The organism is Streptomyces sp. FXJ1.172 (genome assembly GCF_001636945.3).
Lineage (GTDB): Bacteria > Actinomycetota > Actinomycetes > Streptomycetales > Streptomycetaceae > Streptomyces.
The window spans coordinates 5,100,001-5,324,461 of record NZ_CP119133.2; the positions used below are offsets into that span (position 1 = coordinate 5,100,001).

Sequence of the window (224,461 nt, forward strand, 5' to 3'; positions counted from 1 at the left end):
CTGGTTCTCCCCGAAATGCATTTAGGTGCAGCGTCGTGTGTTTCTTGCCGGAGGTAGAGCACTGGATAGGCGATGGGCCCTACCGGGTTACTGACCTTAGCCAAACTCCGAATGCCGGTAAGTGAGAGCGCGGCAGTGAGACTGTGGGGGATAAGCTCCATGGTCGAGAGGGAAACAGCCCAGAGCATCGACTAAGGCCCCTAAGCGTACGCTAAGTGGGAAAGGATGTGGAGTCGCACAGACAACCAGGAGGTTGGCTTAGAAGCAGCCACCCTTGAAAGAGTGCGTAATAGCTCACTGGTCTAGTGATTCCGCGCCGACAATGTAGCGGGGCTCAAGCGTACCGCCGAAGTCGTGTCATTCATATATATAGCCCCAACGGGTGTATGGATGGGTAGGGGAGCGTCGTCTGCCGGGTGAAGCGGCACTGGAAGGTAGTCGTGGACGGTTGACGAGTGAGAATGCAGGCATGAGTAGCGATTCACACGTGAGAAACGTGTGCGCCGATTGACTAAGGGTTCCTGGGTCAAGCTGATCTGCCCAGGGTAAGTCGGGACCTAAGGCGAGGCCGACAGGCGTAGTCGATGGATAACCGGTTGATATTCCGGTACCCGCTGTGAAGCGTCAAACATCGAGCATCGTGATGCTAAGGCCGTGAAGCCGTTCCGGACCCTTCGGGGAAAGGAAAGTGGTGGAGCCGCCGGACCAAGCGGTTAGTAGGTGAGTGATGGGGTGACGCAGGAAGGTAGTCCATCCCGGGCGGTGGTTGTCCCGGGGTAAGGGTGTAGCCCGAGTGGTAGGCAAATCCGCCACTCATGCAGGGTGAGACCTGATGCCGAGCCGATTGTGGTGAAGTGGATGATCCTATGCTGTCGAGAAAAGCCTCTAGCGAGTTTCATGGCGGCCCGTACCCTAAACCGACTCAGGTGGTCAGGTAGAGAATACCGAGGCGTTCGGGTGAACTATGGTTAAGGAACTCGGCAAAATGCCCCCGTAACTTCGGGAGAAGGGGGGCCATTCCTGGTGAGAGGGCTTGCTCCTCGAGCTGGGGGGCCGCAGAGACCAGCGAGAAGCGACTGTTTACTAAAAACACAGGTCCGTGCGAAGCCGTAAGGCGATGTATACGGACTGACGCCTGCCAGTGCTGGAACGTTAAGGGGACCGGTTAGCTCCATTTCGGTGGGGCGAAGCTGAGAACTTAAGCGCCAGTAAACGGCGGTGGTAACTATAACCATCCTAAGGTAGCGAAATTCCTTGTCGGGTAAGTTCCGACCTGCACGAATGGCGTAACGACTTCTCGACTGTCTCAACCATAGGCCCGGTGAAATTGCACTACGAGTAAAGATGCTCGTTTCGCGCAGCAGGACGGAAAGACCCCGGGACCTTTACTACAGTTTGATATTGGTGTTCGGTTCGGCTTGTGTAGGATAGCTGGGAGACTTTGAAGCAGGCACGCCAGTGTTTGTGGAGTCGTCGTTGAAATACCAGTCTGGTCGTGCTGGATGTCTAACCTGGGTCCGTGATCCGGATCAGGGACAGTGTCTGATGGGTAGTTTAACTGGGGCGGTTGCCTCCTAAAGGGTAACGGAGGCGCCCAAAGGTTCCCTCAGCCTGGTTGGCAATCAGGTGTTGAGTGTAAGTGCACAAGGGAGCTTGACTGTGAGACCGACGGGTCGAGCAGGGACGAAAGTCGGGACTAGTGATCCGGCGGTGGCTTGTGGAAGCGCCGTCGCTCAACGGATAAAAGGTACCCCGGGGATAACAGGCTGATCTTCCCCAAGAGTCCATATCGACGGGATGGTTTGGCACCTCGATGTCGGCTCGTCGCATCCTGGGGCTGGAGTCGGTCCCAAGGGTTGGGCTGTTCGCCCATTAAAGCGGTACGCGAGCTGGGTTTAGAACGTCGTGAGACAGTTCGGTCCCTATCCGCTGTGCGCGTAGGAGTCTTGAGAAGGGCTGTCCCTAGTACGAGAGGACCGGGACGGACGAACCTCTGGTGTGCCAGTTGTTCTGCCAAGGGCATGGCTGGTTGGCTACGTTCGGGAGGGATAACCGCTGAAAGCATCTAAGCGGGAAGCCTGCTTCGAGATGAGGACTCCCACCCACTTGATGGGGTAAGGCTCCCAGTAGACGACTGGGTTGATAGGCCGGATCTGGAAGCCAGGTAACTGGTGGAGGTGACCGGTACTAATAGGCCGAGGGCTTGTCCTCAGTTGCTCGCGTCCACTGTGTTGGTTCTGAAACCACGAACGGCCCCATGTGCCACACATGGTGCGGCTGGACAGTTTCATAGTGTTTCGGTGGTCATAGCGTGAGGGAAACGCCCGGTTACATTCCGAACCCGGAAGCTAAGCCTCACAGCGCCGATGGTACTGCAGGGGGGACCCTGTGGGAGAGTAGGACGCCGCCGAACAAATTTTGAGAAAGGCCCACGCCATCTGGTGTGGGCCTTTCTGCGTTTCAGAGCCGGTTCTAGAAGGTCACTTCCGCTGTTTTCACCGTGCCACCTCGGCGGCCGGGAGCGTGCTGGCCGCTCCAGTAGAAGTTGGTGTGGGCGATGACCTGCTCCGGCGCCGGCGCGCCGTACTCGGTGAGGTCCTCCGTCGTGTGGGCGTCGGCGACCAGCGTCGCGTCGTAGCCGCGTACCAGGGCGCCGTGCAGGGTCGAGCGGATGCAGAAGTCGGTCTGGGCGCCCGTGACATACAGGTGGCCCACCTCGCGCTCGGCCAGGACGGACTCCAAAGGGGTGTCCTCGAAGGAGTCCCTGTACTTCTTGGCGACGAGGGCCTCGGATTCGTGGCGCTCGAGTTCCGGGACGTACTCCCAGGCCTCGGTGCCCGGCACCAGTTCCTCGTCCTGGTGCTGCACCCAGATCACCGGTACGTCCGCTGCGCGGGCCCTGTCGACGAGCTGGGCGATGTTGGCGATGACCTTCTCGCGGTCCGGCGAGCCCGGCACCACCACGCCGTTCTGTACGTCGATGACCAGCAGGGCGGTATGCGGACGTTGGGGCAATGTTGTCATGGCGGCCACAATATGGGATGCCTCTGACAACGGGCGGCACTACGGTGAGGCCATGAGCAACAGCCAGGACACCCATGACTACGTCATCCGCGCCATACGACCGGACGACTGGCCCCGAGTGAAGCAGCTGCGGCTGGACGCGCTGCGGGACCCGGTCGCGCACCTCGCCTTCCTGGAGTCGTACGACGAGGCCGCGGCCAAGGCGGATGCCTTCTGGCAGGACCGGGCGGTCGGATCCGGTGAGGGGTCGACGACGGCCCGGCAGCTGATCGCCGAGACGTCCGACGGCGAGTGGGTCGGCTCGGTGACCGTGCTCATCGAGGAAGCCGGGACGAAGGACTGGGCGGGGTATCCCGTGGAGCGCCGGCAGGGGCATGTGGTCGGGGTGTTCGTCCGGCCCGAGCACCGCGGGAGCGGGCTGATCAAGACCCTGTTCGACGCCGGTGTGGAGTGGGCGCGCGAGCGGGGTGCGCGGCGGGTACGGCTGCTCGTGCACGAGGACAATGCCCGGGCGCAGGGCGCGTACCGCAAGGCCGGGTTCGTTCCGAGCGGGGTGAGCGTGCCGTCGTTCCGGGACGAGTCGCAGAACGAGCTGGAGTTCGTGCTGGAGTGGCCGTCCTAGACCGGCAGTTCCTGGTGCGGCCAGCGGGAGCGGGCCTGTTCGCGGGAGCGGAGCAGGGCGAGGGTGGGCAGGCCCTGGTCGTATCCGGTGATGAGCAGGTCCGGGAGCTGGGGGAGCGGGGCCACGGCCGCGACGTCGTCCAGGACCAGGGTCAGTGGTGGGTCGAGCCGACCGGAGGATGACCGTTCGGCCATGCGCCGGCCACGCTCGACCACGCTGGAGACGAGGGCCGTCAGGAGTGGCATCGCGCCGGGGTTGCTCCTCGGGTCCTCGATGGATTCACCGACCACATAGAGCGTGCCCCCTTCGTGGACGAAAGAATCCAGGGTGAGCGCATCAGTTCGGTTGGGTGTGCAGGCCTCGCGGACGTTGACCGTGGAGAGGGCGGACAGGGCTCGGCCGGTCAGCTCCTGTGCGATGTCCCGGCGTTCGGGGTGCGCCGTGAGGGCGGCCTCCAGTTCGCCTGCGGCGCCGGGGGCGGCCTTGGGGTGGGTCCGGAGGGTGCGTACGGCGTCCTGGACCTGGGTGCCCTGGGCCCAGCGGTGGACGTGGCGGACGGTGCGGGTTTCCAGGGCGGCGGCGTGGAGATAGCTGCGCAGGAGGGTGATCGCCGTGTCCGCCACCGCCTGGTCGATCTTGGCCGTGGGCTGTACGGGGGCGAGGAGTGCTGTCGCCCGGCTGAGCGCGGTCTGTCTGTCCTCGCAGCCGGTGATGGGAGACCAGTGGAGGCGGGCCGGGGTGTCGCACAGGTGCGTGGGGTCGTAGAGGAGGGTGGGCCCGAGTTTGGTCCTCGCGTCCTTCGTTTCCGCCCAGAGGGACGGGTTCGATGTGACCACGAGGGCGGGGCCCTCGGCTTCGCGCACGGCTTGGGCGGCGGTCGTCCGGCGGCTTTCCCTGGGGGCGACGAGGATCTTCTCCCACCCGCCGCCCACCCGCTCGCCGCTGGCCGGGAGGCCGGGCAAGGGTGCTTCCGGCGCCGTCTCCCGGACGGTTTCCGTCGGCCGCGGCAGTGGTTCCGGCTCCGGGTCTGGTTCCAGTTCCAGTTCTGGTTCCGGCTCCCTGCGCGGCAGTGGTACTTCGTGGCGTGGTGGTTCGGACTGCGTGACGGCTGCCTTCCGTCGTGCCCTGCCCGCCCGCCATCTCGCCGTCGCCCCCATCACGAACACCGTGAGGACGAACAGGACCATCAACTGGCCGATGAACAGCCCCCAGAACAGGCCCCAGCCGGACAGCCGGTCCGCGGGGGTGTCCGGCCAGGCGCCGGGGATGTCGTGGGGCCGGCCGATGAGGTGGCGCATGGCCAGGGGGGTGCGGGTGAAGGTGACGCCGGTGGGCCAGGCGCCGTTGGCGAAGAGCGCCGCAAGGCCCGTGGCCGTCCACACCAGCAGGGTGATGCCGAGGAGGAACGCGAGTATGCCGATCAGGAGGCCGTCGGGGATGCCGCCCTGGCCCTGCCGCCGCTCGGTACCGCGATCGTCCGGTCTCACGCCCGTCCCCTCCCGCTACGCCACCGTCGACTCGGAGTCGCCCAGATGCTGTTCCACGAAGGCCGCGGCCCGCTGCTCGGCCTCCAGTTCGGCGGCGCGCAGGGCCTCGTCGGCCACGAGGTCGCTGGAGGACTCGGTCATCGCGCGGTCGGTGAAGACCAGTGGGCGTTCCGTCTCCGTGACCAGGTGTTTGACCACCTGGACATTGCCGTTGACGTCCCATACGGCGATGCCGGGCGTCAGCGTCGGGATGATTTCCACCGCCCACCTCGGCAAACCCAGTACCCGGCCGGTGGCCCGCGCCTCGTCGGCCTTCTGGGCGTAGATCGTCCGGGTGGACGCCATCTTGAGGATCGCGGCCGCCTCCTTCGCCGCCGCGCCGTCGACCACGTCGGACAGGTGGTGGACGACCGCGACGAAGGACAGGCCGAGCCGGCGGCCGAACTTCAGCAGGCGCTGGAACAGCTGGGCCACGAACGGGCTGTTGATGATGTGCCAGGCCTCCTCGACCAGGAAGATGCGCTTCTTGCGGTCGGGGCGGATCCAGGTGTGCTCGAGCCACACGCCGACGATCGCCATGAGGATGGGCATGGCGATGGAGTTGCGGTCGATGTGGGACAGGTCGAAGACGATGAGGGGGGCGTCGAGGTCGATGCCGACCGTCGTGGGGCCGTCGAACATGCCCCTGAGGTCGCCGTCGACCAGGCGGTCCAGGACGAGCGCCACGTCCAGGCCCCACGCCCGTACGTCGTCTATGGCGACGTTCATCGCCTCCGCCGACTCCGGTTCGGGGTGGCGTAGTTGCTCCACGATGTCGGTCAGGACCGGCTGGCGGTCCAGGATCGTCTCGTTGACGTAGGAGTGCGCGACCTTGAGGGCGAAGCCGGAGCGTTCGTCGAGGCCGTGGCCCATCGCGACCTCGATGATCGTGCGGAGCAGCGCCAGCTGGCCCGTCGTGGTGATCGCCGGGTCGAGGGGGTTGAGGCGGATGCCGTGGTTCAGGGCGGCCGTCGGGTCCAGCCGGATGGGAGTTATCCCCAGCTCCTCGGCGATGAGGTTCCATTCGCCGACGCCGTCCTCGCCCTGGGCGTCCAGGACGACGACCTGGCGGTCCTTGAAGCGCAGCTGCCGCAGGACGTAGGTCTTCTCCAGCGCCGACTTGCCGTTGCCGGACTCGCCGAGGACGAGCCAGTGCGGGGCGGGGAGCTGCTGGCCGTACAGCTGGAAGGGGTCGTAGATGTAGCCCTTGCCGGAGTACACCTCGCGGCCGATGATGACGCCGGAGTCGCCGAGGCCGGGGGCGGCCGTCGGCAGGTAGACCGCCTGGGCCTGGCCCGTGGAGGTGCGGACCGGGAGACGGGTCGTCTCGACCTTTCCGAAGAGGAAGGACGTGAAGGCGTCGGTGAGGACGGACAGCGGATCCCGCATCGGTGAATCAGCCCCTACCTTCGGATGCCGGTGGCGAAGGGAAGTGTGTTCACGAAGGCGCGGTGGTGCTCTCGGTCGCACCACTCCAGCTTGAGATACGACTTGCCGGCGGAGGCCCTTATCGTGCGCTTGTCGCGGGCGAGGGCTTCGGGGGTGCGGGAGGAGACGGTGATGTAGCCGACCAGGTTGACGCCGGCGGCGCCGCTGGCGAGGTCTTCGCCGCGCTGGTCGAGGCGGTTGTGGGCGGCGATGTCCCGGGGGTCGACGGTCCGGTTCATCTTGGCGGCGCGGGATGCCTCGGCCTCGTCGTTGGTCTTCTCCGTCAGCATGCGTTCGATGGCGATCTCGGTGGGTTCGAGGTCCATCGTCACGGCGACCGTGCGGATGACGTCGGGGGTGTGGACGAGGAGCGGGGCGAGGAAGTTCACGCCGACGGGGGTCATCGGCCATTCCTTCACCCAGGCCGTGGCGTGGCACCAGGGAGCGCGGGTGTTGGACTCGCGGGTCTTGGCCTGGAGGTAGGTGGGCTCCATGGCGTCCAGCTCGGCCGGCCAGGCGTTGCGCTGGGTCATCGCCTGGATGTGGTCGATGGGGTGGTCCGGGTCGTACATGGAGTGGATCAGCGATGCCAGCCGGCCCTGGCCGAGCGGCTGCCGCACGCGGATGTCGGCCTCCTGCAGGCGCGAGCAGATGTCGGTCAGCTCGCGGGCCATGACGACGGCGAGGCCGGCGTCGCGGTCCAGCTTGCGGCCGGACTGCGGGCGGGCGGCGCGGGCCATGGCCTGGGCCTCGGCGGCCAGTTCGCGGGTGTAGTGCATGCAGGCGACGAGGTAGGCGCGGTGCTGCTCGCTGCTGGTGGAGACCATGGACTGCAGCTGGTCGTAGCTGCGTTGCAGCCACTCGGGGGAGCGCTGGTCGCCGCGCTGGACGACGTCCTTGGCGTGCGCGTCGGGGTCGGCGGGCAGGGTGCGGGCGAGCATCTGCAGGCGGGTGACGAAGCCGTCGCCGTTCGCCACGTGCTTGAGGAGGGTGCCGAAGCGGTCGACCAGGGCCTCCTGGTCCTCCGAGTCGCGCAGGCCCACGCCCGGGCCCTCGATCTCGATGGCGGCCGTGACGGTCTTGCGGTCGGCGTGCAGCAGTACGGCGATCTCGTCGGGCCCGAACGGCGCGGCGAGCCAGGAGATGCGGCCGATGCCGGGAGGCGGGCCGACCTCGACCTCCCGGCCGTCGAGGCGGGTGCCGGCCTCCATGGCGCTGGAGCGGTAGGCCGCGCCGTTCTTGACGGTCCGCTTGAAGCTGCGGTTGATCTCGAACCACTTGTAGAAGGTGCGGCGCTTGTACGGCACGTAGACCGCGGCGAGCGCGAGCAGCGGGAAGCCCGTCAGCAGCACGATCCGCAGGGACAGGACGGGCACCAGTAGGCCGCACATCATGCCGAGGAACGCGCCCGCGACGATCAGCGCGATCTCGCCGGACTCGCGGTTCCGGCCGATGATCGCGTTCGGCCGGGCGCGGCCGATCAGATACGTACGGCGGGGCGTGACCGGATGGGACAGGTGGGACTCGGTCGTCAACGCCCTTCACCTCCTGAGCGGTTGTTGCGGGCGTTGCTGGCGTGCGGGGTGTTGGCCGGGCTGGGTGCGCGGGGCGCGGGCGTCGCGGAGGGGACTGCTCCGCCGCCGCCCGATGCGGGGGTACGGCTGCTGTGGGCGGCGACACCGCCGGCGGCGGGGTTGGCCGGGCGGGGGGTGCTGCTGCTCGTGCCGCCGGCTCCGCCTCCGTTGTTGTCGGCGCGGGAGCTGTGGGTCTTGATGCCCTGGGCGACGAGGGTGGCGGGGGAGCTGATGACGGCGGCGGCCTTGCTCTCGGCGCCCTGCATGATGCGGTTGTTGCGGCCGCTTGCGATGTCGTCGCCGAAGCCGGGGACGAAGCGGTAGATCATCGCGCTGGCGAAGATGGCGAGCAGGATGATGGCGAGGCCGGAGACGACGGCGGAGAAGGAGTCGGGGCCGTTGCCGGAGGAGAGGGCGCCGGCGAGGCCGAGCACGATGACGATGACCGGTTTGACGAGGATGACCGCGATCATGATCCCGGCCCAGCGCCGTACGTGCCCCCACAGGTTCTTGTCGACGAGGCCGGCGTAGACGACGGTGCCGAGGAGGGCGCCGACGTAGAGGAGGGCGGCGCGGATGACCAGCTCGAGCCAGAGGACGCCGGCGGCGAGGATGCTGACCAGGGAGACGACGATCAGCATGATCGGGCCGCCGCCGATGTCGGTGCCCTTGCCGAGGGCGCCGGAGAAGGTGCCGAAGAAGGTGTCGGCCTGGTCGCCGGTGGCTTTGGCGAGGACGTCGGTGACGCCGTCGGTGGCGGAGACGACGGTGTAGAGGATCAGGGGGGTGAAGGCGGAGGCGAGCACGGTGAGCCACAGGAAGCCGATGGCCTCGGAGATGGCGGTGGTCAGCGGTACGCCGCGGACGGCTCGCTTGGCGACGGCGAGGAGCCACAGCAGGAGCGTGAGGATCGTGGAGGCGGCGAAGACGATGGCGTACTGCTGAAGGAACTTCTCGTTGGTGAAGTCGACGTTGGCGGTCTCCTTCACGGCCTTGCTGAGCTTGCCGATAGTCCAGGAGGCCGCCTCGGCACAGCCTTTGGCGAGGGAGGAGAGGGGGTCCGTCGAGTCGGTGAGGGGGATGTTGGTGGAGCCGGTGGAGCCCTTGGAGCCGTTGTCCCTCTCGCAGAACTCTTTGGCGGCGTCATGGATCAGAGCACAGGCGTCGCCGCTCTTCGAGGGAGACGGCGTGCCCGACGGCGTGGCCGTGGGCGTGGGGGCGGCGAAGGCGCGGGCGGCCAGCAGCACCGCGGCCGTCTGCACGGTGCCCAGGACCGTCGCGAACCTGAGGACGCGGTGGTTAGCGCGCATACGTGAACCCTCCGTACTCCTCGACGGCCTTCGTCATCTGGTCAGCAGTGGACGCCGTCTGATCACGGCCTACGGGCACGGGGCCTTCCTTCTGCTGGTCGCTGGAGATCTTCCAGTCGTTGCCGGCCCACTTCAGTACGTATGTCGTGGTGTACCAGCTCTCCGTCACCGGATTCTTGGAGGCATCACCGGAGAGACCGAAGAGCGACGTGTACCAGACCTCGACCGTGATCGTGTCCGACTCCGAAGAGGTGACCTTGGTGCCCACCGGAATCGCCCGGGACACGAACGTCTGCCCCTTCGGGGCGAGGCCGTCGTTCGTCAGACCGATGTTGGAGAGGAACGTCTCGCTGGAGTAGGCGCTGTCCAGCGCCGACTGCCGGGCGGCCACCACGTCGGGTGCGTAGACCGTGTCGACGATCGCGTGCCGCCGCGCGGTGTTGAACATGTCGGCCGACCCCAAAGCCACCGAGTAGTTCGCCGCCGCGCTCTGCGCCCCCTGCACCGTGTGGGCGAAGCCCGAGGGGATGCCGGTCGTCTTTGTCTCCACCGGGCGGGTGCCCGAAGCCGCTGTCGAGGACGTCCGGGGTGCGGAGCCGCCCTTCGTCGTCGCGCCGTCGGCCGGAGAATGGTCCCCCCGGTTGGCGAAAGCGATCGCTGCGATCAGGAGTACCACCACGCCGACCACCGTGACGAGGCTGCGGGAGGAGGAGCGGGTGGGGCGTCGGGGGGCGCCGCCGTAGGGGTCGCCCTCGGGCAGGCGGGTGCGGGTGTGGCCCGTGGTGTCGCCGTAGTCGGGGTAGGACCCTTCGTCTCCGGGATTCATGCCGTCTGCGCCCCCTCACCCTCGTAGGCATACGACGGTAGCCGTGCTGGTTCCCGCGCGGGCGCGGTGTGGTGACTCGACATCAGGGAAACGCAACCTCAGCCGGTGGGCACGACGGACGGGTGGTGGGGGAGGGGGAAATGGTGCGGGGTCAGACCGCCATGCCGTACACGATCGTGAACAGTGTGCCGAGGGAGCCGATGATGAAGACTCCGGTGAGGCCGGCGATGATGAGGCCCTTGCCCTGTTCCGCGCTGAAGGTGTCGCGCAGGGCCGTGGCGCCGATGCGCTGTTTGGCCGCGCCCCAGACCGCGATGCCGAGGCAGAGCAGGATGGCCACCGCCATCACCACCTCGATCATCACCTTCGCCTCGTTGCCCAGGCTGCCGAAGGGGCCCCAGTTCGGAGCGATCCCGCCGATGATGGTGTTGATATCTCCCTTGTCGGCCGCAAAGAGCATGTAAGTCACCGCCCCTGGTGGGTAGTTCCGCTGGCCCCCTGCGGGGTGCAGAGGTCAGGCCTCATTGTCGCCGACGACGGCGCCAACGTATGTCGACTTGACGTCATTGACTGGCGGGTTTCGTACGGATGGCGCGTTCGGTCACTCTGTGTATCACGGCAGGTCACGCCGGGCAACGAGGTCAGACCGGAACCTGTCGTGTGGTTCTGTCGTTGTCCTCCTTTACGACCTGGCACGGTTTCTGACGGCCGGTCGGGTGAGGCGTCGGCACGATGTTCTCATGGGGGAGGGGCGGAGATTGGACAAGGCCCCGGCGGCGGGTGCCGTCGGGGCCTGTGACCTGCGCAGCGGACCGTGCGTCAGCCGGTGAAGGCCGCCGTGCCCTCAGGGGTGCCCCAGCCGGTCGGGCCGTCATAGCCCGACCGGGCGGTGCACAGGTAGCTGGGGGAGCAGGAGCCGTTGTTGCCGCTGGTGACGTCGTTCAGTGCGGAGGTGCCGGCCGCGGTGTACGGGAACTTGGCCGGGTAGCTGCTGCTGGACGGGGTGCCGGCGAGGGCGTAGACCGAGGCGATGATGGGCGAGCTGGCGCTGGTGCCGCCGAAGGTGTACCAGCCGGCGGTCACGCCGTAGGAGTCGTAGACCGAGACGCCGGTCGCCGGGTCGGCCACCGCCGAGACGTCGGCGATGGTCCGCTTGCTGCAGCCCGTGTCCGTCTGCCAGGCCGGCTTGGTGTCGTACGAGGAGCAGCCGGAGCCGGTTCCCTCGGTGCTGCTGGTCTTCCAGACCGACTCCGTCCAGCCACGGGTGGTCGAGGAGGCCTTCGACAGGGCGGTGCCGCCCACTGCCGTCACGTACTTGGAGGCGGCCGGGTACTCGGCGCCGTAGCCCGAGTCGCCGGCGGAGACGGTGATGGCGACGCCCGGGTGGTTGAAGTAGGAGGAGTCGTAGGAGGTGTCGGCGGAGGACTCCGCGCCGCCGTAGCTGTTGGAGACGTACTTGGCGCCCAGCTTGACGGCCTCGTTCACGGCGGTGCCGAGGTTGGTCATCGTCGCGGACTTGGCCTCGACGAGGAGGATGTTGCAGTTCGGGCAGATGGCGGAGGCCATGTCGAGGTCGAGGGACTCCTCCTCGGCCCAGCCGCTGTCGGCGGAGGGCAGGGAGGTGGTGGAGCCGGTCTGGCTGACCTTCTTGAAGCAGCCGTTGGACGTGGTGCAGGACGGCAGGCCGTAGTACGAGCGGTACTTGGCGAGGTCGGCCGCCGCGTTCGGGTCGTCGTAGGCGTCCACGATCGCGATGGTCCTGCCGGAGCCGTTGGCGGAGGCGGCGGAGGTGAGGCCGTAGGCGGACTGGAGGTCGGAGGGGCCGTAGCCGGAGGGGGTGGAGGCGTCGGCGGCCTTCGGGGTGATGCCGGTCCTCGCCGCCTGCTGCTTCTGGAAGGCGGTGAGGCCACCGGTCACCCGGAAGGAGTCACAGGCGAGTTCGCCCTTGTGCTCGGGGGTGGCGCAGGGGGTCGCGGTCCAGGTCGTCCGGGTGGGCGAGGACGGCGCCGCGGCCGCGTGGGTCGCGGCGCCGAAGCCGGCGAAGGCGAGTGCGGCGGTGGCCGCGAAGGTGGTGCCGAGGCGGTGCCACCGTCTGTCGGTCGTACGCATGTGTGCAGCTCCTGGTTTCCGGGTGGGGGGTGGGAACAGGGCTGTGCGGGTGCGTGCGGCGGTTCGACGAAGACTGTGACTTGTTGAGTACGCGACAAACAGGGGGGTGGTGGAATCCTGGCGTCCGGCTTACCGAAGCATTCCGTTCACTTGACCCAACTCATAGGGGCCGCACGGGAGTCGGACAGGGAAAACGGGCCGCGGCCGGCTGCCGTGACCCGTCTTCCTTTCCGTGCCGCCGAAGGGACCCCACGTCCCCCTCACCTGGCGGCTCCCCGTGACCCGACGGGGCGGTTCAGGTGGTGGTGCTCGGTGCTCAGCCCGCGCTGAAGGCGCTGGTGCCCTCCGGGGTGCCCCAGCCGGTCGGGCCGTCGTAGCCGGACCCGGCGGTGCAGAAGTAGTCGGTGTCGCAGGTGCCGTTGCTGCCGCTCGTCACGTCGTTGAGGGCGGAGGTGCCGGCCGCGTTGTACGGGTACTGGGCCGGGTAGTCGCTGCTGCCCGGGGTGCCGGCCAGGGCGTAGACCGAGGCGATGATCGGCGAGGAGGCGCTGGTGCCGCCGTAGGTGTTCCAGCCGCTCGCCTGGTAGGTGTCGTAGACCGAGACGCCGGTGGCGGGGTCGGCCACGGCGGACACGTCGGCGATCATGCGGGTGGAGCAGCCGCTGTCGGTCTGCCAGCTGGGCTTGGGGTCGTTGGCCGAGCAGCCGGAACCGGTGCCCTCGGTGCTGGAGGTGCTCCAGACGGACTCGCTCCAGCCGCGGCTGCTGGAGTCCGCCGACAGGGCGGTGCCGCCGACGGCGGTGACGTACTGGGAGGCGGCCGGGTACTCGGCGCCGTAGGCGCTGTCGCCCGCGCTCGCGGTGATGGCGACGCCCGGGTGGTTGTAGTACGAGGAGTCGTACGAGGTGTCGGCGGAGGACTCCGCGCCGCCGTAGCTGTTGGAGACGAACTTGGCGCCCAGCTTGACGGCCTCGTTCACCGCGGTGCCGAGGTTGGCGTCGGACGCCGACTTGGCCTCGACGAGCAGGATGTTGCAGTTCGGGCAGACCGCGCTGACCATGTCGAGGTCGAGGGACTCCTCACCGGCCCAGCCGCTGTCGGCCGTGGGCAGCGAGGTGGTGGAGCCGGTCTGGCTGACCTTCTTGAAGCAGCCGTTGGACGTGGTGCAGGACGGCAGGCCGTAGTACGACCGGTACGTCGCGAGGTCGGCCGCCGCGTTCGGGTCGTCGTAGGCGTCCACGATGGCGACGGTCTCGCCGGAGCCGTTGGCGGAGGCCGCGTCGGTCAGGCCGTAGGCCGACTGGAGGTCCGAGGGGCCGTATCCGGTGGGGGAGGCGGAGGAGGCGTTCGGTGAGACGGTCTTGGGCGTGCTGCCCTTCAGGGCCGCCTGCTTCTCCATGAAGGCGGTGGTGCCGCCGGTTACCCGCAGCGCGTTGCAGGCCGCGTAGCCCTTCTTCGGGGTTGCGGCACACGCCCTCTCGTAGCGCACATGGGCCTTGGCGACCTGGGCGGCGATCGCCTTGGCGCTCACCTTGTGGCTCGTGGCGGCGGTGTCCGCGCTGGCGTGGGCCGCGGTGCCGAGGCCGGCGAACGCGAGCGCGGCGGTGGCCACGGCGGCCGTCCCGATACGGCGCCATCTGCCGGATATGTGGGGGGAGTTGGGGGTGGACGTACGCAAGGTACAGCCTCCTGAAAGTGGTGGACAGAGGCCTGCGGGTGTGGGGGTCCACCGGTGGGTGACCGGTGAGGGCGGCGGCCCAGGCCCGACCATCGCTTGTTGAGTACGCGACAACAAGAGGCTTTCGGAATCCTGACTTCTGCGTTACTGAAGACGGCGGGAGGCTTACTGATCAATGGCCGTGTGCTGGCTCTGTGCTGGGCGTGGCTTGACCCGGGGCACGGTTCGGCCGCAGGGTGCGGCTACGCGCGTAACTGATGTGCGGGCGGGATGCGTTACCGCGGCCGGAGGCCGTTCAGCAGCAGATGGACGTGTTCGTCCAGGCCGCCCATCGCCTCCTCGGCGTCCAGGGCGCAGCTGGCGATGAGGGCGGCGAGGCCGTGCAGGCTCGCGGCGGCGATCGTCGTGATCCGCTCGGGGTCGGCCTGGACGATCTCGCCGCGCTCCTGGGCATCCGTGATCATCGCCGTGATGGAGCCGAGGGACTGGTCGACGGCGGCGGCGAGCCGGTCGGAGCTGTCAGAGCCCTCCGGGGCGTGCTCGGGGGCGTGCTTGCGCGCGAACATCAGCTCCAGCAGCTCGGGGTTGTCGACGGCGAAGCCGAGGTAGGCCCGGGCGAGTGCGGCCATCCGGCCCTCGAAGTCCAGGCCGGGAGTCTCCGCGGCGGCGCCCAGGGCCCGGTTCAGGCGCTCGTACCCGTCGAGTGCGAGGGCGTCGAGCAGGGCCTGCTTGTCCTTGAAGTGCCGGCCGGGGGCCGCGTGGCTCACCCCGATGGCGCGGGCCAGCTCGCGCAGCGACAGGGCGCCGGCCCCCTTTTCCCGCAGGGTGCGCTCGGCGCTCTTGAGCAGGGTGGCGCGCAGGTCCCCGTGGTGGTAGGGGCGGCTCGAGGGGGAGGAGGGCGGGCGCGGCATGCGCACCATGGTACCGGGATGTTGTCATTGACAGCTTTGTTGTCGATGCCTACATTCGGGGTATGACTGATGCGAAGTGGAACGTGACCCGGCTCCCCGACTTCAGCGGCCGTACGGTCGTGATCACCGGCGCCAACAGCGGCCTCGGCCTCGTGACCGCCGAGGCGCTGGCCCGCGCCGGGGCGCACGTGGTGTTCGCCGTACGGGACCTCGCGCGCGGCGGCGCGGCGGCGGCGCGGGTGGGCGGCAGCACCGAGGTGCGCCGGCTGGACCTGGCCGACCTGGACTCGGTGCGCGAGTTCGCGGCCGGATGGGACCGCCCGCTGGATGTGCTGATCAACAACGCGGGCGTGATGATGCTGCCGGAGCAGCGGACGAAGCAGGGCTTCGAGATGCAGTTCGGCACGAACCACCTCGGGCACTTCGCGCTGACCAACCTGCTGCTGCCGCACGTCACGGACCGGGTGGTGACGGTGTCCTCGGGGCTGCACCGCGGGGGAGACGGGGTGATCCACTTCGAGGACGTGAACCTGCGCGGCCGCTACACCCCGGCCCGTGCCTACGCCCAGTCCAAACTTGCGAACCTCCTGTTCACCCTGGAGCTCCAGCGCCGCCTCACCGAGGCCGGCTCCCCGGTACGGGCCCTGGCCGCGCACCCGGGCTACGCGGCCACCAACCTCCAGAGCCACCACGCCAGCGCCCTGGCCAGGGCCTTCATGTCGGTCGGCAACAAGCTGCTGGCCCAGAGCGACCGGGCTGGCGCCCTGCCCACGCTCTACGCCGCGAGCCAGGAGCTGCCCGGTGCCGCCTACGTCGGCCCCGACGGCCTCGGCGAGTGGCGCGGTGCCCCGGCCCTGGCCGGCCGCAGCGCGGCGGCCAGCGACCCGCAGGCGGCCCGGCGGCTGTGGACGCTGTCGGAAGAGCTGACCGGTGTGACATGGGGGCTTGCGTAACAGGCCCGGTGAGGTGACTCTTTTGCAGCGGTCCTTGGGCGGTGCGTGGTCGGTGCGCACGGCCGTTCGGGGGCCGGGATCGCGTCCAGGCGGGGATTCACAGGAAAATCTCAGTGAAGTCTCAGCGGGATTCTCACGATCATGGGACAGAGTGGGGGCTGATGAAGCGCATCACACGCATCTCCGTCCACTCGCGTCCCGCGTTGCTCGGCGCGGTGGTGATGCTCGCCCTGACCTCGGCGTCCGTGGCGGCCGCCGATGACGGACCGGGACCCCTCGGGGTCACCGCCGACGCCGCTGTGAACCGGCACACGGCGCGGATCGGCGCGCTCTTCGGCGCGGACCGGGCCAACAGTCTCAAGGGCGGCCACTTCTGCACGGGCTCGGTCGTGCACAGCCCGCAGGGCAACCTCATCGTCACCGCGGCGCACTGCGTGGGCGGCAGCGACACCAATCTGCTCTTCGCGCCGGGCTACCGGGACGGGCGGACGCCGTTCGGGGTGTGGAAGGTGACCAAGCGGTACCTGCCCGACGGGTGGGCCAAGGACCAGGACGAGGACAGCGACATCGCCTTCGCCGCCGTCGAGGGCCAGGGCGGCCGGCGGATCGAGGACGTGGTCGGCGGCAACCGCTTCATGGCCGGTACGGCCACCGGGGCCACCGCCGTGACGGTCGTCGGCTACCCCGACTCCCGCGAGGTGCCGATCCGCTGCACCAACAAGCCGACCCCGCACAGCAGCACCCAGCAGCGCATCGCCTGCCCCGCCTTCACCGCCGGGACCAGCGGCAGCCCCTGGATCAACGGCGACGGCCAGGTCGTCGGCGTCCTGGGCGGCCACGAACAGGGCGGCTCGACCGACGACGTGTCGTACAGCGTGGTGCTGGGGCGTGAGGCGGCGGAGCTGTACCGGGACGCGACGAGCGGGGGGTGAAACCCCCGGACGGGCCGACCGGCAACTGATCTTCGTGGCAGGGTGTGTCCGTGGACGCACTCAAGCCGCAGGACCCGTCGCGGATAGGCACGCACACGCTGCTCGCCCGGCTCGGGGCGGGCGGGATGGGACAGGTGTACCTCGGGCGCTCGCCCGGCGGCCGGCTCGTCGCCATCAAGGTGATCCGGGACGAGATCACCGGCCACCCGGAGGCCCTGGCCCGCTTCCGGCGCGAGGTGGAGACGGCGCGGGCGGTGCGCAGTGCGTACACCGCCAACCTCATTGACGCCTCGTTGGACAGCGCCCCCTACTGGCTGGCCACCGAGTACGTCACCGGCCCCACCCTCGCCCAGGCCGTCACCACCCGCGGCCCCCTGCCCCCGCAGACCTGCCGCGGCCTGTTCGCGGCCCTGGCGGAGGGCCTGGCGGCGGTCCACGAACACGGGGTGACACACCGGGATCTGAAGCCGCAGAACGTCATCCTCGCCGCCCAGGGCCCCCAGCTCATCGACTTCGGCATCGCGCGCGCGGCGGACCAGACCGCACTCACCGACGCCGGGTTCGCACCCGGCACACCCGGATTCACCGCGCCCGAGGTGCTGATGCGCAACCAGGTCGGCCCGCCGGCCGATGTGTTCGCCCTCGGCGCCACCCTCGCCCACGCGGCGACCGGCCGGGCGCCCTTCGGCTCCGGCGACCCCACCGGCGTCAGCTTCCGCGCCGTTCACGAGCCCATCGACGTGGCGGGCGTGGAACCGGAACTGGCCGCCCTGATCGAGGCGTGCGCGGCCAAGGACCCCGCGGCCCGGCCGGGGCTCGCGGAGGTGATCGCACGCTGCCAGGTGCGCTCCGCGCTCGTGGAGGACCCGTCCTATGCGGGGCTCGCCGCCCTGGCGATGCCGGTCCCGCAGACGCCGCCGGCGCCGCCTGTACAGCCTGCCGAGCCGCAGGCCCCGCCGGGGCCGCCACCGCGGCCGACAGGGCCGCACGACCTGCCGACGGCGGGACCCGCGTACGGCGGTCACGGCTCCACGTACACGCCCACCCAGGTGGCCCGGCCGGCGCCGCCGGGCCGGCGCCCGGGCAGGCGGCTGACGGTGGCCGTGGCGGTGGGGCTCGCGGTGGGCGTCGCGGCGGCCACCGCGGTGGTGCTCACCCAGAAGAGCGGCGACGGCAAGGACACCGCGCGGGACCGGTCTTCCGCGAGCGCGCAGGGCAAGGCGCCGACCCCGCGGGCGACGGCTTCCAGGGCCGCCACCGGCACGGGCGGCGCGCCCGCCTACGCGGGTGACAACATCGACCGCCAGTCCTGGAAGTCCTCGACGGGAGAGTGCCTGCTGCCTGCCGCGGAGCGGGCGCCCGAAGGCTTCGAGATCTCCGAGTCCGATCCCGACGATCCGAGCAAGGGCGGCGACCACCCGGTCTTCGACCACAAGGTGCAGATCGGGATCTGGAACAAGGGCTACACCGTGACCACCGGGGCACCGGGGACGCATGGTCCGTACTACGTGACGGTCAGCGTGAAGCCGCCGCACAGTATCGACCCGGGCACCGGGAAGCCCGCTGCGGGGGCGCTGTCGGCGAACGTGACGCTGGGCTACACCAGCAAGCCCGTCGACCTCTACGGAGGCGACCAGTCCGCCTGGAAGTACCTCACCTACCCGGACGACTTCCGTTCCTGGTCGCCGGACGGGAAGAAGTCCTGGCCCGCCATCCCGCTCGCCAACGATCCCGGTGACTGGACGGTGCAGTGGCACCACATCCGCACGCCCGCCGACTACAGCAGTGTCATGTGCGGTGGCTTCACTGTGAAATGACGCCACATCACGCAAAAAGCGTCTTGAACCGCGCGGACATGGGGGAAAGTTGAACCGTGCGGAAGGTATGGGTGATCGGTGGGGCGGCCGTCGGGCTCGGCATGGGCTTCGTCATGCTGCTCGTCGTCGGGGTGTACGTCGTCGCCGGAAACCTCCTCGGCGGGGTGGCCTCGGGCGGCCGGGCGCTGGCCAAGGGGGCCGTGCCGGCCGCGTACCAGGGGCTCGTGCAGAAGTGGGGCAACCTCTGCCCACAGCTCAGCCCGGCGCTGCTTGCCGCACAGCTGTACCAGGAGAGCGGCTGGAATCCGACCATCGTCAGCCCGGCCGACGCGCAGGGTATCGCGCAGTTCATCCCCAGCACGTGGGCCATCTACGGCATCGACGCCAACGGGGACGGCAAACGGGACGTCTGGGATCCCAACGACGCGATTCCGTCGGCGGCTTCGTACGACTGCCAGCTGGCGAAGGACGTGAAGGGCGTGCCGGGCGACGTCTCCGACAACATGCTCGCCGCCTACAACGCCGGTGCGTACCGGGTGATAAAGGCCGGCGGGGTGCCGTCCATCAGCGAGACGCAGGACTACGTCAAGCGCATCCGCAGCCTGTCGCAGAGCTTCGCCGCACCCGTCAGCCGGATCGACCCCACCCAACAAGCCGCCGGGGCCATCGCGTTCGCGCAGAGCAAGCTGGGGACGCCGTATCTGTGGGGTGGGGAGGGGACCGCCGAGCAGGGTGGGCGGTTCGACTGTTCGGGGCTGACGCAGGCCTCGTACGCCAAGGTCGGGATCACGCTGCCGCGCGTGGCCAACGACCAGTACAACGCCGGGCCCCATCCGTCACGGGATCAGTTGCTCCCGGGTGACCTCGTGTTCTTCTCCACCGACCTCAACGACTCGCGGGCCATCCACCACGTGGGGATCTACGTCGGCGGCGGGTACATGATCGACGCGCCGAGGACGGGTGCCGTGATCCGGTTCGATCCCATCGACGTCCCCGACTATTTCGGCGCCACCCGGGTCACCGAAGATGGCGCAAAAGCGCTCCCCACGGCGGTGTGAACCGAGCGTGAACCCACCCCCTGAGCTGCGGTGATGAGTCTCTCTTCGATAACGTCTGCGTGATCTTTCAGTGGAGAGCGGAACGTATTGATGAGGGCTGTGCGTTCCTGTTGACGTAGCCGAGTGGACGTCGATGCGGAAGTGCAGCGGAAGCGGATCTACGCACCACGGGGGGCAGGAGCGGCGCACACGAGGTGCGTCCGGGAAGACGACGAAGGGGCCACAGCACCATGGCTGTACTCGCCGAATCCGGATCGAACCCCGACGTCGGCCTGCTCTACGACATCAACGGCCTGGCCAAGGACGCTCCGCACTGGTTCGACCGGGTCATGGAGTTCGTCGGTGAGTACGGTCTCCTGCTCGCCATGGTCCTGCTGGTGCTGTGGTGCTGGTGGACCGTGCGGCGCCGGGGCGGCGAGGACGCCGCGTCCTCCGTCGCCGCGCTGGTGTGGGCGCCGCTGGCGGCCGGCATCGCCGTACTCGTCAACATCCCCATCCGCGGCTTCGTGCAGCGGCCCCGGCCCTTCGTCGAGCACCAGGGGCTGGACGTCCTCGTCTCCGGCAAGACCGACTTCTCCTTCGTCAGCGACCACGCGACCATCACCATGGCCCTCGGGGTGGGGCTGTTCGTCGCCAACCGCCGCTTCGGCATCGCCGGGATCTGCCTCGCGCTGCTGGAAGGCTTCTGCCGTGTCTACATGGGCGTGCACTACCCGACGGACGTCGTCGGCGGCTTCGCCCTCGGTACGGCGGTCGCCCTGCTGCTGTCCCCGGCGGCCATGGCGCTGCTCACCCCGCTGACGCGGGCGGTGGAGCGCTCGCCGCGGGCGGGGTGGCTGGTGCGGCACCGGTCGGTGGCGCAGGACGGGCCGGACGGGGCGCTGCTGCCGAGCACGCGGGCGTCCCTGGAGAACGAGGAGCGGGATCTGGCCGCCTAGTGCTGCGACCGGAAAGGTTCCCGGCTCGCGACGCCCGGCACGGCACCTCGCCGCGTTGTCGCATCACCCGAGTACATCCAGTACACGGGCGATGCTCCGCCTTGCGATGCACCGCACCGGACGCCGCGAGCTTTCCGGCAAACCTTTCCGGCCACAGCACTAGCCGGGCGCCCCGGGGCAACTCCCCCCGGGGCGTGGATCCCTGTTGTGGGTGAGAGCCCCGCGGCAGCGGGAGCTACAGGCCCTGTGCGTAGGAGAAGAAGCGCTGCGGGTCGTACTGCGTCTTCACCTTGCCCAGGCGGGCCGAGGCGTCGCCGTAGTACGCGGTGCGCCAGTTCTTCAGGGTCGGGTCGGTGTAGTTCTGGTACGCCGCACCGGAGGCGTACGGCTGCATCGCGGCGTGGGCCGAGGCCAGCCAGGACTGGGCCGTGGCGCCGGACGCCCCGGCGCCCCAGGAGGTGAGGTACTGGGCCAGCATGCGCGAGCGGCGGTGGACGAAGGCCGTCGCGGTGGGGCTGACGCGGTTGACCGCGCCGCCGAGGGCGGTGAAGGCGATGCTGCCCGCGCCGCCGCGCACCGCCGCGATCTGCCGCAGCGCCGTCTGGATGCCCGCCGCCGGCAACGAGCGGTCGAAGAAGTCGGAGCGGGCCGCGTACGTGTCCCGGCCGAGCACACCCTGCGGGGAGCGGCCGGGGGTGGAGCCCGGCAGGTGGCACTGGGCCTGGGTGGAGAAGGAGGAGCAGCCGGCGTAGACCTCCATCGCCTCCTCGTAGCCCCGCCGGTGCAGGCTGACGGAGGAGGCGTTCGCGCCTGCCTGGTGGGCGAGGCGGTCCACGGCGTTCTGCAGCTCGCCGTAGGTGCCGAGGGAGAAGCAGGACACCGAGACGGTGGGGGTGCGGCCCGGGGAGCACTCGAGGTGGAGGGATGACCAGATCTCGTCCGGCTGGCCGGGCCCCCACTCCTGCCAGGCCTTCAGGACCGCCGCCGCCTTCGCCCACGGCCACGTCATGTACGCGGTGACCGCCTGCGGCGCCGGGTGGGTCCTGAAGTGCAGCTCGGTGACGACGCCGAAGTTGCCGTTGCCTGCGCCGCGCAGCGCCCAGAAGAGGTCGGAGTGGTTCTTCGCGTCGGCGGTCACCTGGGTGCCGTCCGCCGTGATCAGCGTCGCCTGGGTGAGGTTGTCGCAGGTCAGGCCGTAGGCGCGGGACGCGACACCGTGGCCGCCGCCGAGCACCAGGCCGGAGACGCCGACGCTGGGGCAGGAGCCCGCGGGTATGGTCACGCCCTTCGCGGCCAGCCCCCGGTAGACGTCGATCAGCTTGGAGCCGGCGCCGACGACCGCCTGCCCGCCGCCGACCCGGATGCTGCTGAGCCGGGAGACGTCGAGGATGAGGCGGTTGTCGCCGGAGGAGTAGCCGGCGTAGGAGTGGCCGCCGTTGCGTATGGAGACCTTCAGGCCGTGCGCCTGGGCGTAGCTGAGGGTGGTGCGTATGTCGTCGGGGTGTGCCACGTAGGCGACCGCGGCGGGCTTGAGGCCGTCGAAGCGGGTGTTGTAGAGCTGGTGCGCCGTCCTCCACGCGGCGTCACCGGGCCGGACCAGGGTGCCGTCCAGGTCACGGGCGAGGGCCGTCCAGTTCGCGGCGGCGCTCTGGCTGGTGGTCTTCAGGGACGTGAGGGACGATGAGCCCGTGGTCGCCGAAGTGGTGGACCTGCCCGCGCCTGAACCGCACCCGGTCAGTGCGGTCGCCGCCAGTGCGGCCGCGCCGCCCGCGATGAACGTACGCCGTTCCATGCCCATCGTCTGCTGTTGCCTTTCCCCAGTTCCCCCGGGCCTCCTTGGCCCTTCCTGGGGTGAGACGGCGCCATGGGCACGAAAGTTCGTAACAGTTCGCACACAGGGAAACGAACGCCGAAGACGTGTGGGCTTAACCCTGCCGTCGGAACCTGCGCGTGCTCTCCCCGTAAGCATTCCGTGACCTCACCGGGCCGATGGCAGGGGTTCACCTCTCGTTCACTTCCGGCCATCGGCGGCTTCACCTGTTCTGCCTAATTTCGGCCGTACCGGATGCGGAGTGCGGCCATGGATGAGCAGCGCTCAGGCATCACACGACTTCGCACGCCGCCGATCGCGGCGGCTCCTGGAAGGAACTCCCGAAAGTGAAGCTTCAGCGCAAGAACCGGCTGCGCGCCGTCTCCCTCGGTGCTCTCGCCGTCTCCGGCGCCCTGGCCCTGACGGCGTGCGGCTCGGACGACAACGGTGGCGGTTCCAAGGCGTCGGGCAACCCGTCCACGTCCACCAACGCCTCCGCGATCAAGTGTGAGGGTGCCAAGGGCCAGCTGCTGTCGGACGGCTCCTCCGCGCAGAAGAACGCGGTCCAGGCCTGGGTCAAGAACTTCTCGCAGGCCTGTGGCGTGCAGATCAACTACAAGGCCGGCGGCTCCGGCGCCGGTGTGACCGCGTTCACCCAGGGCCAGATCCCGTGGGCCGGTTCCGACTCGGCGCTGAAGCCCGACGCCGTCGCCGCCTCCAAGAAGGTCTGCTCCAGCGGCGGCCAGGGCATCGACCTGCCGATGGTCGGCGGCCCGATCGCCGTCGGTTACAACGTGAACGGCGTGGACAACCTGGTCCTGGACGCCCCGACCATCGCCAAGATCTTCGACGGCAAGATCACGAACTGGAACGACCCGGCGATCGCCGCCCTGAACAAGGGCGCCAAGCTCCCCGACCTGAAGATCCAGGCCTTCCACCGCTCGGACGACTCCGGCACCACGGACAACTTCACCAAGTACCTGAAGGCCGCCACCCCGGAGAACTGGAAGTACTCGGGCGGCAAGACCTGGCAGGCGTCCGGCGGTCAGTCCGCCGCGCAGTCCTCCGGTGTGGCCCAGCAGGTCAAGCAGACCAACGGCGCCATCGGCTACTTCGAGCTGTCCTACGTCGGTGACGGCATCAAGGCGGCCAGCGTCAACACCGGTGCCGCCCAGCCGGTCGCCCCCAGCTCCGACAGCGCCACCAAGGCCATCGCGGACGCCAAGATCGTCGGCACCGGCAGCGACCTGTCGCTGAAGCTGAACTACAACACCAAGGCCGACGGCGCCTACCCGATCACCCTGGTGACGTACGAGATCGTCTGCGACAAGGGCAACAAGCCCGACACCCTGCCCACCGTCAAGTCCTTCCTCAACTACATGGCCTCCGAAGACGGCCAGAAGATCCTGAGCGGCATCAGCTACGCGCCGATGCCCGAAGAGATCATCAGCAAGGTCCGCACCACCATCGCGGGCCTGAGCTGACCTGATCCGAGAGTGCGGCCCGGTTCCCACGGCCTCCCCGCGGGCCGGGCCGCACCGTCCGGTGCACCGCCGCCATGAGCCGCCCGCCCACCCGGTGAGCGGCTCCGCAGACCGGAGAACCCGATGGACATATCGACCAAGACGACTGACACACCTCCCCCCACCCCCCAGCCGGCCGCGAGCGGGCACAAGCGATCCGCCGGTGGCACCAGCCGCCCCGGTGACCGCGTCTTCCTGGGCCTGTCCCGTGGCTCGGGCATCCTGCTGCTGGTGATCATGGCCGCGATCGCGGTCTTCCTCACCTACCGTGCCTCCCTCGCGATCAGCGACGACCACGGGAACTTCCTGACCACCTTCGAGTGGAACACCAACCTCACGCCGCCGTCCTTCGGCATCGCGGTCCTGGCGTTCGGCACGGTGGTCTCCTCGGTCATCGCCATGGTCCTGGCCGTGCCGGTCGCCGTCGCGATCGCGCTGTTCCTCACCCACTACGCCCCGCGCAGGCTGAGCGGTCCCGTCGCCTACGTGATCGACCTGCTCGCCGCCGTGCCGTCCATCGTGTACGGCCTCTGGGGCGCCCTGATCCTCGTGCCGCACCTGAACGGCCTGTTCGGCTGGCTCAACGACTACCTTGGCTGGACCGGGATCTTCTCCTGGCAGGGCGGCGCGCCCCGCTCGATGCTCACCGTGGGCATCCTGCTCGCGATCATGATCCTGCCGATCATCACCAACGTGAGCCGCGAGGTCTTCCGCCAGGTCCCGCAGATGCACGAGGAGGCCGCCCTCGCCCTCGGCGCCACGCGCTGGGAGGTGATCCGGATGGCCGTGCTGCCCTTCGGCCGCTCCGGCGTGATCTCCGCCTCCATGCTCGGCCTCGGGCGTGCCCTCGGCGAGACGATGGCCGTCGCCACCGTGCTCTCGCCGACCTTCGACATCCAGTCCAGCCTGCTCGACCCGGGCGGCGGCACCTTCGCCCAGAACATCGCCAGCAAGTTCGGCGAGGCGACGGAAGGGGGCCGTGACGCGCTCATCGCCTCCGGTCTCGTCCTGTTCGTCATCACCCTGCTGGTCAACGGCGCGGCCCGTGCGATCATCGCCCGCCGCAAGGAGTACTCGGGGGCCAACGCATGAGCACCGCAGCCGTCACCGACAGGCGTCCCAGCACGCTGCGCAGCGCCAGCCTGCCGAAATGGTCGCCCTGGGCGATCGCCGCCGGCTCCCTCGTGGTCGCCGTGGGCATCGGCGCGGGCGCGGGTCTCGACAGCAAGATCCAGTGGGGTCTGATCGCCGCACTGCTCTTCATCTTCGGCACCTTCGCCATCGCGGCCAAGGTCGAGGGCAGGCGGCAGGCCAAGGACCGCCTCGTCACCTCGCTGGTCTGGGTGGCCTTCCTGATCGCGCTCATTCCGCTGGTGTCGCTGATCTGGACCACCGTCAAGCGCGGTGTGAAGGTCCTCGACCCCTACTTCCTGACCCACTCGATGGGCATCGTCGCCGACACCGACCCGGGCGGCGGCATCTACCACGCCATCATCGGCAGCCTGGAGCAGGTCGGCCTCGCCACCCTGATCGGCGCCCCGATCGGCGTGCTCACCGCCGTCTACCTGGTGGAGTACGGCCGCGGCGGCCTCGCCCGGGCGGTCACGTTCTTCGTCGACGTGATGACCGGTATCCCCTCCATCGTCGCGGGCCTGTTCATCCTCAGCCTCATGCTGATGGGCAACCTGCAGCCCTTCGGCTTCGCCGGCTCGCTGGCCCTGGCCATCCTGATGATGCCGGTCGTGGTCCGCTCCACGGAGGAGATGCTCAAGCTCGTACCGAACGAGCTGCGCGAGGCGTCCCTGGCGCTCGGCGTGCCCAAGTGGCGCACCATTCTCAAGGTGGTCCTGCCGACCTCCATCGGCGGCATCACCACCGGCATCATGCTGGCGATCGCCCGGATCGCGGGCGAGACGGCGCCGATCCTGCTGCTGGTGTGGGGCAACTCCTTCATCAACAACAACCCGTTCTCGGGTGCGCAGCAGGCCCTGCCGCTGTACATCTACCAGCAGTACGCGAACAGCTCCGGTTCCCCCGCGGCCTACGACCGCGCCTGGGCGGCTTCGCTGACGCTGATCGCCTTCGTGATGATCCTCAACCTGGTGGCCCGCGGCATCGCCCGCTGGAAGGCCCCGAAGACCGGTCGCTGACGCGGCCTTACAGCGACCGAGCTTGAATTTCTGGAAGTGAAGTAGACATGGCCAAGCGAATCGACGTAAGCGGACTGACCGCCTACTACGGCTCCCACAAGGCGATCGAGGACATCTCGATGACCGTCGAGCCGCGCTCGGTGACGGCGTTCATCGGGCCCTCCGGCTGCGGAAAGTCGACGTTCCTGCGCACGCTGAACCGGATGCACGAGGTCACCCCCGGCGGCCGCGTCGAGGGCAAGGTGCTGCTGGACGACGAGGACCTGTACGGCACCGGCGTCGACCCGGTGTCGGTGCGGCGGGAGGTGGGCATGGTCTTCCAGCGCCCGAACCCCTTCCCCACGATGTCGATCTTCGACAACGTCGCGGCGGGTCTGCGCCTCAACGGCAACTACAAGAAGTCCGAACTGAACGAGATCGTCGAGAAGTCCCTGAAGGGCGCGAACCTCTGGAACGAGGTGAAGGACCGCCTGAGCAAGCCGGGCTCCGGCCTGTCGGGCGGCCAGCAGCAGCGCCTGTGCATCGCCCGTGCGATCGCGGTCGAGCCGAAGGTCCTGCTCATGGACGAGCCCTGCTCGGCCCTGGACCCGATCTCCACCCTCGCCATCGAGGACCTGATCGGTGAGCTGAAGGAGCGCTTCACGATCGTCATCGTGACGCACAACATGCAGCAGGCGGCGCGTGTCTCGGACCGTACGGCGTTCTTCAACCTGGCGGCCGTGGGCCAGCCGGGCCGCCTGATCGAGATCGACGACACCGAGCGGATCTTCTCCAACCCCTCGGTCCAGGCGACGGAGGACTACATCTCGGGCCGCTTCGGCTGATCGCCCCCGATCCCCTCGCGGTGCTGCATGGCGGTGCCACCGCGAGGACGCAAAAGGGCCCGCCCCTGGCTCCCGGGGGCGGGCCCACTGCGTTCCCGCTGCGTTCCCGCTTGGCTCGGGCCGCGTCTTTGGGCCCCTTTCGCGGACTGTCGCCCACAGTGAGAAGCCCCGGCCATTCCCCTGTGGGGAACGGCCGGGGCTCGTTTCTCAGCCGGCCGGGACGGAGGGCCGGGCGGGATGAGGAACTACAGCGCCACCAGCTTCACGACCCCGAAGGCCAGCGCCGCGACCAGTGCGGCGGCCGGCATCGTGATGAACCAGCCCAGGACGATGTTCTTGGCCACGCCCCAGCGGACGGCGTTGAGGCGCTTCGTCGCGCCCACGCCCATGATCGCCGAGGTGATGACATGGGTCGTGGAGATCGGCGCCTTGAAGAGGAACGCGGTGCCGAACATGATCGACGCACCGGTGGCCTCCGCCGCGAAGCCCTGCGGCGGGTCCAGCTCGATGATCTTGCGGCCCAGGGTGCGCATGATGCGCCAGCCGCCGGCGTAGGTGCCCAGCGACAGCATCACCGCCGAGACGATCTTCACCCATACCGGGATCGGATCGCCGAACGTCTCGTGGCCGGAAATCACCAGGGCCATCACGACCACACCCATGGTCTTCTGGGCGTCCTGGAGGCCGTGGCCCAGGGCCATGCCCGCCGCCGAGACCGTCTGCGCCATACGGAAGCCGCGCTTGGCCTTGTGCGGGTTGGCCCGGCGGAAGATCCACATGATCGCCAGCATGGCCAGGTAGCCGACGATCAGGCCGACCACCGGGGACAGGACCATCGGGATGATGATCTTGTCCACCACGCCGTTCCAGTGGACGCCCGTGCCGCCCGCCAGCGCCGCGCCCACCAGGCCGCCGAACAGGGCGTGGGAGGAGGACGACGGCAGGCCGAAGTACCAGGTGGCCAGGTTCCAGACGATCGCGCCGATCAGGGCCGCGAAGAGGATGCCCATCCCGGTCCCGCCGGAGGGCGTTTCGATGAGGCCTTCGGAGACCGTCTTGGCGACCCCGGAGCCCAGGAAGGCTCCCGCCAGGTTCATCACCGCGGCCATCGCCAGCGCCGCCCGCGGCGTCAGGGCGCGGGTCGACACCGACGTGGCGATCGCGTTCGCCGAGTCGTGGAAGCCGTTCGTGTACGTGAAGAAGAGCGCGACCAGGATGGTCACGATGAGGGCGAAGGTGTCCATCGACGCCTCAGGACTCCTTGACGGCGATGGTCTCCACCGTGTTCGCCACGTGCTCGAACGCGTCCGCCGCCTCTTCCAGGACGTCCACGATCTGCTTGAGCTTGAGCACCTCGATCGCGTCGTACTTGCCGTTGAAGAGGTGGGCCAGCAGCTTGCGGTGGATCTGGTCGGCCTGGTTCTCCAGGCGGTTGACCTCGATCCAGTACTCGGTGAGGTTGTCCAGCGTGCGGAGGTTCGGCATGGCCTCCGCCGTCAGCTCGGCCGCCCGGGCCAGCACCTCGATCTGCTGCTCGACGCCCTTCGGCAGTTCCTCGACGTTGTAGAGGACGACCAGGTCGACGGCCTCCTCCATGAAGTCCATGATGTCGTCGAGGGAGGATGCGAGGGAGTAGATGTCCTCGCGGTCGAACGGCGTGATGAACGAGGAGTTCAGCTGGTGGAAGATCGCGTGAGTGGCGTCGTCACCTGCGTGTTCCGCGGCCCGCATACGCTCTGCGATCTCGGCTCGGGCAGGTCCGTCCGCCCCGAGCAGTTCCATCAGGAGTTTCGAGCCCGTGACGATGTTGTCCGCGGATGCGGCGAACATGTCGTAGAAGCTCGTCTCCCTGGGGGTCAGACGAAAGCGCACGTGGGGTCCTCGGGGTGCTTCGGTTTCGGTCAGGCTGATGCTAGGCGCATCATCCGGCCACGGCTATCGGGCCGCATCCCAGTGTCGCCCATCGGGCAGGGTGATCAGCACGGGGGCGTACCAAGGGCCCCATACCCAGCAAAATTCGTTACCATATACCCAGTAGGGGTATGCAACCACAATTGTGACCAACGCCCGACGCGCTGTTCAAACGCACCGCTCAAACGCACTGTCCAAATGCACTGTCCACCAGGGAGGCCGCAATGACGACGACCGAGGCCGGCGCCACGGTCCCCGCCGAGGGCACGTGCCACGACGCCCCCGCCACCACGCACGGCTACCACAAGCAGAAGGACGAGCACCTCAAGCGGCTGCGCCGGATCGAGGGGCAGATCCGCGGGCTGCAGCGGATGGTCGACGAGGACACGTACTGCATCGACATACTCACCCAGGTCTCCGCCTCCACCAAGGCGCTGCAGTCCTTCGCGCTCCAGCTGCTGGAGGAGCACCTGCGGCACTGCGTGGCCGACGCGGCCCTCAAGGGCGGTGACGAGATCGACGCGAAGGTGGACGAGGCGACGAAGGCGATCGGCCGGCTGCTGCGCACCTGAGACGCCGGCGTCCCCGCCGGCCCGGTGCGGTGCTCCTGCTCCTCCCGCCCGGTCCTCCGGCTCCTAGTCCTCCGGCTCCTGGTCCTCCCGTCCCTCGGAGACCCGCAGCACCTCGTCGATGCTCTCCAGGCTGAGCCGGTCCTCGGCGGCCGAGGCCGCGATGATCAGCTCTCCGCACAGCTCGATCTCGGCGAGGGCCACGTGGTCCTGAACCGCCGTGCCGCCGACCGGAGCCACCTGCCTCACCTCTTCTCCACCGTCACCGACTTCCTAGAGTAGGCAGCGCTCTACACACCGCGCATGGCACGGACGGGCTAGTTCACGAGTGGCGCACCGGACTAGTGCCCGACTGGTCCGATGGCTTGTTCTCGCCGGTGCCCGCGCCCGCGTCCTCGGCGATCCGGCCCGCGTAGATGTCCTGCGCGCGCGGCAGCCGGACGTCGGCGGCGGCCCCGAAGTCGTACAGCAGCGTCGTCGAGGCGACCGCCACGGGCGTCTTCTGCCGGCCGTTGACGAAGCTGAAGCGCTGCCTGAGCTTGCGGATGCGGCCCTGGTCGTCCAGGTACGCGTCGAACGGCACTTCGGCCGTGGCGAACCCTTTCGCCGCCGCCGCCAGGGCCGCCCGGTCCGCGGCCGGGGCATGCTGGGCCGCGGCGGCGAGGTCGGCGGTGCCCCGGTAGTGCCGTACGGCGGTCCCGCCGACCTCGGTCCGGCCGATGTAGGACGCCGTACGCGTGCCGCGCAGCACCTCGGCGGCCGCGTACGGGTCGGTCGCGCCGCCGGTGACCAGATTGCCGTCGGACACCCCGGCCGTGTCGACCCGCACCCACTTGTCGGCGGGCACGCCCGCGCCCCGGTTCTTCATGAACAGGGCGCCCGGGGCGAGGAGTTCGGTGATGGGCTGATGCTCGGCGGTGCCCGCGGGGTCCTCGGGCAGGACGACCGTGAGCCGGCCGAGCCGGTGCCGGTAGTCGTAGACGCCCTTGCCGCGGATGGTGACCCGGGTGCCGCCGGTGGCCATCTCCATGGAGGTGGTGGCCTTGGAACTGCCCGCGCCGCTCAGCGTGTCGGCCGCCCGCCGGAGCAGTGCGACCGCATCGCCCGCGCCCTTGACGTCGTCGGCGGCGGCCCGGCTGTCCGAACAGCCCGTGGCACCCGCCCCGAGGCCGAGCAGGATGCCCACCGCGACGACCGTCCCGCCCGCACGCCTGTTCTGCTGCCGCCGATCCATCGCCTGCCTACCCCCAAGCCGGTACGTCCGTCACGGGCCCCCTGTCGTACCGGTTAACGACGGGTAGGGGGCACCGTCACGCGCCATGCCGGGCGCACGGGAGGCGGAGGGAGGGCGCAGGAGTACCGTTGTCCGGTGTGGCGCAGCAGGACGGGCCGGAACGGGTCCGGCAGGGGCAGGAGCACCTCACTACGACGACGGAGCAGGGCCGCTTCTGTGTGGCCCGTTGCAGCTGTGGCTGGCGTGGTCCGGCCCGCCGGGCCCGCAGCCAGGCCCGTACGGACGCGCAGGCTCACACCGACAGTCCGTGAAGCGCGTCTTCCACCAGGTCCCGGTCACGGGGCTGGGTGAGGCGGCTGCGCGCGGCGGCGGGGGAGAGCCACAGGATGCGGTCCACCTCGGCGTTCGGCGTGAAGCGGCCGGAGACCGCCTGGGCCGCCCAGTAACGCACCTTCTTGGGGCGGCCGTTGGCCAGATAGCGCACCGTCGCCAGCTCGGCGCCGGGCTCGGCCGTGTACCCGGTCTCCTCCGCGACCTCGCGCAGCGCGCCGGCGAGCGGGTCCTCACCCCGCTTGAGCTTGCCCTTGGGGTGGGACCAGTCGTCGTACTTCGGCCGGTGGACCAGGCAGATCTCCAGGTCGCCGGCGACCGGGGAGCGGCGCCACAGCACGCAGCCGGCCGCCTGGACCAAGGTGTCGTTCACACCGCCTCCTCGTGGGACCTCGTCGCGGGGTTCAGGGTGCGCCGACGGCCCGCCAGGCCTGCTGGAACGCGAACCTGGCCGCCTCCACCTCGTGCCGCTGGTCGGCGTGGAGCACCCCGAGCGCGTACGCCGTCGCCGGCGCGATGCGCGGGGTGCGGGCCGCCTGCGCGGCCGCCGCGGCGGCCTCCGAGGCGTCCCGGTGCCGGTTCAGCGCCTGACCCGCCGCCAGCAGCCGTACGTCCACGGGGCAGTTGCCCTCGTGCAGCGCCTCCTGGGCGTACCGGTGCAGGCGCAGCAGCAGCCGGACCTGGTGCCAGGGGCCGTCCTGGGGGTGCGGGGACGGGTCCGGGGACAGGCCGTGGACCAGCGCCTCCGCGTTGTAGGGATGGCCCGCGGTGACCAGCGGGAGCGCCGCGATCGCGGCTGTCAGCCGCTCCTCCGCCGCGGCTGCCAGGGGACGCAGGTCGGTGCTGGGGGCGGTCAGGGTGAGGGGGACCTCGCTGGCCAGTACGGCGACCTTGTCCGCGACCGCGTGGAAGCGGCTCGATCCCAGTGCCTGCAGGGCCGTGGAGTGGGCCCGGGTCCGGGCGAGGGTGAGCTGGCGCTCCAGCAGGGCGCCTGCTTTGGCCGCGCCCACGGTGAGGTTGCCGCGCTCCGGCAGCGCCGTCGCGCCGGCCGGGCCGCCGGTGTGGCTCGGTGCGCCTTTCGCCGGGACGGCGGCCGCCCCGGCGGCACGGCTGCCCGCGGGCACGTCCGCCGCCGAAGCCCCCGCGGCCACGGTGTCGATCGCCTGCGCGGGCAGCACCGCCGCTCCCGACAGCCGGTGCAGTGCCAGCAACAGCCGTTCCAGGCGGCCCTCGTAGGCGTGCTCGAGGCCCAACGTGCCGGACAGCCAGGCCAGTTCGGGGCGCATCTCCTCGGACCAGTCGGGGTCGAGGAGGGGGCGGTAGGTGTGCAGGCTGCCGCTGATGCGGCGGGCCGAGCGGCGCAGCAGGCGTGCCGCGTCGACGGACTCCGTGCCGCTCTCCCGCACGCTCGAATCGGCTCGGGCGTGCGGACCCCCGTTGCCCCCGGTCTCCCGGTGCAGGCGCAGCGCGCGGAGGAACTCCGTGGCCTGGGCGCGCAGATACGCCGCGAGGGCGTCCCCCGTTGCCACGCCGGCCGTGGGGTCCGTCGGGTCAAGGTGTTGCTGTGCCACGCCGGCGCCTCCGGGCGTCTATGAGCATCTCCTGGACGTTGCGCAGGGGCTGTCCGTCCGCGTCGGTCGCATGCCGGTTCCACTCGCCGTCGGGGCCGAGGTGCCAGGATGCCGTCGAGTCGGACATGCCGGTGTCGAGCAGCCGGTTCAGGGCCGCCCGGTGGGCCGGGTCCACGACGCGGACCAGGGCCTCTATCCGGCGGTCGAGGTTGCGGTGCATCATGTCGGCGCTGCCGATCCACACCTCGGGCTCCCCGCCGTTGCCGAAGGCGAACACCCGCGAGTGCTCGAGGAACCGGCCGAGTATGGAGCGGACCCGTATGTTCTCCGACAGGCCCGGGACGCCGGGGCGGATCGCGCAGATGCCGCGGACCCAGATGTCGACCGGCACGCCCGCCTGGGCGGCCCGGTAGAGGGCGTCGATGACGGCCTCGTCGACCATCGAGTTGACCTTGATGCGGACGAAGGCGGGGCGGCCCGCACGGTGGTGCTGGACCTCCTTGTCGATCCGCGCGATCAGGCCGTCCCGCAGCGACTTGGGCGCCACCAGCAGCCGGCGGTAGGTCTCGCGGCGGGAGTAGCCGGACAGCCGGTTGAACAGGTCGGACAGGTCCGCGCCGACCTGCGGGTCGGCGGTGAGCAGGCCCAGGTCCTCGTACAGGCGCGCCGTCTTCGGGTGGTAGTTGCCGGTGCCGACGTGGCTGTAGCGGCGCAGGGTCTCGCCCTCCTGGCGGACCACCAGGGACAGCTTGCAGTGCGTCTTCAGGCCGACGAGGCCGTAGACGACGTGGCAGCCGGCCTCCTCCAGCTTCTTCGCCCACTTGATGTTGGCGTGCTCGTCGAAGCGGGCCTTGATCTCGACCAGGACGAGGACCTGCTTGCCGGCCTCGGCGGCGTCGATGAGCGCGTTGACGATCGGGGAGTCGCCGGAGGTGCGGTACAGGGTCTGCTTGATCGCGAGGACGTCCGGGTCGTCGGCCGCCTGCTCGATGAAGGCCTGCACGGACGTCGAGAAGGAGTCGTACGGGTGGTGCAGGAGCACGTCCCGCTGGCGCAGGGCGGCGAAGATGTCCGGTGGCGACGCCGACTCGACCTCGGCGAGGTCACGGTGGGTGCCCGCGATGAACTTCGGGTACTTCAGCTCCGGCCGGTCGAGGCTGTGGATGCGGAAGAGGCCGGTGAGGTCCAGGGGGCCGGGGAGCGGGTAGACCTCCGCCTCGGAGATCTTCAGCTCGCGGACCAGCAGGTCGAGGACCTCGCGGTCGATGGACTCCTCGACCTCCAGGCGCACCGGCGGGCCGAAGCGGCGCCGCATGAGTTCCTTCTCCAGGGCCTGGAGCAGGTTCTCGGCGTCGTCCTCCTCCACTTCCAGGTCCTCGTTGCGGGTGAGCCGGAAGGCGTGGTGCTCCAGCACCTCCATGCCCGGGAACAGCTCCTCGAGGTGCGCGGCGATGACGTCCTCGACCGGGACGTAGCGGCCCGGGGAGCTTTCCAGGAAGCGGGAGAGCAGCGGGGGCACCTTCACGCGCGCGAAGTGCTTGTGCCCGCTGACCGGGTTGCGTACGACGACCGCGAGGTTGAGCGAGAGACCCGAGATGTACGGGAAGGGGTGCGCGGGGTCGACGGCCAGCGGGGTCAGCACCGGGAAGATCCTGTGCCGGAAGAGGGTGAACAGGCTGGCCTGTTCCTTCTCGGTCAGCTCCTGCCAGCGGACGAGGTGGATGCCCTCCTCGGCGAGTGCGGGGGCGACGTCCTCGTGGTAGCAGGCGGCGTGCCGGGCCATCAGCTCGCGTGAGCGGGCCCAGATCATCTCCAGCACCTCGCGCGGCTGCAGCCCGGAGGCGGACCGCGTCGCCACACCGGTGGCGATGCGGCGCTTCAGACCGGCCACCCGGACCATGAAGAACTCGTCCAGGTTGCTGGCGAAGATCGCGAGGAAGTTCGCGCGCTCCAGCAGCGGCGTGTTCGGGTCTTCGGCCAGCTCGAGGACGCGTTCGTTGAAGGCCAGCCAGCTGCGCTCGCGGTCCAGGAACCGGCCCGTGGGCAGGGGGGTGCCCTCGCCCTGTGCCTCCTCGTAGGCGTCGAGGTCGGCATCGATGTCGGGCTCCAGGTCGGAGACCGTGGCGGCGACGGTGTGCGGCCGGTGCGCGGCTATGGAACCCACGGGGGGCTGCGGGTGCTGGACCGGTGCCTGGGCGTCTTGCTGACTCATGACCCCATTCTTCCGCGCCATCGGCGTAACGGGCGCGTCGGATCGTGCGGGCGGGAGCGTCAAGGCCCCGGTCTGCGCGGTCCCCTCGGGGGGCGGCGAAGGCTCTGGCACGGCGGGCTTCATTGGCCGAGCGTCGCAAGCTTGGCTGAATCAATGGTTACGGAGACATGACGTGCTGGATAGCGAGGGGTAGCGCCCCGAAGGGGTGCGGGGCCGTGGCCGAGGTGCGGCTGCCGTGGCGCGGGCGCGCCCGGCCGCGCCGCACCGGCAGCCGCCCGGCGGCGCTCACCCGGTGGTGACGAGGGTGGCCTCGGCCGCCCTGCCCGGCGCGGCCGCGCGCAGCGCACCCGTGAGCCGGCGCAGCACCAGGAAGCAGGCGAGCACCAGCAGCCCGGTGACGGCGAGGACCAGCGCGGTGGAGGTGAGCTGGAGCGGCCAGTAGTGGGAGTGGGGGTGGTAGCGGTTGTAGTAGCCGACGGCTTTCGCCAGGACCGCGTGGCACGAGGCGTCGGAGGAGCAGTAGGGGGCCGGCAGGTGGGCGCCGGTGCGGGTCACCAGGCCCTGCTCGACGCTGATGCCGGAGCCGGTGAAGCCCTGCTTGAGGCTGCTGGTCGCGGTGACCGCCGGCCACAGGTGGGGCATCAGCTCCTGGGTCAGGCCCCAGATGCCCGAGGTGAGCACCGCGCCGAGGATCAGCCCGGGCAGGGGACGGCGCAGCAGCAGGCCCGCCAGGGCGCCGGCCGTGAGTCCGGCGAGGGCCAGGGCGGCGGTGATGGGGCCGCCCGCGTAGAAGGTCGCGACGTCGTACCAGGTCTTGGCGGTGTCGATACGGCCCTGGCCGGCGGCCCAGGCGTGGTGGTGCAGCCAGACCAGCAGGCCGGTGCCGGCGGTGACGGCGAGTGCCGGGACGGCGAGGCGGACCGCGAGCCAGCGGGCCGGGGAGGTGCTCTGGGTCCAGGCCAGCCGGGCGGTGCCGGACTCCAGCTCGCGGCCGGTCAGGGCGGCGCCGGCCCAGGTGGCCACCAGGAAGGGCAGTGCGTCCAGGGCGTAGGTGGCGTAGTTGTACCAGTCCTTGTAGCGCAGGATCGCGGCCTGGTCGTAGGTGCACGGGCTCATGCCGCAGGCGTCGTACTGCCGCCAGGCCGCGGCCGAGGCGTCGGCGAGCGGCCCGGCCAGGGCGATCAGCAGGCCGGTGAGGACGACGACCAGTCCGGACCAGCCGTACAGCGCGGGGCGGTGCAGCCGCAGCAGCCAGCGGACCAGCCGGGGCCGGGGCAGGGGTGAAGCGGTCATGCGGCACTCTCCTCGGCGACGGCTGGAGCGGTGGTGAGGGCGGGGGCCTGCGGATTGCGCAGGTGGGCGAGGACCAGCTCCTCCAGGGAGGGCACGGAGGCGCGCCAGTCGCCGGTGAGCGGTCCGGCCGGGCGGATCAGCGCGGTGAGCTGGCGGCCGGTGGTCCGGGACTCGACCACGGTGTGTCCGTCGAGCCCGGCGGTTCCGGCGGCGCCGCTGACCCGGCGGTGGGCGGCGCGCAGGTCGTCAATCTCCCCGGCCAGCCGGATCCGGCCGCCGCCGACGAGCAGCAGGTGGTCGCAGGAGTCCTCCAGCTCGGCGACCACGTGCGAGGACATCACGATCGTGGTGCCGTACTGGGCGGCCTCGGCCATCAGCGTGCCCATCAGCTCGTGCCGGGCCAGCGGGTCGAGGTCGGCCATCGGCTCGTCCATGAGCAGCAGTTCGGGCCGTTTGCCGAGGGCGAGGGCGAGCGCGACCCGGGTGCGCTGGCCGCCGGACAGGGTGCGGACCCGGGCCTTCGGGTCGAGGTCGCCGCCCGCGACGATCCGCTCGGCGACGTCGGCCTCCCAGCGCCCGGGGTTGAGGCCGGCGCCCATGAGCAGGGTCTCGGCGACCGTGAGCTGGGGGTAGAGCGGCTTGTCCTGGGCGACGAAGCCGACCCGGGGCCGGGCCTCGGCCGGGCTGGTGCCCAGTACCGTCAGCCGGCCCTCGGTGGGCGGGAGCAGCCCGGCGGCGAGGGCGAGCAGCGTCGACTTGCCGGCGCCGTTGGGCCCGACGAGCGCGCACACCCGTCCGGTGGGCAGCCGGAAGCCGCACTCGCGCAGCGCCCAGCCTCCCCGGCGACGGCCGAACCGTTTCCCCAAAGCCTCGGCTCTCAGCGCCGTGTCGGTCATGACGGGTCTCCCTGGAAGTGCGGGTCGCCTGCGGCGAGGTGCTGGTCGGGTACGGCGTCGCGGTGGCCGCCCACGCCGTGGTGCCGGTCCGGTGCGGCGCCGGGCCGGCCGTGTCCGGTGAAGTGCTGGTCGAGTACGGCGGTGAAGAGCGCGGCCACGTCGTCCCGGTCCAGCCCGGCGGCGCGGGCCCGCGCGGCCCAGGCCTCCAGTTCGGTGCGGAGCGGGGAGTCGGCCGGGGCGGTGCCGAGCGAGCGCCGCACGAAGGTGCCGAGCCCGCGCCGGGCCTCCACGAGTCCCTCCCGTTCCAGTTCCCGGTAGGCCTTCAGGACGGTGTTGGGGTTGATCGCGGTGGCCTCCACGACCTCGCGGGCCGTGGGCAGCCGGTCTCCCGGCTCCAGCAGGCCCATGCGCAGAGCCTGTTTGGTCTGCTGGACGATCTGGACGTAGGTGGCCACGCCGCTGTGCCGGTCGATGCGGTACTCGACCACGCCGTCCACCACCCTTTCACTAATTGAGTAGTGAAAGGGTGGTGCAAAAGAGGGGCGGCCGTCAAGCCGGCCGCCCCGTGCCCGGGGTTGTGTCAGGTCTCGGTGCGGTACATCAGGTCGGTCTCGTGCGTGGTGAACCCCAGCCGCTCGTACACCGACACCGCCGCCTGGTTGTCGGCGTCGACGTAGAGCATCGCGGTCGGCAGGCCCTGAGCGGCCAGGTGCCTGAGGCCGATCGTGGTGAGGGCCTTGCCGAGCCCGCCGCCCTGCTCGCCGGGCCGTACCCCGAGGACGTACACCTCGCCGAGCCCTTCCTCGGCGTGCACCTTGGTCCAGTGGAAGCCGGCCAGCTCGCCGCCCCGCTCGGCGAGGAAGAACCCGGCCGGGTCGAACCAGGGCTCGGCCTTGCGGTCGTCCAGGTCCCGCTGGGCCAGCGAGCCCTGCTCCGGGTGGTGGGCGAAGGCCGCCGCGTTGACCGCGAGCCAGGCCGCGTCGTCCTTGCCGGGCACGAAGGCGCGTACGGTCACGCCCTCCGGCAGCTTCGGGTCGGGCAGCTCCAGATCCGTCAACGGCCGCCGCATCTGGCGCAGTTCGCGGAACAGGGTCAGGCCGAGCACCTGGGCGAGATGCCGGGCGGCGGGGTGCCCGCCGTGCGCCCAGACCCGCAGCCGCTTGCCGGAGGCGGCGAGCAGCGCGGAGCCCAGCGCCCGGCCGTGCCCGTGCCCGCGGTGCGCGGGGTGGACGACGAGTTCGGCGGCCGGTGCCTCCACCGGGTCGGTGTCCTCCAGCTGGGCGTAGCCCACGAGTTCGCCGTCGACGGTCAGCAGCAGATGCGAGACGCCCTCCCGGGCGCCTCCGCGCAACTGCAACCGCCCCTGCTCGGACACCGGCTGCTGCCCATCGGCCTGAACGGCCTCGGCGAGCAGGGCCAGTACGGCCTCGGCCTGGTCAGGGGTGAGCGCGGAGTGGGTCTCGATGGAGCGGGCCGGGAAGGCTCGTACGGTGTCGTCGCTGCTCATGCGTACGAGGGTACGGGGCGGGTGGGGGCCTGGCCATGATCATCGTCCCGGTGAAGAAGACCCGCAAGCCCGGCCCGGCCTCCAGGCCCCGGAAGCACGAGCCGAAGAAGCCGGCGCCCAAGAAGCCCGCATGTGCGCCGCGCGGACGGCCTCGGCCGCGCCCGGATCCGGCGCCCGCGCACCGTGTCGGAGCGCCGGACCGGCCGGGCGGGCTCAGGCCGTCGTCGTGTCCGGCGGAGGCATGGGCGCCCCCGGCAGCCGTACCGTCGCCACCGTGCCGCCGCCCTCCGCGCGGGTCAGGGTGACCTCGCCGCCCGCCCGCTGGACCGAGCGGGCCACGATGGACAGGCCGAGGCCCGAGCCGGGCAGGGCGCGGGCGCTGGGGGAGCGCCAGAAGCGGTCGAAGACGTGCGGGAGTTCGTCCTCGGCGACGCCGGGGCCGTGGTCGCGGACGGTCAGCACCCCGTCGGCCAGCCGCACCTCGACCGTGCCGCCCTCGGGGCTGAACTTCACCGCGTTGTCGAGGATGTTGACGACCGCCCGCTCCAGTGCGGACGGCTCCGCCCGGACGTACCAGGGCTCCAGGTCCGCCTTGATCGTCAGCTCCGGCCCGCGCAGCCGCGCCCGGCGCAGGGCCGCCTCGACGGTGTCCAGCAGCGGCACCACCTGGACCCGCTCACCGCGCTGGCCCTCCGCGCGGGACAGCTCCTGCAGGTCGCCGATCAGCGAGGCCAGCTCGGTCATCTGGGCCTTCACCGAGGCGAGCAGGGCCTTGCGGTCCGCCGGCGGGATGGGGCGGCCGGTCTCCTCGCTGCGGGAGAGCAGTTCGATGTTCGTGCGCAACGACGTCAGGGGCGTGCGCAGTTCATGGCCGGCGTCGGCGATCAGCTGCTGCTGCAGCTCGCGAGAGCTGGCCAGCGAGGCGGTCATCGAGTTGAAGGACCGCGACAGGCGGGCGACCTCGTCCTCGCTGTCGTCCTCCACCGGGATCCGGATGGTCAGGTCCTCGGTCCGGGCGACGTGCTCCACGGCCTCGGTGAGCTTGTCGACGGGCCGCAGCCCGGCCCGCGCGACGGCGAGCCCGGCGGCACCCGCGCCGAGGACTCCTATGCCGGAGACGAGGAGGAGGATGAGGGCCAGCTCGTTGAGGGTGCTGTGGGTGCTCTTGAGGTTCACGGCGACGACGACACCGATGTTCGGGCCGCGCTGGCCCGTGCTCCGGTCGAAGGTGGAGCCCAGCGGCCGGACGATCACCCGGAGGTCGTCGCCCTCGCTGTCGGTTCCGTTGCGGAAGTACAGGCGCTGGTTGTTCCCGTTCCTGATCTCCGCCTTGTCCGCCTGGATGATCTTGATCTTGCCCGGCGAGTCACCGATCAGGCAGACCGTGCCGTCCTCCGTGACGACCTGCGCGTACCTGTCCTGGAAGTGGGGGCCGCTGGTGCTCTGCGGGGTGCTGACACAGTTGTTGAGGGCGACACTGGCCTGCTGGAGCTGCCCCGGGCCGCTCATCGCCTTCTCCAGCTCGTTGTCGACCTGCTGGTACAGCTTGCCCTGCACGATGAACCAGCAGGTCACCGAGACCGCCGCCACCGCGAACGCCACCGCGGCCGCGACCAGCACCGCCAGCCGGGCCCTGATGGGCAGCGACCGGTACCGGCGGACCAGCCTCCTCACTCGGCGCCGCCCTGGCGCAGGACGTAGCCGACGCCCCGGACCGTGTGCACCAGGCGCGGTTCGCCGCCGGCCTCGGTCTTGCGGCGCAGGTACATGACGTAGACGTCGAGGGAGTTGGACGAGGGCTCGAAGTCGAAGCCCCACACGGCCTTGAGGATCTGCTCGCGGGTGAGGACCTGGCGCGGGTGCGCCATGAACATCTCCAGGAGGGTGAACTCCGTGCGGGTCAGCTCGACCGGGCGGCCGCCCCGGGTGACCTCGCGGGTCGCGAGGTCCATGCGCAGGTCGCCGAAGGTGAGCGCCTCGTCCTCCTGGGCCGCCGGCGACACGGCGGCCGCGTACGAACTGCGCCGCAGCAGCGCCCGGATCCGGGCGAACAGCTCGTCCAGCTCGAACGGTTTGACCAGGTAGTCGTCGGCGCCCGCGTCCAGCCCGGTCACCCGGTCGCCGACCGTGTCCCGGGCCGTGAGCATGAGGATCGGTGTCGTGTCGCCGGCGCCGCGGATGCGGCGGGCCGCCGTCAGGCCGTCCATGCGCGGCATCTGGATGTCGAGGACGACCAGGTCGGGCTTGTACGCGGTGGCCTTCTCCAGCGCGTCCGCGCCGTCGACGGCCACCTGCGTGTCGTACCCGTCGAACGCGAGGCTGCGCTGGAGCGCCTCGCGCACCGCCGGCTCGTCGTCGACGATCAGGATGCGCTGGGGGTCACGGTCGCCTTCGGCGGGACTCATCGCTCGCGGTTCCTCGGGTTGCGGGGGACGGGGAGGGGTACGGCTCTCTCTCAGCCTGCCACGGACGGCGGGCCGGGAGGCACACCTGCCGGGCTCAGGCGCGGACCGCCGTCAGACGGTTCAGCGGGACCTTGCGGCGGTGGGTGCGCACGGCGGGGGTGCGCAGGCCCATCAGCTGGGGCTGGGGGACCGGCGGCGTGACGATCTCGGGGGCGCGGGGCTTCGGGATCGGCAGGTGCAGGTCGCGGGCGATCGAGATGGCCATGCCGATGTCGGCGGGGCCGCGGCCGGTGATCTGGAGCGTCTGGTGCGAGACATGCGTGATCATGACGTACTCCCTGCTGACGTGCCGGTTGTGCGCTGGCGGAGCTGCTAGCCGTTGGAGCCGGACCGCAGCTTGGCCAGGTCGGACTTGACGGTGTTGACGGGGATCGCGAAGCCGAGACCGATGCTGCCCGCGTCCGAGGACGAGGAGGACTGCCGGCTCGACGAGTACATCGCGGAGTTGATGCCGATGATGTTGCCGCTCGCGTCGATCAGCGCACCGCCGGAGTTGCCGGGGTTGAGGGACGCGTCGGTCTGGATGGCCTTGTAGGTCGTCGTGGACGAACCGGTGTCGCCGTTGAACTGACGGCCGCCGAACTGGAACGGCCACGATCCGTCGCCGCCCTGGTTCTGGCCCTGGCTCTCGTCGGTGGAGACGGTCACGTCCCGGTTGAGCGCGGAGACGATACCGCTGGTGACGGTGCCGGTCAGGCCCTCGGGGGAGCCGATCGCGACGACCGAGTCACCGACCTGGACGGCGCTCGAGTTGCCGAGCGAGGCCGCCTTCAGGCCCGAGGCGCCCTGGATCCTGATCAGCGCCAGGTCCTTGGAGCTGTCGGTGCCGACGACCTGGGCGGTGTGGCTCCTGCCGTCGCTGGTGCGCACCTTTATCGACTGCGCGCCGGCGATGACGTGGTTGTTGGTGACGATCTCGCCGTTCGACGTGATCACCACGCCCGAGCCGGTGGAGGAGCCGTTGCTGAGGGTGGCGTTGACCTCGACCACGCTCGGGCTGACCGCGGCGGCGATCGCGGCGACGTCGCCCCGCTTGCTGGAGGGCACCACGTTGGTGGCCGTGCCGCTGGAGGCGACCGTGTCCTTGCCGGTCAGCTCCTGGAAGGCGTACGCGGTGCCGCCGCCGACGGCCGCCGCGACGAGCGCGACCGCCGCGAGCAGGGTGACCGGACTGCGGTTGCGCCTCTTGCGCGGCGCGGGCTCCGGAGCCACGGGGGCCGCCGGGGGCGCGTAGGACGGCGGGGGCGGCCACTCGGGGCTCGCAGGAGCGGAGTAGTGGTGCTGCTGCGGGTACTGCTGCTCGTTGCCCTGGCTCTCGGTCATGCAAAGAGGATCCCCGGCGAACGTGAGAGCTTCCTGAGTGCTCGCTGAGAAGCCCGGCAGAACCTCGTTTGCCCGATATAAAGACGCTTCTCGCAGCTTGGGGAGGCCGCTCAGACGGGCTTCATCTCCTGGCAGCCGCAGCTCGTGCGCACCACCAGCCGCGACGGGAACGTCTTCAGCCGCTCCCGCCGCGAGCCCGCCACCCGCAGCCCGTCGTCCAGGACCAGGTCGACCGCCGACCGGGCCATCGCCGAGCGGTCCGAGGCGACCGTGGTCAGCGGCGGGTCGGCGAGCGCGGCCTCCTTGATGTCGTCGAAGCCGGCCACCGCCAGCTCGCCGGGCACGTCGATGCGCAGCTCGCGGGCGGCCCGCAGCAGGCCGATCGCCTGGTCGTCGGTGGAGCAGAAGACCGCGGGCGGCCGGTTCGGCCCGGACAGGACCTCCAGGGCGACCTGGTACGCGTCGTAACGGTTGTACGGCGCCTCGAACAGCCGGCCCTCAGTGCTCAGGCCCGCCTCGGCCATGGCCCGCTTCCAGCCCTCGACGTGGTCGGAGACCGGGTCGCCGACCGCCGGTGTCTGCGCCGTACCGCCCATGCAGGCGACGTACTCGTAGCCGTGCTCCAGCAGGTGGCGCACGGCGAGCTGGGCGCCGCCCAGGTCGTCCGTGACCACGGCGACGTCGTCGATGGCCTCGGGGCGCTCGTGCAGCAGCACCACCCGGGCGTCCCAGGCGTCGATCTCGGCGGCGGCCAGGTCGTTCAGCGCGTGGGAGACGAGGATCAGGCCCGAGACGCGCATGCCCAGGAAGGCGCGCAGGTAGTGGACCTCGCGTTCGCCGATGTAATCGGTGTTGCCGACCAGGACCATCTTTCCGCGCTCGGAGGCGGCCTGCTCGACCGCGTGCGCCATCTCGCCGAAGAACGGCTGGCGGGCGTCCGGGATGATCAGGCCTATGAGGTCGGTGCGCCGGGAGGCCATCGCCTGGGCCACCCGGTCGGGCCGGTACCCCAGTTCCTTGATCGCCGCGAGGACACGCTCGCGCGTGGCCGGGGCGACCGGCCGGGGTCCGTTGTTGATGACATAACTGACGACGGCGGTGGAGGTCCCAGCCAGCCGTGCCACGTCATCCCGAGTCACCTTGGCCACGCGCGGAGTCTACGCGGATGGACCCGCTCTGGGCAGGGCGTATCACGGCTCGGATGTGCGCGAGCAATGCCCGCCGCGGGCGCCGGTCACGCCCCGGCGGCACCTCCGTTATGCCTCCGTTATGCGAAGGGGCGGAAAATCATGCGCCGGCTAGGCGTCGGCGTGGACGTCGGCGTCGTCCGGGACGGCCGATGCGCCCGCATCCTCCGCCTTTGCCCGCCCCGCCTCGGCCTTGGCCTCCTCGGCAGCCCTCTCGGCGGCCTTCTCGGCACTGCGGTCGTTCTTCTCGGGGGTCACGAATCGATAACCGACGTTCCGTACGGTGCCGATCAGTGACTCGTGCTCCGGGCCGAGCTTGGCCCGCAGCCGCCGTACGTGCACGTCGACCGTCCGGGTGCCGCCGAAGTAGTCGTAGCCCCACACCTCCTGCAGCAGCTGGGCGCGGGTGAAGACGCGGCCCGGGTGCTGGGCGAGGTACTTCAGCAGCTCGAACTCCTTGAAGGTGAGGTCGAGCACCCGCCCCTTGAGCTTGGCGGAGTAGGTGGCCTCGTCGACCGACAGATCGCCGTTGCGGATCTCCATCGGGGAGTCGTCGTTGACGATCTGCTGGCGGCCCATGGCGAGCCGCAGCCGCGCCTCCACCTCCGCGGGACCGGCGGTGTCGAGGAGGACGTCGTCGATGCCCCAGTCGGCGGTGACGGCGGCGAGCCCGCCCTCGGTGACGACGAGGAGCAGCGGACAGCCGGGGCCGGTGGAGCGCAGCAGCTGGCACAGGCTGCGCACCTGCGGCAGGTCGCGGCGGCCGTCGACGAGGATGACGTCGGCACCGGGGGTGTCGACCAGGGCGGGACCCTCCGCCGGGGCCACCCGCACGTTGTGCAGAAGCAGGCCGAGGGCAGGCAGCACCTCCGTCGACGGCTGGAGGGCATTGGTCAGCAGCAGCAGAGAACTCATACGTCGGTTCCTCCTCGGTCCCTGCGAGGACGTGTGCGGACGGGCACTGCTCTGCGATCCCGAAGGCCCCGTACACACCCGCGGATCACCTGGGGTTTCCCGCTTCGTATACAACGCTTCCGAAAGCACAAAAGGACCCGGGGGCTACGCTGCCCGAGTCCTCTGCCCAGCAGAATAGCCCACATGAGGAACCGTCCGGCAGGTCAAGTGGCGCATTCCACCGTTCGTCCGAATCCCGAGACGCACAGACAGGGCCCTATCCGGACGTTCTTGCGCACGGCCGACGGAATTCCGGTCGATTCCGTATACGATCCGGGCGCCGTCGTATACGAAACCTCTCCGGACACCCGCCGTTCGGCCTCCCGCGACCTGGTGTTCGTCGTCGCCCACGGGTTCACCGGGGACGTGGACCGGCCGCATGTGCGAAGGGTGGCGGGCCTGCTCGCCCGTTACGGCGCCGTCGTCACCTTCTCCTTCCGCGGCCACGGACGCTCCGGCGGCCGCTCCACGGTCGGGGACAAGGAGGTGCTGGACCTCGCCGCCGCCGTGGAGTGGGCCCGCGGCCTCGGGCACGCGCGCGTGGCGACCGTCGGCTTCTCCATGGGCGGCTCGGTCGTCCTGCGGCACGCGGCCCTGCACCCCGGCGCGGCCGACGCGGTGGTCTCGGTCAGCGCCCCCGCCCGCTGGTACTACCGGGGCACGGCGCCCATGCGCCGGCTGCACTGGCTGGTCACCCGTCCCGAGGGCCGCCTGGTCGGCCGCTACGGCCTGCGCACCCGCATCCACCACCGGGACTGGAACCCGGTCCCGCTCTCCCCGGTGGAGGCGGTCCCGAAGATCGCCCCGACGCCGCTCCTGGTCGTCCACGGCGACCGGGACGGCTATTTCCCCCTCGACCACCCCCGGATGCTCGCCGAGGCGGCGGGTGACCACGGGGAACTGTGGGTGGAGCCGGGCATGGGCCACGCCGAGCACGCGGCGGACGACGCGCTGCTCGCCCGGATCGCGGACTGGGCTGTCGGCACGGCGGGCTAGCCTGACACCATCTGTTCTCTGTCTTTGAATTTCCCTTGCCGTCGATTGAGGAACGAGATGCCCAAGGTCACGGTGCGCTACTGGGCCGCCGCCAAAGCCGCGTCCGGCGTCGCCGAGGAGCCGTACGACGCGGACACGCTGGCCGACGCCCTGTCCGCCGTGCGCGCGCGACACCCCGGTGAACTCACCCGCGTGCTGCAGCGATGCTCCTTCCTCATAGACGGTGACCCCGTCGGGACCCGCGCGCATGAGACGGTACGGCTGGCCGAGGGCGGCACGGTCGAGGTGCTCCCGCCGTTCGCAGGAGGATGAGGCGAGATGAGCGACCAGCCGTATCAGCAGGGCAGACAGCCGTACGAGGGCTACGACCCGTACCAGCAGCAACACCAGCAGCAACAGCAACAGCAACAGCAGTGGCCCGGGCACGAGCAGCATGAACAGCACGGTCAGCACGGGCAGCACGGTCAGTACGGCCCGCACGACCAGCAGCAGTACGGACAGCAGCCCGGCTACGACCCCCCGCTGACCCAGCACTGGCAGGGTCAGACGTGGGAGACGCAGACACACGCGCCGACGCAGATGCCGGTGCAGCCGGCCGAGGAGACCGCGTATCTGCCGCCGCAGACGTACGAGGGGCAGTACCAGCAGCCGCAGCAGCCGTACCAGCACCAGCAGTACCAGCAGCCGCAGCAACCCCAGCAGCAGTACGCGGGCCCCTACGCGCAGCCGCAGCCCGAACCGGTGCGGGAGCCGGAGCGGGTGCCGCAGTCGCAGCGGGAGCCCAACCCGGAGTACGGCCCCGCCACGCTCGCCGGCAACGCCCGGATCACGGACGCCCAGCGGGCGCGTCTGGAGGGCCGTTCGCCGATCATCGAGCCCGGGATGCAGCCGGCGCTGCTGACCGCACTGCTCGGCCTGCTGCTGGCCGCGACGGCACCGGTCGCCTCGTACGCGCTGGCCGTCCCGCTGGTGGCGCTGCAGGCGGTGACGGCGGCGGGCTGGTTCCGGCTGAACGGGATGTGGCCCGCCCGGCAGGGCATCGCGCTGGCCTTCGCGGGCGGGCTGGCCGCCGACGCGGCGGTCCTGGTCGCGGGCCGCGGGCACGCGCCGGCCGCGATCCTCGGCCCGCTCGGCGTCTGGGTCCTGCTGGCCCTCGTCCTCCAGCTGCGCTCGCACGCCTCGCCGGACGAGCGGATGTACGGCCTGATGGCGACGGTGGTCTCGGCGGCGCTGTCGATCCTGGCGACCGGGTACCTGGGCGCCGACCCGCACGCGGTCTCCGTGGGCGCGGCGGCGGTCGCGGTCGCCGTCCTGGCCCGGGCCCTGCCCCTGCCGACCCCGGTCTCGGTCGTCGTCGCCGTGCTGGCCGCGGCCGGCGCGGGGATCGCGGTCGGGGGAATGACGGGCTTCGGCACGAAGGGTGCCGCCCTGGGCGCGGCGGCGGGAGCCTGCGCGCTGATCGGCCACCGGGCGGCGAGCTACGACTACCCGTCCCGCTTCGTCCACTTCACGGCGGGCGTGGCCCTGCCGCTGTCGGCGGCCGCGCCGGTGGTGTGGGCACTGGGCCGGGCGCTGGGTTAGGACCTGTCCGGCGGATTGTGTCGCGGTCGCCGGACCGGCCCCGGCCGGCCGCGCGGCCGGCAAGCCGAAGGGCCGTACCCCCACCTGGCGTCCAACCCCGGGGGTACGGCCCTTCGGTCCGTCACTCAGCCGTCACTGAGCCCTCGGCCCGCTCAGATCGCGATGGCGACCTCAGCCAGCCCGCCCTGCTGGGCGACAACCGTGCGGTCGGCCGTGCCGCCGGGCACCAGCGCGCGCACCGTCCACGTGCCCTCAGCCGCGTAGAACCGGAACTGACCGGTCGCCGAGGTCGGCACCTCGGCCGTGAACTCGCCGGTCGAGTCCAGCAGACGGACGTAGCCCGTCACCGGCTCGCCGTCGCGGGTCACCTGGCCCTGGATCGTGGTCTCACCGGGCTTGATCGTCGAGGCGTCCGGGCCACCGGCCTTCGCACCGCACATGTTGAACTCCTTGAGGGGTAAAGGGCGTTGGTCTACTTACCGGCGCCGAGTTCGATCGGCACGCCGACGAGGGAGCCGTACTCGGTCCAGGAGCCGTCGTAGTTCTTGACGTTCTGGACACCGAGCAGCTCGTGCAGCACGAACCAGGTCAGGGCCGAGCGCTCACCGATGCGGCAGTAGGCGATCGTGTCCTTGGAGAGGTCCACGCTCTCCTCGGCGTAGAGGGCCTTCAGGTCCTCGTCCGACTTGAACGTGCCGTCGTCGTTGGCGTTCTTGGACCACGGGATGTTCTTGGCGCTCGGGACGTGGCCCGGACGCTGCGACTGCTCCTGCGGCAGGTGCGCCGGGGCGAGCAGCTTGCCGGAGAACTCGTCGGGCGAGCGTACGTCGACCAGGTTCTGCGAGCCGATCGCGGCGACGACGTCGTCACGGAAGGCACGGATCGAGGTGTCCTGGGCCTTGGCCTTGTAGTCCGTCTTGGCGCGCTCGGGGACCTCGTCGCCGGGGACCAGCTCGCGGGCGTCCAGCTCCCACTTCTTGCGGCCGCCGTCGAGGAGCTTGACGTTCTCGTGGCCGTACAGCTTGAAGTACCAGTAGGCGTAGGACGCGAACCAGTTGTTGTTGCCGCCGTAGAGGATCACCGTGTGGTTGTTGGCGATGCCCTTCTGCGACAGGAGCTTCTCGAAGCCCTCCTGGTCGATGAAGTCACGGCGCACCGGGTCCTGGAGGTCCTTGGTCCAGTCGATGCGGATCGCGTTGCGGATGTGGTTCTTCTCGTAGGCGGACGTGTCCTCGTCCACCTCCACCAGGGCGATGGTGGGGTCGTCCAGGTGCTCCTGGACCCAGTCGGCGTCTACGAGGACGTCGCTGCGGCTCATGCTCTTTCTCCTCCGGGGCAGTCGCGGCGGGGCGTGCAAGTAGAGAGGTGCGCGCTCGGGATCCGGGCGGCGCACGGGTGCCCTTACCAGCAGGGCGGCTGAGGGATGCGGAAGTGAGTGACTTCCACTCAGAAGGGGCGACAGAGCATGGCGGCAACGCGGCACAGGTCCACTGCCCGCCGCTTCGTGAGATCCGCCTGTCGCTTCATGGCCCCGATCGTAGGGACGTCCGGGCGGGCGTGTCACCGGTGTGTCATATGACGAGACGCGATCGTCCGCATGGCGGGACGAGAAGAGCGCCCGGGGCGCGCCTGTGCGGCCTCCGGACGCTCGTGTGGGGGACGGCGGCTACCGAACGGACGTGACCGTCTCGCCAATTGGACGGTCTCTGTCCACCGCCGGTGTTCGGCGGAGTCCCTACCCCGCCAGCTTGACGTCCGAACCCTTCACATGGATCTCCACACCGTCCTGCGCGGCCTCCACCTTGTCCAGCTTGATGCCGCCGGGCAGCTGGTTGATGGCCTGCTGGAAGTCGGTGATCTGGCGGACGCGGGTCTCGGCCAGCGAGACGGCGGCCAGCGTGGGCAGCGAGTCGGCGTGGACCTCGACCTTGTCGTTCACGACGGACACGGTGCTGAGCACGGACATCGTCTGGTCGATCGGGATGGACAGGAACGCGCCCGTCACATGGACCGCGACCTTGATCTTGCCGTTGCCGCCGTCGGACAGGCCCACCACCCGGGCCTTGATCCCCGGGGCGACCTCGGTCGGCTCGGACTTGGCGGTCTTCAGCAGTTCGGCGTAGGAGACGGTCGCGGTGCCGGTGGCGGTGTCCGCGGTGGCGGAGCTGTAGTCGCCGGAGAAGGAGACGCCCTTCATGTCGGCCTTCAGGTCGTCGATCCGGATGGTCTGGCCGCTGGTCCCGGTGGCGGCCTGGTAGTTCTTGATCCCGACCTCGACGTCGTCCAGCGATCCGCCGGCGAGCTGGGTGAGGAACGGGAACCCCTTGATGCTGACGTCCGGCGTCGAGGACAGGTTCTGCGTCGACCTCAGCTTGTCGGCGGCCTGCCCCTCGGCGAAGTGCACGGCGACCCGGTCCGCGATCACGAACAGCCCGCCCAGGATCACGACGAGGATCAGGATTATTCGCAGGGCGCGCATGTGGAGGTTCCCCCGGGTCGGCGGCGTTTCGTTCGCCGTGCGGTACGGCGTCGACGTACGCCACGGTAACCCTGAGGGGCGGGATCGTGGGCGTTTGTCGATCACTTGTGACAGGGCTGCGGGGCGGTGCCGCACCCCGCCCCGCACGGACAGAGCCGGGCGGGGCGCCGGGACCTACCCTTGAGATATGTACGCGCGGCGGCGGCACATCTACTTCGCCATGATGGGGACCTGTATCGGGCTCTTCGTCCTGGCCTGGGGGGTCGTACGGCTGTGGTCGGTGCCCGCGGCCGTGGGCCTGTGCGTGGTCGCCATGGTCATCCCGCCGGTCGCCGCGATGGTCGCGAACCGGCGGGGGCCCGAGGACCGCTGGTGGGACGACCCGTCCGGCGACCCGCAGTCCGACGAGTGGTGGGACGAGCTGGACGGGAAGAAGCGCCCCAGGCGGTGAGCGGTCAGTAGACGAGCGCCTGGGTGTCGTCCGCCAGGGACTCCTGCACGAAGACCTGCGCGCCGGCGATCCGCACGCCCTCGATGACGTCCTTCTCGGTGATCTCCCGGCGGGCCGCGCACTGCGTGCACAGCGTGATGCGTCCCGCCGCGAGGACCGCCTCGATCAGGTCGGGCAGCGGGGCGGCGTGCGGCAGCTCGAACTCCGCCGCCCGCCCCGGCAGCGCGAACCAGGACGACTCGCCGGTCAGCCACAGCGAGACCTCGACACCGCTGGCCACGGCCACGGCCGCCACGGTGAACGCCTGCGAGCACCGCTCGGGCGCGTCGGCCCCGGCCGTCACCTTGATCACGAGCTTCTTGGTCATGACGGAAGCGTAGCCGCGACGACGGTGACGATCAGCGCGGCCAGGCAGAGGACGGTGAGCACCCCGCTGACGGTGGCGCCGTCCACCGACCGCCGCGGGCGCCGTCGCTCCCGGGCCCGCTCGGCGAAGTACGGGTGGAAGGGCGGCACCGCGTACGCGGGCGTGACGGCCCCCGGGTCCCGGGGCGGCGTACGCCCCTCCTCCTGCCACCGCTTGCACTCCTCGTACGGCAGCCCGCTCATGCCTGGTGCTCCTTGCGCTGGTGCTGGCGCAGCAGCACGTTGGCGTCCACCTCGGCGCTCCTGTCGTACGTCGCCTGCGCGACCTCCCGCCGCTCCACCAGCTCCGCGCAGGCGGCGCAGCCGGGGACGGGGCTCGGCGGCCGAGTGATGTCGATCATGGGGCAGCTCCTTTTCTCCGCACCCCTGCGCGCAGCGCAAAGGGGGCGCTACGCTGCGTGTTCGAGCGGCGCTATGAGCATGGCGCAGAGAAACGGCATCCGGGCTGTTGAGCGGCCCAACTTCCACGCCGGGCGAGCCAAATTCCACAAATTCCACAGCCGAGGAGCGCGATGCCGCAGCGAAGGGTGGTCACGGGACGCAGTCAGGAGCCGAGGGTGCGGTTCGCCGAGGAGTTACGGCTCCTGCGGACCGAGCGGGGCTTGAGCCTGCGGAGGCTGGCGGAGGAAGTCGGCTGGGATGCCTCGCAGTTCGGGAAGATGGAGAGCGGGCGGACGCTGGGCAGCCCCGAGGTCGTACAGGCGCTGGACCAGTACTACGGGACACCGGGGTTGCTGGTCACGCTGTGGGAGCTGGCGGTGGCTGACCCCGCGCAGTTCAAGGAGCAGTACCGGCGGTACATGATTCTGGAGTCGGAGGCGGTGAGCCTGTGGCACTACGGGGTGAGCAGGCCGCCGGGGCTTCTGCAAACCGATGCGTACGCGCGTGAAGCGCTCGCGGCGGGCGGGATCAAGGGCAACGAACTGGAGCAGCAGGTAGAAGCCCGCATTGGGCGGCGGGAGCTGCTGGAGGGCAGCGAGGCGCCCACCTTCCGCAGCATCCTGTCCGAGGCGGTCCTGCGGACGCCGCTGCCCAATCGGGGCGAGTGGCGTGAGCAGCTGGAGCACCTGCTGGAGATGTCGGAGCGCCCGAGCATCACACTCCAGGTGTTGCCGTTCAGCGTCAGCTTTCACGGCCTGGCAAGCACTGACCTGATGTTCCTGCGGCTGCTGGACACCCGTACCGTGGCTTACGCCGAGAACGACGTACATGGTGAACTGATCGCAGAACCAAGCAAGGTTGAGCGTTTCCAGCGCACTTATGATGCGGTGCGCGATTCGGCCCTGTCCCCGGTCGAGTCGCGGAAGTTCATCCTGCGGATGTTGGAGGAAGTGCCGTGCGGGCCATCGACCTGAGCAACGTGACGTGGCGCAAGAGCAGCTACAGCAACTCGGACGGCGGCCAGTGCGTCGAAGTCTCCGACAGCATCCCCTCCCTCATCCCGGTCCGCGACAGCAAGGACACCACCCGCACCCCCCTCCTGATCGGCGCCCCCGCCTGGAAGGCGTTCGTGGACGGGGTCAAAGAGGGCTGAGGCCCGGACGGCGCACCTCGTCAAGAGGGCCGGGGCCCGGCCGCGTAAGCTGGGCCCCGGCTCTGTCGTATGCCCGCCCTCGCCCAAGGAGCACCCGTGGAAGCATTCTTCGAAACCCTGCTGGTCCTGGTCTGCGTCGGCGTGCTCGCCTTCGCCGCCCTGGCCGTGAAGAAGCTGTACCAGGGCCAGCGCTGAACCACGTCTAGGAAAGCCTTCCGACCATGATCGAAATCCCGTCCGACCTGCACAAGGACCTCGTCCCGCTCGCCTTCCTGCTCGGCAACTGGGCCGGGGCGGGCGTGCACGACTTCCCGGGATCGGAGAAGTGCAACTTCGGCCAGGAGGTCAGCTTCACCCACGACGGGCGGGACTTCCTCGAGTACCACTCCCACACCTGGGTGCTGGACAAGGACGGCAACAAGGTCCGCCCGCTGGAGTCGGAGTCCGGCTTCTGGCGGATCGACGCCGGCCGCAAGGTCGAGGTGACGATGACCCGCGACGACGGTGTCATCGAGATCTGGTACGGCGAGATGGCCGACAAGAAGCCGCAGATCGACCTCGTGACCGACGCCGTCGCGCGCACGGCCGCCTCCCAGCCGTACAGCGGCGGCAAGCGGCTCTACGGGTATGTGAAGAGCGACCTGATGTGGGTCGGCGAGAAGCAGACCCCGGACGTCGAGCTGCGCCCCTACATGTCGGCCCACCTGAAGAAGGTCGTCACCCCGGAGGACGTCGAGCGCTGGGCCAAGGCCCTGCCGGACGACATGCCGGACGACGGGATCGCTTTCTTCAAGTAGTTCTAGACTCGTCGGTGTGGTGAGCACCGACTGGAAGAGTGACCTCAGGCAGCGCGGCTACCGGCTGACGCCGCAGCGGCAGCTTGTGCTCGAAGCCGTGGACACCCTGGAGCACGCGACCCCCGACGACATCCTCACGGAAGTGAAGAAGACGGCGTCGGGGGTCAACATTTCCACGGTCTACCGGACGCTGGAGCTGTTGGAGGAGCTGGGTCTGGTCAGCCACGCCCACCTCGGGCACGGGGCGCCCACCTACCACCTCGCCGACCGCCACCACCATCTGCACCTGGTGTGCCGGGACTGCGAGAACGTGATCGAGGCCGATGTCGGGGTCGCCGCCGAGTTCACGGCGAAGCTGCGCGCACAGTTCGGTTTCGACACCGACATGAAGCACTTCGCGATCTTCGGGCGCTGCCGGGACTGCTCGCTGAAGAGTTCAACTACCGCGTCGTAGGCTGGCCCGTATGAAGAGTCCTCTGCTGTCCCTGCCCGGCGCCGTCCCCGCCGAGGGTGTGGACGAAGGTGTCGCCGCCCACTACGGCGACCTGTTCCGTGAGCAGCGCGCCCTCGCCGAGGGCGACGGATTCGTCGACCTGTCGCACCGCGGTGTCGTCACGGTCACCGGGGAGGACCGGCTGAGCTGGCTGCACCTGCTGCTCACCCAGCACGTCAGCGAGCTGCCGCCCGGCGAGGCCACCGAGGCGCTGATCCTCTCCGCGCACGGGCACATCGAGCACGCGCTGTACCTGGTCGACGACGGCACGACCGTCTGGGCGCACGTGGAGCCCGGTACGCAGGACGCGCTCCTCGCCTACCTGGAGTCGATGAAGTTCTTCTACCGGGTCGAGGCCGCCGACCGCACGGCGGACTTCGCGGTCGTCCACCTGCCCGCCGGGTCGATCGCCGAGGTGCCGGACGGGGTCGTCGTACGGGAGACCGCGTACGGGCGTGATCTGTTCCTGCCGCGCGCGGACCTGGAGTCGTTCGCCGCCTCGCACGGGCCCGCCGCCGGGCTGCTCGCCCACGAGGCGCTGCGTGTCGAGCACCACCGGCCCCGGCTCGGCTTCGAGACCGACCACCGGACCATCCCGCACGAGCTGGGCTGGATCGGCACGGCGGTGCACCTGCAGAAGGGCTGCTACCGGGGGCAGGAGACCGTCGCCCGCGTGCAGAACCTGGGCAAGCCGCCGCGCCGCCTCGTCTTCCTCCACCTGGACGGGAGCGAGGTGCACCTGCCGGTGCCGGGGACCGAGATCCGGGTCGCGGACGAGGGGCCCGACGGGCGCAGGATCGGGTTCGTGACGACGTCCGTACGGCACCACGAGCTGGGGCCCGTCGCTCTCGCGCTGGTCAAGCGGAACGTGCCCGTGGACGCCCGGCTGATGGCCGGGGACACCGCCGCCGCGCAGGAGGTCGTGGTCGAGCCCTGAGGCCCGGCCGCTACATCTCCAGCAGCACCGTGAACGGGCCGTCGTTCGTCAGCGACACCCTCATCCGGGCGCCGAACCGGCCCGTCGCCACCGTCGCGCCCAGGGCCCGCAGCTGGGCGACCACCTCGTCGACCAGCGGCTCGGCCACATCGCCCGGGGCCGCCGCGTTCCAGGTGGGGCGGCGGCCCTTGCGCGCGTCGCCGTAGAGCGTGAACTGGCTGATGACCAGCAGCGGGGCGTCGACGTCGCTGCAGGACCGCTCGTCCTGGAGCATCCGGATCGACCACAGCTTGCGCGCCAGCTGCGCCGCCTTCTCCTTGGTGTCCTCATGGGTCACCCCGACGAGGACGCACAGTCCCTCGCCCTCGATCGCGCCCACCGTCTCGCCGTCCACGACGACACTCGCGCCGTCCACCCGCTGCACCACCGCTCGCATGCGGACCATCATGCCGGGTGTCCGGTACGTGCTCACAGGGGGTTCATTATCAAGCCCTTACCCCCCATCTGGGGCCGTTCGGGGGCACACGGTCACATAGGGGTCGGTTGGGGTGGCACGATGCTTCCACACGCCGGTCGAGGGGACGGTCACAAGCACATGAGCACACCGAGCACCAGCGGGTGGCTGGGGACGCAGGGACTGCCGGAGAGGGTGCCGGAGACGGCGTACCGGCCGCCCGTCCAGCGTGCTGACGGCATCCCGGGTCCCGCGCTGTCCGCAGAGCCCCGCGACCCGGACCTGGCCCGGCTCAGCCTGCCCGAGCTGCGCATCCTGCGCCGGGACGCACAGCGGGACGAGGCGGACCTCAGCTATGTGCGGCGGCTGCTCCAGGGCCGGATCGACATCCTGCGCGCGGAGCTGTGCCGGCGCGGCCGGGCCTCGCTGCCGGCGCCCGCGGACGGCTCCGTGGTCGACCGGCTCCCGGAGATCCTCAAGGACGCCCCGGCCCGGCACCGCTCCTCGGCCCGCCATGTCACGCTCGGCACCCCGCACAACGAGGAGTACCGGCAGCTGGCCGCCGAGATGCTCGGCGAGGTCGAGCTGAGCGATCTCGCGGCCCGGACGGATCTCGAACTGACCAGTGCCATGGGGCGGTTGGTCCAGTACGAGCAGGAGGTCTCGCGGCGGCGGCAGCGGCTTCAGCAGACCACCGACGAGTGCAGCGGAGAGATCGCGCGCCGCTACCGGGTGGGCGAGGCGCAGGTGGACGACCTGCTGACCTGAGCGCGCGGCGGCGGCGCGGCTCGTCGTGTCGGGGCGAGTGCGGGACGCGGGTACGGGACGCGGGTACGGGAAGAACGAGAGGGCGCCGCCCGGAAGGCCGACGCCCTGTTCCGCTCGCCCGGGCGCCCGTGGTGCCCGGACCTCTTCTGACGCTTCCCTTCTCCCGGCTGCCCCTGACTGTTATCCGTAGCGAGCTGTTCAGTTGTGGCTGTGCTGTGCGGTGTTCAGTTGTGGCTGTGCTGCTTGTTCCATGTCCTGTTCAGTTGTGACTGTGCGCTTCGGTGGCCGTCCCCTGTCCGGGCTCCCGGCTCCCCTCCGGAAGGAAGCCCGGTCGGCCAACCACTGGGAAGCTCGACCATGTGCTGCAAGTTGGCAGCCAACTTCACTGTACTTATCTCCGCGGAGAAGCGGCGCATAACCAGCTGTCGGCGAACTGCCGTAAGTTGGCGGGAAGTTGTAGCGTTTGTTCGTGGATCCGGAGCACGTCTCCGCCAATGGACGGACGCGGCCACAACCGCCCCGCTCGTCCCATCGCGACATCGCCGACGAACTGCGCAGCCGGATCAGGTCCGGGGTGCTGCGGCCGGGTCAGCGCATGCCCACGCAGGCCGAGCTGGCCGGGGAGTTCGGCGTCGAGCGCGGAGCCGTACGGCAGGCGCTGCGGATCCTCCAGACGGAGCGGCTGCTCACCAACGTGTCCAAGGGGAGCCCGGCCACGGTGGCGGTGCTGTCCGCGCCGGCGGCCGGGCCGGGTGCGCCGCCGCAGCCCACCATGGCCGGCCTCGCGCCGCGCATCGCGGCCGCCTTCGCCGCCCCGCACGTGCGCATCGACGCGCTCTGCCTGACCGCGGTCTCGCTCACGCTGGCCATCGGCGAGCCCCTGCGGCAGATCCACGCGGGACGGCTGAAACCGGCCAAGATCGACGTCCGGGTACTGCTGCCCAGCCGGGACATCGCCCTCGCCTTCCCGGCGCCGGTGGCCGCGGACGACGGCGGGCTGCTGCACCGCCGCTGGCTGGCCCAGCGCAACGCCCAGGGCCAGGTGCTGCGGCAGAACCTGCTGGCCCTGCTGACCACGCACGGCGTCGACGTCCAGGTCTCCTTCCGGGCGCTGCCGTTCACCCCTCCGGTGAAGCTGTACCTGCTCAACGGCTCGGAGGCGCTGTTCGCGTACTACACGCTCAAGCGGGGCGAGCGGGAGATCGAGCACGAGCACCTGGAGCTGTACGACGCCGACGGCACGCGCTCGATGCTGTTCGCCTTCGAGGGGCATGCCGGGGCGCGGGACGCCGGGTTCGTGGAGCAGTCGCGGCGGTGGTTCGACGCGCTGTGGGAGACGATCAGTTCGGAGCTGCGGTTCGGCGCATAGTCACCGGGCAGGTGTCCGCCGACCAACTCCGGCCAACTTGTTTGTGCTTGGCTGCTATGCAGGAACAACTTCTGGGCAACTCTCCCTGGATGGATGAGAGTTGTAGCGTTTGGTCGTGACTCAGGAGCATGTGGCAGTGAACGGCAGCAGGAGACGCACGCCGCAGGAGATCGCCGACACCCTGCGCGAACGCATCCGCACGGGTGCGCTGCGGCCCGGCGCGCGGCTGCCGACGCAGGCCGAGCTGGCCGGGGAGTTCGGGGTCGAGCGGGGTGCCGTGCGCCAGGCGCTGCGGGTGCTCCAGGAGGACGGGCTGCTCAGCGACGTCAGCAAGGGCAGCCCGCCGCGGGTGGCCGAGCCGGAGCCCGCACGTGAGGAGCCGCAGCCGACGATGGTGGCGCTCGCGCCCCGGCTGACCGAGGCGTTCTCGGCGCCGCACGTGCGCATCGACGCCGTCTGCCTGACCGCACAGAGCCTGATCCCCGCGCTCGGCGAGCCGCTGCGGCTGATCCACGAGGGGCGGCTGCGGCCGGCGAAGATCGACGCCCGGATCCTGCTGCCGGGCCGGGACATCAACCTCGCCTTCCCGGTCTCGGTCGACGCCGGCAGCGAGGAGGACGACGCGGTGCACCAGCGCTGGCTCGCGATGCGCAACGCCCAGGGCCAGGTGCTCCAGTACAACCTGCAGGCGCTGCGCGCCACCCACGACATCGACGTCCAGGTCACCTTCCGGGCGCTGCCGTTCACCCCTCCGGTGAAGCTGTACCTGCTCAACGGGGTGGAGGCGCTGTTCGCGCACTACATGATCACGCGCCGCGAGGAGCCCACCGACAGCGGGACGCTCGAGATGTGGGACACCCTGGGCTCCGAGTCCCTCCTGTTCTCCTTCGAGCAACGGGCCGGTCAGCGGGACGCGGCGTTCGTGGAGCAATCGCAGAAGTGGTTCGACGCCCTCTGGGAAACCATCACCTCGGACCTGACACTCTCCTAGTGACTTCTGATGCGAACGAGATCGAAAAGCTTCGGGAACTGATCACACCGGCCCGCTTCGTGCTGTGGGACTTCGACGGGCCGATCTGCCGGCTGTTCGCCGGGCACCGGGCGGAGCGGGTCGCCGCCGATCTGGTGGAGTGGCTGGAGCGGCAGGGCCTGCACGGGCTGCTCACCGCCGCCGAACGCGAGACCCTGGATCCGCAGGTGGTGCTGCGCGCGGTGGGCCGGCGCCGCCCGGGCAGCGACCTCGTCGCCGGGCTGGAGGAGCGGCTCACCCAGGAGGAACTGCGGGCCGCCGCCTCCGCCCTGCCCACCGCGTACGCCGACCCGCTGATCCGCACCTGGACGGCCGTCGGCGCCCGGCTGGCCGTCACCACCAACAACTCGCCCCGCGCGGCCCGCACCTACCTCGAGACCCGCGGCCTCGCCGGCTGCTTCACCCCTCACCTGTACGGCCGTACCGGGCAGTTGCACCACCTCAAACCGCACCCGCACTGTGTCCACCGCGCCCTGAGCGCGCTGGGCGCCCCGCCCGAGGCCGCCCTGATGATCGGCGACGCCGCCTCGGACCTGGCCGCGGCCCGGGAGGCGGGCGTCCCGTTCCTCGGCTACGCGCGTAACGGCACCAAGGAGCTGGCCCTGCGGGCGGCGGGCGCCGAGCTGGTCGTACAGTCGCTCGAGCCGCTGCTGAGGTTGCTCCGCAGCGGTCGTCCGGTGGGCTAGCATGCCGACACGTCCGGGCCACCGCCCGGATCCGTGCGTACGCGCGCGCAAGGAACGGCGACGAGCCGGACCCGGACCTCGGCGGCCGGCACCCCGGCCTTCTGCCTTCCAACCGACGTAATCCCCGCTGTACTTCCCGCTGTACTTCCCGCTGTTCTCGCTGTTCTTCCTTTCGCGTGATCGATCTGGAGCGGCCCGTGGGCGCATCGCCTGGTCCCCGTGCCGCGGCCGGGGGGCCTGCCCGGCGAGTCCGGACGGACGCCGTCGTCCAGCAGTTCGTGGCGCGCGCCCTCGCGGGGCCGCCGACCGGCGGCGGCCCCCGGTACGACGACCGCGTCCTGCCGCTGACCGAGCCGCTGGCCCGCCTGCTCGGCCGGGCGCCGGGCACCCCGGTGACCGTACGGGTACGGCGGGCCGGCGTACCGCCGGTGGTGATCCGGACCTGGCCGGGCGAGCCGGAGATCCTGCGGGCGGTGGGGGCCGTGCTGCCGCACGCGCCGCAGTGTCTGGCGGCGGGCGAGGACTTCGCCGTCCTCAGCCATGTCGAGGGCACCCGGCTGGACGGGCTGCGCGCGCCCGGCGCACCGGTCGACGGCCCCTTGCTGACGGATCTGGCCGAGCTGTTCGCCGCCGTCGTCCAGGTGCGCGGTGCGGCCCTGCCGCCGCTGCCGCCCGGCCGGCCGGGCAACCACACCGACTCGCAGGCCTTCCTGCGCGCCCTCGCCCACCAGGCCGACCAGCAGATCCGCCGGCCCAACCGGCGCCGCTACGGAGGGCTGTTCACGGCGCTCGGCGTGCCCGAGGACGCACTGCTCCGGTTCGCCGACCGGGTCCCGGCGATGACCCGGCGGCCGTACGGCCTGCTCCACGGCGACCTGCACGACGGCACCCTGCTCGTGCCGTCGGCCGGTGCCGTGCGGCTGCACTGCCTGGACTGGGAACTGGCCGGGTACGGCGACCCGTTGTACGACCTCGCCGTGCACCTCGTGCGGATGCGCTACCCCGAACGGCAGTGGCGCGAGGCCGTCGGCGCCTGGGAACGGGCGGTGCGCCGGGTGCGGCCCGCCGCGACCGCCGGCCTCGCCAAAGACCTGCGGCACTACGTCTCGTTCGAATACGCCCAGTCCCTGTACGCCACCGTGATCCGTGCCGCGCGCTCCCTGGAGGACTCCTTCGGCCGCGACAGCCTGGACGCGGCGACGGACGCCGTCCACACGGCCCTGCGCCGTGCGGCCGCCGCGCTGCGGCTGGGGCGGGTGCCGGAGCGGACCGAGATCGAGCGGGTGCTGTTCCGGCGGGGGGTCTGCGCGGGGCCGTCGCCGACGGGGGCGGGCCGGCGCGGGATCGGCTGGACCCCCGACCGCCGGGTGCCCGAGCATCCCGGATTCCCGCACTCCGCCGTCACCGACGCGCTGTTCCTGGAGGGCACGGCACCGGCCGGGCGGGTGTTCAAGGGGGCCGCGCATCTCAGCACCGTGATCCAGGTGCCCGGCGTCGGCTTCCCCGTGGTCGTCCGCCGGGAGGTGACCGTCGTGCTGCGGCGCGAGCGCAGCTTCCTGAGCGAGCACGCCGTACTCGCGGCGATCGAACGGTCGGGGGCGGCCGTGGCCGCGCCCCGGGTGCTGGCGCTCGGCGAGAGCCATGCCACCGATCCGGAACACCCGTACCGCGGGGACCGGTTCGCCGTGCACACCTATGAGGGCGGGCGCGATCCCGGCCGCCGCCCCGAGCACCCGGTGCACGGGCTGCGCCCGCACGAGGCGGACTGCCTGGTCGACCAGCTGGCCGCGCTGACCGGCGTCGACTACGCCCGGGTCGACCCGGTGGCCGGCCGGCCCGGCTTCTACGACTGGCTCAGCGAGCAGCTCGTGGCGCTGGTCGCCGCCCTGCCGAAGGAGTCCCAGCAGCTGGCCCGCCTCCTCGGCCTGCCCGACGCGCCCCGGCTGCGCGAGATCCTCGCCCGGCACCGGGTCACCGACCGCGACCCGGCCCTGCTGCACGGCGACCTCAACCCCTGGAACCTGGTCCGCCGGGACGACGGCCCGGCGCTCACCCTGATCGACTGGGAGATGGCCCTGGTCGGCGACCCGCTGTACGAGCTGGTCCGGCACATGCACCTCACCCCGACCCGGCCGGAGATCCGCGACCGCATGTTCCGCCGCTGGGAGAGGCGGCTGCCCGCGCGGTTCACGAAGAACTGGCAGGAGGACTGGCGGGTGTACCGGTGGACCGAGATCGTCCGCTCGGCCTACGTCGACCTCGACCGCCTGGTCACCGGCGCGAGCCTGGACGCGCCCAACGTCCGCCGCGCGCTGGACTCGTACGCCATGACCCTCGCCGCGGCCACCGCCTCCCTGGGGCTGTCGTCCCGCCGGCGCCACGACGCGCGCCTGCCCCCCGCCCTCGGCACCCACGAGTGAGACCGGGCTGAGAACTCCTCACGCCCCCACGTAGGCGGCCAGGTGCTCCCCGGTCACGGTGGACCGCGTGGCGACCAGCTCCCCGGGCGTCCCCTCGAACACCACGCGCCCTCCGTCGTGCCCGGCCCCCGGTCCCAGGTCGATGATCCAGTCCGCGTGGGCCATGACCGCCTGGTGGTGCTCGACCACGATGACCGACTTCCCCGAGTCGACCAGCCGGTCCAGCAGGGCGAGGAGGTGCTCCACGTCGGCCAGGTGGAGACCCGTCGTCGGCTCGTCCAGGACGTAGACACCGCCCTTGTCGGCCATGTGCGTGGCCAGCTTCAGACGCTGGCGTTCGCCGCCGGAGAGGGTGGTGAGGGGCTGGCCCAGGGTCAGGTAGCCGAGGCCGACGTCGGCCATCCGCGTCAGGATCCTGTGGGCCGCCGGGATGTGCGCCTCGCCGGCGGCGAAGAACTCCTCCGCCTCGGTCACCGACATCGCCAGCACCTGGGCGATGTCCCGCCCGCCGAGGGTGTACTCCAGCACCGACGCCTCGAAGCGCTTGCCCTCGCACTCCTCGCAGGGAGTGGCGACACCGGCCATCATCGCCAGGTCGGTGTAGACCACGCCGGCGCCGTTGCAAGTGGGGCAGGCGCCCTCGGAGTTGGCGCTGAACAGGGCCGGCTTGACGCCGTTGGCCTTGGCGAAGGCCTTGCGGATCGGCTCGAGCAGTCCGGTGTACGTCGCCGGGTTGCTGCGCCGGGAGCCGCGGATCGGGGTCTGGTCGATCGACACCACGTCCGCACCGGGCGGGACCGAGCCGTGCACGAGCGAACTCTTGCCCGAGCCGGCGACGCCGGTGACCACGCACAGCACGCCGAGCGGGACGTCGACGTCCACGTTCCGCAGGTTGTGCGTCGTCGCGCCGCGGATCTCCAGCGCGCCCGTCGGCTTGCGGACGGTGTCCTTCACGGCGGCCCGGTCGTCCAGGTGGCGGCCGGTGAGGGTGCCGCTGTCCCGCAGCCCCGCGACGGTGCCCTCGAAGCAGACCGTGCCGCCCTCCGTACCGGCGCCGGGGCCGAGGTCCACGACGTGGTCGGCGATCGCGATGACCTCCGGCTTGTGCTCCACGACGAGGACCGTGTTGCCCTTGTCGCGCAGGCGCAGCAGCAGCTCGTTCATGCGCTGGATGTCGTGCGGGTGCAGACCGGTGGTGGGCTCGTCGAAGACGTACGTGACGTCGGTCAGGGAGGAGCCGAGGTGGCGGATCATCTTCACGCGCTGCGCCTCGCCGCCCGACAGCGTGCCCGCCGGCCGGTCGAGCGAGAGATAGCCGAGGCCGATCTCCACGAACGAGTCCAGCGAGTGCCGCAGCGAGGCGAGCAGCGGCGCCACCGACGGCTCGTCCAGCCCCCGTACCCACTCGGCCAGGTCGCTGATCTGCATCGCGCACGCGTCGGCGATGCTCACCCCCGCGATCTTCGAGGAGCGGGCCGCCTCGGTGAGCCGGGTGCCCGCGCACTCGGGACAGACGGTGAAGGTGACCGCACGGTCCACGAAGGCCCGGATGTGCGGCTGCATGCCCTCCTTGTCCTTGGCGAGCATCGACTTCTGGATCCGCGGGACCAGGCCCTCGTAGGTCATGTTGATGCCCGCGATCTTCATCCGGGTCGGCTCGCGGTACAGGAAGTCCTGCAGTTCCCTCTTGCTGTACTCGCAGATCGGCTTGTCGGGGTCGACCAGGCCGGACTCGGTGTAGAGGCGGTAGTTCCAGCCGCCGGACTTGTAGCCGGGGACGGTCAGCGCGCCCTCGTTGAGGGACAGCGAGTCGTCGTAGAGCTGGCCGAGGTCGAGGTCGGAGACCGTGCCCCGGCCCTCGCAGCGCGGGCACATGCCGCCGGTGATGCTGAAGCTGCGCCGCTCCTTCACCTTCTGCCCGCCGCGCTCCACGGTGACCGCGCCGGCGCCGCTGATCGAGGCCACGTTGAAGGAGAACGCCTTGGGCGAGCCGATGTGCGGCGTGCCGAGCCGGCTGAAGAGGATGCGCAGCATGGCGTTGGCGTCGGTGGCGGTGCCGACGGTGGACCGGGGGTCGGCGCCCATCCGCTGCTGGTCGACGGTGATCACGGTCGTCAGCCCGTCGAGGACGTCGACCTCGGGGCGCGCCAGGCTCGGCATGAAGCCCTGTACGAACGCGCTGTACGTCTCGTTGATCAGCCGCTGCGACTCGGCGGCGATCGTGTCGAACACCAGCGAACTCTTCCCCGAGCCGGACACACCGGTGAAGACCGTCAGCCGGCGCTTGGGCAGCTCGACGCCGACGTCCTTGAGGTTGTTCTCGCGGGCGCCGTGCACCCGGATCAGGTCATGGCTGTCGGCGGTGTGCGCTGCGGTGAGGTCCATGCCGGCCAACCTAACGCCGCCCGGCGCGCCGGCGCTTCTCGAATCCTGACGACTCCTGACGACTCCTGACGGCGCCTGACGACATCGAGCCGTCCTACGCGGGCCCCGAGGTGTCGGCGGCCAGCGAGACGGCGAGCGCGCCGAGCACCGTGCCCATCAGCCGGCGCTGCACCTTGAGCCAGGAGGGCCGGCGGGCGAGGAAGACCGCGATCGTGCCGGCGGCGAGCACGATGGCGAGGTTGACCGCGATGCTCACCACGATCTGTACGGAGCCGAGCACCAGGCCCTGGAGCAGGACATGGCCCTTGTCCAGGTCGACGAACTGGGGGATCAGCGACACGTACATGATGGCGATCTTCGGGTTGAGCAGATTCGTCATCAGGCCCATCGTGAACAGCCTGCGCGGCGAGTCGTGCGGCACGTCCTGGGGGTCGAAGACCGAGACGCCGCCCGGCTTCAGGGCGTTCCAGGCGAGGTGGGCGAGGTAGGCGGCGCCAGCCAGCTTCACCGCGACGTACAGCCCGGGTACGGCGGTGAAGACGACCGACAGGCCCAGGTTCGCGGCGAGCAGGTACACCAGGAAGCCCAGGGCCACCCCGGCGAGGGAGATCATCCCGGCGCGTCTGCCCTGGGTGATGCTGCGCGAGACGAGATAGATCATGTTCGGCCCGGGCGTGAGCACCATGCCGAGTGCCACCACGCCCACCCCGAGGATCCCGCTCAGTTCCATCATGCGGCGAGCGTAGGGCAGGGCAATAGCTCAGTGCAATCGAAAGATTGCGCTCGGTGCAATTCTGTGCTGGGATGGCGGGCCATGAACGAACCCCGGGCGACGGACTACCGGAGCGTCGCCGACGCCGTGGCCGAGGAGATCCGCTCCGGCGTCCTGCGGCCCGGCGACCGGCTGCCCCCGCAGCGCGCGTTCGCCCGGCAGCACGGCATCGCCGGCTCCACCGCCACACGCGTGTACCGGGAACTGGCCCGCCGCGGCCTGACCGTGGGCGAGGTGGGACGCGGCACGTTCGTGCGCGCGGCGGGCGAGGGCTCGGCCACGGCGCTCACGGAGCCGGCGGCCGGCGGCCGGATCGACCTGGAGCTGAACTACCCCGCCGCGGCCGGGCAGAGCGCGCTGCTCGCCGAGGGGCTGGGCGGGCTGCTGCAGCCCGACGCCCTCGGCCACGCCCTGCGGCCGGCCGGCGCGGCCGGACTGCCCGCCGTCCAGGAGTCCGCCGCCGGGATCCTCGCCCGCGGCGGCTGGCACCCCGACCCCGCGCGGATCCTGTTCGCGGGCAACGGCCGGCAGGCCCTCGCGGCCGTCGTCACCGCGCTGGTGCCGCCGGGCGGGCGTCTTGGCGTCGAGGAGCTGACGTACCCGGTGGTCAAGGCGGTGGCGGCGCGGCTCGGCATCACGCTCGTACCCCTGGCGATGGACGCGGACGGCCTGGTTCCGCAGGCGGTGGCCGAGGCCCACGCCGCCGCGCCGCTGCACGCCGTCTACGTCCAGCCGAGGCTGCACAACCCGCTCTCGCTGTCGATGCCCGAGCAACGGGTCGTGGCGCTGGCCGAGGTCCTCGCGCGGCTCGGGCTGCCGGCCGTGGAGGACGCGGTCTGGGCGTTCCTGCGCGACGAACTGCCGCCGCTCGCCGCCCGCGCCCCCGAGCGGACCGTCCTGGTCGACAGCCTCTCCAAGCGGATCGCCCCCGGCCTGACCCTCGGCTTCGCCGTCGCCCCGCCCGACCTGACGGGCGCGATCGCGGCCGCCCTGCGGTCGGGCGGCTGGGCTCCCATGCGCTTCGCCCTGGAGGCCGCCCACCGCTGGCAGCAGGACGGCACGGTGCGCAAGCTGGTGGCCGCCAAGCGGCGGGAGGCGGCGCTGCGGCAGGAGATCGCGGCCCGGCACCTGGCCGGGTTCGCGGTGCGCAGCGACGCCGTCTCCTACCACTGCTGGTGGCAGCTGCCCCGCCCCTGGCGCGCGGACACGTTCGTCGCCGCCGCGGCCCGGCACGGCATCGGGGTCGTCCCCGCGGCCGCCTTCACCGTGGGCGGCGGCCACGCCCCGGCGGCGGTCCGCGTGGGGCTCGCCACACCACCGCCGGACGTCCTCGCCCGGGCGCTCGCCGCCCTCGCCGCTCTCGCCCGTTCGGCCCCGGAGGATCTGGTCGCCGACTGACCGCGGCGCGGCGGATGTCACGTTCCGGGCCCGGCCGGTGTCTTCATGCCGGACGACCGCACACGAGGTCCGAGGAGGACACCGGCATGACCCCGCGCATCACGAAGGCACAACTGCCCGCCGAGCTGCTCGAGAACATGATCGAGCAGCTCGGCGCCGTGCCCGAACCCGTCGAGGTGACCTGGCACAACCCCGAAGTGGCCCAGTCCAACCTGGAGTTCTCGGCGAAGCTCGGCCGGTGGAACGCGGCCGACGCGAGCCTGAAGTCGTTCGCGCACATGGCCGTGGCGGCGAAGGTGGGGTGCAGCTGGTGCCTCGACGTCGGCTACTTCCAGGCGCAGAACGAGAACCTGGACCTGGCCAAGGCGAGCCAGGTGCCGCGCTGGCGGGATTCGGAGGTGTTCACGCCGCTGGAGCGGGACGTGCTGGAGTACGCCGAGGCCATGACGGACACCCCGACCACCGTGACCGACGAGCTGTACGGGGGTCTGCTCGACCGGCTCGGCCCGGCGGCGATGGTCGAACTCACCGCGTACGTCGCCTTCGTCAACCTGGCGACCAGGAACAACACGGCCCACGGCATCCGGTCGCAGGGCTACTCCGATGCCTGCGAGATCCCGCTGGCGCCGCCGGTATGACGGCAAAGGACCGGGCAGGCCGGGAGGACAGGGGGGACTGGGCGGACCGGGAGGATCCTTTCACCGTCCACCGCGGCCTGCTGTTCACCGTCGCCTACGAGATGCTCGGGTCGGCGGCCGACGCCGAGGACGTGCTCCAGGATTCCTGGCTGCGGTGGGCCGGGGCGGACCGGGCGGAGGTCCGCGACCCGCGCTCGTACCTCGTCCGGGTCGTCACCCGGCAGTCGCTCAACCGGCTGCGCACCCTCACGCGCAGTCGCGAGGAGTACGTCGGCGAATGGCTGCCGGAGCCGCTGCTGACCAGCCCCGATGTCGCCGAGGACGTCGAACTCGCGGAGAGCGTCTCGATGGCCGTGCTGACGGTGCTGGAGACGCTGGGGCCGACCGAGCGCGCGGTGTTCGTGCTGCGGGAGGTCTTCGACCTGCCGTACGGCGAGATCGCCGAGGCCGTCGGGAAACCGGCGGCCACGGTCCGGCAGATCGCGCGCCGGGCCCGCGAGCACGTGGCGGCCCGGCGGCCCCGGGTGCGGGTGAGCCGCGCGGAGCAGCAGGCCGTGGTGGAGCGGTTCCTGCGGGCGCTGCGCACCGGGCGGGTGCAGGAGCTGCTGGACCTCATGGCGCCGGACGTGGTCATGATCACGGACGGCGGCGGGGTGGTGGCCGCCGGCCTGACGCCGTTCCACGGGGCCGGCGCGGTGGCGAGGATCCTGGCACGCGCGCACCAGGTGACGGGCGTCTTCGAGCCGAGGCCGGTGTTGCTCAACGGCGCCCCCGCCGTACGGCTCGACTTCGACGGCGAACCGGGCGCGATCGGCCTCACGGTGGCGGACGGCCGGATCACCGGCCTCTACGTCGTACGCAACCCGCACAAGCTGACCCGCCTGGACGAGCCGTCCGAGCTGGCCCGGTGAGCGACCGGCACACTTTTGCAAGCGGGGTGCTTGCAATTGTTAGCGGACGTGGTGCAAGGTGGAGGCATGGCATCGCTGAACGTCGGCAACCTCGGTGAGTACCTGCGCGAACAGCGGCGGAACGCCCAGCTGTCGCTGCGGCAGCTCGCCGACGCCGCCGGGGTGTCCAATCCGTACCTGAGCCAGATCGAGCGCGGGCTGCGCAGGCCCAGCGCGGAGGTGCTCCAGCAGGTCGCCAAGGCCCTGCGCATCTCCGCCGAGACGTTGTACGTCCGCGCCGGAATCCTCGACGCCGAGCGGGACCTCGACGAGGTGGAGACGCGCGCCGTCATCCTCGCCGATCCCTCGCTCAACGAGCGGCAGAAGCAGGTGCTGCTCCAGATCTACGAGTCCTTCCGCAAGGAGAACGGATTCGGGGTCGGCGAGAGCGCCGCGGACGAGGACGGCGCGGGGCGTACGGACGACACCGGCGGCACGGCTGCCACCGACGCGGACGCCGCCGACATGGATGCCGACGACGTCGATGCCGGTCCGCGGCGGACGGCCGGATAACCGGACCAGGGCGCCGGCCGCCCCACCGCGGACCACACCAACCTCAGCCGAACGCGAATCCGGGAGGACCAGATCACCATGGCCATCACCGACGACCTGCGCAAGACCCTCAGCGACCCGACTCCGCTCTACTTCGCCGCCGGCACCGCCGACCTCGCCTACAAGCAGGCCAAGAAGGTGCCCGCCCTGGTCGAGCAGCTGCGGGCCGAGGCCCCGGCCCGCATCGAGGCCGTGCGCAACACCGACCCCAAGGCCGTGCAGGAGAAGGCCGCCGCCCGCGCCAAGGAGGCGCAGGAGACCCTCCAGACCAAGGTCAACGAGTTCCTCGGCACCCTCGACGTGGACCTGAAGAAGCTCGGCGAGCAGGCCCAGGACCTCGCCCTGCGCGGCGTCGGCGTCGCCGCCGAGTACGCCGTCAAGGCCCGTGAGACCTACGAGAAGGTCGCCGAGCACGGTGAGCAGGCCGTGAAGACCTGGCGCGGCGAGGCCGCCGACGACCTCGAGGAACTGGCCATCACCGTCGAGGGCCGGACCGAGCCGGCCGAGGTCAAGGACGAGCCGAAGCCCGCCGGGGCCGGCGCCGAGGCCGACACCGAGAAGAAGCCGGCCGCGAAGAAGACCCCGGCGCCGCGCAAGAGCACCACCGCGAAGAAGACCACCCCGCCCGCGAAGTGAGCGCGAGCGACGAGTCGGCATCGGGCCGGGCACCTTCGGGGTGTCCGGCCCGTTGTCCGGGTACGGTGGCTGTACGGACGACTCGACTCGGGTGGTGGGTACTGTGCTGATGACGGCAGTCGGCGGAGTGATGTGGCTGATCTTCACCGCCATACTGGCGCTCGCCATCGTGGCGTTCGTGATGGCCGCGATCTTCCGTGAGGACGCCTACCGCGCCGCGGACAAGCAGAACAAGGGCTTCTGGCTGATCATCCTGGGCATCGCGGTGGCGGTGAACCTGTTCGTGCCCATGCTGTTCCTGCAGCTGGCCGGCCTGGTGGCGACGATCGTGTTCTTCGTGGACGTACGCCCGGCCCTCCAGCAGGTCTCGGGCGGAAGGGGCGGCAAGGGCTTCCGCCGCAGGGGCCGCGGAAGCAGCAGCGACGGCCCGTACGGCCCGTACAACGGGGGCCGGTAGGGCCGGCAGAGGGTCCCGCGGAGGCGCGGGACCATGTTGGACCTGCGCGGCTCCGCCGCCCGGGTGCGGGCACCACGCACGGCCCGCACCCGGCCACGGCGAGGCGCCCCCTGCGGCGAGAGCCCGGCTATGACGTCCGGTCCAGCAGCACGACCGCCACGTCGTCGGTCAGCTCGCCCCCGTTGAGATCCCGGACCTCACTGACGGCGGCCCGCAGCAGTGCCTCCCCGCGCAGCCCTTCGGCGAGCTGCCTGCGGATCATCGACACCATCCCGTCCTGCCCCAGCCGCTCGCGCCCCTCGCCGACGCGCCCCTCGATCAGCCCGTCCGTGTAGAGCATCAGGCTCCACTCGGCGCCCAGCTCCACCTGCATCCGCGGCCAGCGGGCGCCGGGCAGCAGGCCGAGCGCGGGACCGTTGTTGTCGTACGGCAGCAGCCGCGCGCTCCGGCCGGGGCGCGCGAGCAGCGGGGCGGGGTGGCCCGCCAGGCACAGGCCCGCGCTCCGGCCGTCCGGGGCGATGTCGACCGTGCACAGCGTCGCGAAGATCTCCTCGTCGGCGCGCTCGTGCTCCAGCACCTCCTGGAGCGTGCTCAGCAGCTCGTCCCCGCACAGTCCGGCCAGCGTCAGCGCCCGCCAGGCGATGCGCAGCTCCACGCCGAGCGCGGCCTCGTCCGGGCCGTGGCCGCAGACGTCACCGATCATGGCGTGCACGGTGCCGTCGGGCGTGCGGACGGCGTCGTAGAAGTCGCCGCCGAGCAGCGCCCGGGAGCGGCCGGGGCGGTAGCGGGCGGCGAAGCGCAGCGCGGAGCCGTCCAGCAGGGGCGTGGGCAGCAGCCCGCGCTCCAGGCGGCGGTTCTCCTGTGCGCGCAGCCGGCCCTCGGCCAGTCGCCGTTCGGCGGTGTCGGAACGCTTCCTCTCCACCGCGTACCGGATGGCACGGCTGAGCAGCCGGCCGTCCAGCTCGTCCCGGAAGAGGTAGTCCTGCGCGCCCACGCGCACGGCCTCGGCGCCGCGCTCGGCGTCCGCCGAGGCGGTCAGCGCGAGGACGGCATGCCGGGGCGCGAGCCGGAGCACGTGCCTCAGCACGGCCAGCTCGTCGTCGGCGTCGCTGCCGCCCGGCGCCGGGAGCGCGAGGTCGAGCAGGATGCAGTGGACGTCGTCGGTGAGCAGCCGCTCGGCCTCGGTGAGGTTGCGGGCGGTGCGCACGCGGATCGGCTTGCCGGACGGGTCCAGCAGCTCGGGCACGATCGGCGAGGCCGTCGGATCGTCCTCGATCAGCAGCAGGGTGAGAGTGGTGCCGGTGCCGCTCGTGGGCGTGGCGTCGCGGTGGACCTCTTCCTTGAGGGGGCCGCCGACTGCGGAGGCGGCCTGCGCCTGACCACTCTCCACGGCCGGGATCGCTCTCTGCCGCGGTACGGGTACGGGCATCGTCTGGGTTCCTTCCCTCCCCCCGAGGGCACGGCGGCGTCGAGGGTCTCGAGGCCACCGACGGGTGACCATAGCGGCATTGCCCGCCCCGATGGAATGGTGTGAGCCGCGTCGCTCGCGCGCAGGCCGCCGTCATATGCCGCGTTCCGTACGACAGTTGGACAGGGCACCCCGGCCCGGGGGATGACGAAGCTCACGTCCGGCCGGGATCCGCTCGGGTGTTGAGGGTGGAGTGGGTCACGTGGCGTGGTTCACGTGGCGCGGGTCACGGGGATTCCCCGGGGCGTGCAAGGAGGGGGCGCGGGGAACCGCGCGGCCGGCCACGCCCCGTGCGCCCCGGTCGTGCGCCCGGCCGTGCGGCCTACGCGTCCGGGCGCACGACCCCCAGGATCGGCATCGAGCCGGCCCCCGCGATCGTCACGTTCCGCCCCGGGCGCGGGGCCTGGATGATCGCGCCGTCGCCGATGTAGATGGCGACATGGCTGGCGTCGGTGAAGTAGATGATGAGGTCGCCCGGGCGCATGTCCTTGATGTCGATGTGCTTGAGCTGCTGCCACTGCTCCTGCGAGGTGCGCGGAATGGGGTGGCCGGCCGCCGCCCAGGCCTGGGAGGTCAGGCCCGAGCAGTCGAAGGAACTGGGGCCCTCGGCACCCCATACATAGGGCTTGCCGAGCTGGGCGGTGGCGAACGTGACGGCCTTCTTGCCCTGCTCGGAGGCCTTGGCGTTGATCTCCTTCAGGACGCCGGTGTCCAGCCAGGCGGTCTGCGCCTTCAGCGCGGCCTGGTCCTCGAGCTGCTGAAGCCGCTCCTGGTCCTTCTTCGCCAGCTCGGACTCGAGCTTCTTGGCGGCGGCGATCTGCTGCTCGATCTTCTTCTTGGCGGCGGCCTTGGCCTTGCGTTCGGCGTCCAGTTTCGTCCACTGCTCGGCGGCGTCGGCGGCGTACGCCTGCAAGTCCTTCTGGGTGCCGGCCAGTTCGCCGATCATCGTCCCGGCCGCCCGCTGGCTCTGGAGCACCAGCCCGGCCCCGTCCAGGACCTGGCCCGGGTCGTTGCTGAGCAGGAACTGGGCGGTGGGCGGCATGCCTCCGGTGCGGTACTGCTCGCGGGCCGCCGCGCCCGCCTGGTCCTTGAGCCGGTCGAGCTTCCGCTGCCCCTCGTCGATCTTCTTGGCCAGCGCGACGATCTCGGCGGACTGCTGCTTGGTCTTCTCCTCGGCCGCGTTGTAGGCGTCGGTGGCGACGGCCGCGTCGTGGTAGAGGCGGTCGAGCTTCGCGCGGACCTTCTCGAGGTCCTTGTCGGGCGCGGGAGTCGAGGACGGTGCCGAGGAGGGCGCCGGGGAAGTGCCCGGTGTGGGTGCCGGGTCGGCGAAGGCCGTGCCGGGTGCCGCCAGCGCGGTCACCGCGCAGACCACGGTCACGGCGGCCGTCAGGATGCCGCGCTTGCCCCAGCCCATCACACGTCCCCCAAACTGATTTCCCGTCAGTAACTTACGGTGCCTGGGGGATCGTGCCACGTGACGGCGCAAAACGACAGAGGCACGGAAAACGACACAGGAAGGAATGCCCCCCTGTCCGGCCCCGCATGACGATCTCCCGCCGGTGTGACGAACGACGCACACAGATCGTTCCCCCGGGCCGGCCCGGACGCGGATGTCAGCCGCGTGGCGCCAACGCCCCCCACGCCACCGTCACTTCGCCCTGCCGCCAGCGCGCGGGGGAGTCCGTCACCGGCCAGTCGGCCCTCAGGTCCCGCACCGCGCGCAGCCAGCGCTGCCGGGCGCCGTAGGAGGCGTAGGGCGCGGCGGCGGCCCAGGCGCGGTCGAAGTCGCGCAGGAAGGCATGCACCGGCTCGCCGGGGACGTTGCGGTGGATGAGCGCCTTCGGCAGCCGCTCGGCGAGGTCCGACGGACGCTCCAGCGAGCCCAGCCGGGTGGCGAAGGTCACCGTCCGCGGCCCCTCCGGGCCGAGCGCCACCCATACGTGCCGCCGGCCGATCTCGTCGCACGTCCCCTCGACCAGCAGCCCGCCGCGCGAGCCGGCGCCCGCCGGGGCGAGCCGTGCGCACAGCCGCTCCCACACCGCGGCGACCTGGTCCTCGTCGTACTGGCGCAGCACATTGGCGGCCCGGACGAGCAGCGGGCGCCCGGCGACGGGGATCTCGAACCCGCCGTGCCGGAAGGCCAGGCCGTCGCGCGCGTAGGGCGCGGCCGCCGCGACCCGCTCCGGTTCGATCTCGACGCCGACCACGCGCGCGTGGGGCGCGACGCTCCGCAGCCGGCCGAGCAGTTCGACGGCGGTCCAGGGCGCGGCGCCGTAGCCGAGGTCGATGGCCAGCGGATCCTCGGCGCGGCGCAGTTCGGCGCCGTGCGTGGCGGCGATCCAGCGGTCCATGCGCCGCAGCCGGTTGGGGTTGGTCGTCCCGCGCGTCACCGTTCCCATGACGGGGGCCCGCCCGCCCGGGCGAAGCCGGGAGTGGGGGAGGAGCGCTGCGCGGGCTGTCATACGTACGAGGGTAAGCGGGGCCCCGCAGGCGCCGGGCCGGCCGAGCGGACTCGCCGCGCCCACCCGAACGGTTGAGCGAGCGATGGTCATGATTGGGTAAAGGGGGTCGATCGGGAAATGGCGGCGCCCCCGCCCGCTGTTGCACCACCTGGGAGGGTGCCGATGGCCCTCCGCCCGGCATGCCCGCAGCGAGGAGGAACGCCACGTGAGCCAGTACGTCAGCAGGCTCGGGCGGCGCTCCCCGTCGGCCGCCTCCCGGCTCCGGCTGCACCGCAGGCCCCGCCGGGTCGCCATGCTCTCCGTGCACACCTCGCCGCTCCACCAGCCCGGCACCGGCGACGCCGGCGGCATGAACGTCTACATCGTGGAACTGGCCCAGCGGCTCGCCGCGATCAACATCGAGGTCGAGATCTTCACCCGGGCCACCTCCGGCGGTCTCGCGCCCACCGTCCAGCTGTCCCCCGGCGTCCTCGTCCGGCACGTCGACGCGGGCCCCTACGAGGGCCTCGCCAAGGAGGACCTGCCCGCCCAGCTGTGCGCCTTCACCCACGGCGTGATGCAGGCATGGGCCGGTCACCGCCCCGGCCACTACGACCTCGTCCACTCCCACTACTGGCTCTCCGGCCACGTCGGCTGGCTCGCCGCCCAGCGCTGGGGCGTGCCCCTGGTGCACGCCATGCACACGATGGCCAAGGTCAAGAACGCCAACCTGGCCGATGGCGACACGCCCGAGCCCGCCGCCCGCGTCATCGGCGAGACCCAGATCGTCTCCGCCGCCGACCGGCTCATCGCCAACACCGAGGAGGAGGCCGACGAGCTGGTACGGCACTACGCCGCCGACCCCGCCAAGGTCGCCGTGGTCCACCCGGGCGTCAACCTCGGCCGCTTCCGCCCCGCCGACGGCCGCGCCGCCGCCCGCCTGCGCCTGGGCCTGCCGCAGGACGCCCTGATCCCGCTCTTCGCCGGCCGTATACAGCCCCTGAAGGCCCCGGACGTGCTGCTGCGTGCCGTGGCCGCCCTGCTGGAGGAGCGCCCGGAGCTGCGCTCGCGGATCCTCGTCCCGGTCGTCGGCGGCCCCAGCGGCAGCGGGCTCGCCAAGCCGGAGGGGCTGCAGAAGCTCGCCGCGCGGCTCGGCATCGCCGATGTCGTACGGTTCAGGCCGCCGGTCGGCCAGGAGCAGCTCGCGGACTGGTTCCGGGCCGCGTCCGTGCTGGTCATGCCGTCCTACAGCGAGTCCTTCGGGCTCGTCGCCATAGAGGCGCAGGCGGCCGGTACACCGGTGCTGGCGGCGTCCGTCGGCGGTCTCCCGGTGGCCGTACGGGACGGCGAGACCGGTTTCCTGGTCCAGGGGCACGATCCGGCCGACTACGCGCGCGTGCTGCGCCGTTTCGCCGACGAGCCCGCCCTCGCCGCCACCATGGGCCGGGCCGCCGCCCGGCACGCGCAGTCCTTCGGCTGGGACACGGCGGCCGCCGCCACCGCCGAGGTCTACACGGCCGCGACCCAGTCCCACCGCCGTCGCGTACGCTCCCACCATGGGTGATGCGGAGAAGACGGGACAGGTCCTCGAGGACGTCCTGAAGGACGCCGAACTGGAGTGGGAGAGCCCGGAGCCCGGGAACTACGTCGTCAAGCTCCCCGGCACCCGCAAGCTGTCCACGACGGTCTCCCTCCTCGTCGGCCGGCACTCGCTGTCGCTCAACGCGTTCGTCATCCGCCACCCCGACGAGAACGAGGCGGGCGTCCACCGCTGGCTCCTGGAGCGCAACCTCAAGCTGTACGGGGTGAGTTACGCCGTCGACCGCCTCGGCGACATCTACGTCACCGCCCGCCTGCCGCTCTCCTGCGTGACGCCCGACGAGATCGACCGCCTCCTCGGCCAGGTCCTCGAGGCCGCCGACGGCGCCTTCAACACCCTTTTGGAGCTGGGCTTCGCCTCCGCCATCCGCAAGGAGTACGCCTGGCGGGTGTCGCGCGGCGAGTCCACACGCAACCTGGACGCGTTCAGGCATCTGATCGAGCGCCCGACGGACTGAGGACCACCGGCCGGACGGACGCCGTGCGCCCGCGCAACCTGTACGACGCTCAGCGCGCGCTGAGCCGGTAGCGGCCGGGCGTGACCCCGACCAGCTTCTTGAAGTGCCTGGTGAGATGGGCCTGGTCGCAGAACCCGGTGGCGGCCGCCACCTCACCCGGAGCCCGTCCGTCCAGCAGCAGCCGCCGGGCCCGCCCGACCCGCCGGGACGTGAGGTACTGGTGCGGGGCGATGCCGTACGCGCGGCTGAACGCCCGTACCAGATGCGCGGGATGGGCGTGCAGCAGCCGCGCGGCCTCCTCGAGCCCGACCCCGTCCACGACCCGCGCGTCGAGCAGCTCGCGCAGCCGCCGGGCGAGGAGGGGACCGGCCCGGTGGGCCGATGTGTCCCGCCGGTTCCGCCGGTCCCGCAGGTGATCCCGCAGCCGCTCCGCGACGAGGGCCAGCCGGCTCTCCGCCTCCAGCTCGTCACCGGCCCGGGCGAGCGCCGAGTGCAACTGCCCGACGCGCCGCCGCAGCAGGGGATCGACGAGGTCGGGCCCGTCGACGGCCGCGCCGATGAGGTCGGCGCCGAGCCGGCTGGTGTCCAGGTACACGACCCGCTTGCGGAAGCCGTGCGGGGTGGCGGGCGCGCCGTTGTGCGGGACGTGCGGCGGCAGCAGCGAGACGGTGCCGAGCGGGGTCCCGTGCTCGTGCCGCTCCAGGTCGTAGCGCACGGCCCCGTCGTCCACGATGAGCAGCGTCCACACGTCGTGGACGTGCATCGGGTAGGCGTACTCGGTGAAGTGGGCGTGGAAGACCTCCACGACGCCCGGGACGCGCGGGCGCCAGGCGGAGACTTCCTGCTGGTCGGCGGCCACGCAAAGAACGTACAAGACCCGCCGCCCGGCCGCCCGGCAGTCTCGGTGCATGAACACCGAACCGATCCGCTTCGACACGAAGATCGCCGTACTGCTGCGCGAGGACCTGGAGCCCTGGCAGCGCCTCAACGTCACCGCGTTCCTGGTCAGCGGCCTCGGCAGCCAGATCCCCGAGGTGATCGGCGAGCCGTACGAGGACGCGGACGGTGTGCCGTACCTCCCCATGTTCCGCCAGCCGGTCCTGGTCTTCGAGGGCACGAAGGAGACCCTGAAGGCGGCCCACGCCAGGGCGCTGAGCCGCGCCCTGCCCCGCGCGGTCTTCACGGCGGACCTGTTCACGACGGGCAACGACCGCGACAACCGCGCGGCGGTACGCGCCGCGCCGACGGCCGGGCTGGACCTGGTGGGGCTGGCGGTGTACGGGCCGCGGGGCGGGGTGGACAAGGTGTTGAAGGGGGCGCGGATGCATCCCTGAGGCCTTGCGCCCCGGCACCCCCGGGCCGGGTCAGTGCTCGAACATCCCCGGCTGGTAGTCGCCGGCGGGCATCCGGAGGATGACGTTCATGCGGTTGTACGCGTTGATGAGGGCGACCAGCGTCATCAGGCCGAAGAGCTGGTTCTCGTCGTAGTGCTTGACGGCGTTCATCCACACGTCGTCCGGGACACCGCCGGCCGCGTCGGCGATCCGGGTGCCCTCCTCCACCAGTTCCAGGGCGGCCCGCTCCTCCTCGGTGAACACCTTGGCCTCCCGCCAGGTGGCGACCAGGTTCATCCGCTGCACGGTCTCACCGGCGGCGGCCGCGTCCTTGGTGTGCATGTCGGTGCAGAATCCGCACCCGTTGATCTGGCTGGCCCGGATCTTCACCAGCTCCTGCGTGGCGGCGGGCAGGCCGGACTCGGCGACCACCTGGCCCACCGCGTTGAGGTGCTTGATGACCTGGCCGGCGAGCGGGTTGGCGAAGACGTTCAGACGCGCTTCCATGATCTGTTGCTCCCGTGTGTTGCTGGCTTGCTTCACAGCTCTGACGCGCGGGGCGGCCAGGATGTGACATGGTCGAATGTGACGGCCGTCACACCTCTCGTCGAAGTGCCGGCCCCGGCGGGGACGGCGGTGACGGGGACGGCGGTGGCAAGGGCGGCGTTGGTCAGGCGGTGAGGCCCTCGATCGCCACGGGAAGGTGGCGCGGGCCGCGCAGCACCGCGTTGGCACGGTACGGCGGCGGGTCCTCGAGCAGCCCGGAGAACTTGACCCGGCGGAACAACTCGGGCACGGCCAGGTGCAGTTCTATGCGGGCGAGGGAGGCGCCGAAGCAGTAGTGGATGCCGGTGTAGAAGCCCAGGTGCTCGTTGTCCTTGCGGTCGGGATCGAACCGGTCGGGGTCCTCGAAGCGCCGGGGGTCGCGGTTGGCCGCGGCCAGCATGAGCCAGACCGGTGAGCCCTTGGGGATGCTGGTGCCTGCGATGTCGATGTCGTCCAGGGCCGTGGTCCACGGGACGAACTGCACCGGGGGCTCGTACCGCAGCACTTCCTCGATGAGCGGGACGGCCAGTTCCGGCTCCTTCTGGAACCGCTCGAGGATGTCGGGGTGGCGCAGCAGGGTGAGGGTCGTGTTGGTGATCGCGTTGACGGTGGTCTCGTGGCCGGCGACCAGCAGCAGCACCGCGGTGGATTCCAGATCTGCCGGTGTCATGTCGGGGGCGAGCGCGCTGAGGATCCCGGGGCCGGGGTGGCGGCGTTTGGTCTCGATCAGGTCGGACAGGTAGGCGCCCAGCTCCTGGCGTGCCCGCATGCCCTTTTCCTGGCCGTCGTCGGCGCCGGGGTGCGGATCGAGCGCCGACGCCAGGGCATCGGCCCAGACGTGGAAGCGCGCTTCGTCCTCGCGCGGCACCCCGAGGACCTTGCAGATCGCGGTGACGGGAAGGGGGTAGGCGAAGTCCTCGACGATGTCGACCTGGTCCTTGCCTTCGAAGGCGTCGAGCAGCTCGGTGACGACCCTGGCCAGCTCTCCGCGCATGCCGTCGAGGAATCCGGGGCTGTGCGGGGGACCGAACGGCCGGTTGACGGTGTCGCGCAGCCGGTCGTGCGCGGGCGGGTCGGTGAAGATGAAGCTGGGCGGCAGACCGCTCTCCTCCGTCGGCTGCCCGGGGCGGGCGTAGCCGGGCGGGCGGTTGCTCGTGTCGTTGCTCAGCCGCGGGTCGTTGGCCAGGCTCCGCACCTCGTAGTAGGTGCTGACCAGGTAGGTGCCGTCGTCCTCCCGCCGCACCGGTGTCTTTCGCAGTTCCGCGTAGAGCGGGTACGGATCGGCCCGGTTGGCGTAGTCGGTGATCTGCGCGGAGATGGGGTCGGGCGTCATGGTGTCTCCTGCGGGGCTCCGGGCGGCACAGGGCCGGTGATCAGGCATGCGACGGAACGAACTCGACACGCCGTTCGCTCGGTGAGTGACCCGTCAGCGTGACCGTGGCCCCGTGGGTGGGCAGGTGCGGGTCGGGGAAGGCCGGGTCGACCGGCTGCAGCGTCTCGGTGCGGCGGTCGACCGCGCGGTACTCCGGCGGGAACGGCGCGCCGGCCGCGATCTGCTGCTCGTAGAACCCCAGCCACTTGGCCCCGTCGAAGGACGCCGCGGCGATGACGCGGCCCCGGTACCCGTACACCGCGACGAACCGCTCCTCGGTGAGCGCCCCCTGGGCGACGACCAACTGGTCGCCGAGCGAAGGCACCCCCACCGACTTGATGTTGACGCCGAACTGGGAGGACCAGAACATCGGCAGCCACAGGTGCGGACGGCGCTCGGGACCCGCACAGATCATGTTGTGGGCGGCGATCTGGGCCTGCTCGACCGCGTTGCCCCAGTGCTCCAGCGCCAGGAACTGGTAGTCGAACAGCGGGTGGGGGCTGCGTGCGACGTCACCGGCGGCGTAGATGTCGTCGGTGACGATGCCGTTGACGTCGAACACCCGGCACCCGGCGTCGCACGCGATCCCCCGGGGACCCGCGGCCAGGCCCGAGCCGGCGAGCCATTCCGTGTTCCGCATGGCACCGAGCGAGACGACCGCCACCTCCACGTCGATCGCCGAACCGTCGGACAGATGGGCGCGTCTGAGCCGTCCCACATCGTCGCCCTCGAGGGCGGTGACGCTGATGCCGCAGCGCAGGTCGACTCCGTGCGCCCGCTGCAGCCGGTCCGCGACCGCGCCGATCACTCCGCCGAGTGCGCCCACCAGCGGTGCCGGGCCGCGTTCGGCGACCGTGACCTCAAGGCGCAACTCCCGGCAGGCAGAAGCCACTTCGGAGCCCGTGAAACCGGCGCCGATCACCAGCACCCGGGACACGCCTGCGGCCAGTTTCCGGGTCAGACGTGCGGAGTCGTCGCGCGTACGCAGCACGAACACCCCGTCCAGCGCTGCCTCTTCCGGGTGGAACCAGGGGCGCGCTCTGGTGCCGGTGGTGATCAGCAGGCGGTCGTAGGGAACGGTGTCGCCGTTCGCCAGCCGTACCCGCCTGGCGTCCCGGTCCAGGCCCTCGGCGGCGACGCCCAGACGCCATTCGGCGTCGATGTCGCGCCGCCGCGGCAGCGCGGTGTCCTCGGGCCGTGCCCGCCCGAGCAGCGCCTGCTTGGACAGCGGCGGCCGGTCGTAGGGCTCGTACGGCTCGTCACCGATCATGGTCAGTGATCCGGTGAAGCCCTTCTCGCGCAGGGTCTCCGCCGCGCGCAGGCCGGCCAGCGAAGCACCGACGACGACGATGCGGCCCTGGCGCCGCAGGACCTCGGCGTCCGTGTCAGCCGGCATGGGGCTCCACCTGCTTCGTCGGCTCGTCGGAGCAGTCGAGGAGGATGGCCTGGACCGGGCAGGCGGCAGCGGCCTTCTCCACCCGGTCACGCTGTGCCTCGTCGAAGCGAGGGGAGAACAGCAGCGCTTCCTTCCCGTGCAGGGAGAAGACGTCCGGGGCGAGGAAGACGCACTGCGCGAATCCCTGGCACCGGTTGAGATCGACGACAAGCCTCATCTGGAACCCGCTCTCTGCACGGGCCGCGGTAGCCGCGGCTCCGCGGCCCTCTGCGCTTCGTCCATACGATCGGCCGGCATGCCTCCTCCTCAGGATCGACCCCTCCGGAGCGGGCCCGCAACGCGAGGGCGCCCCGGCGGTCTCCGCCCGGCCGACAGCGGCTCCGCCCCCGCCCAAAGGCGGTTCCAGAACGGCAGCAAGCCCCCTGCCGGCGGAGAAACCGCAGGCAGGGGGCTTGATCAGGTCGGCTTGCCGCTGACGCAGGGCCGGTCAGCTCAGCCGGTAGCCGTTGTAGCCGTATCCGATCTTGACGCGGGAGGCCAGCGGGTGCGAGACGTTGCCCGTGCCCTCGTACAGCCACAGGCTGCCGCCGCTGTCGCGGGCGATCAGGTCGGAGTGGCCGTTGCCGGTCATGTCACCGTTCATCACGTACGCGGTGTAGTGGAAGCCGTAGCCGATCTTCACGCGGGACGCCAGCGGTGCCGACGGGTTGCCGGTGCCCTTGTACAGCCACAGGTTCCCGGAGGAGTCCTGGGCGAGCAGGTCGAGCTTGCCGTCGCCGGTGAAGTCACCCTTGCCGAGGACGTCGGCGCCGTACATGTTCCAGCCGTAGCCGAGCTTGACGCGCGAGCTGAAGTTGCCGTGGCCGGTGCCCGGGTAGAGCCAGAAGTTGCCGCTGGAGTCCACGGTCAGCAGGTCCTGGTGGCCGTCACCGGTGACGTCGCCGGGCACGAGCATGACCTTCATGCCGTTCCAGCCGGTCCCGAGCCTGGTGACCTCGGTGTTGCCCGTGGACAGGTTGTAGTGCTGCCAGTACAGGGTGCCGTCGTTGGTGCGTACCAGCAGGTCGGCGTAGCCGTCGCGGTCCAGGTCGGCCTGGCGCACCAGGTTGACCCCGCTCCAGTCGCCGAGCGACACCCGGGACCCGAAGGACTTGCCCCGCGAGTCGTACTCGTAGCCCTGGCCGTTGGAGGCGATCGCGAACATGTCGGCGCGGCCGTCACCGTTCAGGTCGGTGTCGTCGATGCGCGGTTCGGTCGCCCCGACGTACTTGCTCAGCTTGGTGAAGACGCTGTACGAGCCCTGGCTCACGCAGTCCTGCACACCCCACGACACGACACCCACGACGCGCCCGCCGACGACCAGCGGGCCGCCGGAGTCGCCGTTGCAGGTGGCGACCGTGCCGCTGTCGGAGCCGCTGGCCGGCGCACCGACGCAGGTCATGGCACCGGCCACGAAGTCGCTGCCGTAGTAACCCGAGCAGGTCGGGTCGCCGTTGACCGGCACGGTGGCCTTGCGGAGGGTCTGCGAGATGTCCTGGCTGGTGGAGCTGGTGCGCCCCCAGCCGTAGATCTGCGCCTGGGTGCCCGCCTTGTACGACGTGGTGTCGTCGGAGGTGGTGATGGGCAGCGGCTTGGCGCTGATCGGGTTGGGCAGCGTCAGCACGGCGACGTCGTTGACGGCGGTGCCGTGCGGGGTGATCGTGAACGACGAGTCGTTCCACTGCCGCCAGACGCCCGACACCGTGCCGCCGTGGAAGTCGGTGGTGTTGGTCGTCGAGTCGGTGGTCGGCAACTGGTCGGTGCCGTAGATGATGGCGCCGTTGTTGTGCCAGTCGTAGCCCGAGACGCAGTGCGCGGCGGTGAGGATCTTCGTGGGCGACACGACGGTGCCGCCGCAGAAGAAGCCGACGTCGTCACTCTTGTCGGTGGTGCCCTTGTCGTCGTAGTACCACAGCTGCACCATCCACGGGGCCGTGGAGATGCTGGTGGTCGTGCCGCCGATGACCTGCGCTTCGGCGGTGCCGGAGGCCGACGGCTGCGGCTTCGGGCTGGTGGTGGTCCCGGACGGCGCGCCGGTGCTCGCGGCGGGTCGCAGGATCGCGGGGGTGTTGCCGGCCGGCGCGCTGAGCGCGCCGTGCACGCGGGCGGTGAGCTGCGACTTGCCGACGCTGCTGTGGCCCTTGACGCCGATGCCCGTCGGTAGCGGCGCCGCGTTGGCGGGCGCCATGACGAACGCACCCGCGCCGCCGAGGAGCAGCGTGGCGGCAGCGGCGGGTACGGCTATCCGGCCCCGGCGACGGTGTTTCCCGCCTCTGTGGGCAGAGGACACTCATGTCTCCTGTGGTGAAGATGCTGGGGGGGTGGCATCGAAGAAGGCGGCTGATCATACTTCCGCCCCGTCGATCTTCACCAGCCTCTTACACCACGGAAACCCGAATTTCCCGCCCCGCTCACCGAACAAGCCCTCCACCAGCAGACATCCCGCGGGCGGAGGGCTTGATCGGTGGGGCTTACTTCTTCTTGCCCTGGTTCTTGACCGCCTCGATCGCCGCCGCGGCCGCCTCGGGGTCGAGGTACTTGCCGCCGGGGGTGACCGGCTTGAAGTTCTCGTCCAGCTCGTAGTACAGCGGGATGCCCGTCGGGATGTTCAGGCCCGCGATGTCGGCGTCGGAGATGCCGTCCAGGTGCTTGACCAGGGCGCGCAGCGAGTTGCCGTGGGCCGCGACCAGGACGGTGTGGCCGTCGAGGAGGTCGGGGACGATGCCGTCGTACCAGTAGGGGAGCATGCGGACGACGACGTCCTTGAGGCACTCCGTGTCCGGGCGCAGCTCCGGCGGGATGGAGGCGTAGCGGGGGTCGTTCGCCTGGGAGAACTCGGAGTCGTCCGCGAGCGGGGGCGGCGGGGTGTCGTACGAGCGGCGCCAGAGCATGAACTGCTCCTCGCCGAACTCGGCCAGCGTGGCCGCCTTGTCCTTGCCCTGGAGGGCGCCGTAGTGGCGTTCGTTCAGGCGCCAGCTGCGGTGGACCGGGATCCAGTGGCGGTCGGCGGCCTCGAGGGCCAGCTGGGCCGTGCGGATCGCGCGCTTCTGCAGGGACGTGTGGACCACGTCCGGGAGGAGGTCGGCGTCCTTCAGAAGCTCGCCACCGCGGACTGCCTCCTTCTCGCCCTTCTCGTTGAGGTTGACGTCCACCCAGCCGGTGAACAGGTTCTTCGCGTTCCACTCGCTCTCGCCGTGGCGGAGGAGGATCAGCTTGTACGGTGCGTCGGCCATGGGAAAGAGCGTAATCCACGCGTTCGGGGCACCGCCCTGCCCGGCCGATGGGTGGACGGTTGACGGAGTCTGTTAATTGAGTGGCCACCGACAGCCCCATCTCTGTAAGTTGTGCATACCGCTTGCACCGCTTACATCGCCCGAGCCGGGCGTCGTCCATCCATGGGGGTCTCCTGTCATGTCCGCCGCCCGTCTCAGACGAGCCGCCCGGGAAACCGTCGCCGGGCTCCCCCGTGAGTTCTGGTGGCTGTGGACCAGCACCCTGGTCAACCGGCTCGGCGCCTTCGTGGCCACCTTCATGGCCCTCTATCTGACGCTCGACCGCGGCTACTCCGCCTCCTACGCCGGCCTCGTCGCCTCGCTGCACGGGCTCGGCGGCGTCGTTTCCTCGCTGGGCGGCGGGGTGATGGCCGACCGGCTCGGACGGCGGCCGACCCTGCTCATCGCCCAGTCCGCCACCGCCGCCTCGGTCGCGCTGCTCGGCTTCATGACGAACCCCGTCACCATCGCCGCCGTCGCCTTCCTCGTCGGCATGGCCTCCAACGCCTCCCGGCCGGCCGTACAGGCGATGATGGCCGACATCGTCCGGCCCGAGGACCGGGTACGGGCCTTCTCGCTCAACTACTGGGCCATCAACCTCGGTTTCGCCGTCTCCTCCATGGCCGCCGGGTTCATCGCCGAGGTCAGCTATCGCGCCGGGTTCCTGATCGAGGCCGGGATGACTCTGGTCTGCGAGCTCGTCGTCTTCCTCAAGGTCCCCGAGTCCCGGCCGGCGGTCCCGGACGCGGCCAAGGGCGCCGGCGACGCGGTCAGCCTCGGGGCCGTGCTGCGCGACGGGCGGTACATGGCCGTCGTCGGGTTGTCCTTCCTGGTCGCCCTGGTCTTCCAGCAGGGTTCCGTCGGACTGCCGGTGGCCATGGGCCGGGCCGGGTTCTCGCCCGCCGACTACGGCCTCGCCATCGCGGTCAACGGCATCCTGATCGTCGCCCTGCAGATCCCGGTCACCCGGTTCATCGAGCACCGCGATCCGCGCACCCTCCTGGTCGTCTCATCGCTGCTCGCCGGGTACGGCTTCGGGCTTACCGCCTTCGCCGGATCGGTCGGCGTCTTCATGGTCACCGTCTGCGTGTGGACCCTCGCCGAGATCGTCAACGCGCCGACCCAGACCGGGCTCGTCGTCCGCCTGTCCCCGGTCCACGGGCGCGGCCGCTACCAGGGCGTGTACACCCTGTCGTGGTCCGTCGCCGCGCTGGTGGCCCCGCTGATGTCCGGCGCGGTCATCGACCGGCTGGGCGCGCAGTGGCTGTGGGGCATGTGTGCCGTGATCGGGACGGTCGCCGGGCTCGGGTACGGGCTGCTCATGCGGGGGCTGTCGAAGCAGACGCCGACGGTGCCCGTTCCGGCGGTGGGCACCGAGGCGGAGGCCCGTGCCGCCTGAGCGGTGGGGGCGGGCAGGAGAAATGTCACCCCCGCACATGGCCGAGCCCCCTGCCCCGGAATTCTCCGCGGGCAGGGGGCTCGGTGCAGCGATCGGAGTGATCAGCGATCGGAGTGATCAGAGATCAGAGCGATCAGCGATCGGCGATCAGAGCGATCAGAGGGAGGCGCTGAAGCCGACGTGGCCGTACTGGCCGAGGAGGCCCTGGGCCTCGCCCGTGACGCCGTTGAGCTGGGACAGCAGGTCGGCGCTGCTGAGCGTCGTGGCGCCGAGGGTGAGGCTGGCCTCAGGGCTCAAGCCGCCGGAGACGTTGTCGAGTTCGGCGTCGGAGATCTCGACGGTCTGAACCTGGTGAGCGGAGTTCATGGGGAGACTGCCCTTCGCATGGTGATCCACAAGGGGGAGCGGCCTCGCTGGGGACAGACGGAGGGCCGCAGCCACGGGCCTGCGCCATCCTTTTCAGGACACCTTGGCGCGATCCCGGCGGCGCGAGCGATCAAACCACGGAGCGCGCCGGGCATCCAGTCAACCGGCCTCCGCATCCGGTCAGTTGGCTGGGCCGGGTGACTCATCCGTGCGGACGTGGTCACGTATTGAGGGAAACTTCTCCACAGGCTCTGCCACTCAGGCGGACCACAGCTCTTGCCAAGATCAGGCCGACCAGGACAACTCGGCACTATCGGAACCCTCTGCTCCGCAGTTGCGTACGCACTGTGCAGATTCGGTTTTCCGATGCATCCGGCACGACAAAGGGCCGGTGTGAAGCGAGTTCACACCGGCCCCGGTGGTGCCGGGTCTTTCGTCAGCCGCACTGGCAGGGGTTGCCCGACTGGCAGCCGCAGCCGCAGCCCGAGCCGCAGCCGCACGCGCCGAACAGCGGAAGGCTCCTGGTCTCGGCGGGCTGGTCGGTCTCGCGCTCCTGCGTGGGGTCGGGCGTGGTGCTGGGGGATTCGGCCATGGGTCCCTCCTAGACGCTGGGGCAGGGATGCCCTCGCCCATTTCATGCCCGCTTCTCAGGGCGCATCAACGGCGCACAGTGGCGCCGACACACGCCGGTCCACCAACCTCCGCGAGCCCCAACCCCCGCAAGCCCCACGGCCATACCCCATGGTCATGCCCCACGGTCATACCCCGTGGCCATGCCGCGGGGCCGCACGGCTGCTGCCGGCGAGCGGCGCTGCCGTACGGCCCCGGTCGGAACCTTCCGCCCTCGGTCAGGCTCCCTCGACGCCCGTCACGGGCTGGATGTCCGCCTGGAGTTCGTCCGCGTGTTCGCCGGTGACCAGGTAGACCACGCGCTTGGCGACGGCCACGGCGTGGTCGGCGTAGCGCTCGTAGTAGCGGCCGAGGAGGGTGACGTCCACGGCCGTCTCGATGCCGTGCTTCCAGCGCTCGTCGATCAGGTGCTGGAAGAGCGTGCGGTGCAGCAGGTCCATCTCGTCGTCGTCCTGCTCCAGCTGCATCGCGAGGTCGACGTCCTTCGTGATGATCACCTCGGCCGCCTTCGCCATCAGGCGCTGCGCGAGCTGGCCCATCTCCAGGATCGTGGCGTGCAGGTCGTTCGGGACCGCGCGCTCCGGGAAGCGCAGCCGGGCCAGCTTCGCCACGTGCTGGGCGAGGTCACCGGAGCGCTCCAGGTCGGCGGACATACGGAGCGAGGTGACGACGATACGCAGGTCCGTGGCCACCGGCTGCTGCCGGGCCAGCAGGGCTATCGCCCGCGCCTCCAGGTCGTGCTGGAGTTCGTCGACCTTCTGGTCCGCCTCGATCACGCTCTCGGCGAGCTTCAGGTCGGCGTCCAGGATGGCGGTCGTGGCGCGCCCGATCGCCGACCCGACCAGCCGGGCCATCTCCACCAGACCGTCGCCGATCGAGTCAAGTTCCTCGTGGTACGCGTCCCGCATCAGGGTTACCTCTCCTACGTGCGTGTTCTTGTGGGTTCCGGGGGCTGTGGCACCGATCGGACGACCGATCGACGACCGATCGACGACGCATCGACACCAGACGCCCCGTGGCGAAAACCGGCGGTGCGAACCCCACGCTCTCACCGTCGGCCCCGTACGCGTCCGTTTCTGCCACCTCAAATGAACCAATACTGGCTCCAAGGTGAACTCTGGGCGACGAGTGTTCGAGGTCGCACCTGGACGGCTGTGGTCATGTCGTACCCCCTGCTTAACCTGGATGCATGGACGTGAACGCGGCGGTCGCCGCAGCGGCAGCGATCGCCGGGGTGCTCACCGGCGTCATCGCCATGCTGGCGTTCCGCTGGAGCGAACGCGACCAGAAGCGACCGACCAGGACTTCCTTGCACACCGATCCCGTACTCCCGCCCGGAGTGGACACCGTTCTGTCGGTCCTCCGCTCCTCGGCCGTCGTCCTCGACGAGGCCGACGCCGTCGTCAAGGCCAGCTCGGCCGCCTACGCCCTCGGACTGGTGCGCGGCGGCAAGCTGGCCGTCGAGCCCATGCTCCAGATGGCCAGGGACACCAGAAGAGACGGCGAGATACGCCAGGTCGAGCTGGACCTGCCCCGGCGCGGCACCGGACGGGGCGAGGCCCTCGCCGTGTCCGCGCGCGTGGCCCCGCTCGGCTCCCGCCTGGTCCTGCTGCTGGTCGAGGACCTCACCGAGGCCCGCAGGATCGAGGCCGTACGACGCGACTTCGTGGCGAACGTCAGCCATGAGCTGAAGACGCCCGTCGGCGCGCTGTCCCTCCTGTCCGAGGCGGTCATGGACGCCTCGGACGACCCCGAGGCCGTCCAGCGCTTCGCGGGCCGCATGCAGATCGAGGCCACCCGGCTGACCAACCTGGTCCAGGAGCTGATCGATCTGTCGCGCGTGCAGAACGACGATCCGCTCGAGGACGCCGAGCCCGTCCGCGTGGACGAACTCGTCGCCGAGGCCGTCGACCGCTGCCGCCACCAGGCCGGTGCCAAACAGATCACCATGGCCGCAGGCGGCACGGCCGACCTGCACGTCTGGGGCAACCGCGGCCAGCTGGCCGCCGCCCTCGGCAACCTCGTCGAGAACGCCGTGAACTACTCCCCGGCCCGCACCCGCGTCGGCATAGCCGCCCGCCGGGTCCCCGCACCCGGCGGCGACATGATCGAACTCGCCGTCACGGACCAGGGCATCGGCATCTCCGAGAAGGACAAGGAGCGCATCTTCGAGCGCTTCTACCGCGTCGACCCGGCCCGCTCCCGGGCCACCGGGGGTACCGGTCTGGGTCTCGCGATCGTCAAGCACGTGGTCGCCTCGCACGGCGGGGAGGTCACGGTCTGGAGCGCCGAAGGCCAGGGCTCCACCTTCACCCTCAGACTGCCGGAGGCGGGCGCGGCCCGCGACCGCGCCGGCCAGCACCCCGACCTCGACGAAGAGGCGGGCACCACCGACTCATCCCCGTACGAACCGCTTCCCGCCCCGGAGGTCCTTCCGTGACCCGAGTGCTCGTCGTCGAGGACGAGGAGTCCTTCTCCGACGCCCTGTCGTACATGCTCCGCAAGGAGGGCTTCGAGGTCGCCATCGCGGCCACGGGGCCCGACGGACTCGACGAGTTCGAGCGCAACGGCGCCGACCTCGTCCTCCTCGACCTGATGCTGCCGGGCCTGCCCGGCACGGAGGTGTGCCGCCAGCTGCGCGGCCGCTCCAACGTCCCCGTGATCATGGTGACCGCGAAGGACAGCGAGATCGACAAGGTCGTCGGCCTGGAGATAGGAGCCGACGACTACGTCACCAAGCCCTTCTCCTCCCGCGAGCTGGTCGCCCGCATCCGCGCCGTGCTGCGCCGCCGCGGCGAGCCGGAGGAGGTCACCCCGGCCGCGCTGGAGGCCGGCCCGGTCCGGATGGACGTCGACCGCCATGTGGTGACGGTGGCCGGCTCCAAGGTCGACCTCCCGCTGAAGGAGTTCGACCTCCTCGAGATGCTCCTGCGCAACGCCGGCCGCGTCCTGACCCGCATGCAGCTGATCGACCGCGTCTGGGGCGCCGACTACGTGGGCGACACCAAGACCCTCGATGTCCACGTCAAGCGCCTGCGCGCCAAGATCGAGCCCGACCCCGGGGCGCCGCGCTACCTGGTGACGGTCCGCGGCCTGGGCTACAAGTTCGAGCCGTAAACCGGACGCACCGCGCGGACCACCAGCAGGGCCGTACGACCACGAGCACCGGCTGTACGACGAAGGGCGGCACCCCCGCGGGGGTGCCGCCCTCGTGCGTGGCGGGAGGGTCAGTGGCCGGAGGCCGACGGGGACGCCGAGCCGCTCGGGGTCGCGCCCGTGGACGCGGACCCGGTCGGGCTGGACGACGGGGTCGCCTTGCCGCCCTTGCCCTTGCCCTTGGCCGGCTTGCCGCTGCTGGAGGCGGGCGCGCCCGGGACGCCGGTCGGGGTCGCCGGGGCGGACGGGATCTGGCTCGGGCCCCACATGTCGAAGTAGCTGGTGGCCGGGACCACGAAGGCGTCCAGGGTCACGTCACCGGTCTTGCTGAAGGTGAAGGTGATCTTCTGGACGTTGCCGTCCTGGACCGCCTGACGCCCGCTCGGCAGCTGAGCGGAGGAGTTGCCCTTGCCGCCGAGGGTCAGGGAGCCGTGCGCCGGGACGGTCAGGCTCTGGCCCTTGGCCGCGGTGAGCTTGACCGTCTCGTTGGTGCCCGGGAGCGTGATCGACTGCAGGGTCTGGTCCGTGATGCCCGCGTTGAACAGGAACGCGGAGATCACGGCCGGCCCGGTCGACTGCGGGTCGGGCTGGGTGATGACCAGAGCGTTCTGGACCTTGATGTCGCCGACGGCGGTCGCCGCGTTGTCCGGCTTGATCCCCAGCGTCTGCGAGTCGTTGCCGGCGCCACATGCGGCGAGCGAGGCGATCGAGAAGGCGATGGCGGCGGCGGCGAGGGCGCCGCGTCGAAGGCTGCTGCTCACGGCGGCGGCAACTCCTTGAACGCGCGGGCAGCTCCCCTTATAAAGCCACCCTAAGTGTCTGTCAGCGGCCTTAGGTTACCGAGCCGTTCCCGAGCCATCGCACCCGACCCTCCCCAAGCGTCCGGCTTCCCTCCGGCTGGGGGTACTGCGCCCGCCCCGTCACTCCAGTCACAAGTGACCCCGCAGTCACTTTGCCGAGCGCTCGTCCGCCATTCACATAACCGCGCGCAAAATTTCCGTGAAGGAATGCGCGGCCTCTCGATGACCGCCTCGATGACTGCCTCGATGACTGCCTCGATGTCCCCCTCGATATTGATCACCGAGCACCCCTCCGGCAGCCGTTGATCAATTCCGGATTCGCGTCCCATCCGCCTCCGGATCCACCCGGACGCACCGAACGGAGTAGCGGAAGTCGTACGCTTGGAACAGGACATATCGGGACGTTAAGCCACTTGGAGAGGGCGCTCGACGTCTGTAACGTACGCGTTTCACCCCGCCCGAAGAGCCCCTCCGACCTGCGAATACCCGCTTCCGCGGGGCTCTCGAAGCACGTTCCTGTTGCTGTTGTCAAGCCCCGAGATATGCCCTGACCTGCGAAAACGCCATTCAGAAGACGCCGTATCCGTGTTACCCTGGATAGCCACGGAAGGGGTACCTGTCACATGACGTTCAAGGTTGGCGACACCGTGGTCTATCCCCATCACGGGGCCGCGCTGATCGAGGCCATCGAAACTCGCCAGATCAAAGGCGTGGACAAGACCTACTTGGTGCTGAAGGTCGCCCAGGGTGACCTGACGGTACGTGTGCCAGCGGACAATGCTGAGTTCGTGGGCGTGCGTGATGTGGTCGGTCAGGACGGGCTGGACCGGGTCTTCGAGGTGCTGCGCGCACCGTATGCCGAGGAGCCCACGAACTGGTCCCGACGCTACAAGGCAAACCTGGAGAAGCTCGCCTCCGGCGATGTCATCAAGGTCGCGGAAGTCGTGCGTGACCTGTGGCGTCGCGAGCGCGAGCGCGGACTGTCCGCCGGTGAGAAGCGCATGCTCGCCAAGGCCCGCCAGATCCTGGTGAGTGAGCTGGCCCTCGCGGAGAACACGAACGAGGACAAGGCCGAGGCCCTGCTCGACGAGGTGCTCGCCTCCTGACGCGCCACGGCGGCGATCCCTAGCCTCCTGCTCGCGCAGCACGCTCAGCACAGTGAAATGCCGCGGTGCCCGATGACCCGGATCCGACACTCACCCTGTCGGATCCCGTCGCCGGGCGCTGCGGCATGTTCGCACCCGCTTCTTGACCGCGCGGCGGTCGGGAAACCTTGATGATGAAAGCGGGCCCCCTGCTTGGTGTGCCGGGCCCGGGCTGATGGCCTCGACCAGGGTCACGGAAGGGTCCGGTCAAGGGCGTCGCGCCCGGCACTCCTCCAGGCCATACCCACCTAGGTCGAGCACACAAACCTGACAGGAACCGATGTCTGACGAATCGCGCCCCGCACCTGCGCAGACCCCCGTCGCCGCCGTGATTCCCGCCGCCGGCCGGGGCGTACGCCTCGGTCCGGGCGCCCCCAAGGCACTGCGCGCGCTGAACGGCACGCCCATGCTCATCCACGCGGTCCGGGCGCTCGCCGCGTCCCGCCATGTCTCCCTGGTGATCGTCGTCGCGCCGTCCGACGGCGCCGCGGAGGTCAAGTCCCTGCTCGACGCGCACGCCCTGCCCGACCGCACCGACTTCCTGGTCGTCCCCGGCGGGGAGTCCCGCCAGGAATCGGTCAGGCTCGGCCTCGACGCGCTTCCCCCCGAGTACGGCGTCGTCCTCGTCCACGACGCGGCCCGCCCGCTCGTCCCGGTCGACACGGTCGACGCCGTCATCGAGGCCGTACGCGCGGGCGCCCCCGCCGTCGTCCCCGCACTGCCGCTGGCCGACACCGTCAAGGAGGTCGAGCCCGCGGCCGTCGCCGGCGACCCCGAGCCGGTCGTCGCGACGCCGCAGCGCGCCCGCCTCCGTGCCGTCCAGACACCCCAGGGCTTCGACCGGGCGACCCTGATCCGGGCCCACGAGACGGTCACCGGCGACGTCACGGACGACGCGAGCATGGCCGAGCAGCTCGGCCTGCCCGTCGTGACCGTCCCCGGCCACGAGGAGGCCTTCAAGGTCACCCGCCCCCTCGACCTGGTCCTCGCCGAGGCGGTCCTGGCCCGCAGGAGGCTGAACGATGGCTTCTGAGGCCGGTTTCATGCTGCCGCTGCCGCAGGTCGGCATCGGAACCGACATCCACGCCTTCGAGGAGGGCCGCGAGCTGTGGTGCGCGGGCCTGAAGTGGGAGGGCCAGGGGCCGGGCCTGGCCGGGCACTCCGACGCGGACGTCGTCGCCCACGCGGCCTGCAACGCCCTCTTCTCCGCCGCCGGGCTCGGTGACCTGGGACAGCACTTCGGCACCGGCCGCCCCGAGTGGTCCGGCGCGCCCGGCGTGACCCTCCTCACGGAGGCCGCCCGGATCGTCCGCGCGGCCGGCTTCACGGTCGGCAACATCGCCGTCCAGGTCGTCGGCCCCCGCCCGAAGATCGGCAAGCGCCGCGACGAGGCCCAGAAGGTCCTCTCCGCGGCGGCCGGCGCCCCCGTCTCCGTCTCCGGTGCCACGACGGACGGCCTCGGCTTCCCGGGGCGCGAGGAGGGACTGATGGCGATCGCGACGGCCCTGGTGGTCCGCACGGGCTGAGCCCGCCGCCGGGATTTCCGTGGTGCGGGTGAGCGGAGAGCGTGCGAGGGTACCCGGAGAGTCACTGCCGACCGAGGAGGTACCCATGCCCGCCACCCTGCCCGACCGGCTCAAGTCCCTGCTCGACGGTCCGGTCTTCATCGTGGTCGGCACCGTCCAGCCCGACGGCCGCCCGCAGCTGTCCCCGGTGTGGGTGAAGCGGGACGGCGACCAGATCCTGTTCTCCACGACCGTCGACCGCCGCAAGAAGAAGAACCTCGACCGCGACCCCCGGGTGAGCGTCGTCGTCCAGGACCCCGAAATGCCGTACGTCTACGCCGAGATCCGCGGCACCGCGGACGTCGCCACCCAGGGCGCCGAGGACCTGATCGACGAACTGTCCCTGAAGTACACCGGCAAGAAGTACGCGGAGTTCAACCCGGCGTCCGTCGACGATGCCGACCGGGTGATCGTGAGGATCACGCCGGAGAAGGTGGTGGGCATGTTCTGAGCCATGCGGCACTGGGCACCACCCCGCGCCCACTACCCTGGAGTGGTGACCATTCGCCTGTACGACACCAGCGCCCGGCAGATCCGTGACTTCACCCCGCTCAAGCCGGGTTGTGTCTCGATCTACCTGTGTGGCGCCACCGTGCAGGCGGCACCGCACATCGGGCACATCCGCTCGGGCCTCAACTTCGACATCATGCGCCGCTGGTTCGCGTACCGCGGCTATGACGTGACGTTCATCCGGAACGTCACGGACATCGACGACAAGATCATCACCAAGGCCCACGAACAGGGCCGCCCGTGGTGGTCGATCGGGTACGACAACGAGCGCGCCTTCAACGACGGCTACACCGCGCTCGGCTGCCTGCCGCCGACGTACGAGCCGCGCGCCACCGGCCACATCACCGAGATGGTCGAGATGATGCAGCGCCTCATCGAGCGCGGGCACGCCTACGCGGCCGACGGCAACGTCTACTTCGACGTACGGTCCTTCCCGCAGTACCTGGAGCTGTCCCGGCAGGAGCTGGACAACCTCCTCCAGCCGTCCGGCGAGGGCGAGACCGGCAAGCGGGACCCGCGTGACTTCGCGATGTGGAAGTCCGCCAAGCCGGGCGAGCCGACCTGGCCGACCCCGTGGGGTCCGGGCCGCCCGGGCTGGCACCTGGAGTGCTCGGCGATGGCGCACAAGTACCTGGGCACCGCCTTCGACATCCACGGCGGCGGCCTGGACCTGATCTTCCCGCACCACGAGAACGAGATCGCCCAGGCCAAGGCCTACGGCGACGACTTCGCCCGGTACTGGGTGCACAACGCCTGGGTCACCATGGCGGGCGACAAGATGTCCAAGTCGCTCGGCAATTCCGTCCTGGTCAGCGAGATGGTCAAGCAGTGGCGGCCGATCGTGCTCCGCTACTACCTGGGCACCCCGCACTACCGCTCGATGATCGAGTACAGCGAGGAGTCCCTGCGTGAGGCCGAGTCGGCGTTCGCGCGGATCGAGGGCTTCGTGCAACGCGTGGTGGAGAAGGCCGGGGGAGTGGTCGAGCCGGCCGCCGAGGTCCCGCCCGCCTTCGCCGAGGCGATGGACGACGACCTGGGCGTCCCGCAGGCCCTCGCGATCGTGCACACCACCGTCCGGCAGGGCAACAGCGCACTGGCCGCCGATGACAAGGAGGCCGCCGTCGCCCGGCTCGCCGAAGTGCGGGCCATGCTCGGCGTCCTCGGCCTCGACCCGCTGGACGCGTTCTGGTCCGGCGACGACGCGGGCCGCGGCGAGGACCTGCACGGCGTGGTCGACAGCCTCGTCCGCCTGGTGCTGGACCAGCGCGAGTCGGCCCGCGCCCGCAAGGACTGGGCCACCGCCGACGCCATCCGCGACCAGCTGGGCCAGTCGGGCCTGGTCATCGAGGACAGCCCGCAGGGCCCGCGCTGGACCCTCGGCCAGCGCTGACCGTCCTGCTTGATCGATTGTGCCGCCCGGTCCTCCGGGCGGCACACTGCATAAGACGTACGTACGAAGCTCACGGAGACGAGTGACTCATGGCCGCGAACAACCGCCGCATGTCCGGCAAGAAGGGCGCGCAGGTCGGCAGCGGCGGCAAGCGGCGCCGGGGCCTGGAGGGCAAGGGCCCGACCCCGCCCGCCGAGATGCGCAAGGGCCACGCCAAGCAGCGTGCCGCCGCCGCGAAGACCCGCCGCACACAGGGCCGTCCGCAGCAGCGCCGGGGCAGCGGCAAGTCGGCGTCCGAGATGGTCGTCGGCCGTAACCCGGTCGTCGAGGCGCTGCGCGAAGGCGTCCCCGCCTCGACGCTCTACGTCCAGCAGTTCATCGACAACGACGAGCGCGTCCGCGAGGCCCTCCAGCTCGCCGCCGAGCGCGGCGGCATCAACCTGATGGAGGCCCCGCGCCCCGAGCTGGACCGCATGACGAACGGCCTCAACCACCAGGGCCTCGTCCTGCAGGTCCCGCCGTACGAGTACGCGCACCCCGAGGACCTCACCGACGCGGCCCACGAGGAGGGCGAGGACCCGCTGATCGTCGCGCTCGACGGGGTCACCGACCCGCGCAACCTCGGTGCGGTCGTCCGCTCGGTCTCCGCCTTCGGCGGCCACGGCGTCGTCGTGCCCGAGCGCCGCTCGGCCGGCATGACCGCCGGCGCCTGGAAGACCTCCGCCGGTACGGCCGCCCGCACTCCGGTCGCCCGCGCCGCCAACCTGACCCGCGCCCTGGAGGCCTACAAGAAGGCCGGTGTCACGGTCGTGGGCCTGGCGGCGGACGGCGATGTCGAACTCGGCGACCTGGAAGCCCTCGAGGGTCCTGTCGTCATCGTGGTCGGCAGCGAGGGCAAGGGCCTGTCCCGCCTGGTCGGGGAGACGTGCGACTTCCGCGTGCGCATCCCGATGCCCGGTGGGGCGGAGTCGCTGAACGCCGGTGTGGCGGCGGGGATCGTCCTCTACGAGGCGGCACGCAGGCGGGACTGAACACCCGTCCGGATTCTCACCTGTTCGGGTTAATACCGGCGTCCGTGAGGTGTTCCGGGCCCCTTTGACGGGGTCCGGACACATCCGCCCGGTCAAAGCAGTGTCCTAACTCCGGGTCACTCGGTTAGATGAGTGTGGACACCAGAACACCCCGCACACCCACGGGGGACCGCTCGTCGGGATTCCAGTCCGGACCCGACGACGCTCCCGCGCTGAGCATGGTGAAGGTGCCGAGCGATCCGGCGCAGGTCATCGTCAATCACGCCAGCTTCCGCGTGCAGCTGGGAGCGTCGGCGAAGCGCACCCGATCCCCGCGGATCGCCCGGCATCTGAGTGCCGCCCAGGACACCGCCGGGATGCCCGCGATGGGCACCGCGGGCCGGGCCGGAGCCGCAGGCCGCCGCCGCCCCGTCGTGTGGAGCGGCAGGTCCGCCCCCGACGACACCGGCGCCCACCGGCTCCTCCAGGCCGTGCGGGGCAGCGTCCGCCGGGCCGACGAGCCCGAGGCCGGCGCCACCCAGGTCATCCCACGCGTCGGGACCGGCTACGCCGACGCCTACGCCGACCTGGACCAGACGGTCGAGACCCCGGTCGTGGGCCACCAGCGCACCGCCCCCGACGCCGCCGACGGCACCCGCCTCCTGCCGCACATGCGCACGGTCGGCGGCGCCTACGACGAACCCCCGCACCCGCAAGCCGACTTCGCCCGCCCCGACGGATACGACGGATACGACGGGTACGACGAATACGGGGACTACCCGGACTATCCGGACGACGAGGACTCCGCCGCCCCCGACGTCACCCCGCGCGCCACCCGGCGCCAGGGCGACGACCCGGCCCGGCACGCCTACTACCCGGGCCGCCGGATGAACCTCGGCGTGGTCCTGCTCCCCCTGCGCATCTTCCTCGGCTTCATCTCCATCTACGCCGGCATGGGCAAGCTGTGCGACCCCGTCTACTTCGACGGCGGCAAGCGCGGCTCGATGGTCAAGTGGCTCAACACCCTGCACCCGTGGGACGTGGCCGAGCCGCTGCGCCAGTTCGCCCTGCACCACCCGGTCGGCTCGGGCCTGGTCATCGCCTTCCTCCAGGTGGTCGTCGGCGTCCTGACGATCCTCGGCTGCTGGCAGCGCGTGGCCGCGGTCGTCGGCGCCCTGCTCTCCGCCGCCCTGATCGTCACGGTCAGCTGGAAGACGGTCCCGGCCTACGACGCCCCCGACATCATCTACATGGCCGCCTGGTCCCCGCTGATCATCGCCGGGGCCCCGGTCTACTCGGTGGACGGCCGACTCGCCGCCGGCGCCTGGCGCCGGCTCGGCCCCCGCTCCGACATCTGGGAGCTGCGTCGGTACGTCCTGCGCCGTGGCGCGCTGATCACGACGGTCACGGTCGGCGTCACCCTGCTCGCCGGCTCCCTGCTGGGCGGCGCCGTACGCGACTCCAGCCGCGTGGTCGTCCCCGGACCCGGCGAGGCCCCCCGCAACAACCTCCCGGGCTCCCCGCTCGCGCAGGAACCGGGCAAGCGGCACCGCAGCACCCCGTCGGCCTCCACGGCGCCCACGGGCGGTGCCACGGCCGGCGCGAGCCCGTCCGGCGCGGCGACACCGGGTGCCACGAGGAGCGCCGGCGGCACGACCGCGGCCCCGAGCCAGACCCAGGGCACCACGGGCCAGCTCCCGCCCCGCCAGTCCGCCCCGACCGGCGGCGCCCCGAGCACCTCGGCGGGCCCGACGAGCACGGGTGGCGCGTCGACCGGGGGTGGCTCGTCCTCGGGCGGCACCGGCAGTGCGGGCGGCTCTTCGTCCTCCGGCGAGCCGGGGCTGGTGGGCGGCCTGTTGGGTTAGCGCATCCGCCGCACGAAGGGCCCCGTACCGGGAAGGTACGGGGCCCTTCGCGACCCGCAGACTGCTAACGGCCCAGTGCCGCCAGTTCCTTGGCCGCTTCCGTCAGATCCTTCGCGGTGTCGATGGCCCGCCAGTACGCCCCCTGCGGAATGGGGAACCCGAACAGCTGCCTCTCCCGGGCCAGCCGGGGAAACGTGGTCCGCTCGTGATCCCCTCGCTCGGGAAGCATCTCGGCGAACTCGGGCGAGAAGACGTAGACACCGGCGTTGATCTCGAACGTCGACGGCGGGGCCTCGATGAAGTCGGTGATGTGCCCGAACCCGTCGGTCTCCACCGCGCCCCAGGGGATGCGTGGCCGGGCCAGGGCCAGGGTCGCGACGGCGTCCCGCTCGGTGTGGAAGTCGGCCATGTCCCGCAGGGAGAAGCGGGTCCAGATGTCGCCGTTGGTGGCGTACCACGGCCGGTCGGGGCGGGGCAGGCGCGCGGCGGCGTACTTGAGGCCGCCGCCGCGGCCGAGGGGCTCGGTCTCCACGACGGTGGTGACGGAGACCGGCAGGTCGGTCGAGTCCAGCCACTTCTGCAGGACCTCGGCGAGGTGGCCGCAGGAGACCACCACGTCCGTCACGCCTTCCTCGGCGAGCCAGGTCAGCTGGTGGCCGATGATCGGGGTGCCCGTGCCGGGGATCTCGACCATCGGTTTGGGCCGGTCGTCGGTGTACGGACGCAGCCGGGAGCCCTGGCCACCGGCCAGGACCACGGCTTGGGTGGGGCGCGACGCGGCGTTGGGATGGGTCATGCCCGCACTGTACGTGGCGCCCCGCCCGGGCCGGCCGGCAACGCCGCGCCTGCCGCGGGCGGTGTCCCGGTGTCCTCAGTCCTCAGCTGCGTGCGGCGAGCACGCCCGAGGCGAAGGCCGTGTCGCACACCGGGCGGGCGTAGGACTGGGCGCGCGTGGCGCCGTAGATGCGCTCCGCGGCCTGGCCCAGGGCGTGGGCGATGGAGGAGCAGTGCCGGGCCAGGGACGGGTGTCCGTTGACGGCCTGCTGGAGGTGGGTGAGGACCACCCCCGGGTTCTCGTTCTGCAGCTCGCCGATCAGCCGGTCACGGAGCACGTCCTGCGGGGCTTCGGGGACCGCCTTGGAGGGGATCTCCGCCGAGGTGACGTCCGAGGCGGTCAGCGCGGAGCCGGAGGGGCTCCGGGTCCAGTTGACCCGGGTGACGGCGAGGGTCCCGGAGAGCACCAGGACGACGGGCAGGACGAGGGCGAGAGTGCGGCCGATCCGGCGGGCAGGGCCGCCCCGGTGGCCGCGTCGCGTCTGAGGGGTGGTGGAGTGCTTCACGCGTGTGAGGGTAGCGCCCGGTAATGATTTGGCGACATTGAGTCACCCGTACGGGGGATGAGACCGTGCCGTTTTCGGGGTAGGGGGTTGACGCCGTCCACCCGAAATGATCGCTGCGCCGGGGTATGTCCGTAGGGACATCCAGGTACGAAAGGGGCCCCGCGGCACTCCGCGGGACCCCATTCGTCAACTCAGGCGCGAACGCGCAGCTCAGTCCGCTCTGCCGGACCAGCCGGACCCAGCGGGACCAGCCGGATCAGTCGGAGAGGCGCTCTCCCGTGGAGGTGGAGAAGACGTGGATCTCGCCCGGCCGCGGCACGACGTGCAGCGTGGAGCCCTTCTCCGGCACGGCGCGGCTGCTGACGCGGACCACGAGGTCCCTGCGCTCGCCGCCGACCTCGACGGTGCCGTAGACGTAGCCGTCGGCGCCGGTCTCCTCGACCACGTTCACGGAGACGGCGAGACCGGCCGGGGCGTCGGCGCTGTCCTTGCTCAGGGAGGCCGCCGCGCCGCCGTCCAGCTCGACCACGTCGAAGTGCTCGGGGCGCACGCCCACGGTCACCGTCTTGTCACCCTTGTCGGTGGCGGCCTTCAGGGCCTCGCGGTTGACCGGGACCACGCTGTTGCCGAACTTCACGCCGCCGTCGGTGATCGGGACCTCGACCAGGTTCATGGCCGGGGAGCCGATGAAGCCGGCGACGAAGAGGTTCGCGGGCTTGTCGTACATGTTGCGCGGCGAGTCGACCTGCTGGAGCAGACCGTCCTTGAGGACCGCCACGCGGTCGCCCATCGTCATGGCCTCGACCTGGTCGTGGGTGACGTAGACGGTGGTGATGCCGAGACGGCGCTGCAGCGAGGCGATCTGCGTACGGGTCGACACGCGGAGCTTGGCGTCCAGGTTGGACAGCGGCTCGTCCATGAGGAAGACCTGCGGCTCACGGACGATCGCGCGGCCCATCGCGACACGCTGGCGCTGACCGCCGGAGAGCGCCTTCGGCTTGCGGTCGAGGTACTCGGTGAGGTCGAGGATCTTCGCGGCCTCCTCGACCTTCTGCCGGATCTCCGCCTTGTTGACGCCGGCGATCTTGAGGGCGAAGCCCATGTTGTCGGCGACCGTCATGTGCGGGTACAGCGCGTAGTTCTGGAACACCATGGCGATGTCCCGGTCCTTGGGCGGCAGGTGGGTGACGTCGCGGTCACCGATGCGGATGGCGCCGCCGTTGACGTCCTCCAGGCCCGCGAGCATTCGCAGGGAGGTGGACTTTCCGCAACCGGACGGGCCGACCAGGACGAGGAACTCGCCGTCCTCGATCGCGATGTCGAGACCGTCGACGGCGGGCTTGGTGGAACCCGGGTAGATCCGGGTCGCCTTGTCGAACGTGACAGTGGCCATGGTGAAGGGCCCCCTTCTACCGGCAGGAACGTGCCGGACGATCCGTTGTAGGAAGGTGGTTGGTGTAGTCCACACAGGTGAACTGCGCGAACTGGCTCTGGACGGTACCTGGCGTTCACGCGGTCTGTCAGTACCCCGGCGACTGTGAACTTCGCGGAAATTTTCGACAGGAGGCGGCTCAGACCTGGGTACACTGCACGGGCGCCCATGCGCAGGCCTCCTTAGCTCAGCTGGTCAGAGCGCCGCTCTTGTAAAGCGAAGGTCGTCGGTTCGAATCCGACAGGGGGCTCCGCAAAAACCGATGACCTGGGGTTTTCCCCAGGTCATCGGTGTTTTCAGGAGAGCTTGCGGGTCAGGGCACCAGCGAGCGGGTGTTGCTCGCCCACAGGGCGCCGCCCTTGCCCGGGCCGCCGGTGGAGGTGTAGACGACGAAGTTGGCGTCGCTCTGCAGGAGGGCGTACGCGCCGCTGTGGCCGTTGGTGTGGGTGGACCACAGCGCGCTGCCGCTGCTCGAGTAGACGACCAGGTTGCCGTCGCTCTGCATGTACGCGTAGGCGCCCGTGTGGCCGTAGGTGCCGGCGGACCAGATCGCCTTGCCGTCGCGCTTGCGGTACATGACGAAGTTGCCGTCCGGCTGCATCACCAGGCGGACGTACTGGGTCTGGGCCCACCAGCCGCCCTGGAGCTTCTGGCCCGAGGCGATCTTCGTCGAGCGTGCGCTGGTGCCGTCCGCCCACAGCGAGCCGCCGGTGCTCGGGCCGCCGCCGGAGCCGTAGACCACCAGGTTGCCGTCGTCCTGGACCAGGAAGTAGGCGCCGCTGTGGCCATTGGTGTGGGTGGACCACAGCGCGCTGCCGCTGCTCGAGTAGACGACCAGGTTGCCGTCGCTCTGCATGTACGCGTACGCGCCGGAGTGGCCGGAGGTGTTGCTGGACCAGATCGCCGGGCCGCTGCCGCTCGTGCCGTTCGTCTTGAGGGAGGCGACGAGGTTGCCGTCGCTGCCCATCGTCAGCGTGATGTCCGCGCTGCTCAGCTTCTGGCCGGAGGTGAGCTTCTGGCCCGGCTGGAGCGAGTTGACACCGCTCGCCCCGCCGGCGAAGGCGGCGGGGCCGTTGGGCGTGCCGAGGCCGGTCGGGCCGTCGTAGCCGGTGCGCGCGGTGCAGAAGTAGCTCGTGGAGCAGGAGCCGTCGCTGCCCGTCGTCACGTCGTTCAGCGCCGAGGTGTGCCCGTAGGGGTACGACGACGGGTAGCTGTTCGCGGCCGGGGTGCCGGCGAGGGCGTAGGTGCCGGCGATGATGGGCGCGGAGGCGCTGGTGCCGCCGTAGACGTCCCAGCCGGAGGCGCCGTAGGTGTCGTAGACGGCGACGCCGGTGGCCGGGTCGGCGACCGCGGAGACGTCCGCGACCGTGCGGTGGGAGCAGCCGGTGTCGGTCTGCCAGGTGGGCTTGGCCTCGTCCGCGGAGCAGCCGGATCCGGTGCCCTCGGTGCTGGACGTGGACCAGACCGACTCGCTCCAGCCGCGGGTGCCCGCCGCCCGGCTGAGCGAGGTGCCGCCGACCGCGGTGACGTAGGGGGAGGACGCCGGGTACTCCACGCCGTAGCCGCCGTCGCCCGAGCTGACCGTGATGGCGACGCCCGGGTGGTTGAAGTACTGGACGTCGGCGGTGGTCTCGCTCGGGTCCTCGGTGCCGCCGAAGGAGTTGGAGACGTACTTGGCGCCGAGGGCGACGGCCTCGTTCTCGGCCTTGCCGATGTCGCTGGTGCTCGTGGAGGAGGCCTCGACGAGCGTGATGTGGCACTGCGGGCAGACGGCGCTGACCATGTCGAGGTCGAGGGAGATCTCGCCGGCCCAGCCCGCGTCGGGGCTCGGGTAGGCGGTGCCGCCGGTCTGGTCGACCTTGTGGAAGCAGCCGTTCGCGGTGGTGCAGGGCGGAAGGTTGTACTGGGACCGGTAGGCGGCGAGGTCGGACTCGGCGCTGGGGTCGTCCATGGCGTCGACGATGGCCACGGTCCGGCCCGAACCGGCGGTGGCGGACGGCAGGTTGTAGGCGCTCTGCAGGTCCGCGGGGCCGTAGCCGGACGGGGTGGTGTTGGGGCTGACGGTCAGGCGCTGGAGGATGTCGGTCCGGGCCTCGGCGAGGCAGGCCACGTGGCCCGGAGTGGTGGCGTGGGCGCACAGGTGTTTGACGTGGGCCGCGCCCTTGGCCGGCGCGGTGGCCGGCGCGGCGGACGCCGCCGCCGTGAGCCATCCGGTCGACAGTGCGGTGGATATGAGTGCCGTGGTGGACAGCAGGGCGGTGGATGCCGCCCGATGTCTCCCTGAGAGCAAGGAAGGGCCCTTCTGGTGTGGTGGCGAAGACCGAGTGGTCTGCCCATGACAGCGGAATGCTGCCGATGCGCGTCACGCCGGACAAGGACAAGCAGGTAAATCCTTGATCAGGTTTCGGATGTGCGTCCGCGGCCGGCCCGCGTCCGGGCGGGGCGCCTCGAACCCGCCGCCGGGGCCCGGGCCCCGGCCGGTCCGGCGGGGATGTCAATCACGGACCGGACGCTGCCGGCGTGCGTGAATCGGCTCATGCGAATCAACCGGGGCCTGAGGAGAGTGGGGGCGTGGATCCGCAGTGCCCCCGGCACCTACGTGTGGCTGGTGGTCCTGTTCATCACGACCGTCGCCCTGCACCACATGTCGCCTCAGTTCGAGCAGCACTTCCTGCGGCAGCGCTCGACCAACATCCACGAGTTGTCGCACAACCCGGTACGGGTGCTGGTGGCGAGCGCGTTCTGGATCGACGGCGGCCACTGGATTCCGTACGCCTTCCTGTACACGGTGTTCCACGCGCCGGTCGAGCGCTGGCTGGGCACGGCCCGCTGGCTCGCGGTGTGCGCGCTGGCGCACGTCCTGGCGACCCTGATCAGCGAGGGCGCCCTGCTGAAGGCGGTCCGCGACGGCATCGCCCCGCACTCGGCGGTCAACACCCTGGACATCGGGGTGAGTTACGCGCTGGCGGGGGTCATCGCGGTGCTCACCTACCGGATCGCGGCGCCCTGGCGCTACGTGTATCTGCCGGCGGTGCTGGCCGTCTTCGCGCTGCCGCTGATCGAGGGGCGCAGCTTCACCGATCTCGGCCACTTCGTCTCGGCGCTGATCGGACTGGCCTGCTATCCGCTGGTCAGGGGCTGCGGAAAAGCATGGAATCCGAAGGAGACACTGGCCGCTCTGAGGAGCTAACGTCCGGCCATGAGCAGCTCGGTGAGCAGAGTCGTGGGCGGCGGCGCGGGCGGCGTCGTCAATGGCGGGATCTCCTTCTGGTACGCGGACGACGGTCTGCCGGTGGTGCGCGAGCCGCTGTCCGGGGACGCGTCGGCGGACGTCGTCATCGTCGGCGGCGGGTACACGGGGCTGTGGACGGCGTACTACCTGAAGAAGGCCGCGCCCTTCCTGCGGATCACGGTCCTGGAACAGAAGTTCTGCGGGTACGGCGCCTCCGGCCGCAACGGCGGCTGGCTCTACAACGGCATCGCCGGCCGCGACCGGTACGCGAAGCTGCACGGCCACGAGGCCGCCGTGCGCCTGCAGAAGGCGATGAACGACACCGTGGCGGAGGTGATCGCGGTGGCCGGGGCGGAGGGCATCGACGCGGACATCCACCGCGGCGGCGTCCTCGAAGTCGCCACCACCCCGGCCCAGTTGGCACGCCTGAAGGCCTTCCACGCGCACGAGCTGTCGTACGGCGAGAAGGACCGGGAGCTGTACGGCGCCCGGGAGACGGCCGAGCGGATCCGGGTCGCGGACGCGGTCGGTTCGACCTGGACCCCGCACGGCGCCCGGCTGCACCCGGTGAAGCTGGTGAAGGGGCTCGCGGCGGCCGTGGCGGCCCTGGGCGTCACCATCCACGAGTCGACACCGGTGACCGAGATCCGCCCCAAGCACGCGGTCACCCCCTACGGCACCGTCCGCGCCCCCTACGTGCTGCGCTGCACGGAGGGCTTCACGGCCTGCCTGAGGGGGCAGAAGCGCACCTGGCTGCCGATGAACTCCTCGATGATCGCGACCGAGCCGCTGACCGAGGAGCAGTGGGCTTCGATCGGCTGGCACGGCCGGGAGACCCTCGGCGACATGGCGCACGCCTACATGTACGCGCAGGCCACGGCCGACGGGCGGATCGCGCTGGGCGGGCGCGGGATGCCGTACCGCTTCGGGTCGAGGACGGACAACGACGGCCGGACGCAGGCGGCGACCGTCGAGGCCCTGCACGAGATCCTGACCCGCTTCTTCCCGTCGCTCGCCGGGGTGCGGGTGGAGCACGCCTGGTCGGGCGTCCTCGGGGTGCCGCGCGACTGGTGCGCGACCGTCACCCTGGACCGCTCGACGGGCCTCGGCTGGGCGGGCGGCTACGTCGGTTCCGGTGTCGCCACCACCAATCTGGCCGCCCGAACCCTGCGCGACCTGGTCCAGCAGGACTCCGGCCAGAGCGGCCGCACCGAGCTGACGGAGCTGCCCTGGGTGAACCACAAGGTCCGCAAGTGGGAGCCGGAGCCGTTGCGCTGGCTGGGCGTCCACGGCATGTACGCCACCTACCGCGCCGCCGACCAGCGCGAACGCCTGCGCCCGGGCACGGAGTCCTCCCGCCTGGCGAGGGTGGCGGACAAGGTGGCGGGGCGGCACTGAACGGGTCCCTTGGCGGGCCGTGAGCGCGGTGCCGTTAGCCTCGCCTCATGATTCGTGCCGCGACCTCTGCCGACGTCCCCGTCATCCACGCCCTGATCCGCGAACTGGCCGAGTACGAGAAGTGCGTGGAGGAGGCGCGGGCGACCGAGGAGCAGCTGCGCGAGGCGCTGTTCGGGGCGCGGCCGGCCGCGTACGCGCACCTCGCGGTGGACGACGCGAGCGGCGAGCCGGTCGGCCTCGCGCTGTGGTTCCTGAACTTCTCCACCTGGCGCGGGGTGCACGGCATCTACCTGGAGGACCTGTACGTGCGCCCGAGCGCGCGCGGCGGCGGCCACGGCCGGGCGCTGCTGACCGAGCTGGCGCGGATCTGCGTGGAGCGCGGTTACGGGCGGCTGGAGTGGGCCGTGCTGAACTGGAACCGGCCCGCGATCGGCTTCTACGAGTCCCTGGGCGCCCGCCCGCAGGACGAGTGGACGGTGTACCGGCTGACCGACGAGGCGCTCGAGAAGCTGGGCGGTCCGGCGCACTGACTCCTGCGCCACCGGTGCGCCCGTCCCGTTCTCCCAGGCCGGGCGGATTGTCAGTGGCGGGGTGCAGCATGGGGTCATGGCGAGGCGAGCGACGGGTGCGGGTGCGGGTGTGAGCAGGGTGAAGGGCGCGCGGCGGCCGCAGGTGCGGCTGCCGCCCCTGGAGCCGTGGCCGGGCGGGCAGCTGGCGCCCGACGGTGACTACGACGGGCTGGAGTTCCGGGAGGCGGACCTGGCCGGGCAGGACGGCGCCGGGGCCCGGTTCATGGACTGCGCGCTCAGACAGTGCGCGGTGGACGAGACCGGGCTGCGCAACGCCCGTTTCCTGGACACCGTCCTGCACGGGCTGCGCGGGGTCGGCACGGATCTCGCCGAGGCGACCTTCCGCGACGTCGAGCTGGCCGACCCCCGCCTGGGCGGCACCCAGCTGCACGGCGCCGTCCTGGAGCGGGTCGTCGTCCGCGGCGGCAAGATCGACTTCCTCAACCTCCGCATGGCCCGTCTCAGAGACGTGGTCTTCGACTCCTGCGTGCTCGTCGAGCCGGACTTCGCCGGCGCCCGGCTGGAGCGGGTCGAGTTCGTGAACTGCTCCCTGAAGGACGCCGACTTCGGCGGGGCGACGCTGACGGACGTCGACCTGCGCGGGGCCGCCCCGCTGGGGATCAGCCGGGGGCTGGACCGGATGTCCGGGGCGGTGATCAGCACCGGCCAGCTGCTGGACCTGGCCCCGGCGCTGGCCGCGGAGCTGGGGATCAGGGTGGAGTAGGCGCTACGGCAGGCGGGGAAAGCGGGCCTGGAGGGTCCAGATCGCCGGGTTCTCCGCCAGGTCCTCGTGGAGGTCGGTGAGGTCCGCGATCAGGTCGTGCAGGAAGTCGCGGGCCTCGCGGCGCAGCGCGGCGTGGGAGAAGGTGAGCGGCGCCTCCTCGGCCGGCATCCAGTCGGCCTCGATGTCCACCCAGCCGAAGCGGCGCTCGAACAGCATCCGGTCCGTGGACTCGGTGAAGTCCAGCTCCGCGTGCTGCGGCCGGGAGGCGCGGGAGCCCATCGGGTCCCGGTCCAGCTGCTCCACGATGTCGCACAGCGCCCACGCGAAGTCCAGCACGGGCACCCATCCCCAGGCTGTGGACAGCTCCCGGTCCGTCTCGGTGTCCGCGAGGTAGACGTCGCCGCAGAACAGGTCGTGCCGCAGCGTGTGGACGTCCGCGCGGCGGTAGTCGGTCTGCGGCGGGTCCGGGAACTTGTTGGAGAGGGCATAGCCGATGTCGAGCACGCAGAGATGGTGTCACGCGGTGGGCGCGGTCCCTGACCGCCTCTTGATTTCGGGTCCCCATTAGTAAGACCGGTGCGTCCTAGGATCACGGGGTGTCCCGATCCGTACGCCTCGTCCCGGCCGCCGCGGTCATGCTCACCTTCAGCCTCGTACTCACGGGCACCGCGTGCGACGGTGGTGTGCACGGCACTCCGGGCGGCCCGGGCGTCGGCGACCCGTACTTCCCGAAGGCGGGCAACGGCGGCTACGACGTCGGGCACTACGGCCTCACCCTCGACTACACCCCGGCCACCCGCCACCTCACCGGGACGGCGGTCATCACCGCCACGGCCACGAGGGATCTGTCCGCCTTCGACCTCGACCTCGCCGGGCTGCACGTCGACTCGGTCACCGTCGAGGGCGAGGACGCCCCCTTCAGCCGGGCCGGGCAGGAACTCACCGTCCGCCCGCGGGCCGATCTGCGCAAGGACGAGACGTTCCGCACGACCGTGCGCTACTCGGGCACTCCCGGCACCCTCACCGACCCCGACGGCTCCAAGGAGGGCTGGCTGCCCACCGCCGACGGCGCCCTCGGCCTCGGCGAGCCCGCCGGCTCCATGGCCTGGTTCCCCGGCAACCACCACCCCTCCGACAAGGCGGCCTACGACATCACGGTCACCGTCCCCAAGGGCCTCCAGGCCGTCTCCAACGGCGAGCTGACGGGCCAGAGCACGCGGGGCGGGCGTACGTCGTACCACTGGCACACCGCCGAGCCGATGGCGAGCTATCTGGCCACGGTTGCCATAGGCCACTTCGACATCGCGCGCAGCACCGGCCCGCACGGGCTGCCGATCCTCACTGCCGTGCACGCCGGCGAGGCGCAGGACAGCGCGGACGTGCTGGCGCAGTTCCCCGGCATCATCAAGTGGGAGGAGGACATCTTCGGGCCGTTCCCCTTCTCCTCCGCCGGTGTCATCGTGGCCGGGCCGGGCGATTCCGGATACGCCCTGGAGACCCAGAACCGGCCCACCTTCCCCGGCGCCCCGGACACCGGGACCGTGGTGCACGAACTGGCCCACCAGTGGTACGGCGACTCGGTCACCCCCAAGTCCTGGCGGGACATGTGGCTCAACGAGGGCTTCGCCACCTACGCCCAGTGGCTGTGGACGGAGGACCACGGCGGCTCCAGCGCCCAGCAGACCTTCATGGACACGTACAACGGCGACGACGACTCCATCTGGGCCTACCCGCCGGCGAAGCCGTCGAGCGCGGCGCACATCTCCGACAGCCCCGTCTACCAGCGCGGCGCGATGGTCCTGCACAAGATCCGGCAGAGGATCGGCGACAAGGCCTTCTTCGCCCTCCTGCGCGCCTGGCCCGCCGCCCGTCGCCACGCCTACGCGGACACGGCCGACTTCACCGCCTGGGTCCAGGCACAGTGCCCCGGCAAGGACTTCGCCGACATCTGGAAGACCTGGCTGTACGGCGACGGCAAACCGGCGCATCCGTAGCATCCGTAGCACCACACCGGCCCGCCGGGCTGCCGGGCGGCAAGTCCCCTTCGGGAGGCGGGGGTTCGGGGAACACCGGGGAATCCGCCGTCCGTGCCCGTGACGTGGTGCCCGGTGCGGCGGCAGCCCCGGGCCGTGGCCGGCCACCGCCCGGGGCTGCCGCTCGGTGCGACGTGTGTCAGACGTTCACGCCGAAGTCCTGGGCGATGCCGACCAGGCCCGAGGCATAGCCCTGGCCCACCGCGCGGAACTTCCACTCCGCGCCGTTGCGGTACAGCTCGCCGAAGACCATGGCCGTCTCGGTGGCGGCGTCCTCCGACAGGTCGTAGCGGGCGATTTCGGAGCCGCCGGCCTGGTTCACGATGCGGATGTACGCGTTGCGGACCTGGCCGAAGTTCTGGCCGCGGTTCTCGGCGTCGTAGATGGAGACCGGGAAGACGACCTTGTCGATGTCGGCCGGGAGCGCGGCCAGGTTGACGTTGATCGCCTCGTCGTCGCCCTCGCCCTGGCCGGTGGTGTTGTCGCCCGTGTGGACGATCGAGTTGTCCGGGGTCTGCTTGTTGTTGAAGAAGACGAAGTGGGCGTCCGAGTAGACCTTGCCCTGTGCGTTGACCGCGATGGCGGAGGCATCCAGGTCGAAGTCCGTGCCGGTGGTGGTGCGGACGTCCCAGCCGAGGCCCACGGTGACGGCGGTCAGGCCCGGAGCCTCCTTGGTGAGCGAGACGTTGCCACCCTTGGACAGGCTTACAGCCATTCTTGGGAGTCCCTTCCTTTGGTTCGGTACGGCGGAAAAGCTACAGCTACCCCTATGAACGCCAAGGGGGGCGGGGAAGGTTCCAGGTCTCTTTACTTTCTTTACCCGTCGCTGCCGATTCCCCCACCCGGATATTTCGCGTGACGTGGACCGGTCAGTCGCGCGACGATGGTGGACATGTCCGGTCCCTACCTCATCCGTGGCTCCGTCTCGCTGCCCGAGGCCGAGCTGATGTGGCGTTTCTCCAGGTCGTCGGGGCCCGGCGGACAGCACGTCAACACCAGTGACTCGCAGGTGGAGCTGCGCTTCGACCTCGCGGGCACCGAGGCGCTGCCTCCGGTGTGGAAGGAGCGGGCGTTGCAGCGGCTGGCCGGCCGGCTCGTCGACGGAGTCGTCACCGTCCGTGCCTCCGAGCACCGCTCCCAATGGCGCAACCGCGAGACCGCCGCCGTACGCCTCGCCTCGCTCCTCGCGGAGGCCAGCGCGCCGCCGCCCAAGCCCCGCAGGCCGACCCGCATCCCGCGCGGCATCAACGAACGCCGGCTGCGTGAGAAGAAGCAGCGCTCGGACACGAAGCGGGGCCGCTCGGGCCGCGACTGGCAGTGAGGCGGAGGGGCCGGGACGACCCATGAGCGAGCACGGCCAGCGCCGGCGTCGCCGGCCTGACGGCCCTGACGGCCCTGACGACCGGGTCTAGCCCAACTGCCGGTACCGGCCCTGGAAATACAGCAGTGGCCCGCCCTCGGCGCCCGGTACCCGCGCGGTGAGGACACGGCCGATGACCAGCGTGTGGTCCCCGGCGCTGACCCGCTGCTCGGTGCGGCACTCCAGCGTGGCCAGCGCGCCGCCCACCAGGGGCGCGCCGGTGGCCTCGCCGCGGTCGCACGGGAGGCCCTCGAAGAGCAGCCGGTCGCTGATGCGGCCCTTCATCGCGAAGCGGCCGGCGATGTGCCGCTGGCTCTCGGTGAGCACCGACACGGCCCACAGGGGCTGTTCGTCCAGCAGGTCGTCCATCCGGGAGCCCTCGCGCAGGCTGACGAGGACCAGCGGCGGGTCGAGCGAGACCGACATGAAGGCCGTGGCGGTCATGCCGACGTCCTCCATGCCCGGCGCGTGCGGGTCGTCCGGGTCGAGCGGCGGTTCCTGCGCGGTCACCAGGACCACGCCCGCGGCCAGCCGGGACATCGCGGCCCGGAACTCGTCGTTGCTCACGCCCTCAGCATGCCCGGAAGCGGCGAGGGCGGTGGGGGAGGCGGTCTTCAGCACGCCGGAAACGCTAGTCTCCGCCCTGCGCGGTCCGCATCGGGCCTTCGCCCGAGCCGGGTCCTAGGACCAGGGACCAGGGGACAGGGGACAGGGGACCAGGAGATGGCCGTTACGACAACTACGGGCATCGTGTGCGCACGCTCACAAAGCTTGCGTTCAGTATTCGCACGTGGAAAACGCAGAAACTCCACTCAATTGTTCACGTTAATCTGTGACTTGAGTCACAAGGGATAGGAATTGTTGACCCTGTGTACCGAGTGAGCAGCGCGCTGTGATTCAGTGGCAGGGAAGCTGAAGAGCACCGTGAAACGGCACAGTGGGGAACGCCGACGACGACCCTTTGATGCACTGCGAGGTCTCGGGGGAGGGTGAGCATGGAGACCGAGTCGGAGCCGTATGTCCGTCTTGCGTCCCTGCGGCAGCTGCACCAGGTCATGGCCGACATGAACACGGCACGCAGCCTGGCGGACACCCTGCAGACCGTGGCCGACGGCGTCGTGCAGGCTCTCGGGTACGAGATGGCGTGCGTGAACCTCGTCCGCCCTGACGGAGATCTCGTCGTCGCCGCGTTCTCCGGCAACTCCGCCGCCGAGGCCCTGATCACCGGCCGGGTCGGCTCCCGCGAGTCCTGGGACCGGCGGCTGCACATGGGCGAGTGCTGGGGCGACCTGATCTTCATACCGCACACCGAGGGCTGGGTCCTCGACGACGACGACGTCCCCCAGTGGTACACGGACGGCCCCGCGCCCCGCTTCGAGGACGAGTGGCACCCCTCCGACCGCCTCTTCGCCCCCATGTACACCCCGGGCGTGCAGGGCGGCTCCTCCGGCGAGCTGCTCGGCGTCATATCCGTCGACCGGCCTCGCAACGGCCGCCGCCCGGGCGCCTGGGGCCGCGAGGCCCTGCAGATGTACGCCTTCCAGGCCGCCATCGCGATCAGCAACGCCCGGCTGCGCGCCAACATGCAGCGTGCCCTGGTCCGCCTCGAGCGCGAGCAGCAGGCCCTGCGCGCGAGCGAGGAATCCTTCCGGCAGGCCTTCGAGTACGCCCCCTCCGGCATGGCCATAGCGGAGATGGGCGGTGACCAGCACGGCCGGATCCTGCGCACCAACGACGCCCTGTGCCGCCTGCTGGGCCGCCCCGCCTCCGCGATGCGCCGCTACTCCTTCTCCGACCTCGTCCACCCCGAGGACATCGGCACGCTCCTGCGGACCTCCGCCGAGGGCGGCCGCGCGGAGCTGCGCCTCGGCCGCCGCGACGGCACCTACGTCTGGGTGTCGCTGCGCAACTCGGTCGTGGCCGACGCCGCCGACGGCCCGCGCTTCCTGCTCACCCACGTCGAGGACATAGAGGAGCGCAAGCGGCGCGAGCTGCAGCTCGCCCACCGCGCCTCCCACGACTCCCTGACCGGCCTGCCGAACTCCGCCGAGCTGCGCTCGCGCCTGTCGGCCCGGCTGTGCCAGCGCCCCGCCCACTCCGGCGCGCTGGAGTCCCTGGACGCGGCCTACGGCCACCCCGTCTTCGACGGCCCGGCCGGCCACGGCTTCGACTTCCGGCCGGGCACGGAGGGGTACGACGCCTTCGACCACCATGTGCACACCGCCGCCCCCGAGGACGACCGCGACGACGGCACCAAGGGCCTCGCGGTCCTCTTCTGCGACCTCGACGGCTTCAAGTCGATCAACGACCGCTTCGGCCACAACGCGGGCGACGCGGTGCTCATCGAGGTGGCGCGCAGGCTGACCCGGGGCGTGCGCGACGGCGACACGGTCGCCCGGCTCGGCGGCGACGAGTTCGTGATCCTCGCCGACGGTCTCGGCCGGGCCGACGCCCAGGACCTCGCCGTACGGCTGCGCAACGAGATCATCCAGCCGATCCGGGCCGAGGGCAGGGCCGTCCGGGTGGGCGCGAGTTTCGGCATCGGGTGGGCACACTGCGGGATGACTGCGGACGAGGTGTTGAAGTCTGCCGACGAGCGGATGTACGTAGAGAAACGATCTCGTCCCAAACAACATCGACGCGCCGGATGAATCGCAGGTCAGCGAGTTGATGCGGTCTGAGTCACCCGTTTGGCTCAGCCAGAGCGGGTAGGCTCGCTACTCCATACCCCTATCGCATCCGCCCGCACCTGCTGAGGAGTACACGAGCGATGACGCCCGGCGACAACGGCGCGAGCACGCCCGAGGACGACGACCCGTTCGGCTATCTGTACGCCGACGGCCAGGCCAGAGGAGCCCAGCCGCCGTCCGGCGGTTACGGCTACCCCAACTCGGTCAGCAGGGTGCGTGCCGTCGGCGAGCGCCAGTACGGCCAGCAGGCACCGTACGCCCAGCAGACCGCCTACGGGCAGCAGCAGCCCGCCTACGGCCAGAACGTGCCCCAGCAGGGCGCCTACGGGCAGCCGAACGCCCACTACCAGGCCCCCGAGACCCTCCCCGGCGGCGCCCCGACGAGCCGTCAGCCGGTACAGCCGGCGCCCGGTCGGCGCGGCCCCAACACCAAGGGCCTGCTGATCGGCGCGATCGCTGTGGTCGCGGCGGTCGTCATCGGCATCAGCGTGGCGATGACGGACGGCAGTTCGGACGAGAACAAGACCAACAGCCAGGCGGGCACGACCCCGACCCAGTCCCAGAGCAGCCGGCCGAGCCCGTCGAGCAGCAGCTCGGCGTCGAGCGGTGAGCTGAAGACGGACGCCGGCGCCCTCCAGCTGGCCGGCGGCGCGGCGAAGGCCACGGACGTCAAGGGCGCCCAGACCTCGGACGGCTCCTACGTGGGCGGGCTGAACCAGGCCGGTGCCTCGATCACCTGGACCGTCAACAATGTTCCCTCGGGCGGCGAATACACCCTGTTCGCGCATTTCAGCGTGCCCGGTCAGGACCAGAAGATGACGGTCAGCATCAACGGCAAGCCGTTCGCCACCGGACTGCCGCTGAAGAACTACGCGCACGCCAAGAACGGCGACTTCGTCAACGGCTGGACCACGACGTTCGTGTACCCCACCCTCAACCAGGGCGCCAACACGATCTCCATCTCCTGCCAGCCCGGCGATCAGTGCAACGCGCTGATCGACCAGCTGTGGCTCCAGAAGGGCGAGCACACGCTGAAGGGCTAGGCCCGACAGGACCTAGGACAGGGACCTAGGACAGGACCTGGGCCGCGCCGGCCACCCCGGTCACCGTCACCCGGTCCTGCAGCTCCTCGTAGGCCGCCCGGTCGAACTCGCCCGCCGTGGCGGCCCGTACGGTCGCCGCCGACAGCGCCACCGCGCGGGCCAGGCGGTCGGGCCAGGGGAGCCGGTCCGCCAGGGCCGACAGCAGGCCGGCCACCGCCGAGTCGCCCGCGCCCGTCGGGTTGCCGTGCACGGGGGCGGGCGGCGCGGCGCGCCAGCGGCCCTCGGAGGTGACGGCCAGGAGGCCGTCGGCGCCGAGGGAGGCGACCACCGCGTGGGCACCGCGCCGGCGGGCGTCCTGGGTGGCGCGCAACGGTTCGTGGGAGCCGGTCAGTTCGGACAGCTCGTCGGCGTTCGGCTTGATGATGTCGGGGCGGGCCGCCACCCCGCGGCGCAGTGGTTCGCCGCTGGTGTCCAGCAGCACCGGAACACCGTGGGCGCGGGCGCCGCGGACGAGGTTCGCGTACGCGCCCACCGGCACGCCCGGCGGCAGGCTGCCGCACAGGGCCACCGCCGAGACGCCGGGCAGCAGTTCCTCGTACCGGTCGAGGAAGGTGCCCCACTCGGCCGGCGCGACCTGCGGGCCCGGCTCGTTCAACTGGGTGGTGTCACCGGACAGTTCGTCCACGACGGCGACCGTGCGCCGGGTCGCCCCGGCGACCGGGAGCAGCGCGTCCGTCAGCCCGGGGACGCCGGCGAGACGCTCGCGGACCGCGCGCCCGGTCCCGCCGCCCACGAAGCCGGTGACCGTCACCTCGTGCCCCAGCGCGGCCAGCACCCGGGCCACGTTCACGCCCTTGCCGCCCGGCCGCTCGATGACCTCCGAGACCCGGTGCGAGGTGTGCGGCCGCAGCGACCGGACCCGGTAGGTGAGGTCGAGAGCGGTGTTCAGCGTGACCGTGAGGATCACCCGGGACGACCTCCCTCGAAGTTCCGCGCCTGCCGTCGCGCCCGTCATCGGTTTCAGGGGCTCGATCATGCCAAAGAGACGGCGGCCGGCCCAGTCGCGGGCAGGCCACCGTCACCGGAAAAGACGGGCAGATCAGGCCAGTTGCGGAGTGATCACCCACTCGCCGCGCCGCATCACGCCCTTGAGGTCGAAGTTCGCGTCGAGTACGACGAGATCGGCGTCCTTGCCCGGTTCCAGCGAGCCGATGCGGTCGGACAGGCCGAGCAGCCGGGCCGGATTGACGGACAGGGCCGTCACCGCGTCCTCGACCGACAGCCGGTCGACGCTCACCGCCCGCTTGAACGCGCGGTCCTGGGTCAGCGTGGAGCCCGCGATCGAACCGCCGTGCACCAGCCGGGCCACCCCGTCGCTGACCTCGACCTCCAGCGGACCGAGCATGTAGCGGCCGTCGCCGATGCCGGCCGCGTCCATCGCGTCCGTGATGAACGCGACCCGGTCCGCGCCCGCGTGGTGGAACGCCAGCTCCAGCGCGGCCGGGTGCAGATGGGTGCCGTCGTTGATCAGCTCGACCGTGACCCGCTCGTCCTCCAGCAGGGCCGCGATCGGGCCGGGCGTGCGGTGGCCGAGCGCGGGCATCGCGTTGAAGAGGTGGGTGGCGACCGTGGCGCCCGCGTCGATCGCCTCCACCGTCTGCTCGTACGTCGCGTCGGTGTGCCCGATCGCCGCGATCACGCCGTGCTCGGCGAGCAGCCGTACGGAGTCGACGCCGCCGGGCAGCTCGGTGGCCAGGGTGACCATCTTCGCCTTGCCGCGCGCGGCGTCGATCAGCTTGCGGACCTCGGCCGGGTCCGGGTCGCGCAGCAGTTCCTCGGAGTGCGCGCCCTTGCGGCACGGCGAGATGAACGGCCCCTCGAAGTGGATGCCGGCGATCTCCCCCTGTTCGACCAGTTCGCTCAGCAGCCCGGCCTGGCGGACCAGCAGGTCCATCTCGTCGGTCACGGTGGAGGCCACGAGGGTGGTGGTGCCGTGCGCGCGGTGCGTACGGACGGCCCTGAGGATCTCCTCGGCGCTGCCGGAGAAGGAGGCTCCGCCGCCGCCGTGGTTGTGGATGTCGACGAAGCCGGGCACCAGCCAGTGGCCGGTGAGGTCGACGACCTCGGCGCTCTCGGCGGCCGCGGCCACGATCCGCGTGCCCTCGACGCACACGCGCCCGTCGTCCACCACCGCGCCGGGCAGCACCACCCGGGCACCTGTGAGAACCAAGCTGGGAGCCATCAGGCGCCTACCTCCGGAGTCGTAGAAGTGGTGGTGGTGAGCAGGTCGCGGGCCAGCAGGCCGGCGCCCAGGCAGCCTGCGGTGTCGCCGAGGGCGGCGGGGACGATGGCGGGCAGTTTCTGGAAGGTGACCCGGCGCCGGACGGCGTCGCGCAGCGGTGAGAACAAGACTTCCCCGGCCTCGGCGAGACCGCCACCGATGATCAGCGTGCGCGGGTCCAGCAGGGTGAGCGCGGTGACCAGGCCGTCGGCCAGCGCGTCCACCGCCTCCTGCCAGACGCGGGCCGCCTTCGGGTCGCCCGAGGCCACGGCCTCGGCGCAGTCGGCCGCGTCCGCGTCCGCGTCCCCGCAGGCCGCCGCCCAGGCCTCGCTGACCGCGGCCGCGGAGGCGTACCGCTCCAGACAGCCGTGCTGGCCGCACGGGCAGGGGGTGCCGCGGGGCCGTACGACGATGTGGCCGATCTCGCCGGCGAAGCCGTGCGCGCCCGCCTCCACCCGGCCGTCGATGCCGATGGCGCCCGCGATCCCGGTGCCGAGCGGCACGAACAGGAACCGGTCGGCGCCCTTGCCCGCGCCGATCCGGCCCTCTGCGAGCCCGCCGGTGCGCACGTCGTGGCCGAGGGCGACGGGGATACCGAGCCGTTCGGCGAGCAGCGCGCGCAGCGGTACGTCCCGCCAGCCGAGGTTGGCCGCGTAGGCGGCGATGCCCCGCTCCTCGTCGACGATGCCGGGGACCGCGATGCCGGCGGCGAGTGCGGGGGCGCCGTAGTGCTCGGCGCCGTACGCGCGCAGCTCGGCCGCGAAGCCGAGGATCGTGTCGACCACCGCGCCCGGACCGCGCTCGCGGCCGGTGGCGCGGCGGGCGCGGTGGAGCAGTTCGCCGTCGCCGCCGACGAGGGCGGCCTTCATCCCGGTACCGCCCACGTCCAGGGCGATGACATGTCTCACCACGGCCCTAGTGTGGCCCTCGCACCCGCGAGAGGTCTAGTCCACTCACGTGGTGTAGACCTTATGTGTCCATATATTGAACGGTCAGACAGCAGGGTTGGGGCTTTGAGCGTGCGTCGGCGTACGGCAGGAACGATCGCGGTGGTGTCCGCACTGGGCATGACGGCGGTTCTCGGAGGCTGTGGAAGCACCGGCTCCTCGGACGTGACCCTGAGACTCGTCGCCGCCGACTACGGCGACTCCGCCGCCAACAGTTCCAAGAAGTACTGGGACGCCCTGGCCAAGGCGTACGAGGACACGCACTCCGGGGTGAAGATCGAGGTCAGCGTCTACTCCTGGAACGACGTCGACGCCAAGGTGAAGGAGATGGTCGCCGCCGGCCACGCCCCGGACCTGGCCCAGATCGGCGCCTACGCCGACTACGCGGCCGCCGGCAAGCTCTACCCGGCCTCCGACCTGCTCTCCATCCGCACCCAGGCCGACTTCCTGTCCCAGCTGTCCGACGCCGGCCAGTGGAACCACACGCAGTACGGCATACCCTTCGCCGCCTCCACGCGCGTGCTCTTCTACAACAAGACCCTGTTCGCCAAGGCCGGCATCACCCCGCCCACCACCTGGGACGAGCTGGCGGCCGACGCCAGGGCGCTCAAGGACAAGGGCGTGAAGTACCCGGTCGCGCTGCCGCTCGGGCCCGAGGAGGCCCAGGCCGAGACCATGCAGTGGCTGCTCAGCGGCGCCGGCGCCACCAGCGGCGGCAACGGCTACACCGACGACGTCGGCACCTACACCATCGACTCCGCCCAGAACGTCGACACCTTCACCTGGCTCAAGGACGACCTGGTCGGCAAGGGCCTGACCGGCCCGGTCGCGCCCGGCAAGCTCAACCGCGCGGACGCCTTCGCCGCCTTCGCCGACGGCCAGGTCGGCATGCTCAACGGGCACCCCACGCTGATCCAGCAGGCCGAGAAGAAGGGCGTGCAGTTCGGCATGGTGCCGATGCCGGGCCGCACCGGCAAGGCCCGGGCCTCGATGGGCGTCGCCGACTGGATGATGGCCTTCAAGCAGAACGGGCACCGGGACCGGATCGGCGACTTCCTGAACTTCGTGTACAGCGAGAAGAACGTCCTGGAGTTCTCGCGCGACTACGGCCTCCTCCCGGTCACCGGCTCCGCCTCGACGGCGATGAGCGACTCGGACGCGCCCGCCGACAAGGCCCTGCACCCCTTCCTGGACCAGCTGCCCACCTCCGAGCTGTATCCGGTCGGCAAGACCTCCTGGGCGGCGGTCGCCGCGGCCGTGAAGCAGAACATCGGCCAGGCCGTCGCCCCCGGCGGCAGCCCCTCCGGCGTCCTCACCCGGCTCCAGGCCACGGCCACGGCGGCCGACAGCAGCAACGCGAGCTGAGCCGGGACGGGCCGTCGGCGGCTGTCGGTGCCCGGCGCTACGGTGGCTGCCATGGAACTGGGCACCCGGGAAAAAGCCATCCTCGCCCTGGAACGCCGGGGCTTCGCGGGCCCCGGCGCCAAGGAACGAGCGATCCGCGAGGAGCTGGGCCTCGCCCCGGTGCGCTACTACCAGCTCCTCAACGCCCTCCTGGACGACGAGCGGGCCCTGGCCCACGACCCGGTGACGGTGAACCGCCTGCGCAGAATCAGGCAGTCCCACCGCTCGGACCGCTGACTTTCCGCTCCTGGGGCACGGCCCCAGGAGTGAGGGCGACCCGCGCTGGATACTGTCGCTGTATGGACCCCCTGCCGACACCGCAGACCCAGTCCGGCCGGGACGGCCTCGCCGCGTTCCTGGCGAAGCCGGCCACAGCGATCGTCGGCCTGGACTTCGACGGCACACTGGCCCCCATCGTCGCCGACCCCGAACAGGCCCGCGCCCACCCGGACGCCGTACCGGCCCTCGCCGCGCTCGCCCCGAAGGTCGCCTCCATCGCCGTGATCACCGGCCGCCCGGCCGGCGTCGCGGTCCGCTACGGCGGCTTCGCCGGCGTCCCCGGCCTGGACCACCTCACCGTCCTCGGCCACTACGGCGCCGAACGCTGGGACGCCGTCACCGGCACCGTCACCGCCCCCGCCCCGCACCCCGGGGTCGCCGCGGTCCGCGCGGAGCTGCCGGGCGTCCTGGACCGTGCCGGTGCCTGGCCCGGCACCTGGATCGAGGAGAAGGGCCGGGCCGTCGCGGTCCACACCCGCCGCGCCGCCGACCCGGAGGCCGCGTTCGAGGCCCTGCGCGGCCCCCTCACCGACCTCGCCGCCCGCCATGGGCTGATCGTCGAACCCGGCCGCCTGGTCCTGGAACTGCGCCCGCCCGGCATGGACAAGGGCGTGGCCCTCGGCGAGTACGTCCGCCGGACGGGCGCCGGCGCGGTCCTCTACGCCGGCGACGATCTCGGCGACCTGCCCGCCTACGCCGCCGTGGACAAGCTCCGCGGTGACGGGGTCCCCGGCCTGCTGGTGTGCAGCGGCAGCACGGAGGTCACGGAACTGGCGGAGCGGGCGGACGTGGTGGTCGACGGCCCGGCCGGCGTCGTGGCGCTGCTGCGGTCGCTGGCGGCCGGGATCGATCACCGCTCCAGCGCGGCCAGCTGATCAAGGAACCACTTCGCCGGCGGAAGTGCCGTCGCGGCCGCGGCCAGCCGCTTGGACCGCTCCGCCCGCTCACCCGCCGGCATGCTCAGCGCCGCGTGCAGCGCCTGTGCCGTACCCCCGATGTCGTACGGGTTCACCACGATCGCGTCCTCGCCCAGCTCCTCGTACGCCCCGGCCTCCCGGGACAGCACCAGCACGCACCCCTCGTCGGAGACGACCGGCACCTCCTTGGCGACCAGGTTCATGCCGTCCCGGATCGGATTGACCAGGGCGACGTCGGCGAGCCGGTACGCGGCGAGCGAGCGCGCGAAGTCGTCCTTGACGTGCAGCTCCACCGGACGCCAGCCGGCCGTCCCGTACCGTGAGTTGATCTCCTGCGCGACCCGCTGCACCTCGGCGGTGTAGTCCCGGTACACGGCGAGATCCTGCCGGGAGGGGTACGCGAACGCGACGTGCACCACGCGCTCGCGCCACTCGGGATGGTCGTCCAGCAGCTGCCGGTACGCCAGCAGCCCGCGCACGATGTTCTTGGACAGTTCGGTGCGGTCCACGCGGACGATCGTCTTGCGGCTCTCGCCGATCTCCTCGCGCAGCGCGGCCATCCGCTCGTCGACGTCCGGCTCGTGCGCCCGTGCGCGCAGGAAGTCCGCGTCCGCGCCGAGCCCGTGCACCCCGATCGCCGTACCGGTGGTGACCCCGGGCCCGAGCACCGCGTCACAGCAGGCCGTGAACGCCTCCGCCCAGCGCCCGGTCAGGAAGGCCGCCCGGTCCGCGCCCAGGATGCCGTGCAGCAGTTCGGCCGCGATGTCGTCGGGCAGCAGCCGGAAGTAGTCCGGCGGGGCCCACGGGGTGTGCGAGAAGTGGCCGATGCGCAGGTCGGGCCTGAGCTGCCGGAGCATCAGGGGCGCGAGGGCCAGGTGGTAGTCCTGCACGACCACCGCCGCCCCCCTGGCGGCCTCCTCGGCCAGCGCCTCGGCGAACGCCCGGTTGTAGGCCTGGTAGGACGCCCACTGCTGCCGGAACCGGGCGTCGAAGACCGGCTCCAGCGGGGTCTGGTACAGCATGTGGTGGACGAACCACAGCACCGAGTTGGCGATGCCGTTGTACGCCTCGGCGAAGACGTCCGGGTCGATGTCCAGCATCCGCACCCGCTGACCGCCGGTGTCCGCGGCCGGCAGCAGCCTGCCGTCCGCCCGCCGTACGGCCTCGCGGTCGCCGTCGCCCAGCGCGGCGCACACCCACACCGAGTCCGCGTCCGACCCGATGGCCGACAGCCCCGAGACCAGCCCGCCGCCGCCCCGCTTGGCGCGCAGCGAGCCCTCCCCCTCGTCGGGGGACACCGTGTACGAAACCGGGCCGCGATTGGACGCGACCAGCACCTCGGCACCGTGCGTGGAAGCCATGGTCCTCAACCTAGCCCAGCCCGGAAACGCTCAAACGTACGGCCACGCCGCCGTATACGACCCCGCGGCCGGTTCACGCCACCTTCCGCTCGGCATACTCCGCGATCTCCACCATCGGCGGCCGTTCCTCTGTGTCCACCGAGTAGGTGCGCGGTTCGAAGCCGTCCTCGCCCCGCTCGAACTGGGTCAGCGAGGGGCGCACCAGGTGGCCTCGGGCCAGCCGGAGCTGGGCGGTGCGGTAGATCGCCGCGGCCATCCGGCCGAGCGCCTGGCCGTCCTGGTGGCGGTGCTTGCGCACGCCGACGTCCACCTGGGCCAGCGCGTCGAGTCCCACCAGGTGCAGGGCGTCGACCAGCATGCCCAGCTCCACGCCGTAACCGACGGGGAAGGGCAGCTGTTCCAGCAGGCCGCGGCGGGCCGCGTACTCGCCGCCGAGCGGCTGCACGAACCCGGCCAGCTGCGGCCAGTGCATGTTCAGCAGCGGGCGGGCCATCAGCTCGGTGACCCGGCCGCCCTGCCCCGCGGCAGCCGGGCCCAAGGCGTGCCCGTCGGACACCGTGAGCGGGCGGTCGTACATGGCCTTGACGAGGGCCACCTCGGGGTCGGTGAGCAGCGGGCCGACGATTCCGGAGACGAAGTCCGAGGAGAACTCCCTCAGGTCCGCGTCGATGAAACAGATGATGTCCCCGGCGGTGACGAGGAGAGAGCGCCACAGGACCTCACCCTTGCCGGGGACGGCCGGAATGCGGGGCAGGATCTCGTCACGGTGAACGACCCGCGCGCCCGCGGCGGCGGCGACCTCGGAGGTGCGGTCGGTGGAGCCGGAGTCGACGACGACGATCTCGTCGACGAGCGGGACCTCTTCCACGAGGTCGCGGCGGATGGCCGTGACGATGTCGCCGACGGTCTCCTCCTCGTTGAGCGCGGGCAGCACGACGCTGATCGTCTGGCCCGTGCGCTGCTTGGCGGCCACGATCCGGTGCAGCGGGCGGTCGGTCACGGACCAGGAGCGGGTGGCCAGCCAGCGTTCGACTTCTTCCAGCACGGTCTGCGACTCCTCACTGTTCGTGATCACATGGGGTCACGGTGTGATCCATCTCGCGGTTCGGACGACTATCTCAACTGTCGTGGCCGTCGGTTACAGTCTTGAACAACGCCGATGACCATCGCATGTCGGGGGTCGCGCGCGTTCCACAACCGCATACAGCTCATCCAGAGGGGCAGAGGGAAACGGCCCGGTGAAGCCCCGGCAACCCTCCAGCCGGTCTCGTCTTTTCACAAGCGAGGCTCCCGGCTAGGGAAGGTGCCAAATCCGTCTCGCGGCGAGATGCGCCGTGAGGAAGATGAGGAGAAAGGGCCTCGCCTCCATGGCTGTGCAGACAGTTGCAAGTTCCAGCACCTCCACCGTCGACCTCGGTCCCGCCGTGGCGCTGAGCTGTCGCGAGTGCGGTCACCGTGTCCCGCTCGGCCCGGTCTTCGCGTGCGAGGAGTGTTTCGGCCCGCTGGAGGCCGCCTACGACTTCTCCGGCTACGACACCGAGGAACTGCGCCGGCGGGTCGCATCGGGCCCGGCGAACATCTGGCGGTACGCGCCCCTGCTGCCCGTCCCGGCGGACGTGGCCGACAAGCCGAACCTGAACCCCGGCTGGACCAAGCTCGTCAAGGCCGACAACCTCGCCCGCGAACTCGGCGTCACCGGCGGGCTGTTCGTGAAGGACGACTCCGGCAACCCGACGCACTCCTTCAAGGACCGCGTCGTCGCCCAGGCGCTGGAGGCCGCGCGCGCCTTCGGCTTCACCACCCTGTCCTGCTCCTCCACGGGCAACCTGGCCGGTGCCGTCGGCGCCGCCGCGGCCCGCGCCGGCTTCCGCTCCTGCGTGTTCATCCCGCACGACCTGGAGCAGGGCAAGGTCGTCATGGCCGCGGTCTACGGCGGCGAGCTGGTCGGCATCGAGGGCAACTACGACGACGTCAACCGCTTCTGCTCCGAGCTGATCGGCGACCCGGCCGGCGAGGGCTGGGGCTTCGTCAACGTCAACCTGCGGCCGTACTACGCGGAGGGCTCCAAGACCCTCGCGTACGAGATCTGCGAGCAGCTCGGCTGGCGGCTGCCCGACCAGATCGTGATCCCGATCGCCTCCGGCTCCCAGCTCACGAAGATCGACAAGGGTCTGAAGGAACTGATCGAGCTGGGCCTGGTCGAGGACAGGCCGTACAAGATCTTCGGTGCGCAGGCCGAGGGCTGCTCGCCGGTGTCCGCCGCCTTCAAGGCCGGGCACGACGTGGTCCGCCCGCAGAAGCCGAACACCATCGCCAAGTCCCTCGCCATCGGCAACCCGGCCGACGGGCCGTACGTGCTGGACATCGCGCGCCGCACCGGCGGTGCGGTGGAGGACGTGACCGACGGGGAAGTCGTCGACGCGATCAAGCTGCTGGCCCGCACCGAGGGCATCTTCGCCGAGACGGCGGGCGGTGTGACGGTCGGCGTCACCCGCAAGCTGATCAAGGACGGCGTCCTGGACCCGACGAAGACCACGGTGGTCCTCAACACCGGCGACGGCCTGAAGACGCTGGACGCCGTGGCCGGCACGGGTCTGACCGCCACCATCCGCCCGACCCTGGACTCCTTCCGAGAGGCTGGCCTCGCATGAGCGTGACCGTTCGCATCCCCACCATCCTGCGCACCTACACCGGCGGCCAGGCCGAGGTCGCCGCCGAGGGGGCGACCCTCGCCGAGGTCATCGCGGACCTGGAGAAGAACCACACCGGTATCTCCGCCCGCGTGCTGGACGACCAGGGCAAGCTGCGCCGGTTCGTCAACGTCTACGTCAACGACGACGACGTCCGCTTCGAACAGGGCCTCGAGACGGCGACCCCCGAGGGCGCCGGTGTCTCCATCATTCCGGCGGTCGCCGGCGGCTGATTGATACCCTCGGTAACCGCGGTTACCGATTGTTCATCGAATGGCCTCCTCCGTGAGAGAAACGGAGGGGGCCATTCAGTGTGATTGAGCGCGGTACAGTTGGGGAACGCGTTCCGAGCCCGAAGGTCACAGGCCCCGGATTCCTCACCGCGGGCCCGATAAGAAGCAGCCAAAGTGTGCGGGCTTTCTGCGGCTTTCGTTCCATTTTGTACAGCCCGACTTGCCCTGAATTCAGCCGAAGTTTAGGCAGATTCCGGACTGGGCTCGTCCAGATTTCTCGTCCGATTGACCTGTTGCAGACGGCAGTTGGACAGATACATTCAGCCGCGGTCGACGCGTTCCGGCGCACGCCCCCGACCAATGGGGGGTGAGGTCTGACCCGGGTCCGCGAAGTGTGGATCTGTGCAAGGGCCAGTAATAGGGGAGTTAGGCATGGCTCAGGGCACCGTCAAGTGGTTCAACGCGGAGAAGGGGTACGGCTTCATCGCGGTCGACGGTGGTGCGGACGTCTTCGTCCACTACAGCGCCATTCAGATGGACGGCTACCGCACCCTGGAAGAGGGCCAGCGGGTGGAGTTCGAGATCTCGCAGGGCCAGAAGGGCCCGCAGGCCGACATGGTTCGCCTCAGCGCCTGAACGTTTCTTGTCCGAAGGGCCCGCACCTCGCAGGGGTGCGGGCCCTTCGCCGTCCCCGGGCCTCTGTTCGCGGGCGGCTGACGGCCCCTGCCGGACGGCGAGAGGCGCTTGCACTCGACCATGCCGAGTGCTAATCATTGCGTTAGCACTCTGAAGGTGAGAGTGACAAAGAAGGACCGGGTCGGTGAGGCCCGCAGGCCATGTGGGGCAAGGAACCACAGGCCGGCGAGCCGTCCGTCGCGGGCGCGGGCGCGGTCCGAAGGAATCACCCCCAGTCCTGGAGGGACCACTTCACATGGCCAAGATCATCGCGTTCGACGAGGAGGCGCGGCGCGGCCTCGAGCGCGGCATGAACCAGCTCGCGGACGCCGTCAAGGTGACGCTCGGCCCCAAGGGTCGCAACGTCGTCCTCGAGAAGAAGTGGGGCGCCCCCACGATCACCAACGATGGTGTCTCCATCGCCAAGGAGATCGAGCTCGAGGACCCGTACGAGAAGATCGGCGCCGAGCTGGTCAAGGAAGTCGCCAAGAAGACGGACGACGTCGCCGGTGACGGTACGACCACCGCGACCGTGCTCGCCCAGGCCCTGGTCAAGGAAGGCCTGCGCAACGTCGCCGCCGGTGCCAACCCGATGGCTCTGAAGCGCGGTATCGAGAAGGCCGTCGAGGCCGTCTCCGCCGCCCTGCTGGAGCAGGCGAAGGACGTCGAGACCAAGGAGCAGATCGCCTCCACCGCGTCCATCTCCGCCGCCGACACCCAGATCGGCGAGCTGATCGCCGAGGCCATGGACAAGGTCGGCAAGGAAGGCGTCATCACCGTCGAGGAGAGCAACACCTTCGGTCTGGAGCTGGAGCTCACCGAGGGCATGCGCTTCGACAAGGGCTACATCTCCGCCTACTTCGCGACCGACATGGAGCGCATGGAGGCGTCGCTCGAGGACCCGTACATCCTCATCGCCAACTCCAAGATCGGCTCCGTCAAGGACCTGCTCCCGCTCCTGGAGAAGGTCATGCAGTCGGGCAAGCCGCTGCTGATCATCGCCGAGGACGTCGAGGGCGAGGCCCTGTCGACCCTGGTCGTCAACAAGATCCGCGGCACCTTCAAGTCCGTCGCCGTCAAGGCCCCGGGCTTCGGTGACCGCCGCAAGGCCATGCTCGGCGACATCGCCATCCTCACGGGCGGCGAGGTCATCTCCGAGGAGGTCGGCCTCAAGCTGGAGAACGCGACCCTGGACCTCCTCGGCCGCGCCCGCAAGGTCGTCATCACCAAGGACGAGACCACCATCGTCGACGGTGCCGGCTCCTCGGAGCAGGTCAACGGTCGCGTGAACCAGATCCGCGCCGAGATCGAGAACAGCGACTCGGACTACGACCGCGAGAAGCTGCAGGAGCGCCTGGCGAAGCTCGCCGGCGGTGTCGCGGTCATCAAGGCCGGCGCCGCCACCGAGGTGGAGCTGAAGGAGCGCAAGCACCGCATCGAGGACGCCGTGCGCAACGCCAAGGCGGCCGTCGAGGAGGGCATCGTCGCCGGTGGTGGCGTGGCCCTGCTGCAGGCCTCCGGTGTCTTCGAGAAGCTGGAACTCGAGGGTGACGAGGCGACCGGCGCCAACGCCGTGAAGCTCGCGCTCGAGGCCCCGCTGAAGCAGATCGCCGTCAACGGTGGTCTCGAGGGCGGCGTCGTCGTGGAGAAGGTGCGCAACCTGACCGTCGGTCACGGTCTGAACGCCGCCACCGGCGAGTACGTCGACATGATCGCCGAGGGCATCATCGACCCGGCGAAGGTGACCCGTTCCGCGCTGCAGAACGCCGCCTCCATCGCCGCGCTGTTCCTCACCACCGAGGCCGTCATCGCCGACAAGCCGGAGAAGGCCGCCGCGGCCGCTCCGGGCGGCATGCCGGGCGGTGACATGGACTTCTGATCGACCTGACGGCCGATCGCGTCCTTACCGAGGGCGGCACCCCCTGTCGTGAGGCAGGGGGTGCCGCCCTCGGGCGTTTCCGGGGTGGCGTGCATCACACAAGGGCGGACCGCGGTCCCGGAATGTGGGGCGGCGCATAGGCGGTTACTTAAAGAGCTGCAACAATGCGCGAACACATACCGGCCGGTTGGCACCCGCCGACCGCACACCACCGCACTCACGAGGAGCCCCCCACGTGACCGCCACGCCCTCCGCCTCCCGCGCGGCCCAGATCCTGTCCCGCCCGATCACGCTCAACGGCCTCACCGTCCCCAACCGGATCGTGATGGCGCCGATGACCCGGATGTTCTCCCCGGGCGGCATCCCCGGCGAGGACGTGCGCTCCTACTACGCGCGCCGCGCCGCCGCAGGTGTCGGACTGATCGTCACCGAGGGCACCTACGTCGGCCACGACTCGGCCGGTCAGAGCGACCGCGTCCCCCGCTTCCACGGCGAGGAGCAGCTGGCGGGCTGGGCGAAGGTCGCCGAGGACGTGCACGCGGCCGGCGGCACGATCGTCCCGCAGCTGTGGCACATCGGCATGGTCCGCAAGCAGGGCGACCCGCCCTTCGCCGACGCCCCGGCCGTCGGCCCCTCCGGCCTGGTCACCGCGGGCGCCGAGCCCACCGGCAAGGCGATGACCCAGCAGGACGTCGACGACGTCATCGCCGCGTTCGCCGAGGCCGCGGCCGCCGCCGAGCGCATCGGCTTCGACGGCGTGGAGCTCCACGGCGCCCACGGCTACCTCCTGGACCAGTTCCTGTGGGGCGGCACCAACACCCGCACCGACGCCTACGGCGGCGACCCGGTGGCCCGTGCGCAGTTCTCGGCGGAGATAGTCGCCGCGGTCCGCGAGGCGGTGTCCGCCGAGTTCCCGGTCATCTTCCGCTACTCGCAGTGGAAGCAGCAGGACTACACCGCCCGCCTCGCCGAGACCCCCGAGGAGCTGGAGGCCATCCTGACCCCGCTCGCCGCGGCCGGCGTCGACGTCTTCCACGCCTCCACCCGCCGCTACTGGGTGCCCGAGTTCGACGGCTCGGACCTGAACCTGGCCGGCTGGACCAAGAAGATCACCGGCAAGCAGGTCATCAGCGTGGGCTCGGTCGGCCTCGACGGCGACTTCATCAACGCCTTCCAGGGCGAGGGCTCCCCGGTCAAGGGCATCGACAACCTCCTCGACCGCCTCGAGGCCGACGAGTTCGACATGGTCGCCGTCGGCCGCGCCCTGCTGCAGGACCCGGAGTGGGCGGCCAAGGTCCTCGCCGACCGCTTCGACGAGCTGAAGCCCTACGACGCCGCCGCGGTGAAGACCCTCAGCTGACGGCTCGTACCGGGCACTTGTGATCGTCGTCGTCCGTTCCCCTGATGAGCGGTCAGGCAGTGAGCGGAAGCGAGGAGCGCGCGATGACGACGACCGAGTCCCGGACGGCCCCGGACACCGACGGCCCGGACGGCCCTGTGGTGCGCACCGCGTCCGGTGCGGTGCGCGGCCTGCGCGAGCAGGGCCTGTCGGTGTTCCGGGGCATCCCCTTCGCGGCGCCCCCCGTCGGCCCGGACCGCTTCCAGGCCCCGCGCCCGCCCCGGCCCTGGGACGGCGTCCGCGAGGCGTACGCGTTCGGCCCGCCGCCCCCGCAGGAGGCGGGCCTCCTCAGCAGGGCCAAGCTCCCCGCCGCACCCGGCGACGAATGGCTGACGGTCAACGTCTGGACCCCCGACCCGGACCCGTCCGCCGCCCGTCCGGTGATGGTGTGGCTCTACGGCGGCGCGTTCAAAGTGGGCCACGGCGGCCAGCCGGGCTACGACGCCCAGCACCTCGCCCGCGAGGGCGACGCGGTGCTCGTGAGCTTCAACTACCGCCTGGGCATGGAGGGTTTCGCCCACTGGACCGGCGCCCCCGCCAACCGGGGCCTGCTGGACCAGGTGGCGGCCCTGGAGTGGGTCCAGGAGAACATCACCGCGTTCGGCGGCGACCCGGCCCAGGTCACCGTGTTCGGCGAGTCGGCGGGCGCGGGCTGCATCGCCTCACTGCTGGCCATGCCCAGAGCCCGCGGCCTGTTCCGGCGCGCGATCGCCCAGAGCGTGCCCGGCACGTTCTTCTCCGCGGACCTGGCCCGCGACATCGCCACGGCCCTGGCGGCCGAGGCGGGCAGCCCGCCCGCGGCGGCCGACCTGGCGGCGCTGGACCCCCGGCGGCTCACCGAGGCGGGCACGGCGCTGGGCACCAAGATGCTTAGGCACACCGGCCGTTGGGGCCAGGTGGCGCCGACGGCCGTCCCCTTCGCCCCGGTGGTCGACGGCGAGATACTGCCGACGACCCCCTGGGCGGCCCTGGCCTCGGGCGCGGCACGGGACGTGGACCTCCTCGTCGGCCACAACCGCGACGAGTTCCGCCTCTTCATGGTCATGGGCGGCCTGTCCGACAAGATCACGGACGAGACGGCGGCCGGGACCCTGCGCCTGTACGCGCCGGGCGGACAGGCGGGCGAGGCGGCGTACCGAGCGGCCTTCCCGGAGGCGGACGCCGAGGGTCTCTTCGAACGCGTCCAGACGGACTGGCTGTTCGGCCAGCCGAGCCTGCGCCTGGCGGAGGCCCAGCGGACGGGCGGCGGCCGCGCCCACGTCTACGAACTGACCTGGCCCGCCCCCAGCACCATCGGCCGGCTGGGCGCCTGCCACGGCCTGGACATCCCGCTGCTCTTCGGCACGTTCGGCGCCGACCTGGGCGGCCTGCTCTTCCCCGACGGCAAACCCACCCCCGAGGCCGAGCGGCTCTCGTCCTTCATCCAGAGCGCCTGGACGGCGTACGCCCGCACCGGCGACCCGGGCTGGCCGGTGTACGACACGGAAGAGCGCCTGGTGCAGGTCCTGGACGCGGAGCCGGTAGTGGCGCCGTACCCGCAGGAGGAGAGCAGGCGCATCTGGGAGGGGTACGACTTCGCACCGCTGCCGCTGCTGCGCTGATCCCGGCGCTCTACAGATGGCCCAGGGGACCGTTCATGGGCTCGATGTCGACGCGTACGGGTGTCCCCCAGACCCGGAGGACCTCGTAGTCGGTGAACTCGTGCACGAGCCGGTAGGCCATGGCGGGCCGGGACGAGCGCCGCTGGGCGGCGAGATACGCCTCGGCCTCGCGCCGGTCCCGCCGGGGCGTGCCGCACAGCTGCCACTCCTGGCCGTTCCACGCCTCCGGCAGCCAGCGCTGCTGCGGCTGGGGCCGGTCGGCACGGACGCCGTACCGGGAGGGTGCGGTGGCGGCGGGAGCGGGTTCGCTCCTCCCGCCCTGGAATTCGGACCGGCGGGCGGCCCGGCGCCGGGTCTCGCACAGCAGACACAGATCGGGCGCGCTCTCGTCCACGGGTCCCTGCGGGTGCTCTGGGCACCGGGTGGCGGGCGCGCTGCTGCCGACGCTCTCCTCCACGAGGTCGAGCGCCCGGCGCAGATCGGCCTTGATCTCGTGCAGCCGGGCGTCCGGGGTGTCGCCGGTCAGGGCCTCCCCGTGCTCCCCGACGAGGCGCAGGGCCCGTCCGAGGGCGGTGAGCTGGGCGTGGTTCATGATCAGTCCGCGTAGTCCTTGAGTTCCTCGGTGTCGAGTGTGATGCCGACCGGGGGTGGCAGTTCGACGGTAGCGCCCCAGGGGTAGGACGGGGACTGCTGGTAGCGGCCGTCCTTGGGTTCGCTGTAGACGACGAGCGTGTCGTTGTCCCGGTCGATGAGGAGGTAGACGGGGATACCGGCCTCGGCGTAACCACGGACCTTGTCGATGCGGTCGCGTCGGTCGGTGTCACGGTCACGAGAGGTGACTTCCAGGACCATGAGGACACCGTCGGGATCCGCCCAGTCTCCTTCCTGGGCGATGAAGTGGTTGAACGGTGCCAGGGCACCGTCTGCGCAGGCGTGCCCTTTGCGGTAGGCGCCGACCCTGAGGCCTTGCTCGGGATAGAGAGCCAATTCCGGGCGCAACTGCATGAACAGCCGGAGGAGCCACATGACGATGCCCCGGTGACGCTGGTCCGGCATCGGCTTGACCTCTAGCTTTCCGTCGATGAGTTCGAGCTTGACGCCCTCGGGAGCCTTGCGAGCCAGGTCCTCGAAGTCCTCGGGCGAAATTCGGTCGCCCTTCACGTACAGCCGCCCGTTGATGAATTCGAGCTGCACGTTCTTCGGTGCCCTGCGGGCAAGCTCCTCGAAGTCCTCGGCGGACATCTGCGGGCGTTGGGCGGTGCTGGGGGTCATGGCGTCGCCTCCTCCCCTCCATCGTGCCCCGGGGCGTTGTCGTTGGACCGGAGGAGCGGTCATACGGATGCCCTTTCTCGTCGTCCTTGGGAGATCGCAGCACGCATCTCAGCTGCGTAGGAGTGGATTGCAGACGGGGAGAGGGGCGCATTGGAGTGGGCCTGATCCGACGGGAGCGCACCCCGGCACGCCCGGCACAGCCCGCCCGGCAGTGCCTCCGGCCGCCCCGGCACACCGCACTCCGCGCACTCCAGGATCCGGCGGGGCGGGCGGGGTGGCTGACGTACGGGTTCGGGTGGGAGCTTGCTGGTCAGGCGGCTGCGGACCAGCGCGGCCGGGTGGTGGACGGGGCTGGGCAGGCCGGCGGTCAGGGCGTGGAGTACGGCCTCGTCGGTGGCGCCTCGCGCGAACCACTCCGCCACCAGCGGGGCGAGTTCCGCGCAGTCGGCGGCGGAGAGGGACAGGACCGGGGCCGTACGCCCCAGGGCGGCGAGGAGGATGTGGGCGCGGGAGCGGGTCGGGGCCGGGCTGGCTCGGGCCGCCGGTGGCGGCTCCGGCTGCGGTACGTCGCCGCGCGCGAACGTCGCCCACCAGCCGTCGTCACGTGCGGTACGGGACCACCACGATCGGGTGATCCAACGCGAGCCGCCCGAGTCCGTCTCCAGCCGCTCCCGGCCCCGCCGTAAGTGCCCTGCCTTCTGCAGGCGGTTGAGGGCCGTGCCGAGGGCGCACTGCCCGTACGGCAGCACCTTGGCCAGCGTCTTCACGGAGATGTCGGCGCCGTCGGGGAGGCGGTCGAGGTAGGACGCGATGGCTGCTTCGCGGGCGGGGAGGTGGGCGAAGTCGTGGTTCGTCCGGGGGCGTTGTCCGGGCACCGAACGCTTGCCGTAGCCAGGGTTGGCCATCGGGTGCGGGGCAGGGTGCGCAGAGGTGGGGGCGACACTAAAGTTGGCGTCAGCCATGGGATCGAATTCGTCCTTCGATCTTGTAGGTCAGGCCCCCGCACCGGTGTTGGCGCACCAGCGGGGGCCGTTTGCTTATGGCCGCACGTTAGAGGCATGTGACGCTGCGTTGCAAGCCGAACGCGTCAGGTCAACACGCAGGGTGGGAGGGCGGGTTGAGGCCCGCCTCCCATTCCTTGAAAAGGGCGCTCGGACCTGGGAACTCGGGGCTTGAGCTTCGGGCGGTCACTTGAGGGACGCGGTGAAGGAAGCCCAGGCGGCCGAGCTGAAGAAGAGCTTTGAGCCTCGGGGGTTCTTCGAGTCCCGGACGGGGACGAGGGCCGGGAAGTCGTGAGTGACCTCCAGGCAGTCCCCGCCGCTGCCACCGCTGTAACTGGACTTCTGCCAGATCGCCGCGTCCAGGTCGTACTCAGAGATGTTCCTCATGTGCGTAATCCTGCGCCATGCCCTCGATCCGGGCCAGGGAGATCTCGCGGGAGAGCGCGGAGGCCGTGAGGAGTTCGTAGGTGAACCGTTGGTGCCGGACGACGGCCGGGTCGTCCTCCAGTCGTCCGGTGCCGACTCCCTCGAAGTACACCAGCGGAGGGGCGCCGTCGAAGTCCATCAGCTTGATGGAACCCTCCATCGCCGCATGCGCCCCTGCGTCGAACGGCAGCACCTGCACGATGACACGCCCCTGGCGGATCAGACCCGCGATGTGACCCAATGCCTCCGCCATCACCTCCGGCCCGCCCGTCACTCGATGCAGTGCCGCCTCGTCAACCACCGCCCACAACAACGGCTCTGTTGGATCGTCGAGGATGCGGGCGCGCTCCACTCGAGCCGCCACCAGTTCCTCAATCACCTGCTCCGGTGCCGTCGGCTGATAGGCCCGGCACACGGCCCGTGCGTACGCAGCCGTCTGGAGCAGCCCCGGGATGAGAAGCGGGGTGTACTGTCTGATCGCCGTAGCGTGCGCTTCCGCCTCCGCCGCCTCCGAAAAGTGCTCCGGATACTTCGACTTCGCCACAGCCCGGCAGTTCCGCTGGAAGAAGTCCCCCGTCCCCAGCACCTCGTCCAGCAGCCGCGCGTACTCCGGCTGCATCCGCCGCGTACCCGACTCCAGCTGCCCGATGAACGACCCGCTCACGAACAGCCGTTGGCCCAGCTCCTCCTGGCTCAGCCCGGCCTTCTCGCGGGCGTGGCGTAACTCGGCGCCCAGAAAGGCTCGTGGTGATGACGACGGATCGAGGTCCTTCGGTCCCGGCATGGCCACTCCCTGTTCCACAGTCGAGCTTGTTGGGATGCCGTATCTGGCCAGGTTAGCCACGTGTCGACCACTCTGTGTAGCAAATCCGGAACTCACCGTGGAGGCAGAAAGATGCTGCGCAGCACCGAGGAGATCGTGGAGTCGTTGCGGGGTGCGCTCGCCGGGGTCGGGGTCGTGTTGCCGTCCCTGTGCGTCGACCCGGTGACCGGTGCCAGTGACGAGCCGTTTGCGCTGGTCGACCTGGGGCGCTGCAATGTCCGTACCGCCGAGCGGCTGACGGACGTGCTGAGGACGATGCCCGTCGGCGAGGAGCTGCGGGTCAAAGTGCGACAGGTGAACCGGGAGAGGCGCAACCGTTGAGCGGACTGATAGAGGCCCTGCACCGTTTCAACGCCGCCCACCCCTGGGACCACAACGCGCACTACCACCCTTGGCTGCTGCGGCGGTTGCCGCGCAGGGTCGGCCGTGCGCTGGACGTGGGGTGCGGCAGCGGGGACCTGGTGCGGCGGCTCGCCGGGCGGGCGGAGTCGGTCGTAGGGGTGGACGCCGATCCGGGGATCGTGGAGCGGGCGCGGGAGCTGACGGCTCCGGGCGCCCCCGTCACGTACACCCTCGCCTCCGCCCCGCGCGGTCTGCCGCCCGGCCCGTACGACGTCATCACCTGTGTCGCCGTGCTCCACCACCTCCCCCTCGCCGAGACCCTCACCCGGTTCCGGGAGGAGCTGGCGCCCGGCGGCACCCTCGTGGTCGTCGGCTGTGCGCGGGAAGAAGGGCCTGCCGATCGCGCGCTCTCGCTGGTCTCCCTCTTGCTCAACCCGCTCACGGGGTGGGTGAAGAACCGGGGGCGGTCCACCGCACAGCGGCCCGTGTCCATGACCGCCCCCGTCCGTGAACCGGAGCCGACCTTCACCGAGATCGGGCGCGAGGCCCGCCGGATTCTTCCCGGGGTCCGCCTGAGGCGCGGTCTCTTCTGGCGCTACACCCTGGTCTGGCGCGCCCCCTGAGCCCCCGTAACTCCCGCGTGTTCATTCAGCGGTGGGCGTGGGAGCCCTGGTGGCCCCGGGGGCCCTGGTGGATCAGGCTGCCCTCCCCGCACGCGGGGGCGGTGTCGCGCAGCGGCAGCGGCGAGACCTCCTTGAGGACCGGGACCACGGCGAGGTCGTCGGCGCACTTCGCGGTGCCGGAGATGGTCCAGTTGCCGGTGTCGTGGACGGCGGGAGGGGCGACGGGGCGGGCGTGGGCGGGGGCGGCCAGGACGGCGGCGGAGGCGGCGGAGAGGGCGGCCGTGGTCAGGAGCTTCATCTTCGTCATGCCTGGGGAACGACCGGCCACGGCCGTGCGTCACGCGGCGGCGGCCGGTGGGTTGCGGCGCGGCAGGCCGAAGAGGTACGTCGCCGCGAAGCCCACCGCGTAACCGGTGAGCAGGCCGCCGGCGTAGATCGCCGTCGCCGCTCCCGGGCCCCTGTTGCCCGTCAGCAGCGGGAACAGGGCCCAGCCCGAGGGGCCGATCGCCGTCGCGCCCACCTTGGTGCCGAGCATCGCGAAGAAGCCGACGAACGCCCCGCCCGCCGCCCCGCCCGCGCAGGCCGTCAGGAAGGGGCGGCCGAGCGGCAGGCAGACGCCGTAGATCAGGGGTTCGCCCACGCCCAGCAGGCCTGCCGGGAGGGCCGACTTGATCGTCGTACGCAGGGACGTGTCGTGGCGCAGGCGGACGTAGAGCGCGAGCGCCGCGCCCACCTGGCCCGCGCCCGCCATCGCCAGCAGCGGGAGCAGGACCGTGTAGCCCTGCTGCTCGATCAGGGTGGTGTGGATGGGGATGAGGGCCTGGTGCAGGCCCAGCATGACCAGGGGGAGGAAGAGTCCGCCCAGGAGGAGGCCGGCACCCGCCCCGGCCGTGCTCAGGAGCCAGTTCGCCGCCGCGCCGATCGCCGTCGCCACCGCGCCGGCCGCGTACATCAGGCCGTACAGCGTCACCAGGCCGGGGACGAGGACCGTGAGCGTGGGGGTGAGCAGGACGTCCAGCGGACCGGGGACCCGGCCCCGTACCCACTTCTCCACGCGGGTCGCCAGCAGCGCTGCCGCCAGCGCGCCGAGCACTCCGCCCTGCCCCGGTGCCAGGTGCGCCCCGAACGCCGTCACCTTCGCCACGCCCGGGTACACCACCACGGCCGCGACCGCCCCGCCGAGCACGGGGGTGCCGCCGAACTCGCGTGCCGTGTTGATGCCGACGAACACCGCGATCAGGGCGAGGAAGGCGGAGGCGACGGCGGACAGGGCGGGGGCCAGGCCGGGCAGCCAGCCGGCGTTCAGCAGCAGGCCGCCGAGGCCGGAGAGGATGCCGCAGCCGATCAGGGCGGGGATGAGCGGGACGAAGACGTTCGCCACCCGGCGCAGGGCGGCCTTGAGGGGCCTGCCCTCCGAGGGCTCCTCAGGCGGGCGGGCGGTGACCCGCCGGGCCACCTCCTCCGTGACCTCCTCGACCACCCCGGGGCCGAGCACGATCTGCCAGCTCTGTCCGGCGGAGACCAGGCCCAGCACGCCGGGCAGCGCCCGCAGGTCCTGCTCGTCGGCCGCCGCCGGGTCGGCGAGGGTCAGCCGCAGGCGGGTCATGCAGTGGGTCACGGAGGTGACGTTGGCCGGGCCGCCGACCCGGGCGAGGACGGCGGTCGCGGTGGAGGCGGGGTCGATGCGCACGCCCCGAGCGTGCGGGTCAGCGCGGCGCGTGCGCCAGCGCGGCACGCAGATGGCCGCCGGACTCCTCCAGAAGGCGGGTGGCCGTCGGGCCGTCGACGCCGGCGAGGAGGGAGAGGATCGCGTTCTTCACCTCGCCGCCGGACTCGGCGAGGGCCCGCTCGATCTCGTCGTCGCCCGCGCCCGTGGCGAGGGAGACGATCCGGCGGGAGCGGGCGCGGAGCTTGTCGTTCGAGGCGCGGACGTCGACCATCAGGTTTCCGTAGGTCTTGCCGAGGCGGATCATCGTGATCGTCGAGAGCATGTTCAGGACCAGCTTCTGCGCCGTGCCGGCCTTCAGGCGCGTCGAGCCGGTGATCAGCTCGGGGCCCACGACCACCTCGATGCCGTGCTCGGCCGCCGCCGCGAGCGCGCTGTGCTCGTTGCAGGCCAGGCCGATCGTCAGCGCGCCCACCGTCCGGGCGTGCTCGACGGCGCCGATGGCGTAGGGGGTGCGGCCGGAGGCGGAGATGCCGACGACGGTGTCGTGGGCCGTGAGCTTCAGCGCGTCCAGGTCCTGGCGGGCCAGCTCCTTGGAGTCCTCGGCGCCCTCCACCGAGGTGACCATGGCGGTCGGACCGCCCGCGATCAGGCCGACGACCTGGGCGGGGTCGGTGTTGAAGGTGGGCGGGCACTCGGAGGCGTCCAGGACGCCGAGCCGTCCGGCGGTACCGGCACCGGCGTAGACCAGCCGGCCGCCGCGGGCCATCCGCTCGGCCATGGCGTCGATGGCGGCGGAGATCTGGGGAAGGCGCCGGGCGACCGCGGTCGGCACGGCGGCGTCCTCGCCGTTCATCAGGCGGGCGATGTCGAGGGTGGGGAGGCGGTCGATCTCGGCGAGTTCGGGACGGAAGGCCTCGGTGGTCAGCGAGGCCAGCTGGCTGCGCAGGTCATGGGAGGTCATGGGGGACGGCTCTCTCAGGTTCGGGTTCGCGTGCTGTACTCACCTGGGACTGGTGCGATGCCGGTGAGCCAGGGCCTCGTACGACGCGGCCAGCGCGGGCGCCGCCGTCTCGTACGTCCGCTGGGCCACTCCCACGAACAGGCAGTCCACCACGAGCAGTTGACTGGTCCGCGAGGACATCGCGGCCGGTCGCAGCTCGCTCTCCCGTGAGGTGGACGTGGGCAGTACGTGGTCGGCGTACTGGGTGACCGGCGCGTTCGGCCGGCCGGTGATGGCCACGGTCGTGGCCCCGTGCTCGAACGCGACCCGCAACGGCTCGATGACGTCCCCCGTCGTGCCGGAGTGGGTGATCGCGATCGCCACGTCGCCCGAGCGGAGCTGCACCGCGTTGGTCACCGCGAGGTGCGGGTCGCTGTGGGCGTGGGCTATGAGGCCTATGCGCAGGAGCTTCTGGGTGAGGTCCTGGGCGACGAGGCCGGAGGCGCCGATGCCGTAGACATCGGTGCGGCGGGCGCCGGCCAGTGCGGTGACGGCGGCGCCCAGCTGGACCGTGTCGAGTCCGGCGGCGGTGTCGGCGAGGGTCTGCTGCTCCTCGTAGGCCAGCTTGGTGACGACGTCGGCGATGGAGTCGTCCACCGCGATGTCGGTCGTGATGGCCGGTGCCCGGCCCGACTGCTGCTGCGCGGCCAGCCCGGCGAGGGCGAGGCGCAGGTCCCGATAGCCCGGGTAGCCGAGCAGGCGGGCGGTGCGCACGACCGTGGCCTCGCTGGTGCCGGTCAGTTCGGCGAGGCCGGTGACCGTGAGGGCGGCGCAGCCGGCCGGGTCGTTCGCGACGGCCTCGGCGACGCGCTGCATGGACCGGGTCATGGAAGGAGCCAGGGTGCGCACCTTCGCGGCGAGGGAGCCGCCCGGACTGCCGAAAATTTCCTTCACGTCCTGGGTCACATGTGAAAGATATTTTCGGTTCGGTGTGGCGGTCAAGAGTGCGCACAATGGGTTCCATGGAGCCCATCAGTCCCCTTGAGCAGGCCCTGCATGCCGCGCGCGCCCTCGTGCTCGCCGATCTGGTCGCGGGCGAGGTCGCCCAGGCGGACGTGGTCTCGCTGGTCGAGGACTCGGTCACGGAGCGGCGCTGGTGGGTCGAGCAGTGGCCGGACGGCGTGGCCTACGTCGCCGGACTGGTCGCCCAGGACGTGCAGGACGCGCTGCTGGAGCGGTACGGCCGCTGGCCGCTGTGCCCGGTGTGCCGCTCGGGCGACCCGCACGCGCTCGACGTGGAGCCGGAGCTGGGTCCCGATCCGCACTGGGTCTGCCACAAGGCGGGCGTGAAGGTCGCGGCGGTGGGCTCACTGGGCTCGGCCACCGGAGGAACGGCCTCGTCGTGACCCTGTACATCGACCCGCCCACCTGGCCGGGACACGGACGCATGTGGTCGCACCTGGTCAGCGACGTGTCCTACGACGAACTGCACGCGTTCGCCCAGAAGCTGGACGTGCCCAGGCGCGCCTTCGACCGCGACCACTACGACCTCCCGGCGCACCGGTACGCGGACGCGGTGGGGGCCGGGGCGGTCGAGGTCGGCAGCCGCGAGGTGGTGCGGCTGCTGCATGCCTCCGGCCTGCGCCGGCGCAAGCGCAGGGGGGCTCAGGCCCGGCGGACGTAGAGCTGGAGCCCGTCCTCCAGGCCCTGTTCGGCGTGGGCGATGCGCTCCCCCTCCTCCACGGTCGCCCGGGTGAACCCGGCCCGGGAGACCACGCGCTGGGAGGGGAGGTTGGCGGGCTCGATGGTCGCGAACACCATCTGGACGTCGTCGCGGGCCAGCGCCCAGTTGGTCAGCGTGCGCAGCGCCTCGGTGGCGTAGCCCTGGCCCCGGGCTTCCTCGACGAGGTCGTAGCCGATCTCCACCCAGCCGTGCTCGTTCGGGGCGCCGTGGAAGCCCATGCCGCCGATCGCGCGGCCGTCCTCGTGCCGTACGAGCGCGAAGACGCCGAACTCCGGCCGGTGCACCCCCGCTTCGTACGCCTTGACCAGGGAGCCGCAGGCGTCCCGGGTGCCCTGGTAGGGGCCGCCCTCGGCCCAGTCCAGGCCGCCGTCGCCGCCGAGGCGCAGGTCGCGGGCGACGGCCGGGCGTAGGCCGGTGAGCGTGACGCGGTCGGCGGGCAGGACGAGGTTGTTGTGCCAGCGCCAGTCGGTGACCGGGGCGCGGCCGGGCAGCTCGCCGCGGCCGGTGGCCCACAGCAGGGTCGGCCAGGCCGCGGGGCCGGGCTGGACCTGCGGGAAGAGCCAGGTCAGGACGGACTCGGCCAGCTCCTCGTCCGGTGTGTAGGCGAGACCGAGGCCCTCGGCGATGTCATGCGTGTGCAGCAGCACCTCGGCGATGCCCATCGCCGCGAAGCCCTCGCGGTCGGCGCTGCGGAACGGGTAGGGGTGGAAGGCGCGCACGCCGGGTGGGGCGGTGCCGACGGCGGCGGCGAGCAGCGCGCCGGCCGTCTCGATCACGTGCAGGAGACCGGCGTTGCCGGTGCCCTCGTCGAGGGTGATGGCGAAGGGGACGTACGCGTCCTCGGCCCGCCCCGCGAGGTTGGCCGCGTAGGCCACGCAGTCCTCGGCCATGTGGAACGCCGTGGCGTGGCAGCTCCACTCCAGCCGCCCGGCGCCCACAGCCGTCCAGTCCCGGTCCACCGCGGGCCGAAGCGCCGCCGTGCAGCCCGCGACGGCCTTGTTCACATCGTCCCCGCTGATCGTTCGCATGAGGCGCACTCTAGGGAAGCGGCGGTCTCAGGTCGACAGCAATTCCAGCTCGGATGCGAGGTTGTAGCGGGCGGTGGCCTCCCAGTGCTCCCGGCCGTACGGGGTGTGGAACAGGCTCGGCAGACCGAGGAGTTGGCGAAGAACCGCCGAACGGCCCTCGCGGAAGGCGTCGTTCGGCACGAAGTGGTACTCCTCGCGGACCTCGGCGGTGTAGGTGGCGTACGCCGACGGGGGTGCGGCCAGGATCGCGAGGTCCGCGTCGCACAGCACCTGGCCGTCGCGGTCGCCCGCGGCCGGGTCGTGTGTGACGGTGAGCCGGACCAGCCGGGCCACCTCGGCCGTCTTCGCCTCCGGCACGCCCGCCTCCGGCAGCGCGCGCTCGGCGAGCCGCGCCGAGCGCTCCTCGTTCTCGGACCGCTCCGGCAGATAGACGGCGTCGTGGAACCAGGCGGCCAGACGTACGGCGTCCGCGTCCGCGGCATGCCCCTGGAGCACGTCGATGTGCTCGAGCACCGCCGCCAGGTGGGCCACCGTGTGGTACCGGCGCTGCGGCTCCTGCCAGCGGGCGAGCAGGTTGTCGGCGTACGGCGCCGGGTCGGGGCCGCCGCCGGGGGCGCGGGCGGCTTCCAGGGCGCGGGCGAAGCGGAGGCGCAGGGCGTCGAGGTCGGCCATGGGCCCATTGTGGCGTGCGGGTGGCTCATTGCCGCGTGCGGTCGGCCGCGGGGCGGGGCAGGGCGTACCCTTTCGATTGGACTAGACCTCTAGAGCCGTACTTGGAAACCTGGATCTGTAGCCGCGATGAATGGGGTGCCATGAGCAAGCGTGCAGTCCTGGAGGTGATCGCGCTCGACGTGGCGGACGCGGTCGCCGCCCAGGCCGGAGGCGCGGATCGCCTGGAGCTGGTGACCGAGATGGCGGCCGACGGGCTCACCCCCGCGACCGCCACCGTCGCCGGGATCCGGGCCGCCGTCGACATCGACCTGCGCGTGATGCTGCGGCTGTCGGACGGGTTCGCGGCGGGCGCCGCCGAGGACGTCGCCGCTCTGGTCCGGGCGGCGGGCGAGATGCGGGAGGCGGGGGCCGACCAGTTCGTGCTCGGCTTCCTCGACGCGACCGGCGCGGTGGACCTGGCGGCGGTGGAGCGGGTGGTCGCCGCGCTGGACGGCTGCGCCTGGACCTTCCACCGGGCGATCGACCACGCCGCCGACCGCGACGCCCTGCGCAAACAGCTCGCCGACCTGCCCGGCCTGGACGCCTACCTCACGGCGGGCGCCGCCGCCGGCGTGGACGAGGGACTGCCCACGCTGGTCGCGGAGGCGGGCCGCCGTGGCGAGCCCGGGTACGACCAGACGCTCCTGGTCGGCGGCGGGCTGCGCCTGGAGCATGTCCGCCCGCTGCGGAACGCGGGGATCGACGCGTTCCACATCGGCGGCGCGGCTCGCTCCGCGGGCTGGGCCGGGCCCGTTTCCGAGGAGGCTGTGCGGGAGTGGCGGAGGGTGGTGGACGGGGAGTAGGACCGGCCCCGCCCACCACGTCACCCTGCCGCGATCGCGACCAGGACGAACAGGACCAAGAGCACGAACGTGCTCAGCGGGAACAGCCCGAACATGCCCGCCGGGCGGCGCAGGACCGGCTTGCCCGGGTCCAGGCCGGGGCCCATGGCGGCCATCGGCGGGGGCAGCTTGCGGATCTTGGACAGGGTGAAGAGGTTGATCAGCAGCGTGATGGGCGTGATGAACATCGACATCGGGCCCCACCAGCCCTGCACCATCGTGTCCGACTGCATCTTGCGGAACACGGCGAGCGCGCAGGTCTGGCAGAAGGTGCCCTTCCGCCACAGGTTCCGCATCACGATCAGGAAGCCCTGGTGGCCACGGATCGTCACCCGCGTGGCCGGCCCGGCCCCGCACACGTCGCAGCCGGGCCCGGCGGGCGCCTGCTGGTAGGGAGCCTGCTGGCTGTGGTCGAAAGGTCCCTGCTGGTACGGCGCCTGCGGCTGGCCGTAGGCGCCGGGCGCCTGCTGGGGCTGGTACGGCGCGGGGGCCGGCTGCTGGTACGCGCCGGGCGCCTGCGCGTACGGCCCGGGGGCCTGCTGGTAGGGACCCGGCTGCTGCGGGTACGCACCCGGCTGCTGCTGGTACGGCCCCGGCGCCTGCGGGTAACCGGGATGCGGGGACGGCGGTGTGCTCAACGGAGGCCTTTCCATGGGGACGTGGCGGAACGGAGCAGAACCCTACTCACCGTCCCTTTCCGCGAGTTGCGCGGGCACCGGTGCGGTGTGGGTCACGATCAGACCCGAGACCGCTCGAGTGAGCGTCACGTACAGGCGCCGCAGGCCCGTCCGCTCGTCCGGCTCGCCGTCCACCACCGCCTGGGGCTCGTCCAGGACCACGTAGTCGTACTCGAGGCCCTTGGCGAGGGACGCCGGGACCAGAGTGAGGCGGGTTTCGCGGGTGGTCTCCTCGCCGGGGGCGAGGTGGGTGAGGCCCGCCGCCGTCAGGGCCTCGGCCAGGGCCGGGATGCGGGCGTCGGCGGCGATCAGGCCGGTCGAGCCCTCGCTCAGCAGCAACTCCTCGCAGGCCGCGACGACTTCGGCGGTCTCCGTCACCGCACGGACCTCGAAGAAACCGGGGTTCTCACGGACCGAGGCGACCGGGGTGAGACCGGGCGCGATGTGCGGCAGGAGCCGGGAGGCGTACGTGATGACGTCCGTCGGCACGCGGAAACCGGCCGTCAGCTCCTCGATCACGCCCTCGCGCTTGCCGAGGTGGGCGAGGGCCTCGTCCCAGCTCCGGGTCGCCCACGGGGTCGTGCCCTGGGCCAGGTCGCCGAGCACGGTCGCGCTGCCGGTGGTGCAGCGGCGGCCGACCGAGCGGTACTGCATGGGGGACAGGTCCTGCGCCTCGTCCAGGACGACATGGCCGAGCGAGTGGGTGCGCTGGATCAGGTCGGCCGCCTCGTCGATCAGCACCGCGTCCGCCGGCGACCACCTGGCCGCCTTCACGCTGCGCACCGGCTTGACCCACAGGATCGTCTTCTGCTCGTCCTCGTCGAGGATCCCCTCGGCGTGCTCGGCGAGGAAGTCCGCGTCCGTCAGCAGACGCAGCACCAGCTTCGCCGGGTCGACGGCCGGCCAAAGGGCCTTCACGGCCGCCTTGACCGCGCTGTTGCGGGCCACCGCGTCCTGCACCCGGTCGTCCGGCGCCTCCCCGGCCCGCTCCATCTGCACCAGCACCGCGTGCGCGATCCGCTGCGGCAGCGCCTCCCGGGCGGCGCCGTAGCGGATGTCCCGCTGCAGCAGCTCCCGTACGACCTCCTCGAGTTCGTACACCGGCACCCGCCAGCGGCGCGAGCCGCGCACGACCACGACCGGCTCGCCCGGCAGGGTCACATGGGAGTACAGGGCCCGGCGCAGCACCTCGGCCATCCGGGCGTCGCCCTTGACGACGGCCGCGGCCGCCTCGTCCGTGCCGCGTACCTCCACATGCGCCACCAGGTCGTCCACGGTGGCCTGCTGCACCGCCAACTCGCCCAGCGCCGGGAGGACCTGCTCGATGTAGTGCAGGAAGGACCGGTTCGGCCCGATGACGAGGGTGCCGGTGCGGGCCAGCCGCTCCCGGTGGGCGTAGAGGAGGTAGGCGACCCGGTGCAGGCCGACGGCGGTCTTCCCGGTGCCCGGCCCGCCCTGGACGCAGACGGTCCCGCCCAGCCCGGAGCGGACGATCTCGTCCTGCTCGGGCTGGATGGTGGCGACGATGTCCCGCATGGGGCCGACGCGCGGCCGCTCGATCTCCTGCTGGAGCAGCCTGCTGGTCCTGGTGGTCTCCTGCGGGTCGGAGAGGTGCTCGTCCTCGTACGCCGTGAGGTCGCCGCCGGTGTAGCCGAATCGGCGGCGCAGCCCGACGTCCATCGGGTCCTTCTTGGACGCCCGGTAGAACGGCTGCGAGACCGGGGCGCGCCAGTCGATGACCATGGGGTCGCCGTCGGCGTCGTGCACATGCCGGCGCCCGATGTAGAACTGCTCGCCCTCCGCGCCCTCGGCCCGGTCCGCACCCGGCGCGTGCAGGTAGTCCAGCCTGCCGAAGAACAGCGGGGTGTCGCTGAGGTCGGCCAGCGCCTTGATCCGGTCGTCGATCTGGCGGGCCAGCACCTGGGCGTTCACCCAGTTCGCGGCGACGTCCTTGATGTCCAGCGCCTCCACGTCCTCGCGCATGGCGCGCAGTGCGGCACGGGAGGAGGCCAGATGGGCACGCTCCCGGCCGAGCGGGTCGTCGAGCAGGTCGTCGAGCGGGTCGTCGAGCGGGGCGGCGGACGGGGCGTCGAGCGGCTCTTGGGCGGGCGTGGACAAGGGGGTGCCTCCGGTAGACCTGCTGGGTGGCTACGACGTTGCCGCACGGTTTCCGACCGGGCGACGGCACTCCGCTGGGGAGGCGGGCAAGAGCGGAGATTCTAGGCGAGGGGCTGAGGACCGGGCCAATGAATTTCCTGTCCCTGAATTTCCTGTCCCCTAGGGGACACATGGTCCCCGGCGTAGGGGCCGGGATCCACCCCGAGGCCTAGCCCCAGGCGTTTGGGATTGGCTCTGGAGACCGATGCGATTGCGGTGTCCCCGGAGCCACCATGGAGACATGAGCGCAGCAACCATCTCCCCGGCCCCCGCCAGGCCCCCGTCCGGGGCCACGGCGACGGACGGCCCCCATCACCACCCGCTCGGCAACGCCCTGCGCGCGATCAAGGTGTTCGCGGAAGCGGCGTTCAACGTCGTGATCCTCGGCGAGTACGGCGAGGAAGCGGGCATACGCCGCCGGTGACCGCCCCGGGGGTTCAGCCCTCCGCCAGGATCTCGTCGGCGTCCATGATCCGGTAGGCGTAGCCCTGTTCGGCCAGGAACCGCTGGCGGTGGGCGGCGAAGTCCTGGTCGATGGTGTCGCGGGCGACGACCGAGTAGAAGTGCGCCTGGTGGCCGTCGGCCTTCGGGCGGAGCACCCGGCCGAGGCGCTGTGCCTCCTCCTGCCGGGAGCCGAAGGTGCCCGACACCTGGATCGCGACCGTCGCCTCGGGCAGGTCGATGGAGAAGTTCGCGACCTTGGAGACGACCAGCACGCTGATCTCGCCCTCACGGAAGGCGTCGAAGAGCTTCTCGCGCTGGGCGTTGGAGGTCTCGCCCTTGATGACGGGGGCGTTCAAGTGCTCGCCCAGCTCGTCGAGTTGGTCGATGTACTGCCCGATGACGAGGATCTGCTGCCCGGCGAAGCGGCGCACGATCGCCTCGGTCACCTTCCGCTTGGTGTCCGTCGTCGCACAGAAGCGGTACTTCTCCTCCGTCTCGGCGGTGGCGTACGCCAGCCGCTCGGACTCGGTGAGGTTCACCCGGACCTCGACACAGTCGGCGGGCGCGATGTACCCCTGCGCCTCGATCTCCTTCCAGGGCGCGTCGAACCGCTTGGGCCCGATGAGGGAGAAGACGTCCGACTCACGGCCGTCCTCGCGCACCAGGGTCGCCGTCAGCCCGAGGCGACGCCGCGCCTGCAGATCGGCGGTGAACTTGAAGACGGGAGCCGGCAGCAGATGCACCTCGTCGTAGACGATCAGCCCCCAGTCCCGGGAGTCGAACAGCTCCAGATGCGGGTAGACACCCTTCCGCTTCGTCGTCAGCACCTGGTACGTGGCGATGGTGACCGGCCGGATCTCCTTGCGCGTCCCGCTGTACTCGCCGATCTCGTCCTCGGTCAGCGAGGTCCGCTTCACCAGCTCGTGCTTCCACTGCCGGGCCGAGACGGTGTTGGTGACGAGGATCAGGGTGGTCGACTTGGCCTGCGCCATGGACCCGGCACCGACCAGCGTCTTCCCGGCGCCACAGGGGAGGACGACGACCCCGCTGCCGCCGTGCCAGAAGTTCTCCACGGCCTGCTTCTGGTAAGGCCGAAGCGCCCAGCCGTCCTCCAGCAGCTCGATCGGGTGCGCCTCGCCGTCGACGTACCCGGCGAGGTCCTCGGCCGGCCAGCCCAGCTTCAGCAGCACCTGCTTGATCTGCCCGCGCTCGGAGGGGTGCACCACGACCGAGTCCGGATCGATCCGTGCCCCGACCAGCGGCGCGATCCGCTTGGACTTCAGCACCTCCTCCAGCACCGGCCGGTCGGTGGTGGTGAGGACCAGTCCGTGCGCCGGGTGCTTGGACAGGGTCAGGCGGCCGTAGCGGTCCATGGTCTCGGCGATGTCGACCAGCAGCGCGTGCGGCACCGGATACCGGCTGTACTGCACCAGCGCGTCCACGACCTGCTCGGCGTCGTGCCCGGCCGCCCGCGCGTTCCACAGCCCGAGCGGTGTGACCCGGTAGGTGTGGATGTGCTCCGGCGCCCGCTCCAGCTCGGCGAACGGCGCGATGGCCCGACGGCAGTCGTCGGCCCGCTCGTGGTCGACTTCCAGGAGCAGGGTCTTGTCGGACTGGACGATGAGAGGACCGTTCACGCGCGGCACACCCTTTCCATTGCAGCCAAACGTCCAGTGTGCCGCATCGGCCGCCGAACGGGGTCAGTCCTCCGCCAGCTCCGCCACTCCCGTGATCCGGTGCAGCGGATAGGTGCGGACCTCGTCCGCCGTGTGGTCGTACGCCGTGACGAAGCCGCCCTCGACGCGGACCGGGGCGATGACGCGCTGAGTGGCGGAGCCCTCGGCGTTGACGTAGCCGATCCAGAGGGAGCCGCCGGTCAGGACGGCGGCCTGCATGGTGGCCAGGGTCTCGGCGGAGGACGTGCGGGGCAGCTCGCCGCCCGCCGCCGGGGCGCCGGCGCCGGCCGCGGCGGGTTTGCGCGGAGCGGTCGCGGCGAGGTCGCCCGCCCGGATCGCGCGGATCGCCGCCGCGAGGAGCATGGCGTCGGGCGGCGGCGGACCCTCCGGGACCGGCTCGGGGGCGGTGCGCGGCGGGGTGCGGTGGGCGTGCGCGCGGGCGATCAGGACGTCACCCTCGGCGGACTCGGCGGCCGGCGCGTAGCCCAGCGCGCGCAGGCCCTCCAGCAGCGCCGCGGGGTCGCACTGGGCGGCCAGCACGGTCGGCGCGAGCCGGCGCAGGCGCAGGGCGGCGGAGCGCTTGTCGGCCAGGATCTCGTTCAGCACGGCGTCGTCGTCGCAGCGCACGTACGCCGAGGCCGCGCCCACCCGCAGATGACCGTGCTTGCGGGCCACGTCGTCGATCAGATACGCGAGCGGCTGCGGGACCGGCGTACGGGAGTGCCCGGCGAGGAAGGCGTGCAGGTCGGCGGCGGTGCGGCCGGCGTCCAGGGCGCGGCGGACCGAGGCGGGCGTGAAGCGGTAGACCGTCGCCCCGCCCTTCGACTCGACGTCCGCGAGCACGCCGAGGGTGTCGGCGAGCGGACGCTGCAGCGGTCCCGGCGCCACCGCCGTCAGGTCGGCCTGGAGGAGGACGTGGTCCAGCGGTTCGGGCAGGAGCGGGGCGAGGACGCGTGCGGCGGCCGCCGTCGCCACCGCCTGCTCCGGGGCGGAGAGCGGGGCGGGGACGGGCGCGCGGTGGTGGTGGACCGGAAGCTTGGCTCCCGGACCCGCCTCCTCGGCCGTGGGTGCGGTGGCGGCGGCCGCCGTCGAGGCGCCGAGCAGCGCGCGGCCGTGCGCCGACAGCGCGCCCCGGCCGGTGATCCCCAGTAGCTCCGCCTCCGACAGGGACCAGCGGGCCAGCCGGGAGCGCAGGTCCTCCTCGCCGCCCCGCTGGGGCCCGCGCAGCGGCCGTTCCCAGCGCAGCCGGGCCAGGACCGACTCGGTGTCCGGTGCGGTACCGGTCGCGAGCCCGGCCAGCAGGGTCAGCACCCGGTGCCGTACCTCGGCGGCGGCCGAGCGGTCCAGGCCCGGGCCGAGCGCGGAGAGCGTCCGGTCCTTCGCGTCCCGCCCGCCGACCAGCCCCGGCGTGCGGGTCGCCGCCAGCCAGGCCTCGGCGAGCCGGGCCCAGCGCTCGGCGGCGAACCGCTCCAGCCACTCGTCGTAGGCGGGCGTGGCCGCGTACCGCTCGTCGGCCTCGCCGTCGGAGGCGATCAGGCCCGCCGCGTACGCCAGCTCGACCCAGAAGGCGGCGACCGGCTCGGCCACGCCGAGGGCGACGGCGGTCCGCTTCAGGTCGCGCACGCTCAGCCCGCCGGCCCGCAGCACCGCCGGGCCGCCCTCGTCCCAGTCCTTCAGCAGCTCCTCGACGGTCGCGAGCGCGGTGTACGCCTGCCCGGCCGCCGTCGCGTCCACCACCTGCGGACTGTGGGCCGCGGCAGGCTCCACGGCCGGCGGCTGCGGTTCGGGCATGCGGTGCGCGCGGCCCTCGCGCAGGTGCAGGGCCACCTCGCGGGGCAGGACCACCGTGCCGGGCGCGGTCGGCAGCAGCAGGCCCCGGTCGAGCAGCCAGCGCAGATGCGCGGCCGGATCCGCGGTGACCTGCCCGTACGGCGGCCCCCACACCAGCCGGTTCAGCACCTCGCGGGCGCCCTCCGGGGCCCCGGCGAGCAGCTCGGCCATCTTCGCGCGATCGCCGAACAGGGCGGTGAGCGCGGCCACGGCGGACACCGCGTCATGCGTCGACGGCAGCCCGGCCGCCGCCACGATCTCCTGGATCCGGCCCGGCGACATGCCCGAGGACGCCTCCTGCACGGTCGGGCCGAGCCCGGTCGGGGAGGGGTGCTGCGGGGCGGGCGCGAGAAGTTCACGGGCGGTGCGCACGAGCCGCAGCCGCTCGTCGTCGCCCCACACCAGCGCCTGCTCGCGCAGCGTGGCGAGGGCACGCGGCAGGGCCGCGGCCACCGTCTCGTCCCCCGCGTCACCGGCCATCAGCCCGAGCAGCGCGCCGTACGGCGCCGGGTCCGGGGCCACGGCCAGCGCCTCCGCCGTCTGCAGCGCGAACCGGTCCAGCCGCTCCAGCGCGCGCAGCACCGAGGCGCGGGTGCCGGCGCGGGTGGCCAGCTGGGTGAGGTCGGTCGGGACGGGCGTGATGAGGTCGGGCCGGCTGCGCAGGAGCGCGGACAGCGAGACGTCGTCCCTGGCGCGCAGCGCTTCCGCGAGGGAACGGGGAGCTGGTTGGGCCGCTTGGCTCATCTGACCCACGGTAGCGGGTGCCACCCCCGCCGGTCCTGCCCCCGCACCTTGGTCATGGGCTTCTCGACACCGCTCTGCGCTACCGTCCTCACGGGGTTTCACCGCCGTCGCCCCGGAGGGGTTTCCGTTGGGGATCGAGAGCGACCAGGTCGTCTACGAGTACCTGAGCCGTGTCGGGGACATCGCTCAGCAGCGGCAGCTGCCGTCGGCCACACGGATGCGGCTCGTGTCGGAGCTGCGCAACGAGATCGACCGGCACCGGGCCAAGGTGACGGTGGACTCGCCCGCCGCCGTCCGCCGCATCCTGGACCGGCTCGGCACCCCGGACGAGGTCGTCGAGGCGGCGGGCGGCGCCTCCGGCACCACCGGCCGGTTCCCGCGGCCGTCCGCCGCCGTGCCCGAACAGCCGGGGCAGCCCGCGCCGCGCGAGCGCGAGCCGGAGCCCGCGGACAGCGGCGACCGGCCGAGGAAGGGCCTGCGCCGGGTCGTGCCCCGCCCGCGCCCCGCCGATCCCGGGCCCGGCCCGGCCACCCCGCGCGACGCACCGTCCCCGCCGCATCTCGCATCCGCGCACGAACTCGGCGACAGCGTGACCCAGCCCGACTGGTGGCGGGTCGGCGGCAGCCCCTTCGGCGGCGGCGCCGAGACGGACTCGGTGCCGGGGTTCGTCGGCGGCGTGGAGATCCCGGAACTGCTCAGGCGCCCGCCGAAGGAGACGCAGGAGACGGGAGAGTCGAGAGAGACGAGGGCGGCGAAGGAGGCGAGGGAGGCGAAGGAGGCGGCCCCGGAGGCCGCCGCGGCCGAGCCGGAGGCGGACGCCACCGAGGCAGCGCCCGGCCGGCGCCGCCGGCTCCTGCCACGCCCCGCCGCCGGCTGGACCAACCCCCTCCTGCTGCTGGCCGCCGCCGCGCTGGTCGCGGGCGCGGTGCTCGGCAACTGGTTCGCGCTCCTGCTCGGCTGGGTGATCGCGTACGGCTCGCGGAGGCTCACCGCCGCGGAGACCAAGACGGCCGTGATGATCCTGCCCGGTACGGCGGTGGCGGCGGGGCTGGTGTGGCTGTGGGGGCGGGACAACGGGCGGTGGGGCCGGCCGATCGCGCAGGGACACATGGCGGACGCGGTGGCGGGGACGTGGCCGTGGGTGGTCAGGGGCGCGGCGGTGGCGTCGGCGTTGTACCTGGTGTGGCGATCCCAGAGACGGAGGTAGAGCGCCCCGCGGGGCGGCGGGGAACCGCGCGACCGGCCACCCGCGGACGCGCACCCGGCAACCGGCCGGAAGTCCTTCGGCGCCGGTCCGCCCGGCCGGACCGCCGGGAGGCCCCAGGCACAATGACGCACATGACTCTCACCGTCGGCTTCGACCTCGACATGACCCTCATCGACTCCCGCCCCGGCATCCGTGCCTGCTACCAGGCCCTGTCGGAGCGGACCGGGACGTACATCGACGCCGATCTGACGGTGACGCGGCTGGGGCCGCCGCTCGCCGAGGAGCTGATCAACTGGTTCCCCGAGGAGCGGATCCCCGCGATGGTCGACCTGTACCGGGAGATGTACCCGACGATCGCCATCGACGCGACCCCCGCCATGGCCGGCGCCCGTGAGGCCATAGCCGCCGTGCGGGCGGTCGGCGGCCGGACCATGGTCGTCACGGCGAAGTACGAGCCCAACGCCAAGCTGCACCTGGCGCACCTCGGCCTCGAGCCCGACGTGGTCGTGGGCGACCTGTGGGCGGAGCAGAAGGCGCAGGCGCTGCGCGAGTACGGCGCGGCCGTCTACGTCGGCGACCACGTCGGGGACGTGCGCGGGGCCCACATGGCGGGCGCCCTGTCCGTCGCCGTCGCCACCGGTCCCTGCCCGGCCGGCGACCTGTGCGCGGCCGGGGCGGACGTCGTGCTGGACGACCTGCGCGCGTTCCCGGGCTGGCTCGACGGCTACCGCTCGGCGGCGGCCCGCGCCTGACGCCGGCCGGCCGTCACCGACACGAGCACCCCGGCGCCCGCGAGCAGGAAACCGACGCCCATGAGCATGCTCAGCAGGTACATGTACGTCGGAAATGGTTTCGCGCCGAGGAACAGCGGGGTCACCGTGACGAGGGTGGCCACGGCCCCGATGAAGAAGACGACGGCACCGGTGCGGATCAGTCGGTCACCGGGAGCGGCGGAATTCGTTTGGGTTTTGTCACGCACCGGACCAGGGTAGTTCCCAGCGGCAGAGAACAACCGGGGGACGTCTTGTCACCCGCTCGAAGACCATTAGCCTTGGTAGCGCTTGGTAGCGGCGGGTCACGGACGACCCGCTCCAGTGCTATCAAGAGCCGTTTCCGTGAGTTTTCCCGACGAGATACGAGGACGAGGACAGACGTGCCTACCGGCAAGGTCAAGTGGTTCAACAGCGAGAAGGGCTTCGGCTTTCTCTCCCGCGACGACGGCGGTGACGTCTTCGTCCATTCCTCGGTTCTCCCCGCCGGAGTCGACGCACTCAAGCCGGGACAGCGCGTGGAGTTCGGTGTCGTCGCCGGTCAGCGCGGTGACCAGGCGCTTTCGGTGACCGTTCTCGACCCGACGCCGTCCGTCGCCGCCGCCCAGCGCAAAAAGCCGGACGAACTGGCCTCCATCGTCCAGGATTTGACGACCCTGCTCGAGAACATCACCCCGATGCTCGAGAAGGGCCGCTACCCCGACAAGGTCTCCGGCAAGAAGATTGCCGGCCTGCTGCGGGCGGTCGCCGACCAGTTGGACGTCTGATCCGCCGGGAGCGGACCACGTGAGTGGCGTTCACGCTGCCGAGCGGGTGCACGGCCCGCCAGTGGCGTGCGACCTGGGTCGGTTTCGACGTGCTGCTGGTGCTCGCCATGGCGTCCACCCCGGTGCTCGGCCGGTGGCGGCACCGGGCCGTCGTCGTGGCGGCCGTCGCGACCGGGGCGCTGCTGGTGTGCGACGCGTGGTTCGACGTGTCGCTAGTGCCCCGGCAGGCAACGTTCGCCCGTCAAGGAGCGGCGTCCGGTGCGTGCTCTCGGTGTGCCGGCCGGATGCCCTCGTACTGGACGTACTTGGGCTTCCGGGCGGTGCGGCGAGTGGGGGCACCTCCCGGCCGAAGGCTGGGGGAGCGTGCCGGGCGTCGCGACGGGGCGAACGTTGCCTGTTGGGGCACTAGCCTCGGCACCCCGGACGTGTGGCTGTCGGCCGCGCTCGCGGTCTTCGTCGAACCGCCCCTGGGCGGCTTCCTCATCCGCAAGGTCCTGGGGATGCTGTCGCTGGCCCGGTGGCCGTCCGCCGACCACCTCACCGACGGCGACGGGCGGAGCTGAGCCCGCCGGGCCGCCCGGCCTCAGGGAAAGTCGAGGGCGTCCGGCCCGAGGGCGGGTACGAGCCCCTCGGCCGCCGCGCGGGTGAGCAGTCCGCGGACCGCCGCGTAGCCGTCCTCGCCGAGGCCGGCGGTGAACTCGTTGACGTACAGCCCGATGTGCTGGTCCGCCACGGCCGGGTCCATCTCCTGGGCGTGCTCCATGACGTACGGCCTGGACACCTCCGGGTCGTCCCAGGCGGCCCGTACGGAGGCGCGGATGGCGTCGGCGAGCTGGGTGAGGGCCTGCGCGCCCAGTGAGCGCTTGGCGATGATCGCGCCCAGCGGGATCGGCAGCCCGGTGGTCCGCTCCCAGTGCTCGCCCATGTCGGCGAGCTTGTGCAGCCCGTAGTTCTGGTACGTGAAGCGGGCCTCGTGGATGACCAGTCCGGCGTCCACCTTGCCGTCCCGCACGGCCGGCATGATCTCGTGGAACGGCATGACGACGATCTCGCCGACCCGGCCCGGCAGCGTGTCCGCCGCCCACAGCCGGAAGAGGAGATAGGCGGTCGACTTCTCGCTGGGCACGGCCACCGTACGGCCCGTCAGGTCGGTCCCGGGCTCCCTCGTGAGCACCAGCGGCCCGCAGCCCCGCCCCAGCGCGCCGCCGCACGGCAGCAGCGCGTACTCGCCGAGGACGTACGGCAGGACGGCGTACGACACCTTCAGCACGTCGAACTCGCCGCGCTCGGCCATGCCGTTGGTGATGTCGATGTCGGCGAAGGTCACGTCCAGCGCGGGGGCGCCGGGGATCCGGCCGTGGGCGAGGGCGTCGAAGACGAAGGTGTCGTTCGGGCAGGGGGAGTACGCGATCTTCACAGGCTCACCGGGCGTGTGCGTCGTGTGCGTCATGTGCGTTCCAACTCTCCAGTACGGGGGCGAGGTTCCCGAACGCCTCGGTGAGGGCGCCGAGAGCGTCGCCGATGCGCCAGGCGGCGCGGTCGCGCGGGCCGACCGGGTTGGAGACGGCGCGGATCTCCAGCACCGGCACCCCCTGCGCGGCGGCGGCCTCCGCGACCCCGAATCCCTCCATGCCCTCGGCGAGCGCGCCGGGGTGCCGGGCGCACAGGGCGTCGGCGCGGGCGGCGGTGCCGGTGACGGTGGAGACGGTGAGGATCGTGCCGGTACGGGCGCCGGTGGCCGCGGCCGCGACCCGGACGAGTGATTCCGGCGTGCGATGGGTGACGGTGCCGAAGCCGAGTTCGGTGACCGTGAGGAAGCCGTCGGCGGTCTCGGCGCCCAGGTCCGCCACGGTGATCGCGTCGGCGACGACGAGCGAGCCGACGGGCGCGTGCGGTGCGAAGCCGCCGCCGATCCCGGCCGAGACGACCAGGCCGTAGGGGGTGCCGCCGAGCGCGGCGGCGGTGAGGGCGGACGCGGTGGAGGCGGCGGCGCGGGCCGGGCCGACGCCGGCGGCGAGCAGGTCCCAGCCGGGAGCGGCGCGGCGCACGGCCGCTCCGGGAAGCCGTGTCTCCGTGTGCCCTTCGGGATCGGTCCCGGCTCCGGTGTTCGTGCCGGTTCCGGAGAACGCCCGTGCCACCGCGTCCCGTTCGGCGGGAACCGCGGTGGCCACGAGGACGCGTGGGGAAGACGTGGTCAGGACGCCTTCTTCAGCTTGAAGGACCACAGGCCCTTGCCCGGGCTGCTGGCGCCCATCTGGATGGTGACCGTGTTGGTGTCGCCCTGGGTCCCGTACTGGGCGTTGAAGAACGCGCTGCCCGGGATCGTGCGGTACGTCTTCTTGCTGGAGTCGGTGAACTGGCGGCCGTTCACCAGGATGACCCAGCCGGCGTCAGCGATCTTCGGGTCGACGCCGAAGCGGACCGTGTCGTCCGTGTCCACCGTGATCGACTTGACGTCGTTCACCTTCTTGGCGCACTTCGCCAGCGACTTGGCGTCGAGCGCGTTGCCGTCGTTGTAGCACAGGGCCTCGGAGTTGACCGAGCTTCGGCCGACGGTGACCGTCGCGACGGGCGTCGGCTTCTCGCAGGCCGAGAGCAGGAGCAGTCCGGCGGATACGGCGCCGGCAGCGGCGACGGCGCGGCGGCGTCGCACAGCGGATTGCAGCGTGGTCATGGCCGAAGGCTATCGGGCGCCCGGAGCCGTCCGCCCACGTGGGGTGCGGCGTGCCCGGTTCGTTACGCCAGGCGTGCCCCGGCCCGGCAGACCGTGTCCACTTCGTTATGCCGCGCGAGTGGTGACGGATGCCGGGCGCGTCAGGCCACACGGGTCCGGGGGCGGCCGCCGTGCCGGGCCGAGGCCAGCAGTCCCTTCAGGGTGGCCAGCCAGCCGACGGCCACGAACGCGGCGCCGACGAACAGGCCGACGGTGCCGTCGAGCGGCAGCACGATGCCGACGGCGCCGCCGAACACCCAGGCCATCTGGAGCAGGGTCTCCGAGCGCGCGAACGCGGAGGTGCGCACCTGCTCCGGCACGTCCCGCTGGATCAGCGCGTCCAGGGCCAGCTTGGCCAGCGCCTGGGCGAACCCGGCGACCGCGGTGAGACAGGCCACCAGGAACGCGCCGAAGAACACCGCGGCCACGACCGCCGTACCGAGCACCACCGCGACGACGGTCACGATGATGATCTCCGGAGCGCGCGATCTCAGCCAGTTCCCGACGGCCGTGCCGAGCGCGTTGCCCACCCCCGCGGCGACGCCGACTATCCCCAGCGAGACCGCCGCGCTCTCCCCGGTCAGCGGGTGCTCGCGGAGCAGGAAGGCCAGGAAGAAGATCAGGAAGCCGGACAGGCAGCGCAGGGCGGCGTTGGCGCCGAGCGCGTGCGTCACGGCCGGCCCCACGGTCCGCAGCCCCGGCCGTTTCGCCTGCTGCTTCCTGCGCGGCCCGTGCAGGTGCTCCGCGTCGGCCGCGAGCAGCGCCACGTCCTCGCCCTTGGCGGAGTCGACCTCGGGCGGCAGGGTGAACGACAGGAACGTGCCCGCCACGAAGATCACGAAGGCGCCGTAGAGCGGCCACGGATCGCCGGCCTTGTGCAGCCCCGCCGCGACCGGCGCGGCGGCCCCGGTGGCCAGCAGCCCGGCCAGGGTGACCCGGGAGTTCGCCTTCACGAGCGAGAACCGGGGCGGCAGCAGCCGCGGCACGACCGCACTGCGGACCACGCCGTACGCCTTCGACGCGACCAGCACGCCCAGCGCGGCGGGATACAGCTCCAGGCTGCCGCTCGCCACCGCGCCCGAGATGATCAGCGCGAGCAGGGCCCGGGCCAGCATGGCCGCGGCCATGGCGGCGCGCCGCCCGTGCGGCAGCCGGTCCAGGAGCGGCCCGATGACCGGGGCGAGGACCGTGAAGGGCGCCATCGTGATGGCGAGATACAGCGCTACCCGCCCGCGCGCCTCGTCGGTCGGCACGGAGAAGAACACGGTGGAGGCGAGCGCCACGGTGACCATCACGTCACCGGCGCCGTTCACCGCGTGCAGCTCGATCAGCTTGCCCAGCCCCGATTCGCCCGCACCCTGGGCGTGCGTGGCCTTGCGGATCCCGCGTGCGGCACCGGTGACCGGGAAGTGCAGGGCACGGCCGACGGAGCGGACGGCGCCACCGACCCGGCTCGCACCGCCACCCCGAACACCACGCCTGTCCGCGGTCGCCACGTGCTTCATAGTGCCCCGAGAAGCGGCCGGATAGTGCGGTACGGCGCGCACTGCCGTGCACGGACCGCGGACCGGGCCCTTACCGACGGGTGGCCGGTCGGGAGAGAATGCCGCGTAGCGGTGACGAATCCTGTTCGGTGTAGCGTGCGTATCTCAGCCATAACGCAGAATGGATGGCAGAGGTGCGCCCGAGCGCGCGGATGCAGACGTCGATGCGGTCCTCCGGTCCGCTCCGTCGGCAGGCCCGCCAAAGGCAGCCGCACTCGTGAGACGGCGTAGGAGAGAAGCGATACCTGTGAGCGCAGCGACAACGCGAAGCCGCACCCCCGACCGTCTGTGCGCGGAGGCGGTCGACCTCGCCCGCGGTGCCGCCGAGGAGGCCGCCGCGCCCGGCGTGGTCGGCGAGCACGCCGGCCTGGTCTCGGAGGGCGACCGTGTTGTCACGCACTTCTTCGAGTGCAAGGAACTGGGCTACCGCGGCTGGCGCTGGGCGGTGACGGTGGCCCGCGCCTCCCGCGCCAAGGTCGTCACCCTCGACGAGGCGGTCCTGCTGCCCGGCCCCGACGCGCTCCTCGCCCCCGAGTGGGTCCCCTGGAGCGAACGCCTGCGCCCCGGCGACCTCGGCCCCGGCGACCTCCTGCCCACCGACCAGGAGGACCTGCGACTGGAGCCCGGCTACACGGGCGAGGAGGAGCCGTCGCCGAAGTCACCGGTCTCGCAGGAGATGGCGGAGCTGGCGGAGGCGGAGGACGCCGACGTCACCCCGGGCGCCCCGGCGGCCCAGCCCACGGTGCCCTCCCGGGGCTCCATCGCCGCCGTCGCCGAGGAACTGGGCATGCGCCGCGCCCGTGTCCTGTCCCGCTACGGCCTGCATGTCGCGGCCGACCGCTGGGAGGAGGCTTTCGGCCCGAAGACCGCGATGGCCCAGGCGGCCCCGGCCACCTGTATGACCTGCGGCTTCCTCGCCCCGATCGGCGGTTCCCTGGGCCAGGCCTTCGGCGTGTGCGCCAATGAGTTCGCCCCGGCCGACGGCCGTGTGGTCTCCCTCGCCTACGGCTGCGGCGCCCACTCGGAGGCCGCGGTCATGCCCAAGCCCCCGCAGCCCGCCCCGCCGGTCGTCGACGAGACCAAGGTCGACCACTTCCCCCTGCGCCCCGCCCGCGACTCCGGCTCGGTCCCGGAGACGGGCGACGAGGAGACGGCGGAACTGGGTCACTCGTAGCGGCACCGGTTTCGGCCCCGGGTCCGGTCCCGGTTTCGGCACCGAGCCCGGCCCCGGTTTCGGCACCGGGTGCGCAAGGGCCGCCTTCACCCGTAGGGGGCGGCCCGGAACCCGGGACACCTCGCTTCACCGCAGCCCGGGACGGGACTCTTCACCGGCCCGGCGGCCACCGCACCCCCCGTCGACAGCGCCCCCACCCCCGCCCGCTGTACCTTCGTCCTCACGTCGACGAGGAGTGTGAACGTGAGCAGCAAGTTCGTGTGGCCGGCGGCCGAGGGCGCCGACCCCTTCGGCACCGCCCGGCTGCGGCGCGGTGTGCTCGACGCCTGGGCCACCAGCCCCGCCCGGTTCCGGGAGGACGCCAACGCCGAGGAGGACCTGGTCCTCGGCGGCTACCGGGACCGGCTCGTCGTCGAGCTGGCCCAGAACGCCGCCGATGCCGCCGCGCGGGCGAAGGTGCCCGGGCGGCTGCGGCTCACCCTGCGCGACGGTGTGCTCGTCGCCGCCAACACCGGTGCCCCGCTGGACGCGGCGGGGGTCGAGTCGCTGTCCACGCTGCGGGCCTCCGCCAAGCGGGACGCCGAGGGCGCCCAGGGTGCCGTCGGACGCTTCGGCGTCGGGTTCGCCGCCGTACTCGCCGTCACCGACGAGCCCGCCATCGTGGGCCGGCACGGGGGCGTGCGGTGGTCCCTCGCCGAGGCGCGGGAGCTGGCCGCCGGCACCGCCCGGCACAGCCCCGGGCTCGGGGACGAGGTCCGGCGGCGGGACGGGCACGTGCCCCTGCTCCGGCTGCCCTTCGCCGCCGAGGGCACCGCCCCGGAGCCGTACGACACCGCCGTCATCCTGCCCCTGCGCGACACGGCCGCCGCCGATCTCGCCGAGCGGCTCCTCGAGGCCGTGGACGACGCCCTGCTCCTCGCCCTTCCCGGGCTCGAGGAGGTCGCCATCGAGATCGACGGGCAGAGCGCGCGCGTGCTCCGCCGTCGCGGCGACGGCGCCGTCACCGTCGTGGAGGACTCCCGGGCCGGCACCACCCGGTGGCGCACCGTCTCCGCGCACGGGCCGCTCACGCCCGACCTGCTCGCCGACCGGCCCGTGGAGGAGCGGCTGCGGCCCCACTGGTCCGTCACCTGGGCGGTGCCCGAGGACGAGGCCGGGCGGCCGGTGCGGCCCCGGACCGCGTCCGTCGTGCACGCGCCCACTCCCAGCGACGAGCCCCTCGGCGTCCCGGCGCTGCTCATCGCCTCCTTCCCCCTCGACACCACCCGCCGGCACACGGCCCCCGGCCCCCTCACCGACTTCCTGGTGCAGCGCGCGGCCGGCCTCTACGCCGAACTCCTTTCCGCATGGCGGCCGGTGACGGACGGAATCATCGACCTCGTGCCCGGGCCGCTGGGCAAGGGCGAGCTGGACGGCGCGCTGCGCCAGGCCGTGCTCGAGCGGCTGCCGCGCACCGCCTTCCTGCCCCCGGCCGTTCACCCGGCGGCCGGCGACGACGAGCTGCCCGAGGTACTGCGGCCCCGGGACGCCGAGTTGGTGGAGGGCGCCGGCGCCGGGACCGTCCGGGTGCTCGCCGAGGTGCTGCCCACCCTGCTGCCCGCAGGTCTCGAGCGCCGCGCCGAGCTGCGCGGCCTGGGCGTCGCCCGGCTCTCGCTCGCCGACGCCGTCGACCGGCTCGCCGGGCTGGAGAAGGACCCCGACTGGTGGTGGCGGCTCTACGACAGCCTCGCCGGGGTCGACCCCGACCGGCTCTCCGGGCTGCCGGTGCCGCTCGCCGACGGGCGCACCACCATCGGACCCCGGCAGGTCCTCCTGCCCACTCAGGACGCCGCTCTGATCGACCCGGACGTCCTCGGCCGGCTCGGGCTGAAGGTCGCCCACGAGAACGCCGCGCACCCGCTGCTGGAGAAGCTGGGCGCGCTGCCCGCCACCCCGCGCGCGGTGCTCACCACCCCGCAGGTGCGGGCCGCCGTCGCCGCCTCCCTGGACGAGGAGGGCGCACTGGGCTGGGAGGACGACGCGCCGGACGCGGAGGAGCTGGCCGACACCGTCCTCGGGCTGGTGCGCGACGCCGGGCTCGAGCCCGGGGACGAGCCCTGGCTGGGCGCCCTCGCCCTGCCCGACGAGGACGGGGAGCCGGCCCCGGCGGGCGAACTGGTCCTTCCCGGCAGCCCCTTCGCCCGGGTGATCCGCGAGGGCGAACTGGCCGCCGTGGACCGCGAGCTGGCGGACAAGTGGGGCGAACAGCCGCTGACCGCCTGCGGAGTGCTCGCGAACTTCGCGCTGGTCCGCGCCGCCGACGTCGTCCTCGATCCGGACGAACTGGAGCCCCGCGAGAGCGACTTCGCCGAGCCCGACGACGCCGGACTGCTCGACGCCGTCGACGTGTGGTGCGAGGACATCCTCGACCGCTTCCCCGACAGCCCCGTCCCGCCGGTCGCCACCGAACTGGTCGCCGTACGCGACCTGGACCTGGTGGACGACGACCACTGGCCCGAGGCGCTCGCCCTGCTGGCCCAGCCGCCGCTGCGGGACGCCCTCACCCAGCCGGTGCGCATCCTGCTGCCCGACGGCACCCACGAGGTCGTACGGCCCTACACCGCGTGGTGGCTGCGCGGCCACCCCGTGCTCGACGGGCGCCGGCCCGCGGGTCTGCTCGCGTCCGGCGGCGACCGGCTCCTGCGCGGCCTGTACGACGAGGCCGACGCGACCGGGTTCGAGGACGAACAGGTGCTGCGGGCCCTGGGCGTGCGGACCTCGGTCGCGGCCCTGCTGGACGAGCCCGGCGGCGCCGCCGAGCTGCTGGACCGGCTGGCCGACCCCGATCGGCCGGTGTCCCCGGCCCAACTGCACGGGCTGTACGGCGCGCTGGCCGAGCTGGACCCCGAGCAGGTGACCCTGCCGGACGAGCTGCGGGCCGTGGCCGACGGGCGGGTGGAGGTCGTGGACGCGGCCGAGGCGGTCGTGGTCGACTCGCCCGACCTGCTGCCCTTCACCTCCGGTGTGCCGCTGCTGCCGGTCCGGCCGGCCCGGGCCGCCGAGCTGGCGGAGCTGTTCCAGGTGCGGCGGCTGAGCGAGTCCGTCACCGGCGAGGTGCACTCCGAGGGGACCGAGCACGACGTACCGGAGCCGGTGCGGGTGCTGCTCGGACCGCGCACACCCGGGACGTACGTCGAGCACGAGGAACTGGTCGTGGACGGCGTGGAGATCGACTGGCGGCTCACCGACGACGGGGTGCTGCACGCGGCCACGCTGGAAGGGGTCGCGGCCGGCCTCGCCTGGGCGGCCGGCCAGTGGCCACGCCGGTTCGAGGTGGCGGCCCTGCTGGAGGACCCGTCCAGGACGGAGGAACTGGCCAGGGACCGGTGGTTCGACTAGGGCCTCGATTCCCTGATCCCCTGATCCCCTCACGGAATGTCCGAAGGTGGACATGTGGTACCGCCCGTGATTCACCACATCACCGGTGCAACCACCCGCCTGATTCACGGGTCTGATCACCCGAGTCGACTGACTCCTTGATCACTTGGACCCCGTGTCCACCTTTCTCCATCAGGGGAACGCATGCGCATTCGTGCCACTGTGGCCGCCGTCTCCGGCGCCCTGGCCCTCACCGCCCTCGTCGTGCCCGCCGCGCAGGCCGCCGACGCCGGTTCTCCGTCCTTCCGCGCCGACGCCGCGAAGGTCCTCTCGCACGCCGCGTCCGGAAGGTCCGCCTTCAGTGCCGCCACCGCGGCCGCGCACCTGGACGTCACCTTCGCCAACCTCAAGATCGCCAAGGCGGTCACGGTCGGGACGACCAACCACGTCTCCACCACCGTCACCACGACAACCCGGCCACCTGCACCGCCACCTCGGCGACCACCGCCAGCTGCAAGGGCCTGATCGACATCTACCCCGGCCCGAACCACGACGAGCTGGTCAACTCCGACGCCGGCACCTGGCACGCCGGCGCGCTGGCCCTCACCTACGGCACCACGGACTCCGCCGCCCAGTTCGGCCTCGGCACCACCCTGGTGCAGCGCAACTCCAAGCTGACGACGACCGTGAGCGCGACGTCCGTTCACAAGGGCAGGACGTTCACGGTCTCGGGCAAGCTGACCCGCGCCGACTGGGAGAAGCACACCTACAACACGGTGGGCGGCCAGTCGGTCAGGCTCCAGTTCCGCAAGTCCGGCACGAGCACGTACACCACCGTCAAGACGGTCACGTCGGACACCTCGGGCAACGTGAAGGCCACCGCGACCGCGAGCGCCGCCGGCTACTGGCGCTACAGCTACGCCGGCATCTCCACCACCTCGGGCGCCAGCGCCACGGGCGTGTACGTCGGCGTGAAGTAGGCCCCATCTAGTCGGGAAAGCGGCGGTCGACCCACTTCCACAGGAACTCCAGGGCGGCCGCCGCGACCACCGCGATGCCGACGGCGGTCCACGGCATCGTGACCCCCACCAGCTTCAGCGCGAAGAAGCTCTGCAGGGCCGGGACCACCAGGACCACCACGAACGCCACGCCCATCGCGGCCACGAGCGTCACCCGCCACCAGGTGTAGGGGCGGGCGACGATCGCGAGGATCCACATGGAGACCAGGAACAGCGTCAGCGTGGCCGCACTGGTCTCGGCACCCAACTGCCCAGGTCCGGTGTAGTGGTGACGGGCGATCAGGTAGGTCGCGAAGGTCGCCACCCCGCACATCACGCCGCCCGGGATCGAGTACCGCATCACCTGCCGCACGAAATGCGGTTTCGCGCGCTCCTTGTTGGGGGCGAGGGCCAGGAAGAAGGCCGGGACGCCGATGGTGAGCGTGGACAGCATGGTCAAGTGCCGGGGCAGGAAGGGGTATTCGACCTGCCAGCACACCACCAGGACCGCCAGCAGTACCGAATAGACGGTCTTCACCAGGAACAGCGTCGCCACCCGCGTGATGTTGCCGATCACCCGGCGGCCCTCGCCGACGACCGACGGCAGGCTCGCGAAGCTGTTGTCCAGCAGCACGATCTGCGCCACCGCCCGGGTGGCCTCCGAGCCCGAGCCCATGGCGACACCGATGTCGGCGTCCTTCAGCGCGAGCACGTCGTTCACTCCGTCGCCGGTCATCGCGACCGTGTGCCCGCGCGACTGCAGCGCACCGACCATGTCCCGCTTCTGCTGCGGGGTGACCCGCCCGAAGACGGTCCCGGAATCCAGTGCCTGCGCCAGCTCCGCCGGGTCGGCGGGCAGCTGCCGCGCGTCCACCGCCGTGCCCTCCAGGCCCAGCTCGGCCGCGACCGCGCCGACCGAGACCGCGTTGTCCCCGGAGATGACCCTGGCCCGGACGTCCTGCTCGGCGAAGTAGCGCAGCGTGTCCGCCGCGTCGGGCCGCAGCCGCTGGGCGAGGACGACGAGTGCGGCCGCCCGGGCGCCATGGGCCGGCTCGGGGTCGTCCAGGTCGCGGCTCGCGCGGGCCAGCAGCAGGACCCGCAGCCCCTGCTCGTTGAGCCGTTCGGTGTCGGCGAGGGCCGGGGCGCCGGGGGCGAGGAGGATGTCCGGGGCGCCCAGCAGCCAGGTGCTGGTCTCGCCGTCGCCCTCGCTGAACGCGGCCCCGCTGTACTTGCGGGCCGAGGAGAAGGGCAGCGACTCCACGCAGCGCCACTCGTCGCTGTCGGGGTAGGCGTCGATGATGGCCTGGAGGGAGGCGTTGGGGCGCGGGTCGGACTCGCCGAGCGCGCCGAGGACCTTGTGCACGTACGCCTCGTCGTAACCGTCGAGGGTCCTGAGCTGCGTGACGTCCATGCCGCCCTCGGTGAGCGTGCCGGTCTTGTCCAGGCAGACGGTGTCGACGCGGGCCAGCCCCTCGATGGCCGGGAGCTCCTGCACCAGGCACTGCTTGCGGCCCAGCCGGATGACGCCGATCGCGAAGGCGACGGAGGTGAGCAGCACCAGCCCCTCGGGGACCATCGGGACGATGCCGCCGACCGTGCGGGCGACGGCGTCCTTGAAGTCGTTGCTCTTGACGACGAGCTGGGTGATGACGAGGCCGGTCGCGGCCGGGACCATCATCCAGGTGACGTACTTGAGGATCGTGGAGATACCGGTGCGCAGCTCGGAGTGGACCAGGGTGAAGCGGGAGGCCTCCTCGGCGAGCTGGACGGCATAGGCCTCGCGGCCGACCTTGGTGGCCGTGAAGGCGCCGCCGCCCGCGACCACGAAGCTGCCGGACATGACCGGGTCGCCGGGGTGTTTGACGACGGGGTCGGCCTCACCGGTCAGCAGCGACTCGTCGATCTCGAGCCCGTCGGTCTCGGCGCACACCCCGTCCACGACGATCTTGTCCCCGGGCCCGATCTCGATCAGATCGCCGAGCACGATCTCACCGGTGGCGATCTCGACGGCCGTGCCGGCTCTGCGTACCGTCGGCCGGGCCTCGCCGATCACCGCGAGCGAGTCGAGGGTCTGCTTGGCCCGCCATTCCTGGACGATGCCGATCCCGGTGTTGGCGAGGATCACGAAGCCGAACAGGCTGTCCTGGACCGGCGCCGCGAACAGCATGATCACCCAGAGCACGCCGATGATCGCGTTGAACCGGGTGAAGACGTTCGCCCGGACGATCTCCCCGAGCGACCGGCTGCTGCGCACCGGGACGTCGTTGACCTGCCCCCGCGCCACCCGCTCGGCCACCTCGGCGGCGGACAGCCCGGCCGGCCTGGACGCAGGCAGCGCCACCGGATGCACGGGATCGAGTTCGGCACCCGCGTCTATGTGGGTCATGTAATCGACGGTACGTGGGGCTTTGCCCACCCGCCTGCTATCCGGCCGCCGCCGCCTTCGGCGCGGCCGCCCGCTTGATCGCCGCGTCCCGCCTGCGCACGTACCAGATCCCGATCAGCCCCAGCCCGCCCCCGGCCAGGCAGGTCCACAGCCACCACAGATGGCCGTGGCTGTCGAACCAGCCGTAGAAGGGCAGCTGGACGAGGAAGAGGACGAACCACACGATCGTGCCGCCGGTGATGGTGGCGACCACGGGGCCCTCCAGGGGCTCCGGCGCCTCGTGCTTGGGGGTCCACTTAGCCATGGGCACAGCTTACGAGGCGATCAGGTCTACGCGCGGAGATAGCGATCTAGCACTCATACGTTCATACTGAAACCGTTTGTCTTTGACCACTTCTGCTCGTATGAAACTCCAAAGGGGCTCGGGGGAACCCCTTCGGTGATGAGGTCCCGCATGTCCACCTCGGCACCCGCCAAGGCCCCCACCCCCGAAAAGCCGGGGCGTGCGCCCGTGCATGGCGCCCTCGACCGCTACTTCAAGATCTCCGAGCGTGGCAGTTCCGTCGCCCGGGAGATCCGCGGCGGTTTCGCCACCTTCTTCGCCATGGCGTACATCATCGTGCTGAACCCGATCATCCTCGGCAGCGCGAAGGACATGTACGGGCATCACCTGAACAACGGCCAGCTGGTGACCGCGACCGCCCTGACGGCCGCCTTCAGCACGCTCCTCATGGGAGTCATCGGCAACGTCCCGATCGCGCTCGCCGCCGGCCTCGGCGTGAACTCGGTCGTCGCGCTCCAGCTCGCGCCCCGGATGTCCTGGCCGGACGCCATGGGCATGGTCGTGCTGGCCGGTTTCGTGGTCATGCTGCTGGTCGCCACGGGTCTGCGCGAGCGCGTGATGAACGCCGTGCCGTTCGGGCTGCGCAAGGCGATCTCGATCGGTATCGGCCTGTTCATCATGCTGATCGGCCTGGTCGACTCCGGCTTCGTCACCCGTATGCCGGACGCCGCCCAGACCACCGTCCCGCTCCAGCTCGGCGTCGGCGGCCACCTGCATGGCTGGCCGGTGCTGGTCTTCATCCTCGGTGTGCTGCTCACCTTCGCGCTGATCGTGCGCAAGGCGCCGGGCGCGATCCTGATCTCGATCGTCGGCATGACCGTCCTCGCGGTGATCCTCAACGCGGTCACCACCATCCCGTCCTGGGGCCTGACCGTGCCGAAGTGGCCGGGCAACCCGGTCGCCAGCCCCGACTTCGGCCTGGTCGGCCACGTCAGCCTGTTCGGCGGCTTCTCCAAGGTCGGAGTGCTGACCGGCGTCCTCTTCGTCTTCACGGTCCTGCTGTCGTGCTTCTTCGACGCGATGGGCACGATCATGGGCGTCAGCGACGAGGCCAAGCTGACCGACGCCGAGGGCTACATGCCGGGCATCAACCGGGTCCTGTTCATCGACGGCCTCGCGGTCGCGGCGGGCGGTGCCAGCTCCTCCTCGGCCACGACCGCGTTCGTGGAGTCCACGGCCGGTGTCGGCGAGGGCGCCCGCACGGGTCTCGCGAACGTCGTCACGGGCGGCCTGTTCGCCGTGGCGCTGTTCCTCACCCCGGTCGCCACGATGGTGCCGTCCCAGGCGGCCACCCCGGCGCTGGTCGCGGTCGGTTTCCTGATCCTGTCGAACTCGGTCAAGGAGATCGACTGGGCGGACTACACCATCGCCATCCCGGCCTTCGTGACGATGCTGATGATGCCGTTCACCTACTCGATCACCAACGGCATCGGCATGGGCTTCATCACCTTCGTGGTGCTGCGCCTGGCTGCCGGCCGGTTCCGGGAGATCCCGGCCGCGATGTACATCGTCTCGGCGGTCTTCGCCTTCTACTACCTGATGCCGGCCCTGGGCCTGACCTGAGCCCTGCCCCTGCGCGGGGCCGGCCGAGGCGTCACCTGACCCCGTAGAACCTCGGGTCAGGTGACCCCGTAGAACTTCTCCGTCTCCTCGACGGCGGTCTGGAACCGCTCGTCGAAGTCATCCCGAATGAGCGTCCGGACGACATAGTCCTGGACGCTCATTCCTCTTTTCGCCGCGTGCCGCCGGAGCCGCTCGAGCAGCTCCCCGTCTATCCGCAGGCTGAGCACAGTGGTCCCCATGGCTACGAGGGTCGCCACATCCGGCCGCCCCGCGCGTCACTTTCCGGAATCGGCTCACTCATATGGGTGATCGAAGGGTTCAGTGGCGAGGGTCACGGGCATTGCACGGGTGTCGCGGTGGTCTTTAGCGAGAGTAATGAGTTACTCTAAAGAACATGCCGGACCTGGACCTCACCCATGGCGACGACGCTGCCGCCGTGAACTCGCTCCGCTCGGCCGTGATGCGGCTGAGCCGTCGGCTCAAGCACCAGCGGGTCGACGAGTCGCTGAGCCCCACCGAGATGTCGGTGCTCGGCACCCTCTCCCGCTGCGGCTCGGCCACCCCGGGCGAACTGGCCCGCAAGGAGCACGTCCAGCCGCCGTCGATGACCCGCATCGTCGCGCTGCTCGAAGCCAAGGGGCTGGTCCGGCTGGAGCCGCATCCCGAGGACCGGCGCCAGAAGGTCGTCACCCAGACCGAACAGGCCGAGGCGATGCTCGAGGAGAGCCGCCGCAAGCGCAACGTGTTCCTGGCCGGCCTGGTCGAGGGTCTCGACGAGGACGAGTGGGCCAAGCTGCGCGCCGCCGCCCCCGTGCTGGAGAAGCTCGCACACCTGTAAAGCACACCGTAAGAGGAGGCGAACCCCTTTGAGTACGGGATCCGGAACACCTTCCGCCCCCGCACCGGCCGTCACTACCACCCCCACCCCTTCGCGGGGATCCTCGATGTTCAGCTCGCTGAGGGTCAGGAACTACCGCCTCTTCTTCGTCGGCCAGGTCGTCTCCAACACCGGCACCTGGATGCAGCGCATCGCCCAGGACTGGCTCGTGCTCAGCCTCACCGGCTCCTCCGCGGCCGTGGGCATCACGACGGCCCTGCAGTTCCTGCCGATGCTCCTCTTCGGTCTCTACGGCGGTGTCCTGGTCGACCGCCTCCCCAAGCGCCCCACGCTGCTGGTGACCCAGTCGGCCATGGCCCTGTCCGGTCTCGCGCTCGCCGCCCTGACCCTCACCGGCCACGTCCAGGTCTGGCACGTCTACCTCGCCGCCTTCGCGGTCGGCCTGGCGACGGTGGTCGACAACCCGGCCCGCCAGTCCTTCGTCTCCGAGATGGTCGGCCCCGGGCAACTGCAGAACGCGGTCAGCCTGAACTCGGCGAACTTCCAGTCCGCCCGGCTGATCGGCCCGGCCGTCGCCGGCCTGATGATCACCGGAGTGGGCACCGGCTGGGCGTTCCTCGCCAACGGCCTGTCCTTCGCGGCCCCCATCACCGGCCTGCTGCTGATGCGCGCCCGTGAGCTGCACGTCGTCCAGCGCGCGCCGCGGGGCAAGGGCCAGCTGCGCGAGGGCCTGCAGTACGTGGCCGGGCGGCCGGAGCTGATCTGGCCGATCGTCCTCGTCGGCTTCATCGGCACCTTCGGCTTCAACTTCCCGGTGTGGCTGTCGGCCTACGCCCAGCACGTCTTCCACGCCGGTGCCGGCGGCTACAGCCTCTTCAACACCCTGATGGCCGTCGGCTCCCTGGTCGGCGCCCTGCTGGCCGCCCGGCGCGGCACGGCCCGGCTGCGCATCCTGATCGCCGCCGCGCTCGCCTTCGGCACGCTGGAGACCGTGGCCGCGCTCGCGCCGTCGTACTGGCTGTTCGCCCTGCTCATGGTCCCGATCGGGATCTTCGGGCTCACGGTGAACGTCACGGCGAACACCGCGGTCCAGATGGCCACCGACCCGGCCATGCGCGGCCGGGTGATGGCCCTGTTCATGATGGTGTTCATGGGCGGCACGCCGCTCGGCGCACCGGTCGTCGGCTGGATCACCGACACCTACGGAGCCCGCGTCGGCTTCGCCCTCGGCGGCATCGTCTCCGCCGTCGCGTCCGGGGTGATCGGCCTGGTCCTGGCCCGCATCGGCGGCCTGCGCCTGACGGTGGGCTGGCACCACGGCCACCCCCGGCTCCGCTTCGTCCCGCGCGAGCGCAAGGAGCTGGCGACGGCCGCGTGAGCGCCTCCGGGGCCGTCGCCCCGGAGGGTCCCGGTGCCCGCTACCGGACCCTCCGGGCCAGCACCTGCCCCGGCCAGTCGCCGTTCTCACCGGAGGTGTAGGTCTCGGCCGGGACGAACCCGTTGGCCTCGTAGTAGGCGACGAGCTTGCCGTCGTCACCCGCGTAGCAGTCCACGCGCAGCAGGGCGACCCCGGCCCGCCGGGTCTCCTCGGCCACGTGCTCGAGCAGGGCGGCACCGGCGCCCCGCCCCCTGAACCGGCGGTCGGAGGCGAGCCAGTGGATGTACCGCTCGGGCTCGCCGGGCGGCGGCAGGTGCGAAAGGGAGGCGCCGGGCGCGTCGGTGACGGTGAGCGTGGCGGCCGGCACACCGTCGACCTCCGCGATGTACGCCGTGCCCTCTTTCATGTGACGGAGGACCGATTCGGCCACCCTCGGGTTCTCCGACAGCGGCTTGTCCCCCCACTGGCCGGTGCGGCCCTGTGACACCAGCCACTCCACACAGCTGTCGAGCATGCCGAGTATCACCGGGAGGTCCTCGGGCCCGCCCTCACGAATGGTGATCTTCATGCGGCCATCATGCCCGGCGCCGTCTGCGAAGGTGAAGGCATGAGACTCTTCGCCGCGGTGCTCCCCCCGGAGCACGTCGTCCAGGAACTCGCCGCCGAGGTCGCCAAGTTGAAGAGGCTGCCCGGCTCGGAACGGCTGCGCTGGACCAACCGCCCGGGCTGGCACTTCACCCTGGCCTTCTACGGCGAGGTCGCGGACGACGTCGTACCGGACCTGTCGGACCGCCTGGCCCGCGCGGCCCACCGCACTGCCCCCTTCGCCCTGGCCCTGTCCGGCGGCGGCCAGTTCGGGCACGGCAAGGCCTTGTGGACGGGCGCCTACGGCGAGGTGGAGGCGCTGCGGCGGCTGGCCGACCGGGCGGAGTCGGCGGCGCGGAAGGCGGGCGTGCCGATGGGGGAGCACCGCCGGTACAAGGCCCACCTGACGGTGGCGCGGGGACGCGACGGCGTCGGTCCACGGCCGTACGTCGACGCCCTCGCGGAGTTCACCAGCAGTACCTGGACGGTGGGCGAGCTGGTGCTGGTGCGCAGCAACCTGCCGAGGTCCGGGGTGGCGGGGGAGCAGCCGCGGTACGAGGTGGTCGGCCGCTGGCCGCTGCGCGGGGACAGCTAGGCTCGATGGCGTGGACCCGAAAACCCGGAACCGGATCATGGCCGGTGTGCTTGTGCTGATGTTCGTCGTGGTGGCCGTCTCGGCGGCTGTCAGGTAGCTGTTTCCTGGAGCGGGGCAACCGCGGCCGGCCGGTTCTCCGGCCGCGGTCCGTTCGTGGCCGGTCTCGCCCGCGCGGCGGGGCCGCACATCACATGCGGCCCCGCCGCCCCTGGGCCGGCCGACTCCCGGGTGCTACCAGGCGAAGGCCTCGGGGGACGGCCCCGGACCCGGGAAGACCTCGTCCAGGCCCGCCAGCAGTTCCTCGCCCAGTTCCAGCTCGGCGGCCCGGAGGGCGGACTCGAGCTGCCCGGCCGTGCGCGGGCCGACGATGGGCCCGGTCACGCCCGGCCGGGTCAGCAGCCAGGCCAGGGCCACCTCGCCGGGCTCCAGGCCGTGCTTGTCGACCAGGTCCTCGTAGGCCTGGATCCGGGCGCGGGCGGCCGGGTCGTTCAGGGTGTCGGCGGCGCGTCCGGAGGCACGGCGACCGCCCTGGGCCTCCTTCCTGATGACCCCGCCCAGCAGGCCCCCGTGCAGCGGCGACCAGGGGATGACCCCGAGGCCGTAGTCCTGCGCGGCCGGGATGACCTCCATCTCGGCACGCCGCTCGAAGAGGTTGTACAGGCACTGCTCGCTGACCAGCCCGATGGTGCCACCGCGCCGGGCGGCGGCCTCGTTGGCCTGGGCGATCTTGTAGCCGGGGAAGTTGGAGGAGCCGACGTAGAGGATCTTGCCCTGCTGGACCAGGGTGTCGATCGCCTGCCAGATCTCGTCGAAGGGGGTGTCCCGGTCGATGTGGTGGAACTGGTAGAGGTCGATGTGGTCGGTCTGGAGCCGCTTCAGGCTGGCGTCCACGGCCCGCCGGATGTTCAGCGCGGAGAGCTTGTCGTGGTTGGGCCAGGGGCCCTGGCCGTCGGGGGCCATGTTGGCGTAGACCTTGGTGGCGAGGACGACCTTGTCGCGCCGGTCGCCGCCCTTGGCGAACCAGTTGCCGATGATGGTCTCGGTCCGCCCCTTGTTGTCACCCCACCCGTACACGTTGGCGGTGTCGAAGAAGTTGATGCCCGCGTCCAGTGCCGCGTCCATGATCGCGTGGCTGTCGGCCTCGTCGGTCTGCGGCCCGAAGTTCATCGTCCCGAGGACGAGTCGGCTGACCTTGAGGCCCGTGCGTCCAAGCTGCGTGTACTTCATGGTTCTCTAGCCAACGGCTTGAAGTGCGCTCTAGGCAAGCGGGGTTGGGCTAGTCGCGGGGGAACCTGTCGGTCTTGAGGATGAGGTCGACCACTGTGCCGGTGAGGTCGATGTCGGTGCCGAAGTCCACCGGTGTCCTGTTCTCGTAGTCGCCGTCCTTGGGGTCGGTGTACACGAAGCAGCGGCCCTGATACGGGTCGGCGACGATGTAGAGGGGGACTTCGGCGATCGCGTAGGCAGTTTTCTTCGGGCCGTAGTCGTTGGCGGCAGTGCCCTGGGAGATGACCTCAGCGACGAACTCGACGTCCTGGTACCGCCAGCGGCCGTTGTTGTCTGTCTTCGCCGATTCCTTGAGCATGGCGACGTCCGGGCAGAAGCCGTTCTGGTAGCCCGGGAAGTCGATGCGGACGTCCGAGAACGCTTGGACGTCCCTCCCGAATTTGTCCTCCAGTGCCCGCACGATTCGGCGAATGATTCCCCAGTGAGTGGCCCGCTGCGGCGTCATGTGGACGTTGCCCCCGACGATCTCGACCCTGAATCCTTCGGGGACGGGCATACGCTCAAGCCGCTCGAACCACTCGTCCAAATGCCTGGTGTTGGCGTCGGCGTCGGCCATCTCGATCCTGTCTTCAAGGACGGTCATCGTGGCGCTCCTCCCCGGCCGCCCCACGGACAGGTGCGGCCGCGCAGTACAACGATACGCACGGTGACCAGGACTCGCCGGATTCAGGTCAGCTTGTCCCGGCCGCGTACGCCTGTCCGACCCCCCACGCCTCCCACATCGCCCCCGCGAACGCGCCCGCGATCCGGTGTTCCCCGCTCGCGTTGGGATGCGTGCCGTCGTAGGTGTCGGAGTGGATGTCGTACGCCTCGGGCGCAGAGGCCAGCAGCAGCGGGGAGCGGGGCTCGTCCAGGTCGGCGACCGCCTTCGCGAGCAGAACGTTGAAGAGGTCCACCTGGGCCGCGAACGGCTCGTCCGCCGCGGCCCGGATGTTCGGTATCACCGGCAGGACGACCATGCGTATGCGCGGGGCGGCCTCCCGGGCGCCGGCGACGAACGCCCGTACGTTCTGTGCCGTCTGCTCCGCGTTCGTGTAGAAGCCCAGGTCGATCAGGCCGAGGGAGACCAGCAGCACGTCCGGCCGGTGGGCGCGTACCGCGTCCCCGATCAGCGGGGCCATGTGCAGCCAGCCCTCGCCCCAGCCCGCCAGGTGGCGGCGGGGGAAGCCGGGTTCGGCGTACGCGTACGACGTCGGCGCGTCGGACGATTTGTCGTACAGCTCCTCGCGCGGGCCGACGAACGTGAACGGGCCGCCGTGCGTGTCGCACAGGTGCCGCCACAACCGGTAGCGCCAGGTGTGCTCGCCCGCGCTCCCGATCGTCATGGAGTCACCTACGGGCATGAATCTGAGCATCCGCTCATGATGGACGATCACCCGCACGCATGGGGTGTGAGGCCCACCACGTCCCCCGGGGGGCCCACAGGGCGTCCGCGCCGAACACCCGCGGGCAGTGGCAGGCTTGGGGCATGCGCCGATCGTCCGCCGTCCTCGCCGGTCTCACCGGTCTCGCCGGAATGCTGCTCACCGGCGCCTGCGCGCTGCCCGCGTCCGCCGACAGCAGGGCCGGCGACACCGGCTTCACCTTCAAGGACCCGCGGATCACCGAGTCCAGCGGGCTCGCCGCCTCCCGCCTCCACCCCGGCGTCTACTGGACGCACAACGACAGCGGCGACGGGCCGTACGTCTACGCCGTGGACAGCGCGACAGGGAAGACCGTCGCCCGGCTCACCCTGCGCGGCATCGGCTCCCCGCGCGACGTCGAGGCCATCTCCATCGGGCCGGACGACCAGATCTACCTCGGCGACATCGGCGACAACCTCGGCGGCAAGTGGCCGTACGTGTGGATCTACCGGCTGCCCGAGCCGAAGGTGCTGAAGGACGAGACGGTCACGGCGGCGCAGTACGTCGTGAAGTACGCGAACGGGCCGCGCGACGCCGAGTCGCTGATCGTCCACCCGAAGACCGGGCGCGTCTACATCATCGACAAGAAGGAGGACGGCGGGCACCTGTACGAGGGCCCGGCCACCCTCTCCGCCTCCGGCACGAACGTGTTCAGGCCGATCGCCCCCGTCGACCTCTGGGCCACGGACGCGGCCTTCTCGCCGGACGGCCGGCAGCTCGCCGTGCGCGGCTACTTCGGCGGGATCTACTACGACTGGAACGGCGGCCGGATCAAACGCGCAGGGCAGCTCGACGTGCCCTTGCAGGGCCAAGGGGAGGGCGTCACGTACTCCGTCGACGGCACCAAGCTGCTCTACAGCTCCGAGGGCGTCGGCAGCCAGGTCGAGGCGAAGGACACCCCTGGCCCGGCCGCCGCCAAGTCGCCCTCCGGCAGCGTGAGTCGGGCGGGCGGTTCGGGAGGCGGGGGCTTCAGGACCGGTGCCGTGATCGCCGCCGCGGCGGCGGCCGCCCTCCTCGGGCTGTGGCGGCTGCGGCGGCGGGGCTGAGCGGTCTCACCGGTCTCACCGGTCGGTGGGCTCCGCCCACTTCCCGGCGGGCGGCTCCTCCTGCACGGGCCGTACCTCGTAGTGCAGCGTCGGCGCACGCATCAGCTTGTGCGACAGCGGCACCAACACCCCATGCATGACCGGGTACTTGTGCCGCAGCAGCTGCGCCGCGTGCCGGTCCTCCGGGCTGCCGTGCTCCAGCAGCCGGGCCCGTGCGTGGATCTCCGGGCCGGTGGGGGCACCGCGCAGGGTGGAGGGGGCCAGCTCCACCTCGGGGTTGTTGCGCAGGCGCTTGACCTTCCAGGTGGTGCCCGGGGTCCGGAAGTAGGCGTGGTCCCCCTCGACGGCGATGTTCACCGGGGTGCCGACGCCGGTGCCGTCCCGTTTGTGGGTCGTGAGCAGGGCGGCGTACTGCTTGACGAACGGGGCGAGGGCGGGGCTCGTGCGCGCACTGGTCATGCCTCCATGGAGGCACCGCACGCCCGGCTTCTCAAGCGCTGGACATCCCGGGCCGCGGTATCGAGAGTGCATGGGAACGCTCCCATGCACTCTCGTGCGGCTCCGGGCTCCCATACGTCCGTCAGCGGCCGGGAAGCCGGGCCTGCTGCGTCACTTCACGCACCCGGGTGCCGGGAAGGGCGTCGTGCTCGCCGGGTGGCCGCCGCCCTCCATGTCGGTGCGGAGCTTCGGGGCAGGACCGTATGGGTTCACGATCCGGGCGATGAAGCCGGCGCTCTTCGGCAGGGAGGGGTGCGCGCGGTTGACGACACCGCCGAAGCGCGTGCCGTCACCCGCGTCCTTGAAGAACGCCGACGGCCCGTGGAGGCCGTTGCTCAGCACGGCCACCGCGCCGGCGCCGATGTCCTGCTCCGCGATGACGGTGCAGCCCCGTGCGTCGGCGGTGCCGGCCTTGGGCAGCGCGATGACGTGCGTGCTGCCCTCGGCCGTCACGCGGAGCGCGGGGGCGGAGCCGAGGGTGCCCGTCAGGCGCAGGGACAGGCCCCTCTGCTCGGCCGTGGTGTGGTCGCGGTCGAGCTTGCCCAGGACGCGGTACATGTAGGCGTCGCCCTGCCGCCAGTGCGCCGGCACCGCGCGGATCCAGGCCTCGGGGCCGCCGGCGTGGGGATCGTTGCGCAGGACGGCCACCATGTGCCGGCCGATGGGGACGGCCTCGCCCGCGTAGCGGGCGGCCGGGTCGGCGGCGGGAGCGGCCGAGGCGGTCGCCACCGGCAGGAGCGCGGTGGCGCCGACGGCGCCCAGGAGCACCGAGGCGGTCAGCAGGGAACGGCGGCGACGTGCGGATACGGCTGGCATGGGAGAACTCCTCGACGCGACGACCGGAAACACCGGAAGGACGGCTGCGTGCCGCTCCTCACCGGTCCGGCGCTTCGACGTCACCGTACGGTGGCGCAGCGCTTCGGATGCCTGGTGAGACGGGGGGGTGGCGACGGAACGACGGTATTTGATCGAACTGCATGGTCCGGTGCCGGAATTGTCACGGAAAATCGACAGGAACCGGAATCCTGATCTCCATGGAGTGTTCCCCCTGCACGTACGGCCGTACCACGTCGCCGACGGCTTCCCGGAGGGGCGGGCCGGGCAGTTGTCCGCGATCTTGCAAGAACACCTCGTTCTCCGGCTCCCCGGTGAGGACGGACTGCGACGGTGCCATCGGCGAGAGCTGGTCCGGCAGCCCGGTCACCGGCGTACCGAAGGACAACTTCGGTGTCCGCTGGTCGGTGACCCGGGACTTCGGCTCCGGCGGCCCCTTCACGCTCGCCGTCTCCGCCACCGACGGGATCCGCGTCTCCATGGACGGCTACCGGCAGATCGACATGTGGTACGGCACCGGTGACACCGCCCGCCCCGCGAACCTCAACCTGTGCCGGTGCCGGCCGGCTGACGGGTGGTCCCGGGGACCACATGACGAAGGGCGCCCGGTTGGCACCGGGCGCCCCTCACCGTCCCGCTCGCCGAGCGGTCAGAGCTTCTCGATGACGTAGTCGATGCACTTCGTCAGCGCCTCGACGTCCGCCGGGTCGATCGCCGGGAACATCGCGATGCGGAGCTGGTTGCGGCCGAGCTTGCGGTAAGGCTCGGTGTCCACGATGCCGTTGGCGCGCAGGACCTTGGCGACGGCGGCGGCGTCGATCTCGTCGGCGAAGTCGATCGTGCCGATGACCTGCGAGCGCTTGGCCGGGTCGGTGACGAACGGGGTGGCGTACTTGGACTCCTCCGCCCAGCTGTACAGGCGGGTCGAGGAGTCCTTGGTGCGGCCCGTGGAGAAGGCGAGGCCGCCCTGGCCGTTGAGCCACTCCAGCTGCTCGTTGAGGAGGAAGAGCGTGGCGAGGGCCGGGGTGTTGTACGTCTGGTTCTTGCGGGAGTTGTCGATCGCCGTGGGGAGCGAGAAGAACTCCGGCACGTGGCGGCCGGACGCGTGGATGCGCTCGGCGCGCTCGACGGCGGCGGGCGAGAAGACGCCGATCCACAGGCCGCCGTCGGACGCGAAGGACTTCTGCGGGGCGAAGTAGTACACGTCGGTCTCGGCGACGTCGACCGGGAGGCCGCCCGCGCCGGAGGTGGCGTCCACGAGCACCAGGGAACCGGAGTCCGCGCCCTCGACACGCTTGATGGGCATCGCGACGCCCGTCGAGGTCTCGTTGTGGGTGAAGGCGTAGACGTCGACACCGGCCTCGGCCCGCGCCTCCGGGTGGGTGCCGGGGTCGGTGGAGATGACGGTGGGCTCGGCCAGCCAGGGCGCCAGCTTGGCGGCCTTGGCGAACTTGGAGGAGAACTCGCCGAAGTTCAGGTGCTGGGACTTGTTCTCGATCAGGCCGTGGGTGGCGATGTCCCAGAAGGCGGTCGAGCCGCCGTTGCCGAGGATCACCTCGTAGCCCTCGGGCAGGGAGAACAGCTCGGAGATGCCCTCGCGGACCTTGCCGACCAGGTTCTTGACGGGCGCCTGGCGGTGGGAGGTGCCCAGCAGGGACGAACCGGTGGCGGCGAGGGCGTCCAGCGCCTCGGTGCGCACCTTGGAGGGGCCCGCGCCGAAACGTCCGTCGGCGGGCTTGATGTCAGCGGGAATCTGGATGTCGGCCACGAGTCGGAGGGTATCGGGTGGGCGAAACCGGGCGGAAACCATGTCCGTCCGATGAGACGAGATCACCGAGCCGTGGACTTGTAAATAAGTACGACGATATGGGCGAGGCTGTGGAAAAGTCGCGGTGACTGAGTGTGAGCGGATGCATCCTTGACGCATGACAGAGCTTGCCGTTGCACTGCGCAGGGCCGTCCGGGGCGAGGTGGGTTTCGATGTCACCTCCCGGGCGCTGGTCACCATGGACGCATCCAACTACCGCCGGGTCCCGCTCGGCGTCGTGGCCCCGAGAGACGCCGACGACGTGGCCGCCGTGCTCGAGGTGTGCCGGGCGCACGGGGTGCCGGTGGTGGCGCGCGGCGGCGGCACGTCGATCGCCGGACAGGCCACGGGCGCGGGCGTGGTGCTGGACTTCACCCGGCACATGAACGGCCTGCTGGCGGTCGATCCCGGGACCCGCACGGCCGTCGTGCAGCCCGGGCTCGTCCTCGACCGGCTCCAGGAGGCCGCCGCTCCGCACGGCCTGCGGTTCGGCCCCGACCCCTCCACGCACAGCCGGTGCACGCTCGGCGGGATGATCGGCAACAACTCGTGCGGCTCCCACTCGGTCGCCTGGGGCACCACCGCGGACAGCGTGCGGGAGCTGTCCGTCGTCACCGCGCGCGGACGGCGGCTGCGGCTCGGGCAGGGCTGGGCGGGCGCACCCGAGGGACTGCGCGAGCTGGCGGAAGGGGAGCTGGCCCGGCTGCGCACCGGCTTCCCGGACCTGCCCCGCCGCATCTCCGGGTACGCGCTGGACGCGCTGCTGCCCGAGAAGGGCGCCGACGTCGCCCGCTCGTTCTGCGGCTCCGAGGGCACGCTGGGCGTGCTGACCGAGGCGGTCGTCCGGCTGGTTCAGGCACCCCGCGCGCGTGCCCTCGCCGTGCTCGGGTACGGCGACGAGAGCGCCGCCGCCGAGGCCGCCGCGGGCCTGCTGGGGTACGGCCCGCTGACGGTGGAGGGCATGGCCGCCGACCTGGTGCGCTCACCGGCCGGGCTGCCGAAGGCGGGCGCGTGGCTGTTCGTGGAGACCGGCGGGGAGTCGGCGGGCGAGGCACGCGCGCGTGCGGAGGAGATCGTCCGCGCGGCCGACGTCGTGGACTCCCTGGTGGTGACGGATCCGGCCGCCCAGCGGACCCTGTGGCGCATCCGCGAGGACGCGAGCGGTACGGCCACCCGGATGCCCGACGGCAGCGAGGCCTGGCCCGGCTGGGAGGACTGCGCGGTGCCACCCGTCCGGCTCGGCGCCTATCTGCGCGACTTCCGCGCCCTGCTGTCCGCCCACGACCTGCGCGGCACGCCGTACGGCCACTTCGGCGACGGCTGCATCCATGTCCGTATCGACTTCGACCTGCTCACCGAGGCCGGCATCGGCCGCTTCCGCCGCTTCTCCGAGGAGCTGGCCGACCTGGTGGTGGCGCACGGCGGCTCGCTGTCCGGGGAGCACGGCGACGGGCAGGCCCGCGCGGAGCTGCTGCCGCGCATGTACGGCGCCGAGACGGTCCGGCTCTTCGAGCGGGCCAAGGCGCTCTGGGACCCCGACGACCTGCTCAACCCCGGGATGCTGGTCCGCCCGGCCCCGCTGGACGCGAACCTCCGCTTCTCCGTGCTTCCGGCCGAGCCCGTCGACGTGGCCTTCGGCTATCCGGCCGACGGCGGCGACTTCCGCGCGGCCGTCCGCCGCTGCGTCGGCGTCGCCAAGTGCCGTACGACCACGGCGACCGGACCGGCCGTGATGTGCCCCTCCTTCCGTGCGACCGGCGAGGAGGAGCACTCCACGCGCGGCCGGGCCCGGCTGCTGCACGAGATGCTGGCGGGCGGCCTGGTCACCGACGGCTGGCGGTCCACGGAGGTCCGCGACGCCCTCGACCTGTGCCTGTCCTGCAAGGGCTGCCGCTCGGACTGCCCGGTCGGCGTCGACATGGCCACCTACAAGGCGGAGTTCCTGCACCACCACTACGCCGGCCGCCGCCGTCCCGCGGCTCACCACAGCATGGGCCGGCTGCCGAAGTGGCTGCGCGTGGTCGCCCGCACCCGCACGGCCCCGCTGCTCAACGCGCTGGCTTCGCTGCGGCCGCTCGCCGCGGCCGGCAAACGCCTGGGCGGGATCGCACCGGAGCGGGAGATCCCCCGTCTGGCGACGCGGACGTTCACCTCCTGGTGGCGCGCCAGGCGGACGGCCCCGGCGCCCACGGGAGAACTGGTCGTGCTGTGGCCCGACACCTTCACCGAGCATCTGTCCCCGTCCGTCGGCCGGGCCGCCGTCCGGGTGCTGGAGGCAGCCGGGCTGCGGGTGACCCTGCCGCCGACGCTGCTGCCGCGCGCGGGAGCCCTCGGGACGGGGCGCAGCAGGTCGGCCGCCGCGCTGCTCACCGCCCGCCGGGCCCGCGTCTGCTGCGGCCTGACCTATGTCTCGACCGGCCAACTGGACCGCGCCCGCGTGGTGTTGCGCCGCACGCTGGACCTGATGGAACCGGTGCTGCGGGCGCGGCTCCCGGTCGTCGTCCTCGAACCGAGCTGTGCGGCGGCCCTGCGCACCGACCTGCCCGAGCTGCTGCCCGACGACCCGCGCGCGGGAGAGCTGTCCCGGGCCGTCCTCACCTTCGCCGAGGCCCTCGAGCGGCACGCCCCGCACTGGACCCCGCCGGCCGTTAACCGCCCGGTCGTCGGCCAGACCCACTGCCACCAGCACGCGGTGCTCGGCGACACCCCCGACCGCCGCCTGCGCGAGGCCGCGGGCCTCACCGGTGAGCTGGCCGGGGGCTGCTGCGGCCTCGCGGGCAACTTCGGCTTCGAGAAAGGCCACTTCGAGGTGTCCCGCGCCTGTGCGGAGGAGCAGCTCCTCCCGGCGGTCCGCGAAGTCCCCGACCAGACGGTGGTCCTGGCCGACGGCTTCTCCTGCCGCACCCAGCTGGAGCAGCTGGCCGGGGTGCGCGGACGGCACCTGGCGGAGGTCCTGGCGGAGGCGCTCGCCGTACGGCGGCCTGACGCCGGATCATAAGGCCGCTCTCAGGTTCATGAGAGAACTCCCAGCTTCGCATGGGCTTCGCATGGGTCTCTCAGGAATCACCTAGGTATTCACAGCACCCCTTTGCCAATTTTGCCGTTCGGGCTCTCGGGTGGCGTGTAAGTTCTCCGGTGTCGGGAGCCGGACGCGGAATTCTCGAGACAACAAGAACTGCGAAACACTAGGAGTAAGAAATGGGCTTCAACAAGCTTGTCCCGCTGCCCCCCAAGCCCAAGAAGCAGCTCCCCCCGCCGCCGCAGCCCAAGCCGAAGCCGAAGAAGCACGCGCCGAAGCCGTTCCCGAAGCCGCTGCCCGGCCGGGACCAGTAATCCGAGACTGAATAGAAAAGGGGTCGATGGTGCGCTGTCGGCCCCTTTTCTTTTTCGTTCGGGAAGGTGATTCGAAAGGGGCACCGGATGAGTGACGAGAGCGATGAGAGCGACGAGTTCGAGTACGAGACCCCGACGATTCCCGCCCGGACGGCGTTCCGCCGTTTCTGGCCGCTGACCCAGGGCTTGAGGAAATGGCTGCTCATGGTCTGGCTGTGCACGGTGATCGCCGCGCTCGCCGAGACCGAGGCCATCCTGCTGTTCGGCGACCTCACCGACCACGCCCTGGAGAAGGGCTCGCTGGCCGCGTTCTGGGCACCGGCCGTGAAGTGGCTGGGCATCGCCGTGGCCGGTGCGCTCGTCGCGTACGCCGGCAACTCCCTGGCCGCATGGGCAACCGAGCGGTTCGTGATGCGGCTGCGCGAGCACGTCTTCGACCACGTCCAGCAGTTGCCGCCGCACTTCTTCCAACGCCACCGCCAGGGCGATCTGCTCTCCCGGCTGACCGGTGACGTCGAGGCGATCGAGACGATGGTCGTCTCCGGTCTGGTCGGCGCGGCCTCGGCCGCGTTCTCCGCCCTCTTCTACGCCGTGGCCGCGTTCTGGCTGCGCTGGGACCTGGCCGCCGCCACCTTCGTCCTCGCGCCCCTGTTCTGGCTGGCCGCCCGCCGCTTCTCCGGTTCCATCAAGGACGTCTCCCGCGAGGGCCGGGCCGCCGACGGCGCGATCACCTCCGTGGTGGAGGAGTCCCTCGGCAACATCGTGCTCACCCAGGCCTACGACCGCCGCGACGCCGAGCGCCGCCGGCTGCGCGAGGAGGCGAACGCCTGGTTCCGTGCCTCGGTCCGCTCCACCCGTCTCAACGAGGCCTACGAGCAGCTCGTCCAGGTCATCGAGACGGTGTGCGTGCTCGCGGTGACCGGCATCGGCGCCTGGGAGATCTCCACCGGCCGGATGACCCTCGGCCAGCTCCTCGCCTTCGCCGCGTTCCTCGGCTACCTCTACCCGCCGGTGCGCGGCCTCGCCCAGCTGGGCCTGACGGTCACCGCCGCCACGGCGGGCGCCGAGCGGCTCATCGAGATCCTGGACGTGCACCCCTCGGTCACCGACCCCCGCACGCCGACGCGGACCGGCCGCCCGGACGGAACGGTCGAGGTCAGGGAGGCCACCTTCACCTACCCGGAGGCCGGCAAGGCCGCCCTCCAGGGACTGTCCTTCACGGTCAGCCCCGGTGAGCTGGTGATCGTCACCGGCCCGAGCGGCGCCGGAAAGTCCACGGTCTCCAAGCTCCTGCTCCGCTTCTACGACCCCGACTCCGGAGAGGTCCTGCTGGACGGCGTCCCCCTGCGCGACTTCCCGCTGGCCCGGCTGCGCGAGTACATCACCCTGCTCCCGCAGGAGACCCTCGTCCTGCACGACACGGTCCGCGCCAACATCGCCTGCGGCCGCCCCGGCGCCAGCGACCAGGCCATCGAGGAGGCGGCCAGGGCCGCCGACGCGCACGACTTCATCGTCCGGCTCCCCGACGGCTACGACACCAAGGTCGACCCCAACTCGGCCCGCCTGTCCGGCGGCCAGCTCCAGCGGCTGGCCATCGCCCGCGCCATCCTGCGCGACGCCCCGGTCCTGGTCCTGGACGAGCCGACGACGGGCCTGGACGCGATGGCCGCCCGTCGCGTCGTCAAACCCCTGCGCCGCCTGATGACGGGCCGTACGACGATCATGATCACCCACGATCTCAACCTCGCCCCCGACGCCGACCGGATCCTCGTGGTGGACCGCGGCCGCATCGTGGAGAGGGGCCGCCACGAGGAACTCCTCGCCCGGGGCGGGGCGTACGCCCGGCTGCACCGCTCGCAGAACAACGCGGTGATGGACACCGGTGAACTGCGCATGCCGCTGTGGGAGGAGATCCAGGGGACGGGCGCACCGGGGGCGGCCGCCCAGGGCGGGACCGAGGCGTCGCCGGCGGCGTACGACCACGGGGCCTATGCCCCCGCGGGGGCCTGGACGGCGACGGCCCGGCCCGCCCAGCCCGTCCAGCCCGCCTACGAGTCCCACGGAAGCGTGCCCGGGTACCTCCCCGACGGCCGCCCCCTGTTCCGGGACGAGGAGGCCTGGCCGGGGATATGACCGCCGTAGGAGTCCCAGCATCCGGGACAGCTCCTTAAGGGGTTCACGCTCCTGTCGAAGTCCATTACCCTGGACCTGGTAGTACATCGCGATGGACGTACTCGATCAAGCCCAGGACTGCCCGTGACCGCCGCCCCCAGCACCTCCCACGCCTCCGGCGCCACCACGCCGACCCCGGCCGCCCCGGCCGGAGGCCCACGCCGCTTCGGCTCGCTCGGCTCGCTCGGTCCGGTCGGGCTGGTGCTGGCCGGCGGCATCTCGGTCCAGTTCGGCGGCGCCCTCGCCGTGACCCTGATGCCGAGGGCGGGTGCGCTGGGCGTCGTCGCCCTGCGCCTGATCGCGGCGGCGGCCGTCCTCCTCGTGGTCTGCCGCCCCCGGCTGCGCGGCCACTCGCGCGCCGACTGGGGCACGGTGATCGCGTTCGGCATCGCCATGGGCGCGATGAACGGCCTCTTCTACGAGGCGGTCGCCCGCATCCCGCTGGGCCCGGCGGTCACCCTCGAGGTCCTCGGCCCGCTGTGCCTGTCCGTGCTGGCCTCCCGCCGCGCGATCAACGTCGTGTGGGCGGGGCTTGCGCTGCTCGGCGTGTTCCTGCTGGGCGGCGGGGGCTTCAGCGACCTGGACCCCACAGGTGTCGGATTCGCCCTGGGTGCGGGTGCCATGTGGGCGACCTACATAGTCTTCAGCGCCCGCACGGGCCGCCGCTTTCCCCAGGCGGACGGCCTGGCCCTCGCCATGGCGGTGGCCGCGCTGCTCTTCCTCCCCCTGGGCATCACCTCGGCGGGCACTCGCCTGCTGGACCCCACCACCCTCGCTCTCGGTTCGGCGGTGGCCCTGCTCTCCTCGGTCCTGCCCTACACCCTCGAACTGCTGGCGCTGCGCCGCCTGCCCGCCTCCACCTTCGCGATCCTGATGAGCCTGGAGCCGGCGATCGCGGCCACGGCCGGTTTCCTCATCCTCGGCCAGTCCCTCTCCGCCACGGAGGCAGCGGCGATCGCCCTGGTCATCGCGGCGAGCATCGGTGCGGTCCGCACCCAGGTGGGCCGGGGCAGGGCCCGCGTGGAACCGGCACCGGAGGCCTGACGGGTACTCCGCCTGCGCAAGCCGTACCTCCCCGGCACACTGTCATGAATTCATGCAAGCACGCTTGATTGTTTCTGCCTCCGCTGCCATGCTCCCCCCATGGCCGACCCGACGCCCGTCATCGACGACCTGCGTGCCGAGAGCGAGGAACTCGACCTGCTCGTGGCCGAGTTGAGCACCGCGCAATGGAGGCTGTCTTCTCCCGCGCCCGGCTGGACCGTCGCCCACCAGATCGCGCACCTGCACTGGACCGACCGCTCGGCCGTGCTCGCCGTGACCGACCCGGACGCCTTCCACGCGCGGGTCGAGAAGGCCCTTGCTGCCCCCGGCTCCTTCGTGGACGAGGGCGCGGAGGAAGGTGCCCGGCTCGCGCCCGCCGAGCTGCTGCGGACGTGGCGCGCGGGACGCGAGGCCCTCGAGCAGGCACTGCGCGCCGCACCGCCCGGCGCCCGCTTCCCCTGGTACGGGCCGCCCATGTCGGCCGCCTCCATGGCCACCGCCCGCCTCATGGAGACCTGGGCCCACGGCCTGGACATCGCCGACGCGCTGGGTGTGGTCCGCGCACCTACCGACCGGCTCCGGCATGTGGTCCGGCTCGGGGTGCGTACCCGCGACTTCGCCCACACCGTCCACGGGCTCACCCCGCCCGCCGACGAGTTCCGCATCGAACTGACCGCCCCTTCAGGTGAGTTGTGGGCGTACGGCCCCGAAGACGCCCCGCAGCGCGTCACCGGCCCCGCCCTCGACTTCTGCCTCCTGGTCACCCAGCGCGCCCACCGCGCCGACCTCGCCCTGACCGCCACCGGCCCGGACGCCGACCGCTGGCTCGACATCGCCCAGGCCTTCGCGGGCCCACCCGGCACCGGCCGCCCGCCGAAGGGAACCGAAGAACGGTGAACGCCCTGCGCATCGGCAACTTCTCCGGCTTCTACGGCGACCGCGCGGCCGCCCTGCGCGAGATGCTCACGGGCGGCGAACTCGACGTCCTGACCGGTGACTACCTCGCCGAACTCACCATGATGATCCTCGCCCGCGACCGGCTGAAGGACCCCTCGGCCGGATACGCCCGCACCTTCCTGCGCCAGCTGGAGGACTGCCTCGGCCTCGCCCACGAACGCGGTGTCAGGATCGTCACCAATGCCGGCGGACTGAATCCGGCGGGACTCGCCGACGCCGTGCGGGACCTGGCCGCCCGGCTCGGCATCCCCGTCCGCGTCGCGCACGTCGAGGGCGACGACCTCACCGCGGCCCACCCCGGCGCTCTCGCCGCCCACGCCTACCTCGGCGGTTTCGGGATCACCGAGTGCCTGCGCGGCGGTGCGGACGTCGTCGTCACCGGGCGGGTGACCGACGCGGCCCTCGTCACCGGGCCCGCCGCCGCCCACTTCGGCTGGGGCCCCGGGGAGTACGACCGGCTCGCGGGCGCCGTCGTCGCCGGACATGTGCTGGAGTGCGGCACCCAGGCCACCGGCGGCAACTACGCGTTCTTCCGGGAGGGGGACGTACGCCGGCCCGGATTCCCGCTCGCCGAGATCCACGCCGACGGCAGCAGCGTCGTCACCAAGCATCCCGGCACCGGCGGCCTGGTGGACTTCGGCACGGTCACCGCCCAGCTGCTGTACGAGACCGGCGGCGGCCGGTACGCCGGGCCCGATGTCACCGCCCGGCTGGACACCGTACGGCTGAGCCAGGACGGGCCGGACCGGGTGCGGATCGAGGGCGTGCGCGGTGAGGCGCCGCCGCCGACGCTGAAGACCGGGCTCAACCGGCTCGGCGGCTTCCGGGGCGAGGTCGTCTTCGTCCTGACCGGACTCGACATCGAGGCCAAGGCCGGCCTGGCGCGCGAGCAGATGACCGACGCGCTCGCCAAGTCGCCGCCGGCCGAGGTCCGGTGGGAGCTGGTACGGACCGACCGGGGCGACGCCGACACGGAGGAGACGGCGAGCGCCCTGCTGCGGCTCGTCGTACGGGATCCGGACGAGCGGCTCGTCGGGCGGGCGCTGGGCGGAGCCGCGGTGGAGCTGGCGCTGGCCAGCTACCCGGGCTTCCATGTGCTCGCCCCACCCGGAAAGGGCTCTCCGTATGGGGTCTTCGAGGATGTGTACGTCCCCCATGGTGCCGTAGACCATGTGGCGGTCCTCCACGACGGACGTCGTGTCCCTGTGGCACCGCCCCAGGACACCCGGCCCCTGGAGGCCGTACCGGAACCGGCTCTCCCGGACCCCCTCCCGCCCGGGCCGACCCGGCGGGCACCGCTCGGCCTGGTCGCCGGGGCCCGCAGCGGGGACAAGGGCGGGAACGCCAACGTGGGTGTCTGGGCGCGCAGTGACGACGCCTGGCGGTGGCTCGCGCACGAGCTGACCGCCGAAAGGTTCCGCCGGCTGATCCCCGAGAGCCGGGACCTGCCCGTCACCCGGCACCTGCTGCCGAACCTCCGTGCGGTCAACTTCGTCGTCGAGGGCATCCTCGGCGCGGGCGTCGCCGCGCAGGCCCGCTTCGATCCGCAGGCCAAGGCACTCGGCGAATGGCTGCGCTCCCGCCACCTGGAGATCCCGGAGGCCCTGCTGTGACCACCCTGACCTCGGCCCTGGACCCGGGCAGCCCCGACCACCGCGCCCACCGCGCATCCATGCTCGCCAAGCTCGCCGAACTCGACGCCGAGCACGCCAAGGCGCTCGCGGGCGGCGGTGAGAAATATGTCCAACGGCACCGGGAGCGGGGCAAGCTGCTCGCCCGGGAACGGATCGAGCTGCTCCTCGACCCCGACACCCCGTTCCTCGAGCTGTCCCCGCTGGCCGCCTGGGGCAGTGACTACACCGTCGGCGCCTCGCTCGTCACCGGGATCGGCGTGGTCGAGGGCGTGGAGTGCCTGATCACCGCCAACGACCCGACCGTGCGCGGCGGCGCGAGCAACCCGTGGAGCCTGAAGAAGGCCCTGCGTGCCAACGACATCGCGCTCGCCAACCGGCTGCCCTGCATCAGCCTGGTGGAGTCGGGCGGCGCGGACCTGCCCTCCCAGAAGGAGATCTTCATCCCGGGCGGCGCCATCTTCCGCGACCTCACCCGGCTGTCCGCCGCCGGCATCCCGACCGTCGCGGTCGTCTTCGGCAACTCCACCGCCGGCGGCGCCTACGTCCCCGGCATGTCGGACCACGTGATCATGGTCAAGGAGCGGGCCAAGGTCTTCCTCGGCGGGCCGCCGCTGGTGAAGATGGCCACCGGCGAGGAGAGCGACGACGAGTCCCTGGGCGGCGCGGAGATGCACGCGCGCGTGTCGGGCCTCGCCGACTACTTCGCCGTGGACGAGCCGGACGCGCTGCGCCAGGCCCGGCGGGTGGTCGCCCGGCTGGGCCACCGCAAGGCGTACCCGGATCCGGGCCCCGCCGAGCCGCCCAAGTACGACCCGGAGGAACTGCTGGGCATCGTCCCCGGCGACCTCAAGACCCCCTTCGACCCGCGCGAGGTCGTCGCCCGCATCGTCGACGGCTCCGACTTCGACGAGTTCAAGCCGCTGTACGGGACCAGCCTGGTGACCGGCTGGGCCGCCCTGCACGGCTATCCGGTGGGCATCCTCGCGAACGCCCAGGGAGTCCTGTTCAGCGCCGAGTCGCAGAAGGCCGCCCAGTTCATCCAGCTCGCCAACCAGCGCGACATCCCGCTGCTGTTCCTGCACAACACCACCGGCTACATGGTCGGCAAGGAGTACGAGCAGGGCGGGATCATCAAGCACGGCGCGATGATGATCAACGCGGTCAGCAACAGCCGCGTCCCGCACCTGTCGGTCCTCATGGGGGCGTCGTACGGCGCCGGGCACTACGGGATGTGCGGGCGCGCCTACGACCCGCGTTTCCTGTTCGCCTGGCCCAGCGCCAAGTCGGCCGTCATGGGCCCGCAGCAGTTGGCCGGCGTGCTGTCCATCGTGGCCCGCCAGTCGGCGGCGGCGAAGGGCCGGCCCTACGACGAGGACGCGGACGCGGGCCTGCGCGCCATGGTGGAGCAGCAGATCGAGTCCGAGTCGCTGCCGATGTTCCTGTCCGGGCGGCTGTACGACGACGGTGTCATCGACCCGCGCGACACCCGCACCGTTCTCGGCCTGTGCCTGTCCGCGATCCACACCGCCCCCTACGAGGGCGCGCGCGGCGGCTTCGGCGTCTTCCGGATGTGAGGGATCACGTGATTTCGACACTGCTCGTGGCCAACCGGGGCGAGATCGCCTGCCGGATCTTCCGCACCTGCGACGAGTTGGGAATCCGGACGGTCGCCGTGCACTCGGACGCCGACGAGAACGCGCTCCACGCGCGCGTGGCCGGCACGGCGGTACGGCTCCCGGGGGCGGCGCCCGCCGAGACGTATCTGCGCGGCGACCTGATCGTGAAGGCGGCCCTGGCCGCCGGCGCGGACGCCGTGCACCCCGGCTACGGCTTCCTCTCCGAGAACGCGGACTTCGCCCGCGCCGTCGGCGACGCCGGCCTGACCTGGATCGGCCCGTCCCCCGCGGCCATCGAGGCGATGGCGTCCAAGACCCGGGCGAAGGAGCTGATGGGGATCGCGGCCCTGGCCGAGTCCGACGTCACCGAGGCCGATCTGCCGGTGCTGGTGAAGGCGGCCGCGGGCGGCGGAGGGCGCGGGATGCGGATCGTACGCCGTCTGGAGGAGCTGAGTGCCGCGCTGGAGGGCGCGCGCGCCGAGGCCGCGAGCGCTTTCGGCGACGGCGAGGTCTTCGTCGAGCCGTACCTGGAGCACGGCCGCCATGTCGAGGTGCAGATCCTCGCCGACACCCACGGCACCGTCTGGCCGCTCGGCACCCGCGACTGCTCCCTCCAGCGCCGCCACCAGAAGGTCATCGAGGAGGCGCCGGCGCCCGGCCTCACCGAGGGGCTCGCCGAGGAGCTGCGCACGCTGGCCGTGCGCGCCGCACGCTCCGTCTCGTACGTGGGCGCCGGCACCGTCGAGTTCCTCGTCGCCGACGGCCGCGCGCACTTCCTGGAGATGAACACCCGCCTCCAGGTCGAACACCCCGTCACGGAAGCCGTGTTCGGCATCGACCTGGTCGCCGAGCAGATCCGTGTCGCCGAGGGCCACGCACTCGAGAAGGAGCCGCCACGCGCGCGTGGCCACGCGATCGAGGCCCGCGTGTACGCCGAGGACCCCGCCCGCGACTGGGCCCCGCAGACCGGCACCCTGCACCGGCTCGCCGTCCCGGCCGGCGTCCGCCTGGACACCGGCTACACGGACGGCGACACCATCGGCGTCCACTACGACCCGATGCTCGCCAAGGTCGTCGCCCACGCCCCCACGCGCGCGGAGGCGCTGCGCAGGCTCGCCGGCGCGCTGGAACGGGCGGAACTCCACGGCCCGGTCACCAACCGCGACCTGCTCGTACGCTCCTTGCGCCACGAGGAGTTCACGGCGGCCCGCATGGACACCGGCTTCTACCCCCGTCACCTCGCCGCCCTCACCGCACCGGCCCCCGACCCGTACGCTCCCTTGGCGGCCGCCCTGGCCGACGCCCACGGCCGCTCACGCTTCGGCGGCTGGCGCAACCTGCCCTCGCGGCCGCAGGTCAAGCGGTACGAGATGGCGGGCGAGGAGCATGAGGTCCACTACACGCACACGCGTGACGGCCTCACAGCGGAGGGCGTGCGGGTCGTGCACGCGGACGCGCGCGTGGTCGTACTCGAAGCGGACGGCGTACAGCGCAGGTTCGAGGTCTTCGCGTACGGCGACGAGGTGCACGTGGGCGCCACCCGTCTCACCGCGCTGCCCCGCTTCCCCGACCCGGCCGCCCAGCTGGCCCCGGGGTCCCTGGTGGCCCCGATGCCGGGCACGGTCGTCCGCGTCGCCGAGGGCCTCGTGGAGGGGGCGCCCGTCACCGCGGGCCAGCCCCTGATCTGGCTGGAGGCGATGAAGATGCAGCACCGGATCACGGCACCGGCGGCGGGCACGCTGACCGCTCTCCCGGTGTCCGCCGGACAGCAAGTGCAGCCAGGAACGCTGCTGGCCGTAGTCGAGGAATTCTCTTCCTAGGAGCCCCATGACGTCCGTCATCGAATCCGAAGAACACAAGGCCCTCCGGTCCGCGGTAGCCGCCCTCGGCAAACGCTACGGCCGCGACTACCTCGTCCGCACCGTCGCCGAGGGCAGGCCCCCCGCCGAACTCTGGTCCGAGGCAGGCAAGCTCGGCTACCTCGGCGTCAACCTCCCCGAGGAGCACGGCGGCGGAGGCGGTGGCATCACCGAACTCTCCATAGTCCTCGAAGAGCTGGGTGCCGCGGGCTCCCCCCTGCTCATGCTGGTGGTCTCACCCGCCATCTGCGGCACGGTGATCTCCCGCTTCGGCACCGCGGAACAGAAACGCGCGTGGCTCCCCGGCATCGCCGACGGCACCCGCCTCATGGCGTTCGGCATCACCGAACCCGACGCCGGCTCCAACAGCCACCGCATCACCACCACGGCCCGCCGCGACGGCACCGACTGGCTCCTCACCGGCCGCAAGGTCTTCATCTCCGGCGTCGACATCGCCGACGCGGTCCTCGTCGTCGGCCGCACCGAGGACGCCCGCACCGGGCGCCTCAAGCCCTGCCTGTTCATCGTCCCGACGGACGCCGAGGGCTTCCACAAGCACCCCATCGACATGGAACTGAACGCCGCGGAGAAGCAGTTCGAGCTGGTCCTGGACGACGTACGGCTGCCCGCGGACGCGCTCGTCGGCGACGAGGACGCCGGTCTGCTGCAGCTGTTCGCCGGCCTGAACCCGGAGCGGATCATGACGGCGGCCTTCGCGATCGGCATGGGCCGCTACGCGCTCGCCAAGGCCGTCGAGTACGCCCGCGACCGCACCGTGTGGAAGGCCCCCATCGGCGCCCACCAGGCCATCGCGCACCCCCTGGCACAGGCGCACATCGACCTGGAGCTGGCCCGGCTGATGATGCAGAAGGCCGCCCGCCTCTACGACGCCGGTGACGACATGGGCGCGGGCGAGGCCGCCAACATGGCGAAGTACGCGGCCGGGGAGGCCTGTGTGAAGGCCGTCGACCAGGCCGTGCACACCCTCGGCGGCAACGGCCTCACGCGCGAGTTCGGGCTCGCCTCGTTGATAACGGCCGCACGTGTGGCTCGTATTGCTCCGGTGAGCCGGGAGATGATTCTCAACTACGTCTCCCACCAGACGCTCGGCCTGCCCAAGTCGTACTGAGCCGAGCCGCACCGAGCCGCCGCTTCCGCCTGGAGGAACCGTGTTCCGCAGCGAGTACGCAGACGTCCCGCCCGTAGAACTCCCCATCCACGAGGCCGTCCTGGGCCACGCCGCCGGCTTCGGGGACCAGCCCGCCCTCGTCGACGGCACGGACGGCACCACGCTCACGTACGCGCAGCTGGACCGGTTCCACCGGCGCGCCGCCGCCGGGCTCGCCGAGGCGGGCGTCCGCAAGGGCGACGTCCTCGCCCTGCACAGCCCCAACACGATCGCCTTCCCGGCCGCCTTCTACGCGGCCACGCGCGCGGGTGCCTCCGTCACCACGGTGCACCCGCTCGCCACCCCCGAGGAGTTCGCGGGGCAGCTCCGGGACAGCGGCGCCCGCTGGATCGTCACCGTCTCGCCCCTGCTCGGGGTCGCCCGCCGGGCCGCCGAAGTCGCGGGCGGCATACGGGAGATCTTCGTCTGCGACAGCGCGGACGGGCACCGCTCCCTGGCCGGCATGCTCACCGGCACCGCCCCCGAGCCGCGGCCCGGGATCGACCCGGCCCGGGACGTCGCCGCGCTGCCGTACTCCTCCGGCACCACCGGCGTCCCCAAGGGCGTCATGCTCACCCACCGGCAGATCGCCACCAACCTCGCCCAGCTGGACAGCGCCGTCCCGGCCGGCCCCGGCGACCGCATCCTCGCCGTCCTGCCGTTCTTCCACATCTACGGCCTCACCGCCCTGATGAACGCGCCGCTGCGCAAGGGCGCCACCGTCGTCGTCCTGCCCCGCTTCGACCTGGAGACCTTCCTCGCCGCCATCCACAACCACCGCATCACCGGGCTGTACGTCGCCCCGCCGATCGTCCTCGCCCTCGCCAAGCACCCGGCGGTCGCCGACTACGACCTGTCCTCGCTGAAGTACGTCATCAGCGCCGCCGCCCCGCTGGACGCCCACCTCGCGCGCGCGTGCGCCGAGCGCCTCGGCCTGCCCCCGATCGGCCAGGCCTACGGCATGACGGAACTGTCACCCGGCACGCACGTCGTCCCCCTGGACCGCCTGCACGACGCCCCCGCCGGAACCGTCGGCAGGCTGATCGCCGGCACCGAGATGCGGATCGTCGCCCTGGACGACCCCGGCAAGGACCTCGGCACCGGCGAGTCCGGCGAGATCCTGATCCGCGGCCCCCAGGTGATGAAGGGCTACCTCGGCCGACCCGACGCCACCACCGCAATGATCGACACCGACGGCTGGCTGCACACCGGCGACGTCGGGTACGTCGACCCGGGCGGCTGGCTCTTCGTCGTGGACCGGGTGAAGGAACTCATCAAGTACAAGGGCTTCCAGGTGGCGCCCGCCGAACTCGAGGCGCTGCTCCTGACCCACCCCGGCATCGCCGACGCCGCCGTCATCGGCACCTACAACGACGACGGCAACGAGGTCCCGCACGCCTTCGTCGTCCGCCGGCCCACCGCCGGGGACCTCACCGAGAACGAGATCCTCCTCCACGTCGCCGAACGCGTCGCCCCCTACAAACGCGTCCGGCTGGTCACCTTCATCGACACCGTCCCGCGCGCGGCCTCCGGCAAGATCCTGCGCCGCGAACTCCGCGCACTCAGGGAGCACACGTGAGCACACCGATCGGACGCACGCGCGCGCGTGGCGTCGAAACCCTCAGCCTCGACGCCACCGGCACCCGCAACGCTCTCTCCGCGTCCCTCGTCTCCGGCCTGGCGAACGCGCTGGCCGGGTGCGCCGAGGACGAGGACGTACGGGCCGTCGTCCTCACCCACACCGGCACCACCTTCAGCGCGGGCGCCGACCTGCGCGACCCTCCCGCCCCGGACGCCCTCGTCGGCCTGCTCCGGCAGATCGTGGAGCTGCCCAAGCCGGTCGTGGCCCGGGTGACCGGCCACGTCCGCGCGGGCGGGCTCGGCCTGCTGGCCGCCTGCGACATCGCCGCCGCGTCGGCCGCCGCCACCTTCGCCTTCACCGAGGTCCGCATCGGGGTCGCGCCCGCGGTGATCTCCCTGCCGGTCATCCCGCGCGCCGACCCGCGTGCCCTGGCCCGTCACTACCTCACCGGCGAGCGCTTCGATCCGGCCGAGGCCGTGCGCCTGGGCCTGCTGACCACGACGGCGGACGACGTGGACGAGGCACTCGCCCCGATCCTCGACGGCCTGCGCCGCTCCAGCCCGCAGGCCCTGGCCGAGACGAAACGGCTGCTCACGGCTAGGGTGCTGGAGACATTCGACCGGGACGCGGCGCACCTGACCGCGCTCTCGGCCCGGCTGTTCGCCTCCGGCCAGGCCCGGGAGGGGATGACGGCCTTCCTGGAGAAGCGGGACGCGGCATGGGTGGTGTGACCGGATGAACATGACGGCGGAACGCGACCGCGCGCCCAAGCAGGACCGCAGCCGGGCCACCCGGCAGCGGCTCCTGGAGGCCGCCGTGGCCTGCCTCGCCGAGCACGGCTGGGCGGGCTCCACCGTCTCCGCCGTGGCCGAACGCGCGGGCGTCTCCCGGGGCGCCGCCCAGCATCACTTCCCGACCCGCGAGGACCTGTTCACCGCGGCCGTCGAGTACGTCGCCGAGGAGCGCTCCACCGCGCTGCGGGCGCTCTTCCCGGGCGGCGCCGCCGACCGCCGGGCCGTCGTCGCGGCCCTCGTCGGCCTCTACACCGGCCCCCTCTTCCGCGCCGCCCTGCACCTGTGGGTCGCCGCCTCCAACGAGGAACAGCTGGGCCCGCGGGTGGCCGAGCTGGAGGCCCGGGTCGGCCGCGAGACCCACCGCATCGCCGTCGAACTGCTCGGCGCCGACGAGAGCCGCCCCGGCGTCCGGGAGACCGTCCAGGGCCTCCTGGACATGGCCCGCGGACTCGGCCTCGCCAACCTCCTCACCGACGACACCGCCCGCCGCGAGAAGGTCGTCACCCAGTGGAGCGCCCTGCTGGACGCGGCGCTGGGCTGAGCCGTCGTGCGGGGCCGGGCGCCCGTTGCACGGTGCCGGTGGGGGCGGGCGCTGAGCAGGTGAAGCGGGCCACATCCGAAGCCGCATCCGAATCCGGCGGGGCGCAGTACCCTTGCCGCATGCTTCCGATGCTCGTTCGCCGACGCCACGTGGACTACGTGCGCGTCACGAGCATGGGCTGTCGGCCTTCGGCCTGATTCAGCCCCTTTCTTCTCCCCCTTCTTACGGCATCCTGGGCGCCGCCCTACCCTCGGCGGCCTGCCCGTGGCCCACACACCCTGTGGACGCACCCATGACTTCGCACACCCCGACGGCGACCCCGTCGTACGACCAGCTCCCGATCATCGACCTGTCGGCAGTCGACCGCGGCCCCCAGGCCCGCGCCCTGCTGCACGCCCAGTTGCACAGCGCCGCCCACGACGTCGGCTTCTTCCAGCTCGTCGGGCACGGTGTGACCCGGGCCGAGACCGACGCGCTGCTCACCGCCATGCGCGCCTTCTTCGCTCTGCCCGAGGCCGACCGGCTCGCCCTCGACAACGTCAACTCCCCGCACTTTCGCGGCTACACCCGCACCGGCGACGAGCGCACCGCGGGAGCCCGCGACTGGCGCGACCAGCTCGACATCGGCGCCGAACGCCCCGCCCGCGTCCCCGGCCCCGGCGAGCCGCCGTACTGGTGGCTCCAGGGCCCCAACCAGTGGCCGGCCGCGCTCCCCGAGCTGCGCACGGCGGCCCTGGCCTGGATCGACAGGCTGAGCGCGGTCGCGGAGCGCCTCCTGCGTGAACTGCTCACGGCGATCGGCGCTCCGGCCGGCTTCTACGACCCGATCTTCGGCGCGCACTCCCACCCGCACCTCAAGCTCGTCCGTTACCCCGGCAGCGCGGGCGACGGCACCGACCAGGGCGTCGGCGCCCACAAGGACTACGGCTTCCTGACCCTGCTCCTGCAGGACACGGTCGGCGGCCTCCAGGTCCAGCGCGAGGACGGCCACTTCCACGACGTCCCGCCCCTCGAGGGTGCCTTCGTGGTCAACCTCGGCGAACTGCTGGAGGTGGCGACCGACGGCTACCTCCTCGCCACCAACCACCGCGTGGTCAGCCCGCCCGGAGCGACGGAACGCTTCTCGGTCCCGTTCTTCTACAACCCCCGCCTGGACGCGAGGATCGAGCCGCTGCCCTTCCCGCACGCGGCAACGGCTCCCGGCATCACGACCGACCCCTCCAACCCCCTGTACGCCGAGTACGGCTACAACGAACTGAAGGGCAAGCTCAGGGCGCACCCGCTGGTCGCGGAGCGGCACCACGGGAAGCTGCTGACACCGGCGGCGTGAACGCCCTCAGGGGCACGGGGGCGTACCCCTCAGGTATGAGGTACGCCCCTCAGCGGGCGATGTCCGCGTACCCCTCGATGTCCTGCGGACCGCGCGCCCCCGGCCCCACGTACCTCGCAGAAGGCCGCACCAGGCGACCCGTGCGCTTCTGCTCCAGGATGTGCGCCGACCAGCCGGCGGTCCTCGCGCACGTGAACATCGAGGTGAACATGTGGGCCGGCACCTCGGCGAAGTCCAGCATGATCGCGGCCCAGAACTCCACGTTGGTGGCGAGCACCCGGTCCGGCCGCCGGTTGTGCAGCTCCTCCAGCGCCGCCTTCTCCAGCGCCTCCGCGATCTCGAACCGCGGTGCCCCCAACTCCCGCGCCGTACGCCGCAGCACCCGCGCCCGCGGATCCTCGGCCCGGTACACCCGGTGCCCGAAGCCCATCAGCCGCTCACCCCGGTCCAGCGCCTGCCTGACGTACGCCGCCGCGTCCCCGGTGCGCTCGATCTCCTCGATCATCCCGAGTACCCGGGACGGCGCGCCGCCGTGCAGCGGCCCGGACATGGCGCCGACCGCGCCGGACAGCGCGGCGGCGACGTCCGCCCCGGTGGACGCGATCACGCGCGCCGTGAACGTCGACGCGTTCATGCCGTGCTCGGCGGCGGACGTCCAGTAGGCGTCGACGGCCGCGACATGCTTGGGGTCCGGCTCCCCGCGCCACCGGATCATGAACCGCTCGACCACCGACTGCGCCTTGTCGATCTCCCGCTGCGGCACCATCGGCTGCCCCTGCCCGCGCGCGGACTGGGCGACGTACGACAGGGCCATCACGGCGGCCCGCGCGAGGTCGTCGCGCGCCTGCCGCTCGTCGATGTCGAGCAGCGGTTTCAGCCCCCACACGGGGGCGAGCATGGCGAGGGCAGCCTGTACGTCCACGCGGATGTCACCGGAGTGCACCGGGATCGGGAACGGCTCGGCGGGCGGCAGGCCGGGGTTGAAGGCGCCGTCGACCAGCAGCCCCCACACGTTCCCGAACGAGACGTGCCCGACCAGGTCCTCGATGTCGACGCCCCGGTAGCGCAGGGCACCGCCCTCCTTGTCCGGTTCGGCGATCTCCGTCTCGAACGCGACGACTCCCTCGAGTCCGGGTACGAAATCGGACATCAGCGGCTCCTAGTGATGTGTCGGCGGCGGACACCCCGGTGATGCCCCGGTCATCCGGCGGTCATCCGGTGGTCACCCAAACCGCGGGGGAACCAGCACGATATCCCCCAGTGTCATATATCGGGAGTCCGAACGACACTGAGTGCCACGACTGTTCGAGACAGCCTCTGGGGCACGTACGGCAAGATGACCGCGTGACCGACCGCGAACCCCTCCTGGATCCCGCCCTCGACCCCGCCGCCATGCGCAAGCAGTACCAGGCCGGAGGCCTCGCCGAGCAGGACCTCGCCAGCCACCCCATGGACCAGTTCGCCCGCTGGTTCGAGGACGCCGCCCGCGCCGCCCTGCACGGCACCCTCTACGAACCCAACGCGATGGTCGTCTCCACGGCGGACGCCACGGGCCGCCCCAGCTCACGCACGGTCCTGATGAAGCAGTTCGACACCGAGGGCTTCGTCTTCTACACCAACTACGACTCCCGCAAGGGCCGCGATCTCGCGGCCAACCCGCACATCGGCCTGCTCTTCCCCTGGCACCCGCTCTCCCGCCAGGTCATCGTCACGGGCACCGCCCGCCGCACCGGCCGCGACGAGACCGCCGCCTACTTCCGCCTCCGCCCGCACGGCTCCCAGCTGGGCGCGTGGGCCAGCGCCCAGTCCTCGGTGATCGCCTCCCGCGCCGCACTGGACACCGCCTTCGCCGACCTGGCGGCCCGCTACCCCGAGGGCGAGCAGGTGCCGGTGCCCCCGCAGTGGGGCGGCTTCCGCGTCACCCCCGAGACGGTCGAGTTCTGGCAGGGCCGCGCGAACCGCCTCCACGACCGCCTGCGCTACACGGCACAGCCCGACGGCACCTGGAAGGTGGAGCGCCTGAGCCCCTGAGACCGGTCGGGGCACCGGCCCGTACACGCAGACGACCCGCGAGTTCGGGTCCTTCGCCTCTCGGCGGAGGAGCCGGCCGGACGTACCGGCGAACTCGCGGGTCGGGTGACTGCTTGGGATTGGGCCGGCTGCACGCGTCTGTCACGTGCTGGTCCGGCACCGCACTGGATGTGGTGGCGGACCGCTAGCCCGCAGCCACCTCACGCGTCCGGTATTCATACATCTGCCGAACCACCTCCCTTCTCGTGTACTCCACACCCTAAGAAGCCGCCGGAAACCGTTCAAGCGTTTTTTGGCCGGGACGCGCGCGGGGATTGATTGCCGGGAAGTTGTGGGAACAGGCTGTGGGCTGTGTCACGTTCCAGTTGAATGAAGCCCAGTGAGCGAACCGTGCGCCGTACGGGCGCCGACGCAGCCTCCAGGGGGTCCAGGTGAGTGCTTCCCGGCGGAGTGGGACCACCGATGAACTGGGGCCGGACGAGCCCGGAGATCCCGGTGAGTCCGGAGGATCCGACCTGCTCGCCGCGCTGCTCGACGGCATGGACGCGGCCCTGTGCGCGTTCGACGCCGACGGGGTCGTCACGCACTGGAACCGGGAGGCCGAGCGGATCCTCGGCTGGACGGCCGCCGAGGCGGTCGGGCGGCACGGCTTCGCCGGCTGGGCGGTGCGCAGCGCCGACGCCGAGGAGGTCCAGTCCCGGCTGATGTCGGCTATGCACGCGCCGGGCCGGCAGGTGCACGAGTTCGCACTGGTCACGAAGGACGGCGGGCGGGTCCTCGTCCGCACGCAGTCCGCCGCCGTACGGGGCCCGGACGGCAAGCCCGCCGGGCTGTACTGCGCGTTCAGCGAGGTGCACGCGCAGATCGATCTCGAGCGGTCGATCGCGCTGAGCGAGGCGCTGTTCGAGGACGCGGCCTGGGGTGTCGTCCTCATCGACGCCGATCTGCGGCCGGCCGTGGTGAACGCGCACGCGGCCCGGGCGCTCGGCGTCGGACGCATGTCCGCGCTGGGCAGGCCGCTCGGTGAACTGCTCGCGCAGGGCGTGGAGGAGCTGGAGGCCGCGCTCACGCACGTCCTGGCCGAGGGCGCGCCGCCCGCGCCCGCCGAGATGTGGCTTTCCCTGCGGACCTCGCAGGGCGAGAAGCGGCGCTGCTGGCGCAGCGGCTTCGTGCGACTGGCCTCGCCGCTCGCGGAGGAACCGGTCCCGCTGGGCGTGGGCTGGCTGTTCCAGGACGTCACCGAGGCCAAGCAGGCCGAGCAGGAGGCGGCCCTGCTGCGGTTCCGTACCAACCAGCTGCACCGCGCCGCCCGCGCCGCCGCAGAGTGCGAGGACCCGGCCGAGGTGGCCACCGTCCACCTGGACTTCGCCCTCGCCGGCTTCGCCGACCACGCGCTGATCGACCGGCTGGCACGCCCCCCGCGCGCCCCGGCGCACCCGGACGGGGAGGAGAGCGCCGTACGGCTGGTGCGGTTCGCCGCGACGCCCGCCGGGGGGCCGGGGCCGAGCCAGCTCGCCGGGGCGGCCGGGCTGCCCGTGCGCTACGAGGCGGGGCATCCGGCCGTGCAGTGCGTGGAGCGGGCCGGTCCCGTGCGCGCGGACGCCGGGGCGATCCCGCCGGAGCTGGCGCGGGAGTGGGCGCTGGCCCGGCAGTGGCCCGGCGACGCGGTGCACGCCCTGTGCGCGGTGCTGCGCAGCCGGGGTCGGACCCTTGGCGTGGTGACCTTCCTGCGCGGGCCGGGCCGCAGCCGCTTCGAGCGGTCCGACACGGCCTACGCCGAGGACGTGGCGGTGCGCATAGCGGCCGCGCTGGACCTGGCGGAGGCGGTGCGCGGCGGCAAGGGCGGTGCGTAGGCGGCGGACACGCGCGGCCCGCGGGGCTCAGTGCCGGTAGAAGATCCGGTCGCCGTACTCCCGCATCACGCGGCCGTTCCACTCATGGCCGCCGTCGACGTTCCCGGAGCGCAGGAGCGGCGGCTCGATGCCGCGCTCGGCGAGAGCGGCGGCCGCGGTGGCCATGACGGCCTGCATCAGGGCCGTGGTGACCACCGTCGAGGCGGGGGCGAAGGGGGCCGGGATGGTGTCGAGGGTGAGTTCGGCGTCGCCGACGGCGATCTTCGAGTCGAGGACGAGGTCGCAGTGGTCCTTCAGGAAGGTGCCGGAGGAGTGCCGGGACGTGGTCTGGGAGGCGTACGCCACCGAGGTGACGCCGATGACCTTCACGCCGAGGGCACGGGCGTTCAGGGCCATCTCCACGGGCAGGGCGTTGCGGCCGGACAGGGAGATGATCACGAGGGCGTCGCCGGCGCGGACCGGGGAGGTGCCGAGGACGGCGCCCGCGAGGCCGTCGACGCGTTCCAGGGCGGAGCCGAGGGTGGCCGGGGTGACGTCGACGCCGACGACACCGGGCACAGCGAGCAGGTTCATCAGGGCGAGGCCGCCGGCCCGGTAGACGACGTCCTGGGCGGCCAGCGACGAGTGCCCGGCGCCGAAGGCGAACAGGCGGCCGCCGGCCGCGACGGTGTCGGCGAGCAGGGTGCCGGCCGCCCTGATCGGCTCGGCCTCCTCCTCGCGGACCCGTTGCAGCAGGTTGATGGCGGCGTCGAAGAACAGGTCGGCAGGCGTGCCGTCGCTCATGCGGTGCCCCTTCGCAGCGTCTGTGTCGCGGATCACCGTGCGGTCTGGACCAGTGCGGTGTCAATACGGCCGATGAGTACCGGACGGCCGCCTCGTGCCGTCGTCCGGGCGGGAGGAGGTGCGGTTGCGGCCCTCGTTTTCCCGGCGGCCCCCGCTTGTCAGTGGGATCCGGCAGAATTGGTTGCAGGGCCAGCGCACGCGCCGGGCTTCCGGCAGAGGTAATCGAGGGGCACGTATGTCCGGACTGATCGACACCACGGAGATGTATCTCCGCACCATCCTCGAGCTCGAAGAGGAAGGCGTCGTGCCCATGCGAGCCCGCATCGCGGAGCGGCTCGACCAGAGCGGGCCGACGGTGAGCCAGACGGTGGCACGCATGGAGCGCGACGGCCTGGTGTCCGTGGCCAGCGACCGCCACCTGGAGCTGACCGACGAGGGCAGAAGGCTCGCCACGCGCGTGATGCGCAAGCACCGGCTGGCCGAGTGCCTCCTCGTCGACGTGATCGGCCTGGAGTGGGAGCAGGTCCACGCGGAGGCCTGCCGCTGGGAGCACGTGATGAGCGAGGCCGTGGAGCGCCGGGTCCTGGAGCTGCTGCGGCACCCGACCGAGTCGCCGTACGGCAACCCGATCCCGGGCCTGGAGGAGCTGGGCGAGAAGGACGGCGCCGACCCGTTCCTGGACGAGGGCATGGTCTCGCTGGCCGACCTGGACCCGGGCACGGACGGCAAGACGGTCGTCGTCCGCCGGATCGGCGAGCCGATCCAGACGGACGCCCAGCTGATGTACACGCTGCGCCGCGCGGGCGTGCAGCCCGGCTCCGTGGTGAGCGTGACGGAGTCGGCCGGCGGGGTGCTGGTGGGCAGCGGCGGTGAGGCGGCCGAGCTGGAGGCGGACATCGCCTCCCATGTCTTCGTCGCCAAGCGCTGAGCAGAGAAGGGCCCCGGCGCCTGCTGGCGCCGGGGCCTGTCCTCCCCTGTGCTGACCCGGAGCCCCGAGCTCTCAGGGTCATCCCCTCGGACCGCTTTTCCCCGAGTGGTCCGCCTCCCGCCAGAAAGATCCCCTGGGCGGCGGCGATCATGCCTCGAGGGATGTCACTCGAATGAGGGGTGTTGTCCGCCGAGGGAGGTTTTTCGAATAGACATTCGATAGCCTGCGGCGGCGGGGCAAGCACGACAGCGACAGCAGCGAGTACGAGTACGGCGGTACAACGGCAGTACACCGGTACGAGGCAGGCGGAGCTGGGGGTGGCGGGCCGATGGCACGGCGCATCGACGTGACGGGAGCGGGCGGGGTGCGCCTGGCGGCCTGGGAGTTCGCCGATCCCCCCAAGCGGGATCCGGACCGGGCGGAGGCGGAGCCCCACGCGCCGGGCGTGCTGTTACTGCACGGCCTGATGGGCCGTGCCTCCCACTGGGCGTCGACCGCCCGCTGGCTGGCCGCCCGCCACCGTGCGGTCGCCCTCGACCAGCGCGGCCACGGCCAGAGCGACAAGGCCGCGCAGACCGCCTACACCCGGGAGGCCTACGTCGAGGACGCCGAGGCCGCCGTCGAGCAGCTCGGCCTCGCCCCCGTCGTCCTCATCGGCCACGCCATGGGCGCGCTGACCGCCTGGCAGCTCGCCGCCAGACGCCCCGACCTGGTGCGGGGCCTGATCATCTGTGACATGCGGGCCTCAGCGCTCGGTGCGGCCTCGCAGCGCGAGTGGGCCGAGTGGTTCCGCTCCTGGCCCGTCCCCTTCGCGACCCTCGCCGACGTCCGCAAGTGGTTCGGCGAGGACGATCCCTGGGTGGAGCGGCCGAACCCCGCCCGCGGCGCCTTCTACGCCGAGGTCATGCACGAGTGCGCCGACGGCTGGCGCCCGGTCTTCGAGCCGGAGCAGATGCTCAGCTCCCGCGAGACCTGGGTGTACGACGCGCACTGGGAGGAGCTGGCCCAGGTGCAGTGCCCCACGCTGGTCGTACGGGGCCTGGACGGCGAGCTGGGGCGGGCGGAGGCGCAGGAGATGGTGCGGGTGCTGCCGCGCGGGGCGTACGCGGAGGTGACGGACGCGGGGCATCTCGCCCACTACGACCTGCCGGTGGCTTGGCGGGGGGCTGTGCTGCCGTTTCTTGAGTCGTTGCTCGGGGATTGAGTCGCCTGGTCGTCTGCCCGGCTGGTGTTTCGTCGGCGGCTACGGGCCGTCTCTGGTCGCTCGCGCAGTTCCCCGCGCCCCCTTCGGGGCTACCGATCCCGCCCGCACGCGTAAGCCAGCGGAGAGATCAGCTCCTCCGCATCCGGCAGCCACCGGTTGGCGGGCGTCGGCCGGCAGGCCCACTGCACGGCGCCGCGGGAGCCGAAGCGGGTCGGGGGAGCGGCCACGTACGCGCCCTCGCCGAGGGCCGCCAGGTCGAGCGACGGCAGCGCCCAGCCCAGCTTGCGCACGAGCTCCGGGACCTTCGCGGAAGCGCCCGGCAGCACGAAGAACTGCATGCGCCGGTCCGGGGTCCAGGTCACCGGCCCCAGCGTCAGCTGCATCCGCTCCATCCGGGCCAGCGCCAGGAACCCCGCGCTCTCCGGGACGGACAGCGCGTCGAAGGTCCGTCCCGTCGGCAGCAGGATCGACGCGGTCGGCTGCTTCTGCCACACCCGGCGCGCGACGGTCGCACTGCCGGTCGCCTGGGTCGCCCAGTCGGGGCGCGTGGGGTGCGCACCCGGCGCAGGGCAGGAAGCGTCGCCGCACGAGCAGCGCTGCATCCCGTCGGCGGCTTCCAGCCAGGTGCCCGGGAACACGTCCCAGTGCCGTTCCTCGGCGTACCGTACGGCGGTCTCCAGCAGCGATTCCCCGCGCTGCTGCGGAATCTGACCGGCAATCTGACTGTTCTCGGCGCCCACGATCGTCTCTTCCACGCTCCTCTCAACTCCCGCACCCACCTGTAGTTACGGCTGTACCGCGCGCGGGGGTGGAGCATCGATTCCGCAGTCGGGGCGCATGGGTGCACGTCCGGGGGCGCGCGGGGGGAAGCGGGGCGTGGGGTGGGTAGCCAGGAAGGGGGTTGGCATCCATCTTTACCCCGGCAAACCGCACATGTCGCGCATTGACGGTATGTCAGCTGGGCAGTGATCTTTCCGAACGGCTCGACTCGGCCGGATCTTTGCTTCAGGGGATCGCAGCACGGGATCGCAAGCAGGGGATCACAACGCACCGCAGGGGGTAGTTACATGGCCGCAAGGCCTCTCGTGGCGAGGCAGCCGAACGAACGGCTGCAGGCGCTCATCCAGGAAGCGGGGTGCTCGAACGCCGGGCTGGCCCGACGGGTCAACATGTGCGGCGCCGAGCACGGCCTCGACCTGCGCTACGACAAGACGTCCGTGGCCCGCTGGCTGCGCGGACAGCAGCCGCGGGGCCGGGCCCCGGCGATCATCGCGGAGGCACTCGGCCGCAAGCTCGGCCGTACGGTCACGATCGACGAGATCGGCATGGCCAACGGCAAGAACCTCGCCTCGGGAGTCGGTCTCCAGTTCTCGCCGACGGTACTGGGGGCCATCGAGCAGGTCTGCGAGCTGTGGCGCAGCGACGTGGGGCGCCGGGACTTCCTGACCGGCTCCTCCGTCGCCGCCTCCGCCCTCGTCGAGCCCAGCCGCGACTGGCTGATCTCGGCGCCGGACGCCCAGGTGGCCCGGCAGGCGGGCCCGCGCGTGGGCCCGGCCGACGTGGCCGCCGTGCGGTCCATGACCCAGGCGCTGACCGACCTGGACCACCAGTACGGCAGCGGGCATGTCCGGCCGGTCGTCGTGCACTACCTCAACAGCGTCGTCTCCGGGCTGCTCGCGGGCTCGTACCGCGAGGCGGTCGGGCGTGAACTCTTCGCAGCCGTCGCCCGGTTGACGGAGCTGGCCGGCTACATGGCGGTGGACACCGGCCAACCGGGCCTGGCCCAGCGGTACTACATCCAGTCGCTGCGGCTCGCGCAGGCCGCCGGGGACCGCGGCTACGGCGGCTACGTGCTGGCCGCGTCCATGAGCCACCTGGCCGCGCAGCTCGGAAACCCGCGCGAGATCTCCCAGTTGGCGCGAGCCGCGCAGGAAGGGGCGCGCGGGCATGCGACCCCGCGCGTGGAGGCGATGTTCCACGCGGCCGAGGCACGCGGGCACGCCCTGCTCGGCGACGCGCGCGCGGCCCAGGCGGCCACCGGGCGGGCGGTCACGGCGATGGAGCGGGCGGACGACTCCCGCGGGGACGACCCGGCGTGGATCCGGCACTTCGACGAGGCCTATCTGGCCGACGAATTGGCGCACTGCCACCGCGACCTCGGGCAGCCCGAGCAGGCGGCCCGGTACGCCGAGCAGTCGCTGGCCGGGCATCCCGAGTCCCGGGCCCGCCGGCGCGCCATCGGCTATGTGCTGCTCGCCACGGCGCAGGTGCAGCAGCGCGAGGTCGAACAGGCCTGCACCACCGGCCTGAAGGCGGTCGAACTGCTGGAGACGCTCCGCTCCAACCGGGGCGCCGAGTATCTGGAGGATCTCCAGCAGCGCCTGGAACCCTTCCGGGAGGAGGCGGTGGTACGGGAGTTCGGGGCGCGCCTCGATCTCCAGCAGGCCGCCTGAACGCCGGCCCCGCGATGTGGTGAACACACGGGAAACGGAACCCGAGCGCGGGACGGGGGCCGTGGATACGCCGTATACAGCGCATCGCGGGGCGGATTTGTTACCACTCTCACAGGGACGAAGATCGCGCACTGAGCTGCATGGCACGCGGCTCACGGGACCCGGTAGCGTGACCCGACGATTCACAAGGTCCCCCATTAGTAGGAGTCCCGGTGACGCAGAGTGGACAACGCGAGGAGCCCTCGGCGCAGCCCGCGCGAGAAGGCATCGTGCTGCCCTCCGACGGAGGCGAGCCCGTGCTGCCCGGCATGAGCGGCGCGCCCGCTCCCGCCGCCCCGGCCGGCGGGCAGGCCTGGGGTGGTTCCTGGGGGCCCGAGCAGCAGCAGTCCCAGCCGGGCCAGGGCTGGCCCCCGGCGCCGGCCCCGCAGTGGGACGCCCCGGCGCACCCCGGCCCGCTGCCCCCGGAGGGCGCCCCGGCCCCGTCGTACGGCGGTCGGACGCCCGGCTACAGCGGCGACGGCCACGGCGCACCCGCGCCGTACGAGCAGCAGCACCAGCAGCACCAGCTGCCGCAGCCGCAGTACCCGCAGCCGCCCGCGTCCGCCCCGGCGCACGCCGCCCCGGTGCCCGGTGCGCTGCCGCTGCCTCCGGCTGCCGACGCGGCCGGCGGGCACATACCGCCGCTCCCGGCCGCCCCGGCCGACGAGGGCGCCACCCAGTACATACCGCCCGTGCAGGCCGCCCCGGCCGACGGCGCGACCCAGTACCTGCCGCCGGTCCCGGCCGCCCCGGCCGACGGTGCGACCCAGTACATCCCGCCGGTGACGCCCGGGGCGCTGCCGCCCGAGTCGAACGGCGAGGAGACCCGCTACCTCGGCATCACCGCGCAGCAGGGGCCGCCCGCACCCGCGTCGTCGGACGCCGAGGCCACTCAGTACATCCCGCCGTACGCCGCGCAGGCGCAGGGCGCGGACCGGCAGCCGCCGGCCGAGTTCGACAACCTCTTCCGCAACGGCCCGGCGGGCGGTGACGGCCCGGCCGGGTCCACCCAGCAGCTGCCGCGCATCCAGCAGCCGGACGCCTACCCCGGCCCGGCGCGCGCCGGAGCACAGGCGCCTGCCCCGGCGCAGTCGCAGTACGGCCAGGCACAACCGGCGTACGACGGGGCGCACGACGACGACCGGCCCCGGGGGCGGTCGCGAGTGCCGCTGATCGCGGCCATCGGGGTCGGCATCGTCGTCATCGGTGTGGGCGCCGGCGCGCTGCTCAGCGGCGGTGGCGGCAAGGACCAGGGCGCCGACAACAAGACGGTCGCCGCCACGTCCCCGGCCGTGAACCAGGGTTCCGCGGCCGGCGCGGACCCCGCCCGGCAGCAGGCGGTCGAGCTGGACAAACTGCTCGCCGACAGCGGCAGCAGCCGCGCCTCGGTGATCCAGGCGGTGGCCGACGTCAAGGGGTGCGGCAACCTCGACCAGTCCGCCTCCAACCTGCGTGACGCGGCCAAGCAGCGCAACCAGCTGGTCACCCGGCTCGGCACGCTGTCCGTCGACAAGCTGCCGGACAACAGCGCGCTCACCGACGCGCTGACCAAGGCCTGGCAGGCCTCCGCCGCGGCCGACAGCCACTACGCGGCCTGGGCCGACCAGGTCAAGGGCGGTCGCAAGGGCTGCCGCAAGGGCCACGCCCGCATCACCGGGGAGACCCAGGCCGGCAACCGGGAGAGCGGCACCGCCAGCGCGCAGAAGGTGAAGGCGGCGGGGCTGTGGAACGCGATCGCGAGCAAGTACGGACTGACCCAGCGCCAGCCCACCCAGCTGTGACCGGCACCGCCGCCGGCACCCCCATCGGTGCCGGCGGCGGTGCCGCACGACGCGTCACCGCACGTCGGCGTTCTCCAGTGTCTGTGTCATGTCCGCGATCCCGCTGATGCCGCCGATGCCCTTGCGGGCCGCGACCAGTTCGCCGTTCTGGACGACCTGGAGGGTGACGTCGGCGTTGACCAGCCGCGGGAAGCCGACGGAGGCGAGCTTGCCCTCGTAGGTCCAGCGCAGGGCCGGGGTGAGGCCGCCGGTGGAGATCTGGATGCCGCCGTCGAGGGTGCGCCGCACGGCGTCGGCGCTCACCTCGCCGGAGCCGATCTTGTCCAGGACGGCCTTGAGCACGGTGTAGGCGATCCAGGTGGTCTGCACTCCGGCGTCCGCGGGGTCGATGCGGTTGTCGCCGAAGGCCTCCTCGTTGATCACCTTCTTCATCTCGTTCCAGCGCGCGTCGGACGCCGGCGGGTACCAGCTGGTGATGTACGACCCCTCGTACGGGCCCGACGCCCCGCCTGTGGCGTTGATCACAGTCTGGTCGACGTCGCCGAGGACGGTCCCCAGGCGCACCTCGGGGTACTCCTGGCGGGCCCGGCGGAAGGAGTCCATGAAGGTGTCCGTGCGGTCCCCGAGCGCGGGCACCACGCAGCCCTTGTGCAGGACGTCCTTGGTGGCGTTGCGCAGGGACTGGTCGGCCTGGTCGCCGTACGAGGTGGCGTCCTCGGCGGCCAGTTCGTCGTCCGCCTTCGAGTGGCCGCCCGCCTTCAGGCCCGAGTTCAGCAGCGGGGGCAGCTCGTCGCCGGCGATGTTGTCGGGGCGGACCAGTGCGACGGTCCCGCAGGTGGTGGCGAGGGCCCGGCCGAGACCGGCGAGCAGGACGGGCTGGCCGCCGTTGACCGGGTAGGACATCTGGCCGGTGAACTCGTCGTTGGTGACGCCGTAGCCGCCTATGTAGGGGATGCCGGCGCTCTCCAGCGGGGCGAGGAAGGAGTCGCCGAACTGGCTGTAGGAGCCGACGACCGCGACGACGTTCTCGGCGGCCGCCTGCTGGGCGCACTTGGCGGCCGCCACGTTGTCGTTGTGGTCGTTGCAGGTCAGGATCTCGAGCTTGCGGCCGTTGATCCCGCCGTGGTCGTTGATCCACTTGCCGTAGGCCCGGGCCATCGCGGGCATGCCGGGCTTGTTGGTGGCGCCCGTGTTCTCGGGCGCCCAGGTCATGACCTTGATCGGGTCATCCCCGGAGCCCCCCGTGGCACCGGGGATGACCCCGCATCCGGCGGTGAGCGACGCACAGAGGCCCACGGCACCCAGGGACAGAGCCGTGGCTCTGACGGGCCGGGACAAGGAGCGGTGGAGGACGGTGCGCGTGCGTGGCCTGCCGGTCATGTGTGACCACGCTTCCCTCACATCACTAACCCGGGAGTGACCCTCGGTCAACGAAAGGTGACGCACGGGTGAATTGCAGGGGCCGGTGAGGCTGGTGTGGCGCGGAACGTACGATCGATGACCGTGCAAGGTTCGGAGAACTCTTCCCGTCGCGGCCGTCGCTCCTCCACCATGGGCGGCATGCCTCTAAGCGACATGCCGTGGTGGCGCTGGCGCAGCAATGTGCGCTCGGCGCTGCACATGCTCTCCGACCAGGTGTTCCAGCGGGACGTCTGGCTGGCCGGCGTGGACGGGTACGGCGACGTCACCGATGCCGTGTACCGCCTGGTGGAGGACACCTGGCTGGACAACTGGTCCGCCGAGAAGTACGTCGGCACGATCTTCCGGGACTCGCAGGAGGCGGCCCTCGTGGACACCGCCGTGCTGCGGGTGCTGAAGATCATGCACCAGGTCGGCCCCGACGCGCCGGTGTCCGCGTACCTCGACCACCAGGGCTGGCCGGAGGCGGTGCGGGCGGCCCGGGACGCGCACGTACGGATGTCGGTGAGCGACGGGGAGGATCCGGAGGCGCCGCCGAAGACGCTGGAAGTCCTGCGGATCCTGACGCGCACCGCCTAGCCGGACCCCACCGGCCCCGCCCCGCCGCGCAGGCCCGCCGCCCCGCAGGGCCCGCCGCACTGCAGGTCCGTCCCGCAGGCCCGCCGCGCAGGCCCGTCCCGCGTTGCGGGACGAAGCCCCACGGCGGGGCGGCCGTATGGGAACCTGTAGTGCATGAATGAGCAGTCCGCGCCCGTCGCAGCACCGGCGGCCCAGTACGTCCTCACCCTCTCCTGCCCGGACAAGCAGGGCATCGTGCACGCCGTGTCCAGCTATCTGTTCATGACCGGCTGCAACATCGAGGACAGCCAGCAGTTCGGCGACCACGACACCGGTCTGTTCTTCATGCGCGTCCACTTCTCGGCCGGGGAGCCCGTGACGCTGGAGAAGCTGCGGGCGAGCTTCGCGGCGATCGGCGACTCCTTCCACATGGACTGGCAGATCCACCAGGCCGACGCGAAGATGCGCATCCTGCTCATGGTCAGCAAGTTCGGGCACTGCCTGAACGACCTGCTGTTCCGGGCCCGGATCGGCGCGCTGCCCGTGGAGATCGTGGGCGTGGTCTCCAATCACACGGAGTTCGAGGAGCTGGTGGGCTCCTACAACATCCCCTTCCACCACATCCCGGTGACGAGGGACACCAAGTCGGAGGGCGAGGCCAGGCTGCTGGAGATCGTCCGCGAGGAGGACGTCGAACTGGTCGTCCTCGCCCGCTACATGCAGGTGCTCTCGGACGACCTGTGCAAGCAGCTCAGCGGCCGGATCATCAACATCCACCACTCCTTCCTGCCGAGCTTCAAGGGCGCCAAGCCGTACCACCAGGCGCACGCGCGGGGCGTGAAGCTGATCGGTGCCACGGCCCACTACGTGACCGCCGACCTCGACGAGGGGCCGATCATCGAGCAGGAGGTCGAGCGGGTCGGGCACGGCGTGACCCCGGACCAGCTGGTCGCCATCGGGCGCGATGTGGAGTGCCAGGCGCTGGCGCGGGCCGTGAAGTGGCATGCCGAGCGCAGGATCCTGCTCAACGGGCGGCGGACCGTCGTCTTCGCCTGACCGGCACCCCTTCCGGGGCGCCGTGGTCACTCGGTGATCGTGAAGTACTCCGCGAACGCCGGGACGATCTCCGCCTCGCCGATCACGCCGTCGCCGTCCGAGTCGAGGGCGGCGGCGGTCGTCGCGGCCACGGCGTCCGGTACGTGCAGGGCTCCCAGCACCCGCGCGGTGTCGGCGACCGTGATGCGGCCGTCGGAGTCGGTGTCCGCCACCGCCAGCGCCGCGTGCAGGAAGGGGCGGGCGATCTCGGCGAAGCGGCCCGGGTTGTCGCGCAGGCGCTTGACCGCGCCGGTGACGAACTCCTCGCGGGTGATGCGCTGGTCGCCGTCGCGGTCCGCGATGCCGGCCATGCCCTGCCAGAACGCCTCCGCCCCGGCGTAGAGGGCCTGCCCCTCGGCGGAGCGGGCGGGCACGGTGAACTCGGCGAGCAGTGCCTTGGCCGCCGCGCTGAAGTCCTCGCGGTCGATCCAGCCGTTGCCGTCCTGGTCGAGGGTGGCGAACCGGGCGGCGATCCTGCGCTCGTACTCGGTGCTGACCATGTCTGTGGGGGCCGCCTTACGTGTGCGTGGGTCGATCTCGCACGGAGCGTACGACGCGGGTGGCCGCGAGATGGCGGGAAACCGGCTGTTGTGCCAAGACCGGGGGAATACTGCGACAAGCGTGTGGGCTTGTCGCAGAGATGACAGCGGGTGTCAGGCCGAGAGCGGACCGGCGTCCTCGGACGTGGCCGAGTCGACGTCCGGGCAGACGTCGAAGAGGCGCCGGACCCCGAGCGCGCCGAGCACCCGGTTGACGTGCGAGCCGTCGACCGCGCCGCGGTCCGGCAGTATCAGCCGCAGCCGGCCCTGGCAGGAGCGGATCAGCCGGCGGGCGGCGATGAGGACGCCGACCCCGCTGGAGTCGCAGAAGAACACGTCCGAGAGATCCACGACGAGGCTGTGGTGCCCCTCGGCGACGACGTCGTGCACGCGTTGTCGCAGTACCGGCGAGGTCATCAGGTCCAGTTCTCCGGACACCCGGAGCACGGCCCACCCGGCCCGCTCGACGCCGGTCACCTTGAATGCCACGGCCTAGCCCCTCCGCTCGCCGGAACTCAGGAACCGCCCGGAAACGGAAGCAGTTCCTACGCTTGCTTCCGCGCGGCTGCCCAGCGGCCGTTCCCTGAAACGTCGGGCAGCAAACCGGACGTGATCGACAAGGGGCTTGTTTTGGTCACTATCGATCCTGTTCGATCAGAGTCGCGCGCGATCCGTGTGAAGGTTATGTGAAGAGGGCACTATCACCTGCGGCGCCTCAGGGGGCGCTCATTGACACAAAGGGGCGTGCGCGGTCAGAGGTGCCGACTACATTCGACAAGACGGTGCAGCCACGCTGGACGGGCCGGAGCACAGCTTGAGGGCCGGAGCACAGGTGAGGGGAGGGACCGCATGGCCACGAAGGACGCACCGCCCCGCTGGGACCGCAAGATGCACCAGCGGCTCGCCCGCGGAGAGGCGGCCGCCCTGGGCGAGCTGTACGACCGGTTCGCCTCGCTCGTGCACAGCCTCGCCCACCGCGTCCTCGGTGACGAGAAGGCCGCCGACACTGTCACCCGCGAGGTCTTCACGCATGTCTGGGAGCACCCCGAGAGCTACGACCCCAAGCAGGGCCCGCTGCGTTCCTGGGTGGCCGGCGTGACCCACCGGCTCGCCGTGCAGCGGCTGCGTGACAGCGAGACCGCCGCGCTGCCCCGCGGGTCCGGCGCCGCCGCCGAGGAACTGGAGCGCAAGGTGCGCCGCGCCTCGGTCGCCGCCCGCGCCGACTTCATCGTCCACTCCATGCCCGCCCCGCTGCGCGCCGCGCTCGAGCTGGCCTACTTCCAGCGGCGCGACTACCGTCAGACCGCGGCCGACCTCGGCGTCACCGAGGACGAGGCCCGCCGCCGGCTCCGCCTCGGCCTGCAACTGCTCGCCACCGCCTACGACGCCGGCGCGCCTCCGGGACACGGGGGTGCGGTGTGAGCGGAGCGGGACGCTTCGAGGCCCACGACGAACACGACGAACGCGACGACCACGAGGGCCCTGAGGAGGAGACCCGGCGCCAAGGGCGCGAGGGACATCAGGAGCGCGCGGGGTACGGAGAGGGCGGCGGGCCGGGTGAGAAGGAGCACCCCGGTGACGGCTTCCGTGACGGCCCCGGCGACGGCCCCGGCGACGGCTCCGGCGACGGCGGTGGCCCGGGAGACGCGCCGCACGGATCCGGTGACCCCGAGCCGGACCGGCCCCGGATACCGACGCCCCGCGCCTCCGCCGAGGACAGCGGGCGGCCGCTGCCCGATCCCGCCGCCCTCGGGGACCTCGCACCCGTGCCGCTCGATCTGCCGCACGACGTCCTGAAGTCGCTCCTCGGCGCCTGGGCGCTGGCCGCCTGTTCGGCGGCGGAGACGGCGGCCGTCGAGGACCACCTGGGCTCGTGCGGAAGCTGCGCCGACGAGGCCCGCCGGCTGCGCGAGGCGATCGGCCTGCTGCACCAGCCGGAGACCCTCGACCTGGATCCGGGGCTGCGCACCCGCGTCCTGGAGAGCTGCCTTGAGCGCCGGCCGCCGCGCATCCCGCTGCCCCCGTGGGCGGCGCCGTACGACGCCGAGGCCGCGCGGCTGGACGCCCTGCTCCAGGACTTCGGGGACGCGGAGTGGCATGCGCCGGTCCGGCTGCACTGGTTCGAGGACGACGAGCCGACGAGCCGTCGTACCACCGTGGCCGGGGTGATCGCTCATCTGCTGTCGGTGGACGGAATGATCGCGGTCGCGCTCGGCCTGGAGGATCCGCTGGCCGGGATCGCCGGGGCGGACGACCCGGACGCGGCGGGCCCGGCCGGTCGCACCGAGGCGTTCTGGCGGACCTCCCGCTTCCCGCCGACCCGCTCGGTGCGCGGACCCTGGCGGGAGCAGAGCCACGGCCTGGTGCGCACGGTGTCCTTCACCGGCAGCCACGCGGGCGGACTGCCCGTGTCGTACGGCGACTTCGCGCTGCCGCTGCACGACGCGATGCTGGACCGGGCCTTCGAGTGCTGGGTGCACGCCGAGGACATCGCGGACGCGGTGGACTACCCCTACGAGCCGCCCGCGCCACGCCATCTGAACAAGATGATCGACCTCGCGGCCCGGATGCTGCCGGCCGCGCTCGCCGAGCGGCGCCGCGCCGGCCGGTCCGCGCCGGGCCCGACCCCGCACCTGGTCGCGGCGGGCGCGCCCGGCCGCAGCCTCCGGCTGGAGATCGAGGGCACGGCGGGCGGCGAGTGGCTGATCCCGCTGGACTCACCGGCGGCGGTGGGCTCGGCGGAGTTCGAGGTGGCCCATGTGGCGCTGGACGGCGTGGAGTTCTGCCGGCTGGCCGCCGGTCACATCCCGCCACAGGAGGCGGCGGCCGGTCAGGTCGGCGACCGCCAGGCGATCAAGGACGTGCTGTTCGCGGTGGCGGGGCTGAGCCGCATGTGAGCCTTTTCGAAGTCAAAGCCGCCCAGTACTTGAAGCGTTCGCAATTGAAGCTTGCATCAATTTCGCGTTCCTTGACAATCGGCGACACGGTGACAAGCTGGAACTGAAGGCAACCCGAATCATCTCCCGTGCGGTGAGCAGTGAGGCTGCATACCAAGTGCGCTATTACTGCTTCATTCTTCTTCCTGACGAGATGCGAAAACGCCACTGAGCGCGGTGCAATCTCTGCTTGCTTCCTTGGGAGAAAGCATGTCCGACCGTCACGACCACTACGTTCCTCTCCCGGACAGCGACCGCGTGGCTCTGCGCGGAGCCCATGCGCTGGACCCGGTTCCCCCCGACCAGCCGATGACCGTCACGGTGTACGTCCGGCGGGATCCTGCCGCACCCCCCGTGCCCGACACCGTGCAGCTGGCCATGACGCCTCCGAAGGACCGTCAGACCGTTTCCGACAGGGCCGTCTTCAGGGCCCACGGCGCGCAGCAGAGCGACCTCGACGCGGTGTCCGAATTCGGCCGGGCACACGGCCTTCGGACAGCCGACGTCAATCCGGCGGCCCGCAGTGTGCAACTCTCCGGCACCGCCGCCGACATATGCGATGCCTTTCAGGTGACCCTGTCCCGGTACGGCTACACGGGGCGGGACAACCGCCCCCGCACCTACCACGGCCGCGAAGGCGCCGTGAACGTCCCCCGACAGCTTCAGGGGATCATCACCGGCGTCTTCGGTCTGGACAACCGCCCCCTGGGTGCGAATCTGCTGACCCGGCGGGCCGCGGACCTCGCCGTGCCGCAGGCGGCGGCCCCCGCGCAGCCCGCAGGCACATTCCTGCCCACCCAGCTCGGTGCGCTCTACGACTTCCCCAAGGACACCGACGGCACCGGACAGTGCATCGCCGTTCTGGCGTTCAACGGCGAGACGAGACCGGGAACGCCATCCGGCGGCTACCGGATCGAGGCGCTGCAGCACTACTTCGAGCAGATCCTCCACCAGCCCACTCCGGACATCACCGACGTGGTGGTCCACGGTCCGGGGAACGAGCCGGGAGACGATTCCGAGCAGGCTCTGCAGAGCGGGGACAGCACGGGCGAGATCATGCTCGACCTCCAGGTCGTGGGCGCACTCGCCCCCAAGGCGAAGATCGTCGTCTACTTCAGCGTGTTCAGCGAACAGGGCTGGGTCGACCTGTTCAGCCAGATCGCCACCGCAACCGACCCCCGGCCGACCGTGGTGTCCTGCAGTTACGGCAACCCCGAGGACGTCGCCGGGAGCCGTTGGACGCGCATGGCCATCAACCACGTGAACGACGCGTTCGACATCGCGGCGCAGCGCAACATCAGTGTCTGCTGCGCCTCCGGTGACGACGGTTCGCGGGACGACGGCACCAGCTTGCGCGCTCACGCCGACTTCCCCGCCTCCAGCCCTTACGTGCTCGGTGTCGGCGGCACCCGGCTCGTGGCCGGCAACGGCGGCATCGCGAGTGAAACCGTGTGGGACGACGGACCGGGCTCCGCGACGGGCGGCGGCATCAGCCGCTACTTCCCCGTTCCCCCCTGGCAGAGCGGCGCCCACGTGCCGCCCTCCGTCAACCTGCCGCACCGGTCAGGGCGCGGAGTCCCCGATGTCGCCGCGGACGCCGATCCCGTCACGGGCGTCTACGTCATCCGAGCGGACGGCCAGCGCTACGCGGTGACCGGCGGAACCAGCGCCGCCGCCCCGCAATGGTCGGCCCTGCTCGCGTGCGTCAACCAGGCCCTCGGCGCACCTGTGGGATTCCTCAACCCGCTGCTCTACACCAAAGTCGCCCGCGACGCCGTCCGCGACGTCACGTTCGGCAGCAACGGCTCCTACGCCGCCGGACCCGGCTGGGACCCGTGCACCGGTCTCGGCACTCCGGACGGCCAGAAGCTGCTCCACGAACTCGGCAGTCTGTAGGGCTTGCCAACCGGACGCAGTCTGGTCTGGAAGGCTGAGATGACGTCGAGGGCGAGAACTCCACGGGTTTCCCGGTCGTCGCTGCCCATGCCCCGGGTGCGGCGGTGGCGTGTGGCCTTCCTCGTCACCCTTCTGGGCCTCGGGGCGTTTCTCGGGTGGCAGGGAGGCTCTTCGAAGTACAGGCCTTGGAACGGCAGTCACTGGTACCAGTTTCCCTGGGTGGCGAGACTCTTCGGCGGTATCGCGCGGCTGGTTTCACCCGGTAGTCCGGCGAAATTGAGCATACGACTTCTTGCCCTCGCGATCGTGATCGCATTCGCCTGGGTGCTGCGCCGCTTTTTGATTCACAAGAATTCCTACCTGCCCGGCCCCATCAATGTAGAGGAACTCAAAGACGGTGTCCCGGTGGAGGCCGGGGCCTCTCCCGCGGTGAAGGATCTCACCGCACAGTTCCGGAAGCAGCTGTCCGAAACCAGTCTCTATCCGCCCACCGCGCTGCCGGCCCAGTCATCCGGGGAGACATTTCTCGACCTTGTCGGCGACGTCAGCCTTGAGCCTGAGAAACTTGCCACCAGTCTTCTGCGGTTCGCCAGCAGACTGAAGCCGAAAGTTGCGTACAAGGTCAGTGGTGTGCTGCGGCTGCGGGAGCAGAAGCCGCGCTTCGGAATGACGGTGACAATCACGTCATACGGGATCCCGGGCAGCCGAGCCGACACGGTGTGGGCGGAAACGTGGCAGGACGTGGTGGACAAGGCGGGGCACTCCGTGATTGCGGCGCTGTTGTCCGTGACACGCGCCGGTAAGAAACCGCCATGGCAGGGCTGGCACGGGCGGGAGCTGCCGGTCGACCTGTTCACCGCCTATCACGAGGCCGAGGAACTGGCCGAAGAGCGAAGATTCGATGACGCCCTGGATCGTTGCTACCAGGCAGTCAGACTCGATCCGACAAACGTGTACCTACGCCTTCAGGCAGCCGCCTATCAAGAGAAATTGGGATCGTATCTCGATGGATTGGAGACGTATTACGGTGCAATTCGCCTGGGTCGGATGAGCACCAAGAGCGAGGACAAAAGGCTTACGCTCTCCCCTCTGGGATTGCCGCGCCTTTTCCATCTGTGGGACATGTGCCATCGGCCAGGGATACTGCAGGCACGCTTCCGGTACGCCGTGGCCCTCGGGTATTCGGGTACGACCGCCGTCGAGCAATGGTGCGACGGGCGGCCCGGTCGTAGTGCTGATGCGCGAGATCGCATACGGCGGGCGCTGGCGCCTGATTTTGAGGAGCGCTACGGACCGGTGATCGCGGACCTCTTCCCCTGGCTTGATACAGGGGGCAAGTCCACGACGGAGGCTGCGAAGGGCTGGGTCAGAAGCGCCCTCGATGACCGAACCCAAGATGACCAAAACAAAGCAGCGGTTCGCCTCCTGTTCGCGTCCGCATGTGTGTACGAGATGTGCCGACTGGCCGAGGATTATCCCATCGGATACCACTTCTCCAACGCCAGGCTGACCGACTGGAAACTCTCCTGGGTTTCTCGACGGCTGAACCGGGATGTGTGGGCCCCGTTGCAGTGGGCCAGAGCCTGGGCTGATTACAAAGAGAACTGCAAGAGATCGGACCGGTCAAAGCTGGGCCCGCCCGCTCTCTGCCTGGGATGGCGTTGTCTGCTTCATCGCGCGGGTGTACAGGAAGGGCGGTGTGCCCTCCCCGGCAATGTGGAAGTGCTGATGAACCAAGCACGGTTGTGGGTCTATCGCGAATTTTTGCCGTGGCAGGACAGGTACAATATGGCGTGTACCTACTCCATTGCGATGGCCGCGGCTGACGAGCGTAGAAAACCGAAGTTCGCCTCTTTGGCGATCCGTGAACTTGAGAGCGCGGTGCACGGTGCCGAGAGCGGATTCCTGACGATCAAGCGTTCATGGCTGCTCTCCGGAGACCCGGACCTGGACCCACTGCGCGAAGAAGAGCAATTCCGTCATCTCGTGCGGCAGGTTTTCCCCAGCGGCGATCCGGATCTCTCACGTTTCGCCGATCCGGTCGAATTCGAAATGGCTGCGTACTGTCAAAGGCTTATTGAGAGTTGCGCCGCGGTGATGGAAGGGATCTGGCACCTCAGGGCAATGCAGTCCGCCACCGATATCCACGCCCTGACCGCTTGGCTGCAAACCGAACGCGACATATGGCGGGAACTCTCCAGAGTCATCCAAGGCAGGGCCCTGACCTGGACCGACCGCGAACGGCTGCTGCAGAAGGTCCGACAGGCCGACCATCTCGTGATGCTGTCCAAGTTCGGGTTTCCTCCTGCTGTGCCGGAGTATGACGAGGTGCCGCGCACTGCTCGAAAGCTGCATGACCCCGAGGATGCCGAAAGCTGCGTGGACGAAGTGCGCAGGGAGTTCGACCGCATCATGCAGGAACTCGACGACCGAATATTGAAGCGGGAATCCCTCCCGCCCGCCTGGGCCAGCGATAAGAGCGTGGCCATGTGCGGGCGGGTGGATGCGTCCGGTGGCCGGCTGGGTGATGACGAGATTCACGAACTCTGCACGCGATACGCGGCAGTCTGGCAGAGAATCCGTGGAGTGTTCGACCGGACGGACGGACGTGCCCTGGAGGACCTGGATCTGGCATTTCAACAACTCGACAGGCTCGTTCCCTAAGGCAACGGCCGTGAAAACCGCTCCCGCAGCTTGTACTTGAGCACCTTCCGCAGCGTGTCGTTACGCGGCAGCGCCTCCACCACCTCCAGCCGTTCCGGCAGCTTGTGGACCGACAGGCCCGCCGCACGGAGATGCGCGACCACCTCCGGCAAGGTCAACTCACCGGCGCCCGGCGCCTGTTCCACCACGGCGCACACCAGTTCCCCCCGCTCCGCGTCCGGCAGTCCGATCACGGCCGCTTCCCCGACCGCCGGATGCGCGGCGAGCAGGTCCTCGATCTCCTTGGCGGAGATGTTCTCGCCCTTGCGGATGATGACGTCCTTCAGGCGCCCCGTGAGGACCAGGTGCCCGCGGTCCGTCACCCGGCCCAGGTCGCCGGTGCGCAGGAAACCCTCGGCGTCGAAGGCGGCGGCTGTCTGAGCCGGGTCCAGATAGCCCCGGCAGACGGCCTCGCCGCGCAGCCGCACCTCGCCGTCGACGATTCGGATCTCCATGCCCGCGGGCGGCCGGCCCTCGGTCGTGGCCAGGTTCTCCGGGGTGTCCTCGGGGTCGCCCATGGTGATCATCGGGACCTCTGTCATGCCGTACCCGTGCGCGAGCTGCACGCCCAGCTCGCGCACGACGCAGTGATAGAGCTCCGGTGGCTTCGGGGCGCCGCCGCCCGCGAGCAGCCGCAGGGTCGGGACGACCTTCGTCCCCGGCTGCTTGCGCTGCTCGGCGAGGAACATCGAGTAGAACGCCGTCGACCCGCCGGCCACGGTCACCCCGTGCCGCCGGTACTCGGCGAGCGCCTCCGGCATCGCGAAGTGCTCGAACAGCACCGCCGGGAGGCCGTGGAGCAGGAGCATCACCAGATAGTCGGGGCCGCCTATGTGGGCGTACGGGAAGGCGATCGAGCCGACGTCGGCCGCCGTGAGCCGCAGCGCGTGCGCCAGGCAGGAGCCGCCCGCGATCAGCGAGCGGTCGGTGTGCAGCACGCCCTTGGGGTCGGAGGTGGTGCCCGAGGTCCAGTAGATCCAGCGGACCGAGGTGCCCTCGGCGGGCGGGGCGGGGAGCGTCGACGGGTCGCCGTCCGGCAGGGCCGCGTCGGCGTACGCCTCGAAGACTCCCCTCGCGGCCAGCCGCCGGGCCAGCTCCGTGTGGTCGTATCCCCGCCACACCCCCGGCACCGCGAAGAACTCCGCCTTCGACTCGCGCAGCGCGAAGCCGACCTCACGGTCCCGGTAGAAGGGGATGACCGGGGACTGAACGGCGCCCAGGCGGGCCAGCGCGAAGGAGAGCAGGACGGTCTCGATGCGGGTGGGCAGCTGCCAGGCGACCACCGAGCCGGGGCGTACGCCCATCCCGTACAGCCCGGCCGCCACCCGCTCGGCACGCGCGCGCAGCCCGCCGAAGGTGAGCCGCCGCTCGCCCTGGAGGAGGAGGGGGCGGTCGGGGGTCGCGGCGGCCCGGCGGACGGCCAGGTCCCACAGTGTGCGAGCGGAACTCAGGGAGTGCGGGGTCTCGTTCACGTGTGCCCCCTGCTTGGCTGACGACTCGTCAGGTGCCATGCTATCTGACGGGTCATCAGATAAGTACCGTCCGGGTCCTGTCCGGCGGAGGGGAACGCGAGGGGAACCATGACCGAACTGCCCCGCATCATCAGCGTCGACGACCATGTGATCGAGCCGGCCCATCTCTTCGAGACCTGGCTGCCGGCCAAGTACCGGGACCGCGGACCCAAGCCGCTGACCGCGGGGATCGGGGAGCTCGCCTACGTCGGCGGGAAGTACCAGATCACCATGGATCCGGCCGGGCAGCCGACGGACTGGTGGATCTACGAGGACCTGAAGTTCCCGTACAAGCGCAACATCGCGGCCGTCGGCTTCGACCGGGACGAGATGACACTGGAGGGCATCACCAGGGAGCAGATGCGGCGCGGCTGCTGGGATCCCGCGGCGCGCCTCGCGGACATGGACCTCAACCACGTCGAGGCCAGCCTCTGCTTCCCGAGCTTCCCCCGCTTCTGCGGGCAGACCTTCGCCGAGGCGCACGACAAGGAGGTCGCCCTCGCCTGCGTGCGCGCCTACAACGACTGGATGGTGGAGGAGTGGTGCGGGGACAGCGGGGGGCGGCTGATCCCGCTGTGCCTGATCCCCCTGTGGGACGTGGAGCTGGCGGTCGCGGAGATCCGCCGCAACGCGGCGCGCGGGGTCCGGGCGGTGACGTTCTCCGAGATCCCCACCCACCTCGGGCTGCCCTCCATCCACTCCGGTCACTGGGACCCGTTCTTCGCGGTCTGCCAGGAGACGGGGACGGTCGTCAACATGCACATCGGCAGCAGCTCGCAGATGCCGGCCGCGTCGCCCGACGCCCCGCCCGCCGTCCAGGCCTCGCTGAGCTTCAACAACGCGATGGCCTCGATGATGGACTATCTCTTCAGCGGGGTCCTGGTGAAGTTCCCCCAGCTCAAACTCGCCTACAGCGAAGGGCAGATGGGCTGGGTGCCGTACGCCCTGGAGCGCGCCGACGACGTGTGGGAGGAGCACCGGGCCTGGGGCGGGGTCAGGGAGCTGATTCCCGAGCCGCCGTCGACGTACTACTACCGGCAGATCTTCTGCTGCTTCTTCCGCGACCGGCACGGCGTGGCCTCGATCGACGTCGTCGGCCGCGACAACGCCACCTTCGAGACCGACTACCCGCACGTCGACTCGACCTTCCCGCACACCAAGGAGGTCGCCCTCGAGCATGTGAAGGGCCTGGACGACGAGACGGTGTACAAGCTGATGCGGGGCAACGCCATCCGCATGCTCGGCCTGGACCTGGACCGCTAGTGGACCTCTCGTACACGCCGGAGGAGGAGGACTTCCGGGCCCGGCTGCGGGAGTGGCTCGCCAAGGTGCTGTCCACGCTGCCCGCCGCGCCCTCGCCCGACGACTGGCCCGGCCGCCGCGCCTACGACCTCGGCTGGCAGCGGATGCTCCACGACGCCGGGTACGCCGACGTCCACTGGGACGCCTCCCCCACCATCCGGCTGATCTTCCTGGAGGAGACCGAGCGCGCGGGGGCGCCGTACGTGGGGGCGAACTTCGTGGGCCTGCTGCACGCGGGCCCGACCATCGCCGCCGAGGGCACGGCGGAGCAGCGGGCGCGCTGGCTGCCGCCGGTCCTGCGTGGCGAGGAGGTGTGGTGCCAGGGGTTCAGCGAGCCGGACGCCGGCTCCGACCTCGCCGCGCTGCGCACCCGCGCGCGCAGGGACGGCGACGACTACGTGGTGAGCGGGTCCAAGATCTGGACCTCGCACGCCGAGGTCGCCGACTGGTGCGAACTGCTCGTGCGCACCGACCCGGACGCGCCCCGGCACCGGGGCATCACCTGGCTCGCGATGCCCATGGACGCGCCGGGCATCACCGTACGGCCCCTGCGCACCCTCGCCGGGTCCGCCGAGTTCGCCGAGGTCTTCCTCGACGAGGTCCGGGTGCCGGTGGCCAACCGGGTCGGGGCGGAGAACGACGGCTGGCGCGTGACCATGGTGACCCTGTCCTTCGAGCGGGGCACGGCCTTCGTCGGCGAGGTGGTGGCCTGCCGCCGGGTGCTGGGCGAACTCGCCCGCGCGGCACGGGAGAACGGCCGCTGGGACGACCCCGTGCTGCGCCGCCGCCTCGGCCGGCTGGAGGCGGAGTTCCGGGCGCTGTGGCGGCTGACCCAGTGGAACGTCAGCGCGGCGCAGGCGGGCGGGGGCGTGCCGGGCACGGGCGCCTCGGTCTTCAAACTCCGCTACTCGCACGCCCGCCAGGAGCTGTACGACGCGGCGGCGGACGTCCTCGGCCCGCACTGTCTCGACCTGGACCGGCGCTGGGTCCTGGACCGCCTGTCGTCCCTGTCGTACACGATCGCCGCCGGCACCTCGCAGATCCAGCGCACCATCGTGGCCGAGCGCGTCCTCGGTCTGCCCAGGGGGAGATGAGCGTGCGTTTCCAACTCACCGGTGATCAACGGGCGCTGCGGGCCGGGGTGCGGGAGCTGCTGGAGCGCCGCTTCGGCCGGCAGGCCCTGCGGGCTGCCGTCGAGGCACCGGGCCGGCTCGACCGGGGCCTGTGGCGCTCCCTCGGCGAGGCGGGCTTCTTCGCGCTGAGGCTGCCGGAGCCGGACGGCGGGGTGGGCCTCGGCATGCCGGAGGCGGTCCTGCTCTTCGAGGAGGCGGGCCGCGCCCTGCTGCCGGGCCCGCTGATCGCCACGCACCTGGCGGCCGGGAAGGTACCGGGCGCGGCCACCGGCGAGACGGTCGTGACGTGCGTGGACGGGGAGTTGGTGGAGTGGCTGGAGGCGGCCGACGTGGTGCTGGGGGAGGTGACGGGGGCGCGGGCGATGCGGTCGGTGGACCCGCTGACGCCGCTGCACCGGGTCCGCGGCGCCACTCCCGCCGGCCCTGTGGCCGACCTCCTGAGCGCCGCCGAACAACTGGGCACGGCCGACCGCGTGTGCGAGCTGGCCGTGCAACACGCCCGGACGCGTGAGCAGTTCGGGCGCCCGATCGGCAGCTTCCAGGCCGTCCAGCACCTGTGCGCCGACCTCCTGGTGCGGACGGAAATCGCCCGCACGGCGGTGTACGCGGCGGCCGTCACCGCCGACGAGGCGGACATCGCCGCCGCCCGCCTGCTCGCCGACGAGGCCGCCGTACGCGGTGCCCGCGACTGCCTCCAGGTGCACGGCGGCATGGGCTTCACCTGGGAGGCAGACGTCCACCTGCACCTGAAACGCGCCTGGTTGCGGGCCGAGCGCGGTGGCGGAGGCACACAGAGTGAGGAACTGCTCGCCGCGCGGCTGGCCGGCTGACCGGCCGCCACCGCCCTGGACTGCGCCGCCGGAAAAGCCATGGCCCACGATGTCGCGGATCGTGGCGTACCGGGATTACGGAGCGTCGATATCCGGTCGTGTCCTTCGCTTGACTCGTAACAGCCTGGAGTCGGGGGTCCGCTCCGGTACCTTGTGTGAGATGCGAGTGGCGGTGAGCGCGAGCCGGGCCGGCGATGCCCCTGGGGCGGTGCCGGGCGGTGCGGTGTGCGTCGCTGCTCGCAAGGCGGTCGCGGTTTCGGATGCCGCTTCGGACGCCGCCTGTTCGACTTCCCGGCACGAGCGTCGCACAGTATGCCGCACGCGTACTCCTTCGCGCTGGAATATGCCCGAAGCGCTTGTTGGCGTGACTGTACGTCAACCATGCTGTCTCATAAGGGAATCACGTTCCGTGACCCCTGCTCTGGCCGTTGTTCTGGCCATGCAGAAAATGGCTACGATCGTGGCCCTCGTCGTGATCGTCGTCGCGGCCCCCGCCGTGACGGCCGGATGGCGCGGGGTCATGTGTCCGCCGGTTCGGATGGTGTGAGCGGTGCAGGTGCTTCAAGTGCAGCTGGAGATCCGGCCCGACCCCGCGGAGGTGGGGCGGGCGAGGCGGTGGGCGCGCTCGCGGCTCGCCGGGCTCGGCATAGCGGCCGACGAACCGTTGGCCGAGACCGTGATCCTGCTCATCTCCGAGCTGGTGACCAACGCCGTGGTGCACACGGGCCGTCCGGCCGTGCTGCGGCTCTCGCTGCCGGGCACCCAGACCGGGGCCGCCCCCTCGGCCACGGTGCGGGTGGAGGTGGCCGACGCCAGCTCCCGCGCCCCCGTGCCGCGTTGCGCCCGCGGTGACGCCACCGGCGGCCGGGGCCTCGCCCTCGTGGACTGCCTCGCCGACCGCTGGGGCTGGAGCCCGGACGGCGCCGGCAAGAGCATCTGGTGCGAACTGGACCGCTGTTCACAGCCCCGGCAAGGCGCGGAACTGGCGTACGGGGGCGGGCTGTCCGCGTACGAGGGGCTGGCTTTCGAGGCGGTGTAGATCCCGGTGCGGCGGTGCGCCGGGGGTGCATCCGTGCGCGGGTGCCGTGAACCGGGCGTATGCAAGAAATCCCCGTACCGGCGTTGACGTCGCGTGACCGGCTGAACACGCTGGTGTGCGTCGATTCGCCGCGAGGGGACGGCGAGGGCCCGGGCGACGGTGGCCCTCGTCGAGTGTGGGTCGCACCGGATGGCGGCGTGCAGGCACGCCGGTGGGGGAGGCGCGCCGCCATCCGGTCCCGTCACAGGATCGCCACCGGCGCCACCGGTGAGCCCGTCGCGCCGACGAACGGCTCCGGTGTCGCCGACAGCAGGAAGGCGTACCGCCCTTCTTCTCCACAGGCTGTGGACAACTCTTCGAGATTCCAGTTCTGGCCCTGGAGCATCCCCATCTCCACCAGGTCCAGCGCGTGCACGGGCAGCCATAGATTGTCGATCTCGGGCGGAAATATCTCAAACGTGAGCGTGTCGTTCGCGACCGCCGCGACATCGCGCGCGTGGAACCACTCCGGGCAGCGCACCGACAGCCCCGGCGACGGATAGCCGTACCCGTGCTTGTCCCCGGTGAGATACACCTGCACCTGACCGGTCCGGACGAGGACGACGTCACCGGAGCGGACCGTGGCCCCGGCGAGTTCCTCGGCCGCGTCCAGGTCCTGCGGGGTGACCGCGTGGCCACCCGCCAGCCGGTCGACGCCCCGCGCGCGTGCCACGTCCAGCAGCACCCCGCGCGAGACGATGTGCCGCGCCTTGTCGATGCCGGCGAACCCGGCGCCCTCATGCGCCGTGACCGTGTCTGCCGGGCGGCCGTTGTAGAGCCTGCCGGAGTGCGAGACATGGGTCAGCGCGTCCCAGTGGGTGCCCGCCTGCAGGCCCATGGTCACGGCGTCGTCGCTGCACGCCACCGTGCCGGGGCCGAAGAGTTCCTGGTTGATCTGCACCATGGCGTGCAGGGGGTTGACCCGGCCGGGGATCATCCCGCTCTGCACACCGTCCTGCCGCAGGGGGAGCGCGAGCGGGACCCGGCGGCCGGTGCGGACCTCGGCGGCGGCCTGCCGTACGACCTCGTCGGTGATCAGATTCAGGGTGCCGGTCTCGTCGTCCGCCCCCCAGCGCCCCCAGTTGTTCACGCGCCCCGCGATCTCGTGGAACTCCTCCGGCAGCGTCATCCGGTGCCTCCCCGGGGCTTGTGTCCGTGTGTACGACGGGCCATAAAATCTAACGGACCGTCAGAAACCGCGGGAAGGGGCCGGACGTGGGGAACTTCTTGGCAGGCAAGGTCGTCGCCGTGACCGGTGCCGGACGGGGCATCGGGCGCGCGGTCGCGCTCGCGGCGGCGGCCGAGGGCGCGCAGGTCGTCGTCAACGACTACGGGGTCGCCGCGGACGGAACCTCGCCCACCAGCGAGGTCGCCGAAGCGGTCGTCAAGGAGATCGTGGCGGCGGGCGGCGAGGCGGTCGCGGTCGCCGACGACATCTCCACGATGGCCGGGGGCCGGCGGGTCGTGGACACGGCGGTGGCGGCGTTCGGCCGCATCGACGGGGTCGTGTGCGTGGCCGGGATCCTTCGCGAGCGCATGCTGTTCAACATGACCGAGGAGGAGTGGGACCCGGTGGTCGCCACCCACCTCAAGGGCACGTTCACCGTCTTCCGGGCGGCCTCGGCGGTCATGCGCAGGCAGCGCTCGGGCACCCTGATCGGCTTCACCAGCGGCAACCACCAGGGCTCCGTCTCGCAGGCCAACTACAGCGCGGCGAAGGGCGGGATCATCTCGCTCGTGCGGAGCGCCGCGCTGGGCCTGAACAAGTACGGGGTGACGGCGAACGCGGTGGCACCGGTGGCCCGCACGCGGATGTCCGCGGGCGTCCCCATGGAGCTGGCCGAGATCGGCGAGCCGGAGGACGTGGCCGCGCTGGTGGTCTACCTGCTGTCCGACGGGGCGGCGGAAGCGGGGATCACCGGGCAGGTGTACACGATCGCCGGGCCGAAGATCGCGGTGTGGGCCCAGCCGCGTGAGCTGCGCTCCGCCTACGCCGAGGGCTCCTGGACGCCGGAGCGGATAGCGGAGTTCCTGCCGGGGTCCGTCGGGGTGGATCCGATGCCGATGCTGTCCCAGCTCGTGGCGATGGAGTCCGCGGCACGGGCCGGGGACCGCCCTAACGCCCGGTAGCACGGGGCGTGTTGACGTCTCGCGGCTGCGGGTCCGCCGTGGCTTCTCGCGCAGTTCCCCGCGCCCCTTCCGGGGCGCATGACCTCAGGTGGGCTTCATGGATTTCGGGTTCGGTGAAGAGGACGACGCGTTTCGCCGGGAGGCGCGGGAATGGCTGGCGGGGCACGTCGACAGCGCGACGGACCGGCGTGGCTGGGAACGCAGCCTCGGCGCGGCCGGGTGGATCGGGATCGGCTGGGCCGAGGCGGGCTACGGGAACCGCACCGCCACGCTCACCCAGCAGGTCGTCTGGGCCGAGGAGTACGCGCGCTCGGGGGCGCCCGCGCGGTCCGGGCACATCGGTGAGAACCTGCTCGCGCCCACCCTCGTCGCGCACGGCACCGAGGAACAGAAGAAGCGGTTCCTGCCGCCGGTCGCCGCGGGCGCGGAGCTGTGGTGCCAGGGGTACAGCGAGCCCGGTGCCGGGTCGGACCTGGCCGGGGTGCGGACCGCCGCCGTACGGGAGGGGGAGCGGTACCGCATCAGCGGGCAGAAGATCTGGACCTCGCTCGCGCAGGAGGCCGACTGGTGTTTCGTGCTCGCCCGCACCGAGCCCGGCTCCCGCCGGCACCACGGGCTGAGCTTCCTGCTCGTACCCATGGACCAGCCCGGCCGCATCGACGTCCGGCCCATCCGGCAGATGACCGGCACCAGCGACTTCAACGAGGTCTTCTTCGACGGGGCGTACGCGCGCGCGGAGCATGTCGTCGGGGGCGAGGGGCAGGGCTGGCGGGTGGCGATGAGCCTGCTCGGGTTCGAGCGGGGAGTGTCGACACTGGCCCAGCAGATCGGTTTCACCGAGGAGCTGGGGCGGGTGGTGCGCGCGGCCGTCGCTTCGGGTGCGCTGCGCGATCCGGTCGTGCGGGAGCGGCTCGTACGGCAGTGGGCCGAGCTGCGGACCATGCGCTGGAACGCCCTGCGCACGCTCGGCGGCTCCGGCGACCCGGGCGCGCCCAGTGCGGCCAAGCTGCTCTGGGCCGGCTGGCACCAGCGGCTGGGCGAACTGGCGGTGCGCGTCAGGGGTGCGGCGGCCTCCGTGGGGCCGGCGGACTGGTCGCCGTCGGCGCCGTACGGACTCGACGCGGACCAGCACCTGTTCCTCTTCTCCCGGGCCGACACCCTCTACGGCGGCTCCGACCAGGTCCAGCGCACGATCATCGCCGAGCGCGTGCTCGGTCTGCCCAAAGAGCCCAAGGGGGCCGTGTGATGCGTGGAGTGGTGTTCGACGGCAAGCGGGTCCAGGTGGTGGACGACCTGGTGGTGCGGGCGCCGGGCGCCGGTGAGGTGCTGGTCGCGATCAAGGCGGCCGGGCTGTGCCACAGCGACCTGTCCGTGGTGGACGGCACCATTCCGTTCCCGGTGCCGGTGGTGCTGGGGCACGAGGGTGCCGGGGTGGTCGAGGCGGTCGGCGCCGGGGTCACGCATGTCGCGCCCGGCGACCACGTCGCGCTGTCCACGCTCGCGAACTGCGGTACGTGCCCGGAGTGCGACCGGGGCCGGCCGACCATGTGCCGGCAGGCGATCGGGCGCCCGGGCAAGCCGTTCACACGGGGCTCGGAACCGGTCCATCAGTTCGCCTCCAACTCGGCGTTCGCGGAACGTACGGTCGTCAAGGCCGTACAGGCGGTGCCGATCCCGAAGGACATCCCCTGGGAGTCCGCCGCGCTGATCGGCTGCGGGGTGCTCACGGGGGTGGGGGCGGTGCTGAACCGGGCCCGCGTGGACCGGGGGGACAGCGTCGTCGTCATCGGCACCGGCGGGATCGGGCTGAACGTGCTGCAGGGCGCGCGGCTCGCCGGGGCGCTCAGGATCGTCGCCGTGGACGCCAACCCGGCCAAGGAGGAGGCGGCCCGGCAGTTCGGCGCGACCGACTTCCTGACCTCGGCGCGGGGGGTGAGGGAGCTGCTGCCCACGGGCGCCGACCACGTCTTCGAGTGCGTCGGCCGGGTGGAGCTGATCCGGCAGGCGATCGACCTCCTCGACCGGCACGGCCAGGCGGTCCTGCTCGGGGTGCCCCCCGCGACGGCCGAGGCGTCCTTCCTCGTCTCCTCGCTCTACCTCGACAAGTCCGTCCTGGGCTGCCGCTACGGCTCCTCGCGCCCCCAGCGGGACATCGCCCTGTACGCCGAGCTGTACCGCCAAGGGCGGCTGCTGCTGGACGAGTTGGTGACGGCCGCCTGTCCGGTGGAGGACTTCGAGAAGGCGCGGGCGGACGCGGAGGCGGGG

Annotated in this window: 213 protein-coding genes, 1 tRNA gene, 2 rRNA genes, 2 pseudogenes and 1 riboswitch (2 of these 219 running past the window's edge); of the genes and pseudogenes, 116 read left to right on the forward strand and 102 right to left on the reverse strand. The window is 71.5% G+C overall.

The genetic code is table 11. The annotated features are described in order from the left end of the window. Together A6P39_RS22750 and rrf are read left to right on the forward strand one after the other, a co-directional pair. A 23S ribosomal RNA gene (locus tag A6P39_RS22750) occupies positions 1–2,211 on the forward strand; it begins 903 nt to the left of the window's first position. Positions 2,212–2,296: 85 nt separating this feature from the next. After that, positions 2,297–2,413: ribosomal RNA gene (rrf, locus tag A6P39_RS22755) — 5S ribosomal RNA — on the forward strand. A 59-nt stretch (positions 2,414–2,472) separates the two neighbouring features. Here rrf and A6P39_RS22760 read toward each other — a convergent pair. After that, positions 2,473–3,024 (reverse strand): cysteine hydrolase family protein, encoded by a 552-nt coding sequence (locus tag A6P39_RS22760; RefSeq protein WP_067050475.1) that lies wholly within the window; start codon positions 3,022–3,024, stop codon positions 2,473–2,475. A 52-nt stretch (positions 3,025–3,076) separates the two neighbouring features. On the opposite strand from A6P39_RS22760, the gene A6P39_RS22765 reads away from it, so the two are divergent. After that, positions 3,077–3,646, forward strand: coding sequence for a GNAT family N-acetyltransferase (locus A6P39_RS22765; protein ID WP_079133566.1), 570 nt, complete (start codon positions 3,077–3,079; stop codon positions 3,644–3,646). Here the strand turns inward: A6P39_RS22765 and A6P39_RS22770 are convergent. The 9 genes from A6P39_RS22770 to A6P39_RS22810 form a co-directional block, all read right to left on the reverse strand. Continuing rightward, positions 3,643–5,133: a type IV secretory system conjugative DNA transfer family protein gene (locus tag A6P39_RS22770; RefSeq protein WP_067050479.1), complete on the reverse strand. Its 1,491-nt coding sequence runs from the start codon at positions 5,131–5,133 to the stop codon at positions 3,643–3,645. The genes A6P39_RS22765 and A6P39_RS22770 overlap by 4 nt on opposite strands. A gap of 15 nt (positions 5,134–5,148) precedes the next feature. Next, a complete protein-coding gene (locus tag A6P39_RS22775; protein ID WP_067050482.1) occupies positions 5,149–6,561 on the reverse strand; it encodes an ATP-binding protein in 1,413 nt (470 codons plus the stop codon). Between the two features lie 14 nt (positions 6,562–6,575). Continuing rightward, complete coding sequence (locus tag A6P39_RS22780; protein ID WP_067050485.1) at positions 6,576–8,135, reverse strand: SCO6880 family protein; 1,560 nt, start codon at positions 8,133–8,135, stop codon at positions 6,576–6,578. Then, entirely contained in the window at positions 8,132–9,484 is a 1,353-nt protein-coding gene (locus tag A6P39_RS22785) for a hypothetical protein (RefSeq protein WP_067050488.1), read from the reverse strand. Before A6P39_RS22785 ends, A6P39_RS22780 begins: the two co-directional genes overlap by 4 nt. Beyond that, a complete protein-coding gene (locus tag A6P39_RS22790) occupies positions 9,474–10,310 on the reverse strand; it encodes a hypothetical protein (protein ID WP_067050491.1) in 837 nt (278 codons plus the stop codon). The genes A6P39_RS22785 and A6P39_RS22790 overlap by 11 nt, the downstream gene beginning before the upstream one ends. A gap of 151 nt (positions 10,311–10,461) precedes the next feature. After that, on the reverse strand, positions 10,462–10,770 hold the full coding sequence (locus A6P39_RS22795; protein WP_009189392.1) for a hypothetical protein: 309 nt from the start codon (positions 10,768–10,770) through the stop codon (positions 10,462–10,464). A gap of 359 nt (positions 10,771–11,129) precedes the next feature. Beyond that, positions 11,130–12,419 carry a S53 family peptidase gene (locus A6P39_RS22800; protein ID WP_067050494.1) on the reverse strand — a complete coding sequence of 430 codons (1,290 nt, stop codon included), beginning with the start codon at positions 12,417–12,419 and terminating at the stop codon, positions 11,130–11,132. Positions 12,420–12,735: 316 nt separating this feature from the next. Beyond that, entirely contained in the window at positions 12,736–14,097 is a 1,362-nt protein-coding gene (locus tag A6P39_RS22805) for a S53 family peptidase (protein WP_275883892.1), read from the reverse strand. A gap of 275 nt (positions 14,098–14,372) precedes the next feature. After that, positions 14,373–15,017, reverse strand: coding sequence for a TetR/AcrR family transcriptional regulator (locus A6P39_RS22810; protein WP_067049953.1), 645 nt, complete (start codon positions 15,015–15,017; stop codon positions 14,373–14,375). A gap of 53 nt (positions 15,018–15,070) precedes the next feature. On the opposite strand from A6P39_RS22810, the gene A6P39_RS22815 reads away from it, so the two are divergent. From A6P39_RS22815 to A6P39_RS22835, 5 genes are all read left to right on the forward strand, one after another. Beyond that, positions 15,071–15,961 carry an oxidoreductase gene (locus A6P39_RS22815; protein ID WP_067049950.1) on the forward strand — a complete coding sequence of 297 codons (891 nt, stop codon included), beginning with the start codon at positions 15,071–15,073 and terminating at the stop codon, positions 15,959–15,961. A gap of 161 nt (positions 15,962–16,122) precedes the next feature. Beyond that, positions 16,123–16,893 (forward strand): trypsin-like serine peptidase, encoded by a 771-nt coding sequence (locus A6P39_RS22820; RefSeq protein WP_067049947.1) that lies wholly within the window; start codon positions 16,123–16,125, stop codon positions 16,891–16,893. A gap of 50 nt (positions 16,894–16,943) precedes the next feature. Then, positions 16,944–18,710: a serine/threonine-protein kinase gene (locus A6P39_RS22825; RefSeq protein WP_079133544.1), complete on the forward strand. Its 1,767-nt coding sequence runs from the start codon at positions 16,944–16,946 to the stop codon at positions 18,708–18,710. Positions 18,711–18,811: 101 nt separating this feature from the next. Further along, positions 18,812–19,768, forward strand: a complete 957-nt coding sequence (locus tag A6P39_RS22830; RefSeq protein ID WP_079133543.1) for a C40 family peptidase — start codon at positions 18,812–18,814, stop codon at positions 19,766–19,768. 230 nt (positions 19,769–19,998) lie between these two features. Beyond that, a complete protein-coding gene (locus A6P39_RS22835; protein ID WP_275883893.1) occupies positions 19,999–20,706 on the forward strand; it encodes a phosphatase PAP2 family protein in 708 nt (235 codons plus the stop codon). 235 nt (positions 20,707–20,941) lie between these two features. Here A6P39_RS22835 and A6P39_RS22840 read toward each other — a convergent pair whose 3' ends face one another. Continuing rightward, positions 20,942–22,498, reverse strand: coding sequence for an FAD-binding oxidoreductase (locus tag A6P39_RS22840; protein ID WP_067049138.1), 1,557 nt, complete (start codon positions 22,496–22,498; stop codon positions 20,942–20,944). Positions 22,499–22,863: 365 nt separating this feature from the next. Here A6P39_RS22840 and pstS point away from each other — a divergent pair, with 365 nt between their 5' ends. The 4 genes from pstS (at position 22,864) to pstB (ending at position 27,013) form a co-directional block, all read left to right on the forward strand. Then, entirely contained in the window at positions 22,864–24,000 is a 1,137-nt protein-coding gene (gene pstS / locus A6P39_RS22845) for a phosphate ABC transporter substrate-binding protein PstS (protein ID WP_067049129.1), read from the forward strand. 123 nt (positions 24,001–24,123) lie between these two features. Further along, on the forward strand, positions 24,124–25,131 hold the full coding sequence (pstC, locus tag A6P39_RS22850; RefSeq protein ID WP_067049126.1) for a phosphate ABC transporter permease subunit PstC: 1,008 nt from the start codon (positions 24,124–24,126) through the stop codon (positions 25,129–25,131). Continuing rightward, positions 25,128–26,189 (forward strand): phosphate ABC transporter permease PstA, encoded by a 1,062-nt coding sequence (pstA, locus tag A6P39_RS22855; protein WP_067049123.1) that lies wholly within the window; start codon positions 25,128–25,130, stop codon positions 26,187–26,189. The genes pstC and pstA overlap by 4 nt, the downstream gene beginning before the upstream one ends. Before the next feature lie 47 nt (positions 26,190–26,236). Then, positions 26,237–27,013 carry a phosphate ABC transporter ATP-binding protein PstB gene (gene pstB / locus A6P39_RS22860; protein WP_067049120.1) on the forward strand — a complete coding sequence of 259 codons (777 nt, stop codon included), beginning with the start codon at positions 26,237–26,239 and terminating at the stop codon, positions 27,011–27,013. Between the two features lie 245 nt (positions 27,014–27,258). Here pstB and A6P39_RS22865 read toward each other — a convergent pair whose 3' ends face one another. Together A6P39_RS22865 and A6P39_RS22870 are read right to left on the reverse strand one after the other, a co-directional pair. Next, positions 27,259–28,257, reverse strand: a complete 999-nt coding sequence (locus A6P39_RS22865) for an inorganic phosphate transporter (protein WP_067049117.1) — start codon at positions 28,255–28,257, stop codon at positions 27,259–27,261. 7 nt (positions 28,258–28,264) lie between these two features. Then, positions 28,265–28,885 (reverse strand): DUF47 domain-containing protein, encoded by a 621-nt coding sequence (locus tag A6P39_RS22870; RefSeq protein WP_067049114.1) that lies wholly within the window; start codon positions 28,883–28,885, stop codon positions 28,265–28,267. Positions 28,886–29,148: 263 nt separating this feature from the next. Between A6P39_RS22870 and A6P39_RS22875 the strand changes: the two genes are divergently transcribed. Next, positions 29,149–29,496, forward strand: coding sequence for a metal-sensitive transcriptional regulator (locus tag A6P39_RS22875; protein ID WP_067049111.1), 348 nt, complete (start codon positions 29,149–29,151; stop codon positions 29,494–29,496). Between the two features lie 63 nt (positions 29,497–29,559). Here the strand turns inward: A6P39_RS22875 and A6P39_RS22880 are convergent, their stop codons facing one another. From A6P39_RS22880 to A6P39_RS22950, 15 genes and pseudogenes are all read right to left on the reverse strand, one after another. Next, positions 29,560–29,742 carry a hypothetical protein gene (locus tag A6P39_RS22880; protein WP_067049108.1) on the reverse strand — a complete coding sequence of 61 codons (183 nt, stop codon included), beginning with the start codon at positions 29,740–29,742 and terminating at the stop codon, positions 29,560–29,562. Positions 29,743–29,815: 73 nt separating this feature from the next. Then, positions 29,816–30,727, reverse strand: coding sequence for a hypothetical protein (locus A6P39_RS22885; RefSeq protein ID WP_067049105.1), 912 nt, complete (start codon positions 30,725–30,727; stop codon positions 29,816–29,818). A gap of 292 nt (positions 30,728–31,019) precedes the next feature. Next, positions 31,020–31,430, reverse strand: coding sequence for an NUDIX hydrolase (locus A6P39_RS22890; RefSeq protein WP_067049103.1), 411 nt, complete (start codon positions 31,428–31,430; stop codon positions 31,020–31,022). A gap of 31 nt (positions 31,431–31,461) precedes the next feature. Continuing rightward, positions 31,462–32,628, reverse strand: coding sequence for a CHAD domain-containing protein (locus A6P39_RS22895; protein ID WP_067049099.1), 1,167 nt, complete (start codon positions 32,626–32,628; stop codon positions 31,462–31,464). Continuing rightward, positions 32,609–34,963, reverse strand: coding sequence for an RNA degradosome polyphosphate kinase (locus A6P39_RS22900; RefSeq protein ID WP_107304404.1), 2,355 nt, complete (start codon positions 34,961–34,963; stop codon positions 32,609–32,611). The genes A6P39_RS22895 and A6P39_RS22900 overlap by 20 nt, the downstream gene beginning before the upstream one ends. A 162-nt stretch (positions 34,964–35,125) precedes the next feature. Continuing rightward, complete coding sequence (locus A6P39_RS22905) at positions 35,126–36,133, reverse strand: ABC transporter (protein ID WP_067049093.1); 1,008 nt, start codon at positions 36,131–36,133, stop codon at positions 35,126–35,128. Beyond that, positions 36,130–37,029 (reverse strand): ABC transporter ATP-binding protein, encoded by a 900-nt coding sequence (locus A6P39_RS22910; RefSeq protein WP_067049090.1) that lies wholly within the window; start codon positions 37,027–37,029, stop codon positions 36,130–36,132. Before A6P39_RS22910 ends, A6P39_RS22905 begins: the two co-directional genes overlap by 4 nt. 113 nt (positions 37,030–37,142) lie before the next feature. Then, positions 37,143–37,517 (reverse strand): annotated as a pseudogene (locus A6P39_RS22915) (GntR family transcriptional regulator); the annotation flags it as partial. A 92-nt stretch (positions 37,518–37,609) separates the two neighbouring features. Next, a complete protein-coding gene (mshD, locus tag A6P39_RS22920) occupies positions 37,610–38,536 on the reverse strand; it encodes a mycothiol synthase (protein ID WP_067049087.1) in 927 nt (308 codons plus the stop codon). 213 nt (positions 38,537–38,749) lie between these two features. Then, on the reverse strand, positions 38,750–40,210 hold the full coding sequence (locus tag A6P39_RS22925; RefSeq protein ID WP_067049084.1) for a sensor histidine kinase: 1,461 nt from the start codon (positions 40,208–40,210) through the stop codon (positions 38,750–38,752). Beyond that, positions 40,207–40,941, reverse strand: coding sequence for a response regulator transcription factor (locus tag A6P39_RS22930; protein WP_067049081.1), 735 nt, complete (start codon positions 40,939–40,941; stop codon positions 40,207–40,209). The genes A6P39_RS22925 and A6P39_RS22930 overlap by 4 nt, the downstream gene beginning before the upstream one ends. A gap of 94 nt (positions 40,942–41,035) precedes the next feature. Further along, positions 41,036–41,269 (reverse strand): hypothetical protein, encoded by a 234-nt coding sequence (locus tag A6P39_RS22935; RefSeq protein WP_067049075.1) that lies wholly within the window; start codon positions 41,267–41,269, stop codon positions 41,036–41,038. 44 nt (positions 41,270–41,313) lie between these two features. Then, positions 41,314–42,324 carry a S1C family serine protease gene (locus A6P39_RS22940; protein ID WP_067049072.1) on the reverse strand — a complete coding sequence of 337 codons (1,011 nt, stop codon included), beginning with the start codon at positions 42,322–42,324 and terminating at the stop codon, positions 41,314–41,316. Positions 42,325–42,434: 110 nt separating this feature from the next. Then, entirely contained in the window at positions 42,435–43,472 is a 1,038-nt protein-coding gene (locus tag A6P39_RS22945; RefSeq protein ID WP_079133520.1) for a LacI family DNA-binding transcriptional regulator, read from the reverse strand. A 150-nt stretch (positions 43,473–43,622) separates the two neighbouring features. Next, positions 43,623–44,426, reverse strand: a complete 804-nt coding sequence (locus A6P39_RS22950; protein ID WP_067049067.1) for a winged helix-turn-helix transcriptional regulator — start codon at positions 44,424–44,426, stop codon at positions 43,623–43,625. A gap of 183 nt (positions 44,427–44,609) precedes the next feature. Here A6P39_RS22950 and A6P39_RS22955 point away from each other — a divergent pair, with 183 nt between their 5' ends. The 3 genes from A6P39_RS22955 to A6P39_RS22965 are packed head-to-tail and all read left to right on the forward strand — an operon-like array spanning position 44,610 to position 47,042. Continuing rightward, positions 44,610–45,461 (forward strand): alpha/beta hydrolase family protein, encoded by an 852-nt coding sequence (locus A6P39_RS22955; RefSeq protein ID WP_107304403.1) that lies wholly within the window; start codon positions 44,610–44,612, stop codon positions 45,459–45,461. A gap of 57 nt (positions 45,462–45,518) precedes the next feature. Further along, a complete protein-coding gene (locus tag A6P39_RS22960; protein ID WP_067049061.1) occupies positions 45,519–45,773 on the forward strand; it encodes a MoaD/ThiS family protein in 255 nt (84 codons plus the stop codon). A 6-nt stretch (positions 45,774–45,779) separates the two neighbouring features. Next, a complete protein-coding gene (locus tag A6P39_RS22965) occupies positions 45,780–47,042 on the forward strand; it encodes a hypothetical protein (protein WP_067049058.1) in 1,263 nt (420 codons plus the stop codon). 152 nt (positions 47,043–47,194) lie between these two features. On the opposite strand, the gene A6P39_RS22970 is transcribed toward A6P39_RS22965, so the two are convergent. From A6P39_RS22970 to A6P39_RS22980, 4 genes are all read right to left on the reverse strand, one after another. Further along, positions 47,195–47,482, reverse strand: coding sequence for a DUF1416 domain-containing protein (locus tag A6P39_RS22970; RefSeq protein WP_067049055.1), 288 nt, complete (start codon positions 47,480–47,482; stop codon positions 47,195–47,197). Positions 47,483–47,514: 32 nt separating this feature from the next. Beyond that, positions 47,515–48,360 carry a sulfurtransferase gene (locus A6P39_RS22975; RefSeq protein ID WP_067049052.1) on the reverse strand — a complete coding sequence of 282 codons (846 nt, stop codon included), beginning with the start codon at positions 48,358–48,360 and terminating at the stop codon, positions 47,515–47,517. 128 nt (positions 48,361–48,488) lie between these two features. Further along, a complete protein-coding gene (locus A6P39_RS45535; RefSeq protein ID WP_350751515.1) occupies positions 48,489–48,569 on the reverse strand; it encodes an Ms5788A family Cys-rich leader peptide in 81 nt (26 codons plus the stop codon). A 208-nt stretch (positions 48,570–48,777) separates the two neighbouring features. After that, positions 48,778–49,521: an LmeA family phospholipid-binding protein gene (locus A6P39_RS22980; protein WP_067049049.1), complete on the reverse strand. Its 744-nt coding sequence runs from the start codon at positions 49,519–49,521 to the stop codon at positions 48,778–48,780. A gap of 187 nt (positions 49,522–49,708) precedes the next feature. Between A6P39_RS22980 and A6P39_RS22985 the strand changes: the two genes are divergently transcribed. Continuing rightward, positions 49,709–49,972: a DUF3099 domain-containing protein gene (locus A6P39_RS22985; RefSeq protein ID WP_067049046.1), complete on the forward strand. Its 264-nt coding sequence runs from the start codon at positions 49,709–49,711 to the stop codon at positions 49,970–49,972. 4 nt (positions 49,973–49,976) lie between these two features. On the opposite strand, the gene A6P39_RS22990 is transcribed toward A6P39_RS22985, so the two are convergent. From A6P39_RS22990 to A6P39_RS23000, 3 genes are read right to left on the reverse strand one after another with little or no spacing between them, the layout of a single operon-like run. Then, on the reverse strand, positions 49,977–50,339 hold the full coding sequence (locus A6P39_RS22990; protein WP_067049043.1) for a DsrE family protein: 363 nt from the start codon (positions 50,337–50,339) through the stop codon (positions 49,977–49,979). Continuing rightward, positions 50,336–50,581: a hypothetical protein gene (locus tag A6P39_RS22995; protein ID WP_067049040.1), complete on the reverse strand. Its 246-nt coding sequence runs from the start codon at positions 50,579–50,581 to the stop codon at positions 50,336–50,338. The genes A6P39_RS22990 and A6P39_RS22995 overlap by 4 nt, the downstream gene beginning before the upstream one ends. Further along, positions 50,578–50,739, reverse strand: coding sequence for a hypothetical protein (locus tag A6P39_RS23000; protein ID WP_199840863.1), 162 nt, complete (start codon positions 50,737–50,739; stop codon positions 50,578–50,580). Before A6P39_RS23000 ends, A6P39_RS22995 begins: the two co-directional genes overlap by 4 nt. A 171-nt stretch (positions 50,740–50,910) precedes the next feature. Between A6P39_RS23000 and A6P39_RS23005 the strand changes: the two genes are divergently transcribed. From A6P39_RS23005 to ygfZ, 5 genes are all read left to right on the forward strand, one after another. After that, a complete protein-coding gene (locus A6P39_RS23005; protein WP_067049037.1) occupies positions 50,911–51,753 on the forward strand; it encodes a helix-turn-helix domain-containing protein in 843 nt (280 codons plus the stop codon). Continuing rightward, the gene (locus A6P39_RS23010; protein ID WP_067049034.1) at positions 51,735–51,932 is read left to right on the forward strand and encodes a DUF397 domain-containing protein; all 198 of its coding nucleotides are present in this window, start codon (positions 51,735–51,737) and stop codon (positions 51,930–51,932) included. Before A6P39_RS23005 ends, A6P39_RS23010 begins: the two co-directional genes overlap by 19 nt. Positions 51,933–52,153: 221 nt before the next feature. Next, positions 52,154–52,729: an FABP family protein gene (locus A6P39_RS23015; RefSeq protein WP_067049031.1), complete on the forward strand. Its 576-nt coding sequence runs from the start codon at positions 52,154–52,156 to the stop codon at positions 52,727–52,729. A 16-nt stretch (positions 52,730–52,745) separates the two neighbouring features. After that, the gene (locus A6P39_RS23020; protein ID WP_067049027.1) at positions 52,746–53,183 is read left to right on the forward strand and encodes a Fur family transcriptional regulator; all 438 of its coding nucleotides are present in this window, start codon (positions 52,746–52,748) and stop codon (positions 53,181–53,183) included. Positions 53,184–53,193: 10 nt separating this feature from the next. After that, positions 53,194–54,159, forward strand: a complete 966-nt coding sequence (ygfZ, locus tag A6P39_RS23025) for a CAF17-like 4Fe-4S cluster assembly/insertion protein YgfZ (RefSeq protein WP_067049024.1) — start codon at positions 53,194–53,196, stop codon at positions 54,157–54,159. Positions 54,160–54,169: 10 nt separating this feature from the next. Here the strand turns inward: ygfZ and dtd are convergent, their stop codons facing one another. Continuing rightward, positions 54,170–54,595, reverse strand: a complete 426-nt coding sequence (gene dtd, locus A6P39_RS23030; protein WP_067049135.1) for a D-aminoacyl-tRNA deacylase — start codon at positions 54,593–54,595, stop codon at positions 54,170–54,172. Positions 54,596–54,754: 159 nt separating this feature from the next. On the opposite strand from dtd, the gene A6P39_RS23035 reads away from it, so the two are divergent. From A6P39_RS23035 to A6P39_RS23055, 5 genes are all read left to right on the forward strand, one after another. Beyond that, positions 54,755–55,381 (forward strand): RsiG family protein, encoded by a 627-nt coding sequence (locus A6P39_RS23035; RefSeq protein ID WP_067049021.1) that lies wholly within the window; start codon positions 54,755–54,757, stop codon positions 55,379–55,381. 463 nt (positions 55,382–55,844) lie between these two features. After that, positions 55,845–56,750, forward strand: coding sequence for a winged helix-turn-helix domain-containing protein (locus A6P39_RS23040; protein WP_067049018.1), 906 nt, complete (start codon positions 55,845–55,847; stop codon positions 56,748–56,750). A gap of 109 nt (positions 56,751–56,859) precedes the next feature. Next, positions 56,860–57,741, forward strand: coding sequence for a FadR/GntR family transcriptional regulator (locus tag A6P39_RS23045; RefSeq protein ID WP_199840862.1), 882 nt, complete (start codon positions 56,860–56,862; stop codon positions 57,739–57,741). Beyond that, positions 57,741–58,466 (forward strand): HAD family hydrolase, encoded by a 726-nt coding sequence (locus A6P39_RS23050; protein ID WP_234378998.1) that lies wholly within the window; start codon positions 57,741–57,743, stop codon positions 58,464–58,466. Before A6P39_RS23045 ends, A6P39_RS23050 begins: the two co-directional genes overlap by 1 nt. Before the next feature lie 197 nt (positions 58,467–58,663). Then, complete coding sequence (locus A6P39_RS23055; RefSeq protein WP_067049012.1) at positions 58,664–60,886, forward strand: aminoglycoside phosphotransferase family protein; 2,223 nt, start codon at positions 58,664–58,666, stop codon at positions 60,884–60,886. A gap of 18 nt (positions 60,887–60,904) precedes the next feature. Here the strand turns inward: A6P39_RS23055 and A6P39_RS23060 are convergent, their stop codons facing one another. Beyond that, entirely contained in the window at positions 60,905–63,271 is a 2,367-nt protein-coding gene (locus tag A6P39_RS23060; RefSeq protein WP_275883894.1) for an excinuclease ABC subunit UvrA, read from the reverse strand. 94 nt (positions 63,272–63,365) lie between these two features. After that, on the reverse strand, positions 63,366–64,004 hold the full coding sequence (locus A6P39_RS23065; RefSeq protein ID WP_067049144.1) for a LysE family translocator: 639 nt from the start codon (positions 64,002–64,004) through the stop codon (positions 63,366–63,368). 81 nt (positions 64,005–64,085) lie between these two features. Here A6P39_RS23065 and A6P39_RS23070 point away from each other — a divergent pair, with 81 nt between their 5' ends. From A6P39_RS23070 to A6P39_RS23095, 6 genes are all read left to right on the forward strand, one after another. Then, positions 64,086–65,441 (forward strand): aminotransferase-like domain-containing protein, encoded by a 1,356-nt coding sequence (locus A6P39_RS23070; protein WP_067049148.1) that lies wholly within the window; start codon positions 64,086–64,088, stop codon positions 65,439–65,441. Positions 65,442–65,527: 86 nt separating this feature from the next. After that, complete coding sequence (locus A6P39_RS23075) at positions 65,528–66,079, forward strand: carboxymuconolactone decarboxylase family protein (RefSeq protein ID WP_067049151.1); 552 nt, start codon at positions 65,528–65,530, stop codon at positions 66,077–66,079. Next, positions 66,076–66,990 carry an RNA polymerase sigma-70 factor gene (locus A6P39_RS23080; RefSeq protein WP_067049154.1) on the forward strand — a complete coding sequence of 305 codons (915 nt, stop codon included), beginning with the start codon at positions 66,076–66,078 and terminating at the stop codon, positions 66,988–66,990. The genes A6P39_RS23075 and A6P39_RS23080 overlap by 4 nt, the downstream gene beginning before the upstream one ends. A gap of 66 nt (positions 66,991–67,056) precedes the next feature. After that, entirely contained in the window at positions 67,057–67,542 is a 486-nt protein-coding gene (locus A6P39_RS23085; protein ID WP_067049157.1) for a helix-turn-helix domain-containing protein, read from the forward strand. A 78-nt stretch (positions 67,543–67,620) separates the two neighbouring features. Next, entirely contained in the window at positions 67,621–68,217 is a 597-nt protein-coding gene (locus A6P39_RS23090) for a hypothetical protein (RefSeq protein ID WP_067049160.1), read from the forward strand. A gap of 109 nt (positions 68,218–68,326) precedes the next feature. Beyond that, positions 68,327–68,674, forward strand: a complete 348-nt coding sequence (locus tag A6P39_RS23095) for a DUF2516 family protein (protein ID WP_443052930.1) — start codon at positions 68,327–68,329, stop codon at positions 68,672–68,674. A 127-nt stretch (positions 68,675–68,801) separates the two neighbouring features. On the opposite strand, the gene A6P39_RS23100 is transcribed toward A6P39_RS23095, so the two are convergent. The 3 genes from A6P39_RS23100 to A6P39_RS23110 form a co-directional block, all read right to left on the reverse strand. After that, a complete protein-coding gene (locus tag A6P39_RS23100) occupies positions 68,802–70,103 on the reverse strand; it encodes a PP2C family protein-serine/threonine phosphatase (protein WP_067049163.1) in 1,302 nt (433 codons plus the stop codon). 361 nt (positions 70,104–70,464) lie between these two features. Further along, entirely contained in the window at positions 70,465–71,556 is a 1,092-nt protein-coding gene (locus A6P39_RS23105) for a C40 family peptidase (protein WP_067049165.1), read from the reverse strand. A 199-nt stretch (positions 71,557–71,755) separates the two neighbouring features. Further along, complete coding sequence (locus tag A6P39_RS23110; protein WP_067049168.1) at positions 71,756–72,541, reverse strand: methylase; 786 nt, start codon at positions 72,539–72,541, stop codon at positions 71,756–71,758. A 268-nt stretch (positions 72,542–72,809) separates the two neighbouring features. Between A6P39_RS23110 and mshA the strand changes: the two genes are divergently transcribed. Both mshA and A6P39_RS23120 read left to right on the forward strand, forming a co-directional pair. Beyond that, a complete protein-coding gene (mshA, locus tag A6P39_RS23115) occupies positions 72,810–74,147 on the forward strand; it encodes a D-inositol-3-phosphate glycosyltransferase (RefSeq protein WP_067049172.1) in 1,338 nt (445 codons plus the stop codon). After that, positions 74,140–74,640: a YbjN domain-containing protein gene (locus A6P39_RS23120; protein ID WP_067049175.1), complete on the forward strand. Its 501-nt coding sequence runs from the start codon at positions 74,140–74,142 to the stop codon at positions 74,638–74,640. Before mshA ends, A6P39_RS23120 begins: the two co-directional genes overlap by 8 nt. Positions 74,641–74,689: 49 nt before the next feature. On the opposite strand, the gene A6P39_RS23125 is transcribed toward A6P39_RS23120, so the two are convergent. After that, complete coding sequence (locus A6P39_RS23125) at positions 74,690–75,550, reverse strand: helix-turn-helix transcriptional regulator (RefSeq protein WP_107304405.1); 861 nt, start codon at positions 75,548–75,550, stop codon at positions 74,690–74,692. Here A6P39_RS23125 and A6P39_RS23130 point away from each other — a divergent pair. Beyond that, entirely contained in the window at positions 75,549–75,974 is a 426-nt protein-coding gene (locus A6P39_RS23130) for a DUF2000 domain-containing protein (protein WP_067049181.1), read from the forward strand. The two genes, A6P39_RS23125 and A6P39_RS23130, sit on opposite strands and share 2 nt — an antisense overlap. Positions 75,975–76,004: 30 nt before the next feature. Here the strand turns inward: A6P39_RS23130 and A6P39_RS23135 are convergent, their stop codons facing one another. The 6 genes from A6P39_RS23135 to A6P39_RS23160 all read right to left on the reverse strand — a co-directional run bounded on the left by A6P39_RS23135 (position 76,005) and on the right by A6P39_RS23160 (position 82,560). Further along, complete coding sequence (locus A6P39_RS23135; RefSeq protein ID WP_067049184.1) at positions 76,005–76,481, reverse strand: carboxymuconolactone decarboxylase family protein; 477 nt, start codon at positions 76,479–76,481, stop codon at positions 76,005–76,007. Positions 76,482–76,644: 163 nt separating this feature from the next. Continuing rightward, positions 76,645–77,853, reverse strand: a complete 1,209-nt coding sequence (locus A6P39_RS23140) for a cytochrome P450 (RefSeq protein ID WP_067049187.1) — start codon at positions 77,851–77,853, stop codon at positions 76,645–76,647. 40 nt (positions 77,854–77,893) lie between these two features. Next, on the reverse strand, positions 77,894–79,288 hold the full coding sequence (locus A6P39_RS23145) for an NAD(P)/FAD-dependent oxidoreductase (protein ID WP_067049189.1): 1,395 nt from the start codon (positions 79,286–79,288) through the stop codon (positions 77,894–77,896). Then, positions 79,278–79,505: a ferredoxin gene (locus tag A6P39_RS23150; protein ID WP_067049191.1), complete on the reverse strand. Its 228-nt coding sequence runs from the start codon at positions 79,503–79,505 to the stop codon at positions 79,278–79,280. Before A6P39_RS23150 ends, A6P39_RS23145 begins: the two co-directional genes overlap by 11 nt. 270 nt (positions 79,506–79,775) lie before the next feature. Beyond that, positions 79,776–81,617 (reverse strand): trypsin-like serine protease, encoded by a 1,842-nt coding sequence (locus A6P39_RS23155; protein ID WP_067049193.1) that lies wholly within the window; start codon positions 81,615–81,617, stop codon positions 79,776–79,778. A 181-nt stretch (positions 81,618–81,798) separates the two neighbouring features. Continuing rightward, a complete protein-coding gene (locus A6P39_RS23160; RefSeq protein ID WP_067049195.1) occupies positions 81,799–82,560 on the reverse strand; it encodes a phosphoglyceromutase in 762 nt (253 codons plus the stop codon). A 178-nt stretch (positions 82,561–82,738) separates the two neighbouring features. On the opposite strand from A6P39_RS23160, the gene A6P39_RS23165 reads away from it, so the two are divergent. Next, positions 82,739–83,998: an MDR family MFS transporter gene (locus A6P39_RS23165; protein ID WP_067049198.1), complete on the forward strand. Its 1,260-nt coding sequence runs from the start codon at positions 82,739–82,741 to the stop codon at positions 83,996–83,998. Positions 83,999–84,154: 156 nt separating this feature from the next. Here the strand turns inward: A6P39_RS23165 and A6P39_RS23170 are convergent, their stop codons facing one another. From A6P39_RS23170 to phoU, 3 genes are all read right to left on the reverse strand, one after another. Continuing rightward, positions 84,155–84,364, reverse strand: a complete 210-nt coding sequence (locus A6P39_RS23170; RefSeq protein ID WP_067049207.1) for a hypothetical protein — start codon at positions 84,362–84,364, stop codon at positions 84,155–84,157. Between the two features lie 436 nt (positions 84,365–84,800). Further along, on the reverse strand, positions 84,801–84,956 hold the full coding sequence (locus tag A6P39_RS23175; protein ID WP_177239864.1) for a hypothetical protein: 156 nt from the start codon (positions 84,954–84,956) through the stop codon (positions 84,801–84,803). A 256-nt stretch (positions 84,957–85,212) separates the two neighbouring features. Continuing rightward, complete coding sequence (gene phoU, locus A6P39_RS23180; RefSeq protein WP_067054085.1) at positions 85,213–85,902, reverse strand: phosphate signaling complex protein PhoU; 690 nt, start codon at positions 85,900–85,902, stop codon at positions 85,213–85,215. 281 nt (positions 85,903–86,183) lie between these two features. Here phoU and A6P39_RS23185 point away from each other — a divergent pair, with 281 nt between their 5' ends. Continuing rightward, positions 86,184–87,434 carry a sensor histidine kinase gene (locus A6P39_RS23185; RefSeq protein ID WP_067054084.1) on the forward strand — a complete coding sequence of 417 codons (1,251 nt, stop codon included), beginning with the start codon at positions 86,184–86,186 and terminating at the stop codon, positions 87,432–87,434. Next, positions 87,431–88,111 (forward strand): response regulator transcription factor, encoded by a 681-nt coding sequence (locus A6P39_RS23190; protein WP_053658051.1) that lies wholly within the window; start codon positions 87,431–87,433, stop codon positions 88,109–88,111. Before A6P39_RS23185 ends, A6P39_RS23190 begins: the two co-directional genes overlap by 4 nt. Before the next feature lie 110 nt (positions 88,112–88,221). Here A6P39_RS23190 and A6P39_RS23195 read toward each other — a convergent pair whose 3' ends face one another. Next, on the reverse strand, positions 88,222–88,911 hold the full coding sequence (locus A6P39_RS23195) for a DUF461 domain-containing protein (protein WP_067054083.1): 690 nt from the start codon (positions 88,909–88,911) through the stop codon (positions 88,222–88,224). Positions 88,912–89,573: 662 nt separating this feature from the next. On the opposite strand from A6P39_RS23195, the gene A6P39_RS23200 reads away from it, so the two are divergent. From A6P39_RS23200 to A6P39_RS23230, 7 genes are all read left to right on the forward strand, one after another. Then, the gene (locus tag A6P39_RS23200; protein WP_003953493.1) at positions 89,574–90,056 is read left to right on the forward strand and encodes a CarD family transcriptional regulator; all 483 of its coding nucleotides are present in this window, start codon (positions 89,574–89,576) and stop codon (positions 90,054–90,056) included. A gap of 319 nt (positions 90,057–90,375) precedes the next feature. Further along, positions 90,376–91,128, forward strand: a complete 753-nt coding sequence (ispD, locus tag A6P39_RS23205) for a 2-C-methyl-D-erythritol 4-phosphate cytidylyltransferase (RefSeq protein ID WP_067053642.1) — start codon at positions 90,376–90,378, stop codon at positions 91,126–91,128. Further along, positions 91,118–91,621: a 2-C-methyl-D-erythritol 2,4-cyclodiphosphate synthase gene (gene ispF / locus A6P39_RS23210; RefSeq protein WP_067053640.1), complete on the forward strand. Its 504-nt coding sequence runs from the start codon at positions 91,118–91,120 to the stop codon at positions 91,619–91,621. Before ispD ends, ispF begins: the two co-directional genes overlap by 11 nt. 85 nt (positions 91,622–91,706) lie before the next feature. After that, a complete protein-coding gene (locus A6P39_RS23215; protein ID WP_067053639.1) occupies positions 91,707–92,111 on the forward strand; it encodes a PPOX class F420-dependent oxidoreductase in 405 nt (134 codons plus the stop codon). Between the two features lie 45 nt (positions 92,112–92,156). Then, entirely contained in the window at positions 92,157–93,560 is a 1,404-nt protein-coding gene (gene cysS / locus A6P39_RS23220; protein ID WP_067053637.1) for a cysteine--tRNA ligase, read from the forward strand. An 89-nt stretch (positions 93,561–93,649) separates the two neighbouring features. Then, a complete protein-coding gene (rlmB, locus tag A6P39_RS23225; protein WP_067053635.1) occupies positions 93,650–94,591 on the forward strand; it encodes a 23S rRNA (guanosine(2251)-2'-O)-methyltransferase RlmB in 942 nt (313 codons plus the stop codon). Between the two features lie 128 nt (positions 94,592–94,719). After that, the gene (locus tag A6P39_RS23230) at positions 94,720–96,435 is read left to right on the forward strand and encodes a DoxX family protein (RefSeq protein WP_199840977.1); all 1,716 of its coding nucleotides are present in this window, start codon (positions 94,720–94,722) and stop codon (positions 96,433–96,435) included. Positions 96,436–96,499: 64 nt separating this feature from the next. On the opposite strand, the gene A6P39_RS23235 is transcribed toward A6P39_RS23230, so the two are convergent. The 3 genes from A6P39_RS23235 to msiK form a co-directional block, all read right to left on the reverse strand. After that, a complete protein-coding gene (locus tag A6P39_RS23235) occupies positions 96,500–97,231 on the reverse strand; it encodes a nucleotidyltransferase family protein (RefSeq protein WP_067053631.1) in 732 nt (243 codons plus the stop codon). An 82-nt stretch (positions 97,232–97,313) separates the two neighbouring features. Continuing rightward, positions 97,314–97,775, reverse strand: a complete 462-nt coding sequence (locus A6P39_RS23240; protein ID WP_067053629.1) for a hypothetical protein — start codon at positions 97,773–97,775, stop codon at positions 97,314–97,316. 256 nt (positions 97,776–98,031) lie between these two features. Then, positions 98,032–99,168: a diacetylchitobiose ABC transporter ATP-binding protein MsiK gene (msiK, locus tag A6P39_RS23245; RefSeq protein ID WP_067053626.1), complete on the reverse strand. Its 1,137-nt coding sequence runs from the start codon at positions 99,166–99,168 to the stop codon at positions 98,032–98,034. 215 nt (positions 99,169–99,383) lie between these two features. On the opposite strand from msiK, the gene A6P39_RS23250 reads away from it, so the two are divergent. After that, positions 99,384–99,457: transfer RNA gene (locus tag A6P39_RS23250), tRNA-Thr, on the forward strand. A 63-nt stretch (positions 99,458–99,520) separates the two neighbouring features. Here A6P39_RS23250 and A6P39_RS23255 read toward each other — a convergent pair. Beyond that, positions 99,521–101,497, reverse strand: a complete 1,977-nt coding sequence (locus A6P39_RS23255; RefSeq protein WP_067053624.1) for a hypothetical protein — start codon at positions 101,495–101,497, stop codon at positions 99,521–99,523. 246 nt (positions 101,498–101,743) lie between these two features. Here A6P39_RS23255 and A6P39_RS23260 point away from each other — a divergent pair, with 246 nt between their 5' ends. The 4 genes from A6P39_RS23260 to A6P39_RS23275 all read left to right on the forward strand — a co-directional run bounded on the left by A6P39_RS23260 (position 101,744) and on the right by A6P39_RS23275 (position 105,130). Beyond that, a complete protein-coding gene (locus A6P39_RS23260) occupies positions 101,744–102,397 on the forward strand; it encodes a rhomboid-like protein (protein WP_199840976.1) in 654 nt (217 codons plus the stop codon). 9 nt (positions 102,398–102,406) lie between these two features. After that, on the forward strand, positions 102,407–103,837 hold the full coding sequence (locus tag A6P39_RS23265) for an NAD(P)/FAD-dependent oxidoreductase (protein ID WP_067053622.1): 1,431 nt from the start codon (positions 102,407–102,409) through the stop codon (positions 103,835–103,837). Positions 103,838–103,884: 47 nt separating this feature from the next. Beyond that, positions 103,885–104,367 (forward strand): GNAT family N-acetyltransferase, encoded by a 483-nt coding sequence (locus A6P39_RS23270; protein ID WP_067053620.1) that lies wholly within the window; start codon positions 103,885–103,887, stop codon positions 104,365–104,367. Between the two features lie 76 nt (positions 104,368–104,443). Next, positions 104,444–105,130, forward strand: a complete 687-nt coding sequence (locus tag A6P39_RS23275; protein WP_107304486.1) for a pentapeptide repeat-containing protein — start codon at positions 104,444–104,446, stop codon at positions 105,128–105,130. 3 nt (positions 105,131–105,133) lie between these two features. Here the strand turns inward: A6P39_RS23275 and A6P39_RS23280 are convergent, their stop codons facing one another. After that, positions 105,134–105,634 (reverse strand): hypothetical protein, encoded by a 501-nt coding sequence (locus tag A6P39_RS23280; protein ID WP_067053616.1) that lies wholly within the window; start codon positions 105,632–105,634, stop codon positions 105,134–105,136. Positions 105,635–105,726: 92 nt separating this feature from the next. Between A6P39_RS23280 and A6P39_RS23285 the strand changes: the two genes are divergently transcribed. Beyond that, positions 105,727–107,124, forward strand: coding sequence for a M1 family metallopeptidase (locus tag A6P39_RS23285; protein ID WP_443052937.1), 1,398 nt, complete (start codon positions 105,727–105,729; stop codon positions 107,122–107,124). Between the two features lie 178 nt (positions 107,125–107,302). On the opposite strand, the gene A6P39_RS23290 is transcribed toward A6P39_RS23285, so the two are convergent. Then, a complete protein-coding gene (locus tag A6P39_RS23290) occupies positions 107,303–107,878 on the reverse strand; it encodes a TerD family protein (protein ID WP_067053614.1) in 576 nt (191 codons plus the stop codon). A gap of 168 nt (positions 107,879–108,046) precedes the next feature. Here A6P39_RS23290 and arfB point away from each other — a divergent pair, with 168 nt between their 5' ends. After that, positions 108,047–108,484 (forward strand): alternative ribosome rescue aminoacyl-tRNA hydrolase ArfB, encoded by a 438-nt coding sequence (gene arfB / locus A6P39_RS23295; protein ID WP_067053612.1) that lies wholly within the window; start codon positions 108,047–108,049, stop codon positions 108,482–108,484. Between the two features lie 87 nt (positions 108,485–108,571). Here the strand turns inward: arfB and A6P39_RS23300 are convergent, their stop codons facing one another. Then, positions 108,572–109,144, reverse strand: coding sequence for a flavin reductase family protein (locus A6P39_RS23300; RefSeq protein ID WP_067053610.1), 573 nt, complete (start codon positions 109,142–109,144; stop codon positions 108,572–108,574). 374 nt (positions 109,145–109,518) lie between these two features. Between A6P39_RS23300 and cdgB the strand changes: the two genes are divergently transcribed. Together cdgB and A6P39_RS23310 are read left to right on the forward strand one after the other, a co-directional pair. Further along, positions 109,519–111,174 (forward strand): diguanylate cyclase CdgB, encoded by a 1,656-nt coding sequence (cdgB, locus tag A6P39_RS23305; RefSeq protein WP_067053608.1) that lies wholly within the window; start codon positions 109,519–109,521, stop codon positions 111,172–111,174. Between the two features lie 119 nt (positions 111,175–111,293). After that, on the forward strand, positions 111,294–112,256 hold the full coding sequence (locus A6P39_RS23310; RefSeq protein WP_067053606.1) for a CBM35 domain-containing protein: 963 nt from the start codon (positions 111,294–111,296) through the stop codon (positions 112,254–112,256). A gap of 25 nt (positions 112,257–112,281) precedes the next feature. Here A6P39_RS23310 and A6P39_RS23315 read toward each other — a convergent pair whose 3' ends face one another. From A6P39_RS23315 to A6P39_RS23325, 3 genes are all read right to left on the reverse strand, one after another. Further along, on the reverse strand, positions 112,282–113,223 hold the full coding sequence (locus A6P39_RS23315; RefSeq protein WP_067053604.1) for a 1-phosphofructokinase family hexose kinase: 942 nt from the start codon (positions 113,221–113,223) through the stop codon (positions 112,282–112,284). Between the two features lie 132 nt (positions 113,224–113,355). Beyond that, the gene (nagA, locus tag A6P39_RS23320; protein WP_067053602.1) at positions 113,356–114,498 is read right to left on the reverse strand and encodes an N-acetylglucosamine-6-phosphate deacetylase; all 1,143 of its coding nucleotides are present in this window, start codon (positions 114,496–114,498) and stop codon (positions 113,356–113,358) included. Beyond that, entirely contained in the window at positions 114,498–115,445 is a 948-nt protein-coding gene (locus tag A6P39_RS23325; RefSeq protein WP_199840978.1) for an ROK family protein, read from the reverse strand. The genes nagA and A6P39_RS23325 overlap by 1 nt, the downstream gene beginning before the upstream one ends. A 111-nt stretch (positions 115,446–115,556) precedes the next feature. Between A6P39_RS23325 and A6P39_RS23330 the strand changes: the two genes are divergently transcribed. From A6P39_RS23330 to otsB, 3 genes are all read left to right on the forward strand, one after another. Continuing rightward, positions 115,557–116,849: an ABC transporter substrate-binding protein gene (locus tag A6P39_RS23330; RefSeq protein ID WP_443053071.1), complete on the forward strand. Its 1,293-nt coding sequence runs from the start codon at positions 115,557–115,559 to the stop codon at positions 116,847–116,849. 51 nt (positions 116,850–116,900) lie between these two features. Continuing rightward, a complete protein-coding gene (locus A6P39_RS23335) occupies positions 116,901–117,125 on the forward strand; it encodes a DUF3263 domain-containing protein (protein ID WP_067053597.1) in 225 nt (74 codons plus the stop codon). Positions 117,126–117,187: 62 nt separating this feature from the next. Then, the gene (gene otsB, locus A6P39_RS23340) at positions 117,188–118,042 is read left to right on the forward strand and encodes a trehalose-phosphatase (RefSeq protein ID WP_067053595.1); all 855 of its coding nucleotides are present in this window, start codon (positions 117,188–117,190) and stop codon (positions 118,040–118,042) included. On the opposite strand, the gene A6P39_RS23345 is transcribed toward otsB, so the two are convergent. Together A6P39_RS23345 and A6P39_RS23350 are read right to left on the reverse strand one after the other, a co-directional pair. Next, positions 118,018–119,445, reverse strand: coding sequence for an alpha,alpha-trehalose-phosphate synthase (UDP-forming) (locus A6P39_RS23345; RefSeq protein WP_067053593.1), 1,428 nt, complete (start codon positions 119,443–119,445; stop codon positions 118,018–118,020). The genes otsB and A6P39_RS23345 overlap by 25 nt on opposite strands. A gap of 73 nt (positions 119,446–119,518) precedes the next feature. Beyond that, entirely contained in the window at positions 119,519–120,490 is a 972-nt protein-coding gene (locus A6P39_RS23350) for a glucosyl-3-phosphoglycerate synthase (protein WP_067053675.1), read from the reverse strand. A gap of 160 nt (positions 120,491–120,650) precedes the next feature. Continuing rightward, positions 120,651–120,795: riboswitch (SAM riboswitch) on the forward strand. A gap of 17 nt (positions 120,796–120,812) precedes the next feature. On the opposite strand from A6P39_RS23350, the gene thrC reads away from it, so the two are divergent. The 6 genes from thrC (at position 120,813) to A6P39_RS23380 (ending at position 127,922) form a co-directional block, all read left to right on the forward strand. Next, positions 120,813–122,096 (forward strand): threonine synthase, encoded by a 1,284-nt coding sequence (gene thrC, locus A6P39_RS23355; protein ID WP_067053591.1) that lies wholly within the window; start codon positions 120,813–120,815, stop codon positions 122,094–122,096. Further along, entirely contained in the window at positions 122,093–122,368 is a 276-nt protein-coding gene (locus A6P39_RS23360) for a MoaD/ThiS family protein (RefSeq protein WP_067053588.1), read from the forward strand. The genes thrC and A6P39_RS23360 overlap by 4 nt, the downstream gene beginning before the upstream one ends. 432 nt (positions 122,369–122,800) lie before the next feature. Continuing rightward, positions 122,801–123,004, forward strand: a complete 204-nt coding sequence (locus A6P39_RS23365; RefSeq protein WP_004929928.1) for a cold-shock protein — start codon at positions 122,801–122,803, stop codon at positions 123,002–123,004. Positions 123,005–123,299: 295 nt separating this feature from the next. Continuing rightward, positions 123,300–124,922 carry a chaperonin GroEL gene (gene groL, locus A6P39_RS23370; RefSeq protein WP_067053586.1) on the forward strand — a complete coding sequence of 541 codons (1,623 nt, stop codon included), beginning with the start codon at positions 123,300–123,302 and terminating at the stop codon, positions 124,920–124,922. Between the two features lie 235 nt (positions 124,923–125,157). Further along, a complete protein-coding gene (locus tag A6P39_RS23375) occupies positions 125,158–126,282 on the forward strand; it encodes an NADH:flavin oxidoreductase (protein WP_067053584.1) in 1,125 nt (374 codons plus the stop codon). Positions 126,283–126,365: 83 nt separating this feature from the next. Beyond that, positions 126,366–127,922 carry a carboxylesterase/lipase family protein gene (locus A6P39_RS23380; protein ID WP_067053582.1) on the forward strand — a complete coding sequence of 519 codons (1,557 nt, stop codon included), beginning with the start codon at positions 126,366–126,368 and terminating at the stop codon, positions 127,920–127,922. Positions 127,923–127,932: 10 nt separating this feature from the next. On the opposite strand, the gene A6P39_RS23385 is transcribed toward A6P39_RS23380, so the two are convergent. From A6P39_RS23385 to A6P39_RS23405, 5 genes are all read right to left on the reverse strand, one after another. Continuing rightward, entirely contained in the window at positions 127,933–128,514 is a 582-nt protein-coding gene (locus A6P39_RS23385) for a hypothetical protein (protein ID WP_067053580.1), read from the reverse strand. A gap of 2 nt (positions 128,515–128,516) precedes the next feature. Further along, positions 128,517–129,194, reverse strand: coding sequence for a Uma2 family endonuclease (locus tag A6P39_RS23390; protein ID WP_079133718.1), 678 nt, complete (start codon positions 129,192–129,194; stop codon positions 128,517–128,519). A 59-nt stretch (positions 129,195–129,253) separates the two neighbouring features. Continuing rightward, positions 129,254–130,099, reverse strand: coding sequence for a hypothetical protein (locus tag A6P39_RS23395; protein ID WP_067053578.1), 846 nt, complete (start codon positions 130,097–130,099; stop codon positions 129,254–129,256). A gap of 282 nt (positions 130,100–130,381) precedes the next feature. Further along, entirely contained in the window at positions 130,382–130,582 is a 201-nt protein-coding gene (locus A6P39_RS23400) for a DUF397 domain-containing protein (RefSeq protein ID WP_067053577.1), read from the reverse strand. Next, a complete protein-coding gene (locus A6P39_RS23405) occupies positions 130,566–131,405 on the reverse strand; it encodes a helix-turn-helix domain-containing protein (RefSeq protein ID WP_067053671.1) in 840 nt (279 codons plus the stop codon). The genes A6P39_RS23400 and A6P39_RS23405 overlap by 17 nt, the downstream gene beginning before the upstream one ends. Positions 131,406–131,519: 114 nt before the next feature. Here A6P39_RS23405 and A6P39_RS23410 point away from each other — a divergent pair. After that, a pseudogene (locus tag A6P39_RS23410) lies at positions 131,520–131,711 on the forward strand (hypothetical protein); the annotation flags it as partial. A gap of 50 nt (positions 131,712–131,761) precedes the next feature. Beyond that, positions 131,762–132,409, forward strand: a complete 648-nt coding sequence (locus A6P39_RS23415) for a class I SAM-dependent methyltransferase (RefSeq protein WP_067053575.1) — start codon at positions 131,762–131,764, stop codon at positions 132,407–132,409. 25 nt (positions 132,410–132,434) lie between these two features. Here A6P39_RS23415 and A6P39_RS23420 read toward each other — a convergent pair whose 3' ends face one another. Genes A6P39_RS23420 through A6P39_RS23435 form a run of 4 tightly spaced genes read right to left on the reverse strand, consistent with a single transcriptional unit; the run spans position 132,435 to position 135,984 of the window. Beyond that, the gene (locus A6P39_RS23420; protein ID WP_067053573.1) at positions 132,435–132,716 is read right to left on the reverse strand and encodes a hypothetical protein; all 282 of its coding nucleotides are present in this window, start codon (positions 132,714–132,716) and stop codon (positions 132,435–132,437) included. A gap of 30 nt (positions 132,717–132,746) precedes the next feature. Next, positions 132,747–134,099 (reverse strand): PTS transporter subunit EIIC, encoded by a 1,353-nt coding sequence (locus tag A6P39_RS23425; protein ID WP_067053669.1) that lies wholly within the window; start codon positions 134,097–134,099, stop codon positions 132,747–132,749. Positions 134,100–134,115: 16 nt separating this feature from the next. Further along, positions 134,116–135,039, reverse strand: coding sequence for an N-acetylmuramic acid 6-phosphate etherase (gene murQ / locus A6P39_RS23430; protein ID WP_067053571.1), 924 nt, complete (start codon positions 135,037–135,039; stop codon positions 134,116–134,118). 39 nt (positions 135,040–135,078) lie between these two features. After that, complete coding sequence (locus A6P39_RS23435; RefSeq protein WP_067053569.1) at positions 135,079–135,984, reverse strand: MurR/RpiR family transcriptional regulator; 906 nt, start codon at positions 135,982–135,984, stop codon at positions 135,079–135,081. A 56-nt stretch (positions 135,985–136,040) separates the two neighbouring features. Between A6P39_RS23435 and A6P39_RS23440 the strand changes: the two genes are divergently transcribed. Both A6P39_RS23440 and A6P39_RS23445 read left to right on the forward strand, forming a co-directional pair. After that, positions 136,041–136,424 (forward strand): hypothetical protein, encoded by a 384-nt coding sequence (locus A6P39_RS23440; RefSeq protein ID WP_067053667.1) that lies wholly within the window; start codon positions 136,041–136,043, stop codon positions 136,422–136,424. After that, positions 136,421–136,702 carry a DUF4031 domain-containing protein gene (locus A6P39_RS23445; protein WP_067053567.1) on the forward strand — a complete coding sequence of 94 codons (282 nt, stop codon included), beginning with the start codon at positions 136,421–136,423 and terminating at the stop codon, positions 136,700–136,702. The genes A6P39_RS23440 and A6P39_RS23445 overlap by 4 nt, the downstream gene beginning before the upstream one ends. Here A6P39_RS23445 and A6P39_RS23450 read toward each other — a convergent pair. Together A6P39_RS23450 and A6P39_RS23455 are read right to left on the reverse strand one after the other, a co-directional pair. Next, positions 136,684–137,790 carry a GNAT family N-acetyltransferase gene (locus tag A6P39_RS23450; protein ID WP_067053565.1) on the reverse strand — a complete coding sequence of 369 codons (1,107 nt, stop codon included), beginning with the start codon at positions 137,788–137,790 and terminating at the stop codon, positions 136,684–136,686. The genes A6P39_RS23445 and A6P39_RS23450 overlap by 19 nt on opposite strands. Positions 137,791–137,817: 27 nt before the next feature. Further along, positions 137,818–138,462, reverse strand: coding sequence for an HD domain-containing protein (locus A6P39_RS23455; protein WP_067053563.1), 645 nt, complete (start codon positions 138,460–138,462; stop codon positions 137,818–137,820). Positions 138,463–138,602: 140 nt separating this feature from the next. On the opposite strand from A6P39_RS23455, the gene A6P39_RS23460 reads away from it, so the two are divergent. Then, complete coding sequence (locus A6P39_RS23460; RefSeq protein ID WP_067053561.1) at positions 138,603–139,304, forward strand: copper homeostasis protein CutC; 702 nt, start codon at positions 138,603–138,605, stop codon at positions 139,302–139,304. Positions 139,305–139,324: 20 nt separating this feature from the next. Here the strand turns inward: A6P39_RS23460 and A6P39_RS23465 are convergent, their stop codons facing one another. Together A6P39_RS23465 and A6P39_RS23470 are read right to left on the reverse strand one after the other, a co-directional pair. Further along, complete coding sequence (locus tag A6P39_RS23465; RefSeq protein ID WP_067053558.1) at positions 139,325–139,981, reverse strand: hypothetical protein; 657 nt, start codon at positions 139,979–139,981, stop codon at positions 139,325–139,327. Between the two features lie 42 nt (positions 139,982–140,023). After that, complete coding sequence (locus tag A6P39_RS23470; protein ID WP_234379175.1) at positions 140,024–142,003, reverse strand: HelD family protein; 1,980 nt, start codon at positions 142,001–142,003, stop codon at positions 140,024–140,026. A 415-nt stretch (positions 142,004–142,418) separates the two neighbouring features. Between A6P39_RS23470 and A6P39_RS23475 the strand changes: the two genes are divergently transcribed. Beyond that, positions 142,419–142,601: a hypothetical protein gene (locus A6P39_RS23475; protein WP_067053556.1), complete on the forward strand. Its 183-nt coding sequence runs from the start codon at positions 142,419–142,421 to the stop codon at positions 142,599–142,601. 13 nt (positions 142,602–142,614) lie between these two features. Here the strand turns inward: A6P39_RS23475 and A6P39_RS23480 are convergent, their stop codons facing one another. Together A6P39_RS23480 and A6P39_RS23485 are read right to left on the reverse strand one after the other, a co-directional pair. Next, on the reverse strand, positions 142,615–144,258 hold the full coding sequence (locus A6P39_RS23480; RefSeq protein WP_067053663.1) for a DNA repair helicase XPB: 1,644 nt from the start codon (positions 144,256–144,258) through the stop codon (positions 142,615–142,617). Between the two features lie 63 nt (positions 144,259–144,321). Continuing rightward, positions 144,322–146,871 (reverse strand): helicase-associated domain-containing protein, encoded by a 2,550-nt coding sequence (locus A6P39_RS23485; protein ID WP_067053554.1) that lies wholly within the window; start codon positions 146,869–146,871, stop codon positions 144,322–144,324. Between the two features lie 127 nt (positions 146,872–146,998). Here A6P39_RS23485 and A6P39_RS23490 point away from each other — a divergent pair, with 127 nt between their 5' ends. Together A6P39_RS23490 and A6P39_RS23495 are read left to right on the forward strand one after the other, a co-directional pair. Further along, positions 146,999–148,078 (forward strand): hypothetical protein, encoded by a 1,080-nt coding sequence (locus A6P39_RS23490; protein ID WP_067053552.1) that lies wholly within the window; start codon positions 146,999–147,001, stop codon positions 148,076–148,078. A gap of 131 nt (positions 148,079–148,209) precedes the next feature. Beyond that, positions 148,210–148,830: an HAD family hydrolase gene (locus tag A6P39_RS23495; RefSeq protein WP_199840974.1), complete on the forward strand. Its 621-nt coding sequence runs from the start codon at positions 148,210–148,212 to the stop codon at positions 148,828–148,830. Here the strand turns inward: A6P39_RS23495 and A6P39_RS23500 are convergent. Beyond that, the gene (locus A6P39_RS23500) at positions 148,803–149,057 is read right to left on the reverse strand and encodes a hypothetical protein (RefSeq protein WP_067053548.1); all 255 of its coding nucleotides are present in this window, start codon (positions 149,055–149,057) and stop codon (positions 148,803–148,805) included. The two genes, A6P39_RS23495 and A6P39_RS23500, sit on opposite strands and share 28 nt — an antisense overlap. 174 nt (positions 149,058–149,231) lie before the next feature. On the opposite strand from A6P39_RS23500, the gene A6P39_RS23505 reads away from it, so the two are divergent. Both A6P39_RS23505 and A6P39_RS23510 read left to right on the forward strand, forming a co-directional pair. Beyond that, on the forward strand, positions 149,232–149,615 hold the full coding sequence (locus A6P39_RS23505; protein ID WP_067053546.1) for a cold-shock protein: 384 nt from the start codon (positions 149,232–149,234) through the stop codon (positions 149,613–149,615). A 23-nt stretch (positions 149,616–149,638) separates the two neighbouring features. After that, positions 149,639–150,178 (forward strand): hypothetical protein, encoded by a 540-nt coding sequence (locus A6P39_RS23510; RefSeq protein WP_234379173.1) that lies wholly within the window; start codon positions 149,639–149,641, stop codon positions 150,176–150,178. Between the two features lie 20 nt (positions 150,179–150,198). On the opposite strand, the gene A6P39_RS23515 is transcribed toward A6P39_RS23510, so the two are convergent. From A6P39_RS23515 to A6P39_RS23530, 4 genes are all read right to left on the reverse strand, one after another. Further along, a complete protein-coding gene (locus A6P39_RS23515) occupies positions 150,199–151,065 on the reverse strand; it encodes a 1,4-dihydroxy-6-naphthoate synthase (RefSeq protein WP_067053543.1) in 867 nt (288 codons plus the stop codon). Then, positions 151,037–151,786 (reverse strand): futalosine hydrolase, encoded by a 750-nt coding sequence (locus A6P39_RS23520; protein WP_079133716.1) that lies wholly within the window; start codon positions 151,784–151,786, stop codon positions 151,037–151,039. Before A6P39_RS23520 ends, A6P39_RS23515 begins: the two co-directional genes overlap by 29 nt. A 23-nt stretch (positions 151,787–151,809) precedes the next feature. Further along, positions 151,810–152,289, reverse strand: coding sequence for a DUF2771 domain-containing protein (locus A6P39_RS23525; protein ID WP_067053541.1), 480 nt, complete (start codon positions 152,287–152,289; stop codon positions 151,810–151,812). A 140-nt stretch (positions 152,290–152,429) separates the two neighbouring features. After that, positions 152,430–153,833, reverse strand: a complete 1,404-nt coding sequence (locus A6P39_RS23530; RefSeq protein ID WP_067053539.1) for an MFS transporter — start codon at positions 153,831–153,833, stop codon at positions 152,430–152,432. Between the two features lie 286 nt (positions 153,834–154,119). Here A6P39_RS23530 and A6P39_RS23535 point away from each other — a divergent pair, with 286 nt between their 5' ends. The 4 genes from A6P39_RS23535 to A6P39_RS23550 all read left to right on the forward strand — a co-directional run bounded on the left by A6P39_RS23535 (position 154,120) and on the right by A6P39_RS23550 (position 159,383). After that, a complete protein-coding gene (locus tag A6P39_RS23535) occupies positions 154,120–155,046 on the forward strand; it encodes a DUF3027 domain-containing protein (RefSeq protein ID WP_067053537.1) in 927 nt (308 codons plus the stop codon). Positions 155,047–155,289: 243 nt separating this feature from the next. Next, a complete protein-coding gene (locus A6P39_RS23540; RefSeq protein WP_067053534.1) occupies positions 155,290–158,424 on the forward strand; it encodes a sacsin N-terminal ATP-binding-like domain-containing protein in 3,135 nt (1,044 codons plus the stop codon). 183 nt (positions 158,425–158,607) lie between these two features. Next, on the forward strand, positions 158,608–158,928 hold the full coding sequence (locus A6P39_RS23545) for a hypothetical protein (RefSeq protein ID WP_331454147.1): 321 nt from the start codon (positions 158,608–158,610) through the stop codon (positions 158,926–158,928). A 161-nt stretch (positions 158,929–159,089) separates the two neighbouring features. Further along, positions 159,090–159,383 carry a hypothetical protein gene (locus A6P39_RS23550; protein WP_234379171.1) on the forward strand — a complete coding sequence of 98 codons (294 nt, stop codon included), beginning with the start codon at positions 159,090–159,092 and terminating at the stop codon, positions 159,381–159,383. Positions 159,384–159,390: 7 nt separating this feature from the next. On the opposite strand, the gene A6P39_RS23555 is transcribed toward A6P39_RS23550, so the two are convergent. Continuing rightward, on the reverse strand, positions 159,391–161,787 hold the full coding sequence (locus A6P39_RS23555; RefSeq protein WP_067053533.1) for an HAD-IC family P-type ATPase: 2,397 nt from the start codon (positions 161,785–161,787) through the stop codon (positions 159,391–159,393). Positions 161,788–161,824: 37 nt separating this feature from the next. Continuing rightward, entirely contained in the window at positions 161,825–162,091 is a 267-nt protein-coding gene (locus tag A6P39_RS23560; protein ID WP_079133715.1) for a DUF2530 domain-containing protein, read from the reverse strand. Between the two features lie 150 nt (positions 162,092–162,241). On the opposite strand from A6P39_RS23560, the gene A6P39_RS23565 reads away from it, so the two are divergent. Further along, complete coding sequence (locus tag A6P39_RS23565; RefSeq protein WP_067053528.1) at positions 162,242–163,693, forward strand: NCS2 family permease; 1,452 nt, start codon at positions 162,242–162,244, stop codon at positions 163,691–163,693. A 56-nt stretch (positions 163,694–163,749) separates the two neighbouring features. Here the strand turns inward: A6P39_RS23565 and A6P39_RS23570 are convergent, their stop codons facing one another. Next, positions 163,750–163,932, reverse strand: a complete 183-nt coding sequence (locus A6P39_RS23570) for a ribbon-helix-helix protein, CopG family (RefSeq protein WP_067053659.1) — start codon at positions 163,930–163,932, stop codon at positions 163,750–163,752. 155 nt (positions 163,933–164,087) lie between these two features. Here A6P39_RS23570 and A6P39_RS23575 point away from each other — a divergent pair, with 155 nt between their 5' ends. Further along, complete coding sequence (locus tag A6P39_RS23575; RefSeq protein ID WP_067053526.1) at positions 164,088–164,531, forward strand: MarR family winged helix-turn-helix transcriptional regulator; 444 nt, start codon at positions 164,088–164,090, stop codon at positions 164,529–164,531. 28 nt (positions 164,532–164,559) lie between these two features. Then, positions 164,560–165,909, forward strand: a complete 1,350-nt coding sequence (locus A6P39_RS23580; protein WP_234379170.1) for an MFS transporter — start codon at positions 164,560–164,562, stop codon at positions 165,907–165,909. Positions 165,910–165,949: 40 nt separating this feature from the next. On the opposite strand, the gene A6P39_RS23585 is transcribed toward A6P39_RS23580, so the two are convergent. After that, complete coding sequence (locus tag A6P39_RS23585) at positions 165,950–166,477, reverse strand: GNAT family N-acetyltransferase (RefSeq protein WP_067053522.1); 528 nt, start codon at positions 166,475–166,477, stop codon at positions 165,950–165,952. Positions 166,478–166,516: 39 nt separating this feature from the next. Between A6P39_RS23585 and thpR the strand changes: the two genes are divergently transcribed. Continuing rightward, a complete protein-coding gene (gene thpR / locus A6P39_RS23590; protein WP_067053521.1) occupies positions 166,517–167,089 on the forward strand; it encodes an RNA 2',3'-cyclic phosphodiesterase in 573 nt (190 codons plus the stop codon). Positions 167,090–167,320: 231 nt separating this feature from the next. Here the strand turns inward: thpR and A6P39_RS23595 are convergent, their stop codons facing one another. The 3 genes from A6P39_RS23595 to A6P39_RS23605 all read right to left on the reverse strand — a co-directional run bounded on the left by A6P39_RS23595 (position 167,321) and on the right by A6P39_RS23605 (position 169,731). Next, a complete protein-coding gene (locus A6P39_RS23595; protein ID WP_067053519.1) occupies positions 167,321–168,316 on the reverse strand; it encodes an aldo/keto reductase in 996 nt (331 codons plus the stop codon). Between the two features lie 49 nt (positions 168,317–168,365). Further along, positions 168,366–168,959 (reverse strand): Uma2 family endonuclease, encoded by a 594-nt coding sequence (locus A6P39_RS23600; protein WP_067053516.1) that lies wholly within the window; start codon positions 168,957–168,959, stop codon positions 168,366–168,368. 88 nt (positions 168,960–169,047) lie between these two features. Beyond that, the gene (locus A6P39_RS23605; RefSeq protein WP_067053515.1) at positions 169,048–169,731 is read right to left on the reverse strand and encodes an SGNH/GDSL hydrolase family protein; all 684 of its coding nucleotides are present in this window, start codon (positions 169,729–169,731) and stop codon (positions 169,048–169,050) included. A 113-nt stretch (positions 169,732–169,844) separates the two neighbouring features. On the opposite strand from A6P39_RS23605, the gene A6P39_RS23610 reads away from it, so the two are divergent. Beyond that, positions 169,845–170,825: a hypothetical protein gene (locus A6P39_RS23610; protein ID WP_067053512.1), complete on the forward strand. Its 981-nt coding sequence runs from the start codon at positions 169,845–169,847 to the stop codon at positions 170,823–170,825. 15 nt (positions 170,826–170,840) lie between these two features. Here A6P39_RS23610 and A6P39_RS23615 read toward each other — a convergent pair whose 3' ends face one another. Next, positions 170,841–171,284: a PPOX class F420-dependent oxidoreductase gene (locus tag A6P39_RS23615; RefSeq protein ID WP_067053510.1), complete on the reverse strand. Its 444-nt coding sequence runs from the start codon at positions 171,282–171,284 to the stop codon at positions 170,841–170,843. 150 nt (positions 171,285–171,434) lie between these two features. Beyond that, the gene (locus tag A6P39_RS23620; protein WP_067053508.1) at positions 171,435–172,139 is read right to left on the reverse strand and encodes a hypothetical protein; all 705 of its coding nucleotides are present in this window, start codon (positions 172,137–172,139) and stop codon (positions 171,435–171,437) included. 332 nt (positions 172,140–172,471) lie between these two features. Here A6P39_RS23620 and A6P39_RS45540 point away from each other — a divergent pair, with 332 nt between their 5' ends. Beyond that, a complete protein-coding gene (locus A6P39_RS45540) occupies positions 172,472–172,828 on the forward strand; it encodes a hypothetical protein (RefSeq protein ID WP_067053506.1) in 357 nt (118 codons plus the stop codon). On the opposite strand, the gene serC is transcribed toward A6P39_RS45540, so the two are convergent. Beyond that, on the reverse strand, positions 172,807–173,925 hold the full coding sequence (gene serC, locus A6P39_RS23630; protein WP_067053504.1) for a phosphoserine transaminase: 1,119 nt from the start codon (positions 173,923–173,925) through the stop codon (positions 172,807–172,809). The genes A6P39_RS45540 and serC overlap by 22 nt on opposite strands. Before the next feature lie 157 nt (positions 173,926–174,082). Here serC and A6P39_RS23635 point away from each other — a divergent pair, with 157 nt between their 5' ends. From A6P39_RS23635 to A6P39_RS23695, 13 genes are all read left to right on the forward strand, one after another. Further along, positions 174,083–176,962: an FAD-binding and (Fe-S)-binding domain-containing protein gene (locus A6P39_RS23635; RefSeq protein ID WP_067053503.1), complete on the forward strand. Its 2,880-nt coding sequence runs from the start codon at positions 174,083–174,085 to the stop codon at positions 176,960–176,962. A 200-nt stretch (positions 176,963–177,162) separates the two neighbouring features. Then, positions 177,163–177,297, forward strand: coding sequence for a hypothetical protein (locus tag A6P39_RS23640; protein ID WP_267893375.1), 135 nt, complete (start codon positions 177,163–177,165; stop codon positions 177,295–177,297). Positions 177,298–177,384: 87 nt separating this feature from the next. Beyond that, entirely contained in the window at positions 177,385–179,430 is a 2,046-nt protein-coding gene (locus A6P39_RS23645; RefSeq protein WP_067053501.1) for an ABC transporter ATP-binding protein, read from the forward strand. Positions 179,431–179,553: 123 nt separating this feature from the next. Further along, entirely contained in the window at positions 179,554–180,513 is a 960-nt protein-coding gene (locus tag A6P39_RS23650) for an EamA family transporter (RefSeq protein ID WP_067053499.1), read from the forward strand. A 99-nt stretch (positions 180,514–180,612) separates the two neighbouring features. Next, positions 180,613–181,410: a TIGR03084 family metal-binding protein gene (locus A6P39_RS23655; RefSeq protein WP_067053497.1), complete on the forward strand. Its 798-nt coding sequence runs from the start codon at positions 180,613–180,615 to the stop codon at positions 181,408–181,410. Continuing rightward, complete coding sequence (locus A6P39_RS23660) at positions 181,407–183,083, forward strand: acyclic terpene utilization AtuA family protein (RefSeq protein WP_067053495.1); 1,677 nt, start codon at positions 181,407–181,409, stop codon at positions 183,081–183,083. The genes A6P39_RS23655 and A6P39_RS23660 overlap by 4 nt, the downstream gene beginning before the upstream one ends. Next, positions 183,080–184,678: an acyl-CoA carboxylase subunit beta gene (locus A6P39_RS23665; protein ID WP_067053493.1), complete on the forward strand. Its 1,599-nt coding sequence runs from the start codon at positions 183,080–183,082 to the stop codon at positions 184,676–184,678. Before A6P39_RS23660 ends, A6P39_RS23665 begins: the two co-directional genes overlap by 4 nt. An 8-nt stretch (positions 184,679–184,686) precedes the next feature. Further along, positions 184,687–186,540, forward strand: a complete 1,854-nt coding sequence (locus tag A6P39_RS23670; protein ID WP_067053491.1) for an acetyl/propionyl/methylcrotonyl-CoA carboxylase subunit alpha — start codon at positions 184,687–184,689, stop codon at positions 186,538–186,540. A gap of 7 nt (positions 186,541–186,547) precedes the next feature. Further along, on the forward strand, positions 186,548–187,708 hold the full coding sequence (locus tag A6P39_RS23675) for an acyl-CoA dehydrogenase family protein (protein WP_067053489.1): 1,161 nt from the start codon (positions 186,548–186,550) through the stop codon (positions 187,706–187,708). Positions 187,709–187,748: 40 nt separating this feature from the next. Continuing rightward, on the forward strand, positions 187,749–189,326 hold the full coding sequence (locus tag A6P39_RS23680; RefSeq protein ID WP_067053487.1) for a 4-coumarate--CoA ligase family protein: 1,578 nt from the start codon (positions 187,749–187,751) through the stop codon (positions 189,324–189,326). Continuing rightward, complete coding sequence (locus A6P39_RS23685; RefSeq protein ID WP_067053485.1) at positions 189,323–190,060, forward strand: enoyl-CoA hydratase family protein; 738 nt, start codon at positions 189,323–189,325, stop codon at positions 190,058–190,060. Before A6P39_RS23680 ends, A6P39_RS23685 begins: the two co-directional genes overlap by 4 nt. Before the next feature lie 4 nt (positions 190,061–190,064). After that, positions 190,065–190,664, forward strand: coding sequence for a TetR/AcrR family transcriptional regulator (locus A6P39_RS23690; RefSeq protein ID WP_067053484.1), 600 nt, complete (start codon positions 190,065–190,067; stop codon positions 190,662–190,664). A gap of 292 nt (positions 190,665–190,956) precedes the next feature. Continuing rightward, entirely contained in the window at positions 190,957–191,994 is a 1,038-nt protein-coding gene (locus A6P39_RS23695) for an isopenicillin N synthase family dioxygenase (RefSeq protein WP_067053482.1), read from the forward strand. 49 nt (positions 191,995–192,043) lie between these two features. On the opposite strand, the gene A6P39_RS23700 is transcribed toward A6P39_RS23695, so the two are convergent. Further along, the gene (locus tag A6P39_RS23700) at positions 192,044–193,144 is read right to left on the reverse strand and encodes a citrate synthase 2 (protein ID WP_067053480.1); all 1,101 of its coding nucleotides are present in this window, start codon (positions 193,142–193,144) and stop codon (positions 192,044–192,046) included. A gap of 194 nt (positions 193,145–193,338) precedes the next feature. Here A6P39_RS23700 and pdxH point away from each other — a divergent pair, with 194 nt between their 5' ends. After that, positions 193,339–194,025, forward strand: coding sequence for a pyridoxamine 5'-phosphate oxidase (gene pdxH / locus A6P39_RS23705; protein WP_067053478.1), 687 nt, complete (start codon positions 193,339–193,341; stop codon positions 194,023–194,025). A gap of 431 nt (positions 194,026–194,456) precedes the next feature. Then, positions 194,457–195,878, forward strand: a complete 1,422-nt coding sequence (locus A6P39_RS23710) for a PAS domain-containing protein (protein ID WP_067053475.1) — start codon at positions 194,457–194,459, stop codon at positions 195,876–195,878. Positions 195,879–195,905: 27 nt separating this feature from the next. Here the strand turns inward: A6P39_RS23710 and A6P39_RS23715 are convergent, their stop codons facing one another. After that, positions 195,906–196,661, reverse strand: a complete 756-nt coding sequence (locus tag A6P39_RS23715; RefSeq protein ID WP_067053473.1) for an SIS domain-containing protein — start codon at positions 196,659–196,661, stop codon at positions 195,906–195,908. A 235-nt stretch (positions 196,662–196,896) separates the two neighbouring features. Here A6P39_RS23715 and A6P39_RS23720 point away from each other — a divergent pair, with 235 nt between their 5' ends. Then, positions 196,897–197,589 (forward strand): metal-dependent transcriptional regulator, encoded by a 693-nt coding sequence (locus tag A6P39_RS23720; protein WP_067053471.1) that lies wholly within the window; start codon positions 196,897–196,899, stop codon positions 197,587–197,589. Between the two features lie 328 nt (positions 197,590–197,917). Then, entirely contained in the window at positions 197,918–198,793 is an 876-nt protein-coding gene (locus tag A6P39_RS23725) for an alpha/beta fold hydrolase (RefSeq protein WP_067053469.1), read from the forward strand. Between the two features lie 89 nt (positions 198,794–198,882). On the opposite strand, the gene A6P39_RS23730 is transcribed toward A6P39_RS23725, so the two are convergent. Next, entirely contained in the window at positions 198,883–199,548 is a 666-nt protein-coding gene (locus A6P39_RS23730; protein WP_067053467.1) for a bifunctional DNA primase/polymerase, read from the reverse strand. 312 nt (positions 199,549–199,860) lie between these two features. Between A6P39_RS23730 and A6P39_RS23735 the strand changes: the two genes are divergently transcribed. Beyond that, positions 199,861–201,246 carry a transcriptional regulator gene (locus A6P39_RS23735; protein WP_067053465.1) on the forward strand — a complete coding sequence of 462 codons (1,386 nt, stop codon included), beginning with the start codon at positions 199,861–199,863 and terminating at the stop codon, positions 201,244–201,246. A 212-nt stretch (positions 201,247–201,458) separates the two neighbouring features. Next, positions 201,459–203,066 (forward strand): hypothetical protein, encoded by a 1,608-nt coding sequence (locus A6P39_RS23740; protein WP_067053463.1) that lies wholly within the window; start codon positions 201,459–201,461, stop codon positions 203,064–203,066. Positions 203,067–203,120: 54 nt separating this feature from the next. Here A6P39_RS23740 and A6P39_RS23745 read toward each other — a convergent pair whose 3' ends face one another. Next, the gene (locus A6P39_RS23745) at positions 203,121–204,446 is read right to left on the reverse strand and encodes an ABC transporter substrate-binding protein (protein ID WP_079133714.1); all 1,326 of its coding nucleotides are present in this window, start codon (positions 204,444–204,446) and stop codon (positions 203,121–203,123) included. 117 nt (positions 204,447–204,563) lie between these two features. Here A6P39_RS23745 and A6P39_RS23750 point away from each other — a divergent pair, with 117 nt between their 5' ends. Together A6P39_RS23750 and purU are read left to right on the forward strand one after the other, a co-directional pair. Further along, positions 204,564–205,064, forward strand: a complete 501-nt coding sequence (locus A6P39_RS23750; protein ID WP_067053461.1) for an SCO4402 family protein — start codon at positions 204,564–204,566, stop codon at positions 205,062–205,064. Positions 205,065–205,217: 153 nt separating this feature from the next. Next, positions 205,218–206,099 (forward strand): formyltetrahydrofolate deformylase, encoded by an 882-nt coding sequence (purU, locus tag A6P39_RS23755; protein ID WP_067053459.1) that lies wholly within the window; start codon positions 205,218–205,220, stop codon positions 206,097–206,099. Between the two features lie 26 nt (positions 206,100–206,125). Here the strand turns inward: purU and A6P39_RS23760 are convergent, their stop codons facing one another. Further along, complete coding sequence (locus tag A6P39_RS23760; RefSeq protein WP_067053457.1) at positions 206,126–206,638, reverse strand: EF-hand domain-containing protein; 513 nt, start codon at positions 206,636–206,638, stop codon at positions 206,126–206,128. A 153-nt stretch (positions 206,639–206,791) separates the two neighbouring features. After that, positions 206,792–207,166 (reverse strand): STAS domain-containing protein, encoded by a 375-nt coding sequence (locus tag A6P39_RS23765; protein WP_067053455.1) that lies wholly within the window; start codon positions 207,164–207,166, stop codon positions 206,792–206,794. 360 nt (positions 207,167–207,526) lie between these two features. On the opposite strand from A6P39_RS23765, the gene A6P39_RS23770 reads away from it, so the two are divergent. From A6P39_RS23770 to A6P39_RS23785, 4 genes are all read left to right on the forward strand, one after another. Further along, on the forward strand, positions 207,527–208,099 hold the full coding sequence (locus A6P39_RS23770; RefSeq protein ID WP_067053453.1) for an RNA polymerase sigma factor: 573 nt from the start codon (positions 207,527–207,529) through the stop codon (positions 208,097–208,099). Next, a complete protein-coding gene (locus A6P39_RS23775) occupies positions 208,096–209,574 on the forward strand; it encodes a zf-HC2 domain-containing protein (RefSeq protein ID WP_107304483.1) in 1,479 nt (492 codons plus the stop codon). The genes A6P39_RS23770 and A6P39_RS23775 overlap by 4 nt, the downstream gene beginning before the upstream one ends. Positions 209,575–209,823: 249 nt before the next feature. Then, positions 209,824–211,509 (forward strand): S53 family peptidase, encoded by a 1,686-nt coding sequence (locus A6P39_RS23780; RefSeq protein ID WP_067053452.1) that lies wholly within the window; start codon positions 209,824–209,826, stop codon positions 211,507–211,509. Positions 211,510–211,815: 306 nt separating this feature from the next. Continuing rightward, positions 211,816–214,173: a hypothetical protein gene (locus A6P39_RS23785; protein ID WP_067053449.1), complete on the forward strand. Its 2,358-nt coding sequence runs from the start codon at positions 211,816–211,818 to the stop codon at positions 214,171–214,173. On the opposite strand, the gene A6P39_RS23790 is transcribed toward A6P39_RS23785, so the two are convergent. Then, entirely contained in the window at positions 214,170–215,684 is a 1,515-nt protein-coding gene (locus A6P39_RS23790) for a class I adenylate-forming enzyme family protein (protein WP_067053447.1), read from the reverse strand. The genes A6P39_RS23785 and A6P39_RS23790 overlap by 4 nt on opposite strands. Positions 215,685–215,792: 108 nt before the next feature. Between A6P39_RS23790 and A6P39_RS23795 the strand changes: the two genes are divergently transcribed. The 4 genes from A6P39_RS23795 (at position 215,793) to A6P39_RS23810 (ending at position 220,027) form a co-directional block, all read left to right on the forward strand. Continuing rightward, positions 215,793–216,986 (forward strand): amidohydrolase family protein, encoded by a 1,194-nt coding sequence (locus tag A6P39_RS23795; RefSeq protein WP_067053445.1) that lies wholly within the window; start codon positions 215,793–215,795, stop codon positions 216,984–216,986. After that, positions 216,986–218,119: an acyl-CoA dehydrogenase gene (locus tag A6P39_RS23800; RefSeq protein ID WP_067053443.1), complete on the forward strand. Its 1,134-nt coding sequence runs from the start codon at positions 216,986–216,988 to the stop codon at positions 218,117–218,119. The genes A6P39_RS23795 and A6P39_RS23800 overlap by 1 nt, the downstream gene beginning before the upstream one ends. A 2-nt stretch (positions 218,120–218,121) precedes the next feature. Then, complete coding sequence (locus A6P39_RS23805) at positions 218,122–218,988, forward strand: acyl-CoA dehydrogenase family protein (RefSeq protein ID WP_067053441.1); 867 nt, start codon at positions 218,122–218,124, stop codon at positions 218,986–218,988. 565 nt (positions 218,989–219,553) lie between these two features. Further along, a complete protein-coding gene (locus tag A6P39_RS23810) occupies positions 219,554–220,027 on the forward strand; it encodes an ATP-binding protein (protein WP_067053439.1) in 474 nt (157 codons plus the stop codon). Between the two features lie 241 nt (positions 220,028–220,268). On the opposite strand, the gene A6P39_RS23815 is transcribed toward A6P39_RS23810, so the two are convergent. Further along, positions 220,269–221,195 (reverse strand): cyclase family protein, encoded by a 927-nt coding sequence (locus A6P39_RS23815; protein ID WP_067053437.1) that lies wholly within the window; start codon positions 221,193–221,195, stop codon positions 220,269–220,271. An 86-nt stretch (positions 221,196–221,281) separates the two neighbouring features. Here A6P39_RS23815 and A6P39_RS23820 point away from each other — a divergent pair, with 86 nt between their 5' ends. The 3 genes from A6P39_RS23820 to A6P39_RS23830 form a co-directional block, all read left to right on the forward strand. Further along, complete coding sequence (locus A6P39_RS23820; protein ID WP_067053435.1) at positions 221,282–222,196, forward strand: SDR family oxidoreductase; 915 nt, start codon at positions 221,282–221,284, stop codon at positions 222,194–222,196. 97 nt (positions 222,197–222,293) lie between these two features. Further along, positions 222,294–223,442 (forward strand): acyl-CoA dehydrogenase family protein, encoded by a 1,149-nt coding sequence (locus A6P39_RS23825; RefSeq protein ID WP_067053652.1) that lies wholly within the window; start codon positions 222,294–222,296, stop codon positions 223,440–223,442. Next, positions 223,442–224,461: the 5' portion of a Zn-dependent alcohol dehydrogenase gene (locus A6P39_RS23830; RefSeq protein WP_067053434.1), read on the forward strand. The gene runs 30 nt beyond the window's last position; 1,020 of the gene's 1,050 nt are visible here — the first part of the coding sequence; it begins with the start codon at positions 223,442–223,444; its stop codon lies off the right edge, out of view. The genes A6P39_RS23825 and A6P39_RS23830 overlap by 1 nt, the downstream gene beginning before the upstream one ends.

Bases quoted from the DNA above. Each gene is read 5' to 3' on its own strand.
- A6P39_RS22760 (WP_067050475.1), bottom strand. From the start codon at position 3,024: ATGACAACATTGCCCCAACGTCCGCATACCGCCCTGCTGGTCATCGAC.
- A6P39_RS22765 (WP_079133566.1), top strand. From the start codon at position 3,077: ATGAGCAACAGCCAGGACACCCATGACTACGTCATCCGCGCCATACGA.
- A6P39_RS22775 (WP_067050482.1), bottom strand. From the start codon at position 6,561: ATGCGGGATCCGCTGTCCGTCCTCACCGACGCCTTCACGTCCTTCCTC.
- A6P39_RS22785 (WP_067050488.1), bottom strand. From the start codon at position 9,484: ATGCGCGCTAACCACCGCGTCCTCAGGTTCGCGACGGTCCTGGGCACC.
- A6P39_RS22790 (WP_067050491.1), bottom strand. From the start codon at position 10,310: ATGAATCCCGGAGACGAAGGGTCCTACCCCGACTACGGCGACACCACG.
- A6P39_RS22795 (WP_009189392.1), bottom strand. From the start codon at position 10,770: ATGCTCTTTGCGGCCGACAAGGGAGATATCAACACCATCATCGGCGGG.
- A6P39_RS22800 (WP_067050494.1), bottom strand. From the start codon at position 12,419: ATGCGTACGACCGACAGACGGTGGCACCGCCTCGGCACCACCTTCGCG.
- A6P39_RS22810 (WP_067049953.1), bottom strand. From the start codon at position 15,017: ATGGTGCGCATGCCGCGCCCGCCCTCCTCCCCCTCGAGCCGCCCCTAC.
- A6P39_RS22815 (WP_067049950.1), top strand. From the start codon at position 15,071: ATGACTGATGCGAAGTGGAACGTGACCCGGCTCCCCGACTTCAGCGGC.
- A6P39_RS22820 (WP_067049947.1), top strand. From the start codon at position 16,123: ATGAAGCGCATCACACGCATCTCCGTCCACTCGCGTCCCGCGTTGCTC.
- A6P39_RS22830 (WP_079133543.1), top strand. From the start codon at position 18,812: ATGGGCTTCGTCATGCTGCTCGTCGTCGGGGTGTACGTCGTCGCCGGA.
- A6P39_RS22835 (WP_275883893.1), top strand. From the start codon at position 19,999: ATGGCTGTACTCGCCGAATCCGGATCGAACCCCGACGTCGGCCTGCTC.
- A6P39_RS22840 (WP_067049138.1), bottom strand. From the start codon at position 22,498: ATGGAACGGCGTACGTTCATCGCGGGCGGCGCGGCCGCACTGGCGGCG.
- pstC (WP_067049126.1), top strand. From the start codon at position 24,124: ATGGACATATCGACCAAGACGACTGACACACCTCCCCCCACCCCCCAG.
- pstA (WP_067049123.1), top strand. From the start codon at position 25,128: ATGAGCACCGCAGCCGTCACCGACAGGCGTCCCAGCACGCTGCGCAGC.
- pstB (WP_067049120.1), top strand. From the start codon at position 26,237: ATGGCCAAGCGAATCGACGTAAGCGGACTGACCGCCTACTACGGCTCC.
- A6P39_RS22865 (WP_067049117.1), bottom strand. From the start codon at position 28,257: ATGGACACCTTCGCCCTCATCGTGACCATCCTGGTCGCGCTCTTCTTC.
- A6P39_RS22875 (WP_067049111.1), top strand. From the start codon at position 29,149: ATGACGACGACCGAGGCCGGCGCCACGGTCCCCGCCGAGGGCACGTGC.
- A6P39_RS22885 (WP_067049105.1), bottom strand. From the start codon at position 30,727: ATGGATCGGCGGCAGCAGAACAGGCGTGCGGGCGGGACGGTCGTCGCG.
- A6P39_RS22900 (WP_107304404.1), bottom strand. From the start codon at position 34,963: ATGAAGCCCGCCGTGCCAGAGCCTTCGCCGCCCCCCGAGGGGACCGCG.
- A6P39_RS22905 (WP_067049093.1), bottom strand. From the start codon at position 36,133: ATGACCGCTTCACCCCTGCCCCGGCCCCGGCTGGTCCGCTGGCTGCTG.
- A6P39_RS22910 (WP_067049090.1), bottom strand. From the start codon at position 37,029: ATGACCGACACGGCGCTGAGAGCCGAGGCTTTGGGGAAACGGTTCGGC.
- mshD (WP_067049087.1), bottom strand. From the start codon at position 38,536: ATGAGCAGCGACGACACCGTACGAGCCTTCCCGGCCCGCTCCATCGAG.
- A6P39_RS22930 (WP_067049081.1), bottom strand. From the start codon at position 40,941: ATGAGTCCCGCCGAAGGCGACCGTGACCCCCAGCGCATCCTGATCGTC.
- A6P39_RS22935 (WP_067049075.1), bottom strand. From the start codon at position 41,269: ATGATCACGCATGTCTCGCACCAGACGCTCCAGATCACCGGCCGCGGC.
- A6P39_RS22940 (WP_067049072.1), bottom strand. From the start codon at position 42,324: ATGACCGAGAGCCAGGGCAACGAGCAGCAGTACCCGCAGCAGCACCAC.
- A6P39_RS22950 (WP_067049067.1), bottom strand. From the start codon at position 44,426: ATGAGTTCTCTGCTGCTGCTGACCAATGCCCTCCAGCCGTCGACGGAG.
- A6P39_RS22955 (WP_107304403.1), top strand. From the start codon at position 44,610: ATGAGGAACCGTCCGGCAGGTCAAGTGGCGCATTCCACCGTTCGTCCG.
- A6P39_RS22960 (WP_067049061.1), top strand. From the start codon at position 45,519: ATGCCCAAGGTCACGGTGCGCTACTGGGCCGCCGCCAAAGCCGCGTCC.
- A6P39_RS22965 (WP_067049058.1), top strand. From the start codon at position 45,780: ATGAGCGACCAGCCGTATCAGCAGGGCAGACAGCCGTACGAGGGCTAC.
- A6P39_RS22970 (WP_067049055.1), bottom strand. From the start codon at position 47,482: ATGTGCGGTGCGAAGGCCGGTGGCCCGGACGCCTCGACGATCAAGCCC.
- A6P39_RS22975 (WP_067049052.1), bottom strand. From the start codon at position 48,360: ATGAGCCGCAGCGACGTCCTCGTAGACGCCGACTGGGTCCAGGAGCAC.
- A6P39_RS45535 (WP_350751515.1), bottom strand. From the start codon at position 48,569: ATGAAGCGACAGGCGGATCTCACGAAGCGGCGGGCAGTGGACCTGTGC.
- A6P39_RS22980 (WP_067049049.1), bottom strand. From the start codon at position 49,521: ATGCGCGCCCTGCGAATAATCCTGATCCTCGTCGTGATCCTGGGCGGG.
- A6P39_RS22985 (WP_067049046.1), top strand. From the start codon at position 49,709: ATGTACGCGCGGCGGCGGCACATCTACTTCGCCATGATGGGGACCTGT.
- A6P39_RS22990 (WP_067049043.1), bottom strand. From the start codon at position 50,339: ATGACCAAGAAGCTCGTGATCAAGGTGACGGCCGGGGCCGACGCGCCC.
- A6P39_RS22995 (WP_067049040.1), bottom strand. From the start codon at position 50,581: ATGAGCGGGCTGCCGTACGAGGAGTGCAAGCGGTGGCAGGAGGAGGGG.
- A6P39_RS23000 (WP_199840863.1), bottom strand. From the start codon at position 50,739: ATGATCGACATCACTCGGCCGCCGAGCCCCGTCCCCGGCTGCGCCGCC.
- A6P39_RS23005 (WP_067049037.1), top strand. From the start codon at position 50,911: ATGCCGCAGCGAAGGGTGGTCACGGGACGCAGTCAGGAGCCGAGGGTG.
- A6P39_RS23015 (WP_067049031.1), top strand. From the start codon at position 52,154: ATGATCGAAATCCCGTCCGACCTGCACAAGGACCTCGTCCCGCTCGCC.
- ygfZ (WP_067049024.1), top strand. From the start codon at position 53,194: ATGAAGAGTCCTCTGCTGTCCCTGCCCGGCGCCGTCCCCGCCGAGGGT.
- dtd (WP_067049135.1), bottom strand. From the start codon at position 54,595: ATGCGAGCGGTGGTGCAGCGGGTGGACGGCGCGAGTGTCGTCGTGGAC.
- A6P39_RS23035 (WP_067049021.1), top strand. From the start codon at position 54,755: ATGAGCACACCGAGCACCAGCGGGTGGCTGGGGACGCAGGGACTGCCG.
- A6P39_RS23060 (WP_275883894.1), bottom strand. From the start codon at position 63,271: ATGGACCTCACCGCAGCGCACACCGCCGACAGCCATGACCTGATCCGG.
- A6P39_RS23065 (WP_067049144.1), bottom strand. From the start codon at position 64,004: ATGATGGAACTGAGCGGGATCCTCGGGGTGGGCGTGGTGGCACTCGGC.
- A6P39_RS23070 (WP_067049148.1), top strand. From the start codon at position 64,086: ATGAACGAACCCCGGGCGACGGACTACCGGAGCGTCGCCGACGCCGTG.
- A6P39_RS23075 (WP_067049151.1), top strand. From the start codon at position 65,528: ATGACCCCGCGCATCACGAAGGCACAACTGCCCGCCGAGCTGCTCGAG.
- A6P39_RS23080 (WP_067049154.1), top strand. From the start codon at position 66,076: ATGACGGCAAAGGACCGGGCAGGCCGGGAGGACAGGGGGGACTGGGCG.
- A6P39_RS23085 (WP_067049157.1), top strand. From the start codon at position 67,057: ATGGCATCGCTGAACGTCGGCAACCTCGGTGAGTACCTGCGCGAACAG.
- A6P39_RS23090 (WP_067049160.1), top strand. From the start codon at position 67,621: ATGGCCATCACCGACGACCTGCGCAAGACCCTCAGCGACCCGACTCCG.
- A6P39_RS23095 (WP_443052930.1), top strand. From the start codon at position 68,327: ATGACGGCAGTCGGCGGAGTGATGTGGCTGATCTTCACCGCCATACTG.
- A6P39_RS23100 (WP_067049163.1), bottom strand. From the start codon at position 70,103: ATGCCCGTACCCGTACCGCGGCAGAGAGCGATCCCGGCCGTGGAGAGT.
- A6P39_RS23105 (WP_067049165.1), bottom strand. From the start codon at position 71,556: ATGGGCTGGGGCAAGCGCGGCATCCTGACGGCCGCCGTGACCGTGGTC.
- A6P39_RS23110 (WP_067049168.1), bottom strand. From the start codon at position 72,541: ATGGGAACGGTGACGCGCGGGACGACCAACCCCAACCGGCTGCGGCGC.
- A6P39_RS23120 (WP_067049175.1), top strand. From the start codon at position 74,140: ATGGGTGATGCGGAGAAGACGGGACAGGTCCTCGAGGACGTCCTGAAG.
- A6P39_RS23130 (WP_067049181.1), top strand. From the start codon at position 75,549: ATGAACACCGAACCGATCCGCTTCGACACGAAGATCGCCGTACTGCTG.
- A6P39_RS23125 (WP_107304405.1), bottom strand. From the start codon at position 75,550: ATGCACCGAGACTGCCGGGCGGCCGGGCGGCGGGTCTTGTACGTTCTT.
- A6P39_RS23135 (WP_067049184.1), bottom strand. From the start codon at position 76,481: ATGGAAGCGCGTCTGAACGTCTTCGCCAACCCGCTCGCCGGCCAGGTC.
- A6P39_RS23140 (WP_067049187.1), bottom strand. From the start codon at position 77,853: ATGACGCCCGACCCCATCTCCGCGCAGATCACCGACTACGCCAACCGG.
- A6P39_RS23145 (WP_067049189.1), bottom strand. From the start codon at position 79,288: ATGCCGGCTGACACGGACGCCGAGGTCCTGCGGCGCCAGGGCCGCATC.
- A6P39_RS23150 (WP_067049191.1), bottom strand. From the start codon at position 79,505: ATGAGGCTTGTCGTCGATCTCAACCGGTGCCAGGGATTCGCGCAGTGC.
- A6P39_RS23160 (WP_067049195.1), bottom strand. From the start codon at position 82,560: ATGGCCGACGCACCGTACAAGCTGATCCTCCTCCGCCACGGCGAGAGC.
- A6P39_RS23165 (WP_067049198.1), top strand. From the start codon at position 82,739: ATGTCCGCCGCCCGTCTCAGACGAGCCGCCCGGGAAACCGTCGCCGGG.
- A6P39_RS23170 (WP_067049207.1), bottom strand. From the start codon at position 84,364: ATGAACTCCGCTCACCAGGTTCAGACCGTCGAGATCTCCGACGCCGAA.
- A6P39_RS23175 (WP_177239864.1), bottom strand. From the start codon at position 84,956: ATGGCCGAATCCCCCAGCACCACGCCCGACCCCACGCAGGAGCGCGAG.
- phoU (WP_067054085.1), bottom strand. From the start codon at position 85,902: ATGCGGGACGCGTACCACGAGGAACTTGACTCGATCGGCGACGGTCTG.
- A6P39_RS23185 (WP_067054084.1), top strand. From the start codon at position 86,184: ATGGACGTGAACGCGGCGGTCGCCGCAGCGGCAGCGATCGCCGGGGTG.
- A6P39_RS23200 (WP_003953493.1), top strand. From the start codon at position 89,574: ATGACGTTCAAGGTTGGCGACACCGTGGTCTATCCCCATCACGGGGCC.
- ispD (WP_067053642.1), top strand. From the start codon at position 90,376: ATGTCTGACGAATCGCGCCCCGCACCTGCGCAGACCCCCGTCGCCGCC.
- ispF (WP_067053640.1), top strand. From the start codon at position 91,118: ATGGCTTCTGAGGCCGGTTTCATGCTGCCGCTGCCGCAGGTCGGCATC.
- A6P39_RS23215 (WP_067053639.1), top strand. From the start codon at position 91,707: ATGCCCGCCACCCTGCCCGACCGGCTCAAGTCCCTGCTCGACGGTCCG.
- rlmB (WP_067053635.1), top strand. From the start codon at position 93,650: ATGGCCGCGAACAACCGCCGCATGTCCGGCAAGAAGGGCGCGCAGGTC.
- A6P39_RS23230 (WP_199840977.1), top strand. From the start codon at position 94,720: ATGAGTGTGGACACCAGAACACCCCGCACACCCACGGGGGACCGCTCG.
- A6P39_RS23235 (WP_067053631.1), bottom strand. From the start codon at position 97,231: ATGACCCATCCCAACGCCGCGTCGCGCCCCACCCAAGCCGTGGTCCTG.
- msiK (WP_067053626.1), bottom strand. From the start codon at position 99,168: ATGGCCACTGTCACGTTCGACAAGGCGACCCGGATCTACCCGGGTTCC.
- A6P39_RS23260 (WP_199840976.1), top strand. From the start codon at position 101,744: ATGCGAATCAACCGGGGCCTGAGGAGAGTGGGGGCGTGGATCCGCAGT.
- A6P39_RS23265 (WP_067053622.1), top strand. From the start codon at position 102,407: ATGAGCAGCTCGGTGAGCAGAGTCGTGGGCGGCGGCGCGGGCGGCGTC.
- A6P39_RS23270 (WP_067053620.1), top strand. From the start codon at position 103,885: ATGATTCGTGCCGCGACCTCTGCCGACGTCCCCGTCATCCACGCCCTG.
- A6P39_RS23275 (WP_107304486.1), top strand. From the start codon at position 104,444: ATGGCGAGGCGAGCGACGGGTGCGGGTGCGGGTGTGAGCAGGGTGAAG.
- A6P39_RS23290 (WP_067053614.1), bottom strand. From the start codon at position 107,878: ATGGCTGTAAGCCTGTCCAAGGGTGGCAACGTCTCGCTCACCAAGGAG.
- arfB (WP_067053612.1), top strand. From the start codon at position 108,047: ATGGTGGACATGTCCGGTCCCTACCTCATCCGTGGCTCCGTCTCGCTG.
- cdgB (WP_067053608.1), top strand. From the start codon at position 109,519: ATGGAGACCGAGTCGGAGCCGTATGTCCGTCTTGCGTCCCTGCGGCAG.
- A6P39_RS23310 (WP_067053606.1), top strand. From the start codon at position 111,294: ATGACGCCCGGCGACAACGGCGCGAGCACGCCCGAGGACGACGACCCG.
- nagA (WP_067053602.1), bottom strand. From the start codon at position 114,498: ATGGCTCCCAGCTTGGTTCTCACAGGTGCCCGGGTGGTGCTGCCCGGC.
- A6P39_RS23335 (WP_067053597.1), top strand. From the start codon at position 116,901: ATGGAACTGGGCACCCGGGAAAAAGCCATCCTCGCCCTGGAACGCCGG.
- otsB (WP_067053595.1), top strand. From the start codon at position 117,188: ATGGACCCCCTGCCGACACCGCAGACCCAGTCCGGCCGGGACGGCCTC.
- A6P39_RS23345 (WP_067053593.1), bottom strand. From the start codon at position 119,445: ATGGCTTCCACGCACGGTGCCGAGGTGCTGGTCGCGTCCAATCGCGGC.
- thrC (WP_067053591.1), top strand. From the start codon at position 120,813: ATGGCTGTGCAGACAGTTGCAAGTTCCAGCACCTCCACCGTCGACCTC.
- A6P39_RS23360 (WP_067053588.1), top strand. From the start codon at position 122,093: ATGAGCGTGACCGTTCGCATCCCCACCATCCTGCGCACCTACACCGGC.
- A6P39_RS23365 (WP_004929928.1), top strand. From the start codon at position 122,801: ATGGCTCAGGGCACCGTCAAGTGGTTCAACGCGGAGAAGGGGTACGGC.
- groL (WP_067053586.1), top strand. From the start codon at position 123,300: ATGGCCAAGATCATCGCGTTCGACGAGGAGGCGCGGCGCGGCCTCGAG.
- A6P39_RS23380 (WP_067053582.1), top strand. From the start codon at position 126,366: ATGACGACGACCGAGTCCCGGACGGCCCCGGACACCGACGGCCCGGAC.
- A6P39_RS23385 (WP_067053580.1), bottom strand. From the start codon at position 128,514: ATGAACCACGCCCAGCTCACCGCCCTCGGACGGGCCCTGCGCCTCGTC.
- A6P39_RS23390 (WP_079133718.1), bottom strand. From the start codon at position 129,194: ATGACCCCCAGCACCGCCCAACGCCCGCAGATGTCCGCCGAGGACTTC.
- A6P39_RS23395 (WP_067053578.1), bottom strand. From the start codon at position 130,099: ATGGCCAACCCTGGCTACGGCAAGCGTTCGGTGCCCGGACAACGCCCC.
- A6P39_RS23400 (WP_067053577.1), bottom strand. From the start codon at position 130,582: ATGAGGAACATCTCTGAGTACGACCTGGACGCGGCGATCTGGCAGAAG.
- A6P39_RS23405 (WP_067053671.1), bottom strand. From the start codon at position 131,405: ATGCCGGGACCGAAGGACCTCGATCCGTCGTCATCACCACGAGCCTTT.
- A6P39_RS23420 (WP_067053573.1), bottom strand. From the start codon at position 132,716: ATGACGAAGATGAAGCTCCTGACCACGGCCGCCCTCTCCGCCGCCTCC.
- murQ (WP_067053571.1), bottom strand. From the start codon at position 135,039: ATGACCTCCCATGACCTGCGCAGCCAGCTGGCCTCGCTGACCACCGAG.
- A6P39_RS23440 (WP_067053667.1), top strand. From the start codon at position 136,041: ATGGAGCCCATCAGTCCCCTTGAGCAGGCCCTGCATGCCGCGCGCGCC.
- A6P39_RS23450 (WP_067053565.1), bottom strand. From the start codon at position 137,790: ATGCGAACGATCAGCGGGGACGATGTGAACAAGGCCGTCGCGGGCTGC.
- A6P39_RS23455 (WP_067053563.1), bottom strand. From the start codon at position 138,462: ATGGCCGACCTCGACGCCCTGCGCCTCCGCTTCGCCCGCGCCCTGGAA.
- A6P39_RS23460 (WP_067053561.1), top strand. From the start codon at position 138,603: ATGAGCAAGCGTGCAGTCCTGGAGGTGATCGCGCTCGACGTGGCGGAC.
- A6P39_RS23470 (WP_234379175.1), bottom strand. From the start codon at position 142,003: ATGCGCGAGGACGTGGAGGCGCTGGACATCAAGGACGTCGCCGCGAAC.
- A6P39_RS23475 (WP_067053556.1), top strand. From the start codon at position 142,419: ATGAGCGCAGCAACCATCTCCCCGGCCCCCGCCAGGCCCCCGTCCGGG.
- A6P39_RS23485 (WP_067053554.1), bottom strand. From the start codon at position 146,871: ATGAGCCAAGCGGCCCAACCAGCTCCCCGTTCCCTCGCGGAAGCGCTG.
- A6P39_RS23495 (WP_199840974.1), top strand. From the start codon at position 148,210: ATGACTCTCACCGTCGGCTTCGACCTCGACATGACCCTCATCGACTCC.
- A6P39_RS23515 (WP_067053543.1), bottom strand. From the start codon at position 151,065: ATGACGCACACGACGCACACGCCCGGTGAGCCTGTGAAGATCGCGTAC.
- A6P39_RS23525 (WP_067053541.1), bottom strand. From the start codon at position 152,289: ATGACCACGCTGCAATCCGCTGTGCGACGCCGCCGCGCCGTCGCCGCT.
- A6P39_RS23530 (WP_067053539.1), bottom strand. From the start codon at position 153,833: ATGAAGCACGTGGCGACCGCGGACAGGCGTGGTGTTCGGGGTGGCGGT.
- A6P39_RS23545 (WP_331454147.1), top strand. From the start codon at position 158,608: ATGCGCATTCGTGCCACTGTGGCCGCCGTCTCCGGCGCCCTGGCCCTC.
- A6P39_RS23555 (WP_067053533.1), bottom strand. From the start codon at position 161,787: ATGACCCACATAGACGCGGGTGCCGAACTCGATCCCGTGCATCCGGTG.
- A6P39_RS23560 (WP_079133715.1), bottom strand. From the start codon at position 162,091: ATGGCTAAGTGGACCCCCAAGCACGAGGCGCCGGAGCCCCTGGAGGGC.
- A6P39_RS23565 (WP_067053528.1), top strand. From the start codon at position 162,242: ATGTCCACCTCGGCACCCGCCAAGGCCCCCACCCCCGAAAAGCCGGGG.
- A6P39_RS23570 (WP_067053659.1), bottom strand. From the start codon at position 163,932: ATGGGGACCACTGTGCTCAGCCTGCGGATAGACGGGGAGCTGCTCGAG.
- A6P39_RS23575 (WP_067053526.1), top strand. From the start codon at position 164,088: ATGCCGGACCTGGACCTCACCCATGGCGACGACGCTGCCGCCGTGAAC.
- A6P39_RS23585 (WP_067053522.1), bottom strand. From the start codon at position 166,477: ATGAAGATCACCATTCGTGAGGGCGGGCCCGAGGACCTCCCGGTGATA.
- thpR (WP_067053521.1), top strand. From the start codon at position 166,517: ATGAGACTCTTCGCCGCGGTGCTCCCCCCGGAGCACGTCGTCCAGGAA.
- A6P39_RS23595 (WP_067053519.1), bottom strand. From the start codon at position 168,316: ATGAAGTACACGCAGCTTGGACGCACGGGCCTCAAGGTCAGCCGACTC.
- A6P39_RS23600 (WP_067053516.1), bottom strand. From the start codon at position 168,959: ATGACCGTCCTTGAAGACAGGATCGAGATGGCCGACGCCGACGCCAAC.
- A6P39_RS23605 (WP_067053515.1), bottom strand. From the start codon at position 169,731: ATGCTCAGATTCATGCCCGTAGGTGACTCCATGACGATCGGGAGCGCG.
- A6P39_RS23610 (WP_067053512.1), top strand. From the start codon at position 169,845: ATGCGCCGATCGTCCGCCGTCCTCGCCGGTCTCACCGGTCTCGCCGGA.
- A6P39_RS23615 (WP_067053510.1), bottom strand. From the start codon at position 171,284: ATGACCAGTGCGCGCACGAGCCCCGCCCTCGCCCCGTTCGTCAAGCAG.
- A6P39_RS23620 (WP_067053508.1), bottom strand. From the start codon at position 172,139: ATGCCAGCCGTATCCGCACGTCGCCGCCGTTCCCTGCTGACCGCCTCG.
- A6P39_RS23635 (WP_067053503.1), top strand. From the start codon at position 174,083: ATGACAGAGCTTGCCGTTGCACTGCGCAGGGCCGTCCGGGGCGAGGTG.
- A6P39_RS23640 (WP_267893375.1), top strand. From the start codon at position 177,163: ATGGGCTTCAACAAGCTTGTCCCGCTGCCCCCCAAGCCCAAGAAGCAG.
- A6P39_RS23645 (WP_067053501.1), top strand. From the start codon at position 177,385: ATGAGTGACGAGAGCGATGAGAGCGACGAGTTCGAGTACGAGACCCCG.
- A6P39_RS23655 (WP_067053497.1), top strand. From the start codon at position 180,613: ATGGCCGACCCGACGCCCGTCATCGACGACCTGCGTGCCGAGAGCGAG.
- A6P39_RS23675 (WP_067053489.1), top strand. From the start codon at position 186,548: ATGACGTCCGTCATCGAATCCGAAGAACACAAGGCCCTCCGGTCCGCG.
- A6P39_RS23690 (WP_067053484.1), top strand. From the start codon at position 190,065: ATGAACATGACGGCGGAACGCGACCGCGCGCCCAAGCAGGACCGCAGC.
- A6P39_RS23695 (WP_067053482.1), top strand. From the start codon at position 190,957: ATGACTTCGCACACCCCGACGGCGACCCCGTCGTACGACCAGCTCCCG.
- A6P39_RS23700 (WP_067053480.1), bottom strand. From the start codon at position 193,144: ATGTCCGATTTCGTACCCGGACTCGAGGGAGTCGTCGCGTTCGAGACG.
- A6P39_RS23715 (WP_067053473.1), bottom strand. From the start codon at position 196,661: ATGAGCGACGGCACGCCTGCCGACCTGTTCTTCGACGCCGCCATCAAC.
- A6P39_RS23720 (WP_067053471.1), top strand. From the start codon at position 196,897: ATGTCCGGACTGATCGACACCACGGAGATGTATCTCCGCACCATCCTC.
- A6P39_RS23725 (WP_067053469.1), top strand. From the start codon at position 197,918: ATGGCACGGCGCATCGACGTGACGGGAGCGGGCGGGGTGCGCCTGGCG.
- A6P39_RS23735 (WP_067053465.1), top strand. From the start codon at position 199,861: ATGGCCGCAAGGCCTCTCGTGGCGAGGCAGCCGAACGAACGGCTGCAG.
- A6P39_RS23745 (WP_079133714.1), bottom strand. From the start codon at position 204,446: ATGACCGGCAGGCCACGCACGCGCACCGTCCTCCACCGCTCCTTGTCC.
- A6P39_RS23750 (WP_067053461.1), top strand. From the start codon at position 204,564: ATGACCGTGCAAGGTTCGGAGAACTCTTCCCGTCGCGGCCGTCGCTCC.
- purU (WP_067053459.1), top strand. From the start codon at position 205,218: ATGAATGAGCAGTCCGCGCCCGTCGCAGCACCGGCGGCCCAGTACGTC.
- A6P39_RS23760 (WP_067053457.1), bottom strand. From the start codon at position 206,638: ATGGTCAGCACCGAGTACGAGCGCAGGATCGCCGCCCGGTTCGCCACC.
- A6P39_RS23770 (WP_067053453.1), top strand. From the start codon at position 207,527: ATGGCCACGAAGGACGCACCGCCCCGCTGGGACCGCAAGATGCACCAG.
- A6P39_RS23780 (WP_067053452.1), top strand. From the start codon at position 209,824: ATGTCCGACCGTCACGACCACTACGTTCCTCTCCCGGACAGCGACCGC.
- A6P39_RS23795 (WP_067053445.1), top strand. From the start codon at position 215,793: ATGACCGAACTGCCCCGCATCATCAGCGTCGACGACCATGTGATCGAG.
- A6P39_RS23815 (WP_067053437.1), bottom strand. From the start codon at position 221,195: ATGACGCTGCCGGAGGAGTTCCACGAGATCGCGGGGCGCGTGAACAAC.
- A6P39_RS23825 (WP_067053652.1), top strand. From the start codon at position 222,294: ATGGATTTCGGGTTCGGTGAAGAGGACGACGCGTTTCGCCGGGAGGCG.